The sequence below is a fragment of the Roseateles sp. GW821-FHT09H11 genome (assembly GCF_059415845.1).
This window is the reverse complement of the sequence record NZ_JBWKOA010000002.1, coordinates 113978-344035: the sequence shown is the minus strand read 5'-3', so window position 1 is coordinate 344035 and position 230058 is coordinate 113978. Positions and strand designations below refer to the sequence as shown.

General features: G+C 68.8%; 195 protein-coding genes, 1 tRNA gene, 2 pseudogenes and 1 riboswitch (2 of these 199 only partly in view). Of the genes and pseudogenes, 78 read left to right on the top strand and 120 right to left on the bottom strand.

Annotated elements, in window-relative coordinates:
• Positions 1-1070: the 3' portion of an FAD-binding oxidoreductase gene (locus tag AC07PR_RS08570; protein ID WP_495135020.1), read on the top strand. The gene continues 463 nt to the left of window position 1, outside the view; the window shows 1070 of its 1533 coding nt (coding positions 464-1533); its start codon lies off the left edge, out of view; its stop codon occupies positions 1068-1070.
• 1 nt (position 1071) lies between these two features.
• Here AC07PR_RS08570 and AC07PR_RS08565 read toward each other — a convergent pair whose 3' ends face one another.
• The 3 genes from AC07PR_RS08565 to orn form a co-directional block, all read right to left on the bottom strand.
• A complete protein-coding gene (locus AC07PR_RS08565; RefSeq protein WP_495135019.1) occupies positions 1072-3420 on the bottom strand; it encodes a hypothetical protein in 2349 nt (782 codons plus the stop codon).
• Positions 3362-5317 carry a chorismate-binding protein gene (locus AC07PR_RS08560; protein ID WP_495135018.1) on the bottom strand — a complete coding sequence of 652 codons (1956 nt, stop codon included), beginning with the start codon at positions 5315-5317 and terminating at the stop codon, positions 3362-3364. The genes AC07PR_RS08565 and AC07PR_RS08560 overlap by 59 nt, the downstream gene beginning before the upstream one ends.
• Before the next feature lie 86 nt (positions 5318-5403).
• Positions 5404-6006, bottom strand: a complete 603-nt coding sequence (gene orn / locus AC07PR_RS08555) for an oligoribonuclease (protein ID WP_431104412.1) — start codon at positions 6004-6006, stop codon at positions 5404-5406.
• A 112-nt stretch (positions 6007-6118) separates the two neighbouring features.
• On the opposite strand from orn, the gene AC07PR_RS08550 reads away from it, so the two are divergent.
• Together AC07PR_RS08550 and rsgA are read left to right on the top strand one after the other, a co-directional pair.
• On the top strand, positions 6119-7429 hold the full coding sequence (locus tag AC07PR_RS08550) for a M48 family metallopeptidase (RefSeq protein ID WP_495135301.1): 1311 nt from the start codon (positions 6119-6121) through the stop codon (positions 7427-7429).
• Complete coding sequence (gene rsgA / locus AC07PR_RS08545; protein WP_495135017.1) at positions 7426-8343, top strand: ribosome small subunit-dependent GTPase A; 918 nt, start codon at positions 7426-7428, stop codon at positions 8341-8343. Before AC07PR_RS08550 ends, rsgA begins: the two co-directional genes overlap by 4 nt.
• A gap of 132 nt (positions 8344-8475) precedes the next feature.
• On the opposite strand, the gene AC07PR_RS08540 is transcribed toward rsgA, so the two are convergent.
• From AC07PR_RS08540 to AC07PR_RS08520, 5 genes are all read right to left on the bottom strand, one after another.
• Positions 8476-8784, bottom strand: coding sequence for a hypothetical protein (locus AC07PR_RS08540; RefSeq protein ID WP_377153524.1), 309 nt, complete (start codon positions 8782-8784; stop codon positions 8476-8478).
• A gap of 71 nt (positions 8785-8855) precedes the next feature.
• Positions 8856-9686 (bottom strand): SDR family oxidoreductase, encoded by an 831-nt coding sequence (locus tag AC07PR_RS08535; RefSeq protein WP_377153522.1) that lies wholly within the window; start codon positions 9684-9686, stop codon positions 8856-8858.
• A 157-nt stretch (positions 9687-9843) separates the two neighbouring features.
• A complete protein-coding gene (locus AC07PR_RS08530; RefSeq protein WP_377153520.1) occupies positions 9844-10119 on the bottom strand; it encodes a hypothetical protein in 276 nt (91 codons plus the stop codon).
• Between the two features lie 254 nt (positions 10120-10373).
• Positions 10374-12425 carry a M3 family metallopeptidase gene (locus AC07PR_RS08525; protein WP_495135016.1) on the bottom strand — a complete coding sequence of 684 codons (2052 nt, stop codon included), beginning with the start codon at positions 12423-12425 and terminating at the stop codon, positions 10374-10376.
• A 19-nt stretch (positions 12426-12444) separates the two neighbouring features.
• Positions 12445-13140, bottom strand: a complete 696-nt coding sequence (locus AC07PR_RS08520; protein ID WP_495135015.1) for a hypothetical protein — start codon at positions 13138-13140, stop codon at positions 12445-12447.
• A gap of 197 nt (positions 13141-13337) precedes the next feature.
• On the opposite strand from AC07PR_RS08520, the gene AC07PR_RS08515 reads away from it, so the two are divergent.
• The 3 genes from AC07PR_RS08515 (at position 13338) to AC07PR_RS08505 (ending at position 17025) form a co-directional block, all read left to right on the top strand.
• Positions 13338-13898, top strand: coding sequence for a YaeQ family protein (locus AC07PR_RS08515; protein WP_377153514.1), 561 nt, complete (start codon positions 13338-13340; stop codon positions 13896-13898).
• Between the two features lie 116 nt (positions 13899-14014).
• Positions 14015-16180 carry a prolyl oligopeptidase family serine peptidase gene (locus tag AC07PR_RS08510; protein ID WP_377153512.1) on the top strand — a complete coding sequence of 722 codons (2166 nt, stop codon included), beginning with the start codon at positions 14015-14017 and terminating at the stop codon, positions 16178-16180.
• Positions 16177-17025, top strand: a complete 849-nt coding sequence (locus AC07PR_RS08505; protein ID WP_495135014.1) for a DUF924 family protein — start codon at positions 16177-16179, stop codon at positions 17023-17025. The genes AC07PR_RS08510 and AC07PR_RS08505 overlap by 4 nt, the downstream gene beginning before the upstream one ends.
• 169 nt (positions 17026-17194) lie before the next feature.
• On the opposite strand, the gene AC07PR_RS08500 is transcribed toward AC07PR_RS08505, so the two are convergent.
• The gene (locus tag AC07PR_RS08500; protein WP_377153508.1) at positions 17195-18907 is read right to left on the bottom strand and encodes a long-chain fatty acid--CoA ligase; all 1713 of its coding nucleotides are present in this window, start codon (positions 18905-18907) and stop codon (positions 17195-17197) included.
• 361 nt (positions 18908-19268) lie between these two features.
• Between AC07PR_RS08500 and AC07PR_RS08495 the strand changes: the two genes are divergently transcribed.
• From AC07PR_RS08495 to AC07PR_RS08475, 5 genes are all read left to right on the top strand, one after another.
• Positions 19269-19814, top strand: a complete 546-nt coding sequence (locus tag AC07PR_RS08495) for a putative pterin-binding protein (protein ID WP_377153506.1) — start codon at positions 19269-19271, stop codon at positions 19812-19814.
• A gap of 2 nt (positions 19815-19816) precedes the next feature.
• Positions 19817-21742, top strand: coding sequence for an ATP-binding protein (locus AC07PR_RS08490; RefSeq protein ID WP_495135013.1), 1926 nt, complete (start codon positions 19817-19819; stop codon positions 21740-21742).
• A 139-nt stretch (positions 21743-21881) separates the two neighbouring features.
• A complete protein-coding gene (locus tag AC07PR_RS08485) occupies positions 21882-23327 on the top strand; it encodes an AAA family ATPase (protein WP_495135012.1) in 1446 nt (481 codons plus the stop codon).
• On the top strand, positions 23324-24163 hold the full coding sequence (locus tag AC07PR_RS08480; protein WP_495135011.1) for an HNH endonuclease family protein: 840 nt from the start codon (positions 23324-23326) through the stop codon (positions 24161-24163). The genes AC07PR_RS08485 and AC07PR_RS08480 overlap by 4 nt, the downstream gene beginning before the upstream one ends.
• 118 nt (positions 24164-24281) lie before the next feature.
• Positions 24282-24626, top strand: a complete 345-nt coding sequence (locus tag AC07PR_RS08475) for a hypothetical protein (protein WP_495135010.1) — start codon at positions 24282-24284, stop codon at positions 24624-24626.
• Here the strand turns inward: AC07PR_RS08475 and murB are convergent, their stop codons facing one another.
• Positions 24627-25697: a UDP-N-acetylmuramate dehydrogenase gene (murB, locus tag AC07PR_RS08470; RefSeq protein ID WP_483107053.1), complete on the bottom strand. Its 1071-nt coding sequence runs from the start codon at positions 25695-25697 to the stop codon at positions 24627-24629.
• Between the two features lie 93 nt (positions 25698-25790).
• Between murB and AC07PR_RS08465 the strand changes: the two genes are divergently transcribed.
• The 3 genes from AC07PR_RS08465 to xdp1 all read left to right on the top strand — a co-directional run bounded on the left by AC07PR_RS08465 (position 25791) and on the right by xdp1 (position 30255).
• On the top strand, positions 25791-26285 hold the full coding sequence (locus AC07PR_RS08465) for a YajQ family cyclic di-GMP-binding protein (RefSeq protein ID WP_297528740.1): 495 nt from the start codon (positions 25791-25793) through the stop codon (positions 26283-26285).
• A 121-nt stretch (positions 26286-26406) separates the two neighbouring features.
• Positions 26407-29232, top strand: a complete 2826-nt coding sequence (gene prsT, locus AC07PR_RS08460) for an XrtA/PEP-CTERM system TPR-repeat protein PrsT (RefSeq protein WP_495135009.1) — start codon at positions 26407-26409, stop codon at positions 29230-29232.
• Positions 29233-29421: 189 nt separating this feature from the next.
• A complete protein-coding gene (xdp1, locus tag AC07PR_RS08455; protein WP_377153494.1) occupies positions 29422-30255 on the top strand; it encodes an exosortase-dependent surface protein XDP1 in 834 nt (277 codons plus the stop codon).
• A gap of 261 nt (positions 30256-30516) precedes the next feature.
• Here the strand turns inward: xdp1 and typA are convergent, their stop codons facing one another.
• The 6 genes from typA to rimP form a co-directional block, all read right to left on the bottom strand.
• Entirely contained in the window at positions 30517-32340 is a 1824-nt protein-coding gene (gene typA / locus AC07PR_RS08450; RefSeq protein WP_297528746.1) for a translational GTPase TypA, read from the bottom strand.
• 85 nt (positions 32341-32425) lie between these two features.
• Complete coding sequence (truB, locus tag AC07PR_RS08445) at positions 32426-33385, bottom strand: tRNA pseudouridine(55) synthase TruB (RefSeq protein WP_495135008.1); 960 nt, start codon at positions 33383-33385, stop codon at positions 32426-32428.
• A 49-nt stretch (positions 33386-33434) separates the two neighbouring features.
• Positions 33435-33815, bottom strand: coding sequence for a 30S ribosome-binding factor RbfA (rbfA, locus tag AC07PR_RS08440; RefSeq protein ID WP_377153491.1), 381 nt, complete (start codon positions 33813-33815; stop codon positions 33435-33437).
• Positions 33816-33890: 75 nt separating this feature from the next.
• Entirely contained in the window at positions 33891-36854 is a 2964-nt protein-coding gene (gene infB, locus AC07PR_RS08435; RefSeq protein WP_377153489.1) for a translation initiation factor IF-2, read from the bottom strand.
• 80 nt (positions 36855-36934) lie between these two features.
• Entirely contained in the window at positions 36935-38413 is a 1479-nt protein-coding gene (nusA, locus tag AC07PR_RS08430; protein ID WP_377153487.1) for a transcription termination factor NusA, read from the bottom strand.
• Entirely contained in the window at positions 38410-39174 is a 765-nt protein-coding gene (gene rimP / locus AC07PR_RS08425) for a ribosome maturation factor RimP (protein ID WP_483107056.1), read from the bottom strand. The genes nusA and rimP overlap by 4 nt, the downstream gene beginning before the upstream one ends.
• Before the next feature lie 128 nt (positions 39175-39302).
• Between rimP and fabI the strand changes: the two genes are divergently transcribed.
• Positions 39303-40085, top strand: a complete 783-nt coding sequence (gene fabI / locus AC07PR_RS08420) for an enoyl-ACP reductase FabI (protein ID WP_377153483.1) — start codon at positions 39303-39305, stop codon at positions 40083-40085.
• A gap of 50 nt (positions 40086-40135) precedes the next feature.
• Here fabI and AC07PR_RS08415 read toward each other — a convergent pair whose 3' ends face one another.
• Positions 40136-42415 carry an Orn/Lys/Arg family decarboxylase gene (locus AC07PR_RS08415; RefSeq protein ID WP_377153481.1) on the bottom strand — a complete coding sequence of 760 codons (2280 nt, stop codon included), beginning with the start codon at positions 42413-42415 and terminating at the stop codon, positions 40136-40138.
• Positions 42416-42715: 300 nt separating this feature from the next.
• Here AC07PR_RS08415 and AC07PR_RS08410 point away from each other — a divergent pair, with 300 nt between their 5' ends.
• From AC07PR_RS08410 to AC07PR_RS08400, 3 genes are all read left to right on the top strand, one after another.
• The gene (locus tag AC07PR_RS08410; RefSeq protein ID WP_377153479.1) at positions 42716-43147 is read left to right on the top strand and encodes an NfeD family protein; all 432 of its coding nucleotides are present in this window, start codon (positions 42716-42718) and stop codon (positions 43145-43147) included.
• A 49-nt stretch (positions 43148-43196) separates the two neighbouring features.
• Complete coding sequence (locus tag AC07PR_RS08405) at positions 43197-44123, top strand: SPFH domain-containing protein (RefSeq protein ID WP_067274606.1); 927 nt, start codon at positions 43197-43199, stop codon at positions 44121-44123.
• Between the two features lie 123 nt (positions 44124-44246).
• A tRNA-Ser gene (locus tag AC07PR_RS08400) sits at positions 44247-44337 on the top strand.
• A gap of 99 nt (positions 44338-44436) precedes the next feature.
• Here AC07PR_RS08400 and AC07PR_RS08395 read toward each other — a convergent pair.
• From AC07PR_RS08395 to AC07PR_RS08380, 4 genes are all read right to left on the bottom strand, one after another.
• Positions 44437-46842: an Ig-like domain repeat protein gene (locus AC07PR_RS08395; protein ID WP_495135007.1), complete on the bottom strand. Its 2406-nt coding sequence runs from the start codon at positions 46840-46842 to the stop codon at positions 44437-44439.
• Positions 46839-48596 carry a hypothetical protein gene (locus AC07PR_RS08390; RefSeq protein ID WP_495135006.1) on the bottom strand — a complete coding sequence of 586 codons (1758 nt, stop codon included), beginning with the start codon at positions 48594-48596 and terminating at the stop codon, positions 46839-46841. The genes AC07PR_RS08395 and AC07PR_RS08390 overlap by 4 nt, the downstream gene beginning before the upstream one ends.
• Before the next feature lie 103 nt (positions 48597-48699).
• Complete coding sequence (locus AC07PR_RS08385) at positions 48700-49146, bottom strand: hypothetical protein (RefSeq protein WP_495135005.1); 447 nt, start codon at positions 49144-49146, stop codon at positions 48700-48702.
• Complete coding sequence (locus AC07PR_RS08380) at positions 49143-50114, bottom strand: RHS repeat domain-containing protein (protein WP_495135004.1); 972 nt, start codon at positions 50112-50114, stop codon at positions 49143-49145. Before AC07PR_RS08380 ends, AC07PR_RS08385 begins: the two co-directional genes overlap by 4 nt.
• 103 nt (positions 50115-50217) lie before the next feature.
• Between AC07PR_RS08380 and AC07PR_RS08375 the strand changes: the two genes are divergently transcribed.
• Positions 50218-50844 (top strand): LysE family translocator, encoded by a 627-nt coding sequence (locus AC07PR_RS08375; RefSeq protein WP_377153477.1) that lies wholly within the window; start codon positions 50218-50220, stop codon positions 50842-50844.
• A gap of 106 nt (positions 50845-50950) precedes the next feature.
• On the opposite strand, the gene AC07PR_RS08370 is transcribed toward AC07PR_RS08375, so the two are convergent.
• The 4 genes from AC07PR_RS08370 to AC07PR_RS08355 all read right to left on the bottom strand — a co-directional run bounded on the left by AC07PR_RS08370 (position 50951) and on the right by AC07PR_RS08355 (position 54636).
• A complete protein-coding gene (locus tag AC07PR_RS08370) occupies positions 50951-52036 on the bottom strand; it encodes a MauE/DoxX family redox-associated membrane protein (RefSeq protein ID WP_495135003.1) in 1086 nt (361 codons plus the stop codon).
• A 90-nt stretch (positions 52037-52126) separates the two neighbouring features.
• Entirely contained in the window at positions 52127-53194 is a 1068-nt protein-coding gene (locus AC07PR_RS08365) for a hypothetical protein (protein ID WP_377153473.1), read from the bottom strand.
• Positions 53195-53217: 23 nt separating this feature from the next.
• Positions 53218-53961 (bottom strand): hypothetical protein, encoded by a 744-nt coding sequence (locus AC07PR_RS08360; RefSeq protein WP_377153471.1) that lies wholly within the window; start codon positions 53959-53961, stop codon positions 53218-53220.
• A 141-nt stretch (positions 53962-54102) separates the two neighbouring features.
• Positions 54103-54636: a hypothetical protein gene (locus AC07PR_RS08355; protein ID WP_495135002.1), complete on the bottom strand. Its 534-nt coding sequence runs from the start codon at positions 54634-54636 to the stop codon at positions 54103-54105.
• A gap of 563 nt (positions 54637-55199) precedes the next feature.
• Between AC07PR_RS08355 and AC07PR_RS08350 the strand changes: the two genes are divergently transcribed.
• The 4 genes from AC07PR_RS08350 to AC07PR_RS08335 all read left to right on the top strand — a co-directional run bounded on the left by AC07PR_RS08350 (position 55200) and on the right by AC07PR_RS08335 (position 65905).
• Positions 55200-55445, top strand: coding sequence for a hypothetical protein (locus AC07PR_RS08350; RefSeq protein ID WP_431104440.1), 246 nt, complete (start codon positions 55200-55202; stop codon positions 55443-55445).
• Between the two features lie 164 nt (positions 55446-55609).
• Positions 55610-64330 carry a GH36-type glycosyl hydrolase domain-containing protein gene (locus AC07PR_RS08345; protein WP_495135001.1) on the top strand — a complete coding sequence of 2907 codons (8721 nt, stop codon included), beginning with the start codon at positions 55610-55612 and terminating at the stop codon, positions 64328-64330.
• A gap of 293 nt (positions 64331-64623) precedes the next feature.
• Entirely contained in the window at positions 64624-65202 is a 579-nt protein-coding gene (locus AC07PR_RS08340; RefSeq protein WP_495135000.1) for a nucleotidyltransferase family protein, read from the top strand.
• Between the two features lie 286 nt (positions 65203-65488).
• Entirely contained in the window at positions 65489-65905 is a 417-nt protein-coding gene (locus AC07PR_RS08335) for a DUF1203 domain-containing protein (RefSeq protein ID WP_495134999.1), read from the top strand.
• A gap of 63 nt (positions 65906-65968) precedes the next feature.
• On the opposite strand, the gene AC07PR_RS08330 is transcribed toward AC07PR_RS08335, so the two are convergent.
• The 5 genes from AC07PR_RS08330 to AC07PR_RS08310 form a co-directional block, all read right to left on the bottom strand.
• The gene (locus AC07PR_RS08330) at positions 65969-67756 is read right to left on the bottom strand and encodes a retroviral-like aspartic protease family protein (RefSeq protein WP_495134998.1); all 1788 of its coding nucleotides are present in this window, start codon (positions 67754-67756) and stop codon (positions 65969-65971) included.
• A 137-nt stretch (positions 67757-67893) separates the two neighbouring features.
• Positions 67894-68781, bottom strand: a complete 888-nt coding sequence (locus AC07PR_RS08325) for a sialate O-acetylesterase (protein ID WP_495134997.1) — start codon at positions 68779-68781, stop codon at positions 67894-67896.
• Positions 68782-68949: 168 nt separating this feature from the next.
• Positions 68950-69984 (bottom strand): acyltransferase family protein, encoded by a 1035-nt coding sequence (locus AC07PR_RS08320; protein ID WP_495134996.1) that lies wholly within the window; start codon positions 69982-69984, stop codon positions 68950-68952.
• Positions 69981-71186 (bottom strand): pyridoxal-dependent decarboxylase, exosortase A system-associated, encoded by a 1206-nt coding sequence (locus AC07PR_RS08315; protein ID WP_495135300.1) that lies wholly within the window; start codon positions 71184-71186, stop codon positions 69981-69983. Before AC07PR_RS08315 ends, AC07PR_RS08320 begins: the two co-directional genes overlap by 4 nt.
• Before the next feature lie 82 nt (positions 71187-71268).
• Positions 71269-72909, bottom strand: coding sequence for an acyl-CoA ligase (AMP-forming), exosortase A system-associated (locus AC07PR_RS08310; RefSeq protein ID WP_495134995.1), 1641 nt, complete (start codon positions 72907-72909; stop codon positions 71269-71271).
• A 129-nt stretch (positions 72910-73038) separates the two neighbouring features.
• Here AC07PR_RS08310 and AC07PR_RS08305 point away from each other — a divergent pair, with 129 nt between their 5' ends.
• From AC07PR_RS08305 to AC07PR_RS08265, 9 genes are all read left to right on the top strand, one after another.
• The gene (locus AC07PR_RS08305; RefSeq protein WP_067274648.1) at positions 73039-73290 is read left to right on the top strand and encodes an acyl carrier protein; all 252 of its coding nucleotides are present in this window, start codon (positions 73039-73041) and stop codon (positions 73288-73290) included.
• Between the two features lie 30 nt (positions 73291-73320).
• Positions 73321-74226, top strand: coding sequence for a hydrolase 2, exosortase A system-associated (locus AC07PR_RS08300; RefSeq protein ID WP_495134994.1), 906 nt, complete (start codon positions 73321-73323; stop codon positions 74224-74226).
• The gene (locus tag AC07PR_RS08295) at positions 74223-75182 is read left to right on the top strand and encodes a hydrolase 1, exosortase A system-associated (protein ID WP_483107067.1); all 960 of its coding nucleotides are present in this window, start codon (positions 74223-74225) and stop codon (positions 75180-75182) included. The genes AC07PR_RS08300 and AC07PR_RS08295 overlap by 4 nt, the downstream gene beginning before the upstream one ends.
• 135 nt (positions 75183-75317) lie before the next feature.
• Entirely contained in the window at positions 75318-76082 is a 765-nt protein-coding gene (locus AC07PR_RS08290; protein ID WP_495134993.1) for a tetratricopeptide repeat protein, read from the top strand.
• Between the two features lie 16 nt (positions 76083-76098).
• On the top strand, positions 76099-77307 hold the full coding sequence (locus tag AC07PR_RS08285; RefSeq protein WP_377153446.1) for a DegT/DnrJ/EryC1/StrS family aminotransferase: 1209 nt from the start codon (positions 76099-76101) through the stop codon (positions 77305-77307).
• A 25-nt stretch (positions 77308-77332) separates the two neighbouring features.
• The gene (locus tag AC07PR_RS08280; RefSeq protein ID WP_495135299.1) at positions 77333-78586 is read left to right on the top strand and encodes a glycosyltransferase; all 1254 of its coding nucleotides are present in this window, start codon (positions 77333-77335) and stop codon (positions 78584-78586) included.
• Entirely contained in the window at positions 78583-79890 is a 1308-nt protein-coding gene (locus tag AC07PR_RS08275; RefSeq protein ID WP_495134992.1) for a GNAT family N-acetyltransferase, read from the top strand. Before AC07PR_RS08280 ends, AC07PR_RS08275 begins: the two co-directional genes overlap by 4 nt.
• 10 nt (positions 79891-79900) lie before the next feature.
• Complete coding sequence (locus AC07PR_RS08270) at positions 79901-81355, top strand: lipopolysaccharide biosynthesis protein (RefSeq protein ID WP_483107072.1); 1455 nt, start codon at positions 79901-79903, stop codon at positions 81353-81355.
• Positions 81348-82691, top strand: a complete 1344-nt coding sequence (locus AC07PR_RS08265) for a 3-deoxy-D-manno-octulosonic acid transferase (protein ID WP_495134991.1) — start codon at positions 81348-81350, stop codon at positions 82689-82691. Before AC07PR_RS08270 ends, AC07PR_RS08265 begins: the two co-directional genes overlap by 8 nt.
• A gap of 41 nt (positions 82692-82732) precedes the next feature.
• Here AC07PR_RS08265 and AC07PR_RS08260 read toward each other — a convergent pair whose 3' ends face one another.
• Together AC07PR_RS08260 and AC07PR_RS08255 are read right to left on the bottom strand one after the other, a co-directional pair.
• The gene (locus AC07PR_RS08260; RefSeq protein ID WP_495134990.1) at positions 82733-83911 is read right to left on the bottom strand and encodes a glycosyltransferase WbsX family protein; all 1179 of its coding nucleotides are present in this window, start codon (positions 83909-83911) and stop codon (positions 82733-82735) included.
• Between the two features lie 5 nt (positions 83912-83916).
• Positions 83917-85011, bottom strand: a complete 1095-nt coding sequence (locus tag AC07PR_RS08255) for a hypothetical protein (RefSeq protein ID WP_377153430.1) — start codon at positions 85009-85011, stop codon at positions 83917-83919.
• Between the two features lie 225 nt (positions 85012-85236).
• Between AC07PR_RS08255 and AC07PR_RS08250 the strand changes: the two genes are divergently transcribed.
• A complete protein-coding gene (locus AC07PR_RS08250) occupies positions 85237-86901 on the top strand; it encodes an asparagine synthetase B family protein (protein ID WP_495134989.1) in 1665 nt (554 codons plus the stop codon).
• A gap of 43 nt (positions 86902-86944) precedes the next feature.
• Here the strand turns inward: AC07PR_RS08250 and AC07PR_RS08245 are convergent, their stop codons facing one another.
• The 17 genes from AC07PR_RS08245 to AC07PR_RS08165 all read right to left on the bottom strand — a co-directional run bounded on the left by AC07PR_RS08245 (position 86945) and on the right by AC07PR_RS08165 (position 108463).
• Positions 86945-88219: an ATP-binding protein gene (locus AC07PR_RS08245; RefSeq protein WP_495134988.1), complete on the bottom strand. Its 1275-nt coding sequence runs from the start codon at positions 88217-88219 to the stop codon at positions 86945-86947.
• Positions 88220-88430: 211 nt separating this feature from the next.
• Positions 88431-89393, bottom strand: coding sequence for a polysaccharide deacetylase family protein (locus AC07PR_RS08240; protein WP_495134987.1), 963 nt, complete (start codon positions 89391-89393; stop codon positions 88431-88433).
• Entirely contained in the window at positions 89393-90709 is a 1317-nt protein-coding gene (locus tag AC07PR_RS08235; protein ID WP_483107079.1) for a putative O-glycosylation ligase, exosortase A system-associated, read from the bottom strand. The genes AC07PR_RS08240 and AC07PR_RS08235 overlap by 1 nt, the downstream gene beginning before the upstream one ends.
• Positions 90702-91904: a glycosyltransferase family 4 protein gene (locus tag AC07PR_RS08230; RefSeq protein WP_495135298.1), complete on the bottom strand. Its 1203-nt coding sequence runs from the start codon at positions 91902-91904 to the stop codon at positions 90702-90704. Before AC07PR_RS08230 ends, AC07PR_RS08235 begins: the two co-directional genes overlap by 8 nt.
• Positions 91905-91910: 6 nt before the next feature.
• Positions 91911-93191 carry a glycosyltransferase family 4 protein gene (locus AC07PR_RS08225; protein WP_495134986.1) on the bottom strand — a complete coding sequence of 427 codons (1281 nt, stop codon included), beginning with the start codon at positions 93189-93191 and terminating at the stop codon, positions 91911-91913.
• Positions 93188-95104 (bottom strand): XrtA/PEP-CTERM system amidotransferase, encoded by a 1917-nt coding sequence (locus tag AC07PR_RS08220; RefSeq protein ID WP_495134985.1) that lies wholly within the window; start codon positions 95102-95104, stop codon positions 93188-93190. Before AC07PR_RS08220 ends, AC07PR_RS08225 begins: the two co-directional genes overlap by 4 nt.
• Positions 95105-95118: 14 nt before the next feature.
• On the bottom strand, positions 95119-96312 hold the full coding sequence (locus AC07PR_RS08215) for a TIGR03088 family PEP-CTERM/XrtA system glycosyltransferase (RefSeq protein ID WP_495134984.1): 1194 nt from the start codon (positions 96310-96312) through the stop codon (positions 95119-95121).
• Positions 96309-97964, bottom strand: coding sequence for an exosortase A (gene xrtA, locus AC07PR_RS08210; protein WP_377153407.1), 1656 nt, complete (start codon positions 97962-97964; stop codon positions 96309-96311). Before xrtA ends, AC07PR_RS08215 begins: the two co-directional genes overlap by 4 nt.
• Positions 97965-98043: 79 nt before the next feature.
• Positions 98044-99267: a TIGR03087 family PEP-CTERM/XrtA system glycosyltransferase gene (locus AC07PR_RS08205; RefSeq protein WP_377153405.1), complete on the bottom strand. Its 1224-nt coding sequence runs from the start codon at positions 99265-99267 to the stop codon at positions 98044-98046.
• A gap of 9 nt (positions 99268-99276) precedes the next feature.
• Complete coding sequence (locus AC07PR_RS08200; RefSeq protein ID WP_495134983.1) at positions 99277-100395, bottom strand: FemAB family XrtA/PEP-CTERM system-associated protein; 1119 nt, start codon at positions 100393-100395, stop codon at positions 99277-99279.
• Entirely contained in the window at positions 100392-101249 is an 858-nt protein-coding gene (locus AC07PR_RS08195) for an XrtA system polysaccharide deacetylase (RefSeq protein ID WP_483107085.1), read from the bottom strand. The genes AC07PR_RS08200 and AC07PR_RS08195 overlap by 4 nt, the downstream gene beginning before the upstream one ends.
• The gene (locus AC07PR_RS08190; protein ID WP_377153398.1) at positions 101246-102334 is read right to left on the bottom strand and encodes an XrtA/PEP-CTERM system-associated ATPase; all 1089 of its coding nucleotides are present in this window, start codon (positions 102332-102334) and stop codon (positions 101246-101248) included. The genes AC07PR_RS08195 and AC07PR_RS08190 overlap by 4 nt, the downstream gene beginning before the upstream one ends.
• Positions 102335-102346: 12 nt before the next feature.
• The gene (locus AC07PR_RS08185) at positions 102347-103936 is read right to left on the bottom strand and encodes a TIGR03016 family PEP-CTERM system-associated outer membrane protein (protein ID WP_495134982.1); all 1590 of its coding nucleotides are present in this window, start codon (positions 103934-103936) and stop codon (positions 102347-102349) included.
• A gap of 4 nt (positions 103937-103940) precedes the next feature.
• A complete protein-coding gene (locus AC07PR_RS08180) occupies positions 103941-104954 on the bottom strand; it encodes an XrtA-associated tyrosine autokinase (protein ID WP_495134981.1) in 1014 nt (337 codons plus the stop codon).
• Between the two features lie 13 nt (positions 104955-104967).
• Positions 104968-106560: an XrtA system polysaccharide chain length determinant gene (locus AC07PR_RS08175; protein ID WP_377153392.1), complete on the bottom strand. Its 1593-nt coding sequence runs from the start codon at positions 106558-106560 to the stop codon at positions 104968-104970.
• Between the two features lie 151 nt (positions 106561-106711).
• Positions 106712-107350 carry an XrtA/PEP-CTERM system exopolysaccharide export protein gene (locus tag AC07PR_RS08170; RefSeq protein WP_377153390.1) on the bottom strand — a complete coding sequence of 213 codons (639 nt, stop codon included), beginning with the start codon at positions 107348-107350 and terminating at the stop codon, positions 106712-106714.
• 231 nt (positions 107351-107581) lie between these two features.
• Entirely contained in the window at positions 107582-108463 is an 882-nt protein-coding gene (locus AC07PR_RS08165) for a ThiF family adenylyltransferase (protein ID WP_495134980.1), read from the bottom strand.
• A gap of 361 nt (positions 108464-108824) precedes the next feature.
• Here AC07PR_RS08165 and AC07PR_RS08160 point away from each other — a divergent pair, with 361 nt between their 5' ends.
• Positions 108825-109781: a PEP-CTERM sorting domain-containing protein gene (locus tag AC07PR_RS08160; protein ID WP_495134979.1), complete on the top strand. Its 957-nt coding sequence runs from the start codon at positions 108825-108827 to the stop codon at positions 109779-109781.
• A gap of 67 nt (positions 109782-109848) precedes the next feature.
• Here the strand turns inward: AC07PR_RS08160 and AC07PR_RS08155 are convergent, their stop codons facing one another.
• The 4 genes from AC07PR_RS08155 to AC07PR_RS08140 all read right to left on the bottom strand — a co-directional run bounded on the left by AC07PR_RS08155 (position 109849) and on the right by AC07PR_RS08140 (position 116877).
• A complete protein-coding gene (locus tag AC07PR_RS08155; RefSeq protein ID WP_495134978.1) occupies positions 109849-111267 on the bottom strand; it encodes a TolC family protein in 1419 nt (472 codons plus the stop codon).
• Between the two features lie 104 nt (positions 111268-111371).
• Positions 111372-112580, bottom strand: coding sequence for an HlyD family type I secretion periplasmic adaptor subunit (locus tag AC07PR_RS08150; RefSeq protein ID WP_377153381.1), 1209 nt, complete (start codon positions 112578-112580; stop codon positions 111372-111374).
• Between the two features lie 36 nt (positions 112581-112616).
• The gene (locus AC07PR_RS08145) at positions 112617-115004 is read right to left on the bottom strand and encodes a type I secretion system permease/ATPase (RefSeq protein WP_377153379.1); all 2388 of its coding nucleotides are present in this window, start codon (positions 115002-115004) and stop codon (positions 112617-112619) included.
• 19 nt (positions 115005-115023) lie between these two features.
• Positions 115024-116877 (bottom strand): O-linked N-acetylglucosamine transferase, SPINDLY family protein, encoded by a 1854-nt coding sequence (locus tag AC07PR_RS08140; RefSeq protein WP_495134977.1) that lies wholly within the window; start codon positions 116875-116877, stop codon positions 115024-115026.
• 439 nt (positions 116878-117316) lie between these two features.
• Between AC07PR_RS08140 and AC07PR_RS08135 the strand changes: the two genes are divergently transcribed.
• On the top strand, positions 117317-117838 hold the full coding sequence (locus tag AC07PR_RS08135; RefSeq protein ID WP_495134976.1) for a hypothetical protein: 522 nt from the start codon (positions 117317-117319) through the stop codon (positions 117836-117838).
• Here the strand turns inward: AC07PR_RS08135 and AC07PR_RS08130 are convergent, their stop codons facing one another.
• Positions 117839-118345 (bottom strand): DUF1993 domain-containing protein, encoded by a 507-nt coding sequence (locus tag AC07PR_RS08130; RefSeq protein WP_431104479.1) that lies wholly within the window; start codon positions 118343-118345, stop codon positions 117839-117841.
• A gap of 135 nt (positions 118346-118480) precedes the next feature.
• On the opposite strand from AC07PR_RS08130, the gene AC07PR_RS08125 reads away from it, so the two are divergent.
• The 4 genes from AC07PR_RS08125 to AC07PR_RS08110 all read left to right on the top strand — a co-directional run bounded on the left by AC07PR_RS08125 (position 118481) and on the right by AC07PR_RS08110 (position 122356).
• Positions 118481-119488: a D-2-hydroxyacid dehydrogenase family protein gene (locus AC07PR_RS08125; RefSeq protein WP_483107094.1), complete on the top strand. Its 1008-nt coding sequence runs from the start codon at positions 118481-118483 to the stop codon at positions 119486-119488.
• A complete protein-coding gene (locus AC07PR_RS08120) occupies positions 119485-120141 on the top strand; it encodes a chromate transporter (protein WP_377153268.1) in 657 nt (218 codons plus the stop codon). The genes AC07PR_RS08125 and AC07PR_RS08120 overlap by 4 nt, the downstream gene beginning before the upstream one ends.
• A complete protein-coding gene (locus AC07PR_RS08115; RefSeq protein WP_377153266.1) occupies positions 120138-120749 on the top strand; it encodes a chromate transporter in 612 nt (203 codons plus the stop codon). Before AC07PR_RS08120 ends, AC07PR_RS08115 begins: the two co-directional genes overlap by 4 nt.
• 215 nt (positions 120750-120964) lie before the next feature.
• The gene (locus tag AC07PR_RS08110; RefSeq protein WP_495134975.1) at positions 120965-122356 is read left to right on the top strand and encodes a TAXI family TRAP transporter solute-binding subunit; all 1392 of its coding nucleotides are present in this window, start codon (positions 120965-120967) and stop codon (positions 122354-122356) included.
• A 44-nt stretch (positions 122357-122400) separates the two neighbouring features.
• Here AC07PR_RS08110 and AC07PR_RS08105 read toward each other — a convergent pair.
• Positions 122401-122538 (bottom strand): annotated as a pseudogene (locus tag AC07PR_RS08105) (uracil phosphoribosyltransferase); the annotation flags it as partial.
• On the opposite strand from AC07PR_RS08105, the gene AC07PR_RS08100 reads away from it, so the two are divergent.
• Positions 122528-122908, top strand: coding sequence for a hypothetical protein (locus tag AC07PR_RS08100; RefSeq protein ID WP_495134974.1), 381 nt, complete (start codon positions 122528-122530; stop codon positions 122906-122908). The pseudogene AC07PR_RS08105 and the gene AC07PR_RS08100 sit on opposite strands and share 11 nt — an antisense overlap.
• Positions 122909-122947: 39 nt before the next feature.
• On the opposite strand, the pseudogene AC07PR_RS08095 reads toward AC07PR_RS08100, so the two are convergent.
• Together AC07PR_RS08095 and AC07PR_RS08090 are read right to left on the bottom strand one after the other, a co-directional pair.
• A pseudogene (locus AC07PR_RS08095) lies at positions 122948-124103 on the bottom strand (IS3 family transposase).
• Positions 124104-124536: 433 nt separating this feature from the next.
• On the bottom strand, positions 124537-125838 hold the full coding sequence (locus tag AC07PR_RS08090; RefSeq protein WP_495134973.1) for a PDDEXK-like family protein: 1302 nt from the start codon (positions 125836-125838) through the stop codon (positions 124537-124539).
• A 302-nt stretch (positions 125839-126140) separates the two neighbouring features.
• Between AC07PR_RS08090 and AC07PR_RS08085 the strand changes: the two genes are divergently transcribed.
• Complete coding sequence (locus tag AC07PR_RS08085; protein ID WP_495134972.1) at positions 126141-127832, top strand: serine/threonine-protein kinase; 1692 nt, start codon at positions 126141-126143, stop codon at positions 127830-127832.
• A gap of 222 nt (positions 127833-128054) precedes the next feature.
• Here AC07PR_RS08085 and AC07PR_RS08080 read toward each other — a convergent pair whose 3' ends face one another.
• From AC07PR_RS08080 to AC07PR_RS08060, 5 genes are all read right to left on the bottom strand, one after another.
• On the bottom strand, positions 128055-128291 hold the full coding sequence (locus AC07PR_RS08080; protein WP_495134971.1) for a hypothetical protein: 237 nt from the start codon (positions 128289-128291) through the stop codon (positions 128055-128057).
• A 312-nt stretch (positions 128292-128603) separates the two neighbouring features.
• Positions 128604-129185 carry a hypothetical protein gene (locus tag AC07PR_RS08075; protein ID WP_495134970.1) on the bottom strand — a complete coding sequence of 194 codons (582 nt, stop codon included), beginning with the start codon at positions 129183-129185 and terminating at the stop codon, positions 128604-128606.
• A 44-nt stretch (positions 129186-129229) separates the two neighbouring features.
• A complete protein-coding gene (upp, locus tag AC07PR_RS08070) occupies positions 129230-129862 on the bottom strand; it encodes a uracil phosphoribosyltransferase (protein ID WP_088403716.1) in 633 nt (210 codons plus the stop codon).
• Positions 129863-129938: 76 nt separating this feature from the next.
• Positions 129939-130703 carry a 23S rRNA (guanosine(2251)-2'-O)-methyltransferase RlmB gene (gene rlmB / locus AC07PR_RS08065; RefSeq protein ID WP_377153251.1) on the bottom strand — a complete coding sequence of 255 codons (765 nt, stop codon included), beginning with the start codon at positions 130701-130703 and terminating at the stop codon, positions 129939-129941.
• A gap of 22 nt (positions 130704-130725) precedes the next feature.
• Positions 130726-131523: an acetyltransferase domain-containing protein gene (locus AC07PR_RS08060; RefSeq protein WP_495134969.1), complete on the bottom strand. Its 798-nt coding sequence runs from the start codon at positions 131521-131523 to the stop codon at positions 130726-130728.
• A 248-nt stretch (positions 131524-131771) separates the two neighbouring features.
• Here AC07PR_RS08060 and AC07PR_RS08055 point away from each other — a divergent pair, with 248 nt between their 5' ends.
• Positions 131772-133415, top strand: a complete 1644-nt coding sequence (locus AC07PR_RS08055; RefSeq protein WP_495134968.1) for a hypothetical protein — start codon at positions 131772-131774, stop codon at positions 133413-133415.
• Positions 133416-133448: 33 nt separating this feature from the next.
• Here AC07PR_RS08055 and AC07PR_RS08050 read toward each other — a convergent pair whose 3' ends face one another.
• The 12 genes from AC07PR_RS08050 to flgB all read right to left on the bottom strand — a co-directional run bounded on the left by AC07PR_RS08050 (position 133449) and on the right by flgB (position 143746).
• Positions 133449-134594, bottom strand: a complete 1146-nt coding sequence (locus AC07PR_RS08050; protein WP_495134967.1) for a hypothetical protein — start codon at positions 134592-134594, stop codon at positions 133449-133451.
• Complete coding sequence (gene flgL, locus AC07PR_RS08045; RefSeq protein ID WP_431104489.1) at positions 134584-135465, bottom strand: flagellar hook-associated protein FlgL; 882 nt, start codon at positions 135463-135465, stop codon at positions 134584-134586. The genes AC07PR_RS08050 and flgL overlap by 11 nt, the downstream gene beginning before the upstream one ends.
• 61 nt (positions 135466-135526) lie before the next feature.
• Positions 135527-136894 (bottom strand): flagellar hook-associated protein FlgK, encoded by a 1368-nt coding sequence (gene flgK, locus AC07PR_RS08040; protein WP_377153245.1) that lies wholly within the window; start codon positions 136892-136894, stop codon positions 135527-135529.
• Positions 136891-137298 carry a flagellar biosynthesis protein FlgJ gene (locus AC07PR_RS08035; RefSeq protein ID WP_377153243.1) on the bottom strand — a complete coding sequence of 136 codons (408 nt, stop codon included), beginning with the start codon at positions 137296-137298 and terminating at the stop codon, positions 136891-136893. Before AC07PR_RS08035 ends, flgK begins: the two co-directional genes overlap by 4 nt.
• Positions 137298-138353 (bottom strand): flagellar basal body P-ring protein FlgI, encoded by a 1056-nt coding sequence (locus AC07PR_RS08030; RefSeq protein ID WP_431104930.1) that lies wholly within the window; start codon positions 138351-138353, stop codon positions 137298-137300. The genes AC07PR_RS08035 and AC07PR_RS08030 overlap by 1 nt, the downstream gene beginning before the upstream one ends.
• Positions 138354-138481: 128 nt before the next feature.
• The gene (gene flgH, locus AC07PR_RS08025) at positions 138482-139207 is read right to left on the bottom strand and encodes a flagellar basal body L-ring protein FlgH (protein ID WP_495134966.1); all 726 of its coding nucleotides are present in this window, start codon (positions 139205-139207) and stop codon (positions 138482-138484) included.
• 10 nt (positions 139208-139217) lie between these two features.
• Positions 139218-140006 carry a flagellar basal-body rod protein FlgG gene (flgG, locus tag AC07PR_RS08020; protein ID WP_495134965.1) on the bottom strand — a complete coding sequence of 263 codons (789 nt, stop codon included), beginning with the start codon at positions 140004-140006 and terminating at the stop codon, positions 139218-139220.
• Between the two features lie 100 nt (positions 140007-140106).
• Positions 140107-140841, bottom strand: a complete 735-nt coding sequence (locus AC07PR_RS08015; RefSeq protein ID WP_431104494.1) for a flagellar basal body rod protein FlgF — start codon at positions 140839-140841, stop codon at positions 140107-140109.
• Positions 140842-140915: 74 nt separating this feature from the next.
• Positions 140916-142124, bottom strand: a complete 1209-nt coding sequence (locus tag AC07PR_RS08010; protein ID WP_483107102.1) for a flagellar hook protein FlgE — start codon at positions 142122-142124, stop codon at positions 140916-140918.
• Positions 142125-142192: 68 nt separating this feature from the next.
• Positions 142193-142855, bottom strand: coding sequence for a flagellar hook capping FlgD N-terminal domain-containing protein (locus AC07PR_RS08005; RefSeq protein WP_377153236.1), 663 nt, complete (start codon positions 142853-142855; stop codon positions 142193-142195).
• Positions 142856-142913: 58 nt separating this feature from the next.
• Entirely contained in the window at positions 142914-143339 is a 426-nt protein-coding gene (gene flgC / locus AC07PR_RS08000) for a flagellar basal body rod protein FlgC (RefSeq protein WP_331612753.1), read from the bottom strand.
• Positions 143340-143359: 20 nt separating this feature from the next.
• Positions 143360-143746: a flagellar basal body rod protein FlgB gene (gene flgB / locus AC07PR_RS07995; protein ID WP_377153235.1), complete on the bottom strand. Its 387-nt coding sequence runs from the start codon at positions 143744-143746 to the stop codon at positions 143360-143362.
• A 79-nt stretch (positions 143747-143825) separates the two neighbouring features.
• Between flgB and flgA the strand changes: the two genes are divergently transcribed.
• Positions 143826-144536 carry a flagellar basal body P-ring formation chaperone FlgA gene (gene flgA / locus AC07PR_RS07990; RefSeq protein WP_495134964.1) on the top strand — a complete coding sequence of 237 codons (711 nt, stop codon included), beginning with the start codon at positions 143826-143828 and terminating at the stop codon, positions 144534-144536.
• 23 nt (positions 144537-144559) lie between these two features.
• On the opposite strand, the gene AC07PR_RS07985 is transcribed toward flgA, so the two are convergent.
• The 17 genes from AC07PR_RS07985 to fliE form a co-directional block, all read right to left on the bottom strand.
• Complete coding sequence (locus AC07PR_RS07985) at positions 144560-145351, bottom strand: glucosaminidase domain-containing protein (protein WP_495134963.1); 792 nt, start codon at positions 145349-145351, stop codon at positions 144560-144562.
• Positions 145338-145802, bottom strand: coding sequence for a flagellar protein FlgN (locus AC07PR_RS07980; RefSeq protein ID WP_377153229.1), 465 nt, complete (start codon positions 145800-145802; stop codon positions 145338-145340). Before AC07PR_RS07980 ends, AC07PR_RS07985 begins: the two co-directional genes overlap by 14 nt.
• Entirely contained in the window at positions 145799-146119 is a 321-nt protein-coding gene (gene flgM, locus AC07PR_RS07975) for a flagellar biosynthesis anti-sigma factor FlgM (RefSeq protein WP_431104501.1), read from the bottom strand. Before flgM ends, AC07PR_RS07980 begins: the two co-directional genes overlap by 4 nt.
• A 10-nt stretch (positions 146120-146129) precedes the next feature.
• Positions 146130-147128: a flagellar motor protein MotB gene (locus AC07PR_RS07970; RefSeq protein WP_495134962.1), complete on the bottom strand. Its 999-nt coding sequence runs from the start codon at positions 147126-147128 to the stop codon at positions 146130-146132.
• Complete coding sequence (gene motA / locus AC07PR_RS07965; RefSeq protein WP_377153221.1) at positions 147118-148050, bottom strand: flagellar motor stator protein MotA; 933 nt, start codon at positions 148048-148050, stop codon at positions 147118-147120. Before motA ends, AC07PR_RS07970 begins: the two co-directional genes overlap by 11 nt.
• 30 nt (positions 148051-148080) lie before the next feature.
• Positions 148081-148806, bottom strand: a complete 726-nt coding sequence (locus tag AC07PR_RS07960; protein WP_495134961.1) for a FliA/WhiG family RNA polymerase sigma factor — start codon at positions 148804-148806, stop codon at positions 148081-148083.
• A gap of 64 nt (positions 148807-148870) precedes the next feature.
• Complete coding sequence (locus tag AC07PR_RS07955; protein WP_495134960.1) at positions 148871-149377, bottom strand: flagellar basal body-associated FliL family protein; 507 nt, start codon at positions 149375-149377, stop codon at positions 148871-148873.
• Positions 149374-150693 carry a flagellar hook-length control protein FliK gene (locus AC07PR_RS07950; protein ID WP_495134959.1) on the bottom strand — a complete coding sequence of 440 codons (1320 nt, stop codon included), beginning with the start codon at positions 150691-150693 and terminating at the stop codon, positions 149374-149376. Before AC07PR_RS07950 ends, AC07PR_RS07955 begins: the two co-directional genes overlap by 4 nt.
• A complete protein-coding gene (gene fliT, locus AC07PR_RS07945; protein WP_483107110.1) occupies positions 150690-151022 on the bottom strand; it encodes a flagellar protein FliT in 333 nt (110 codons plus the stop codon). The genes AC07PR_RS07950 and fliT overlap by 4 nt, the downstream gene beginning before the upstream one ends.
• Positions 151023-151035: 13 nt before the next feature.
• Positions 151036-151422, bottom strand: a complete 387-nt coding sequence (gene fliS / locus AC07PR_RS07940) for a flagellar export chaperone FliS (protein ID WP_377153209.1) — start codon at positions 151420-151422, stop codon at positions 151036-151038.
• Positions 151423-151462: 40 nt separating this feature from the next.
• The gene (gene fliD / locus AC07PR_RS07935) at positions 151463-152821 is read right to left on the bottom strand and encodes a flagellar filament capping protein FliD (protein WP_495134958.1); all 1359 of its coding nucleotides are present in this window, start codon (positions 152819-152821) and stop codon (positions 151463-151465) included.
• An 83-nt stretch (positions 152822-152904) separates the two neighbouring features.
• Positions 152905-153432 carry a flagellar export protein FliJ gene (locus AC07PR_RS07930; RefSeq protein WP_483107112.1) on the bottom strand — a complete coding sequence of 176 codons (528 nt, stop codon included), beginning with the start codon at positions 153430-153432 and terminating at the stop codon, positions 152905-152907.
• Positions 153429-154760, bottom strand: a complete 1332-nt coding sequence (fliI, locus tag AC07PR_RS07925; protein ID WP_495134957.1) for a flagellar protein export ATPase FliI — start codon at positions 154758-154760, stop codon at positions 153429-153431. Before fliI ends, AC07PR_RS07930 begins: the two co-directional genes overlap by 4 nt.
• On the bottom strand, positions 154757-155530 hold the full coding sequence (gene fliH / locus AC07PR_RS07920; protein ID WP_495134956.1) for a flagellar assembly protein FliH: 774 nt from the start codon (positions 155528-155530) through the stop codon (positions 154757-154759). The genes fliI and fliH overlap by 4 nt, the downstream gene beginning before the upstream one ends.
• Positions 155527-156564, bottom strand: coding sequence for a FliG C-terminal domain-containing protein (locus AC07PR_RS07915; protein ID WP_431104513.1), 1038 nt, complete (start codon positions 156562-156564; stop codon positions 155527-155529). The genes fliH and AC07PR_RS07915 overlap by 4 nt, the downstream gene beginning before the upstream one ends.
• The gene (fliF, locus tag AC07PR_RS07910; RefSeq protein WP_495135297.1) at positions 156548-158368 is read right to left on the bottom strand and encodes a flagellar basal-body MS-ring/collar protein FliF; all 1821 of its coding nucleotides are present in this window, start codon (positions 158366-158368) and stop codon (positions 156548-156550) included. Before fliF ends, AC07PR_RS07915 begins: the two co-directional genes overlap by 17 nt.
• Before the next feature lie 73 nt (positions 158369-158441).
• Positions 158442-158777, bottom strand: coding sequence for a flagellar hook-basal body complex protein FliE (gene fliE, locus AC07PR_RS07905; RefSeq protein ID WP_495134955.1), 336 nt, complete (start codon positions 158775-158777; stop codon positions 158442-158444).
• A 564-nt stretch (positions 158778-159341) separates the two neighbouring features.
• A riboswitch (cyclic di-GMP riboswitch) is annotated at positions 159342-159457 on the bottom strand.
• A 452-nt stretch (positions 159458-159909) separates the two neighbouring features.
• Here fliE and AC07PR_RS07900 point away from each other — a divergent pair.
• Genes AC07PR_RS07900 through AC07PR_RS07870 form a run of 7 tightly spaced genes read left to right on the top strand, consistent with a single transcriptional unit; the run spans position 159910 to position 166354 of the window.
• The gene (locus AC07PR_RS07900) at positions 159910-160827 is read left to right on the top strand and encodes a FliM/FliN family flagellar motor switch protein (RefSeq protein WP_495134954.1); all 918 of its coding nucleotides are present in this window, start codon (positions 159910-159912) and stop codon (positions 160825-160827) included.
• Positions 160828-160833: 6 nt separating this feature from the next.
• Entirely contained in the window at positions 160834-161175 is a 342-nt protein-coding gene (locus tag AC07PR_RS07895) for a FliM/FliN family flagellar motor switch protein (RefSeq protein ID WP_377153193.1), read from the top strand.
• Positions 161172-161924 carry a flagellar type III secretion system pore protein FliP gene (fliP, locus tag AC07PR_RS07890; RefSeq protein WP_483107116.1) on the top strand — a complete coding sequence of 251 codons (753 nt, stop codon included), beginning with the start codon at positions 161172-161174 and terminating at the stop codon, positions 161922-161924. The genes AC07PR_RS07895 and fliP overlap by 4 nt, the downstream gene beginning before the upstream one ends.
• Positions 161921-162190: a flagellar biosynthesis protein FliQ gene (gene fliQ / locus AC07PR_RS07885; protein ID WP_377153189.1), complete on the top strand. Its 270-nt coding sequence runs from the start codon at positions 161921-161923 to the stop codon at positions 162188-162190. Before fliP ends, fliQ begins: the two co-directional genes overlap by 4 nt.
• Before the next feature lie 60 nt (positions 162191-162250).
• Positions 162251-163069, top strand: coding sequence for a flagellar biosynthetic protein FliR (locus tag AC07PR_RS07880; RefSeq protein ID WP_483107117.1), 819 nt, complete (start codon positions 162251-162253; stop codon positions 163067-163069).
• The gene (gene flhB, locus AC07PR_RS07875; RefSeq protein ID WP_483107118.1) at positions 163062-164210 is read left to right on the top strand and encodes a flagellar type III secretion system protein FlhB; all 1149 of its coding nucleotides are present in this window, start codon (positions 163062-163064) and stop codon (positions 164208-164210) included. The genes AC07PR_RS07880 and flhB overlap by 8 nt, the downstream gene beginning before the upstream one ends.
• Positions 164207-166354 carry a flagellar biosynthesis protein FlhA gene (locus AC07PR_RS07870; RefSeq protein ID WP_483107119.1) on the top strand — a complete coding sequence of 716 codons (2148 nt, stop codon included), beginning with the start codon at positions 164207-164209 and terminating at the stop codon, positions 166352-166354. Before flhB ends, AC07PR_RS07870 begins: the two co-directional genes overlap by 4 nt.
• 19 nt (positions 166355-166373) lie before the next feature.
• Here the strand turns inward: AC07PR_RS07870 and AC07PR_RS07865 are convergent, their stop codons facing one another.
• Positions 166374-168320 (bottom strand): ATP-binding protein, encoded by a 1947-nt coding sequence (locus tag AC07PR_RS07865; protein WP_495134953.1) that lies wholly within the window; start codon positions 168318-168320, stop codon positions 166374-166376.
• Between the two features lie 149 nt (positions 168321-168469).
• Positions 168470-169057, bottom strand: a complete 588-nt coding sequence (locus AC07PR_RS07860) for a hypothetical protein (RefSeq protein WP_495134952.1) — start codon at positions 169055-169057, stop codon at positions 168470-168472.
• Between the two features lie 16 nt (positions 169058-169073).
• Here AC07PR_RS07860 and AC07PR_RS07855 point away from each other — a divergent pair, with 16 nt between their 5' ends.
• Positions 169074-170423 carry a DUF4832 domain-containing protein gene (locus tag AC07PR_RS07855; RefSeq protein ID WP_495134951.1) on the top strand — a complete coding sequence of 450 codons (1350 nt, stop codon included), beginning with the start codon at positions 169074-169076 and terminating at the stop codon, positions 170421-170423.
• Between the two features lie 111 nt (positions 170424-170534).
• Here the strand turns inward: AC07PR_RS07855 and AC07PR_RS07850 are convergent, their stop codons facing one another.
• Positions 170535-171881: a DUF6895 family protein gene (locus AC07PR_RS07850; RefSeq protein ID WP_495134950.1), complete on the bottom strand. Its 1347-nt coding sequence runs from the start codon at positions 171879-171881 to the stop codon at positions 170535-170537.
• Positions 171882-171885: 4 nt separating this feature from the next.
• Positions 171886-172116 carry a hypothetical protein gene (locus AC07PR_RS07845; RefSeq protein WP_377153175.1) on the bottom strand — a complete coding sequence of 77 codons (231 nt, stop codon included), beginning with the start codon at positions 172114-172116 and terminating at the stop codon, positions 171886-171888.
• Positions 172117-172539: 423 nt separating this feature from the next.
• Here AC07PR_RS07845 and kdgD point away from each other — a divergent pair, with 423 nt between their 5' ends.
• The 4 genes from kdgD to garD all read left to right on the top strand — a co-directional run bounded on the left by kdgD (position 172540) and on the right by garD (position 178067).
• Positions 172540-173454: a 5-dehydro-4-deoxyglucarate dehydratase gene (gene kdgD / locus AC07PR_RS07840; RefSeq protein ID WP_377153173.1), complete on the top strand. Its 915-nt coding sequence runs from the start codon at positions 172540-172542 to the stop codon at positions 173452-173454.
• An 80-nt stretch (positions 173455-173534) separates the two neighbouring features.
• Positions 173535-174974, top strand: a complete 1440-nt coding sequence (locus AC07PR_RS07835; RefSeq protein ID WP_495134949.1) for an aldehyde dehydrogenase family protein — start codon at positions 173535-173537, stop codon at positions 174972-174974.
• A gap of 86 nt (positions 174975-175060) precedes the next feature.
• A complete protein-coding gene (locus tag AC07PR_RS07830) occupies positions 175061-176416 on the top strand; it encodes an MFS transporter (RefSeq protein WP_495134948.1) in 1356 nt (451 codons plus the stop codon).
• Between the two features lie 82 nt (positions 176417-176498).
• On the top strand, positions 176499-178067 hold the full coding sequence (gene garD, locus AC07PR_RS07825; protein WP_377153166.1) for a galactarate dehydratase: 1569 nt from the start codon (positions 176499-176501) through the stop codon (positions 178065-178067).
• A 51-nt stretch (positions 178068-178118) separates the two neighbouring features.
• Here the strand turns inward: garD and AC07PR_RS07820 are convergent, their stop codons facing one another.
• The 4 genes from AC07PR_RS07820 to AC07PR_RS07805 form a co-directional block, all read right to left on the bottom strand.
• A complete protein-coding gene (locus AC07PR_RS07820; protein ID WP_495134947.1) occupies positions 178119-178706 on the bottom strand; it encodes a PAS domain-containing protein in 588 nt (195 codons plus the stop codon).
• A 112-nt stretch (positions 178707-178818) separates the two neighbouring features.
• Positions 178819-179799, bottom strand: a complete 981-nt coding sequence (locus AC07PR_RS07815; RefSeq protein WP_495134946.1) for a hypothetical protein — start codon at positions 179797-179799, stop codon at positions 178819-178821.
• Between the two features lie 117 nt (positions 179800-179916).
• Positions 179917-180795 carry a flagellin N-terminal helical domain-containing protein gene (locus tag AC07PR_RS07810; protein WP_377153158.1) on the bottom strand — a complete coding sequence of 293 codons (879 nt, stop codon included), beginning with the start codon at positions 180793-180795 and terminating at the stop codon, positions 179917-179919.
• Between the two features lie 282 nt (positions 180796-181077).
• Entirely contained in the window at positions 181078-182418 is a 1341-nt protein-coding gene (locus AC07PR_RS07805) for a class I SAM-dependent methyltransferase (RefSeq protein ID WP_495134945.1), read from the bottom strand.
• Positions 182419-182769: 351 nt separating this feature from the next.
• Here AC07PR_RS07805 and acnA point away from each other — a divergent pair, with 351 nt between their 5' ends.
• Complete coding sequence (gene acnA, locus AC07PR_RS07800) at positions 182770-185499, top strand: aconitate hydratase AcnA (RefSeq protein WP_495134944.1); 2730 nt, start codon at positions 182770-182772, stop codon at positions 185497-185499.
• A gap of 165 nt (positions 185500-185664) precedes the next feature.
• Positions 185665-186087, top strand: coding sequence for a YciI family protein (locus tag AC07PR_RS07795; RefSeq protein ID WP_495134943.1), 423 nt, complete (start codon positions 185665-185667; stop codon positions 186085-186087).
• A 181-nt stretch (positions 186088-186268) separates the two neighbouring features.
• On the opposite strand, the gene AC07PR_RS07790 is transcribed toward AC07PR_RS07795, so the two are convergent.
• From AC07PR_RS07790 to AC07PR_RS07775, 4 genes are all read right to left on the bottom strand, one after another.
• Complete coding sequence (locus tag AC07PR_RS07790) at positions 186269-187219, bottom strand: CsgG/HfaB family protein (RefSeq protein WP_377153150.1); 951 nt, start codon at positions 187217-187219, stop codon at positions 186269-186271.
• A 166-nt stretch (positions 187220-187385) separates the two neighbouring features.
• Positions 187386-187772: a hypothetical protein gene (locus tag AC07PR_RS07785; RefSeq protein ID WP_377153148.1), complete on the bottom strand. Its 387-nt coding sequence runs from the start codon at positions 187770-187772 to the stop codon at positions 187386-187388.
• 482 nt (positions 187773-188254) lie between these two features.
• Positions 188255-188941 carry a riboflavin synthase subunit alpha gene (locus tag AC07PR_RS07780; protein WP_377153146.1) on the bottom strand — a complete coding sequence of 229 codons (687 nt, stop codon included), beginning with the start codon at positions 188939-188941 and terminating at the stop codon, positions 188255-188257.
• 13 nt (positions 188942-188954) lie between these two features.
• Entirely contained in the window at positions 188955-189347 is a 393-nt protein-coding gene (locus AC07PR_RS07775; RefSeq protein ID WP_495134942.1) for an ArsC family reductase, read from the bottom strand.
• Positions 189348-189405: 58 nt separating this feature from the next.
• Here AC07PR_RS07775 and aat point away from each other — a divergent pair, with 58 nt between their 5' ends.
• The 5 genes from aat to AC07PR_RS07750 all read left to right on the top strand — a co-directional run bounded on the left by aat (position 189406) and on the right by AC07PR_RS07750 (position 197106).
• The gene (gene aat, locus AC07PR_RS07770; RefSeq protein WP_483109272.1) at positions 189406-190176 is read left to right on the top strand and encodes a leucyl/phenylalanyl-tRNA--protein transferase; all 771 of its coding nucleotides are present in this window, start codon (positions 189406-189408) and stop codon (positions 190174-190176) included.
• A 28-nt stretch (positions 190177-190204) separates the two neighbouring features.
• Entirely contained in the window at positions 190205-190930 is a 726-nt protein-coding gene (locus AC07PR_RS07765; RefSeq protein WP_377153142.1) for an arginyltransferase, read from the top strand.
• Between the two features lie 684 nt (positions 190931-191614).
• Entirely contained in the window at positions 191615-194236 is a 2622-nt protein-coding gene (locus AC07PR_RS07760) for a chitinase C-terminal domain-containing protein (protein WP_495134941.1), read from the top strand.
• A gap of 63 nt (positions 194237-194299) precedes the next feature.
• Positions 194300-196342: a glycosyl hydrolase family 18 protein gene (locus AC07PR_RS07755; protein ID WP_495134940.1), complete on the top strand. Its 2043-nt coding sequence runs from the start codon at positions 194300-194302 to the stop codon at positions 196340-196342.
• A 254-nt stretch (positions 196343-196596) separates the two neighbouring features.
• Positions 196597-197106, top strand: coding sequence for a hypothetical protein (locus AC07PR_RS07750; RefSeq protein ID WP_377153136.1), 510 nt, complete (start codon positions 196597-196599; stop codon positions 197104-197106).
• A gap of 79 nt (positions 197107-197185) precedes the next feature.
• Here AC07PR_RS07750 and AC07PR_RS07745 read toward each other — a convergent pair whose 3' ends face one another.
• The 4 genes from AC07PR_RS07745 to glgX all read right to left on the bottom strand — a co-directional run bounded on the left by AC07PR_RS07745 (position 197186) and on the right by glgX (position 202723).
• Complete coding sequence (locus AC07PR_RS07745; RefSeq protein ID WP_483107136.1) at positions 197186-197596, bottom strand: VOC family protein; 411 nt, start codon at positions 197594-197596, stop codon at positions 197186-197188.
• A 46-nt stretch (positions 197597-197642) separates the two neighbouring features.
• Positions 197643-198845 carry a cation:proton antiporter gene (locus tag AC07PR_RS07740; RefSeq protein ID WP_377153132.1) on the bottom strand — a complete coding sequence of 401 codons (1203 nt, stop codon included), beginning with the start codon at positions 198843-198845 and terminating at the stop codon, positions 197643-197645.
• Positions 198846-199001: 156 nt separating this feature from the next.
• The gene (gene malQ, locus AC07PR_RS07735; protein ID WP_377153130.1) at positions 199002-200525 is read right to left on the bottom strand and encodes a 4-alpha-glucanotransferase; all 1524 of its coding nucleotides are present in this window, start codon (positions 200523-200525) and stop codon (positions 199002-199004) included.
• The gene (glgX, locus tag AC07PR_RS07730) at positions 200522-202723 is read right to left on the bottom strand and encodes a glycogen debranching protein GlgX (RefSeq protein WP_495134939.1); all 2202 of its coding nucleotides are present in this window, start codon (positions 202721-202723) and stop codon (positions 200522-200524) included. Before glgX ends, malQ begins: the two co-directional genes overlap by 4 nt.
• Before the next feature lie 176 nt (positions 202724-202899).
• Between glgX and AC07PR_RS07725 the strand changes: the two genes are divergently transcribed.
• The 8 genes from AC07PR_RS07725 (at position 202900) to AC07PR_RS07690 (ending at position 213492) form a co-directional block, all read left to right on the top strand.
• On the top strand, positions 202900-204000 hold the full coding sequence (locus tag AC07PR_RS07725) for an ABC transporter ATP-binding protein (protein ID WP_495134938.1): 1101 nt from the start codon (positions 202900-202902) through the stop codon (positions 203998-204000).
• A 53-nt stretch (positions 204001-204053) separates the two neighbouring features.
• Positions 204054-205250, top strand: a complete 1197-nt coding sequence (gene malE / locus AC07PR_RS07720) for a maltose/maltodextrin ABC transporter substrate-binding protein MalE (protein WP_495134937.1) — start codon at positions 204054-204056, stop codon at positions 205248-205250.
• Positions 205247-206935 (top strand): maltose ABC transporter permease MalF, encoded by a 1689-nt coding sequence (gene malF, locus AC07PR_RS07715; protein WP_483107140.1) that lies wholly within the window; start codon positions 205247-205249, stop codon positions 206933-206935. Before malE ends, malF begins: the two co-directional genes overlap by 4 nt.
• Before the next feature lie 25 nt (positions 206936-206960).
• Entirely contained in the window at positions 206961-207851 is an 891-nt protein-coding gene (malG, locus tag AC07PR_RS07710) for a maltose ABC transporter permease MalG (protein ID WP_377153118.1), read from the top strand.
• 296 nt (positions 207852-208147) lie between these two features.
• Complete coding sequence (locus AC07PR_RS07705) at positions 208148-210442, top strand: phosphoesterase (RefSeq protein WP_495134936.1); 2295 nt, start codon at positions 208148-208150, stop codon at positions 210440-210442.
• The gene (locus AC07PR_RS07700; protein ID WP_495135296.1) at positions 210442-211806 is read left to right on the top strand and encodes a cytochrome-c peroxidase; all 1365 of its coding nucleotides are present in this window, start codon (positions 210442-210444) and stop codon (positions 211804-211806) included. The genes AC07PR_RS07705 and AC07PR_RS07700 overlap by 1 nt, the downstream gene beginning before the upstream one ends.
• A 20-nt stretch (positions 211807-211826) precedes the next feature.
• Entirely contained in the window at positions 211827-212531 is a 705-nt protein-coding gene (locus tag AC07PR_RS07695; RefSeq protein WP_495134935.1) for a hypothetical protein, read from the top strand.
• A 13-nt stretch (positions 212532-212544) separates the two neighbouring features.
• A complete protein-coding gene (locus tag AC07PR_RS07690) occupies positions 212545-213492 on the top strand; it encodes a 2OG-Fe(II) oxygenase (RefSeq protein WP_495134934.1) in 948 nt (315 codons plus the stop codon).
• 61 nt (positions 213493-213553) lie between these two features.
• Here AC07PR_RS07690 and AC07PR_RS07685 read toward each other — a convergent pair whose 3' ends face one another.
• The gene (locus AC07PR_RS07685) at positions 213554-215116 is read right to left on the bottom strand and encodes an LA2681 family HEPN domain-containing protein (RefSeq protein ID WP_495134933.1); all 1563 of its coding nucleotides are present in this window, start codon (positions 215114-215116) and stop codon (positions 213554-213556) included.
• A 90-nt stretch (positions 215117-215206) separates the two neighbouring features.
• Between AC07PR_RS07685 and AC07PR_RS07680 the strand changes: the two genes are divergently transcribed.
• Positions 215207-215515: a hypothetical protein gene (locus AC07PR_RS07680; protein ID WP_495134932.1), complete on the top strand. Its 309-nt coding sequence runs from the start codon at positions 215207-215209 to the stop codon at positions 215513-215515.
• A 219-nt stretch (positions 215516-215734) separates the two neighbouring features.
• Here AC07PR_RS07680 and AC07PR_RS07675 read toward each other — a convergent pair whose 3' ends face one another.
• From AC07PR_RS07675 to AC07PR_RS07650, 6 genes are all read right to left on the bottom strand, one after another.
• Positions 215735-215959: a hypothetical protein gene (locus AC07PR_RS07675; RefSeq protein WP_495134931.1), complete on the bottom strand. Its 225-nt coding sequence runs from the start codon at positions 215957-215959 to the stop codon at positions 215735-215737.
• A 75-nt stretch (positions 215960-216034) separates the two neighbouring features.
• On the bottom strand, positions 216035-216778 hold the full coding sequence (locus AC07PR_RS07670) for a hypothetical protein (protein ID WP_495134930.1): 744 nt from the start codon (positions 216776-216778) through the stop codon (positions 216035-216037).
• Between the two features lie 124 nt (positions 216779-216902).
• Complete coding sequence (locus AC07PR_RS07665; RefSeq protein WP_483107145.1) at positions 216903-217094, bottom strand: hypothetical protein; 192 nt, start codon at positions 217092-217094, stop codon at positions 216903-216905.
• Between the two features lie 74 nt (positions 217095-217168).
• Positions 217169-218074 (bottom strand): SDR family NAD(P)-dependent oxidoreductase, encoded by a 906-nt coding sequence (locus tag AC07PR_RS07660; protein ID WP_495134929.1) that lies wholly within the window; start codon positions 218072-218074, stop codon positions 217169-217171.
• Between the two features lie 188 nt (positions 218075-218262).
• Positions 218263-218565, bottom strand: a complete 303-nt coding sequence (locus AC07PR_RS07655; protein WP_431104553.1) for a hypothetical protein — start codon at positions 218563-218565, stop codon at positions 218263-218265.
• Positions 218566-218748: 183 nt separating this feature from the next.
• On the bottom strand, positions 218749-219270 hold the full coding sequence (locus tag AC07PR_RS07650) for a deoxycytidylate deaminase (RefSeq protein ID WP_377153080.1): 522 nt from the start codon (positions 219268-219270) through the stop codon (positions 218749-218751).
• A gap of 191 nt (positions 219271-219461) precedes the next feature.
• Between AC07PR_RS07650 and AC07PR_RS07645 the strand changes: the two genes are divergently transcribed.
• The 4 genes from AC07PR_RS07645 (at position 219462) to AC07PR_RS07630 (ending at position 222992) form a co-directional block, all read left to right on the top strand.
• Positions 219462-220649: an epoxide hydrolase family protein gene (locus AC07PR_RS07645; protein ID WP_495134928.1), complete on the top strand. Its 1188-nt coding sequence runs from the start codon at positions 219462-219464 to the stop codon at positions 220647-220649.
• Positions 220630-221322 carry a helix-turn-helix transcriptional regulator gene (locus AC07PR_RS07640; RefSeq protein WP_495134927.1) on the top strand — a complete coding sequence of 231 codons (693 nt, stop codon included), beginning with the start codon at positions 220630-220632 and terminating at the stop codon, positions 221320-221322. Before AC07PR_RS07645 ends, AC07PR_RS07640 begins: the two co-directional genes overlap by 20 nt.
• 204 nt (positions 221323-221526) lie before the next feature.
• Positions 221527-222153: a type IV toxin-antitoxin system AbiEi family antitoxin domain-containing protein gene (locus AC07PR_RS07635; protein ID WP_483109274.1), complete on the top strand. Its 627-nt coding sequence runs from the start codon at positions 221527-221529 to the stop codon at positions 222151-222153.
• Positions 222150-222992, top strand: a complete 843-nt coding sequence (locus AC07PR_RS07630) for a nucleotidyl transferase AbiEii/AbiGii toxin family protein (protein ID WP_483107150.1) — start codon at positions 222150-222152, stop codon at positions 222990-222992. Before AC07PR_RS07635 ends, AC07PR_RS07630 begins: the two co-directional genes overlap by 4 nt.
• A gap of 60 nt (positions 222993-223052) precedes the next feature.
• Here the strand turns inward: AC07PR_RS07630 and rnhA are convergent, their stop codons facing one another.
• Both rnhA and AC07PR_RS07620 read right to left on the bottom strand, forming a co-directional pair.
• Positions 223053-223541 (bottom strand): ribonuclease HI, encoded by a 489-nt coding sequence (gene rnhA / locus AC07PR_RS07625; protein WP_495134926.1) that lies wholly within the window; start codon positions 223539-223541, stop codon positions 223053-223055.
• A 75-nt stretch (positions 223542-223616) separates the two neighbouring features.
• A complete protein-coding gene (locus tag AC07PR_RS07620) occupies positions 223617-224567 on the bottom strand; it encodes a class I SAM-dependent methyltransferase (RefSeq protein WP_377153072.1) in 951 nt (316 codons plus the stop codon).
• A gap of 26 nt (positions 224568-224593) precedes the next feature.
• On the opposite strand from AC07PR_RS07620, the gene gloB reads away from it, so the two are divergent.
• Together gloB and AC07PR_RS07610 are read left to right on the top strand one after the other, a co-directional pair.
• Positions 224594-225379 (top strand): hydroxyacylglutathione hydrolase, encoded by a 786-nt coding sequence (gene gloB / locus AC07PR_RS07615; RefSeq protein WP_495134925.1) that lies wholly within the window; start codon positions 224594-224596, stop codon positions 225377-225379.
• A 7-nt stretch (positions 225380-225386) separates the two neighbouring features.
• Positions 225387-227153, top strand: a complete 1767-nt coding sequence (locus AC07PR_RS07610) for a transglycosylase SLT domain-containing protein (protein WP_495134924.1) — start codon at positions 225387-225389, stop codon at positions 227151-227153.
• Positions 227154-227221: 68 nt separating this feature from the next.
• Here AC07PR_RS07610 and AC07PR_RS07605 read toward each other — a convergent pair whose 3' ends face one another.
• Positions 227222-227929 (bottom strand): DUF3313 domain-containing protein, encoded by a 708-nt coding sequence (locus tag AC07PR_RS07605; RefSeq protein ID WP_495134923.1) that lies wholly within the window; start codon positions 227927-227929, stop codon positions 227222-227224.
• A 256-nt stretch (positions 227930-228185) separates the two neighbouring features.
• Between AC07PR_RS07605 and AC07PR_RS07600 the strand changes: the two genes are divergently transcribed.
• Positions 228186-228824: a TetR/AcrR family transcriptional regulator gene (locus AC07PR_RS07600; protein WP_377153065.1), complete on the top strand. Its 639-nt coding sequence runs from the start codon at positions 228186-228188 to the stop codon at positions 228822-228824.
• A gap of 52 nt (positions 228825-228876) precedes the next feature.
• Here AC07PR_RS07600 and AC07PR_RS07595 read toward each other — a convergent pair whose 3' ends face one another.
• From AC07PR_RS07595 to AC07PR_RS07585, 3 genes are all read right to left on the bottom strand, one after another.
• A complete protein-coding gene (locus AC07PR_RS07595; protein ID WP_377153063.1) occupies positions 228877-229266 on the bottom strand; it encodes an MAPEG family protein in 390 nt (129 codons plus the stop codon).
• A 73-nt stretch (positions 229267-229339) separates the two neighbouring features.
• Positions 229340-229927: a recombination mediator RecR gene (gene recR / locus AC07PR_RS07590; protein WP_483107157.1), complete on the bottom strand. Its 588-nt coding sequence runs from the start codon at positions 229925-229927 to the stop codon at positions 229340-229342.
• Positions 229928-229961: 34 nt separating this feature from the next.
• A protein-coding gene (locus tag AC07PR_RS07585) for a YbaB/EbfC family nucleoid-associated protein (RefSeq protein WP_431051755.1) crosses the window boundary here: on the bottom strand, positions 229962-230058 show its end. The gene runs 230 nt beyond the window's last position; the window shows 97 of its 327 coding nt (coding positions 231-327); its start codon lies beyond the right edge, outside the window; the stop codon is at positions 229962-229964.

Sequence of the window (230058 nt, the reverse complement as noted above, 5' to 3'; positions counted from 1 at the left end):
TGCTCGCGTTGCCGCAGCCGCGGCTGCTGCCCTCCGGCAGTTGCCCCACCGTCGGCATCAGCGGCATCACGATGGGCGGCGGCTTCGGCTTCTTCCAGCGCGCCCACGGCCTGACCTGCGATGCGCTCCTCGGGGCGACGGTCGTCGGCGCCGATGGTCAATCGCTCACCTGCGATGCGACGCGCAACGTCGACCTCTTCTGGGCCTTGCGCGGCGGTGGTGGCGGCAACTTCGGGATCGTCACGGAACTGCGCTTCCAGACGCAGGCGCTGCCCGCGTTCAACACCTGCTGGGGACAGTTCGTCTCGGGCGACCACGCCGGCGTGGCCCTGGCCTGGCAGGCCTGGTGCGCGACGCTGCCGGACTCGGTGTGGTCGCAGTGCCAGATCGCGGTCGACAGCGTGGGGCATCTGCTGCTGTCCGTCTTCGTCGTGGCCTTCGACACGGCCGCGGCGCTCCGGACGCAGTGGGACCGGTTCCTCGCCGCCACGCCTGTCGCACCGACGGCGCAGGACCCGGCGCAGGTGCTCAGCGCGGCGACGCTGCTGATGAACCGCTGCGCCGACCTGACCGCGGCACAGTGCCACCTGCCCTCGCAGGCCTCGGGCGGCGTGATGCCGCGCGTGGCGATGACGGCAAGCTCCGACTTCTTCGCGCAGCCGATGCCGGCGGCCGGGATGCAGACGTTGGTGGACGCGCTCACGGCGCGCGGACGCGCGGGGCGCGGCGGCACGGTGATCTTCGACCTGATGGGCGGCGCGATCGCGCGAGTGGCCACGGACGCGACCGCGTTCCCCCATCGCGACGCGCTGTTCAGCGCGCAATACCTGACGGAGGGGCTCGCGGGCAGCGGCACGCCGGCCCAACTCGACGACGATGCCCGATGGACACACAGCCTGCGCGGAGCGATGGCACCGTGGAGCACCGGCGGCGCCTACGTGAACTACCCCGACGCGGCCATCACCGACCCGGCCTCCGCTTATTACCGCGACAACGTGGCACGACTGCGCGCGGTGAAGCGCGCGGTGGACCCGGGGAGTGTCTTCAAGACCTCGCTCGCGACGCTGTGAGTCACAGCCCTTCCAGCAGCGTCGGAAGGACCGTCATCAGCCCATCGAGCTGATCGCCATCCAGCCACGCGGGTGCTGTGTCCAGCCAATCGGGGAAGACGACGCCGTCGCGCTGCGCGCGCAGCACGGCCGCGTCGAGGGAGTCCTCGATCAGCAGCAGCGCCGACGGCACGCCGCAGGCGTCCTCACCGCAGGCCGCCTGGATGCGGCGCGCCAGCACGGCAGGCTGCCAGGGCAGGTCCGCGTGGACGATCGCGACGCGGTCGCCAGCGAGCGCACCCTCGTCCAGGCTGCCGAGCGCGTCATCGCTGGCCAGCAGCACGCCGGCCTCGGCGCCGCGCCAGGCAGATAGCGCCGCCTCGCGGACGTCGGTCGCATCACCGGCGCGCAGGCGCTGCGGCGGCAGGCGGCGCAACTGGGGCGACATCGAGAGGCTGTCGAGCAGCGTCTCCGAGCGCGCGCAGATCACCAAGCGCGCGGCGGCCGGCACGGCGGCGGCCTGGATCCATTCGCGGCGCAACGCAAGCATGGCCTCGGCCTTGGCCGCCAGCGCCTGGCGCGAGGCCGGCGGCAGCAGCGCGAGCGCCTCCAGCAACTGCTGCTGCTCGGCGCTCGACAGGAAGCGCAGCGCGGTCCAGCGCTCGACCAGTTGACGCAGTTGCTTCAGCGGCGCGGCCGGCAGGCTGGCGCCTGTGGATCCCGCCCCATCCAGCCACAGCGGCGTCAGCAACGCGGCGGGCAATTGCTCGTCCAGCTCGCGCTTGCGACGCGACAGCAACACCGGCTCCAGCGCGTCGCGCCTGACCTTCTTGCCGGCGTCGTCCGGCAGCACCCGCAGATCGGACAGCGGGCCGCGACGCATGTCGTCGAGCCAGTCGACCCACTCGCCCAGACGCGCGTCGCCCAGCGGCTCCTCGTGCGCGATCAGCAGCAACTGGGCGGCCGGCAGCGCGCGCAGCGCGGCCAGACGATCCGCGCCCATCAACTCGATGCCGTCGACGATCAGCAACGCGGCCTGCGGCTTCGCGGGCGGCGCGGCGGCCACCGTCACCGACTTCGCGTCGTCGCCGAGCCAGCGCTTCAGGTCGCGCTGCCAGGCGGCATGCGCGGACTCCGGCGCGATGACGACAGCGGGCGTCACGCCGAACAGCGTCGCCCACAGCTGGATCGCGGCGATGGCGGCGCCGCGCTGGCCCAGCCCGAGGTCGTCGGAGATCAACGCACGCCCCGCGCAGACGGCAAACAGCGCGGCCTCCCACGCATGCGTCGGCAGCTCGTCGCGCAGCAGCGCGCGCATCGCGGCACCGTCGGCCATCAAGGTTTCGAGGCGCTGCACCCGCGCCTGCGCATCCCGTCCGCAGGCCAGTTGCGGCCACACCGGCGCATCGACGCGCAGCACGACGCCCAGCGCGCGAGCATCGCTCAGCACCTGCTGCAGCCACGCGTGGCCGCCCTCGGCACGACGGCGTTGTTGAACGTCCAGTCCCGCCTGCTCGCGCAATCGTTGCGGCACCTCGCGGCCGCAGACCCACTGCAGCTCGCGCTCGTCGCCAGGCACGAGCCAGACCTCGGCCTCGCGCGCCGGCCAGCCGGCATCGAGCGCCGCGTGCTGGTCCGCGTCGAACAGCGACAGCAGCTGGCCGCCGTGCTCGCACGCGCCTTGATCCCGATAGCCAGCGCAATCGCAGCGCCAGGTGTGGCGACCCAGCAGGCGCAGGCGGAACGTACCGCCGGTCTCGCCGTCGCGCAGTTCGTAGTCGCCGAACACGCCGTCGTCCTCGCGGGCGCCGAGCGTGAAGCGTGGCGGCTCCGCCGGAACTTCCTCGACGGCGGCCTCGGCCTTGGGCTTGCGGCGCCCCTTGCGGGCGGGGGCGGACTGGGCAACGGCATCGTCGGCGGCAACGGACTCGGCCGGCGGTGCTGGCGCCTCGGCGACCGCCATGACTTCGACGGCCTCCAGCATGACCGCGACGGCGGGCTCCTCGACCGCCGCGGTCTTCGGTGCGGCACCGCGCTTGCGCGGCGGCCGCTTCGGTGCTGGCGCATCGGCGTCGACGACGGCCTCCGCCACCATCACGACCGGCGTTTCAGCGGCTTCTGCCGTCGCCACGGGAGCGACCTCAGACAACACCGCCGGTGCAGCAGCTTCAATCGCCTTGGCGCGGGCAGGCCGCTTGCGTGCGGGCTTGAGCGCTTCGCTCGCCGGGGTCGGCACCGCCTCGGCCACCGCTTCGGGCGCGAGCTCGATCACCGTGTCCACGGCGGCGTCGATCGCAACCGGCGCGGCCGCTTCATTGACCGCTCGGGTCTTGCGCGCCGCGGGGCGGCGTCGTTGGGAAGTCGTCGTCATGAGGATCCTCGTGCCGCAGCCGCACTTCACGCCAGCCGCGGACACCGTTGAAGATGGCGAGCGCATGCGCCCGCCGCAGATCGTCCAGGGTCAGCCGCGCCTCGCGCAGCCGGCCCTGTTCCAGCAGTTCCTCGCGCAGCGTGCCGGGCAGCAGGCCGGCCGCGGCGCGCGGCGTCAGCCACGGCCCGTCCGGCGCCTGTTGCAGCGCGAGATTGGTCAGGCAGCCCTCCGTGAGCTCGCCATCCCGGTTGAACAGCAGCACGTCGAAGCAGTCCGCCGGTTTGGCGTCCAGGAAGACCTGGTACACCTCGCGACGCGTCGTCTTGTGCTGGATGAATTCCGCCCCCGCACCGCGCGTGTCGATCGGCGTCCGGGCCAGCGCCACCATGAGTGGCTCGCCCTTGTCCGTCGGTGCCGCCGGGGCCATCGGTGCCGGCAGGGCCTGCACCGTGTCATTGAATGTGCCGTCGCGGGCCAGCGTCAGACGGACGCGCCACGCGCCACGCGGATGGCGCCGCGCGATGTCGATGAGGCACGCCTTCGCCGCGTCCGCCGACCACGCCAGCCCGAAATGCCGCGCCGTGCGCTGCATCCGCGCCACGTGCCGGCCGGCACGGGCGAACTCGCCGTCCTCGATCCGCATCGTTTCCAGCGCCTCGATGGGCGCCTGGGCACGCGCCAGGAAGCGCGCCTTGGCGCGCCACTCGTCGATCTCGTCCCCCGGCCGCGAGTCCAGCGTGATGCCGCTGCCCACGCCGCAGCGCAGCGCACGCCCCGTCTGCTCGACGGTGCGGATCGGCACGTTGAAGGTCACCGCCCCGCCCGGCTGCAGCAGACCGAGCGCGCCGCAGTACCAGCCGCGGGGGCCGGGCTCCAGCTCGTCGATGACCTCCATCGCCCGCTTCTTCGGCGCGCCGGTGATCGAGCCGCAGGGGAACAGCGCGGTCATGACCTCGTCCAGCGCGAGGCCCGAGCGCGTGACCGCGCCGATCGTCGACGTCATCTGCCAGACCGTCGGCAGCGCGTGCAGCTCGAACAGGCGCGGCACACGCACCGAGCCCGGCACCGCCACGCGCGACAGGTCGTTGCGCAGCAGGTCGACGATCATGAGGTTCTCGGCGCGTTCCTTGGCGCTGGTGCGCAGGTAGGCCTGCGCGGCCTCGTCGCCGGCGCGGTCGCGGCCGCGCGGCGCCGTGCCCTTCATCGGCTGCGCCGACAGCAGCCAGGTGTGGCTGGCCTGCGGCGTCTCGGGCAGCGGACGCCAGTCGAAGAAGAGTTCCGGCGAGACGCTCGCCACGGCACCGCCGTCGCCTTCAGTACCGGCGCCGGTCCCGGTCCGCAGGAACATCGAGAACCCGCCCGGCTGCGCCGCATGCAGCGCGAAGAAATGGGCGACCTCGTCGAAGCCGTCGAGCGCCTCGGCGCTCAGCCGCGTCGTGAGGTTGACCTGGTAGCAGTCACCCTCGCGGATGTACTCGCGGATGCGCTCGACCTGCGCCTGCTCATCGGTCTCGGCCTGCGTGTCGCGCCACGCCGTCATCGGATGCGCGCGGGATGCGCCAGCCGCCGCCAGGTCTTCCGGCCACGGCGCCGGCGCTTCATGCCAGACGTGGAATTCCGCCAGCGGCGCCTCGCCCGCCGGCCGCGTGCGCAGCACCGCGTCGAGCGCGCCCGCCGCCTCATAGCGCAGGCCGCCCAGCACCCACGCCCCGGCGCGCGACGCGGCATGCGCCAGCCGCAGCACGGCGCGCAGGCGATCGGGATCGCGCGCGATCAGGCGCTCCGACGGCGGCGCGAAGAAGGCGCCACGCAGGCGTTCGCCGTCCTCGCGCGCCAGCGGATGACGCGGAAAGTCGAAGGCCGCCCACAGGTCCTGGGGGCGGCGCGGGGTGTCCATCGTGTCTCAGTCGCGCGGGGGCGCGTTCCTCGTCAACAGCGGGAGGGGGACGGAAGCGGGAGCGGCGGGCACGCCTGAAGCCGGACTCAATCCAGCTTCAGGAAATGCTCGCGGTAGTGGAGCAGTTCGTCGATGGATTCGTGGATGTCGGCCAGGGCCGTGTGCTTCTGGGCCTTCTTGAAGCCCTCCATCGCGGCGGGCTTCCAGCGGCGGGCGAGCTCCTTGAGCGTCGACACGTCGAGGTTGCGGTAGTGGAAGAAGTCTTCCAGCTTGGGCATGTAGTTGGCCAGGAAGCGGCGGTCCTGGCAGATCGAGTTGCCGCACATCGGCGACTTGCCGGCCGGGATGTAGGCCTTCAGGAAATCGATGACCTGCTGCTCGGCATCGGCCTCGGCGATCGTCGACGCCTTGACGCGGTCGATCAGGCCGCTCTTGCCGTGCGTGCCCTTGTTCCAGGCGTCCATGCCGTCCAGCATCGCGTCGGACTGGTGGATCGCGAAGACCGGGCCTTCGACGCGCACCGTCAGTTGGGCGTCGGTGACGACGACGGCGATCTCGATGATGCGGTCCTTGTCCGGATACAGGCCGGTCATCTCCAGGTCGATCCAGATCAGGTTCTGGTCGTTGAGCGGCAGCACGGGATTGGCGCCGGCGCCAGCGGCGGGGGCGACGGTGGTGTCGGTGGTCATGGGGTTCTTGTCCTTCAGGTTGGGCGCGATTGTCGCCGAGTCGGGCCCCTCTACACTTGCGTCCATGCAGATCTCTCCCGCGGCGCTCGCCGCCGCTCCGTCGCCCTCGGCGCTGAGCCACTCCCCGCTGATGCTGACCGCGGCCTTCGTCGCCGCGGTGATGCTGTCCTTCCTGGTCAAGCTCTGGCTGTCCTCGCGCCAGATGCGCCATGTGGCGCGGCATCGCGGCGCAGTGCCCTCCGCGTTCGTCGGGACGGTGCCGCTGTCGGCGCATCAGAAGGCGGCCGACTACACCGTCGCCCGCGGCCGCTTCGGCACGCTGCACCTGGCCTGGGACACCGCGCTGCTGGTGGGCTGGACGCTGCTGGGCGGGCTGGACCTGCTCAACCAGTGGATGCTGTCGTGGCGCCCCGAGCTCGGCGACATGGGCTACCAGCTCGGCCTGCTGGCCGCGTTCGCCATGCTGTCCGGCGTGCTGGACCTGCCCTGGTCGATCTACAACACCTTCCGGCTGGAAGAACGCTTCGGCTTCAACCGCACGACGCTCAAGCTGTTCCTCGTCGACGGGGTGAAGGGACTGGCGGTCGGCGCGCTGCTGGGCCTGCCGATCGCGGCGCTGATCCTGTGGCTGATGGCCAAGGCCGGCCGCGGCTGGTGGCTGTGGGCCTGGGGCGCGTGGATGGGCTTCAACCTGTTGATGCTGGTGATCTACCCCACCGTCATCGCGCCGCTGTTCAACAAGTTCCAGCCGCTGGAGGACGCCGTGCTGCGCGAGCGCGTCCAGACGCTGATGCAACGCTGCGGCTTCGCGGCCAAGGGCCTGTTCGTGATGGACGGCAGCCGGCGCTCGGCGCACGGCAATGCGTATTTCACCGGGCTGGGCGCGGCCAAGCGCGTCGTCTTCTTCGACACGCTGCTGGAACGCCTGAACCCGCCGGAGGTCGAGGCTGTGCTCGCGCACGAGCTGGGTCATTTCAAGCGCCGCCACGTGCCGCAGCGCATGGTGCTGATGTTCGCGTTGAGCCTGGCCGGCTTCGCGCTGCTGGGCTGGCTCAGCGCGCAGGCGGGCTTCTACCTGGGCCTGGGCGCGCGGCCCAGCCTGGAAGCGCCCAACGACGCGCTGGCGCTGCTGCTGATCATGCTGGCGCTGCCGCCGTTCGCGTTCTTCCTGACGCCGCTGATGTCGCTGTGGTCGCGCAAGCACGAGTTCGAGGCGGACGCCTACGCCTGCGCGCAGGCCAGCGGCGCCGATCTGTCGAACGCGCTGCTGAAGCTGCATGAGGACAACGCCGGCACGCTGACGCCGGACCCGGTGTTCGCGCGCTTCTACTACTCGCATCCGCCGGCCAGTGAGCGGCTGGCGGCGATCGCCTCGCTCGTGACGCCATCGATGCCCTCCACGCCGACGGGACAACCCGCATGAGCACGAGCACGGGCAAGGACGTCCAGACCGGCCTGGTGGTGCGAGGGCACGGCCGGCATTACGTCGTCGAGGACACCGACGGCCAGCGCATCCACTGCCTGACGCGCGGCAAGAAGAGCGATTGCGTCGTTGGCGACCGCGTGCGCTGGCAGCGCAGCAGCGATCACGAGGGCGTCATCGAGAAGGTCGACCCGCGCCGCAACCTGCTGTTCCGCCAGGACGAGTGGAAGACCAAGAGCTTCGCGGCCAACCTCGACCGGCTGCTGATCCTGGTGGCGGTGGACCCGCAGTTCTCGGAGTCGCAGCTCACCCGCGCGCTGATCGCCGCACGCAGCGCCGGCATCACCGCCGACATCGTGCTGAACAAGACGGACCTGCCCGGCGCGGACGCGGCGCGCGAGCGCCTCGCCCCGTACAAGGCGATGGGCCAGCGCGTGCTGGAGCTCAGTTTCAAGGGCCGTCCCGACGAGGCGAGCGACACGCTGCGACCGCTGCTGCACGGCCAGGCGACGCTGGTGCTGGGCCCCAGCGGCACCGGCAAGAGCACACTGATCAACCTGCTGGTGCCGGATGCGAAGGCTCAGGTGGGCGAGATCTCGCAGGCGCTGAATTCAGGACGCCACACGACGACCACGACGCAGTGGTACTGGATGGACGCGGCACGAGAGGCCGCGCTGCTTGACTCGCCGGGCTTCCAGGAATTCGGCCTGCGGCAGATCGCGGCGCCGGACCTGGCCAGCTACATGCCCGATTTCCAGCCGTATCTGGGCGAGTGCCGCTTCCACAACTGCAGCCATCGGCACGAGCCGGGCTGCGCGGTGCTGGTCGCCGTCGAGGCGGGCAAGATCAGCCCCTCGCGCTACCGCATCTACGACGAGCTCTGGGACGAGCTCAGCGCACCGCCGAAGTATTGAGCGGGGCGACGGCCGCTGGCCCTCACCCCTGCCCTCTCCCGCAAGCGGGAGAGGGAGTAAGAGTGGCGCTCGGTCGGACACCCTCTTCCTCTTGCGGGAGAGGGAGGGGTGAGGGCCAGCGGCCCCACGCAGTCAGCGTTCCAGTCGCGGATCGCTGTTCGGGACTTCGCGGACTTCCGCGTCGATCACTTCGCCCTGCGGCGCACGGCTGCCGTTCATTCCGTTCATCGCACCTGGTCGGAACGCCTGCGAACGGAACTGGGCCGCGCGGCGGAACGTGGCCGTGTGCAGCGTGGGCTTGCGGCCGCGGATCAGGCTCCACAGCAGCACGACGCCGAAGATCACCAGCCCGGCGGCGAGCACCACCAGGAACAGCACGATGGAAGCCACCGCCAGCACGAGGCGGGCGGCGATCGAGAAAAGCGTGGAGAGAGCGTTCATCGTTCCTTCAGATCGGGGCGATCGCGCGGATTCAAGTCCGCGGGGCCATCACGCCCCGGATCCCCCAAAAATCATCCTCGACCAATGTAGGGCATCTTGGTGGCCATGACCGTCAGGAACGGCACGTTGGCCGACAGCGGCAATTCCGCCATGTAGAGCAGCGCGCTGGCGGCATGCGCGACGTCCATCCGCGGTTCGACCATCGTGCCGCCGTGCGCCTGCGGCACGCCGTGCACGAAGCGCTCGGTCAGGTCGGTCTCGGCGTTGCCGATGTCGAGCTGGCCCGCGGCGATGTCATGTTTGCGGCCGTCCAACGCCAGCGTCTTCGTCAGGCCGGTGATGGCATGTTTGGTCGAGGTGTAGGCGATCGACCCCGGCCGCGGCGCATGCGCCGAGATCGAGCCGTTGTTGACGATGCGTCCGCCGCGCGGCGACTGCCGCTTCATCAGCCCGAAGGCGGCGCGGGCGCACAGGAAGCTGCCGGTCAGGTTGATGTCGACGACGGCGCGCCAGGTCTCGATGCTGAGCTCGTCGATGTCCGACGCGGGCGCGCCGCGACCGGCGTTGTTGAACAGGAAATCGAGCCGGCCCCAGCGGCGTTCGATGGCGTCGAAGGCGGCGGCGACCTGTGCCTCGTCGGCGACGTCGGTGGGCAGCACGAGTGCGCGCTCCGGGGCGAACGCGGCGGTCTCGCGCAGCATCTCGTCGCGGCGGCCCAGCAGCGCCACCTGCCAGCCGGCCTGCATCAGCGCCTGCGCGGCGGCGCGGCCGATGCCCGACCCGGCGCCGGTCACGGCGGCGAATCGCAGCTTGGAGGGCGTCGCCGCGGCCAGCGGGACGACCTCAGGCGAGGGGGTCACGTCGGCAGCGACGGAATCGAGGGCGGCGTGGGCAGAGTCCATCCCCCCATCATAGGGAGCACGGGGGAAATCGGCTGACGCGACGCTGAAGCAGCGGCGCGCTCTGCGCCCGCTATCGCCCTTGGGGTTACGCCCTGCATCGCCCCTTGGAGCGGAGCCGGCCACGACAGGCGGATGCCGGACAGGACGTCGTGTTCGCTCATCGCGCGGCCACCTGTTCGCCGTCCATCGGACGATCCGCGCGGCGGGACGTGACGACGACCGTCGGCAGCGTCCGCACGTCGCCGGCAGCGCGCAGCGCGGCCAGTGTCTGGGTCGACTTGCCGTTGATGACCACCGTGGGCAGTCGCTGCGGCTCTTCGGCGCGGCTGGGCAGCGCCAGCAGCAGGCCCGCGGCGATGCCGGTCGCGACGCCGATCAGCGCGGCGACGCGCTTGACGTTCGTGAATCGGTCGTAGCAGCGAATGGTGTTCATCTCGTCCTCCGGGGCCGCGGGTTGCTCTTGCGGCATGGGACGAATGATTGCCGGGGTTAACCCCTAGCGAAAGTCGGCTGCGACCAACCCGTGCCAGCCGGCGATGAACTGCGGCAGGGCGCGATGAATGACACCCGTCGGAAGGGTTTACCCCATGAACTAGGGGCCCCTTCCGGGGCCCCTCGTCAGTCGGATGACCGCCTGATATCCGACTGATATCCACGCGGTATCCGCGTGATGTCAGCGCACGCGCATCAGGCGGGGATCAGTCCCCTGCCCTTCAACATCGGCTCCACGCGCGCATCGCGGCCGCGGAAGGCACGATAGGTCGCGCCTGGTTCGCGGCTGTTGCCGACCGACAGGATGTTGGCCAGCACCGATTGCGCAGTCGCCGCGTCGAACGGATCGCCGGCTTCGACGAAGGCCTCGAAGGCGTCGCAGTCCAACACTTCCGCCCACAGGTAGACGTAGTAGCCGGAGGCGTAATAGCTGCCCGAGAACAGGTGCTGGAAGTGCGTCAACCGGTGGTTCATGCCGATCGCCGGCGGCAGGCCCAGGCGTTCCAGCGTCTCGCGCTCGAAGGCGACCGGATCCGGCGCCTCGGCCTGCTCGCGCCCGTGGAGCGCGAGGTCCACCAGCGCCGACGCGCAGTAGCGCACCGTCTCGTAGCCCTGGTTGAAGGTCGCGGCCGCCTTCAGGCGGTCGAGCAACGCATCGGGCAGCGGCTCGCCGGTCTTGTAATGGCGCGCGTGCCGCTTGAGCACCTCGGGCTCGGCCATCCAGTGCTCCATCAGCTGCGACGGCAGCTCGACGAAGTCGCGCAGCACCTGCGTGCCGGACAGGCGCTCGAACTCGACGTCCGACAGCAGGCCGTGCAAGCCATGGCCGAACTCGTGGAACAGCGTGCGCACGTCGTCGAAGGACAGCAGCGTCGGTTCGCCCGGCGCGCCCTTCGCGAAGTTGTTGTTGTTCAGGATGATGGGCAACGCGTCGATGCCATTGCGGGCCTGCCAACGCAGCGCGTTCATCCAGGCGCCGCTGCGCTTGGTGGGACGCGCGAAGTTGTCCTGGACGAAGATCCCGCGCAGCGAGCCGTCCGGCCGCTGCACCTCGTAGACCTTCACGTCCGGGTGGTAGCCGGCGACCTGCGGCTGCGCGACGAAGCGCAGGCCGTAGAGCCGCGAGGCGCAGTCGAACATCGCCTGCACCATCGCGTCCAGCGGGAAGTAGGGCTTGACCTCGGCCTCGTCGAGCTGGAAGCGCTGCTGGCGGACCTTCTCCGCGTACCAGCGCCAGTCCCAGGCCTCGATCGTCAGGTCGTGACCGAGTTGCGCACGGACCTCGTCGAGCATCGCCCGCTCGCGCGCGGCGGCTGCCTTGGCCGGCTCCCAGACCTGGTCCAGCAGGCCTTGCACGGCGGACTGCCGGCCGGCCATCGTGTCGGCGAGCGCATAGTCCGCGAAGCTGCGGTGACCGTGCAGCGCGGCTTGCTCATGGCGCAGCGCGAGGAGCTCGCGCACCAGCGCTCGGTTGTCGGTCTCGCCAGGGATCTCGCCGCGGCCGACCCAGGCGCGCCAGGCCTGCTCGCGCAGGTCCCGGCGTTCGCTGAAGGTCAGGAAGGGCACGATCAGCGAGCGCGACAGCGTCACGACGTGCACGCCCGCTTCCGCCTGCCCGCGTTCCAGCGCGGCCTGCCGCGCGGCGGCGCGGACGAAGTCCGGCAGCCCGGCCAGTTCGGCCTCGCCGCGCAGCACCAGCTGGTAGCCGCTTTCGTCGGCGAGCACGTTCTGCGCGAAGCGGGTGTTGAGTTCGGCCTGCCGCTCCATGATCGCGGCGTAACGCGCGCGCGCCTCACCCTGCAGGCGGGCGCCGGCGCGGACGAAGTCCAAGTGCACGCGTTCGAGCAGCCGCAGCGACTCGGCCGGCAGGCCCAGCGACGCGCGCTGTTCATGCAGCCGCTCGACGCGCTCGAACAGCGCGGCGTTCAGGTAGATCGCGTTGGTGTGCGCCGCCAGCGGCGCGGCCATGCGGCGTTGCACGGCCTGCAGCTCGGGCGAACTGGCCGAGGCGCTCAGCGTCGAGAACAGATGTTCCAGCGCCGTCAGCGCGCGGCCCGCGCGATCGAGCGCGGCCAGCGTGTTGTCGAAGTCCGGCGCGGCCGGATTCGTGGCGATCGCGTCGAGCTCGGCGCGGTGCGCGGCGAGCGCGGCGTCGAAGGCGGGTTCGACGTGTTCGGCGCGGATCGCGTCGAACGGGGGCAGCCCGTACGGGCCGGTCCAGGCGGACAGCAGCGGATTGGTGCTCATCGGGTCTGCCCCTTCCTCATCACTTCTTGTTCTGTTCCTTCTTGATCGCGATCTCGTCGGCCTCGTCGTACGAACGGTTGCCGCACTTGAACTTCCAGTCGTTGCGCTTGTCGTTCAGATCCTCGACGGCCTCGTTGAAGTCGTCGGCGAGCTTCTGGTGCGCCTCGACGCGGACGTTGAAGGCCTTGTTGCCTTCGACGCGGTCGTTGCGGGCCTTGTTGAAGGCGTCGATCTTCGGCTGCAGCGCGTTCGCGCGGGCCTGGTACTCCTCCTGCTTGGCCTTCAGTTCCGCCTTCTCCATCTTGGCGGCGCCGGCCTCGATCTCCGCGCCGAACGCCTTGACGCCGTCGATCTCGGCCTTCAGGGCCGTGCTCTGCGCCTGCATGTCGGCCTCGAACTTGTCGGAGTCGGCCTTGGCGGCGCGCAGCTCGTCGCGCTCCTTCAGGACCTCGGCCTTCTTCTTGTCGAGTTCCGCGGCGGTGGCTTCGTTCTGCTGATTGGTGTTCATGCAGGTGCGCAGCTCGTCGCGCGTCATCAGCTTGCCCTTGCCACCCTTGGTGGTCGTGGCCGCGGCCGGAGCGGCGGACGTGGCAGGCTTGGCGGCGGGCTTGGCCGGCGCGCTCGTCTGGCCGCTCGTCTGGCCGCTCGTCTGGGCGGAGGCCAGACCGCAGGCCAGCAATGCCGCGACGGCGAGGGAGGTGCGAAGAGTGTTCATGTCGTCTCTCAAGTCATTGCGCCGGATGGGCGCTGTCTCGTCGGTACGGACCGTCCGGCTCGCGACCGGTCCGCTGTGCGGGTCGGCATGATGCCACGACCCGGATAATGCGCCGCTTCAGATCGTTTCCGGCCCGCGTGCAGCCCGCACGGCAGGCTGTCCACCCCGCACACGACCGCCTCAGGCGGCACCCCACCATGGCGCTCAAGGCCACCATCCACAAAGCCCAGCTGCAGCTCTCCGACATGGACCGCCATGTCTACGGCGAGCACTCCCTGACCGTCGCGCGCCACCCGTCGGAAACCGACGAGCGGATGATGCTGCGCATCCTCGCGTACGCGCTGAACGTGCCGGCCGACGACCTGCACGGCAAGCTGGAGTTCAGCAAGGGCCTGTCCGACGTCGACGAACCGCCGCTGTGGCAGCTCGACCTGACCGGCCAGGTCGTCCACTGGATCGAACTCGGCCAGCCCGACGAACGCCGCCTGCGCCAGGCGCATGGCCGGGCGGACCGCGTCACCGTCATCGGCTACGCGTCCAGCACGCCCGTGTGGTGGGCCGGCATCCAGAACAAGCTGCAGCGCACGCCCAAGCTGGCCGTGTGGCAGATTCCGGCGGAGCAGGCCCAGGCGCTGGCCGCACTCGCCGAGCGCGGCATGCAGTGGCAGGTCAGCATCCAGGATGGAACGGCGTACGTCAGCACCGAGAAGGGCGCGGTGGAGATCACGCCGCAATTGCTGAAGGAACGCGAAGAGTAAGACCTGGAGTAAGGTGGGGTGCGCAGACCCCAGCCCTCACCCCTGCCCTCCCCCCTGCCCTCTCCCGCAGGCGGGAAAGGGAGTTGCCCGGGGAGTTGCTTGATCAGGAGACCGTTGTGTCGCAATCCGTGCCTTCCGCTTCCGCCGAACCCACGGCCTCCATCGACCCCGTCGCGGCCCACGCCGGCGGGGACGATCCGTTCCTGTGGCTCGAAGCGCTCGAGGGCGACGAGGGCGAACGCGCGCTGCAATGGGTGCGCGAGCGTAACGAGACCACCCTCGCCGCGCTGAAGGCGGAGCCCGAGTTCGAACCGGTGCGCGAGGAGCTGCTGCAGATCCTCAACGCCCGCGACCGCATCCCGCACGTCGCGCGGCGCGGCGACTGGTTCTACAACCTGTGGCAGGACGAGGCCCATCCGCGCGGCCTGTGGCGGCGCTGCACGCTGGAGGAATACCAGCTCGCCGAACCGCCCTGGCGCCTGGTGCTGGACCTGGACGCGCTGGGTCGCGACGAGGGCCGCAGCTGGGTCTTCCACGGCGCGACGGCGCTGGCGCCCGAGTACCGGCGCTGCCTGGTGTCGCTGTCCGACGGTGGCGCCGACGCACACGAGCTGCGCGAATTCGACCTGGAGACGCTGCGCTTCATCGCGCCGACCGACGGCGGCTTCTTCGTGCCCGAAGCCAAGAGCGACGTCGAATGGCTGGACGCCGACACGTTGCTGGTCGGCAGCGATTTCGGGCCGGACTCGCTGACCGAGTCGGGTTATCCGCGGCAGGTCCGGCGCTGGGCGCGCGGTACGCCGCTCGAAGCCGCGCCGGTGATCTTCGAAGGCGAGAAGGCGGACGTCTCCGTCTCCGCGTCGGTCGACCGCACGCCGGGCTTCGAGCGTGTCGTCTTCAGCCGCGCGCTGGACTTCTACAACGAAGCGCGCTTCCTCTGGAAGGACGGCGCCTTTGTCCCGATCGACCTGCCCAGCGACATGAGCGTCCACCTGGAAGGTCCATGGATGCTGCTGCGTCCGCGCACCGACTGGGCCATCCCGCACGGGCCGACCTATCCGTCGGGCTCGCTGCTGCTGATGGAGGAAGCCTCGTTCTGGAAGAACGAGCGGCACGACAAGCACATCCGGGTGATGTTCTCGCCGACGGCGGGGCGTTCGCTCGAGGACTACACGCTGACGCGCCACCACCTGCTGATCAACGTCAGCGAGCACGTCGCGAGCCGGCTCGAGGAATGGGACCTCTCGCACCGGCCACCGACGCTGCGCCAGGTCAAGGCGCCCTTCCCCGGCACGCTGAGCGTGCAGAGCCTGCACGACCCGGAGCTGCTGGAGGACGCGCTCGGCGACCGCTACCTGCTGCACTACTGCGATTTCCTCACGCCCGACGTCGTCTGCCTGGCGCAGGCCGGCGTCGACACGCGCGAGACGCTGAAGCAGCGCGGCGCGCAGTTCGACGCCCACGGCATGACGGTCGAGCAACGCTTCGCCACCAGCGCGGATGGCGAGACGGTGCCCTACTTCGTCATCGGCAAGCGCGGCCGCAGCGCGCAGGCGCAACAGGAGACGCCGACGCTGCTCTACGGCTACGGCGGCTTCGAGGTCTCGCTGCAGCCGTGGTACTCGGGCGGCAACGGCCGGGCGTGGCTCGCGCGCGGTGGGCAACTGGTGGTCGCCAACATCCGCGGCGGCGGCGAGTACGGTCCGCGCTGGCACCAGGCGGCGACGCTCGAGCACAAGCAGCGCAGCTTCGACGACTTCATCGCCGTGGCCGAGGACCTGATCGCCCACCGCCTGACGCGGCCTGAACGGCTGGGCATCATGGGCGGCAGCAACGGCGGGCTGCTGGTCGGGGCCTGCATGGTGCAGCGGCCGGAGCTGTTCGGCGCGGTGGTGTGCCAGGTGCCGCTGCTCGACATGAAGCGGTATCACCTGCTGCTGGCGGGCGCCTCCTGGATGGCCGAGTACGGCGACCCCGACGACCCCGACGACTGGGCGCACATCGCCGCATACAGCCCGTACCAGCAGCTCAAGCCGGGCGTCACGTATCCGAGGGCGCTGTTCGCCACCTCGACGCGCGACGACCGCGTGCATCCCGGCCATGCGAGGAAAATGGCGGCTCGCATGCTGGCCTTGGGCCAGGCGTGCTTCTATTACGAAAACATCGAGGGCGGCCACGGCGGCGCTGCGGACAACCAGCAGCGGGCGCTGTTGCAAGCCCTCGAGTTCGCCTACCTGTGGCGGCAACTCGGCAGGGAGTCCCCTCGTGGAGACGTATCTTGAATCTGGTCATCCAGCATCATCCCGACGCGAGATGCTTTCTTGCGCAGCCGCAACCCGGACTGCAATGCCGGCTCGACTATGAGCGGCACGGCGAACAGCTGATCATCACCCACACCGGCGTGCCGGCGCAGTTGAGCGGGCAAGGCCTCGCGGCCGCGCTGGTGGAGGCCGCCGCGCGCTGGCTGGCGGAGTTCCCGCTGCAGCTGGTGCCGGGCTGCAGCTACGTGCGGCACTGGCTGCTGCGGCATCCGCGCTGGCAACGGCTGCTGACGCCGGCACCGGCGCAGCGCGTGCTCAACGAATGGTTCGGCCTGCCCGGCAGCGAGCAGGACGGCCAGGTCCAGATGAAGTGGTTCAAGAAGGATGCGGCCTTCGACGCGGCGCTGCGCGAGCGCTTCGGACCCGTCATCGAGCAGGCGCTGCGCGGCGGCCTGCGCGAATGGGACTCCACGGCCTGGGGCGCGCTGGCGCGAATCCTGGTGCTGGACCAATTCACGCGCAACGTCCACCGCGACACGCCGACGTCCTTCGCTGGTGACGCGCTGGCGCTGGAGGCCGCGCTGACGTTGCTGCCGCGCGCGCAGGACCTCGGCACGCTGGAGCGCTGGTTCGTTGCGATGCCACTGGAGCACGCCGAGGACCTCGCGATGCAGGACCGCAGCGTCGCGATCTTCGAGGCGCTGGCTGCCGAGGACGAGCGTCTGAAGGACGCGCTGGACTACGCGCGCAGGCACCGCGACGTCATCGTCCGTTTCGGTCGTTTCCCGCATCGCAACGAGGTCCTCGCCCGCGAGAGCACCCCTGAGGAGACTGAGTTCCTGCAACAGCCCGGTTCGCGATTCTGACTGCCCTCGGGCAGGGCCGGGGCAGGCGACGAAGTCGTGCCGTCAAGACTGACCAGGCGCGTTCTGTCTGACCGCAGCGAGCCGAAGGTGAGCGAAGGGAGTTGAGCGCCCGAGGCACGACGGGAGTCGCCTGCCCCGGCCCTGCCCGAGGGCAGTCGGCGAGGTGCTCTTACGTCGGTTCCTTCTCCTGCAGCAGCCGCCACATGACCTTCCCCGACCCCGACTTGGGCAGCGCGTCGACGAACTCCACGATGCGGGGCGCCTTGTAGGCTGCCATGTGTTCGTGGGCCCAATCGATGATGTCCTTGTCGGTGGTCTTGCCCTTGGCCTCGGCGCGCAGCACGACGACGGCCTTCACCGTCTCGCCGCGATAGGCGTCCTTGGCCGCGATGATGCAGGCCTCCTGCACGGCCGGATGGCGGTACAGCAGCATCTCGACTTCCGACGGCCAGACCTTGTAGCCGCTGGCGTTGATCATCCGCTTGAGCCGGTCGGTGATGAAGAAGTAGCCCTCCTCGTCCATGCGTCCGAGGTCGCCGGTGCGGAAGAAGCGCTTGCCGTCGAGCTCGACGAAGGCTGCGTCGGTCGCTTCCGGTTGCCGCCAGTAGCCCTGGAACACCATCGGGCCGTGCGTGATGATCTCGCCCACCTCGCCGACCGGCAGTTCCTCGAGCGTCGTCGGATCCACGATGCGCGAATCGACGCCGAAGATCGGGATGCCCAGGCACTGCAGCTTCGCGCGCTCGGGCGGATTGCCGTGGCTGGGTGCGGCGGTCTCGGTCAGGCCGTAGCCTTCGGCGAAGGTCAGGCCGAACTCTTCCTGCAGCCGTTCCGCCACGGCCTTGGGCATCGCCGCGCCGCCGCCGCTCAGGTAGCGCAGGCTCCGCAGGTCGAAGGACTTGTAGTTGGGGCTGGCGAACAGGTCGATGATCATCGTCGGGATGCAGGTCCAGTGCGTGACCTGGTAGCGCGAGATCAGCCGCCCGCAGAGCTCGCGGTCCCAGCGCGGCATGATCACGAGCGTCATGCCGATGAACACGGGGCCCAGCACCCCGTAGAGCGTGCCGGTGATGTGGAACATCGGCACCACCGCCAGTCCCACCGATTCCGCGCTGGCATAGCCCCACTGGCAGCCGCCGCAGCTGTTGGCCATCAGTGTCGCGTTCGTGTGCACGCAGCCCTTGGGCAGACCGGTGGTGCCCGACGTGTAGGGCAGCATTGCGAGATCGTCAGGCCCCGCGGTGTGCGGCCCCGGCACGAGGCCGGCGGCGATCGCCTCACGCCAGTCGGTCGCGCCCGGCGGCAGCTCGTGCACGGCGGTCAACCAGGCGCGCATCGCCTCGGGCGCATCGCAGGCGGGATCGGGGCCGGCGGGCGGCAGCATCTGCCAGTACTGCGTCACCAGCACCGCGCGCGGACGCTGCGACACCGGCAGGGTTTCCGCGGCTTTCGCGACGATGCCGGCGAGCTCGCCGCTGCAGATCACGACCTTGGTCTCGGGGTCGGTCAGGTAATGGCCGAACTCGTCCTGGCGGTTCATCGGATTGACCGGCACCACGACCGCATCGGCGCGGTTGATCGCATAGAACGCGATCAGGTACTGCGGACAGTTCTGCAGGAACAGCGCGACGCGGTCGCCCTTGCCCACGCCCTGCGCCCGCAACCAGCCGGCGAGCGCCTCGGCCTGGCGGCGCATCTCGCGGAAGCTCAGCGTCGCACCGAGGAACTGCGTCGCCGCCTTGTCTGGATAACGGTTCGCGGCGACCTCGAGGTTGAACCACAGCGAGGTCCGCGGAATCGCCAGCCGCCGCGGCAACCTGGCCGGCCAATGGCTGTACTGCACGTCGGCGTTCTCGGGACGGGGGGTGACCACGCGCGTCATCGATCTGTCTCCTGTCTTTGTTTGGACCGATCTTCAGTCGGTCTCACGACCCACCTTGTCACGGCAGCGACAACCCCCGATGGAGCGCGAGGACAGCGAGCGCCGATGGGGCCGGAATGGCGCTGGGGGTTCCCGGAGGGATGCCCCCAGCGCCGTGGAGTGCCCGCGCCTGGCCCACCGCAGTCCAAGCGCCCAGCCCGCGCGTTCCACGCCCACGTGTGGCGTAAACCAGACTGCATCCCCGCCATTGGGGTGGTCCCGTAGATGCTCCGCCCGGGCGCCGCGCGTAGCATGCGGGCTTTCACCAATGTCCCGTACGGCATCCGCTTCCGATCCGGCAGCGTCGATGCGAGGCCGGGTCGTGCCTCCGTCCATGCTGATCGCGCGCCGTTCCACCCTGCTGGGGCTGTTGACCTGTGTCCTGGGATCCACCGACGCATCGACGGCGTGGGCGCTCCCCGCCGCGCCGCCGCTGGACCTGCCCGCCGGTCCGGTCGTGCTGACCGTCGGCGGCGCGCTGCGCAACGCCAACCGCGACGGCCGTGCCGCCTTCGACATGGCCATGCTCGAAAAGCTGCCGCAGGTCAGCTTCAGCACACAGACCCCCTGGTACCCGAGCCCGCGCAAGTTCACCGGCCCGCTGCTGCGCGACGTGCTCGCCGCCGCCGGCGCGCAGGGCCGCACGATCGAAGCCCGCGCGCTCAACGACTACCGCGTCAGCATTCCCGTCGACGACAGCGCGCGCTACGACGTGATCGTCGCGCGGCTGATCGACGACAAGCCCATGGCCGTGCGCGACAAGGGCCCGCTGTTCCTGATCTACCCGTTCGACCGCGCGCCCGAACTGCGCAGCAGCATCTTCTACGGTCGCTCGGCGTGGCAGCTCACCCACCTGGAGCTGCGCTGAGCATGACACGCGACGCCGCCCGCCTCGTGAGCGCCAAGGCCAACGCCAAGCGCCGCTGGCGCATCGCCGTCTCCGCGATGGGCCTGCTGCTGGTGCTGGCGCTCGCGGGCGTCGCCTGGCTGCAGGCGCGCCAGTACGAGGCGCTCAACGGCACGCGGCGCTACCAGGACGACTACCTCGTCTGGAGCCTGTTCCAGTTCGAGACCGAATACCTGAAGCTGCGCCTGGCGCTCGAGCAGGCCGCCGGGCCCAGCGTGGCGGTCGATCCCGACCAGGTCGCGCAACGCTACGAGATCTTCGTCAGCCGCCTGAACCTGGTGGAGAGCGAACACGCCGCGCTCGTGCTGGCGCATCACCCGGACTACCAGCGCACGCTCGCGCGAACGCAGGACTTCGTGCGCTGGGCCGACGCGCTGCCGCTCAACGGCGCGCTGATCCGCGAGCATCCGGAGCGCATCGTCGCGATCATCGACCGGCTGGAGCCGCTGGCCGATCCCATCCGTGACCTGTCGCTGACCTCGACCCACCACGTCGCCGAGGACGTCACCCGGCGCAACGACATCGTGCGCAACCAGAGCCGCGTGAGCCTGGGCCTGACGGCGGCGCTGTCGGCGATGACGCTGCTGTTCGCGGCCGTCATCTACCGCCAGTTCCGCGGGCTGGAGCGCTACGGCGACAAGCAGAAGGCGCTGGCCGCCCGGCTCACCGACGCGCAGCGCGAGGCCGACGCGGCCAACCACGCCAAGACGGTGTTCCTTGCCAACATGAGCCACGAGCTGCGCACGCCGCTGCAGGGGCTGCTGGGCATGCTGGGGTTGATCAAGGAGGCGCCGTTGACGTCCGCGCAGCAGGAGCAGTTGAAGGCCGCGAACGACTGCGCGCGCCATCTGCTGGCGGTCCTGGGCGACATCCTGGACGTGACGCGCATGGAAGCCGGCGGCCTGTCGATCGCGCCGGAGCCGCTGCAGCCGGGCGCGCTGATGAAGGAACTCGAGGCGCTGAGCCGGCCGCAGGCGGCGGCCAAGGGCCTGTCGCTGCATTTCGGCGTCGACGACGACGTGCCCGGCTGGTTGCTGGCCGATCCGACGCGGCTGCGCCAGATCCTGCTGAACCTGCTCAGCAACGCGCTGAAGTTCTGCGACCGCGGTCAGGTCGGCTGCCAGATGCGGTGCGGTGTGGGCGCGCTGGGCGAGGACCTGCTGATGGTCGAAGTCAGCGACACCGGGCCCGGCATCGACGCGCAGACGCAGGCGCGGCTGTTCCAGCGCTTCAGCCAGGGCGACGCAAGTACCTCGCGGCGTCACGGCGGCGCGGGGCTGGGGCTGGAGATCTCGCGCCGGCTGGCGCGTGCGATGGGCGGCGACATCCACGTGCAGAGCGCGGTCGGCCAAGGCGCCCGCTTCACGCTCGCGCTGCCGCTGCGCGCCGGTGCGGAGCTGCCGCCGGGGCGCATGGTGCCAGGTGTTGCGGAGGCCTCGAATGCGGCCAACGCCTACCCTGGGGCGCAGGACGCGGCGGCCGCCGCCCAGCCGGTCGCCGGCCTGCGCGTGCTGGTCAGCGAGGACAACCCGACCAACCGCATCGTCATCGAGGCGATGCTGGAGCGGCTCGGCCATCATCCGACCCTGTGCGAGAACGGCTTGCAGGCGCTGCATGCGTTGCGTCAGCAACCGTTCGACATCGTGCTGATGGACCTGCACACGCCGCAGATGGACGGTTTCGAGGCGACCCGGCTGATACGCGAACTGCCGGCGCCGCGCGGCCGGCTGCCGATCATCGCGTTCTCGGCGGACGCGTTCGAGGAGTCGCGCCGGAAGGCCGACGAGGCCGGCATCAGCGCCTTCCTCGCCAAGCCGGTCGAGCTGGAGACCCTGCGCGCGTGCCTGCAGACGCTGGCGCCGTCGCGGGCGAGACCTGAAGCTGCCTGAAGCGGCTTGGAAGCGGCTTGGAGGCGGCTTGGAGGCGGCTTGAAAGTGGCCCGGCCGCGCCGACGGCACGGCGGGCCGTCTTCGCCGAAGCCCACGAGCCTTCTCTTATAGTCCCTCTCCACCACAGAGAGCCCCGCCCATGTACCTGTCCCGGATCGCGCTGACCAACGTGCGCTCGATGGCGTCGCTGGCGATCGACTTCGGCGCCGGTCCGGACGCGCCGGCCGGCACGAACCGGCGCTGGACGCTCCTGCTCGGTGAGAACGGCTGCGGCAAGAGCACCGTGCTGCGTGCGATCGGCCTGCTGCTGGCGGGCAGCGAGGCCCTGCCCGAGCTGCTCGGCGACACCGACAGCTGGATCCGCAATGGCGCGCGGCAGTGCCGCATCGCCGGCACGCTGGTGACGGCCAAGGGTGACCCGCGCGAGATCGCGCTGGAGCTGCATCGCGGCGACGGCCTGCGCGAGATCTTCGAGCGCAACGCGCAGACGCTGGAAGCGCTGGACGCGGCGATCCGCCATGCCGACCGCAACTACTTCGTGCTGGGCTACGGCGTCTCGCGCCGCCCGCCGGAGGGCGGCAAGCGCTCGAGCGGTCCGCTGGACGATTCGGCGCGCTCGTCGCGGGCACGCGCGCTGGCCTCGATGTTCTCGCCGGACGCGTCGCTGGTATCGCTGCAGCGCTGGGCCATGGACCTCGACTACCGGCGCGGCGACGCGGCGCTGGCGCCGATCCGCGCGGCACTCAACCAGTTGATGCGGGGCATGAACTTCTCGCGCATCGACAAGGAGTCGGGCCAGTTGATGTTCAAGACGGTCGACGGCGAAGTGCCGTTGAACCAGCTGTCCGACGGCTACCAGAACATGGCGGCGTGGTGCGGCGACCTGCTCTTCCGCATCACCGAAGCCTTCCCTGATCGCAAGGATCCGCTGGCCACGCGCGGCGTGCTGCTGATCGACGAACTCGACCTGCACCTGCACCCGGTGTGGCGGCGGCAACTGATGGACTTCCTGTCGACCCTGCTGCCGCATTTCCAGTTCATCGCGACGACGCACTCGGCGCTGACCGCGCAGCAGAGCGGTGAAGGCGAGCTCTTCGTCATCCGACGCGAAGGACCGAAGCAGCGGCCGACGCTGGTGCCCTTCATCGGCGAACCGCGGCTCATGATGCTGCACCAGCTGCTGATGAGCCCGATGTTCGGGTTGGAGTCGATGGACTCGGTGGCGGTGGAAACCGCGCGGAACACGGCGCGCAAGCTGCACACGAAAACGAAGACGCAAGGCAAGGCGCTGACCTCGCGCGAGCGCACGCAGCTGCAGCGCAGTGCCGAGGTGCTTCGCGTCGCGCCCGAGTGGGACGCGGTGCCCGATTACGCGCGGCAGCAGACCGCGCTGCTGAAGGAACTCAAGACGACGATCGCGAAGCAGGCGGCGAAGTCCGCGCCCGCCACGGATGCCGCCGTCGGCAAGACCGTCGCGAGGAAATCCTCTGGCACCACAGCCGATCGGAAGCCGGCCAAGCCGGCACCGGCGCTGTCGCCGACCAAGCTGAGGGCGGCGGTGAAGCGGGTGGAGCGCTCGAAGTGATCCGACTGCGGCGCGGCCGCGACGCCGCGAGCCTGGGCGCATTCACCGGCGCCAAGCTGCAGCAGCGGCTGCTCAAGCTCGAGGGCTACTTCTACGAGGACGGCGGCCGGGTCGACTTCAAGCCCAAGGCGCGCCAGATCTGGTCGACCGCGAAGCCCGCGCTCAAGCTCGATTCGGCTGGCAAGTGCGCGTACTGCGAGGCTGACACGGCCGTGGTCGCGCACGGGGACGTCGAGCACTTCAGGCCGAAGGACCTGTACTGGTGGCTCGCCTACTGCGTCGACAACTACACCTTCAGCTGCCAGGTCTGCAACCAGGTCTACAAGGGCAACAGCTTTCCGGTCACCGGCGCGCGATTGAAGCCACCACGCATGCCGGCCGCACAGCCCGTCGACGCGGCCAAGGCGGCGGCGCTCGCCGCGAGCTTCTGCCTCGATCCGGCCAGCGCCACGGACGCATCGCTGAAGCGCTTCTTCGCGGGCGAGCAGCCGCATCTTCCGGATCCTTACCTCGTCGATCCCGAGAAGCTGCTGTCGTGGAACGCGATCGAAGCGACCAAGGAGGTCTGGCTCATCGCGCGAGGACGTTCAGCGAAAGCCAAGGCCGCGGCGAAGGCGGCCGACGAGGTGCTCGGCCTCAACCGCACGGAGCTGCTGCGCCTGCGCTGGAATCACTACGACCTACTGCGCACGCTGGCGCTTGCGTTCCAGGAGATGGATCCGGCGTCACCGAACGCGGCGAAGGTCCTCGCCGGCATCCGCCGCCGCGCCGACGGCGATCAGCCGTTCGCGGCGATGACGCGGCATTTTCTGCGGACGTGGGGATTGCTCTCCTGATCCCCCAAAGGTCTGCACCCTTCAACCCCTCTTCGGAGGGCGACTTTCCGACTAGCGGCTCGCGCCGATTCGGCAGACATTGGACGCATTCCTTTCGTCCCATTTCAGGAGCCACCCGATGAGCAGTCTCATGTCCAATGAGTTCATGGGGTCAGGCGTTGCCAGAGATCCTCGCATGACGTCGCCACATCACCTGACTCTACCTGTCGAGGCCATTGACCGCGCCTCGGTGCCGACCCACGATCGCGGCCTTGCCGTCAGGGTGGCGGTCCTGGAGACCAACGTGCATGGATTGAAGAACGAAGTCAGCGAGTTGAAGAGTGAGTTTCGCGAGTTCCGAAAGGAGATGCGCGCCGACATCTCGGCGATCCGCACCCACGACTTCCGGTTGTTGTTCGGCGCGCTCATCACTGTCGCGCTGAGCCTCGTCGCCGTCATGGCCAAAGGCTTCCACTGGATCTGATCAGACGACCACCGGCTCCGGTTCCAGCCGGATACCGAAGCGGCCGTAGACGCTTTCCTGGATCGCCCGCGCCAGCGTGACGACCTCGGCACCGCGGGCCTCGCCGCGATTCACCAGCACCAACGCCTGCTTCTCGTACACCGCCGCGCCGCCGACGCTCTTGCCCTTCCATCCGCAGGCATCGATCAGCCAGCCCGCGGCCAGCTTGAAGCTGCCGTCAGGCATCGGGTAATGCACGATGTGCGGGTCGCGCGCAATGATGTCGCGGCACTGCTCCGCGCTGACCACCGGGTTCTTGAAGAAGCTGCCCGCGTTGCCGATGCGCGCCGGGTCCGGCAACTTGGCCCGGCGGATCTCGCAGATCCACTCGAACACCTGGCGCGCGTCGGGCGCCGTGATGCCGGTCTCGGCCATCTTGCGTTCGATGTCCAGGTAGCCCAGTTGCGGCTGCCACGGCTTGGGACAGCGCAGGCGCACCTTGGTGATCACGCTCTTGCCCGCGAGGCCGCCGTAACCGGTCTGCTTGAACACGCTGTCGCGGTAGCCGAAGCGGCACACCGCCGCAGGCAGCGTCACGCGGCGCCCCGTCGTCAGGTCGACGACGTCCACGTTCTCCAGCCGGTCCTTCAGCTCGACGCCGTAGGCACCGATGTTCTGCACCGGCGCGGCCCCGACGGTCCCGGGGATCAGCGCCATGTTCTCCAGCCCCGGCACGCCCTGCGCCAGCGACCCAGCCACCACCTCGTGCCAGGGCACGCCGGCGCCGGCCTCGACGATCCAGCAGTCGTCGCGCTCCTCGACGCTCAGGCCCATGATCTCCATCTTGAGCACGACCGCATCGACATCCCGCGTCAGCACGAGGTTCGACCCGCCGCCCAGGACGAACTTCGGCGCGCGGCCCAGTTCCGGGTGATCGACGACGCGGCGGACGTCCAGTTCCTCGCGGATGCGCACCAGCCGGCGCGCCGTCGCGGGCAGGCCGAAGGTGTTGTAGGGCTTGAGGTTGACGTCGTGCTCGATGACGACGCCCTCGCGGCGCTCGGTCGAGGGGGGGATGGCGGGAGACTGCATGGCTAGAATTCTCGCCCATATCCCCAAGGATCCCCCCGGAGGACGGCCCCCGACGACCGGTCGCCGCCCTCCCCCTCTGAAAGAGCCGTACACATGCCCAGCTTTGACACCGTCCTCGAACCCGACATGGTGAAGGTCCGCAACAGCGTGGACGCCAGCGCCAAGGAAATCGCGACCCGCTTCGACTTCAAGGGCACCAGCGCCGCCATCGAGTGGAAGGACAAGGAAAAGGAAGTCCACGCCACCGGCGACGCCGAATTCCAGCTCGAGCAGATCGAAGCCGTGCTCTATTCGAAGCTGACCAAGCAGGGCGTCGTGCTCGGCTTCGTCGACAAGCAGGACAAGATCGAGAAGCTCGGCGGCGACCGCGTCAAGCAGGTCTACAAGATCAAGAACGGCCTGGAGGCGCCCGAGGCCAAGAAGGTCGTCGCCGCGATCAAGGAAAGCAAGCTCAAGGTGCAGGCCCAGATCGAGGGCGACATCGTGCGCATCACCGGCAAGTCGCTGGACGACCTGCAGGGCGCGCAGGCCGCGCTGCGCAAGGCGCTGCCCGATCTGCCGCTGAGCTTCGACAACTACCGCAAGTGATCTTCGGCGCGGACCGGGCGCCTGTCCGGCGCCGGTCCCGCTCCGCCACGCGGGCGCCCTGCCCGCGTGCGCGCCGCGACGGCATCCGCCGCGCAACAGAACAACATCCCCGGGGGACGACATGAGCACTCTTCGCAAGCCTGGCTGGCGACGTCCCGCCGCTGCGGCGTTGACGGCGGCGCTGCTGGCGCTGTGCGCTCCGGCGGCGCAGGCGGACAGCGCCAAGGCCGCGCGCTATTACGAGGACGCGCTCAAGCGCTTCGAACGCCAGGACCTCGACGGCGCTGTCATCCAGCTCAAGAACGCGCTGCAGCAGGACGCCCGGATGCTGGCGGTGCATGTGCTGCTGGGCAAGGCGCTGCTGATGCGCGGCGAGGCCGCGGCCGCCGAGATCGAGTTCAACGAGGCGCTGTCGCAAGGCATCAACCGCGCCGAAGTGGCCGTGCCGCTGGCGCAGGCGCTGGTCGCGCAGGGCAAGCAGCCCGAAGTGTTCAAGCAGCCGGCGCTGGTCCCCGACGGCCTGCCCGACAACATCCGCAAGCCGCTGCTGCTGGTGCGCGCGGCGGCGGCCTCGGACCTCGGCGACCCGACGCGGGCGCAGGCCCAGATCGACCTGGCGCGCGCCATTCCTCCGGACAACGCCGACACCTGGCTGGCCGAGGTGCCGCTGCGCCTGCGTGCGCGCCAGTTCGACCAGGCCACCGCCGCCGCCGACCAGGCGCTGCGGCTGGCACCGGGCCACAGCGAGGCGCTCTACCAGCGCGCCACCGTGCCGCATGTGCAGGGCAAGCTCGATGAAGCGCTCAAGGGCTACGAACGCGCGATCGCGGCCGATCCGCGCCACCTCGAAGCGCAACTGGCGCGCGGCGGCCTGCTGATCGACCTGAACCGCGACGCGGAAGCGCTGGCGCAGGTCCAGTCCGCGTTGAAGCTGGTCCCCAGCGAGCCCCGCGCCCTCTACCTGAGCGCCGTGCTCGCCGAGCGCCGCAACGACGCCGCTGCGGCCAAGGCCGCGCTGAAGGCCGTCACCAACGAGCTGGATCCGGTGCCGATCGAGTTCATCCGCTTCCGCCCCCAGGCGCTGATGCTCAACGGTCTGGCCCATTTCGGCCTGGGCGAGATGGAGAAGGCCAAGCCCTACCTCGAGTACGCCCAGCGCCAGACGCCCAACAGCCCGCTGTCCAAGCTGCTGGCGCAGGTCTATGTGGCGGAGCCCAACCTCGACCGCGCCGGCGAGGTGCTGGAGTCCTACCTCAAGGCCTACCCCGGCGACGGCCAGGCGCTCGTGATGATGGCCACGCTGCAGATGGCACAGGGCCGCCATGCACGCGCCGCCACGCTGATGCAGGAGGCGCTGAAGTCCCGTGACGCGCCGGAGTTCCGCACCGCGCTCGGCCTGTCGCTGCTGCGCGGCGGCCAGTCCGGCGATGCGGTCGGCGAGCTGGAGAAGGCCTTCCAGCGTGACCCGCGCCAGGTCTACGCGGGCATGGCGCTGGTCTCGCTCTACCTGCGCGGCGGGCAGACGGCCAAGGCGGTCGGCATCGCGGACAAGCTGGTCAAGCAGGACCCGAACAACCCCACGGCGTGGATCCAGCTCGGCGTGGCGCGCCGGGCGGCCAACAACGCGGCCGGCGCGCGCGAGGCCTATCAGAAGGCCAGTCAGCTCGACCCCGGCCTGGTCGAGGCGCAGCTCGGGTTGGTGCGCGTCGACATCACCGAGCGCCAGTTCGACGCGGCCCAGACGCGGTTGACGGCCTTGCTGAAGACGGACGAGAAGAACGCCGAGGCGCTCTACGAGATGGCGCTGCTGAGCGAGGCCCGCGGCCAGACGGCCGAGGTGCAGCGCTGGCTGTCCAAGGCCACCGACGTGAGCACCTCGCGCAACACACGGGCGGACCAGGCCCTGGTCGCCTGGCTGCTGAAGCAGGAACAGCCGGGACCGGCACTGGAAGCGGCCCGCAAGCTGCTCGGCAAGGCGCCCGACGATCCGCAGACGTTGATCACCTACGCCCGGGCGCAGCTCGCGAACCGCGACGTCAAGGGCGCCACGGCGACGCTGACCAGCGCGGCGCGGCGGTCGGGATTCGGCGCGGATCCGCTCGCGCAGATCGCCGGGCTGCAACTGGATGCGCGTGACCTGGTCGGCGCCGCCTACAGCCTGGACAAGGCGCTGCAGGCCGCGCCGCAGCATGTCGGCGCCCTGGCCCTGTCCTCGACGGTTGCGATGCAGCAGGGCAATCTGACGCTGGCCGAGAAGCAGGCGAAGCAGGTGGTCCAGCTGCGGCCGCAGATGGCGCTCGGATATTCGCTGCTGGCGGACGTCGCGCAGGCTCGCAAGCAGCCCGCCCAGGCGCTGGAAGCGCTGCGCAAGGCCCATGAGATCCAGCCCACCAGCGGCAGCCTGCTGGCGCTGATGCGGGCCTTGAGCCGGCAGGACGCGGGCGGCAAGGCCGCTCAGGACCTGGCCGAACGCTGGCTGAAGACGCATCCGGCCGACCTCGCGGCCTGGAAGGCGCTGGGCGACGCCCAGGCACGCGCCGGGGCGTTCCCGGCGGCCCGGCGCAGCTACGAGGCTGCGCTGAGGCTCAGGCCCAATGATGTCGAGACGCTGAACAACCTGGCGAGCACGATGATCCGCCAGGGCGAGGCGGCGGCTGCTGCGGCGATGGCCGAGAAGGCCCTGGCGCTGGACCCGCGCAATCCGTCCGTCATCGACACCGCCGGCTGGGCCTACCACCTGGCCGGCAACGGCGAGCGCGCGCTGCCCCTGCTGCGCGATGCGCGCCTGCGGGAGCCCAACAGCCCGGACATCCGCTATCACCTCGCCGCGGCGCTGGCCAAGGCGGGGCGCAAGACCGAAGCGCGCGAGGAACTGGATGCCGCGCTGCGCAGCACCGCGTTCGACAGTCACAAGGAGGCGCTGGCCTTGAGCCAGACCCTGCGCTGAGGGCGGAAAGCCCCTCTGGTGAGGGGTTCCTGCGCCTGTCGGAAGAACTTACAGTCCCGTTCCAGAAGCGGACACATCCAACGGCAAGTGCTTGTGCCGCAAGGCATTCAAGATGTTGGCCCGGGCCTTGCTAAATGAAGGTCGAACGAATCTGACACTCCGATCACGTCGGGGCACCGAGGGGAAACCATGCAAAAAGTTCAACAACGACTGATCGGAATGGCTGCCGTGGCGCTTGCGTCGCTGCTGCCGTTCAGCGCGCATGCGCTTTCCACCTGGACCGCGGGCTCTTGCGTCAGCAACTGCAGCGAGACCGGCGACGCGGCGCCCAACGTCAGCTACGCCGCCTACTCGGCCGTGATCAACCAAACCAGCGGCGGCGCGTATTCCAGCACTGGCGGTTTCGCGCAGAGCACGTTGGCGTACTACAGCGGCAGCGGTTTTGGCGTCACGGCGCCGGGCGGTGACTCGCAGTCGCCCAACCATGCGTTGGACAATTTCGGCTACCAGGACCTGATCCTGTTGAAGTTCGACTCCGCCGTGAACCTGACCCAGCTGAAGCTGGGCTGGTGGCAATACGACAGCGACATCACCGTGCTGGCCTACACCGGCAACACGAGTGGCGGCGACGCAGCGAGCACCATCGCAGGCAAGACGGCAGCGAACCTGAAGTCGGCCAACGGCTGGTCGCTGGTGAACAGCTATGCGGATGTCGGCAGTGCCAATTCGCTCAACCTGAACACGAGCCTCACCTCCAGCTGGTGGATCATCACCGCCTACAACTCGCAGTTGGGCGGCGCGGCGACGGGCAACGACGGCAGCACCAGCGGGCTGACCCGTGGCACGGGCACCACCAGCTACAACGGCTATGACTTCGTCAAGCTGTTCTCCGTCTCGGGCAACAAGGCGCCCGGCGGCGGCAGCAACAACGGCAACGTCCCGGAACCGGCCTCGCTGGCTCTGGCCTCAGTCGCCCTGCTCGGCCTGGTCGGCGTGCGCCGCCGCAAGCAATCTCAAAGCTGAGCCTCCCTGCTCCGCGAAAGGCGACCGATGGGTCGCCTTTCTTTTTGCCGAAGCGCAGCCCACCCAACGAGCACCCAAAGAAAAACGCCCGATGCAAATGCACCGGGCGTTTTCATCTCACATCGTCCTCGGTCGCAAAACCGTTGAAGGACGGTGATGGTGGGGGGCGGTGAGGCGTGAGGTTTTGGCGCTTGCCGCCAAGGCCTCATGCCTCGGCGACCAACGCCCGGACCTCCGCAGTCCAACAAGCGCCCCCGAAGATCAGCTCCGCAGCGCGCGCTTGCGCTCGTTTTCCGACAGGTGGCGCTTACGCAGCCGCACCGACTTCGGCGTGATTTCCACCAGCTCGTCGTCCTCGATGAATTCAACGCCGTATTCCAGCGTCAGGTCGATCGGCGGCGTCACCTTGATGGCGTCTTCCTTGCCGCTGACGCGGAAGTTGGTCAGCTGCTTGGTGCGGGTCGCGTTGACGATCAGGTCGTTGTCGCGGTTGTGGATGCCGACGATCATGCCTTCGTAGACCGGATCGTTCGGCTTCACGAACATGCGGCCGCGGTCGTCGAGCTTGCCCAGCGCATAGGTGAAGATTTCACCCGCGTCCATCGAGATCAGCACGCCGTTCTTGCGACCGGCGATGTCGCCCTTGTGGGGTTCGTAGCCGTCGAAGATGTTGGAGATCAGGCCCGAGCCGCGCGTCAGGTTCAGGAACTCGTTCGAAAAGCCGATCAGGCCGCGGGCGGGGATGCGGTACTCGAGGCGCACGCGGCCACGGCCGTCCGGCTCCATGTTGACCAGTTCGCCCTTGCGCTCGCCCAGCGCCTGCATGACGCCGCCCTGATGGGTTTCTTCCACGTCGGCAGTGACCAGCTCGATCGGCTCGCACTTCACGCCGTCGATGTCCTGGAACACCACGCGCGGCTTCGACACCGCCAGCTCGTAGCCTTCGCGGCGCATGTTTTCCAGCAGGATGGTCAGGTGCAGTTCGCCGCGGCCCATCACTTCGAAGATGCCATCTTCGTCGGTCTCGCTCACGCGCAGCGCGACGTTGGCTTGCAGTTCCTTCTGCAGGCGGTCCCAGATCTGGCGGCTGGTGACGAACTTGCCTTCACGGCCCGCCAGCGGCGAGGTGTTGACGCAGAAGTTCATCGTCAGCGTCGGCTCGTCGACCTTGAGCATCGGCAGCGGGGCCGGGTTGCTCGGGCTGGTGACGGTCACGCCGATGCCGATCTCTTCGATGCCGTTGATCAGCACGATGTCGCCGGGACCCGCCTCGGTGGCCTGCACGCGGTCCAGCCCCTGGAAGGTCAGCACCTGGTTGATACGGCCCTTGGTGGCCTTGCCGTCCGGACCTTCCATGACGACCACGTCCATCGACGGCTTGATCGTGCCCTGGCTGATGCGGCCCACGCCGATGCGGCCGACGAAGGTCGAGAAGTCCAGCGCGGAGATCTGCAGCTGCAGCGGCGCATCCGGATCACCCTTCTGCGCCGGCACGTGCTTGAGCACGGTGTTGAACAGGGCGGACATGTCCTCGCCCCACTTCTCGCCCGGTGCGCCCTCTTCCAGCGACGACCAGCCGTTGATGCCCGAGGCGTACACGACCGGGAAGTCCAGCTGTTCGTCGGTGGCGCCGAGCTTGTCGAACAGGTCGAACGCGGCGTTGATGACGGCGTCCGGCTTGGCGCCCGGCTTGTCGACCTTGTTCACGACGACGATGGGCTTGAGGCCCAGCGCCAGCGCCTTCTTGGTCACGAAGCGCGTCTGCGGCATCGGGCCTTCCTGCGCGTCGATCAGCAGCACCACGCCGTCGACCATCGACAGCGCGCGCTCGACTTCACCGCCGAAGTCCGCGTGTCCCGGGGTGTCGACGATGTTGATGTGCGTGCCTTCCCAGCTGACCGCGCAGTTCTTCGCCAGGATGGTGATGCCGCGCTCGCGTTCGATGGCGTTGTTGTCCATCACGGTGTCGACGACCTTTTCGTGCTCGGCAAAGGTGCCGCTCTGGCGAAGGAGCTGGTCCACCATGGTGGTCTTGCCATGGTCGACGTGGGCGATGATGGCGATGTTGCGGATTTGCTTGCTCATGGGGCGGCTTTCGCTAGGGGCTTTCTCTGGATTCGGAGGAAGTCGGGGAACTCGGGATGTCTCGGATCTTTTAGGCGATGCGGGCTCAGGCGGCCTGCATCAGCATGGAAGCGATTTCGGTCGGGCTCAGCAGCCGGTCGGCGATCAGCTCGCCGCCGGCCACGTGGGCGCTGCCCAGGAAGGCGCGCGGCGCCTGGCCGTACACCCGCACCTGCGGCATGTCCGTCAGCGTCACGCGTCGGCGCATGCCGGACAGGAAACGGCCGGCCTCGTCGTTGCTCAGCTCGACCTCGGGCCATTCGCCCAGCAGGCTGTCCGGCGCGGTCAGCAGCGACAGGCGGGCATCTTCGTCCAGCGCCTCGATCTGTTCCAGCGTCACCGCCCGTTCGATCGACACCGGACCGCTCGCCGTCCGGCGCAGGCCGGCCAGGTGCGCGCCGCAGCCCAGCTTGGCGCCGATGTCCTCGCCCAGCGTGCGGATGTAGGTGCCCTTGGTGCAGCGCACGTCGATCACGAGCAGCAGCTCGGCAGGTTGCCAGTCGACGATGTCCAGCGCATGAATGGTCACATTGCGCGGCTGCCGTTCGACGGTCACGCCTTCGCGGGCGAGCTCGTACAGCGCGCGACCCTGATGCTTGAGCGCCGAATACATCGGCGGCAGCTGCGAGATCGCGCCGCGGAAGCTTTCGCAGGCGGCGCGGATCGCGTCGAGGTCCAGCGACTTCGCGACCTCGTCGCGCTGCTCGACGATCTCGCCCTCGCCGTCGCCGGTCGTGGTCGTGATGCCCAGGCGCAAGGTGGCGCGGTAGCCCTTGTCGGCCTCCAGCGAGACCTGGCTGAACTTGGTCGCCGCGCCGAAGGTCAGCGGCAGCAGCCCGGTCGCCAGCGGATCCAGCGTGCCGGTATGACCGGCCTTCTCGGCGCGCAGCAGGCGCTTGACCTTCTGCAATGCGTCATTGCTGGTCAGGCCAATCGGCTTGTCCAGCATCAGCACGCCATGCACGGCGCGCTTCACGATCTTGGGGCGGGGGGCTACTGCGCTCATCACAACGCGGCGGCCCTCTCGGGACGCCGTCTTTCTGGCTCGGAGGACCTCAGTCCTCGGTGGTCTCGTCGTCCTTGGCTCGGGACAGGTTCGCTTTGCTGATCAGCGCGCTCATCTCGGCGGCGCGCTCGATCGTGCGGTCGAAATGGAAATGCAGGCTCGGCACGGTGTGGATCTGCAGCCGCTTGAACAGGCCGTTGCGCAGGAATCCCGCCGCCTCGTTCAGCGCCGCGCCGGTCGCTTCCGGATCGCCGACCAGCAGCGAGAAGTAGACCTTCGCGTGCGCGTAGTCGGGCGTGACCTCCACCGCGTTGATCGTCACCATGCCGACGCGCGGGTCCTTGAGGTCCCGGATCAGCTCGGCCAGGTCGCGCTGGATCTGGTCCGCCACGCGCAGACCGCGGTTGGGGATAGATCGCTTGTGACGCATGGCTCTTTCCTCACTCTCTCAAACAACAAAGCCCGGCGGTGCGAACCGCCGGGCATGAAGCTGCGGCAGGCTGGTTTACAGCGTGCGCGCCACTTCCTTGATTTCGAAGACTTCCAGCTGGTCGCCTTCCTTGATATCGCTGTAGTTCTTCAGCTTGATACCGCACTCGAAGCCTTCGCGGACTTCCTTGACATCGTCCTTCAGGCGCTTGAGCGACTCGATCTCGCCGGTGTAGACCACGACGTTGTCGCGCAGCAGGCGGAAGCGCGCGTTGCGCGTCACGTGACCGCTGGTGATCATCGAACCGGCGATGGTGCCGATCTTGGTCGCCACGAACACGGTGCGGATCTCGGCGGTACCGATGATCTCCTCGCGCTGCTCCGGCGCCAGCATGCCAGCCATCGCCGCCTTCACCTCATCCACGGCGTCGTAGATGATGTTGTAGTAGCGCAGGTCGACGTCGTTGTGCTCGGCCACCTTGCGCGCGCCGGCATCGGCACGCACGTTGAAGCCGATCACGACGGCCTTGGAGGCGATCGCCAGGTTGATGTCGGACTCGCTGATGGCACCCACCGCGGCGTGCACGATCTGCACCTTGACCTCGTCGGTCGACAGCTTGAGCAGCGAGGAGGCCAGCGCTTCCTGCGAACCCTGCACGTCGGCCTTGATGATCAGCGGCAGCGTCTGCACGTCGCCGGCCGTCATGTCGGCGAACATGTTCTCCAGCTTGGCGGCCTGCTGGCGGGCCAGCTTGACGTCGCGGTACTTGCCGGCGCGGAACGTCGCGATTTCACGGGCGCGGCGTTCGTCGCCCAGCACCATGAACTCGTCACCGGCGCGCGGGACTTCCGTCAGACCCTGGATCTCGACCGGGATCGACGGACCGGCTTCGGCGGCAGCCTTGCCGTCCTCGTCCAGCATGGCGCGGACGCGACCGTAGGTCGAACCGGCCAGCACCACGTCGCCACGCTTGAGCGTGCCCGACTGCACCAGCACCGTCGCGACCGGGCCGCGGCCCTTGTCCAGCTTGGCTTCGATGACCAGACCCTTGGCCATCGAATCCTTCGCGGCCTTCAGTTCCAGCACTTCGGCCTGCAGCAGCACCTGCTCCAGCAGATCGTCGATGCCCTGGCCGGTCTTGGCCGACACCGGGACGAACGGCGACTCGCCGCCGAACTCTTCCGGCACGACCTGCTCGGCCACCAGCTCGCTCTTCACGCGCTCGGCGTTGGCATCGGGCTTGTCGATCTTGTTCATCGCGACCACGATCGGCACACCGGCCGCCTTCGCGTGGTGGATGGCTTCCTTGGTCTGCGGCATCACGCCGTCATCGGCGGCCACGACCAGGATGACGATGTCCGTCGCCTGTGCACCGCGGGCGCGCATGGCCGTGAAGGCCTCGTGACCCGGGGTGTCGAGGAAGGTGATCATGCCGCGCGGCGTGTCGACGTGATAAGCGCCGATGTGCTGCGTGATGCCGCCGGCTTCGCCCGCCGCCACGCGGGCGCGGCGGATGCTGTCCAGCAGCGAGGTCTTGCCGTGGTCGACGTGACCCATGACGGTGACGACCGGCGCACGGGGCAGCAGCTCGTGCTGGCCTTCGGCGGCGGCGCCCTCTTCCTCGAGGAACGCGTCCGGATCGTCCAGCTTGGCCGCGAAGGCCTTGTGGCCCATTTCCTCGACCAGGATCATGGCCGTCTCTTGGTCCAGCTGCTGGTTGATGGTGACCATCTGACCCAGCTTCATCAGCTGCTTGATGACCTCGGAGGCCTTCACCGACATCTTGTGCGCCAGATCGGCGACCGAGATGGTTTCGGGGACGTGGACTTCCTGGGTCACCGGCTCGTTCGGCGCCTGGAAATTGGACTGCGAGGCGCCGCGATCGTCGCGACCGCCACGGCGGCCCGACGGACCGCCACGGCCCGGCGCGCGCCAACCCGTGCCGCCGCCAGGACGGGCCGGACCATCGGTGCGGCCGCCACCCGGCTTGCCGGCGACGCCACGCTTCTTGGCGTCATCGGCCCAGCTGGACGACAGCTTCTCGGACTTGACCGACTTCTTGTCGCCGGGCTTCGCGCCTGCGGCGGCGGTCGTGCCGGCGGCGCCAGGAGCACCACCCGGCTTCTTGTGGATCGTGCCCTTGATGCCGGCAGCCGGCGTGGCTTCGGGCTTGGGCTCTTCCTTCTTCGCGACCAGCACCTTCTTGGGTGCATTCATCATCGCGCGGATGGCGGCAGCCTCGGCTTCGGCGGCCTTGCGGCGGCGCTCCAGCTCGACCTGGCGCGCCTTCTCGTCGGCGGCGACGTCGGCGGCCTTCACCACGCGCAGCACGGGCTTCGCGGGTTCGACCGGAGCCGGTGCCGGAGCAGCGGCCACGGGAGCCGGCGCCGGTGCGGGCGCGGCAGCAGCCGCGGCCTTCTCGGCCGCCTTGTCGGCGGCCTTCTCGGCCTTGGACTTGGCGGCGTCGGCGATCTTGCGCGCTTCGGCGTCGGCGGCGGCCTTGGCCGCGGCTTCGGCGGCGGCCTGTTCAGCCGCTTCGCGCGCGGCGCGCTCTTCCTCGCGACGCTTCTCTTCGGCTTCGCGCGCGGCGCGCTCGGCGTCCTCGCGCTCACGCACCTTGCGGGCGAGTTCCTCTTCCTGCTGGCGAAGCGCCTCGGCCTGCGCCTGCACTTCTTCCTCGCGGCGCTTCAGCTCGGCTTCCTCGGCGGCGGCGGCGGTGGCGTCATCGACACCGTCCTCGCGCTTGACGAAGACGCGCTTCTTGCGCACCTCGACCTGGATCGTGCGAGCCTTGCCCGAGGCATCGGCCTGCTTGATCTCGCTGGTCGACTTGCGGGTCAGCGTGATCTTCTTGCGCTCGGCGCCGCCGGCGGTCCCGTGCGCAGTGCGCAGGTGATCCAGCAGACGTTCCTTGTCGCTTTCGTTCAAGGTGTCCTCGGCGGACGCCTTCTTGACGCCCGCAGCTTGGAGCTGCTCCAGCAACGTGGTCGCAGGCCTGTTGAGCTCTGCGGCCAGCTGGGCGACGGTGGTCACGGCCATTGTTGAAATCCTTAAATCTTGTGTGGGGCGGAGCGGTCTGGTTTCGCTTGAAGTCGCTTCAGAGCGTGTCTGCTCGGGCGTTATGCGTTGAACCAGTGCTCGCGCGCCTTCATGATCAAAGCGCGTGCCGCTGCCTCGTCCAGGGACGAAATCTCGACCAATTCGTCAACGGCCAGGTCTGCCAGGTCGTCACGGGTATGGATGTCGCCGGCCGCCAGCTTGGCGATCAGCTCGGGGGTCACGCCGTCCAGGTCGCGCAGGTCCTGGGAGACCTCCTCGACCTTTTCCTCGCGGGCGATTTCCATCGTCAGCAGGGCGTCCTTGGCGCGGGTGCGCAGCTCGTTGACGGTCTCTTCGTCGAAGGACTCGATCTCGAGCATCTCCTGCATCGGGACGTAGGCGACTTCTTCCAGCGAGGCGAACCCTTCGGCGATCAGGATGTCGGCGACTTCCTCATCCACGTCCAGCTTCTCGACGAACAGCTTGCGCACCCCGTCGGATTCCTCGGCCTGCTTGGCCGCGGATTCCTCGGCGGTCATGATGTTGATCTTCCAGCCGGTCAGCTCCGAGGCCAGACGCACGTTCTGGCCGCCGCGACCGATCGCGATCGCGAGGTTCTCCTCGTCGACGACGACGTCCATCGCGTGGCGCTCCTCGTCCACGACGATCGACTGCACGTTCGCCGGCGCCAGCGCGCCGATCACGAACTGCGCCGGATCCTCCGACCACAGCACGATGTCCACGCGTTCGCCGGCCAGCTCGTTGGTCACGCCGTTGACGCGAGAACCGCGCACGCCGACGCAGGTACCGATCGGGTCGACGCGCTTGTCGTACGAGACGACGGCGATCTTGGCGCGGCTGCCAGCATCGCGGGCGGCGTTCTTGATCTCGAGCAGGCCCTGCTCGATCTCCGGCACTTCCTGCGCGAAGAGTTCCTTCATGAACTCGCCGGAGGAGCGCGACAGCATGATCTGCGGACCGCGCTGCGTCGGGTCGATGCCCAGGATCACCGCGCGGACGCGGTCGCCGGTGCGCAGGTTTTCCTTCGGGATCATCTCGTTGCGCTTGAGGCGGCCCTCGACGCGGCCGGACTCGGCAATGATGTCGCCCTTGTCCAGGCGCTTGACCGTGCCGACGAAGATGCGCTCGCCGCGCGACATGAAGTCGTTCAGCAGCTGCTCGCGTTCGGCGTCGCGGATCTTCTGCAGGATGACCTGCTTGGCGGCCTGGGCACCGATGCGGCCGATCGGCACGGACTCGACGCCTTCCTCGATGTGGTCGTCGACTTCGATGTCGGCGATCTGCTCCTGCGCTTCGAACAGCAGGATCTCGGAATCGGGGTTCTGCAGACCGGCCTCGTTGGGCACGACGTGCCAACGGCGGAAGGTCTCATACTCGCCGGTGTCGCGATCGATGGCCACGCGGATGTCGACCTCGCCGCCATACAACTTCTTGGTGGCCGAAGCCAGTGCCGCCTCAACGGCGCCGAACACCACATCGCGCTCCACGCTCTTCTCGCGCGAGATGGCGTCCACCAGCATCAACAGTTCGCGGTTCATTGATCGAGACCTCCGTCAACCTTGTCATCCGTCTGCCGGGACTTGGCATTGCTCTTCTTCTTCGACGCCTTGGGCTTCGCAGCCGCTCCGTCAGCAGATTCCGATCCGGGCGCCAAGCCCGTGTTCTTTTTCGCCGCGTCATCCGCGGCAGCGCCGCCCGCCGGCTTCGGCGGGCGACCCTTGAAAACGATCTCCGGCACCAGCTTGGCCGAGCGCACTTCGTCCAGCGCGAAGTCCAGCACCTGCTCGGTCTTGCCGTCCATGAAGATCACGCGCCAGGCGGTGTTCTGCGCCAGCGCGTTCCAGTCGTCCTGCGCCACGCCTTCGGCCGCGACCAGGACACCCCGGTACTTCTTGCGACCCTGGAAAGCCTCGCGCAATGTGATTTCCACTTCGTGACCGCGGAACCGGGCGTAGTCGCCGGCATTGTTCAGCGGACGGTCCAGGCCGGGGGTCGACACTTCCAGGCGCGTGTAGTCGACTTCCTCGACTTCCATCACGTAGCGCAACTGGCGCGTGACGCGCTCGCAGTCCTCGACGTTGACCGGCTGCTCCGGCTCCTGACCGTTCACGAGCGCCTTGTCGATGTACACGCGCAGCAAGCCCCCGGCGCTGCGTTCGCAGCCCACCACCTCGTAACCGAGTCCGGTCACGGTTTTTTCAACAACGGCTTGCCAGCTCAAATTCATCGACGAAAGTATTTGCCCTGTGACAGGCACGTAGGTACAGCCAAAAAAAATGGGCTGGATGAATCCGCCCACCGTTCACTTTTTCAGCGAAGCTAGAAGTGTACTATGCAAACAGCGTGCCGACAAGGCTGCGTCATCCTTCACGGCATGACGTGCGAGAATCCCTGCCTTCCTTGAATCTATGAATACCAGGAGCAGACATGGGATTTCTCGCCGGCAAGCGACTGCTGATCACGGGCGTGCTGTCCAACCGTTCGATCGCCTACGGCATCGCCAAGGCCTGCCACCGCGAGGGCGCTGAACTGGCCTTCAGCTACCAGGGCGAGCGCTTCAAGGATCGCATCACCGAATTCGCCGCCGAATTCGACTCCAAACTGGTGTTCGACTGCGACGTGAGCGACGACGCCCAGATCGATCGCCTGTTCGCGGACCTCGGCCAGCACTGGCCGGAATTCGACGGTTTCGTCCATTCGATCGGATTCGCGCCGCGCGAGGCGATCGCCGGTGAATTCCTGGACGGCATGACGCGCGAGAACTTCCGCATCGCGCACGACATTTCGGCGTACAGCTTCCCGGCGATGGCCAAGGCCGCCCAGCCGCGCCTGCGCGCGGGCTCGGCACTGCTGACGCTGTCCTATCTGGGGGCGGACCGCTTCGTTCCCAACTACAACACGATGGGCCTGGCCAAGGCCTCGCTGGAAGCCAGCGTGCGCTACCTGGCCTACGGCCTGGGCGGCAAGGGCATCCGCGTGAACGGCATCTCCGCCGGTCCGATCAAGACGCTGGCCGCCTCGGGCATCAAGGACTTCGGCAAGCTGCTCAAGCAGTTCGCCGACAGCGCCGCCATCAAGCGCAACGTCACGATCGAGGACGTCGGCAACACGGCCGCCTTCCTGCTGTCGGACCTGGCGGGCGGAATCAGCTCGGAGATCGTCTACGTGGACGGCGGGTTCAGCCACGGGGCGATGGCCGGCACGGAGTGAATCTCCCAACCCTATGAAAACAGGCCCCGAGGGGCCTGTTTCTTTTGGGATTACTTCTTGGTGTCGATCACGCAGTCCACGTAGTAGCGCGTCACGCCGTCCTCTCCCTTTTCCGCCACCAGTCCGTGGACGTCGGTGGCGAAGCCCGGGAACTTGGCGTTGAAGTCTCTGGTGAACTTCAGGTAGTCCACGATCCGCTTGTTGAAGCGCTCGCCCGGGATCAGCAGCGGGATGCCCGGGGGATACGGCGTCAGCAATGCGGTGGTGACGCGGCCTTCCAGCTTGTCGATCTCGACGCGCTCCGTCTTGCGATGCGCGATGTGCGCATACGCATCCGACGGCTTCATCGCCGGCTCCAGCTCGGACAGGTAGACCTCGGTCGTCAGGCGCGCGATGTCGCCCGACGCATAGGCCTCGTGCACGCTCTGGCTCAAATCGCGCAGGCCCATGCGCTCATAGCGCGGGAACGCCGCCACGAAGTCCGGCAGGATGCGCCAGATCGGCGCGTTGCGGTCGTAGTCGTCCTTGAACTGCTGCAGCGCGGTCAGCAGCGTGTTCCAGCGGCCCTTGGTGATGCCGATGGTGAACATGATGAAGAACGAGTACAGCCCCGTCTTCTCCACCACCACGCCGTGCTCGGCCAGGAACTTGGTGACGATGCTGGCCGGGATGCCGGTCTTGGCGAACTTGCCGCTCATGTCCAGCCCCGGCGTGATGACCGTGGACTTGATCGGATCCAGCATGTTGAAGCCGGCCTCGATCGGCCCGAAGCCGTGCCACTTCTCGTTGGCCTTGAGCATCCAGTCGGCCGCCTTGCCGATGCCGTCGTTGGCGAGCTTGTCCGGCCCCCAGACCTTGAACCACCAGTCCTTGCCGTAGTCCTTCTCGACCTTGCGCATCGCGCGGCGGAAGTCCAGCGCCTCGCTGATGGATTCCTCCACCAGGGCCGTGCCGCCCGGGGGCTCCATCATCGCGGCCGCGACGTCGCAGCTGGCGATGATCGAGTACTGCGGGCTGGTCGAGGTGTGCATCAGGTACGCCTCGTTGAACAGGTGCTTGTCCAGCTTCACGTTCTGCGAGTCCTGCACCAGCACCTGCGAGGCCTGCGAGATGCCCGCCAGCAGCTTGTGCGTCGACTGCGTGGCGTAGACCATCGCGGTCTTCGGACGCGGACGGTGCTTGCCCATCGCGTGGTACGAGCCGTAGAAGTTGTGGAACGCCGCGTGCGGCAGCCACGCCTCGTCGAAGTGCAGCGTGTCGATCCAGCCGTCCAGCTTCGACTTGATGGTCTCGGTGTTGTAGAGCACGCCGTCGTAGGTGCTCTGCGTCAGCGTCATGATCCGCGGCTTGGCCTTCTTCGCGTCCACGCCCTTGAGCAGCGGATTCTTGGCGATCTTCTTGCGGATGGTCTCGGGCGAGAACTCGCTCTCCGGGATCGGGCCGATGATGCCGTAGTGGTTGCGCGTGGGCGTCATGAAGACCGGCACCGCGCCGGTCATGATGATGCTGTGCAGGATGGACTTGTGGCAGTTGCGGTCCACGACCACGATGTCGCCCGGCGCCACCGTGTGGTGCCAGACCATCTTGTTGGACGTCGACGTGCCGTTGGTGACGAAGAAGCAGTGGTCCGCATTGAAGATGCGGGCGGCGTTCTTCTCGCTCTCGGCGACCGGACCGGTGTGGTCCAGCAGCTGGCCGAGTTCCTCGACGGCATTGCACACGTCGGCGCGCAGCATGTTCTCGCCGAAGAATTGGTGGAACATCTGTCCGACCGGGCTCTTCAGGAAGGCCACGCCGCCGGAGTGCCCCGGGCAGTGCCACGAGTACGACCCATCCTGCGCGTAGGCCATCAGCGCCTTGAAGAACGGCGGCGCCAGACCGTCGAGGTAGCTCCTCGATTCACGGATGATGTGACGCGCCACGAATTCCGGCGTGTCCTCGAACATGTGGATGAAGCCGTGCAGTTCACGCAGCACGTCGTTGGGCAGATGCTGCGAGGTCCGCGTCTCGCCGTACACGTAGATGGGGATGTCCGCATTCTTGAAGCGGATCTCCTGGATGAACTTGCGCAGGTTCAGGACGGCCGGGTCGAGTTCCGCGCCGTCGCCGTTGCCGGAGAACTCCTCGTCGTCGATCGACAGGATGAAGGCGCTGGCACGGCTCTGCTGCTGCGCGAACTGGCTCAGGTCGCCGTAGCTCGTGACGCCCAGGACTTCGAAGCCCTCCTTCTGGATGGCCTCCGCGAGCGCGCGGATGCCCAAACCCGAGGTGTTCTCGGAGCGATAGTCCTCGTCGATGATGACGATGGGAAAGCGGAAACGCGGCGTCATGGAGGCCTCCGGATCGGGGCAGGTCAAACAAGAAAGGCGCGAAGTGTAGGGCTACAGCCGTGTCACGCAAGTGTTGATCGGGGGTTGTCGCAGAAACAGAACGGCCATGCCGCCGGCCACCCGCCGACCACCCGCCAACGGGCCGTCGATCACCCCTCGCCCACTGGTTGATGGCCCGGAAAAGCAGGAGGCAAGCCCCCTTTGGAGCGCCCTGGCAAGCACCGGCCCCGGGCGTACACTGACCCGACTCGAAGGACCGGGCGAATCACGGATCGCCCGGCAATCAGCTAGGAGGAATCGATGGACTGGAGTCTCGCCACCTGGTGGTGGGTGATCTGCGGCGTACTGGTGGCGGCGGAGCTCGCGACCGGCACGACGTTCTATCTCTTGATGCTGGCGCTGGGCGCCGCCGCGGCGGCATTGACCGCCCATGTCGGCGGGCCGTTCTCGGCGCAGCTGGTCCTCGCCGCGCTGATCGGCGGCGGCGCGGTGACCTGGTGGCATCTGCGCCTGCGTCGCCATCCAAGACTGCCGGCTGCAGAGAACCCCAACGTGAACCTCGACATCGGCCAGAGCCTGGAGGTTGCGCACTGGCGCGCCGACGGTACCGCCGAGGTCCGGTATCGCGGCGCCGCCTGGCAGGCCCGCTTCGTCGGCACCGGCACCCCGGCCATCGGGCGCCATGTCATCCGCGCGGTCGAGGGCAGTTGCCTGCTCGTCGAAGCCGGCTGATCCGCCGCCCCCTCCGTTTCAATTCCCTTCCCGAGAGAGAACCCCGCTCATGGAAATCATCGCCCTGGTCATCTTGATCGTCGCCATCGTCTTCGTCATCCAGTCGGTGAAGGTGGTCCCGCAGCAGAACGCCTGGGTCGTGGAACGCCTGGGCAAGTACCACGGCACGCTGACGCCCGGCCTGAACATCCTGGTGCCTTTCGTGGACCGGCTGGCCTACAAGCACTCGCTCAAGGAGATCCCGCTGGACGTGCCCAGCCAGGTCTGCATCACGCGGGACAACACCCAGCTGACGGTGGACGGCATCCTGTACTTCCAGGTCACCGACGCGATGCGGGCCAGCTACGGCTCGAGCAACTACATCATCGCGATCACGCAGCTGGCGCAGACGACGCTGCGCTCGGTGATCGGCCGCATGGAACTGGACCGGACCTTCGAGGAACGCGACGTGATCAACAGCTCCGTCGTGCAGGCGCTCGACGAGGCCGCGCTGAACTGGGGCGTGAAGGTGCTGCGCTACGAGATCAAGGACCTGACGCCGCCGGCGGAGATCCTGCGCTCGATGCAGGCGCAGATCACCGCGGAGCGCGAGAAGCGCGCGCTGATCGCGGCCTCGGAAGGCCGCCGCCAGGAGCAGATCAACATCGCCACCGGCGAGCGCGAGGCGGCGATCGCGCGTTCCGAGGGCGAGAAGCAGGCCGAGATCAACAAGGCGCAGGGCGAGGCCGCCGCCATCCTGTCGGTGGCGGAGGCGAGCGCCGAGGCGATCCGCAAGGTCGCCGCGGCGATCCAGCAGCCGGGCGGCAGCGACGCGGTGCAACTGAAGGTCGCGGAGAAGGCGGTCGAGGCCTTCTCGCAACTGGCCCAGAAGAACAACACGATGATCGTGCCGGCCAACATGAGCGAGGTCTCGGGCCTGATCGGCACCGCGATGGCGCTGATCAAGAGCGACAAGGTGATCCAGCCGGGCCGCTGAGGACTCGAGCCCCTCCTCCGCCCTGAGCGCGAAGGCTCTGCAAGCTGCGCCGGAAGTTGCTCGGCAACTCACCCCCGCAAGTTTGATTCAGGGCCAAAAATCTGCGCTATGATGGCGGGCTTCGGAGAGATGGATGAGCGGTTTAAGTCGCACGCCTGGAAAGCGTGTGTAGGTTAATAGCCTACCGAGGGTTCGAATCCCTCTCTCTCCGCCAGACATGAAAAAGCCCTCGACCTTTCAGTCGAGGGCTTTTTTCATTTGCAGGAAGAGGTCATCGGCATCCCGGCCTCGGAACCGGGGCTGGGCGTGCGGGTCAATCTTCAAGCAGAACGCTCAGCAGACTGGCGAGCCACGCCGCCGCCGCCCCCGACTGGACCGATATCGCCGAGGCATTGCTGGCGAGATTGGCGCCATCCCCCCCGTAGGCGGCCGTGAAGTTGTGGAAGCCAAAGGGCAGCGCCGCAGTCGTCAACGTCGCCACGCCGTTGACCAGCGTTCCCGAACCAATCAGCGTGCCGTTGTCGTAGAAGTTCACGCTCCCATCCACCCGCGGGCCGCCAGTCAACCGGGCGGTGAGCGTGACGGTTCCGCCGGGCTCGATGGCGGCATTGGAACTGCCCAGGGTCATGCGGGTCGCGTAGTAAGCCGACCCCGCCCGGGTCGCCAGCTTCGTGCCGGCTTTCACGTAGACGTGCTCCCTGCGTTCGTTCGTCTGAGGATTGAACTCCAGAACCACGTCGCCACGCCCATTGGTCACGAAGTACATCGTCTGTCCTGCACTCGTGCGGCTCAGGCGGCGCCCCAGCGCGTCATAGGCATAGTCGATGCGATCCGCGCCATCGCACTTCGCGCAGACCAGCCGCGAGGCGTCGTCGTACTGGAAGTTCAACTGACCGTCGGACGACACATTGCCCCGCGCGTCATAGGAATAGCTGGCGGCCTTCTTGCCCGCGACCCCAGTCAGGCGGTTGGTTGCCGGATCATAGGCATAGTCGAGCACCCCGCCGAAGGTCTGCTGCCTGAGATTGCCCGCGCCGTCATAGGCGATCGGATACGACACACCGTTGGCCGTGACACTGGTCAGGCGCTCGGTGCCGTCATAACCGTAGCTGCGGTTGTTCTCCGGACCGGCGGCGTCCGTCACCGACGTCTGATTGTTGGCGCCGTCGTACTGCAGCGTCATGTCGATGTAGCGCCCGCCGCCCGCGCCCGTGACCCGATAGGTGGACGGCCGCCGCCGCGTGTCCGGGGACGTCTCCGAGACCACGCCGTTGCCGTAGGTCAGCGACCGCACCAGGCCGCTCGGGTGGTACGCGATCCGCGCAGCGAAATCACCGATGCGCGACGGACGGCCCAGCACATCGGGCGCCAGCGCCAGCACGCTTCCGCTCTTCGGATAGAGCATCGCCATGGCGCGGTCGTTGCCGTCGTACTGGTAGTCCAGGCTGAAATCGTGACCTCCGGCGCTCATCGTCTCGTTCACGAGATTGAGGTTGGCGTCGTAGCGCCAGGTCAGCACGCTGGCGCCGTTGCTCGCCGTCTTGCGCTTGCCGTTCCGGTACCAGGTCTGCGTCACGTTCCGGCTCGCATCCGGATAGCGGATCGCGGACACCTGCCCCAGACCGTCCACGTCGAAGACAGTGACCCCACTACCGCCGATCTGCACGGAGATCATGTTCCCCACCGGGTCTCTGCCGAATTGCGTGAGGCCGGTCTCCGGATGCGTCGCACCCGTGAGATGGAAGTGCCCGTCGTAGCCGTAGAGCCGCGTGAATCCGCCCTGATTCACCTGCGTCACCTGGCCGCGCACGTTCCTCGACAGGAGCATGTTCATCGAGGATTCGGCTGGATAGACCGCCATCAGCTCCTGCTTGTCCGGCTCTCCGAACGCACGGAAGGCCCGGACCGTCGCAAGGCCGCGCTCGTCGGTGATGCGGGTCCGGACTTCGCCGCCCTCGCCGACTTGGTATTGGTAGGCGATCCTGCTGCCGTCGGCATGCACCGTGCTCTTGAGGCGTCCCGCACCGTCATAGACAAACGTATCCCCGTCGATGGCGGTCTCGCCCACACCAAGCACGAGCGACTCGAACGACACGCGCCCCAGCCCGTCGTACCGCCACACCTTCCTGATCGGCCCGGTCACCTTGTCGGTCAGGCGGCCGAAGCCGTCGTACCGACGCGTTTCCACGTAATCCCCACGCTGCACGGTGTGCGTCTCCGGCGTGACGCCGTTGACCAGGGCATAGACCGCGGTAGTGACAGTGGATCCGGACCTGGCCGGGGCGATGGTGGTGATGCGGCATTGCTCGTCCACGCCATAGGACGTGCGATTGCCTTCACCGTCCGTCTCGGCGACCAGACAACCTCGGTCGTCGATCTCCCGCGTGAGGACACGCTCCTCCGGTCGCCCTTCCGCCTGGACTTCGCGCCGAGCCACGCCGCGCCGGTAATCGGCGAACCGGGTGACGACGCCGCGCGCGTCGGTAGAGGTTTCCAGGCGCCCGTTGGGGTAGTAGGTGAAGCGGGTGATGATGCCGTCCCTGGTCTGGCTCGACACGAGCGCCGTTCCCGGGTGGTACTCCAAGGTCGTCGTGCTGGTGTCGGCCCGCGCCGATGTCGCGCCCAGCGCGATCGCCGCCGCCGCTGCCAGCGCCAGGCGGTTCGGACGGAGGACGCCGCGCGCCCGTTCAATGCTTGTCGTGTGGCGCATCGCGGTCATTCCTGCGTCGAGATGGAGATGGACTTGGTCTTCGGCAGGCCGAGCAGCCAGCGCCCCGCGTCATTGACGTAGGTGATGGAGGTGGTCCTCACCCGTCCCTTCGGATCGGTCTCCACGATCGTGCCGGGATTGCCATAGGCGTCGTAGTCCGAATAGCGCGTCGTGTAGCTCGCGCCGTCGCGCACGATGGTCCGTTGCCGCAGATCGGGCGTCCAGAGTCGTTCATCATTCACGATGCCCAGCTCGTAGATGGCGAAGTAGGTGTTGTAGAGCTCCCGGGGTTGCCAGGCATAGGTCTCGACGTTGCCGTCGGGATCCGTCTTCGTCATCAGCTGACCGACCTGCCAGGCGTTGTTCTGATAGGGGGGATGGGTCCGGATCGTCGCAATCGAATAGCCCGCTCCCATGAACTGCAGCGTGTTGACGCCGTCGGGTCCGGTGACTCGCGTGGTGTCGTACTGGCCGGGTCCGCCCCGCGTGTATTCGTAGCTCCACGATTCACCGGTCGACAGCGTCCGGCGCACCACCTGCTCCGACGCGGATCGCATCGGCGTCGAGTTGTAGATCGACTGGGCGCGCAGGTAGTAGCCGTAGTCGAACTGCATGCTGCCGCCGGTCGGCAGGGTCAACCCCACCATCTTCCGTGCGGCCATGACCTCTGGCGTCTGCGGCGACACGGGTTGACCGGCGGCGGACTGGTAGCGGCCGGGTCCGTAGCGGTAGGTCCATGTCGCGCCGGTCGGCAACCGCGCGGAAGACAGCACCCGCGAGTTTTCGTCGTCGGGCGTCGTGTAGGCGTACTGCCATATCCGCCCCGTGCCGTCCCGCATGACGGAGAGACGCCCCGTCGCGGGGTCGTATTCGAAGCTCACGCTCCGGCCGTCGCTGGCGGACACGCCGGTCAACAGCAGCGATGGCGAGTCATAGTCCGCCGACGGATCCGGCACGGCGACCGCCGCGGGCAGCTTGCCGTAATAAGTGAAGGGCCACGGCGTCATCGGCGTACCACGCATCTGATACTGGAACGACAGCCGGTTGCCCTGCAGATCGATCGCCGTCCTGGCCACCATGTAGGTAGCCGACGCCATCGGCGGCGGCGGCACCTGCGGCGGTGAGATGACGGGAATGCCGTAGAACTGCTTGCCGACGTAGAGGTCGGTCGCCAAATCGCCGAAGTCGTAGACGGTGCCGTCGGGCGAGGTGACGGAGATCCGGTTATCCGTGCAGTCCAGCTTCCAGTGCGCCTTGGTGAGCGCCTGCCTGCCGCCGATCGAGAAGAAGGTCTGCTGACTGCCGTCGGGCAGGTCCATCCGGATATCGGGCTGGAACACCGAGAAAGTCTCGCCGCGACACAGCCGATGGAGCGGCGTATCCGTCCGCACGGAGGCATAGCTGGGATAGGGACCCAGTTTCGTCGGGTCCTCGCCGTAGCCATTGGCCATCGAGAGCATCGGCGCGACGCCGAGTGTCCAGCCCGGACCCAGCGCGGTCCAGCGGAACGACTTCATGTAGGTCGATTGCAGACCGGCGGACATGCCCTGCATGTTGTAGGTACGCCAGACAACGATATCGGGGCCGGCGTCGCCGGCGATCACCAGATCGCGGTGACGGACGGTGAGATTGCCGTTGCGGGGGTCCACCGTAACCACCTCCGACCCGGAGATGGCATCCAGGCCCTTCGGGCGGGGATCGTTCTGCTTGTCGTCGGACTGGGCGAACGCAGGCGACAGCCAGACGGCGGCAAGCGCAAGCACGGCAGCCCGAAGCGCGACGGCCGATCGGCCAGGCAGGAAGCCGCTCCGCCGAGCCGGTCGGCGGCAGGTCAAGTCATGAATCATGATGAAGAAGGGATAGCTGCTATTGAGCGGTCGACACGCTGGCATAGATGCCGGCGGGGGGCTGGTCGAGACAGGCGATCAATGCCGATCGCAGGGGACGTCCGGCGGGGCCGAGCGCACCATGTCCGACCACGAGGTCCTTGCCTTGCCAATACAGCACGAAGTCACCCGTGCCGCCATTGATGTAAGCGGCGCGGATCAGGTGGGCCTTGGCCGGGGCCGGACATTGAAAGCCCGGCCTGCCGAAATACTGAAGATCCGCGGCGTTCATCGGCTGGCTGACCGACTGCCTCAACGCGTACTCCGCCGAAGAAAGACGTGAGGCGGTCACTTCGAAGAATCTATCCCGGGCGATCTCCGTGTGCGCCGCGGCCGTCGCCGGCGGAGGCTTCAACCAGTCCTTGTCGGTCTGGGCGCTCGCCTGCAGCGGCAAGGCCGCGATGGCCGATGCAATCCACCACCTCATGGTCCACCTCCAAACAGACGTGCGAACCAGGACACCTTCTCTGCCTGGGTCTTGACGATCTCTTCGACGTTACGCCCATCGGGCTTGCCCGAACTCTCCGCCATCAGGTTGCCCCGGAATCCGTCCATGGGCGGCGTGATGCGGTTGCCGTTCGCATCCTTCGCTTCGACATAACGGTCCTTGGCGCCCATCAGGTGCCCCGCTTCATGGGCGGCCTCGTTGAGCTTCATGCCAGCCGCCTGCACGTTCCATTCGCCGGTTCGCGCCTCCCGAACGAAGGACGTGCCGCCGGCCAGTGAAGTCGGGCCGTCCGTCAATGTAATCTCGTTCAGCTTCCCGTTGACGGCGGTATCCGTCACGTTGAGCTTCACGTCCATGGATTTGCCGTCGACCGTGTAGTTGCCCGTCCAGTTGCTTTCGATGTTTTGCTTCATCGCCGCGATGTTGGCGGGCGTCGCCCCGGGACCCGAAAACTTGATGGGCAGCGTGATGTTCAGCGAGCCGTCCTTGTTGAACACCAGCACCGCGTCATTGCCGTCCGGATCGACGTACTTCAGCGGGTTGTTGTTGCCGTAGGCATAACGATTGAACGAATGGAGCTTGCCCGGCGACACGTCGACCGGATCGATCGACAGGAAGCGCCCCACGACAGGGTCATAGTTTCTCGACCCGAAATCCTGCATGCCGGTGGCAGCATCCACCGGTTTGCCGTGGAACCACTGCGTGTTGGCCGAGGCGGGTTTCAGGACGCGCTCGCCGTAGGGTCGATAGCTTTCCTTCCACAGCAGCTCACCGGATTCTCCGGTGGCTGCAATGGGTGAGCCCGCCATGTCAGCGTGGTAATAAACCGTCTGGGCAGCCGCCCCCGTGGCGCCGATCAGCGCACAGGCCAACAGCACCACCGGGCGCACCATTGAGCGCGCGCGCGTCCTCGCCGCGGTCTCGCGGACCGACTTGTCATCTTTCATTTTCCTCCCTTGTCGTGACATCTTCTCGTGGGGAAGGTTTGAGTCACGAACTCCTCGCGGAGCGAGCGTATTCTGCACGAAATCGAAGCCTATGATTCCTTCGATGCTGACCTTCGAACAATTCTTCGGTTTCCTGCTCGCCGCCACGTTGATCACCGCATCGCCCGGCCCCGACAACCTGATGGTGCTCGGCATGGGCGTGTCGAAGGGCCGCCGACACGGCATGGCCTTCGGCCTGGGCTGTGCGCTGGGTTGCCTGAGCCACACGGTGCTGGCGGCGATCGGCGTCAGCGCATTGATCGCGGCGTCGCCGGTGGCCTTCACCGCGCTGAAGGTCTGCGGCGGGCTGTACCTGATCTGGCTCGGCATCAAGGCGCTGCGCAGCCGCGGCGGCGCGACGGTCGGCGATGCGTCGCAGGTGGAGGACTCGCTCTCGCGCCTGTTCTTCAAGGGCGTCTTCGCCAACGCGATCAACCCGAAGGTCGTGCTGTTCTTCCTGTCCTTCCTGCCGCAGTTCGTCGTGCCGGCGCAGGGCCACGTGGCGGCGCAGACGGCCTTGCTCGGCCTGACCTTCACGCTGCAGGCGGCGGTGCTGTTCGGCCTGCTCGGCTACTTCGCCGGCGCGATCGGCCAATGGCTGCAGCGCAAGCCGCGCGCGGGGCTGTGGCTGGATCGCGTCGCCGGCGCCGTGTTCGTCGCGTTGGGCCTGCGGCTCATCGTGGCGCGCTGAGCGCGCCTGCAGACCCAACGGGGAAAGCGACACCAGGCAGCCTGGCGCCGCACGTGAAGCTGCTGACGTCCAGCGGCCTGCCCCAGCCTGAGCCGGGGCTGGCCCTTCATGCCGAGGCCAACGGCAGCGCGTGCCCGTCCCCCTGCGCCAGCACCGGCGCGTCGTACAAAGCGCGGATCGCGTCGCGCCCCACCGCCACCGTGCTCAGAATGCGTCCGTCGGCGCCCACCCACAGCGCGCTCGGCGTGGCGATCACGCCGAAGAGCTGGTTGATGTCCTGACCCGACTGCAGCACCACGCGATCCGGCGCGAGGTTGTTGAAGATCGTGCGGTTCGACTCCGCGCTGCCGCTGCTGATGGTCAGCCAGTGCACGGGCTCGCCGTCCTGACGGCGCCAGGACGCCATCTCCTTCATGACCTCGTGGCACGGCGCGCACTGCGGTCCGACGAAGACCAGCAGCTGCGACCCCGACTGCGCGACGTAGTCCGCCAGCGTGCGCGTGTTCCCCGCCACCGTTGGCGCGGCGAAGGCCGGCGCCGCCTGACCGACATGCAGCACCTGGTTGGACACCAGCGTCTCCAGGCTGGGCACGCCGCCCGCGGGTTCGATGCCCAGCGACTGCAGCCGCAGCTCCAGGTGGTCGATCTTCAGCAGCAGTCGACCCTGCTGGCGCGCCAGATGCAGCACCAGCCAACCCAGCAATCCCACCGCCAGCACCAGCACCGTCGAGAGCAAGACCTGACCCCGTCCGCCGGAGACCAGCGTGCCGGTCAACGATGCCGCGCCCTCGCCCGCCAGCGCGCTGGACAGCAACCAGGCCGCCAACGCCACCAGCAGGCCGTTACGGACCACGCTGGCCCACGAGATCGGCTGCGAGCGCGTCTGTCCGAAGCAGTTGCACGAGGGCTTGTTGCCCTGCGCCAGCTGCACCGCCATCGCCGCGGCGAAGACGGCCAGCAGGCCGGCGGCCGATGCGATGCCCAGGGCCGGCGCCCACGGCAGCACCACCAGCAGCGCGACCGCGAATTCCAGCAGCGGCAGCAGCCAGGCGCCCGAGCGCGCCAGCGCCGCGGGCGCGCCGAAGCTGCGCAGCGCCTGCGCGGTCGCGTCCGGCTCCGAGAGCTTGGACCACGCCGCGAGCGCGAACACGCCCGCCAGGAACCAACCCCCCAACACGATCAGGATGTCCACGATACGTCTCCCTTCCCGTTCCGTTTGTCCGGTGTCGCCACCAATGGTTGCGCCCGGCCGAGAGGCCGGGCGACATGACAGCGCGCTGCGTTATTTCGCCCGCATTTCTTCCGAGCCGGATGCCGGACCCGCCGTCGTCATGCCGAAGCTGGGCACCGATGCCGAGCGGCTCGCCAGACTCGATCCCACGACGAAGCAAGGCCGGATGCAGATCGGCGTCGATCCGCAGCAGGTCACGCTCACGCAGGCCCATCCCGACGGGCAACCGGCGGACGACGAGCAGGTCGGCAATCCCGCGCACGACTGCGGCAGGTGGCAGAAGCCGCGGCCCTCGATGGTCTGGAAGCAGACGCAGCCCGGGTCCTGGCAACTCGGCAACGCGCCGCAGGTGCCGCCGGGGCAGGTCGGGCAAGGCTGCGTGCCGCAGCAATCGCAACCGGCCTGCTGCGCGGCGGTGAAGGCATCGCCGCCCGCGTTGTTGACCGCCTGGTAATAGGCTCCCGCAGCCGCCTTGCAGGCGCCGCGCTTGATCTTGTTGCTGTCCACCGTGATCGGTCCGACCTGCACCAGGTTGACCGGGTAGGCCGCATCGCAGGAGCCCGTCATGCAGCTGTAGAAGGTGTTGTCGCAACCGGCCTTGGCCTGGTTGCACTCGCCGTAGCAGCAATCGTGGCCGTTGCAGCAGCCCAGGAAGCTCGCCGCGCCGTATTGCGACGGGAACTGCGTGCCGCCCGCCGCGCCGCAGCCGTTGGGCGTGCAGCTGTAGCCGGGATGCGCGACCCGGTTGGGGCAGGCCGCGAGATCCGCCACCGGATGCTTGTTGGCGATGGCGCCGCTGGGCAGGCAGCACTGCAGCGCCGGGTCGTAGAGCTGGCGACCGCACAGGCAGTCCGCCGCCGCCTGAGCCGGTCGCGGCAGCAGACCCCCAGCCAGCGTCGAGAACATCCCCAGCACCGACACCTTCAGCACGTCGCGGCGCGAGCCCTGGCTGCCCAGCGAGCGGGTGAAGTTGTCGAAGGCGTTGTCGGCCAGGTGTCCCTGGAGATCGATGGCGTCATCCGAGCGCAAGGCGGGCGAGTCGCTGGCGGAGAAACCGCCCATGCCGCGCCGCAAGAGCGCGGCGACGCGTTGCCCGAAACCGAAGGTGCGTTCTGTCATGGATCACTCCTTGCTGGCGCGGCTCAGGCCCGCGACGGCGTCAGCGTGTAGTCGGCGGCCACCTTGCCGGCGTCGTCGGCCGCGTGGTTCCAGGCGACCAGGCTCGCGCCGGTCGATTCGGAGCTCGTGCGCGGGCTCATCAGCTGGAAACCGGACAACGACGCCCCGGGCGCCACGTGATTCGGATACGGCGGCAGCAGGTCCGAGGCGACCCAGGTCACGTAGGTCATGCCGTCGGTGTCCGCTTCCCATCCCGCCGGCGTGCCCGTCACCGTCACCGGCGCGTTGACCGTCAACGACAGCGTCGCGATGCGCTGCGGGCTGCCCGCCGACTCGTTGTTGGTCAGCGTGTAGCTCCAGTAGTTGGGCGTGGTCGTGACCGCGAGCGAGGCGCGCAGTTCGTCGGCCGGGAAGCTCCCCGCGGCCGGCACCCGCACGTAGCGGCTGACCGTCAGGCCGTAGGCCACGCCGGCGACCAGGTAGGACCCGCGCACCGTCAGCAACAGGTTGGCGTTGTCGGCCAACCCCGCATCGGAGAAGCGGCCGGCGAAGGTCGTCGACGACGATGCCCCGAGCGTGCCCAGCACGATGGGCGCGTTGGGCGGACTCTGCCGCGTGGCGCTGCCGTAGGTGATGCTGGTGATCTGCACGCCCTGGAGCGCCGACTCACCGATGTTCATCAACGGGATGTTCAACCTCACCTGACCGGCGAAGCGCTGGATGAATGGCGCGCCGAGGGTCACGCGCGCGGAGACGACTGTGGCCATGCCTGCCCCTTGTGATGTCTCGAAGAGAGTCGATGTGGACCCGTCGTGCCCGACCGCGACCGCCTGATGCCCGAGGGCCGGTCCGCTGCTGGAGACGGGAGAGGAAACCGGCCGGCGGCGCGATCCGCCGGCCATCCGTTTTCAGGTGCCGGCGGGCAGCGTCGCGGTCGGCGCCGACGGGCCCGACGCGCGGCTGGCGCGTCGGACGATCAGCGGCGCGAGCGCGATCAGCGCCAGCGCGAGCGTGCCGGGTTCCGGCACCTCGCTCGCCGCCGCGGCGCGCACCGTCACCGCCACGGACACCTCGTCGGCGAAGTTGCCGTTGATGTCCTGCAGCAGGATGAAGAGGTTGAAGTTCAGGTCCGCGAGGATGTCGGGCAGCGTCGCGATCATCAGCAAATCCAGCACCGGGCTGATGGTGCGGTCCGGGATCAGCACCTCGGGATCGCCCAGCAGCGGCGTGACGTCGACATACGGGAACGGATAGCCGCTGAGGGAGAGGAAGAAGTCGGTGGTCAGCAGCGGACCGCCGCTGACGTTGGTGATCTGGCCGGTGATCACGAAGTTGTCACCGGCATCCAGCACCACCGAGGTCTGGGTCGTCGTGAGCGTGATCGGCGCGCCGGCGGCGGGCGCTGCGGACAGGCCCAGCAGGCCGGCCGCGGAGGCCGCCATCAGGAGCCCTTTCGCCAACAAGCCAGCACAGGCGTATCGACTTCTCTGGAACCAGGCTGTCGCGAGCATGATCACCCTCCCGTGCGCCGATGGCGCCCCTGTTGCGATGCGATTGCTGCGAAGTCTAGGAGGCGACCCGCGGCCCGCGCACCCCCTACTCCTTAAGCGGGGACAGCCCCCCTCATTTGAGGCAGCCTGCCGGAAAGGTCCGTGTTCATCGGGGTTGCAAGACATCCCCGCGCCTCTGTAGCCCTGCATCGTCTCCCTCGCCGGGTGGGTGTCCCGCCCCGGCACGACGGGGCCGGGCGAGGGACACACGCGACCACCACCCCGGTGACAGGCAAGGGACAGTCGGGGTTTGCGGACGGGACAAGCCAGGGACAAAGCAGGGACAGACGTGGTCTTCCCGCGCGCTTGACATCGCGCTCGAATTCATGCCTTGGCATGGGTATGTGGATGGCCAGCCGCGGCACCCGGACCGAATGCTTGCGCAGGCATGGGGCTTGCCAAGCTGAAACGTCCGGTTTCAGACCGCTTCATCCACTTGCAGAGAGGTTCCCACCATGAACAGCCCAGTCGGCCCGCTCAGCCCGATCGTCCAGGTCGGTCCGGTCGGCACCGCCGTCCCGCACATCAACGACCAGGCCAAAGCGCTGCAGCGCCACCTGATGCAGTGCGCGAAGGCCCGAGGGCGATGGTTCGGCGTCGCATTGTTCGCCGAACGTGCACGGGGGCTGGTGCTGCCCCGGCTGGCCACGACGGCCGCCCTCAGCGCCATCACCTTCGGCCTGTTTGCCCACTGGCTATGACCGAAGTCCGGAGCGCGAACGACCCACATCGACCTCCGGCGCCCCCGTCGGAGGGACCGTCGGACCGCTCCTCCGAGCCGGGGACGGACCCCTCCCCGGAAATTGCGGAAGAACTTGCGCTGCTCGACCCGGCACTCGGCACGATCGAGCCGCCGGTCCGGGCCGTGCTGTTCGGTCTGGCGCGCTTCGAGCAGCACGGGCGCAGCCTCGCGCAGGCGCAGGCGGTCCAGGGCACGGCCGGCGCCGGCCAGTTCTTCCCGCGTCTCGACGACAACGTCGCGATGCTGCAGCAGGCGCGGCGCCTGATCGAGAAGCGCCATCGCGACTTCCGCCACCTCGGCGCCGCCGGCAAATGGCTGCTGGACAACGCCGCGCTGATCGACGAACAGACCCATCAGGTGCGGCGCGGCCTGCCGCGCGGTTTCTTCCGGCTGCTGCCGCGACTGCGCGACGAACCGCTGGCCGGCCTGCCCCGCATCTACGGCATCGCCTGGGCCTGGGTCGCGCACACCGACGGCGGCTTCGACACCGAGCTGCTGGCCGCCTACCTGCGTGCGTACCAGGAGGAACGCGCGCTCTCGCTGGCCGAGCTGTGGGCGCTGCCGACGACGCTGCGCGTCGTGCTGGTCGAGAACCTGCGCCGGCTGGCCGAGCGTTTCGCGACGCTGCAGGCGGCGCGCGACGTCGTCCATCACTGGTACGACGGCCGCCCCGCGGAGACCGGCATCGAGGCGATCACGCGGCTGGAGCCGCGCATGAAAGAACGCGGCGTGCTCGAAGCGTTCTGGCTCCAGGTCGATCATCGCCTCGAGGAATTGCCGCAGCCGCTGATGGGCGAACTGGCCGCCTGGCTCAGCACGCGCCTGCCCGCGCCCGCGCAAGCGCTCGCGCGGCAACAGGACGAATCGATCCGCGACCTGCAGAGCATCCGCAATGCCATCACCGCGCTGCGGCGCATCGACCAGACGGACTGGCGCCGGCTGATCCAGACCGTCAGTCCCGTCATGCAGACGCTGGGCCGCTCGCCGGTGTTCGCCGCCGAGGCGCCCGACACGCAGGACATGACGCTGCACGAGATCGAAGCGCTCGCGCGCAAGTGCGACAAGAGCGAACTCGACATCGCCCGGCAGTTGCTGGAACTGACGCAGCGCGCCAGCCCGCCGGAGGACGGCGAGCCCGACCGCCGCAGCGCGCCGGTCTACTGGTGGCGCGGCGCCGGCCGGCCCACGCTGCTGGCGGCGCTGGGCCTGCAGGAGCGCCGCTGGCCGCCGCACGACACGGCGCCCGGCCAACGCTGGGCGGCGGTGGCCTACCTCGGCGGTCTCGCGCTGCTGGGCCTGCTCGGCCTGTACTGGCTGATGAGCCAGGCCCATCCCGGCGCGGCGACCTGGCTGCTGTGGACCGCCGCCGTGCTGGCCGCAGGACCGATCAGCGAAGCCGTCGTGGCCTTGACCAACCGCTGGGTCAGCGAGCTCGCCCGCCCCGCGCGCCTGCCGCGGCTGGACTTCTCCGCCGGCCTGCCCGACGCGGAACGCACGCTGGTCGTGATGCCGGTGCTGCTGCCCAACGAGGACGCCATCGCGCCCTTGATCGCGCAGCTGGAGCAGCACCACCTCGCCAATCCCGAGCGCCTCGTGCAGTTCGCGCTGCTCAGCGATCACGCCGATGCCTATGAGGAACACCAGCCCGGCGACACGATGATCGTCGTCACTGCGGCGGACGCGATCTCGGCGCTCAACGAGCGCCACGGCCCGCTGGCCGACGGACAGCCGCGTTTCCTGCTGCTGCACCGCCAGCGCGAGTGGTCCGCGACCGAGCGCCGCTGGATCGGCTGGGAACGCAAGCGCGGCAAGATCGAGCTGCTGCTGCGCACGCTGGCGACCTCCGCGGGGACGTCGCCCTTCGTCGACTTCGGCCCGATGTCGCGGCCCGCCGACGGCGTGCGCCACCTGATCACGCTGGACGCGGACACCGACATGCCGCCGGGCCGCCTGCGCGCGCTGGTCGGCACCGCCGCCCACCCGATGAACCGTCCCCGCGTGGACGCCCAACGGCGTCGCGTCGTCGAGGGCTACGCCATCCTGCAACCGCGCGTGCTCGCGCCCATGCCCGACGACAAGGAGAGCACGCCGTACCACCGCCTGTTCGTCGGCCAGTTCGGCATCGACCCGTACAGCGCGGTCAGCTCGGAGATCTTCCAGGACCTGTTCGGTGAAGGCAGTTTCACCGGCAAGGGCCTGCTCGACGTGCGGGCCTGCCATGCGGTGCTCGATGCGCGGCTGCCCGAGGGTCAGGTGTTGAGCCACGACCTGCTGGAAGGCAGCATCGCGCGCTGCGCCGGCATCTCCGACATCACGCTGGTCGAGGACTCGCCGATGCACGCGGACGTCGCGCATGCGCGGCTGCATCGGTGGACACGCGGCGACTGGCAGCTGCTGCCCTTCATCGCGCGCGCCGGCCGTTACGGCATCGCGCCGATCAACCGCTGGAAACTGATCGACAACCTGCGCCGCTCGCTGGTCGCGCCCATGTCGCTCGGCTTGATGCTGCTGGTGCTGGGCACCGAGGTGCTGCCCTTCTGGCTGACGCTGGCGGTGGTCGCCGGCGCTTTCGCGGTCGGGCCGCTGGTGGGCGCGCTGGCCGGGCTGGTGCCCAGCCGCGACGGCCTGGCGCGGCGGCACTTCTACCGCGAGACCGCGCTCGACCTGCGCCGTGCGCTGGGCCTCGCGGCCTGGCATGTCGCGCTGCTGCTGCACCTGTCGCTGCTGTACCTCGACGCGATCGGCCGGGCCCTGTGGCGGCAGACCGTGTCGGGACGCCGGCTGCTCGAATGGACGACGGCCGCGGCCGCGCAGGCCGCCGCGCGGCGCGAGCTGCCGGCCCTGGTCCGTCAGCATCTGCGCGTGCCCATCGCGGCCGCGGTGCTCGGCGGCGTGCTGGCCGCCGCCGCCCTGTCCGGCGCGCCGGTCGAGGGCACGGCGGCGGTCGTGCTGCTGATCGTCTGGGCGCTCTCGCCGCTGTGGATCTGGTGGGCCAGCGCGCCGCGGGCGCCGCTGCTGAACCGCGAGGCCGAGCTCGATCCGCAGGGCCGAGACTACCTCTGGCAGCTCGCGCGCGACACCTGGCGCTTCTACGACACGCACGTCGGCGCGGCCGACAACCACCTGCCGCCGGACAACGTGCAGCTGACGCCGCACCTGCTCATCGCGCACCGCACCTCGCCGACCAACATCGGCCTCTACCTGCTGGCCGTGGCCTGCGCACGCGAGATGGGCTTCATCGGCGTCGTGACGATGTCGGAGCGGCTGTCGGCGACGCTGGACACGCTCGAGCGCCTGCCCCGCTGGCACGGCCATTTCTACAACTGGTACGACACGGAGTCGCTGGTCGTGCTGGCGCCGGGCTACGTGTCGGCGGTCGACAGCGGCAACTGCTCGGCACACCTGCTGACGGTGGCGCGAGCCTGCGAGCTGGCGGCGGAGATGACGCCGGACCAGCTCGCCGCGGCCCCGCGCGAGGCGTTGATGAAGACGCTGCACCGGCTGCGCGTGATGCAGCCGCCGCTGGCCAATGACGGCGTGCTGGGCGCGGGCGCCTCGCTGGTGGCCGCGTTGATCGATCCCGAGAACGCCGGCGCCGGCGCCGAGGAACAGCAGGCCGTGCTGCGCGTGCAGGTCGCGGCGGCGCGCGCGGAGCTTGACGGCCTCGCCACCGCCGAGCACTACGAAGCGACGGCGGCGCATTGGCTGTTGCGCGACCTGATCGCGCAGCTGGAGTCGTTCTGGCGCGATCACGGCGCGGGCCTCGCCGAGTCGCGACAGCGCCTGCGCGAACTCGCCCAGCGCGCGCGGCGCCTCGGCCTGGAGGCCGACTACCGCTCGCTGTTCGATCCCGAGCGGCGCCTGCTGCGCATCGGCTGGCGCGGCGACGCGCAGCAGCTGGACGACAACCACTACGACCTGCTCGCCAGCGAGGCCCGGCTCACCAGCCTGATCGCGATCGCCAAGGGCGATCTGCCGCCGGAGCACTGGCGCTCGCTGGGGCGGCCGTTCTTCTCGCGCGAAGCGGCCGGCGACTCGCTGGGGCTGAAGTCCTGGACGGGCTCGATGTTCGAGTACCTCATGCCCTCGCTGGTGCTGCGCGAGCCGGCCAACAGCGCGCTGGGCCGCGCCATCCGCACGGCGGTGGCCGAGCAGCGCTTCGAGGCCCGCGGCAAGGGCACGCCGTGGGGCATCTCGGAGTCGGCGATCGCCGGACAGGACCACACCCTCGCCTACCAGTACGGCCCGCAGGGCGTGCAGACGCTGGCGCTGGCGCGGCTGGCCGTCGACGAGCGCGTGCTGGCGCCGTATGCGGCCGTGATGGCCGCGATCGTGGCGCCGGTGCGCGTCGTGTCCAACCTGCAGGCCTTCGAACGGCTGGGCGCGCGCGGCGCGTTCGGCTTCATCGAGGCCGTCGACTACACGCCGCAGCGGCAGACCGCCGGCGCGGGATTCACGCTGGTGCAGACCTACATGGCCCACCACCAGGCGATGGGATTCGTCGCGCTGACCAACCTGCTGGCCGACGACGCGCCGCGCCGCTGGCTGATGAGCGATCCGCACGTGAAGGCCGTCGCCACGCTGCTGCACGAGCGCGCACCGCGCGAAGTCGCGCCGCTGTCGACGGCGGTCGTGGATCCGACGCTGCGCACGCGCCAGGTACGCAAGACGCGCATGGTGCGCGAGAGCGAGCCGCTGAGCGAGACGCTGCCGCTGACGCACATGCTGACCAACGGGCGCTATTCGGTGGTGCTGCGCAGCCATGGCGGCGGCTACAGCAACTGGGACGGCGTCGCGGTCACGCGCTGGCGCGACGACCTGCTGCGCGACCAGCACGGCAGCTTCACGATGCTGCGCCGCGCCGGCGAGGACGACTGGTTCAGCAACACCGTCCGCCCGACGCCCGATCCGCGCGCCCGTTATACGGCCCGCATGCAGGCCGAGCGGGTGATCTTCGAGGCCGGCTGGCCGGACCTGCACAGCAGCACCACGGTGTGGGTGAGCCCCGAGGACGACTGCGAGCTGCGCCAGGTCGAGCTCACGAACCGCGGCACGACGCCGCTGTCGATGGACCTGGTGTCCTCCTTCGAGGCCACGCTCGCGCCGCAGCGCGGCGACGAGGCGCACCCGGCCTTCTCCAACCTGTTCATCCAGGCCCGCTGGGACGAGGCGGAACACGCGCTGCACCTGCGGCGCCGGCCGCGGCTGTTCGACGAGGCGGCGATGCGCGCGGTGTTCTTCCTGGCCGGCGTCGACGGCGGCGCAGCCTGCGGCAAGGCCGCGCGCCGCGACGACGTCCGCGCGGCCGACAGCCGCGACAGCCGCGACAGCCGCGAAGCGCGTGACGCTGGCGGACGTGACGGCCTCGACATCGGTGCCGACGGCTACACGGTGCGCGAGGTCTTGCCGATCGCCGATCGCGGGCGCTGGCTGGGTCGCTACGGCAGCACGACGCGACCGGTCGGCGATGCGCGGCCGGAGTTCGTCGACGACGAGGCCGACGTGACCGCCGCCAGCGAACCGGGCCGGCTGCTCGACACCGGCCTGGATCCGATCGCCGGCCTGCGCGTCGGGCTGGAGATCGCGCCAGGCGCCACCGTGCGGCTGACCTTTTGCACGGCGGCCTCGCGCGATGGCGACCTGTTGCGCGCGCTGGTCGACAAGTACCGGCAGGCGGCGCACGTGGAGCGCTCCGCCTCGATGTCGCACACGATGGGCGGCATCCGGCTGCGCGAACTGCAGTTCGACACGGCCACCTGGGGCGCGCTGCTGCAGCTCAACACGCTGGTCACCGGCCAGGCGGTGCGTGAGCCCGCGCATGTCCGCGAACCGCGCGGCCGCTGCGACCGGCGCGCGCTGTACCGCTTCGGCATCTCCGGGGACCGGCCGATCCTGATGGTCACGGTCACCGGCGAAGAAGGCATCGACCTGATCCGCGCGCTGAAGAAGGCGCTGCGCATGTGGACCACGCACGCGGTGGGCGTCGACCTCGTCGTGCTCAACGAAGAACCTTCGTCGTACAACGCGCCGGTGCAGCAGGCGCTGCAGGCCTTGCAGGCCCGACTTCAGGGCCAGGCGCAGGGCAAGCCGGGCCACCTCTGTTCGGCGCTGCATGTGCTGCGCGAAGGCGACCTGCACCCCGACGAGCGCTTCACGCTGCAGACGCTGACGCGCCTGCGGCTGCAGGCCGATGGCCGCTCGCTCTCCCAGCAGCTCGAACGCTGGATCGAGGACACCGCGCCGGCGAACGACTCGGCGCTTTTGCCGGTGGCGCATGCGCTGGCCGAGCGGCCAAGACCGGAAGCCACGCCGCGGCCGCCGGAAGGCCGCTTCGACCCGGAACACGGCGGCTTCTCCTTCGAGGTGTCGCCGGACCGGCATCCGTCCAAGCCCTGGGTCAACGTGCTCGCGAACCGCGACTTCGGCTGCCAAGTCACCGAGATCGCGGCGGGCTACACCTGGGCCGGCAACAGCCGGATGCACCAGGTCACGCCGTGGTCCAACGATCCGCTGATCGATCCGCCCGGCGAGTGGCTGCTGCTCCACGACCTGGACAACGACCGCGTCTGGCCACTGGGCCGGCAACTGCGCCGCGAGGCGCCGCTGTCGATCGAGCACGGCATCGGCTACTCGCGCAGTCGGCAGCGGCTGGGCGATCTCCAGGTGGACCTGTGCTGGTGCGTGGACCGCGACGCCTCGGTGAAGCAGGTGCAGGTGCGCATCGATTCCGGGGCTCGATCACGCCGCCGACTGCGGCTCGTGGCGCTGGCCGAGTGGCAACTCGGCAGCGCGCGCGGCGAGCGCCTGTCGGTGACGACGCACAACGACTGGCTGACGGTCGGTGAACTCGGCGCCGGACTGCCGCAGCCGGAACGCGCACTCGCGCTGCAGGCGACGCAGCTCGACCACCTCGGCGGATTCGGCGACGCGACGGCGGCGCTGTGCATCCGCCCGCGACAACCGACCGACGGTGGCATTGCGCGCGGCGGTGCCGATGCCGGCACGACTCGCGTGCGACTCGACCAGCAGGACTGGAGCTGCGACCGCCGGGAGTTCTTCGACAGCGCCGGCCGCATGGTGCTGCCCAAGGCGCTGGGCCGTCGCAGCGGCGGCGGGCTCGACGCCTGCGCGGCGCTGGCCGCCCGCCTCGAACTCGACGGCACGCAGCCCGCGGAACTGACCGTCCTGCTGGGTCACGCCCCGACGCCGGAGGCCGCGCACGCGCTGATGGAAGCGGCCTGGAGGCTCGATCCGGCCACCCGGCTGGACCGTCAGCGGCGGCAATGGCCGGAGCTGCTGGGCGGCCTGCAAGTGTCGACGCCGGATCCGCGCTTCGACGCGCTGACCAACCACTGGCTGCCGTACCAGACGCTGGTCTGCCGCATGTGGGCGCGCGCCGGCTTCTACCAGGCGGGCGGTGCCTTCGGTTACCGCGACCAGTTGCAGGACGCGATGGCGCTGACGGACGTCGCGCCGCAACTGCTGGCCGACCAGATCCGCCGCAGCGCGGCGCGGCAGTTCCCCGAGGGCGACGTGCAGCACTGGTGGCACGAACCCGGCGGCGCGGGCGTGCGGACGCATTTCTCGGACGACCGGCTGTGGCTGCCGTACGCGCTGGCGCACTACCTGGTCCGGACCGGCGACCTGACGCTGCTGGAGGACGCGGTGCCCTTCCTCAACGGGCAGCAGGTGCCCGAGGGCGCCGAGGACATCTACGAGAGTCCCCGCACCGATGGTCCGATGGCCACGGTCTACGAGCACGCGGCCCGCGCGATCGACCGCAGCCTGGGCAGCGGACAGCACGGCCTGCCGCTGTTCGGCACCGGCGACTGGAACGACGGCATGAACCGCGTCGGCCACGAGGGCAAGGGCGAATCGGTGTGGATGGCCTGGTTCCTGGCGCAGGTGATCGAGGACTTCGCGCCGGTCGCGACCGCGCGCGGCGAGCACGAACGCGTGCAGCGCTGGAAGGCGGCGCGCGACGGCTGGGTGGCGGCGCTGGACGGTCCCGGCTGGGACGGCCAGTGGTACCGGCGCGGCTTCTTCGACGACGGCTCGCCGCTGGGCTCGTCGGAGAACGCGGAGTGCAAGATCGACCTGATCGCGCAGAGCTGGGCGGTGCTGACCTCGGCGGCCGATCCGGCGCATGCGCGGCAGGCGATGTCGAGCGCCTGCGCGCACCTGCTCGATCCGGTGGCGAAGCTGGCGCGGCTGCTGCATCCGCCGCTGGCGATGGCGCAGCCAAGCGCGGGCTACATCCAGTCCTATGCGCCCGGCGTGCGCGAAAACGGCGGCCAGTACAACCACGCGGCGGTGTGGGCGCTGATGGCGCTGGCGCGGCTGGGGCAGCGCGACACGATGTGGCAGGTCTACACCGGGCTGAGCCCCGCGCACCGATGGGCCGATCCGCGGCTGGGACCGATCTACGCGATCGAGCCCTACGTGATGGCCGGCGACATCTACTCGCACGCGCCCTGGGTCGGCCGCGGCGGCTGGAGCTGGTACAGCGGCTCGGCGGGGTGGCTGCTGCGGGCGTCGCTGGAGTCGATCTGCGGCGTCGTCGTCGAGCAGGGCCGACTGCGCGTCACCGCCTGCCTGCCGGTGCACTGGGACCAGGCGGAGGTGCGCATCCGCCACCAGGACCGCTGGCTGCGCGTGATCGTCTGCGCCAACGAGACGGCCTGCCGCGCCGCGCAGACGCGCGAGCCCGGCGCCCGGCGCGAGAACGCGGGGGAATCGATCGAGCTGTCCTCGCTGTCGCCGGACCAGACGCTGGTGGTCGTCAGCGTGCCGGAGATGGTGCGCTTGCCCGAGGCACCGGAGCTGCGCACGACAGGACGTTGAGGCGCAAGAGGGCTCCAGCTTTTCCACCGTTGCTGGCCCTCACCCCTTCCCTCTCCCGCAAGCGGGAGAGGGAGTTCTCCGGCCAACTCGGTGCACTCTCGCTCCCTCTCCCGCTTGCGGGAGAGGGTGGGGTGAGGGCCAGCGGACTGGGCAGTCAACGAGCGCTTGACACGGTTGCTATCCCGCAAGCGGGAGAGAGATTCCTACGGAGAGGGGGAGCCAGCAGAGAGGGTGCCACCAGAGAGGGATTCCACTGACCGAAGCGCCTCAGGCGGTACGGCCAGAATGGCGCGATGTCCTTCGAACCCCTTTCGCTGAACCTGCAGGACCGCTTCGTCGCGGACCTGCTGACCAACCCGAACAACCGCGCGATCCTGGCGCGCTGGGAGGCGCTCGCGCTGCCCGACGGCTGGCTGGTCGCCGGCTGCCTGTTCCAGACCGTCTGGAACCTGCGGGACGGCAGGCCGCCGACGGCGGACATCAAGGATTACGACCTCTTCTACTTCGATCCGGACGACCTGAGCGCCGAGGCCGAGCGTCGCGTCCAGGCCCGCGTGGATGCGGTGCTGGGGGATCTCGGCATCACGACCGAGGTCGCGAACCAGGCGCGCGTGCACCTCTGGTACGAAGCGGATTTCGGCGAACCCTATGAGCCGCTGCGCAGTTCGCGCGACGGCATCGAACGCTTCCTGGTGCCGTCGACCTGCGTGGGCGTGCGACCCGGCGAGGTCTACGCGCCGTATGGCCTGGAAGGGCTGTACCGGGGCGTGCTCGCGATGAATCCGCTGGTGCCGCACCGCCAGCTCTTCGAGGGCAAGGCCGCGTCGTACCAGCGGCGCTGGCCGTGGCTGACGATCAAGTTGCCGGCATAGGCGCTGGTCCCGGCTGGGCCAATTGCGCCAGCCGCTGATGGTCCTCCAGATCGTCGGCGCTGAAGCCGAGCACTTCCGGCGCCCTCGCCTTGCCTCGCCTCGCTTCGCCGTAGGATGCCCAACCCTGCATGTCGGCCCTGCAATTCCATGTCCGGAAACGGCGCGACCGTCGCGGCTTGCATCCCTATCGTGAGTACATCCACCACTCGGACGGCCACCGCGCCGCGCTCACATGGACTTCCGCATCCTGGGTCTCGACCCTGCCCCGTTCCGCCCGATGTTCAGCATGACCGACGCGACGTTGCGCGCGCACGGCGTGCTGCGCGTGCGCATCGACAGCCCGCGCTCGGCGCCGGACCGGGTCACGCTGGACGACGCCGCGCCCGGCGAAACGGTGCTGCTGCTCAACTACGTCTACCTGGACGTCGACACGCCGTACCGCGGCACGCATGCGATCTACATCCGCGAGGCCGACGCCGAGCGCTTCGATCGCGTCAACGAGGTGCCGAAGGCGCTGCGCGGCCGGATGCTCTCGGTCCGGGCGTTCGACACGGCGGGGATGATGGTCGACGCGGACCTCGTCGACGGCGACCAGGTCGAACCCCTCATCGAGCGGCTCTTTGCCCACCCCGAGACCACTTACCTCCAGGTGCATTTCGCAAAGCGGGGGTGCTACGCGGCGCGGGTGGAGCGGTTCACCTGACCCGACATCCAGTGCGCGAGCAAAGTATCGAATTCGATGCTTTCCCCGCGCGATGTATCGAATTCAATGCACGGCCTCCGCCAATGCGTCGAACCCGGCCTTCTTCACCGCCTCATCGATCGTCGGCATCAGCTTGCGCGCGGCCTCCAGGTCCTGACGGCCCTTCTCCGCCTCGTTGAGCTTGAGCTGCGCCAGGCCGCGGCCGTACAGCGGCCAGGCCCAGGATCTCAGCTCGATCGTCTTGTCGAAAGCCTTTTTCGCCCGGGACGCGTCGCCCAGGCGCAGGTAGGTCCAGCCCAGGCTGTCGCGATACGCCGGCGTGTCGCCGTCCAGGTCGACCGCTTCCTTGCAGTCATCCAGCCCCTGCGCCACGTCGACGTTCATCCGCGCCCGCAACCAGCAGCGGCCGTTGTAGGCCTCGGCCAGTCGCAGGTCGTTCGGGTGGCTCTTGATCCAGAGCTCGTATTGCCTGAGCGCGTCGGGCACCTGGTTGAAGCGGGCGTGGAACTCCGCCATCGTGACGCGCAGGTTCGACGCCGTCGGCAGTGCCGCATCGAGCGCCGCCAGATCCGCTTTCGCGCCGTCCCGGTCGCCGGCGGCCACGCGCAGCGGCACGCGGCGCAGGCGCGCCTCGGCCAGCGAGGGGTCCAGCGTCAGCGCCGTGTCCAGGTCCGCCAGCGCCAGCTTGGGTTGCTTCATCGCCTGGTGCACGCGCGAACGCGCGTCGAAACAGCTCGCGACCTCGGGCTTGAGTTCACACGCGCGATTCAGGTCCTCCAGCGCCCGCTTCGGATCGCCGGCCGTCAGCGCCGCCGCACCGCGCCGCAGCAAGCCGTCGGCATCGTCAGCAGCGATTTCCTCCGCCTTCGCGGCGTATCGCTGGTCGTACTGGGTCGCATCGGCGCGCCCCTGCGCGAAGATCGGCCCACCGTTCCAGGTCGCGTACACCTTGCCCTGCAACCGCGACACATAAACCCGGTGCGACAGGAAGTAGTCCAGCCCCAGCAGCATCCCGTGGTCATAGGTGTCCACGTCGTTGATCGGCAGCCGGTTCCGGGTGATCTTCTCGCCGGCCAGTTCGAAGGTCTCGACGTCGGCGATCCAGCGCTCCGCATAGCCGCTGCCGATCCCGCTGGTCCGGCCGAAGGGCTTCATGTCTTCCTGCTTGATCCCGGCCCGCCGCGCCGCCTTCAACGACAGCGACGTTCCCGGCGCCCCCGTGTCCATCAGCGCCGTCACGCGCTCCCCGTTGATCTTGGTGAGGACGCGCACCGCCGTGTCGTTGCGGCGGCCGTTGTTCTCGATGGGCGCCTCGATCACCGGCGCGTCGCCGGCCCAGTAGGCGAGGTTCACCTTCTCGCAATCCCCCTTGGGAAAGACCAGGCGCAGCATGCCGTGCGCGAGGTCGTATTCGGTGTCCGCCGCGGACAGGAAGTTGCGGCCCAGGATGCCCATGATCCCGGCGTTGAGCTCGTTGCCGCCGACGAAGAAGTCCACCCGCTTGAGCGTCGCCAGCTGCAGCCCGACCTCGTCCACCGTCGTGACCCGCAGCGACTCGACCGAGCCGGCCTGTCCATTGATGGTGAAGTTGGGCGGCGGGCGACGCAGTTTCAGGTTGAGCTGCGCCGCCGTGGCCGCGCTCATCATGCTGTAGAAGGCGCCGCTGTCGACCAGCATGGGCACCTCGACCCCGTTGAGTTGCACGGTGGCGACCGGCCGGTGCTCGACCAGCCGCACCGGGATGTTCATCGTCTCGATGCTGCACCGGGCCTTGCCCGGTTCGTCCGCGGCGGCGGCCCCGGTGGCCGCGAGGATCAGCGCCAGCAACGGCGCAAGTCGGCGTGCGTTCAATGTTCCCTCCCTGGGTTCAGGAGGCTGACGATACCCGTCCCGAGCGCCGGAAACGCTCCTTCCGAAGGGGGTGTCGACGTCCGCGCCACACGATGGCGGCGGGGCAAACGCGTTCTCAACGACTTCTCAACGCGGCCTTATTGCCCGGCCGCCGCCGGCTTCAGCGTCTCGGCCCACAACGCCGCCGCGCGCGCCGTGCCGTTCACCGTGAAGTGGCACCCGTTGCGCAGCGGCAGGCTGAGCGTGTCCGTGTCCGGCCCCGCGCGGAAGCCGCTGTCGGGAATGGCGAGCAGCTCGCGCACGGCCTCGCGCACCTGGCCGCCGTCGTGCGGCGGGCAATAGGTCGAACGCGCGATCCACCACGGCGCGTCGATGCCCCGCTGGGCCACGCCGGCGCGCAGCGCCGCCAGTGCGTCGCGGTAGTCGGCCATCGCCGTGCGGTCGCGTGCATCGGCTTCGCCCTGCTGCCACAGCACCGCGGCCACCGGCCAACGCGTGCCCTTGATGCGGTCCATCTGCGTCTGCCAGTAGCTGCGCAGCGCGCTGTTCGGCTCGGTCCATTCGGCGATGGAACTGCCGTCCACGGCCACCACTGCCCACACGATCGGATGGCCCTTCCATCGCCCGCCCAGTGCCTGATTCACCGCCGGCCAGATGCTGCCGCCGGTGCCGGTCGCGCCCGGCACCGGTGAACTCGCCAGACCGCAGCCACCCAGATGCAGCACCGGCATCGGCGGCACCGGTGCGGCGGCCGGCGGGATCGGGTCGGCGTGATTCGCGGCGTTGGACTGCCCCATCACCACGATCACCACGGGCTCCTCGTTCTTGAACACCGTGCCGCAGTCGGGTGCCGTCACCGGCATGTCGTGGATCGCGGCGATCCGTGCCGCCAGATCATCGGCGGGCGTCGAGGGCTTGCCGTTGCGCAGCATCGCGACGCCCGCCGCGATCATGCCGCCGCAGGACAGCAGCGCCACGGCGCCGATCGCCAGCGGGATCAGGGAATTCTTCCGTTCTTCGGTCATCAGGAGCGTCGTGCTGAGGAGAGTGAACGCGCATTGTCTCCGCATGCCTCGCTTCGAGCTTGGGGGCGCCGGTGCCCCTCGCAGCGAATGCCGAGCGTGAGGAGGCGATTGAGCGGAGAGGGGTACCGGCGCCCCCAAGCGGGCGGGGTGCGACGTGCGCAGTGCGCCTCAGCCCCCGGCGGGTGCGGGTGTCGACGTCTGCCGCCGCGCGCGATAGCGGTCGCGGATCCAGCGCATCCCTGGCTGTTCCACCAACGTCGTCAGCCCATGGGCGAGGGCCATCGACAGGGCCATCGTCAGCGCGATGGCGAGGTGCACCTCGACGCCCCAGGACTCGAGCCGCCGCAACACCGCCCAGCCGATGTTCTCGTGCAGCAGGTACAGCGTGTACGAGATCGCTCCCAGCCACAGCAGCACCCGATGCTCCAGCCAGGTCCAGCGCCCGCGCGCCGCGCCGAACAGCACCGCGTAGAACACCACTGCGAGTGCCGCGAGGCCCCAGTCCTCGACCAGCCCGATCACGAGGATCGCCGCCGCCGCCAGGGCCCAGTCCCAGGCGGACCCGGCGCCCCTGCGACTCAAGCGGTAGACCGTCACGCCGAGCGCGAACCAGCAGATGTAGGGCAGCAGCAGCCATCGCTGCCCGACCCAGGGCAGGTCGACGCCCCAGAAGCTCTTGGCCGCTGCATAGACCAGCCGCAGCGCCAGGCACGCGAAGAGGAAGTTCCGCAGGCCCGCCGCGCCGCCGAAGCGGAAGCTCAGCAGCGCCCAGGCGTAGAAGAGCAGCTCCACTTCCAGCGTCCAGTACACGCCGTCGACATGCGCCACGCCGAAGAAGCCCTGCACCATCGTCACGTTGACCAGCAGCACGTCCCAGCCCACCGTCTTGCCGGGCAGGCCGATCGCGTGGGTCAGCGCGAAGGTCAGCAGGATCGCGCCCCAGTACGCCGGATACAGCCGGCTGAAACGCGAGACGACGAAGTCCATCGGCCGCGCGGTGCGCTCCAGCGTCATGAAGATGACGAAGCCGCTGATCATGAAGAACAGGTTGACGCCCAGGTACCCGTACGGGAACGAGACCACCGGCGCCTGCGCGTGACCGAAGAGCTGGTCATAGCGCGTCGTGTAGTGGAACAGCACCACCGCCAGCGCCGCGATGCCACGCAGGGCATCGAGCTGCGCCAGGCGTGGAGCGGAACTCACACCAGGACCTCGGCCGCGCCGGGATGGCTCAGGAAGCCTTGCGGGCTCGCCGTGATGCCGTAGGCACCGGACTGGAAGACGACCACCAGATCCCCCGGCTCGGCGTGCGCCAGTGTCATGCGCTCGCCCAGCAGGTCCAACGGCGTGCACAGCGGCCCGACCACGGACACGCCCGGCTCGGCCTCGCCGCCGACGCGGTTGCCGATGGCGACCGGATAGTTCTTGCGGATCACCTGGCCGAAGTTGCCCGAGGCCGCCAGGTGGTGATGCAGGCCGCCATCGGTGACGAGAAAGACCTGACCCCGCGAGACCTTGCGGTCCACGACGCGGCACACGTAGACACCGGCCTCGCCGACCAGGTAGCGGCCGAGCTCGACGACCAGCTTCGCCTGCGGCAGCTCGACCGCGGCCCGCTCGATCAGCGCCGCGAGGTTGGCGCCGATGGTCGTCAGGTCCAGGCGCTGCTCGCCGGGGAAGTACGGGATGCCGAAGCCGCCGCCGAGGTTCAGCACCTTCACCGGCGCCGGTGCGTCCTTCGCCAGCCGCAGCGCGAGCTCGAAGCTCTTGAGCTGCGCCTCGACGATCGCCTCCGGCTTCAGGTTCTGCGAGCCGGCAAAGAGATGGAAGCCTTCGAAACCGAGGCCCGCCTCGCCGATGCGCGCGAGCAGTTCCGGCACCAGCTCGGCGTCGACGCCGAACTGCTTCGGACCGCCGCCCATTTTCATGCCCGAGGACTTCAGCTCGAAGTCCGGGTTCACGCGCACGGCGACGCGCGCCGCGTAGCCGGTCTCCGCGCACAGCGTGCGCAGCAGCTCGACCTCGCGGAAGGATTCCAGGTTGATCAGGATGCCGGCGGCCAGCGCCTGCTTCAGCTCCAGCACGCTCTTGCCGGGACCGGCGAAGCTGATCTCGCGCGGATCGGCGCCCGCGTCCAGCGCGACCTGCAGCTCTCCGGCCGAGGCGACGTCGATGCCGTCCACCAGCGTCGCGAGGTGCGCGACCAGCGCCGGCATCGGGTTGGCCTTCATCGCGAAGTGCAGCTCCAGCTTCGCGGGCATCGCGGCGCGGAGTTCCTCGACGCGACGCGTCAGCAGCGCGCGGTCATACGCGTAGAACGGCGTGCGGCCCACGCGGTCCGCGAGCCGCGTCAGCGGCTGGCCGCCGATCTGCAGCACGCCGTCGCGCGCGACGAACTGGTCCATCGTCGCGTGTTGCGGCGCGGCCTTGGCAGGCGCGGCGGGAGAGGTCTTGTCGTCGTTGTTCACGGCAGTCGTCACGAGGTTCTCACTGGGCTTCCTGCTTCGCCACCCATTCGGTGCTCAGCAGCTTGCGATCGATCTTGCCGTTGGGGTTGCGCGGCAGCGGGCCGGCCTTCTGCTCGACGCCGGCGGGAATCATGTAGGCCGGCATGCGCGCCTTGCACAGCGCCAGCAACGCGGCGCTGTCGAGGGTGTCGGCACCGGCCGGCGGCGTCGCGATCACCTGGATCGTCTGGCCCAGCGTCGCGTGGTCCACGCCGAAGGCCACGCATTCGCCCACCAGTTGCGTCGCGTACAGGATCTCCTCGACCTCGGTCGGGCTGACGCGGTAGCCGGAGGTCTTGATCATCTCGTCGCGCCGGCCGATGAAGTACAGGAAGCCTTCGGCGTCCATGCGCACGTTGTCGCCGGAGAAGACGGCGTACTCCGGCAGTTGCAGTCCGGCCTCGCGGCCCGCCGCGCCGGGCGGCAGCAGCTTGTAGCGCTCCGCCGTCTTCTCGGCGTCGTTCCAGTAGCCCATCCCGACCAGCGCGCCGCGGTGCACCAGTTCGCCGGGCTCGTCCGGCGCGCAGGGCGAGCCGTCCTCGCGCAGCACCAGGATCTCGGCGTTCGGGATCGCCTTGCCGATCGAATCGGGCCGGCGGTCGACCTCCTCCGGCGGCAGGTAGGTCGAGCGGAAGGCCTCGGTCAGGCCGTACATCAGGAAGGGCTGCGCCGACGGCACGCGCTGGCGCAGCAGGTTCAGCGTCTCGCGCGGCATGCGCCCGCCGGTGTTGGCGAAGTAGCGCAGCTGCTGGTCGATCGCCGCCGGCCACTCCAGCTGTGCGAGCTGGATGTACAGCGGCGGCACGGCTGTCAGGCCGGTGATGCGGTCGCGCTCCAGCGCCTTGAGCACGTCGCGCGGCATCAGGTAGTTCAGCAGCGACACCGACGCGCCCGCGTGGAAGGCCGTCGTCAGCTGGCTGAAGCCGGCGTCGAAGGACAGCGGCAGCGCGGCCAGCAGGCGATCCTCGGGTCGGTTGCGGAGGTAGCTCGCGACGCTCTTCGCGCCGGCCACCATGTTGCGGTGAGACAGCACCACGCCCTTGGGCCGGCCGGTCGATCCGGAGGTGTAGAGGATGGCCACCATGTCGTTGTCGATGACGCGATGCGCGGTCTGCGCCGGTGCGTCCAGCAGGTCGCTGTAACGGACCCAGCCGTCCGGCGACGCATCGGACGCCGCCGCAGACGACGCCTCAGACGACACATTCGGCGCGGGATCGACCACGACGACATGCCGCACCGATGGGCATTCGGCCAGCACCGTCCGCAGCGACGAGAAGCGGTCGCGCGAGGTGATCAGCACGCGCACGTCGCAGTCGCGCACGATGAAGCCGACCTGCTCCGGCTTGAGGATGGGGTTGACCGGCACGAACACGCCGCCCGCGGCCGGCGCCGCGAAACTGGCCACCACCGTCTCCAGCCGCTTGTCGAGGTAGATGCCGACACGCTCGGCCCGTTGCAGGCCCAGCGACAGCAGTCCGTTGGCCAGCGCGCGGACCTGCGCGGCGAGTCCGGCGTAGTCCAGCGCGCGGGCGCCGTCGCGCAGCGCCGGGGCCGCCGGATCGCGCTCGGCGCTGTGCCAGATCAGGTGCGGAAGCAGGTGGCTGTCGGTGGCGGCGGTCATGAAAAAAGTATCTCACGCGGTCCCCTGGCAATCCCGCACGAAGCCCGCCGGATCCCCTTGGATCCCCTTGGGATGAGGGGGCGCCCCAGGGGTTCCCCCAGAGGGCGACAGTTAAGATCCTCCCCGACCATGAACAGCCAACAACACCTGCTCGCCATCCTCGACGACGTCCTCAGCCTGGAAGGCCGGGCGAAGGACTTCACCGTCGACACCGCGCTGCTGGGCGCGATCCCGGAGCTCGACTCCATGGCGGTCGTCAGCCTGATCACCGCGCTCGAGGAACAGTTCGGCATCGTCGTCGACGACGACGAGATCGACGGCGCCACCTTCGCCACCGTCGGCGCGCTGCTCGACTTCGTGAACGGCAAGCTCGCCGCCTGACGGGCGCCGCGACCGCCGCGCCACCTGCCCATGGCCGCCGCCACCACGCCGCCCGCCCCATCCACGCCGTTCTTCCTGGATGACGGCGCGGGCGGACAGCGGCTGTGCGTCCACTACCCCGCGACCGGCGCCGCGCGCGGCCAGATCCTGCTCCTGCCGCCCTTCGCGGAGGAGATGAACAAGTCCCGCCGCATGATCGCCCTCGCCGCGCGCGCGTTCGCCGCCGCCGGCTTCGAGGTGCTGACGATCGACCTGCTCGGCTGCGGCGACAGCAGCGGCGACTTCGGCGACGCCAGTTGGTCGCACTGGCAGGACGATGTGCGGCTGGCGGTCGACTGGCTGGATGCACGCGCCTTGCCCGGTCCCACCGGTCCCGACGGCGTGAAGCCGCCGCTGTGGCTATGGGGCCTGCGCGCCGGCGCGCTGCTGGCGACCGCTGCCTTCGACGCGTTGGCCGATCGGCCGCTGCATCTGCTGCTCTGGCAGCCGCTGGCGGCCGGCAAGCTCCAGCTCCAACAATTCATGCGCCTGCGCGTCGCGGCCGACCTCATCGGTGGCCAGGCCAAGGGCGCTGTCCAGGCGATGCGCGACCAGCTCGCGCGTGGCGAGCCGGTCGAGATCGCGGGCTACCTGCTCGCGCCCGCGCTGGCCGAAGGCCTCGAATCCGCCCAGTTGAAGCCGTCGGCGCGTGTGCGCCGCGTCGCGTGGCTGGAGCTCTCGCCGCGCGAAGACGCGACGCTCACGCCCGCCGCGGCGATGGCCGTCGACGCCTGGACCGCGCAAGGCGCCGAGGTGCGCGCCGCCGTCTGCCAGGGCCCGTCGTTCTGGGCGACCACCGAGATCGAGGAAGCGCCGCGCCTGATCGAAGCCAGCCTCGCCGCGCTGAGCGCCGACGCGGACTTCGCGACTCGCCCGGTCGAGGCGGTGCCCGCATGAACGCGACCGCCGCACCCGCCCATCGCGACAGCGTGCTGCGCATCGACTGCGACGGCCAGGCGCTCGTCGGACTGCTGAGCGAGCCCGTCGTCGCGATCTCCGCCGCGTCGAACGCCGCATCCGCTTCAGCGTCCGCGTCGATGAACGCGCCCGCTCCCGATACCGGCGTGCTGCTGATCGTCGGCGGCCCGCAGTACCGCGTGGGCAGCCATCGCCAGTTCACGCTGCTCGGCCGCGCGCTGGCCGGCGCCGGCGTGCCCTGCCTGCGGCTGGACCACCGCGGCATGGGCGACGCGCAAGGCGAGCAACGCGACTTCGAACAGCTCGACGCCGACATCGCCGCCGCCATCGATGCCTGGCAGCGGGAACATCCGTCGCTGAAGCGCGTGGTGCTCTGGGGCCTGTGCGACGCCGCCTCCGCCGCCCTGCTCTACGTGCATCGCCGTCGCGACCCGCGTGTCGCCGGGCTGTGCCTGGCCAATCCCTGGGTCCGCACCGCGACCAGCCTGGCCCGCGCGCAGGTCAAGCACTACTACCTGGACCGCCTGCGCCAGCCGGCGTTCTGGCGCAAGCTGCTGAGCGGCCGCGTGGGCCTGGGCGCCGTGCGCGAGCTGCTGGGCAAGCTCGCGCAGAGCCGCGCGCCGGCACACGCCGCCGGCTCGTCGAGCGCGACAAGTCTGGTCGACACCCGCCACTACACCGAGCAGATGGCCGACGGCCTGCGCGCGTTCGGCGGCCCGGTGCTGCTGATCCTCTCGGGCGACGATGTCTGCGCCAATGAATTCCTGGACCGTTGCCGCGACGGCGGCCCCGCCTGGCAGGGCCTGCTGACCCGCCCCGGCCTGCGCCGCGAGGACCTGCCCGACGCGGACCACACCTTCTCGACCGCCGCCTGGCGCGCCCACGTCGAACGGCTGACCGCCGCCTTCGTGCGCGGCGTGCCCGCCGCCGCCTGACCGCCTGACCGGTACACCCGGCCCCACCGGAGCCCCGCCATGTCCGTCCCTGCTACCCCCGGCGCCCCTTGTGCCCCTTGTGCCCCCCGTGCCCCTGGCGCTTCTGAAGCGCCTCGCGCCCGCTGGCGCACCCTCGTGCTGGCGCTGGCCGGCGTCGTCGCCGCCCACGCCGCCGTCGCGCAGGGCACGGGCTGCGGCGGACTGGCCAACAACTACGGCCCGTACGACTACCGCCAGTACAAGGACGCGCCCGAGATCGACCCGGTGACCAGGCAGATGTCGCCGCTGCAGATGGTCGAGGGCGCCCACTTCATCGACACCTGCGAGGCGCTGGTCAAGTGCAAGCGCGGCACCATCGGCAGCGACATCGACTACACGCTGCGCGCCTTCCCCAACCACCATCGCGCGCTGGTCGCGATGATGCTCTACGGCGATCGCACCAAGCGCGACCAGCCGCCGGACGCGCTGTTCACCGTCGACTGCTACTTCAAGCGCGCGCTGGCCTGGAAGTCGGACGACGTCATCGTGCGCCTGATCTACGCCGGCTACCTGAACGGCAAGGGCAAGCCCGCGCCCGCCAAGGAGCAGCTGGAAGCGGCGTCCAAGCTGACCGGCGACAACGCCTTCTCGGTCTACAACGTAGGCATGGTCGCGCTGGACCTCAACCAGGTCGACCTGGCGGTCGAGTCCGCCCGCAAGGCCTACGGCGCCGGCATGACGCACCCGGTGCTGCGCCAGCGGCTGATGGCGATCAACCGCTGGCCCGCGGACATCGTGCTGCCCGGCGAAGCGGCCTCCGCGCCGGAGTCCTCGCCCGCATCCGCGTCAGCCGCGTCGGCGTCGGCCGCGGCGTCCGCCGCGTCGGCGCTCGAGTCCGGCGCGCCGGCCACCGCCCGCTGACCGGGAGGCCGCCGACTTGAGCCCGCCGCCCACCATGCTCGCGCCGCGACTGCCTGTCATCGGCTGGCGCACCTTCGCCGGCGCCGCGCACATCGACCAGCACAGCCTGCTCGACCATCCGCGCCACCTGTCGACCACCAGCGGCCGCGCGGCGATCCTGCTGGCCCTGGAATGCCTGGACGTCGGTCCCGGCGACCTGGTGCTGCTGCCGACCTACCACTGCCCGACGATGGTCTCGCCGGTGAAGACGCTCGGCGCCGATGCCGCCTTCTATCCGATCGACGAGCACGGCGCGCCACGACTGGACTGGCTCTCGGCCCACGTGCCGCCCGCCACCAAGGCACTGCTGGTGCCGCATTACTTCGGGCTGCCGCAGCCGATGGAAGCGGTGCGCGCCTGGTGCGACGCGCGCGGCATCGCGCTGATCGAGGACTGCGCGCACGCGATGTTCGGTCGCGCCGGCACGCGGCCGATCGGCTCCTGGGGCGACGTCGCCATCGCCAGCCTGACCAAGTTCTTCCCGACCCCCGAGGGCGGCATCCTCGCGCTCAACCGCGCCGACCTGACGATGCCGGCGCTGACGCCGGCCTCGCGGATCGACCAGGTCAAGGCCGGCTCCGACATCCTCCACATGGGCGCCGCGCACGACCGGCTGACCGGCCTGAACCGGCTGATCCGCGGCGCGTTCGCGCTCAAGAGCGCCCTGCGCCATCTGGTGAAGGGCCGGCCGGGCGGCGCGGACGCGACGCCGAGCCGCCATGGCGAACTCGACGAGGCCGAGGAGATCGACGCCAACATGGCGCTGATCGACCTGCCGCTGTCGCACCGCGCGCTGACGCGCGCCAGCGGATGGATCTCGCGGCGCGTGCCGCGGCGTCGCATCGTCGAGGCGCGCCGGCACCACTACGCGTTCTTCACCGAAGCCTTCCTGCGGCGCGAGGGCGTGTATCCGCTGCTGCCGACGCTGCCGGCGGACTGCGCGCCCTACGTCTTCCCGCTGTGGGTGCGCACGCCCGATCCGGGCTACGCCGAGATGCGCAAGCTCGGCGTGCCGGTGTCGCGCTGGGACCGGCTCTGGCCCGGCGTGCCGGCGCTGCCCGGCGACGCCGGCAAGTCGTGGTCGCACCACGTGCTGCAGCTCGCCTGCCACCAGGACCTCAGCGACGCCGACCTGCGCCGCATCGTCGAGCAGGTCGAGCGCCTCTTCATCGCGCCCGCGCGCTGAGGGCCAGGCAATGCGGCGCGTGCTCATGGTCTCCTTCCAGTTCCCGCCGATGGCGGGGACCAGCGGCGTGCAGCGCGCGTTGCGCTTCGCGCAGCAGCTGCCCGCGTCGGGCTGGACACCGAGCGTGCTGACCGCGCATCCCCGCGTGCATGCGCAGACCGGCACCGACCTTGTCGAGGAGATCCCGGCCGACCTGATCGTGCGCCGCGCCTTCGCGCTGGACGCCGCGCGGCACCTGTCGATCGCGGGCCGTTATCCCGGTTTCCTGGCGCGCCCGGACCGTTGGCACAGCTGGCTGCTCGGCGCCGTGCCGGCCGGCCTGAAGCTGATCCGCGAGACCCGCCCCGACGCGATCTGGAGCACCTACCCGATCCCGACCGCGCATCTGGTCGGTGACTGGCTGTCCCGTCTCAGCGGCCTGCCCTGGGTCGCCGACTTCCGCGATCCGATGGCCCACGACGGGTATCCCGCCGACCCGGTGCTGTGGCAGCGCTTCGCGGCGGTCGAGCGCAAGGTCTTCGCGCGCGCGGCGCGATTCACCTTCACGACACCGGGTGCTGCGCGCCTTTATGCGAAGCGCTTCCCCGCCGCCGCCGACCGCATCCGCGTGATCGAGAACGGCTACAGCGAGGACGCGTTCCGGCAGGCTGAACAGGCAGTGGGCGTGAGCGTGGGCGGCACCGGCCCGCGCGTGCTGCTGCACAGCGGCGTCGTCTATCCCGACTGGCGCAGTCCGGTGCGGCTGTTCGAGGCGCTGGCCGCCGCGAAGGCCGCGGGCCGCATCGATGCCTCCCGCCTGAAGCTGCGCCTGCGCGCGACCGCGCACGACGACTTCGTTCGCGAGCTCGCGCAGCGCCTGGGCGTGGCCGATCTGGTCGAGCTCGCGCCCCCAATCCCCTATGCCGACGCGCTCGCCGAGATGCTGCGCGCCGACGGCCTGCTGCTGCTGCAGTCGAACGACTGCAACGACCAGATCCCCGCCAAGGCCTACGAATACCTGCGCGCGCGCCGGCCGGTGCTGACGCTGGCCGATCCGGCCGGCGACACCGCGCAGCTGATGCGCCGCGCCGGCCTGCCGCACAACGCGGCGCTGGAAGACGGTCCCGGCGTGGCCGCCGTGCTCGACCGCTTCCTCGACGACCTGTTCCACGGCCGTGCCGCGCTGCCCGCGGCGCCGGCCATCGCCGCAGCCTCGCGCGAGTCCCGCAGCGGCGAACTCGCCCGCGTGCTCGACGAGGCCTGCGCCCCCCAGATGCCTACCGCCGAGGCCCGCCCATGACCCCGACGACTCCGCCTTCCCCGTCTTTCCCGCCTGCCTCGACGGCCTCCGCCGCCCTGCGCTGGACCCTGATCCCGCTGCCGCAGCCCGACGCGGCGGCCGCCTTCGCGCCGCATGCCGCCGCGTGGGACGCGCTGCAGGCGCGCGTGGCGGGCCTGCCGTTCCTGGAGAGCGCCTTCCTCGCGCCGCTGCTGAGCGTCTTCGGCACCGGCCGCGAACGGCTGGCGCTGCTCGGCGATCCGAAGGCTCCGCGAGCCGCCGCGATCGTCACGCCCGCAGGGACCGCGCAATGGGCCACCTTCCAGCCCTCGCAGCTGCCGCTGGGCGCCTGGTTGAGCGCCGGCGGCGAGGCCCTCGAGCCCTTGGCGGACGGCCTGCTGCGCGCGCTGCCACTGCCCGCGCTCGCGCTGGGCCTGACGCAGATCGACAGCCTGTTCCACCCTCGCCCTGCCGACGGCACGCGCTGGCGCGGACAGGACTACATCGACACCGCCTGGGTCGACCTGACCGGCGATTTCGCGACCTACTGGGAAGCGCGCGGCAAGAACCTGCGACAGAACCTGAAGAAGCAGCAGAAGAAGCTGGATACGGCGGGCACCGTCACGCGACTGGAGTGCCTGACGCGGCCCGAGGATGTCGCCCCCGCGCTGACGAACTACGGCCGGCTGGAAGCCAGCGGCTGGAAGGGTTCCGAAGGCACGGCGATCGCGCCGGGGCATCCGCAGTACGAGTTCTATCGCGCGATGCTGGAAGCCTTCGCGCGCGCCGGCCGGGTCCGGCTCTACCAGTACTGGTTCGACGACGCCGTCGTCGCGATGGACCTGTGCATCGAGTCGGGCGGCAAGATCGTGATCCTCAAGACCGCCTACGACGAGGCGCACAAGGCCGTGTCGCCGTCGACGCTGATGCGCCAGCTGAAGTTCCAGCAGCTGTTCGACGCGGCCGCGGCCGGCGGTCCGATCCGCCGCATCGAGTTCTACGGCAAGGTCATGGAGTGGCACACGCGCTGGACCGCCGACGCGCGTCCGGTCTATCACGCCACGCTGTACCGCTGGAGCTGGGTGCCGGCGCTCAAGCGCCTGCTGCGTCGCGGCGGCGCCGAACCCGGCGCCGATGCGGCGCAAGAGAGTGCGGCCAAGACGCCGGAGGCGGCCTCAGCAGGAATGCCGGAGGCGGCCTCAGCAGGAATGCCTGAGGCGGCTTCAGCAGCAATGCCGGAGGCGGCCTCTGCAGCAACGCCCGCTACGGCGATGGCATCGACATCGCCGACGCCTCCCCCGGCGCGCGCGGAGTCCGCGTCGTGAAGGCCGGTTCATGAGCAAGACCCCGTCCGTGCGCGGCGCGCTGGCCTGGTCCTTCGGCGAGCGCTACCTGAGCCTGCTGATCACCGTGCCGACCACGATGATCCTGGCGCGGCTGCTGACGCCGACACAGGTGGGCGTCTATTCGCTGTGCGCGGTGGTCACGAACCTGGCGTCCATCCTGCGCGACTTCGGCGTCAGCGAGTACCTCATCCAGGAGCGCGAGCTCGACCGCGAGAAGCTGCGCAGCGCCTTCACCATCACGCTGCTGATGGCCTGGAGCATCGCGCTGGTGATCCTGGGCGGCCGCTTCCTGCTGGCCGACTGGTACCACGAGCCGCTGCTGGCGGACCTGCTGCTGGTGCTGAGCCTCAACTTCGTGATGCTGCCGCTGGCGTCGCCCTCCTTCGCGCTGCTCAACCGCGAGATGGCCTTCCACCAGGTCTTCCTCGTGCAGGTCAGCGCCAACGCCGCCAACTCGGCCACCAGCATCGCGCTGGCCTGGAGCGGCCATGGCGCGATGAGCCTGGCCTGGGGCCCGGTGGTCGGCATCGCCGTGCAGGTGGCGATCCTCGTCTGGCTGCGGCCGCGCGACGCGCTGCTGATGCCGCGTCTGCGTGGCGCGGGCCGGCAGTTGCGCTTCGGCGCGATGTTCACCGGCTCGCGGCTGGTGGAATCGGGCTCGCGCAACGGCCATGAACTGATCATCGGCAAGGTCTTCGGCTTCACCTCGCTGGGGCTGTTCAGCCGCGCGACGGGGCTGATCGACCTGCTCGGGCAGACGGTGAGCTCGGCCATCCTGCGCGTCGCGACGCCCGCGCTGGCGGCGGACCACCGCGCCGGCCACAGCCTGGTCGGACCGTACGCGAAGGGCACGGCCATCTTCACCGGCATCGCCTGGCCCTTCATGGGCGGCGTGGCGCTGATGTCGGGCGACATCATCGCGCTGCTGTTCGGCCCGCAATGGCACGAGGCCGCGCCGCTGGCCACGCTGCTCGCTCTGGCCGGCCTGCCCTACGCGCTGACGATGCTGGCGCCCAACGCGCTGGCGGCCACCGGCCAGATCCGCCGCCGGCTGTCGGTGGCGCTCTGGTACGGACCGACGCACCTGGCCTGCGTCGGGATGGCCGCGTTCTGGAACCTGCACGCGGTGGCGGCGGTGTTCGTCATCGGCAACCTCGTGCAGGTCGCGATGTACACGCGCCACCTGACCGAAGTGCTGAAGGCCACGCCGCGCGAGCTGTTCGCGCCCAGCTGGGTCAGCGTGCAACTGACCTTGGGCTGCTGTGCCGGCCTCGGGCTGGCGCAACTGGCCAGCCACGAGTTGAGCCTGCCGTTGATCCCGCGCATCGTCCTGTGCGTCGTCGCCGGCGCCGGTGCGTGGCTGGCCTGCGCCGCGCTGCTGCGGCATCCGGCGATGACCGAGGTCCGTCGCGCCCTGACCCATCTGCGGAGCCGCCATGCCTGAGCTGACACCGTCCCTGGCCGTGCCCGCCACCGCCGCGCCGATCCGCCCCGGCGAGGCGCTGCGCTGGGCGATGTTCCGCGCGCTGGAGCGCCTCAGCGACCTGCGCGGCAACAACACGCTGGGCGCGTTCTCGGTGACGCCGGCCGACGCGTCGGGTCCGGCGCTGTGGTTCTACGTGACGACGATCGGCGAGCTCAACGCGGTCGCGCCGATGATCGAGTGGCTGATCGCGCAGCGGCCCGACCTGCGTCCGGTGCTGATCACCGAGCATCCGCACTACCGCGACGCCTACCTGGCCCGGCTGCCGCAGGCGGTGGTCTGCACCAGCCGCGGCCACAGCGCCGATGCGCGCCGGCTCGCCCGCCTGCTGCCGCCGGCGATGCTGGCCGTGGCGGAGATCCCCTGCCTGCCGTCGGAGGCGCCCTGCCGCTTCTCCTATGCCTTCCTGCGCGAGGCGCGCCGCCACAACGCGGCCACGCTGATGCTCAATGGCTGGCTCTACCACTACGACCCGCCGGCGCGGCTGGACCAGATGGAGCGCCGGCTGCTGGAGCGCGACTTCCTGAACGCCTTCGACGTGCTGTGCGTGCAGGACGCCGAGACCGCGCGACAGCTCGAGGCGCGCGGCGCGCCGCGCGAGCGGCTGCAGGTGACGGGCAACATGAAGTTCGACGCGATGCGCCGCGCCGACTGGGGCGTCGAGCAGGCCACGCGCAGCCCGCGACTGCTCGGCCATCTGCTCGCGTCGGCCCGGCCCATCGTGGTCGGCGGCTGCGTCACCGAGCTCGCCGAGCAGCATCAGGTGCTGGCCGCCTTCGAACGGCTGCGGCGCACGCATCCCGACGCGCTGCTGATCCTGGCGCCGCGGCATCCGGAGAACCTGGAGCGCATGGGCGAGTTGCTGGGCCAGCTCGGCGAGGCGGGACTGCGGGTCACGCGGCGCTCGCAGATCGAGGACGCGCCGCTCGCAGTCGACGTGCAATGCCTGGTGCTGGACACCGTCGGCGAGCTGCGGGACTTCTACGCGGCGGCGACCGTCGCGCATGTGGGCGTGGACCACAACGTGCTGGAGCCGTTGGGGCTGAACAAGCCGCTGACGATCCGCGGCGGCTGGGACACGACCTACCCGTCCTATCCGGTCTACCGCCTGCTGCGCGATCGCGGCGTGCTGCACGAGTGCGACGACGCGGCCTCGATGTGCGACTACTGGCTGGCCGCGATCGAACGCGCGCCGCGCATCGCCGACGACCTGCAGCGCACCGAAGACGCGCTGGCGTCGATGCGGGGCTCGGTGGCCCGGCACCAGGCCGCGTGCGCGGCCCGGATCGGGCGCTGAGCGGCCGGTGCAGTCCTGGTCCGCCGGACCGATGGACCCACTCAAGCGTTCTGCTTCAACGCGTCGCGCGTCGCTTCCAGCAGCGCGCGGCCGTTCAGCGCGTCGGGCTCGAGGTGGTTGCCCTCGGCCCATTCGTTCCAGGCGTTGATGAACACCACCTGACGCTGCGGCGGCTGGTGCTTGCGCGTCCACGCGAGCGCGGCCTCGAGCCAGCGGCGATACCGCTGCGGCGTGCTGTTCATGAGAATCGTCGCGCCCCCCGAGGAGCGCCGCGCGCTGTTGTCGAAGCCGGGACTGACGCAGCGCAGGAACGGATAGTCCGGCGCCGGCTTGGCCAGCACGCCGTCGACCATCCGGTCGTAGTCGAAGAAGTTGTGCTGGCCGTAGGCCTTGGGCAGCAGGCCCAGCGCCATCGCCAGGCGCGACTTCCAGCCGGTGAAGTGCTTGCCGCCCAGGCGCCGCCAGTCCGGTGCGAACTCGATGGACAGGTCCAGCCCGACCTCGCGCGGATCGGCGCCGGAGCCGGTGCCGCTCCATTCGAACTGGGCCAGCGTCAGCTCCCCGACGCCCTCCTCGCGCGCGATGCGGCGCCACGTCGCCAGCGTGCGCCGCGGATCGGGCAGGTGGTCGACCTTGTAGACGATGAACAGCGGCTTGCCGTCGATGCGGATGTAGCGCGGATCACGGAAGTGCGGCAGCAGCGTGCGGATGTGCGCCTCGTCGTCCTCGTCCGAGTAGCGCTGCTCGATCAGCATCTCCCGGTCCTTGCCGTTCCAGGCGCGGGTCCAGTTCTCGTTGGCCCAGGCCAGGCAGTAGGGGAAGTCGGGCTCGCCGCTGGCGCGGATCTCCTCGATCGGGCGCTCCATCAGGCGCTCGCCGGTGAACCAGTAGTGGTAGTAGCAGAAGCCGCCGATGCCGTGCTCGCGGGCCAGCTCGGCCTGCGCGGCGCGCGCCTCGGGCAGGCGCAGGTCGTAGAACCCGAGCTCGCCCGGCAGGCGCGGCTGGTAGTGGCCCTTGTACAGCGGCTTGGCCTTGGCGACGTTGCGCCACTCGGTGAAGCCCTTGCCCCACCAGGCGTCGTTCTGACGGAACGGGTGAAACTGCGGCAGCACGATGGCGATGGCGAGCGGGTTCTCCGCGGAGGAGGCCGGCGTCGACGACGCGTGCGCGTCCGCGTGGTCCGCCACATGGTCCGGCGTGGCGAGGGAATCGGGCGTCATGCGGTTCATCGGGAAACGAGGGCTTGGAGCGCCTCGCGCCATTGGGCGGCGATGGCACGCGTGGAGTAGTCGCGCTCGATGGCGGGCATCGCGGCACGCGCGCGGGCGGCCAGCGGCGCCGGATCGGCGATGTGGTCGGCCAGGTGGTCCCAGTCGTCCAGCGCGCAGTGCGCGCGCCACGGCTGGTAATCGGGCAAGGGGTCGGCCATCACCGGCACGCCCTGGGCGAGCGCCAGCAGCATGCGGTTGTTGCTCTTGGCCATCGTGAAGGCGGTCATGCGGGTGGGCAGCAGCACCAGGTCCTGCTCGCCGAGCAGCGACAGGAAATGCAGCCGGTCCCAGGGCCGATAGCGATGCGCAAAGGCGGCGCGGCCGAGCAGCTCGCGATAGCGTTGCTCGGAGTTGCTGACCACCGTCAGCCGCAGCGGCTGACGCCGCGAGGCGGCCTCCAGCAGCGGCAGCAGCGGCTCGAGCTCGGCCATGCCGCCGGTCGCGTAGGCGCTGCCGTGATTGCCGAACCACACCAGTTGACGGGCGACACGGCGCTGCGCGCGGTGCTCGCGCAACTCGCGCCAGGCGCGCCACTGACCGCGCCAGCGGCCGGGATGCATGCGGTGCGGCCAGGATTCGAAGTCGCGCGCGGCGGCGGGCGTCTCGACCGGATCGCCGACGACCCGCACCGGCGCGGCGGCACGCAGGTCGGCGGGCAGCTCCGCCTCCAGCAAGGGTTTCAGGCCCGGCGACGACACGGTGAACAACGCGAACAGCGGCAGCGCCTCGCGGTAGGCGGTCAGCAGCTCGGCCCGGGCGGGGTCGCCGGACTCGTTCAGGAAGTAGTTGTCGAAGCTGTCCAGCACCAGCCGGACGCCGCGTTCACGGGCCTGGGCCAGACGCCGGGTCCGGTCGCGCAGCGCGGCCGGCGAGCCGGCATCGAGCAGCCATTTCGCCTGGACCACCAGCACGCCGTCAGCGGGCAGCGGTTGCGTGTCCGGCGCCGGATCCAGCACGCGCGAGACCAGACCCGAGCGGCGCAATTCGCGGCTCGGCATCAGGCAGCGCAGGCGCACGCCGGCGTAGGCCGGGTTCAGCGCGTGAGGCATCCAGTGAATCTGCAAACCGGCTCCAGCGCCCGCCTCCGGCGGCGGGCAGGCCGCGATTGTGCGGCATGGTCGGAAGCCTCCCCCCGAAGCGCGGCCCTCCAAGTGGGTGGGGTCGGGGACGGGTGCGCCGACGCATTTCCACGCCAGAATCCGCCGGGGGAATTCCACGCCGCGTGGACGCCCCTTCCCTTGCCTCCTGGCCGCTTCGCCGGTCCGTACACAACGATGACGACGAGCCCCGCCACCTTCCTTTCCACTGGTCAACCGGTGCTGCCCGGTCTCTCCGCCGACGTCCCGGCCGCGCAACGCGACGCCGCGTGGCAGACGCTGCTGTCGGCGACCGATCCGGCGCCGGCGCTGGCGCAGGTCGGCGGACGCTTCTCGGTGGCATGGCGGCAGCCCGGCGGGCGCACGCTGCTGGCGACGGACCGCTTCGGCATCGAGCCGCTGTGCTACCGCATCGTCGGGCACGACCTGCAGTTCGCGACCCGCGCGGACGACCTGGCCGGCGACGACGTCGACCTCGACCCGCAGGCGCTGTTCGACTACCTCTACTTCCACGTCATCCCGTCGCCGCGGACGGTGTTCCGCAACATCTTCCGGCTGCCTCCGGGGCACGTCGCGATCTTCGAGCGCGGCGAGCTGCGCGTGACGCCGTACTGGACGCCAACCTTCCGCGCCGATCCGTCGCCCCGGCTCGAGGACCTGAAGGTCGAGTTCAAGGAGATCCTGCAGCGCTCCGTGCAACGGGCGATGCACGCGCCGGACGCGGCCTGCTTCCTGAGCGGCGGCACGGACAGCTCCACGGTCGCAGGCATGTTGAGCCGCGTGGCGGGGCGGTCGGCGGACACCTACTCGATCGGCTTCGAAGCCGAGGGCTACGACGAGATGGCCTTCGCGCGCATCGCGGCCAAGCACTTCGGCTGCCGGCATCACGAGTACTACGTGACGCCGAAGGACCTGGTCGACGGGATCGCCAAGGTCGCGACGCATTACGACCAGCCCTTCGGCAACAGCTCGGCGCTGCCGGCCTACTACTGCGCGCGCCGGGCCCACGACAACGGCGTGCGGCACCTGCTGGCCGGCGACGGCGGGGACGAGCTCTTCGGCGGCAACACGCGCTATGCGAAGCAGACGGTGTTCTCCTGGTACGGCAGCGTGCCGGGTCCGCTGCGCGACTTCGTGCTGCAGCCCGTGTTCGGCTCGCCGATCGGCAAGCTGCCGCTGCTGAAGAAGGGCGCCAGCTACATCGACCAGGCGCGGGTGCCGATGCCGGACCGGCTGCAGAGCTACAACCTGCTGACGCGGCTGGGCATGGCGGACGTGCTGGAGACGGACTTCCTGCGCCGCGTGGATCCCCTGGGACCGCAGAAGCAGCAGCGCCAGGTGTGGGGCGGGCTGAAGACCGGCAAGCTGGTGGACCGGATGCTGGCTTTCGACTGGCGCTACACGCTGGCGGACACCGACCTGCCCAAGGTCGTGGGCACGACGCGGCTGGCGGGGACCTCGGTCGGTTTCCCGATGCTGGACGACGAACTGCTGGCCTTCTCCGAGCGTCTGCCGGCGGACTACAAGCTCAAGGGGCTGCAGCTGCGCTGGTTCTTCAAGGAGGCGCTGCGCGGCTTCCTGCCCGACGAGATCATCGTCAAGAAGAAGCAGGGCTTCGGCCTGCCCTTCGGTGTCTGGGCCACGCGCGACGCCAACCTGCGCGCGCTGGCGGAGGACTCGCTCGGCAGCCTGGCCACGCGCGGCATCGTCCGCCCGCAGTTCATCCAGAGCCTGCTCAAGGATCGGCTGCCGGAACACCCCGGGTACTACGGCGAGATGGTGTGGATCCTGATGATGCTGGAGCAGTGGCTCAGGGGGCGGCGGCCGAATTACCGCGTCTGAGTCTGCCGCCTTTCGGACTCTCGGACTTTCGGGCCGCCGGACGTCACGACACCAGCACAGGGAAGTCCGGGGGCTGCCCCGTCAGGACGGGTGGCGACACGTCGTCCGGGTCCCCTCGAAAGTCCATGATCGGATCCAGCGACAGCAGCCAATCCGCGGCGCGCTGGTTCTCGAAGGCGAAGCCCAGGCCGCGCCAGATGATGCCGCGAGCCACCAGTCCGTCGAGGGCCGACTCGATGTCCTCCCGCGCAGGATCCGGGGCCTGGGGAACACCCAGCAGCATCTCCAGGACTGCCGCGGTGCGTCGACGGCACCACGTGGCGTGCGGCGAGAAGCGAGGCCCGGTTTCCGCCATCACACGCAGCAACGCCAGTTCCAGGTCGGCGAGCGATCGAAGCTTCGCGACGAACTCACCCTTTCCCTCGGCAGCACGATCAGCGACCAGCAACTGGAACAGTTGATCGGCCGCGCCTTCCGATCGGATGTCGGTCTCTCCCAATTGCCTACAGACATCCATCAGTTCGCGAGGACGATGCAGCAGCAGCTCAAAGCCCTTGACCATCAGTTCCGGGTTCAGCCTCAGCAGGCCCGGTAACTGTTCCCTGAGCCAGAAGACGAACCCGGTTCCGAGATGGGGCAGATCCCGTACCGTGGCGTCGTAGAACGCCTCTTCCTTGGAGGACAGCAGTTTCCTCAGCTTGTGCGTGTGCGATCCCGTCGCCACGACGCGCACGCCGGTTCCTCGGCCGATGTTCAGGTGGTCCGAACTGCGCATGAGGGCAAAGAGCACGTTGCGCCCGTGCTCCGTGGACTGGCTGCGCTGCACCTCGTCCATGACGATGACCAGACGCTTCCCGGCCTTCTGCGAGAGCGCCTTTAGCACGTCGAGCACACCGTCCGTGTAGACCGCCTGGGCCTGGGCCACATTCATCTCGAGGCCGCCCAACCGGATGTTCGTGAGCCCGAGGCTCCGAGCCGCGCGCAAAACCACGCCATCGAAGCGCTGCAGCTCCGTCCTCAGCGCGTGCAGGATCGCCTGTCCGGGCTCCGCATTCCGATAGGCCGCCAGATCGATATGGACGACGTGTACGTCGTGCTCGGCGTACAGCATCGGGAGCAGATCTTCGCGGACGAATGTGCTCTTGCCGGTGCGACGTGGACCGGTGAGCAGCAATCCCGACTCGCGAGGGCGCGACATCAGGTCATTCGCGATCTGGGACGCCAACTGACGACGGGGAAAGAGCAGACCCGAGTCGTCAATGTCGAGATCGGAAGATTCCGGAACGCACTGACTGACCGGGAGCGGAATTTGAAGCATGGATCACCTCCAGACCACAAATTCTTAGCCCGTCCGAACACGTCGAAATTCAACGGGGCCGGCGAAACGGGGTCAGTCGTTGCGCCGCGCCCACGAACTGGCGGGAATCTTTTGGGGGGTGTTTGTCCACAGACAACCGAAGTTCCATTCCTAGAACTTTTGCGTTCGGAAGGCGACGATCCGCAGCGGCACACGGAGGTGCCGAGCGTGCTCAGACCACCGCTGCCGGTCCGCCCATGCGCGCGTTGCGCATCATCCGCGCGGCAAACATCGCGGTGGAATTCCCCCACGGCGTGTAGCGCGGCAGCTGGAACAGATCGGCGCCCGGCAGTGCCACGCCGGGCGCGGTGCTGACCGCCGCCTCGAAGCCAAGATCCCGCAGCATCGCCGCGTGACCCGCGTCGTAATCGCGCGCCGGCCGTCCGTTCGGGTACGCGAAGCTGCGCACCGGCCGCCCCAGCAGCGCCGCGAGGTGATCGCGTCCCGCCTGCACCTGTTCGCGCGCGCCGTCGGGCGACAAGGTCGTCAGCACCGTGTGGTCCACCGTGTGACCGCCGATCTCGTGGCCCGCGTCGGCCAGGTGCTTCAGTTGCGCGTCAGTGAGCATCAGGTCGTCCGGCATCGGACCGACCGGCTGCGCCGCCAGCATCCGGTGGAGTTGCGCCTCGCGCTCGTCCGGCGCCAGGTACTTCAGCTGCACCTGCAGCGCGGACACCGCCTTCAGACGTTCCTCGGTCGTCGCGACCGGATGCACGCCCATCCCGACCGCCGACAGGTCCAGCACCGGTCCCGGCACCAGACGCACGAACTCGACCACCGTGTCGCTGAACATGCGGCCGCCGTTCAGGTAGCCGGTCGCGATGAACACCGTCGCGCGCGCGCCGTGACGCGCCAGGATCGGATGCGCCACCGTCCAGTTGTCCGCATAGCCGTCGTCGAAGGTGATGCACGCCGCGCGCTTCGGCAGGCGCCCCTCGCGCAGCGCGAGCGCCGCGTCGCTCACCGTCATCAGCGTGAAGTGCCGCGCCAGGAACGACACCTGCGCCTCGAAACGCGCCGCGTCGATCTCGCCCGGCCGCATCGCGTCCGGCGCGGGCAGCACGCGGTGGTAGATCAGGATGCTCAGCGCGGGCTCGCCGCGCGGCCAGCCGAGCAGGCTCAGCGACGCCAGCATCAGGTGCCTCCCCAGTACGGCGAGTGCACGTCCCGCGGCGCCTGCCCCGCCGCGACGGCGGCCTGCTTGCGCCCCGCCACCTCCGCGACGACGACGCGGTTCACCACCACCACGATCAGCACGAGGTAGTACGGCAGGTCGAAGTACACCAGGCTCAGGAACGCCCCGCCGGTCGCGTAGCCGATCAGCCCGACCTGGCACATTGCCGACAGGTCCCGCGCCCACTGCAGCTCGGGCAGGTCCTTGGCGGTCCGGATGGTCGCGCTCGCCAGCCGCCAGGTCGTGGCGAAGATGCCGACGAAAATCGCCAGGCCCAGGAAACCGTGCTCCCCCATCGCCTGGAAGTAGATGCTGTGCGCCGTCAGCGGCACCGACGGATCGGGCGCGTACTTCGCGAACACCGCCGGCCCCGCGACCGTGAAGCCGCCGCCGAACGGGAACAGGTCGATCGCCAGCCGCCAGGCCATCTGCCATGCATTGATCCGCCCCATCGCCGACGAGTCCTGGTCATAGGTCTTGATGGTCTCCATCCGGCTGGTCCAGCTCTCCGGCATGAAGACGAAGATCAGCGGCAGCGCCACCAGCACCACCAGGGCCAGCGGCAGCTTGTTGCGGCTCTTCATCCACATGAAGAACGACATCGTCACGATCGCGAGGAAGGCGCCGCGTGACTGCGACCCCACCGCCGACGCCATGCACAGCAGCATGGCCGCGGTGGCCAGGTGGCGTTGCCAGCGCTTGGTGGCCTGCAGCTGCAGGTAGCGGATCAGCGGCACCGTCATGATGGTCGCGAGCGCCAGCGAGTTGTTGTCCTCGATGAACGAGCCCTCCGGCCCCCACACCCGCGCCGAGCCGCCGGACAGCACCGTGAACACGCCGCCCTTGATGCCGTAGTAGCCGATCGAGATCACCAGCACCAGCACCAGCCAGTCCAGGTCGCGCCGCCGCTTCACCACCAGCAGCGACACCAGCACCATCAGCAGCACCTTGAACGCGCGCGACCAGAAGTGCATCTCCTTGTCCGGGTAGAACGAGAACAGCAGCGGCGACACGCCGATCCACAGGATCCAGATCGACAGCAGGATGGTCACCGCATTGACGGGGAACTTCACCAGCTTGTCGCGGTGCACCATCAGGCTCGCGAACAGCGCCAGCGCGATCACCATCGACCACGGCGCGTCGTGCGCAAAGCCGTAGGCCAGGCGGTGCGGGTTCATCACCCCCATCCACACCCAGCCCAGCACGCCCCACATCGGGTCCTTGAAGGTCTTGTAGATCAGGGCCAGGAACAGGCCCAGCATCAGCAGGTCACGCATGGCGCAGCTCCGGCGACCGCCGCGCGGCCAGGATGCGGTGGAACAGGTCGAGCTGGCCCTGCGTCGTCGCGTCCCAGCTGAAACGCTCGGCGTAGCGCCGCGTCGCCGCGCGGTCGCGGGGCGACGCGCGCAGGCGGCGCACGGCCTCGGCCACGCCCGACGCGGTGCGTTCGGGCATCAGCTCGCCCGCTTCGGGGCTGGCCACGACCTCGGGCGTGCCCCAGACGTTGGAGGCCGCCACCGGCGTGCCGCAGGCCATCGCCTCCAGCAGCACGTTGGCCCAGCCTTCGCGGCTCGACGCCAGCACCAGCGCGTCGACACCGACGTAGACCTCGCGCAGCCGCGCCTGCGGCAGCGCGCCGAGGAATCGCACGCGCGACGCCACGCCCAGCGATTCGGCCAGGCGGCGCAACGCGCCCTCCTCCGGACCGGTGCCGGCGATCAGCAGATCGACGTCGGGCAGTTCAGCGAGGGCGCCGATGACCAGCTCATGGCCCTTGCGCTCGATCAGGTGACCGACCGAGGCCAGCGTGAAGCGCCCGGCCGCCAGGCCCAGCGCGGCGCGGGCCTCGTCGCGGCCGGCCGGATGGAAGAGCGTCAGGTCCACGCCGTTGCGCAGGGCGGTCACCTTCGCGGCGTCCGCGCCCAGCGCGACCAGTTCGTCCTTGAGCGCCTCGCACACGGTGATCATCGCGTCGGCCTGCGCCGACGCGCGCAGGATCAGCTTGCGCGGGAAGGCGTGCTGCGGGATCAGGTTGATGTCGGTGCCGCGCGCGGTGATCACCACCGGCTTGTTCAGCGCCCGCGCCACCATCACCGCGGCGACGCCGTCGGGATAGAAGTAGTGCGCGTCGATCAGGTCGAAGTCGTAGCCCGTCGCCTGCAGTTGCCGCGCCGCGCGCAGGAAGGTCCAGGCCAGCGTGTACGGCGCGCTGCTCATGCCGACCTTGGGCAGCCGCACGAAGCGCGGATGCGTGATGTCCAGGCCGTGCCGCGATTCGCGCGCCGGCGTCGCGGCGAACTTGCCGTACTCGCCGAAGCGCTCGCCCTTGAGCGGAAACCACGGCACCGGCGCGATGACGCGGGATTCAGCCTGCCCTGACGCGACCAGGTGACGCAGCCGGGTCTCCACGAAGATGCCGTGGCTGGGCATCACCGCGCTCGGGTACAGCGTCGAGAAGGTCAGCAGCTTCAGCATGGCTCAGGCCTTTGCGTCCTCGGCACGGGACGTCGCCGCGGATGCGGCCTCGACGGCAGGCGTGATGGCGCGCGGGGCAATGGCCGCATGAGCGGCCTGCTGCGCCTCGCGAGCCCCCTGCCCGCTCTTCAATGCCCGGCCCAGCGCCACGACGCGCGCGGCGTTGCCGTGCCAGGTCAGCTGCAGTCGACCAATCGTGGCACGCGCGCCTTCGCCCAGACGTCGGCGCAGCGCCTCGTCCGACGCCAGCCGCGCCAGCAGCGCTTCCAGCGCGCCGGCCTGCGCCGGATCGAAGAGCAAGGCGTTGAGGTCGTCGTCCAGCACTTCCTCGATGTTGGGCTGGTTCGGCGCGACGATGGCCTTGCCCAGCGCCAGGTATTCGAAGAGCTTCAGCGGCGACGCGTAGGCGACCACCGCCGGCTGCAGCGCGATGTCGAAGGCGGCCACGTAGGCGGGTACCGCGTCGCGCGAGACGACGCCGGTGAAGCGCACGCGCTCGCCGAGCTTCAGCTCGCCGGCCAGCGCCTCGAGGTCAGCCCGCGCCGGCCCGTCGCCGACCAGCAGCAGCCGTGCATTGGCGGGCGCCGCGTCCGTCGCCATCCAGCGGATCACGCGGTCCATGCCGTGCCAGTCGCGCACGAAGCCGGTGAATCCCAGCACCAGCGCACCGTCCCAGCCGAGCGTGCGCTTGGCCGCCTCGGACGACGGCGCCGCGTCGAAGTGTTCCTCGTTGATGCCGTTCGGGATCACGACCAGCCGCTCCTGCGGCACGCCGCGCGCGCCGACCATCGCGCCGAGCACCTGGGTCACCGGCAGCACTGCGTCAGCGCCGCGCCAGACGGTGTCCTCGGCCCAGCGCGCGATGCGCGGCAGGGCCAGGCCGCCGAACTTCGCGCGCTCGTCGACCAGCGGCGCGTTCACCTCCAGCAGCAGCGGCACGCGCAGGCGCCGCTTGAGCATCAGCCCGCTGAGCAGGAAGAGGTTGTAGCGCTCGTAGATCAGGTCGGGCTGGAAGTCCCGGGCCGCCGCCGCGAGTCGCCGGTACGCCACCAGCGAGTACGCCAGCTCCAGCAGCTCGTAGACGAACTTGGGCAGCTTCGCGCGCAGGCGATGCACCCAGCCGGTGTCGTCGCCCATCTTCGCCTTGTCCTCGGGCGCCGACTCGCCGCCGGGCGCGACCACGCGCACCTCGTGGCCGAGCGCGCGCAGCGAGCCGATCATCTCCTCGATGTGGACCGCCTGGCCGTCCTTGGACGCGGTGCGATGGTGGTAGAGGATCTTCACGCCGCCTCGCGCATCGAGGTCGCGCCCATCACATTGCGCAGGAAAGCGTCGTACATCAGCAGCGTCCACAGTGGCGTGCTGTGATCGCGGCTGCCGTTCTCATGCTGCTCGACCATCTGGCCGACGGTCTTCAGGTCGAACATGCCGGAATCCGCGAGCGGCCCGCCCAGCAGCGAGTGGCGCACGCGCTGGCGCAGCGGTCCGCGGAACCAGCGCGACAGCGGCACGGCGAAGCCCATCTTGGGCCGGTACAGCACGTCGTTGGGCAGGTGCGGCTCGAGCGTCTTCTTGAACAGGTACTTGCCCTCGCCGCCGCGCAGCTTCAGGTGGGACGGCAGCGTCGCCAGCCACTCGACCAGCGGATGGTCCATCAGCGGCTCTCGCACTTCCAGCGAATGCGCCATCGACGCGCGGTCGACCTTGGTGTTGATGTCGCCGACCAGGTAGGTGTGCGTGTCGATGTACTGGATCATCGCCAGCGGATCGTCGGTGTTGGCGCGTTCGGCGTGCTGCAGGAACAGGTCGCGTGCGTTGTAGCCGCCGAGCTCCGACTTGAAGCGCGCGCTGTACAGCGGCATGCGCTCGTTGTCGCGGATCACGGACATCGTGTGGAAGTAGGCCTCCACCGAGTTGCGCGCCAGCGCCTGGAAGGTCGTCTTCGCGCGGAACACGCGCGGCGCCCAGTCCGCCTTCGGATAGAGCCGGCCCAGCGTGCCGAACAGCGGCTTGCGCAGCCCCAGCGGCAGGCTGGCGCGCATGCGCTCTTCCATCATGTGCAGCTTGTAGCGGCGGTAGCCGCCGAAGCTCTCGTCGCCGCCGTCGCCCGACAGCGCCACCGTCACGTGCTTGCGCGCGAGCTGGCAGACGCGGTAGGTCGGGATCGCGGAGCTGTCGGCATAAGGCTCGTCGTAGAGCCGCGCCAGCGTGTCGATCAGGTCGAAGTCGTCGCTCTGGACGGTCTCGACGTGGTGCTCGGTCTGGTAGCGGTCCGCCACTCTCTGCGCGAACTCGGACTCGTTGTACTGCGGGTCGTCGAACGCGATCGAGCAGGTCTTCACCGGCCCGTTGGTCTCGCCGGCCATCATCGCCACGACCGCGCTCGAGTCCACGCCGCCCGAGAGGAAGGCGCCCAGCGGCACTTCGGCGATCAGGCGCAGCTTGACCGACTCGCGCAGGCGGCGGGTCAGTTCTTCCTGCGCCTGGACCTCGTCGATCTTGCTGTCGGTCGTGAAGCTGACGTCCCAGTAGCGGCGCGGCTGGCCCAGCGGCTCGCCGCGCCGGATCACCAGCGTGTGCGCCGGCGGCAGCTTCAGCGCCTGGCGGAAGATGGTGCGCGGCTCGGCGACGTAACCCAGCGCGAAGTACTCCTCCACCGCCTGCGGGACGATGTCGCGCTTCATGCCCGGATGCGCGAGCAGCGCCTTCAGCTCGGAGCCGAAGACCAGCGTGCCGTCGTCCAGCAGCCCGTAGAACATCGGCTTCACGCCGAGCCGGTCGCGCGCCATGAAGAGCTGGTCGCGCGCCTTGTCCCAGATCACGAACGCGAACATGCCGCGCAGCTTCTGCACGCAGGCCTCGCCCCAGGCGGACCAGGCGTGCACGATGGCCTCGGTGTCGCTCTTCGTCTGGAACTGGTAGCCCAGCGCGGTGAGCTCGTCGGTCAGCTGCTGGTAGTTGTAGATCTCGCCGTTGAAGACGATGCCCACCGAATGGTCCGCGTTGAACAGCGGCTGCTGGCCCGTCGCGATGTCGATGATCGACAGCCGGCGGTGGCCGAAGGCCAGCCCGGGCTGCAGGTGGATCGAGCCTTCGTCGGGGCCGCGGTGGTGCAGCGAGTCGTTGATGCGATGCATCAGCGCGCCATCGAAGTCGCGCCGCCCCCGGGTATCGAAAAGTCCGCTGATTCCGCACATGGTCGTACCCCGTGTCAGTTCTTGTGGCTGGCGGCATTGTGGCCGCGCAGCGTGTCATACAGGCCCTGGTACCGAGCGACCATGGCACGCATGCTGAAATCCTGCTCGACCCGCGCGCGGCCGGCCTCGCCCATCGCCATCGCACCTTCGGGATCGCGCGCCAGGCGCAGCAGCGCCGCGGCCATCGCCGCGGGATCCGCCGCGGGCACCAGCAGCCCGCTGACGTCGCGCGTGACCAGGTCCGCGTTGCCGCCGACCTCGGTCGCGACCACCGGCAGTCCGCTGGCCATCGCCTCGAGGATGGTGTTGGAGATGCCCTCCGCCAGCGACGGCAGCGCGAAGACGTGCAGTCCGCGCATCACCGCCGGCACGTCGGTGCGTTCGCCCGGGAGCCAGGCGAGCTCGCTCAGGCCGGCCTCGTCGAGCAAGACCTGGCACTGCGCCCGCAGCGGCCCGTCGCCGATCAGCACCAGCCGCGCACGCGCGCGCAGGTCCGGCGCCTGGCCGATCAGCGCGATGAAGGCGCGCGTCAGCATCAGTTGGTCCTTCACCGGCGCCATGCGGCCGACGGTGCCGATCAGCCAGTGCGCGGCGGGATCGAAGGGGCAGCCCGGGATGGCCTCGACCTGCTGGCGCTGGAAGCGCAGGGTGTCGACGCCGTTGACGAACTGGCTCACGCGCGCCGGCGGCACGCCGACCGGACCGGTCAGGTAGTCGCCGAGGTCGCGCGAGAGCGCGATGTAGTGCGAGACGAAGGGCTTGTAGAAGCGCCGCACGCGCTGGTAGGCGCGGTTGCGGCCGTCGAGGTCGCCGACGTCGCGGCCGTGCTCGCCGTGGATGCGCACCGGTACGCGCGCGGCCCAGGCCGGCAGCTGGACTTCCAGCGCCGCCAGGTTGCGGCTGTGCACGATGGCCGGCTTGAGCGCGCGGAACAGCCGGTAGAGCCTGGGATAGAGCCAGAAGCCCTGCCCCGGCGGCTTGTCCAGGGCGAAGCACTCGACGTCGTCGCGCTGCAGCCGCTTGCGGAAATCGGTGACTTCGGTGAGGGCGACGATCGCGTGCCGGTAGCGGTCGGCCGGCATGTGGTTGATCAGGTTCACCACGCCGTTCTCGAGACCGCCCGTGTCGAAGCGGTACATCACGTGCAGCACCAGCGGCCGCTCGTCCGCGGCCGCGAGCGCGCGCTCGACGCTCAGGCCGGCGCTCATGTCGGCGCCCCTGGCGACGAGGGCGTCAATGTCGTTGGCGTCGTTGGCGTCGTCGAAGGCGCGCCCCGTGCGCCGCCGTCGCGCACGCGGCGGAGTTCGCCATCGATCGTGCCCCAGTGCTGACGCAGGAAGAGATCCAGCCGCTGCGGCGCCAGCTCGTCAGCCTCGGTATAGACGAGTACCAGGGCCGCGTCGTCGCCGCGGCCCTGGAGCCGCTCCAGCGCGCCGCGCACGCGCGCCTGCCAGGCACTCGTCATCGGCCGGCCGTTGATCCAGTACACGTGCCACACCAGCATCCGCGGCGCGGTCACCGCGTCCAGCGACGAGGCGCGCACCTGTGTGGTCAGCACGGGAACCGGCGCCGCCGAGACGCCGGTGACCGGCGAGAACGCGGCCTGGCCGCGGCCGGTGACGGCCCAGTGCTTGTCCTCGGCGGCCACGACGGCGTTGCTGGAACTGACCAGCTTGCGTTCGTAGTCCTGATCGCGGAAGTACTGCAGGTGCAGCCCGACACGCGGCTTCGCGGCGCCGACCTGGGCCGGGCCGGTGAACTCCTGGTGCAGCGCGGCGTTGGCGCCTTCGAAGTCCGGCACCCAGGCGTCGGACGGGACGGTCTGGTCCGACCAGCCCGGCTCCGCGGACACGGCGGGCAGCGCGGCGATCGGGGCCGAGTGCCCCTGGCGCAGCAGCACGCCGGCGGTGATCGGCAGCGCAATGGCGAGCAGCACGGCGACGGTCGCCAGCCAGGCCGCACCGGTCGCGGCCGGCGCGACATCGCGCGGCGGCGGCACCAGCGGCAACTCGGGCTGCGCCCAGCGTGCGCCGATGAGGAACATCGCCAGCATCACGATGCCGAAGAACAGCCAGCCGTAGATCAGGTGGTCGACGCCGACCGCCAGCGTGTTGCCCGACAGATGGCCGATCATCACGATCAGGTAGGCCCGGGCCCAGTTCGCCACCAGCGGCAGCGCCAGCGCGAAGGCGATGAAGCCCAGCCGACGGCGGTTCGAGTGGTAGCTGATGTAGGCGTACAGCGTGCCCACCATCGCCGACGCGATCAGGTAGCGCACGCCGGAGCAGGCTTCGACGACCGACCACTGGCCGCTCGGAATGATGAACTGCAGGCCTTCCTGGTAGACCGGCAGGCCGCTGAGCCGCAATGCGACGACGGTGAACTTGGCGGTCCAGTCCATCAGCTGCGGCAGCAGGAACTCGCCGACCGGCACGCAGAAGAACAGGAAGCCGAGCGGGAAGACCATCTCGCGCGCGATGCGCCAGCCCAGCACCGCCGGCACCAGCAGCACGAGCATGGCGACGAGCGTGAACTGCGTGACCGCGTTGATCGCGGCGAAGTCGGCGAACAGCCAGACCGCGCCGAGCGCCACCAGCGGCAGCGCCAGCCACGGCACCGGCCGCGGCGTCAGCGGCGCGACCATCCCGCGGCGGCGCCAGGCCAGCCACAGCACGATCGGCGGCACCAGGAAGGCATGCGTGAAGGTGCCGGACCGCCACCAGATCGTGACCATGCCCAGCGCCGTCTGCCGGTACAGCAGCAGCAACGCGACGACGAGCAGCACCAGCACCGCCAGCGGGCGGCGCCAGGCATCGGGGACACCGCGCTGCTGAAGCGCCGACGGGGTGGTGGCGCTCATTGCTGCCCCTCGTCTGCGGCAAGCCGCAGCCGGTCCCCCGCGGGGACGCTGAGCTTGCTTGGGGCGGCCCTGCGCGCGCTCATGCCGCTTGTCCTTGCGGCAGATACCCGTCCAGCTTGGCCAGGTGCGCCTGCCAGCTGAACTGGCGCAGGACGCGTTCGCGCGCCTGCTGGCCGATCGCCTGCGCGCGGGTGGGCGCGCTGAGCAGCGCGTGGACCAGTTCGAGGTAGTCGGCGGCGCTGTCGGCCGAGAGCAGGTCCTGGCCGGCGAGCACGCCGTCGGCGCCCAGCGCCTCGACGCAGCTGCGCGCCGCCACGACGGGCCGGCCCACGGCCATCGCCTCGAGGATCTTGTTCTGCACGCCGCGCGCCAGGCGCAGCGGCGCGACGACAGCCGCCGCGTGCTGCAGGTAGGGCCGCACATCGGGCACCGTGCCGGTCACGCGCACCGCGTCGCCCGCCAGCGCCAGCACCGCGGGCGTCGGCGCGCGGCCGACGATGGTGAAGCGCAACGTCGGCCAGCGTTGGCGCAGCTGCGGCAGCACCTCGGCCGCGAACCACTGCACCGCATCGACGTTGGGCCAGTAGTCCATCGCGCCGGTGAAGACCAGCGGCAGCTCGTCCGCCGCGAAGGGATTCGCCTGCTGCGGCAGCGGGGCGAAGTAGCCGCTGTCGACGCCGTTGCCCAGCGCCTCGACCGGCGCGCCGGTCGCGGACAGGCGCTGGAACAGCGCCTTCTCGCCCTCGGTGACGAAGAACGAGCAGCGGGCCTGTTCCGCGACGCGGCGCTCGTAGGCCAGCAGTTCGCGGCCCTCGCGCCGGTACAGCCACGACATCGGCCAGCGGTTGGCCTTGGCGTAGTCGGTCCACTTGGCCGAGTCCACGTCGACGAAGTCGATCAGCATCGGCACCGGGCCGGCGACGGCCCGCAGCTGCTCGGCGTACTGCGCCATCGTCGACGAGAACACGACGATCGCGTCGAAGCGCTGCGTCTTGGCGATCTGCGCGATCCAGTCACGCATCGCGCGGTGGCGGTAGTACGGCAGGCTCAGCGCCTCGCCGGTCGCCAGGCCGCGCAGGCTGGCCACACGCGCCAGCAGCGGGTTGAGGTCGGCGGCGAAGAGCTGCTCGCACTGCGCCTGCAGCGCGGGCACGTGGGCCCAGTCCTCGGCGTCGTCGACGAAGGTGCCCAGCCAGACCTTGTGATGCGCGGTCAGGTGCTTGAGCAGGTGGTACGAGCGCAGCTTGTCGCCCTTGTTGGGCGGGTACGGCAGCCGGTGGACCAGGTAGAGGATGTTGGCCATGCGTCGTCCTCAGCCCAGGCTGCGCACGATGTGCGGACCGAGCCAGTTGGCGACGGCGATCGGCAGCTTGCGCCAGGCCTTGATCATGAGCTGGTACTTGGCGTTGCTGGGGTTGTTCTGCGGCACGCTGTCACGCCGGTACAGGCAGTACTCGTAGTGCAGCGGCGTCGGCTCGAAGCCCCAGTTCTTCTTGAACGAATAGCTGCCGGTGCCCTGCTTGCTGCGGCCGTAGTCGAAGACCTTGAGCCCGCGGGCGCAGGCGCGACGCATCAGCTCCCAGTACTTGAAGTCGTTGGCGGCCAGGTCGCGCGCGGCGACCGCATCGCCGGCGTAGTACGGCAGCACCTCGTCGCGGAAGTAGAAGCTCAGCACGCCGGAGAGCGGCTGGCCCTGCGGGCTGCTGACGATCAGCACCTCGGCGGCGTCGCCGAATTCGTCCAGCAGCGCCTGGAAGTAGCGCTTGGGCATCGCGGGCGTGCCGTGACGATGGACGTTGTCCGCGTAGAGCGCGAAGAAACGCGACACGTCGCGGTCGATCTCCGCCTTCAATTCGTTCTTGATGCCCTTGCGGACCATGGCGCGCTGCTTGCGCGGGATGGCCAGCATGTTGGCTTCCTCGTCCTCGAGGATCTCCTTGCGGAAGGTCACGTAGAGGTCCTGGTGCGGCCAGTCCTCGTGACGGCGCTGGACGTTGCGGAACTCCAGGTGGTCCGGATCCAGGCTCTTGCACAGGCTTTGCGCCATCTGCTCCAGATGGTCGGCCGCCTCCAGGCTGTCCGCCGCCACGCCGCCGTAGACGGCGAAGGGCAGGCTCACCAGCGCATGGCCGAACAGGCGGCTCTTGACCTGGGCCAACGGCAGCACGCCTTCGATGCGGCCGTCGCGCTCGGCGTAGAGGAAGAAGCACCGGTGCTTGAACTGACGGCTGATGATGCGTTGCCAGCCGGACAGGTGAAAGAAGGTGGCGGTGGCGCAACCGCGGACGAACTCGTCCCAGCGCCGCGCGGTCGCGCTGTCCGCGATGTCGAGTTGACGGACCTCGAGCTGGCCCGCCGCGGCCGCGCCGACGGCGGTCGGCGCGGCCACGTCCGTGGCGACGCCCGGGATCGACGGTGCCGCCGCGCTCATGCCGCCAGCCGGTCCGTGCCGGCCTGCGGCAGGAAGATCTCGTCCATCCGCGCCCAGGCGAAGTCGCCCAGCAGTTGCTCGATGCGCGACTCGGTGCGGCCGATGTTGACGTAATGGCGGAAGCGCGTCTTCGCGTCGATGCCGGGGATGCGTGGCTGTTCCGGATCGATCTCCCACGGGTGGAAGTAGAAGACCGCGCTGCGGCCTTCGATGCGGTTGAAGCGCTCGATCATCCAGCGCGACACGCCGTAGGGCAGCAGCCGGAACCAGCCGCCGCCGCTGCTCGGATAGTTCTTGCCGCGCCAGCGCAGCGTCGTCACCGGCACCTCGATCAGGCCCGGGCGCACCTCGTAGGCGAAGCGCGGCGAATCGGGCATGCCGTAGTGGTCATGTTCGATGGGATAGACGCTGGAGCTGTAGCGGTAGCCGCACTCGGCCAGCACGTCGAAGGCCCAGAGGTTATCCTTGCCGATCGAGAAGCTGGGCGCACGGTAGCCCTTGACCTCGACGCCGCCCAGGTCCTCGAGCAGCGCCTTGGCGTCGCCGACGTCCTTCAGGAAGGCGGCGCGGTCCAGGTCGCTGGCGCGCTCGTGGCCGAAGCCGTGGCTCGCCAGTTCATGCCCGCGCGCGACGATCTCGCGCACGATCTGCGGATAACGCTGCGCGATCCAGCCCAGCGTGAAGAAGGTGGCCTTGACGCTCTTGGCGTCCAGCAGATCGAGGATGCGCGCGATGTTGCGCTCGACGCGGCACTCGCGCGCGTCCCACTCGCCACGGGCGATGTAGGGCGCGAAGGCGGAGACCTGGAAGTAGTCCTCGACGTCGATGCTCATCGCGTTGCGGATCTTGTTCATCGCATCGCTCCCACGAGTTTCTGCAGCAGCGCCAGCGTCTGCTGGTTGATCCGTTCCAGGCGCATCAGGCTGTCCTCGATGCGCTGCAGGCGCGTCTCCTGGCCGTCCAGGTTCAGGCCCGCGAGTCCGTCGGCCAACGCGCCGAGTTCTCCGTTCAGCCCGCCGCCGGCCACGCGCGAACGCAGCCGCGTCAGGTCCAGGTCGACCGCGAGGTCGCCCTCGGACGCATGGCCGTTGATCTCGGACCCATGCACCGCCGGCGCCGGCGCGGACGCCGACTCGGCGGACAGGTCCTGCACGACCTCTTCCACGTCGGCCGCGGTCAGGTGCGGGTTCTCGTGCATGAAGCCCAGCAGCAGCAACCGGTCGCACAGCGTGTTGATGCGGCGCGGAATGCCGTGGCTGGCGCGGTGCAGCGCGGTGAAGGCGTCGGCGTCGAAGCTGGGCTTGTCGGCGGCGCCGGCGCACTTGAGCCGGTGCTCGATGTAGCGCTGCGTGTCTTCCTCGTCGAGCGGACCGATGTGGCAGCTCGCCGCGATGCGCTGGCGGAACTGCTCCATCTCGGGCCGCTGCAGGATGCCGCGGAACTCCGGCTGCCCGACCAGGAAGGTCTGCACCAGCGACTGGTTGCCGAACTGGAAGTTGGACAGCATGCGCAGTTCCTCGACCGCGCGCGCGGTGAGGTTCTGCGCCTCGTCGACGATCAGCAGGCAGCGCTTGCCGCGGCTGGCCTCGCTGACGAAGAAGGCCTCCAGCGCCATCAGCACTTCGCTCTTGGGCAGGTCCTTGACCCGCACGCCGAAGGCGGCGCCGACCAGGCGCAGCGTGTCCTCGGCGTCCAGCTGCGTCGTGACGATGTTGCCGATGACGACGTTGCTGCGGTTCAGGCTGTCCAGCAGCCCGCGCACCAGCGTCGTCTTGCCGGCGCCGATCTCGCCGGTGATGACGATGAAGCCGTCGCTGCGCAGCACCCCGTAGTCGAGGTAGGCCTTGGCGCGGCGATGCTGCTTGCTGCCGAAGTAGAAGCTGGGGTCGGGACTGAGCTGGAACGGCTTGCTGGCCAGCCCGTAGAAGGCCTCGTACATGTCGGTGACTGCTTAAAAGCGCTGGGTCAGCGATGCGTAGATCGCGTGTTCCTGATAGCTGGTGGCGAACAGGCTGGTGTCGTCGAACCTGGTCTGACGCAGGCCGAAGGCCGCGTCGGTGCGCGGGCCCAGCCGGTAGGTGGCGTTGGCGGTCAGCGTGCGCATGTCGTTGCCGCCCACGCCGCCGTCGCCGCGCGAGTTCTGCCGCGAGTAGCTGACGTTGGCGTTGGCCAGCGGAGTGAGCCGATAGCCCACCGACACCGTCGCGCCGCGCTGGCGCACGCGGTCCGTCAGCGACAGGTCGCCGCTGCCCACGCCCAGCGGCGAGTTGATGAGGCGGCGGCTGTTGTTGTCATTGCCGCTGAGCGTGACCGTCATGCGCGGTCCGGTCCAGATCAGCGACAGGTCGCTGCGACGCTGCAGCGACGCGGTGTTGCTCAGGAAGCCGGCGCCGCTGAACGAATTCGGGTCCAGGCCCAGCGCGGCCAGCAGCCCGCGGACGAAGGCGTCGCGCTTGACCGGATCGGGCTCCAGGCTGCCGAACTGCAGATCCAGCAGCTGGTAGTTGGTCGCCTGGGTCGGCGTCTCGCCGGTGCTGACGCTCTGGCTGCTGTTGGCCCGCACCGAGAACTGCGCCATGCGGTGCTCGAAGCTCAGGTTGTGGCTGTTGCCGTAGCTGTGGTGCTGCCAGTCGGCGGCGAACTTGGTCCGCGGGCCCGGCGACCAGCGCAGGTTGGCGCCGTAGACGGAGGTCGTCTCGGGTCCGAAGTAGTCGCTGCGCTCGCGACCGCCGGTGAGGCCGACGCCCCAGTCGACGTCGGGCACCCAGTTCAGCGACGCGATCACGCTGGTGGTGCGGTAGTCGATGCCGGTCTGCTCGAAGTGCATGCGCGACGTCGACGTGTTCAGACCCCAGTTGAGTTCGCGGCCGGCGGGACCGAACAGGTTCAGCGACAACGCGCCTTCCTTGCTGTTGCCGCTGCCGCCGGCGGCACCGGTGCCGCCCTCGCTGGAATCGCGCATCTGGCCCATCGCCCTCAGCTCGAAGCCCGCGAAGCTGCCCAGCCGGCCGCGCCAGTACGGCGAGACCTGCAGCGTGCGCGTCTCCGTGCGATTGGGGTTGTCCAGCGTGCCGTCCGGCGACTGCTGTCCGAAGGCCGAGACCGTCTGCTGGCTGATGTTGCCGGTGACGTCGACGAACAGCGCCGACTGCACCAGTTCCGCCGTGACGCGGGTGCTCAGCTGGTTCTGCAGCCGCGCGTCGCGGTCGCTCTTCGTGTAGACGATGCCGTCGAGCGTGTAGTCGAAGCTGCCGCGGATCGCGCCGGTGGTGCTGGAGATGGTCAGACCGGGCGACACCGTCGTGATGAACGCGCGATCGCGCGAGTTGTCGGGCGACAGCGCCAGGTTGTCGGTCCAGGTCTCGGAGACGCTGACGCGCGGCGTGAACGCGATGCCCTTGCGCGTGCCCGCGGCGCTGGTGCCGTCATCCTGGGCGGCGGCCGGCGTCTGCGCCAGGACCGCGGCCAGACCCATCGCCGCCAGACAGGCGACACGGACCGGGGACAGCGGCCGGCGGCGGAGGTCGTTGGCCCGCGTCATCGTGTCAGGCCCGATCCGGGCCGGCGGCCGTGCTGGGCGCGGCGTCCGGCGCATGGCCCTGCCCATCCGCGCTGCCGTACCCATAACCGTAGCCGTAGCCATAGCCGTACCCATAGCCGTAGCCGCTGCTGCGCTTGTTGCTGGCCTGGTTGAGCAGCAGCATCTTCAGCGGGCAGTGCTCGATCGCAGCGACCGCCTGCTGCACGGCGCTCTGCGGCGTGCGCTCGGCCTGCACGACGATGACGATCTGGCCCATGTGCGTGGCCAGCACCCGGGACTCGGTGGTCAGCAGCAGCGGCGGGCTGTCGAAGATGATGATCCGGTCCGGATAGCGCTTGGCCATGTCGTCCAGCAGCGCGGTCATCGCATCGCTGGCCAGCAGTTCCGTGGCGCGCGCATGCGGGCGGCCGCTGGGCAGCAGCGTCAGCTTGTCGACGTTGGTCTTGAGCAGGACGCTGGCCATGTCGGCCTCCTTCTCCAGCACGTCGAGCAGGCCGGGGCCGGGCGGCAGGCCCAGCATGCGCAGCATCGACGGGCGGGCGACGTCGGCGTCGACCAGCATCACGGTGGAGTCGAACTCGGCCGCGATCGACATGGCCAGGTTCAGCGAGGTGAAGCTCTTGCCCTCGCCGGGCAGCGCGCTGGTCACCATGATCAGGTTGGCGTGATTGAGCGACGAGGCGCCCTTGTTCATCGCGTTGCGGATCAGCGGGCGCTTGATGTTGCGGTACTGGTCCGCCATCACGGTGCGCGGCGCGTTCGGCGTCAGGAAGCCCTGGGCGGCGAGCGCCTCGAGGTCCAGGTCGACGCGCTTGGAGGTCGCGTCGCCAGGGGCGCGGATCACCGCCGGCGCGGCAGCCGGCAGCACCGCCGGTGCGACCGCGGGCGCCACGTGAGGCGCCGGCGACGAGGTCGCGGGCACGGTCGCCGGTGCGGCCGCCGTGGCCAGGCCGACGTCGACGCCGGCCTGCTTCAGTTGTTCCAGCCGCGCGGCGGCTTGTTCGATCAGGCTCGTCATGCGAAAGCTCCCCTCACCCGGCCTGGCGGCTGATCCAGATGGCCATGCCGATCAGGCCGACCGCGTACAGGCTGACCAGGCTGCCCGACGCGACGCCGAAACGCAGCAGGTCCACCTTCTGGCGACGCCGGTCCTCGCGCGTCTCCTGGCGCGACACGGCGCCCAGGATCGGCAGCTCCAGGCGGTGGCGCAGCTCGTTGAGGTCGTGGAAGACCGGACGGATCTGGCTGGCGGCGAAGGCCGTGACCAGGCCGGCCAGCGCCGCCACCACCAGACCGGCGGCCAGCAGCATCAGGCGGTTCGGCGACACCGGCTTGGGCGACGCGCGCGGCGGGTCGATGATGCGGAAATCGGCGACGCCCGAGGTGTTGTCCAGGTCGGTCGACAGCGAGGCCGACTCGCGGCGCTCGACCATCTCCTGGTAGTTCTTCTTGATGATGTCGTAGTCGCGGTTCAGCTGCGAGAACTCCGCCTCCAGTTGGGGCGCCAGCTTGATCGAGCCTTGCGCGGAGGCGTAGCGCGAGCCGTACTCGTCGACGCGGGCGCGGATCTGCGCGACCTCGACTTCCTTGGCCGCCAGGATGCGGGCCAGCTCCTGGTTGGCCAGGCTGTCGTTGGGGCCGCCGGTCGGCACCGGATTGGCCAGCGCGGCCTTCTGCAGGTCGGCGACTTCCTTGCGGCGCTGCTCTTCCAGATCGCGGATCTGGCGCTTGACGTTGACGATGTCCGGGTGCGCGTCGGTGTAGCGCTGCTGCAGCTGGTCCAGGTTGCGCTTGAGCTCGACGATGCGGTTGTCCAGCTCGGGCGTCGCGAACTTCTGCGCGCTCTCCTGCATCAGACTCTGCAGGCTGGTGCCGGGCTGGCTGCGCTTGCGCTCGGCCTCGATCTGCTGGCGCGCGGCGTCGCGGGCGTTGACGGCCTCGCGCAGTTGCAGGCGGGCGGCCTCGAGCTGGTTGCTGGCCTCCGCCAGGCGCGCGGCGGCATCCTTGCCGTCGGCCTGCGTCAGCTGCAGGTTGCGCAGGCGGAATTCCTTGCGGCGCGCCTCGGCCTCCTCCAGCTTGGTCTCGTAGGTCTTGATCTGCTCGTTCAGGAAGGTCGCTGCGGTCGTGCTGTCCTTGCGGTTGGCCCCCAGGCTGGACTCCATGAAGATCGACAGCAGCGAGGCCACGACCTTCTTCGACGTCTCCGGCGACGAATCGCGGTAGGACAGCAGGTACAGGTTGTTGGCCGAGTTGCCGGCGGTCTGGATCGACAGGTTGCGGGTGACGCGGTCGATGAGCGCTTCCTGGTCGGACTTGCTGGTGGCCTTCAGGTCCAGATCGGCCATGCGCACCAGCTTCTCGACGTTGGGGCGGCTGATCAGCGTGCGGCTGAGCATGTTGACCTGCTGCTCGGTGTTGGACAGCACGGCCATGCCGGACATCAGCGGCTTGAGGATCGACTGCGTATCGACGTAGACGCGCGCGCTGGCCTCGTAGCGGTCGGGCACCACGAACACAACGACGGCCGCGGCGATGGCGGCCAGCCACGACGCGATCAGGCCCGGCCAGCGGTAGCGCCACATCCGCTTGAACACGGCCATCAGTTGCGCGATGAGGGAATCCATGCGGCGATCTCGGTTGCACCGGCGGGAGCGCCGGCGGGGCCCGGTTCGGGGCGGGCCGATACTGCGGGAAATGCGGGAAACGATCCGGGGCACGCCCCCTGGCCGACCCCGGCGACCCGGAGGGCCGCGCGCGCGGCCGTCCGGGCGACGGTCAGAAGAAGCTCTGCGGAATGATCAGGATGTCGCCGGGACGCATCTCGACGTTGGCGGACACGTCGCCGCGACGGATCAGGTCCTTGAGGCGCACGGAGTACTGCTTGTTGCCCTCGGCGGTCCGCAGGATGGAGGCGGAGTTGCCGGCGGCGAAGTCGGTCAGGCCGCCAACGGCGATCATCACGTCCAGCAGCGTCATCTTCTGCTTGTAGGGCAGGAACATCGGCTTGGCGGCTTCGCCGACGACGCGGATCTGCTCGCTGTACGGGCCGACGAAGCTGGTCACGATCACGGTCACCACCGGATCGCGCACGTACTTGCCGAGCTGCTTCTCGATGTCGCGGGCGACCTCGACCGAGTTCTTGCCCTGCACCTGCAGCTCATCGATCAGCGGGGCGGCGATCTTGCCGTCGGGCCGGACCGGCACCGTCAGCGACAGCTCCGGGTTGCGCCACACGATGATGTTGAGCTGGTCGCCGGCACCGACGACGTAGCTGTAGTCCGCCTGCGAGGCGGCGACCGGCGCGGGCGGCAGGTTGCCGGTGGTCGAGCAGCCGGCGAGCGCCGCGGCGGCGGCCAGCAACGCGGCGTGTGCCGCCTTGACGGAAGCGATCTTCAATCCAGTGTTCTTCACCATGTCCACCCCTCTGGAAGCTGACCGGATTGCACCTCAGCGCGCACGGGTGTGGAACCCCCTGGACTGAGGGCGATCCCTCCCTGACGTGAGCGATTTCCGTGCTAGCGGATCCGCCCCGGGGAACCGTCCGGATACACCCCCGAAACAACTCGGCGTGAAGCCGCTTCGAAATCCCCGCGGAAAACCTCATGACAGCGTCATGGAAAACCCGCAAGCGGGAAGCGTCAGTCGCTATTTCCCGCGCAGCACCGGCTTGATCAGCGCAATCAGCAGGCGCTGCAGCGGATGGGCATTTCCCCAGGGCCGCCAGGTGTGCTTGAGCCGGCCGCGATAGGCGTCGAAATGCATGCCCCACGGCGCGGCGCGCAAAGCGCCGCGATTCAGCAGCAGCTTCAGCACGCTGGTGCCCATCAGCCCCGCGCACAACTCGCAGGCCATGCCGGTGGAGGGCCCGCGCTTCTCCTTGAAATTCACCGCCTCGGGCGCGACCAGATACTGGCGGCTGAGCATCGCCGGCGATACCCCGGCGATGAAGCGCGCATATTGATCCTCGTGGTCGCGGCCTTCGACCTGGAAATAGTCCTCGAAACTCATCCCGGTCGGGCTGAAGTACAGGAACGCGGTGCCCATGCCCAGAGGCGCGGCGGTCATCGCGGGAATGCCCAGCTCGCGACAGCGGCGGAAAACCTTGCGGCGCACCTCGAGGACGAAGAAGTCCAGGCTGTCGACATACACGTCAACCCCTTTCAGGAACTCGTCGAGGTTGGCGTCGGTGACGCCCTCGCGGAAAAGACGGAGGTCGCTTTCCGGATTGATGTCGCGGGCCATTTCCGCGACCACGTCGATCTTGGGGCGGCCCATCGACGACATGAATGCCGCCGCCTGGCGATTCATGTTGTGGACGTCGAATTCATCGAAGTCGGCGATATTGAAATTGGCGATCCCCAGGCGCGACAGCGCCAGCACATGCGCACCGCCGACGCCGCCCAATCCAGCCACTGCCACGCGCGCCCGGCGCAAACGCTGCTGTTCGTCCTTCGTGACCCAGCCGATATTGCGCGAGAACGCGCGGTCGTAATCGAAGACGAAACCGGAAGGAGTGTCTCGCGTCATGGGGTCTCCCTTTATTCGAATCGCGCCGCCGCCAGACCACGCGAAATCGGTTCGCACAGCGCAGGCGAGGAGTATGCGCTCGCGCCATGACGGCAAAACGCTGAAAAGCGCCCGCGCCGGCCCTCGGGCAACGGACGGCCGGCGGCTCCCTCCCCCCCTCGACACCCCCCGATATGCGGGCCAGACCGCTGTCGAAAAACTTGACAGGACCCGTCGAAGATTCCCGCATCAGAATGTTAAGTCGTTGATTTAAAACGATGAAAGTTCGCTGGCACGGTTGTCGCTTTGATGTCCGCCAAGAAGCCGGCACGTGCCGCTTCCTAACGTGCTTCTGGCAAGACGCATCCTCAAGGAGAGACACATGTTCAAGCAAGCAAAGCTCGCACTGGCAGCGATGACGCTGGCAGCCGCGACGTTGCCGGCGATGGCAGCACCGCTGTACATCAACACCGGGCAGGACTTCAATCCCGAGCCCAACGGCTCGACCAACACCACGGTGTTCGACCAGCTGGGTTACAGCGGCACCCTGGCGACCTCGATCTATCTGGGCTCGCCGGCCACCCCCGGCACCACGGTGATCGACACCAACATCCCGTCGGTGATGAATTCGTACGGCTTCTCGGCCGGCACGCACACCACGCTGTCGGGCGGCTCCGCTTCGTTCAACTACCCGAACGCGCCGGCGCAGACCAACATCGATTCGCTGAACAACCCGGTCAACCCGACCGACCTGAACGGCTTCGTCGGCGGCGTGGGCTTCCCGGCCTACGGCTTCGGCAACGTCGGCGGCCTGGGCGGCGCGTGGGGCCTGACCTACTCGTACCAGATCGTGGGTACGACCGTGGACTCCACCGGCGACGGCGTGTCGGACTACGTGTCCTACACCAGCGGCGTCTTCAGCGTGTTCTATCAGAGCGCTGCGACGGATCCGAACAACGGCAAGGAAGTTCTGCGCCTGATCGTCACGGGTTCGGACATCCAGCTGACCAACCTGAATGTCAAGGGCTATGTCGACTACAGCTACGCTGGCGGCGACACCTTCATCCAGAACTTCTTCAACTCCGGCGAAGGCCTGGGCTCGCTGTACAGCAACTGGCTGAACAACAGCATCTCGGTGAGCTGGGTGCTCGACACCAACGTCGATCCCCCGATCCCGACCCCGGACCAACTGTGGAACTCCGGCGGCGGCCTGATCCGTCAGTCGACCCTGGACGGCTCGCTGGTCATCAACGTGCCGGAACCTGGCACGCTGGCCCTGGTCGGCCTGGCCCTGGCGGGCGTGGGCTTCGCCCAACGCCGCCGCGCCCTGCGCAAGTAATCAGCCTCGGCTGAATGCGAAAGCCGCCCCTCGGGGCGGCTTTTCCGTTTCCGATTCTCTTTCCTGCTCAACGCAGCGGCGTCACCACGCCGCGCCCTTGCGACCAGATGATCGCCACGACCTGCTGCGCGTCGTAGAGCGCGTTCACGTGCGCGATGCGGTTCGAGTAGTAGTCGCCCTCCGCCGCCATCACATCGAACAGCGAGCGCTTGCCGAGCTGTTGCCACTGCTGCAGCGTGAAGCCGCGGACGCGCTCGCTGCTGCGCAGGATGTCGACCAGCCGACGCGAACGGTCGAGCGACGAGGACGCGGCCTCGTACATCTCCTGCACGCGATAGCGCTTGGCCTCGATCGTCTCGTCACGCTGCAGCGAGGCCGCCTGCGCGCGTCGCCGCGCCGAGGTCAGCGCCGAGTCGGCGCCCGGCTGCACGATCGGGATGTTGACCGTGACGCCGCCGATCCAGTCGGTCTGCCGCGCCTGGCCGATCGTCGAATTCCCGCTGACCAGCAGGCTCACGCTGGGCTGCTGCCCGGCGCGCACCGATTCCGCGTAGCTGCGCTGCGCCTGAGCCTGCGCCGCGGCCGCCGACACGTCGGGCGACACCATCACGTCGGCCAGCATCTCGTTGAGATCGGGCAGGCGTGCCAGCACGGAACTCATGGCCGCGCCGCGCGGCAGATCGTCGCCGACGAAGCGCTTCAGCCTCACCTCGGTCTGACGCAGCGCCGAGGTCGTCTGCTCATACGACAGGTCGGCCTGCTGCAGACTCTTCTGCGCCTGCACGAGTTCGCTGGCGCGGCCTCGGTCGGCCTTGGTGATGATCTCCAGGGCCTCGACCAGGCAGGACATCTTGCGCACGTACTGGCTGTAGACCTGCGCCTGCAATTGATAGCGCCCGCGATCCAGCGCCAGCGACACGGTCTGGAGGGCGACCTGCTCCTCGGCGCTCGACTGGCCGTAGCGCGCGGCCTCGAGCAGCTGCGAGCGCCACTCGGTGAGCTTGGTGATGCGGCCGGAGTCGTAGATCGGCGCGGTCACGCTCAACGAGCCGCGCCCCTGGAGGCCGCTGGAGTTGTCGATCGAACCGTTGCCCGGCACGACGGTGCCGGTGTGACCGGCCGTGATGCCCATCGTCACCGTCGGCAGTCGCTGCGACTTGGCTTCCTCGAAGTCGGCCTCGGCCGCCAGCGTGAGCAGCCGGGTCGCGCCCAGCGCCTTGCTGCGGTTGAGCGAGCGGTTGACGAGGTCCTGCAACTGGGCGCGCGGATCGGAGTCGCCGACATCCAGCAGCGCCGTGTCCTTGGCGGACAGCTGCGCGGGCGGCAGCGTGCGCTCGTCCGAGCAGCGGCTGGGCGGCGGATCCTGCGCCCAGGCGGACGCGCTGAACACGCAGAGCGCCGTCAGGACGACGGTCGCGCCGGCGCTCAATCGGAAGGAGGAGATCGAGGCGCGCCGCAGGCTGCGGCGACGGGTGGTGTCGGTCATGGTCACGCGTACTGCAAGCAATTTCCCATGCCTCTACTGGACCATTCCAGCGGGAAATCGAAGCGCCGATAAGCGGCGCGCAACCGGACTGTTTCAGCCCTGACTCAGCGCTCTCGCAGCGCTTCCTTGGACTTCAGCATCGGCCGCAGCAGATAGCTCAGGACCGAGCGCTCGCCGGTGCGGATGTCCACCATCGCCGTCATGCCGGGGATCACCGGCAGCGGCTCGCCCTTGGCGCGCAGCGTGTTGCGCTCGGCCGTGATGAGCACGCGGTAGTAGGTGCCTTCGTTGTTCTTCTCGGTCTCGCCGAGCGCGTCGGGGCTGACGTACTCGATCTTGCCGTGCAGGCCGCCGTTGACGTTGAAGTCGTAGCCGTTGAGCTTGACGATGGCCGTCTGCCCGACCTGGATGTAGCCGATGTCCTTGGGCTTGATGCGCGCCTCGATCAGGATGCGCGGGCCGATCGGGACGATCTCCATGATCGGCGTGCCGGACGTGACGACGCCGCCCACCGTGTTCATCTTGATGTTCTTGACCAGGCCCTTGACCGGCGACTTCAGCACCGAGCGCGTGACCGCGTCACGGCGCACGACGAGCTGTTCGTCCAACTGCGCGAGGTCGGTCTGCGCCTTCGACAGTTCGGAACTCGAGTCCTGGCGGAAGCGGCTGATGCGCTCGTTGCGCTGCTGCTGCAGCTCGTTGACCTGGCGGGTGACGCGCATCACCTCGACGTTGGACATCAGGCCCTTGGACGCCATGTCCTGCGCCATCTTCTGCTCGGTGGCGAGCAGCCCGATGCTGCGGTTGATGCTGGCGGTCGCCTCCTCGAGGACGCGGCGGCGGGTGTCGAAGACCTCGGTCTCGCTGTCGACCAGGCGCTGCACGCCCTTGACCTCGTCGGGGAACTTCAGCGGCACGCCCAGCGCCTCGGCGCGCAGGCGGGAGACCTGCGCCATCAGACCCAGACGCTTGGCCTGGCTCTCGTTCTCGGCGGCCTCGGCGCGGGTCGGATCAAGTTCGGCCAAGGCCTCGCCAGCCTCGACTTCCTCGCCTTCATGGACCAGCAGCTTGCCCAGCGTGCCGGACTCCAGGCTGGCGATCACCTGTTCCTTGCCATCCGGCACGATGCGCGCGTCGCTGCGGGTGACCTCGTCGACCGTCGCGATCGACGACCAGGCCAGCCCCACCAGCAGCACCGCCGCCATCAGGTAGAGCGCCCAGACGGCGCGCGGCAGCGGCTCGTCGATCAGCGCCGACTGGACGCTGCCGACGAACAGGCCTTCTTCGCGGCTGAGGGTGCGGGACTGCGACATGGGGCGGACTTCTTCAGATCGGACGTCGGACGGCCATCACACCGACGCGGCGCGGTTCACCGCCTGCGCGGCCGGATGGACGTGAACGGGCGCGGCTTGCGGCTGCTGGCCCGGTTGCGGTTGCTGCTGCTGCGGCTGGCCGGGCGGGCGGGCGCCGGAGAGCGCCGCCAGGACCTGGTCGCGCGGACCGTCCATGACGAGGCGACCGGTATCGACGACAACGATGCGCGACACGAGTTCCAACACCGCCGGACGGTGCGTGACCATGATCAGCGTGCAGTCGCCGGCGGCGTCGCGCAGCTGACGGAGGAAGGCGATCTCGGACTGCGCGTCCATCGAACTGGTCGGCTCGTCCATCAGCAGGATCTGCGGTTTGGTGACGAGACTGCGCGCCAGCGCCACCAGCTGGCGCTGGCCGCCGGACAGCAGCGAGCCCATCTCGCCCACCGGCAGGTCCCAGCCCATCGGGTGACCGGCGACGACACGGTCCAGGCCGGTGAGCTTGGCGACCTCGACGAGCCGCTGCGCATCGACGTGGCGGCCCATCAGGACGTTGTCGCGCAACGTGCCGTGGAACAGCCGCGGCTCCTGCGACACGAAACCGACCTTGCTGCGGAATTCCGCTGGGTCGACCTGACGCAGGTCGATGCCGTCGATCTCGACGTGGCCCTCGGTCGGCTGGTACAGACCGGCCAGCATGCGCAGCACCGTCGACTTGCCGCTGCCGATGCGGCCCAGGATCGCGAGTCGCTCGCCGGGTTGCACGCGCATGGTGACGTTGCGCAGTACCTTGGGCGACTGCGCGTCGCCTTGCGCCGGGTACGAGAAGCCGATGTCGTTCAGGCCGATGCGGCCGGTGATCTGGTTCAGCGGGACGTAGTTGCGGGTGGAGTCGCGCTCCACCGGCGCGCTCATCACCGAGTTCAGCGACAGCATCGCCGCGCGGGCGCCCTGGTACCGGGTCGCCAGGCTCACGAGGCTGTTCAGCGGCACCGTGGCGCGGCCGGCGAACATGACCGCGCCGATCAGCGCACCGGCGCTGATGACGCTCTCGTTGATCAGGTAGACGCCCCAGACCAGCATCACGAGGTTGATCGCCTGCTGCATGGTCATCGAGATGTTCATGCTCCAGCTCGCCATCGTGCGGGCCTTGAGCGCGGACTCGGCGACGATGGCGGTACTGTGCTCGTAACGGCGCAGGAAGCGGCCTTCGGCACCGGTGGTCTTGAGGTCCTCGAGGCCTTCCAGCGCCTCGACCAGCGTGCCGTGCAGGTCGGCCGCCTCGGTCATGTTGGTGCGCATCGCACGACGCAGGTAGCCCTGGATGCCGAAGCTCATCAGCAGCATCAGCGGGATCGCCGCCATCAGCACCCAGCCCAGCGGGCCGCCGATGATGAAGGTCATCGCGACGAAGAGCACCACGAACGGCAGGTCCGTCAGCACCGACATCGTGGCCGAGGTGAAGAAGTCGCGGACGACTTCCACCTGCGCCAAGTAATGCGCGTAGGAGCCGGCCGATGCGGGGCGGTGCTCCATCCGCACGCCCAGCGTCTGGCGGAACAGCTTGGCGCCGACGATCAGGTCGGTCTTGCGGCCGGCGAGGTCGATCAGGTGAGCCCGCAGCTGGCGCGCGAAGAGGTCGAAGACCAGCGCCAGGCCGGCGCCGACGGCCAGCGTCCACAGCGTGACGAAAGCCTGGTGCGGGATGACCTTGTCGTAGATGACCGAGGTCACCAGGCCCGACACCATCATCAGCACGTTGCTCAGCAGCGCGGCGAGCATCGCCGACCGGTAGTACGGGATGAAGCGTTTCAGCGTGCCGAACAGCCAGTGCGAATCGGCCTGCAGCAGCGGGGTGTCGTCTTTCGCGCCGGCGATCGGCTTGGCCTGCGAGACCTCCTGGGGAGCGATCGCGAGGATGAAGCCGCTGTACTCCTGGTCCAGCTCCGAGGCCGGGGCGACGCAGCTGGCGGCCTCGGGGCCGGGGAACACGACCTCGTAGCGGACCGCGCCCGAACCGTCGTCGTCCAGGCGACGCACCAGCACGCAGGCGTCGCCGCCGTTGAGCAGCAGCACCGCGGGCAGCAGCAGCTGGTTGATTTCCTCGATGCCCTTGCGGAGCAGGCCGGCGTTGTAGCCGGCTTCGCGCATCAGGCGGATGGCCTGATCGGGGCTGAGCGCGCCTTCGACGGGCGCGCCGGCACGCAGCGATTCGACCGACCGGGCACGGCCATGATGCTGCGTCAGCCAGGACAGGCACTGCAGCAGCGGATCGACGGCCGGCTGCTGCGCCAGGTCCGCGAGCGGGTCGTGCGGCGCGTCCGGGATGCCGGGCGCACGCTGACCATCTTCCGCGGCCAGGCGCAGGCCGGGGCCGCGGGCGCGCTGGTCACCGTCGAAGAAGGGGTCGTGCGGCCGGTTCATTGATCAAATCTTTTCAGTTTCAGCCTCGATGCGCGAGGGCCAATTGCTCGAATTCGCGCTCGATGTCACGAACGATCGCCGGCATGTCGAAAAGTGCGCTGTTGTGCCCTTCGTCCCGCAGGTAGCGCTTGTAGGACTTCGCACGGCCAGGATTGAGGCCGATCTGGATGGCGCGCTGGACGTATTCCTCGACCGAGAAGGTGATCAGGTCCGGCAGGCCCACCGCCGTCAGCAGGCTGCCGCACATGCGGGAGATGTAGCTGCGGCCGGAGCGGGTCAGGATCGGGGTGCCCATCCACAGGCAGTCGCTGGCGGTCGTGCCGGCGTTGTACGGGAAGGTGTCCAGCACCAGGTCCGGCAGCTGGAAGCGCGCCAGGTAGTCGGGCGGCGCCACGCGCGGGGCGAAGATCAGCCGCGATGGATCGACGCCTGCGGACTCGGCCTCGCGCCGCAGGTTGGCCTTGGCCCACTCGTTGTCCGCCAGCAGCCACAGCACCGAGTTCGGCACGCCCTGCAGGATGCGCATCCAGGCGCCGAACACCTCGGCGTTCATCTTGTGGTTGTTGTTGAACGAGCAGAAGACGAAGGCGTCCTCGGGCAGCTCGTACTGGGCGCGCGTGGGGGTCGCCCCGATCTCGCGCTTGCGGTCGCTGACCTGGTAGCAATGTGGCAGGTAAATGGGCTTTTCGCTGCAGTACGGCAGGTATTCGGCCGGCATCGTGAAGCGATCCGCCAGGATCCAGTCCACGCCGGGCAGCAGCGAGGTCGCCGGCAGGCCCAGGTAGCTGACCTGCACCGGCGCCGGCCGATGGGCCAGGATGTTGGGGCGCGCGCCGCTGGTCAGGCCCTGCAGGTCGACCAGTACGTCGATCCCCGCCTGCGCGATCAGCTTGGCGGCCGTGGCATCGTCCATCGCGTTCAGGCGCCAGACCTTGTCCATGGACATCAGGATCCGCTTGCGCAGCGCGGTGCCGTCGTCGCGGCTCCAGTCGAAGGCATGGATCTCGAACTTCTCGCGGTCGTGCAGTTCGTACAGCTCGGCGGTCAGCAGGCCGACGGCGTGCATGCAGAGGTCGCCGGACAGGTAGCCGATCTTGAGCTTCCCCTGCTGGCGCGCGGCCACGGAAACAGGATGGCGCCAGAGCGCCTCCTTCTGCTTCGTCACCTTCTCGTGGACAAAGCGCTGCGCGGCGCCCATCTGCAGGGCGGGATCGTCGGTGGCGCTCAGCGTCGCCAGCAACGAGGTCGCAATGAGCAGCTTGTTGTGCGTAACTTCGCCGAACGGCTCGTAAACCGGCCACTTGCACTGCTTCTGGCGGATGTGCACGTAATGCTGCATCACGTCCGTCTGCTCGGGGTTGAGCGTAAGGCTGCGCACCATCAACGCTTCCGATTCGTCGTAGCGACGCTGCACTTCGAGCAGCCGGGCCGCGTTGTTCAGGGCGTGCGTGCGCAGGCCGGTCTGGTCGGCACCGAGGGCCTCCATCGGGCCGGCGCCTTCGTACACCTCGCGCCAGGCGCCGAGGGCCTCGTCGACACGCCCGAGGTGCTCCAGCTGATGACCGAGATTCAGACGGGCCTGGGCGAAGGTCGGGCTGATCGCCAGCGCCTGGCGATAGACCTGCTCGGCGCGTTCGTGCTGCTGGATGTTGCCCAGCACGGTGCCCCAGTTGTACAGCGCCACCAGACGCGCGGCGGGCGGCGGGCCCTCCTGCGCGAGCCACGTCTCATAGAGATGGGCGGCGGCATCGCCAAGATTCTGGCCCTGGAAGAAATTGCCGCGGTCCATCAGCTCCGGCAGCGGGAGCGAGCCCTCGCGGGCACGGGTCAGCAACTGCTCCCATTCCTGGGCCAGCGGGGCGGGAACGCTCAAGTTCGGCATGCTGGGGTGGGCGATGTCCATGTGATCGGGCTTTCGGGGCACGGTGGAGCGATCCGGCGGGCACGGCCGGACGTGCCGGCTCGGGCCCATGGGCCGCCTGTACGGGATTGTGTCCGTGCGTTCCCGGAAGCATCCCGGCAAATGGACGGTGCCGACCACCCATTTCCCCGCCTGGGACCTCCGCCCTGGGCGCGCCGCGGACACCGGCGACCCGCCCATTCAGCCCTTTATCGGCCGCCGGAGTGAGAACTTGAGCACGATTTGAGGCCCCCGTCACCGCCTTATTCGAGCTTCTTGTTACATGGCCGACTTCCACAATCGTCTCGCGATCCGGGCACTCAGAAGCCCGGACGCCGCGCGATAGAGCAAGCCCGCAAAGGGACGTCGAGGGACGCGCGTCCGATCAACCAGGACAAGAAGAACGCAGCCTATGAAAGCGATTCCGAGTCTGTCCCGTTGGGATGAGATCGTCGAAGCGGCGGAAGCGGTGGATTCCGTGGCGCCGGACGATTTCGAGACGCGGGCGGTGGAGACCCAGACCTGGACGGAACCGGCGGTCCGCCCCGGCGGTGCCGGCGGCGCGGCGATGAACGATGCGCCGACGCGGCGGCGCAACGGCGATTCCATCTTCCAGAGCCTGATGCGGCTGTGGCCCGGCGAAGGTCGCCGGCCCCAGGCCAGCGCCCGGGCGATGGCCCGGCTGCGCACAGCCTTCCGCGCCAGCGTCACCGACCTGGCCGACGATGCCGATGTCGACACGCAGGAGCGCGTGCGCGCCCTGCTCCGGCACATCGTGCATGCCCGCCATCCGCAGGACCTGTGGCACCTGCGGACGGCGATCTACACGGAAGTGGCCCGGTGCGTCGACCAGGCGGAAGCCGAGGCGCGCCTGATCGCGCTCAATCGGCAGCTCGAGCAGGGGAAGAGCCTGCTGCGACGCCTGCTCGGCTGATTACTTCGGCTGACCCAGGAAATCCATCTTGCCCAGCGGCACGCCGGCGTGGCGCAGCAGCGCGTACAGCGTGGTGGCGTGGAAGAAGAAGTTGGGCAGGTTGAAGAAGCGGGTGAAGTCCTGCCCCTGGAACTGCAGCGGCTCCTTGTCGCGCCGCGGCACGCTGACCGCACGGGTCTCGGAGCCGTTGATCTGCTCGGCGCTGACCGACTTGATGAAGTCGCGCGTCTTCTGGATGCGCTGGATCAGCTCTTCCAGCGTGGCTTCGCTGTCGGGCCAGCTCGGCACCTCGATGCCGGCCAGACGCGCGACGCCGCTCTTCGCCGCATCGCTGGCGATCTGGACCTGGCGCGGCAGCGGGAGCATGTCGGGCGCCAGGCGCAGCGTCAGGTAGACCGATTCGTCGAAGCCCTTGGCCAGGGCGTGATCGCGCGCGGTGCGGATCCAGGTCTGCATGTTGCTCAGCATGCGGTCAAACACCGGGACGGTGGCGGCGTACATGTCCATGGGAGTCTCCTTGTCTGGGATGGGGGGATGCGATGCGGGCGCGATGCTAGTGCCTGTTCCGATCTGTTGCACGACGCTCGCCCAATGGCCTTGGGGCGACCGTTTCAGGCGAGTAGGATCGGAGCCCGCACGCCTATGAACATCATCATCCTCGACGACTACCAGGACGCCGTGCGCAAGCTGCCTTGCGCCGCCAAGCTGGACGCGCTGAACGCCAAGGTCTTCACCAACACCGTCAAGGGCATCGGGCAGCTGTCGGTCCGGCTGCGCGACGCCGAAGTGCTGGTGACGATCCGCGAACGCACCCACTTCCCTCGCCAACTGCTGGAGAAGCTGCCCAAGCTGAAGCTGATCTCGCAGACCGGCCGCGTCGGCAAACACATCGACGTCGACGCCTGCACGCGGCTCGGCATCGCCGTGGCGGAAGGCGGCGGTTCACCGATCGCCCCCGCGGAGCTGACCTGGGCGCTGATCATGGCCGCGATGCGGCGGCTGCCGCAGTACATCTCCACGCTCAAGCACGGCGTGTGGCAGCAGTCGGGCCTGAAGTCCGGCTCGATGCCGCCGAACTTCGGCCTGGGCATGGTGCTGCGCGGCAAGACACTGGGCATCTGGGGCTACGGCAAGATCGGCCAGCTGATCGCCGGCTACGGCAAGGCCTTCGGCATGCAGGTGCTGGTCTGGGGCAGCGAGGCCTCGCGGCTGCGCGCGCAGGCCGACGGTCACCAGGCCGCGGACAGCCGCGAAGCCTTCTTCGAACAGGCGGACGTACTGACGCTGCACCTGCGGCTGTCGGACGAAACCACCGGCATCGTGAGCGCCGAAGACCTGGCGCGGATGAAACCGACCTCGCTGTTCGTGAACACCTCGCGCGCGGAACTGGTCGCCGACGGCGCGCTGGTCTCCGGGCTGAACCGCGGACGACCCGGCATGGCCGCGGTCGACGTGTTCGAGTCCGAACCGATCCTGCAAGGCCACCCTCTGCTCAGGCTCGAGAACGCCGTGTGCACGCCGCACATCGGCTACGTCGAGCAGGACAGCTACCAGATGTACTTCGACGCGGCGTTCGACAACGTCCTGAACTACATGGCCGGCAAGCCGACCAACATCGTCAATCCGGATGTGCTGAAGGGGCACCGGTGAGCGCGGGGCCCTCCTCCACGCCGCCACCGTCCCCTGAAGGCGCCGAGCCAGGCGCCGCTGCCTTCACGCCCGAACCCGCGCTCGCGCAACCCGAATCCCTCTCCCAGCTGTTCTGGGCCTTCACCTGGCTGGCGCTGCAGGGCTTCGGCGGCGTGCTGGCCGTGGCGCAGCGGGAACTGGTCGAGCGCCTGAACTGGATGACGCGCGAGGAGTTCGTCGAGACGCTCGCCGTCGCGCAGGTGCTGCCGGGGCCGAACATCGTGAACATCTCGCTGATGATCGGCGACCGCTTCTTCGGCCTGCGCGGTGCGATGGTCGCGCTGGCGGGAATGATGCTCTTCCCGGCCGTGATCGTGCTGATCCTGGCGGCCCTGTCCACGACCTGGCTGGCCTCGCCGCGCATGACCGGCGCGCTGCGCGGCATGGGGGCGGTGTCGGCCGGACTGATCCTGGCCACGGGCTTCAAGCTGCTGCCCTCGCTGAGGAAGAACCCGATCGGTCTGATGCCCGGACTGGCGCTCGCCGCGCTGGTCTTCGGCGCGACGGTCTGGCTCAAGCTGCCCTTGTTCTGGATCGTGCTGAGCGTCGGCGGACTGGGCATGTCGCTGGCGCTGATCGCACTCAAACGTAGCCGCGCGGGAGTGCGCACGTGAGCGTCGGCGCGCAGGTCAGTCCCCATGTCGTCGCGCACGTCGGCTGGACGCAGATGCTCGTCGGTACGCTGAGCTGGCCCGAACTCGGCGCGCTGATGCTGCACTTCCTGATGCTGTCGCTGCTGTCGATCGGCGGTGCGATCACGACGGCGCCGGACATGCATCGCTACCTGGTGGATGAGCGGCACTGGCTGACGGACCAGAGCTTCACGAGTTCGATCGCCCTGGCGCAGGCGGCGCCGGGTCCGAACATCCTGTTCGTCGCAGTGCTCGGCTTCAACGTGTCGGGACTGCTGGGCGCGGCGGCGGCGATGGCCGGCATCCTGCTGCCGTCGACGACGCTGGTGGTCGCGGCCACGCGCTGGGCCCGCAACAACCGCGAGCACCTGGGCGTGCGCGCCTTCACCGTCGGCATGGCGCCGCTGACATTGGGCCTGATGATCGCGACGGGCTGGCTGCTGGCCGCGCCCTACCTCGTGGAGCCCGACCACCGATGGGCCACGCTGGCCATGATCGTCGCGACCGTGGTCCTCACGATGCGGACCAAGATCGGCATCGTGTGGTTGGTCCTTGCGGGTGGCGTGCTGGGAGCACTCGGGGTGGTCTAGCGGCTGCAGTTCTGCCGCGGGCGCGGACGTAACAGTCCGGCCAGCACGCCTCGAATACGATGGACCGATCCCCCATCGGCAAAGACCCCGCCCATGCGACGCCTCGGCATCACGATCACGTTCACCCTTGCGGCCACCACTCATGCGGGTGCCCAGGACTGCGAGCGACTCTGCAACGCGCAGGCCCGGCCCCTGCCCGCTCAGGACGGCAAGCCATGACCCCGATCCAGCAATGGCATGCCACCCGCAGCCTGCGCCTGCTGGTGCAGACGGTGCGCGACATGCTGGTCTCGATGGGGCCGTTGCTGCTGCTCGGCGGCGGCCTGCTGGTCGCAGCCTACTGGTGGCTGGATCCGCAGCCGCCGCGCCAGGTGCGCCTGGCCACCGGCCCGGCCGGCAGTGCCTACGCCGGCTTCGGCGAGGGCTATGCGAAGGCGCTGGCGCGCGAGCGCATCCAGGTGGCGCTGATCGCCAGCGAAGGCGCGCAGGACGATCTGGCCCATCTGCGCGCGAGCACGGCCGATGTGGGCTTCGTCCGCGGCGGCATGGCCGATCCGGTGGCCGATACCGAGGCCGGCATCGTCTCGCTGGGTAGCCTGTTCTACGAGCCGATCTGGATCTTCTATCGCCGCGATCTCGGCATCGCGCGCCGCCAGCCCGGCGGCGAACTGCAGCGCCTGACCCAGCTGCGCGGCCTGCGGGTCAATGTGGACCAGGACGGCAGCGGTGTCCCGCAGATCGTCGAGAAGCTGCTGGCGCTGAACCAGCTGAAGCCGACCGATCTGCAGCTGTCCAATCTGGCGCCCGACGACGCCGGCGCGGCGCTGCGCCAGGGCCGGCTGGACGCCGCGGTGCTGATCTCGGCGCCGCAGTCCGGCCTGATCCGCGCGCTGCTGCGCGACCCGGCCATGGCGCTGATGGCCTTCGAGCAGAACGAGGCCTATTCGCGCCACCTGCCCTTCCTGTCCACCGTCACGCTACCGCGCGGCGTGGTGGACCTGGCGGCCGATCTGCCGCCGCACGACGTGCCGCTGCTGGCCACCACCACCGCACTGCTGGCGCGCGAGCAGACGCACCCTGCACTGCGCCAACTGTTCGCGCAGGCGGCCCTGGGCCAGCACAGCGGGGCCGGCTGGTTCAACGGCGCGCGCGACTTCCCCAACACCCGCACCAGCGAGTTGCCGGTCAGCGCCGAGGGCGACCGCGCGATCAACGGCACGCCGCCGGCCTGGGCGCGCTACCTGCCCTTCTGGGCCGGCAATCTGCTGGAACGCATGTGGCTGGTGGTCGGCGGCCTGCTGGTGCTGATGCTGCCGCTGTCGCGCGTGGTGCCGCCGCTCTACACCTTCCGCGTGCGCTCGCGCGTCTTCCGCTGGTATGCGCGGCTGCGCGAGGTGGAAGCCAAGCTGGAAACCGGCACCGGCGAGCGCGAGGCTTTGCTCGACGAGCTGGACGAGCTGGACCGCGTCACACACCGCATTGCGGTGCCGCTGTCCTATGCCGAAGAGCTCTACGCGCTGCGCAACAACATCTATGCGGTGCGCAAGCGCCTGTTGGCGCAGCGGTCCCGGCCGACAGACGGACCGACCGAGAGACCGATCGACTGATCAACGACCGGTCGTATCGATCATCCCTTCACCACGCAAGGACCTCAGACGTCCTTCGTCCCGAAGATCTTGTCCCCGGCGTCACCCAGGCCCGCGATGATGTAGCCGTTCTCGTTGAAGTGCGAATCGATCGCCGCGGTCCAGCAGCGGATGTCCGGATGCGCCTTGTTCATGAGCGCCACTGACTGGTCGGAGCTTCACCAGTTCGATCAGCTGGCGCAGGCCGCGTCGGGTCTGAACATCCTGTTCGTCGTGGTGCTGGGGTTCAACGTGTCGGACCTGCTGGGCGCGGCCGCGCCGATGGTCGGCATCCTGCTGCCGTCGATGCATGGCGGCCACACGCTGGGCTCGCAACAACCGCGAGCACGTGGGCCTCGCGCGTTCACGGTCGGCATCGCGTCGCAGAGGTCGGGGCCGATGATCGCAACGGGCTGGCTCCTGGCCGCACTGGCGATGATCGTCGCGACTGTGATGCTCACGATACGGACCAAGATCGGGATCGTGTGGATGGTCCTGGCGAGTGGCGTACTGGGGGCACTCGGGGTCGTCTAGTTTGGTGTTTTATCCCGAAGGTGAATCGCCCCGGATTTCCTAGACGTTCCTGAGCCGTTGGGAATGGCGGCGCTCGAACCCGGCGGGCGAGGTGGCGCCGGCAGTACCGTGGCGCTGCCTGGCGTTATAGAACATCTCGATGTAGTTGAAAACATCGGACTTGGCTGCGTCTCGGGTCGGGTTATATCTGCCGACGGATGCGTTCCCGCTTGAGCAACTGGAAGAAGCTCTCGGCCACGGCGTTGTCGTGGCAGTTGCCGCGACGACTCATGCTGGAGACGAGGTTGTGCTCGCGCAGGAAGTCCTGCCATTCGTGGCTCGTGAACTGGCAGCCCTGGTCCGAGTGCAGCATCACCGAGGACTGGGGGCGTCGCCGCCCCAGCGCCATCAGCAACGCATCGAGAACTGAGGTCGTGTCGATGCGGCTGCCCATGGACCATCCGACGACCTGTCGCGAGAACAGGTCAACGACCACCGCCAGGTACAGCCAGCCTTCGTGCGTGCGGATGTACGTGATGTCGGTGACCCAAGCTCGATTGGGCTCGTCGACAGTGAACTGTCCCTGCAGGTGATTTGGCGCGACCACTGCGGGCTTGGCCACCACGCATGCCGGGCCGACGCCCATATCCCGTCTGATAGAGCAGTCCTTCGCGCTTGAGTAGCCGCGCCACGCGATGCTTGCCGCAACGCTCCCCGAGGTCGCGCATGTCGAGGTTGAACTTGCGATACCCGTAGGTCCCGCCGCTCTCGAGCCAGGCATACTTGAGCAGGCCAAGCAGCCTGCGGTCATCCTGCTCGCGCGGACTCTGCGGCTCGGCCCTCCACGCGTAGAAGCCGCTAGGGTGGACCCGCATCACGCTGCACATGCGACGCACGCTGTGCTCATGCTCGTGCTTCTTGATGAACGCGTACCTTACCCGGACTGCTTGGCGAAGTACGCTGCGGCCTCTTTTAGGATGTCTCGCTCCTCGGTCACGCGCTTGAGCTCGGCCTTCAGTCGTCGCAGCTCTTCAGCCTGCGAGTTGGCCGCCTGCCGCTCGGGCGCCGGCACGCCATAAGCCTTTATCCACTTGTACAGACTGTGCTGACTGACGCCGATTCGCGCCGACACCTCGGCGACCTCGTGGCCGCGTTCGGTGGTCTGCCTGACCGCCTCAATCTTGAATTCTTCCGGGTAGGGCTGGTTCGTTTTCATGGCACCTCCTATCGGGCCTCACTTCTGAGGCTCAGAGATGTCTAGCAAACCTGGGGCGATTCACCGGGCGCCGTACAGCGAATACAGCTGGCAGGTCTACTACACGGTCATTGATCAAGCTGTGCTTCGGTACGCTGTTGAAGCGTGGTGGAGGCAAGAAGTCGGCTGGCCGGCCTTCTGCTTGCGCTAGCCAGCCGGGGAGTATCCTTCGTCACCCGACGGCAGCATCGTCGCGCAGCCGGCCTGATCTCGAGCGTCACTATTCAGAACGGCAAATGCGACCGTCTTTGTCTAGAAGTACTGGTTGATTGAAACTTCGCTGGCCGACGTCTCGTATGTTCGTCGTTCCGGCGCTTGTGGCTGTGCCATCGGTAAGACTGAAGGTAGCGGTTGTCGTCTGGTGTGGCGGCCTCTGCGTATAAGCGAACCACGATTAGCATTGTCCCAGCCGCTCCGAGCGGATGAGATCGTCAAACTCCCGCTTCAGCATCGCGATGTGACGCGTCAGCAGCGCACTCACCGCTTCTTCTGACGTTGCGAAATCAAACTTCAGCGTGATTGGTCCCGGCTCTTCCTTGAGTCGCGGCGCTCTTTTTAGGTAAGCCTTGCGCATCTTTTCGATGGTTGGCCGCACGCGCGCGAAGGCTTCGGGGCTGAGCGTTCTTGAGTCGATACGAGATACCACCAAATAGCGATCGGCCTCTCCTTCAGCTTTGCCGGACAGGATTCTCACCATGGTGCGAAGAGCCGGACGATCAGCGTCTTGCGTCGCACGCCACTCCGGCAGCGAGAAATAGAACGCCTTTCGCTTTGGGTCGTGTTCGATATCCGGGAACTGGGTTCGTACGGACTGCAAGAGACCCGCGTACAAAAGCATGGGAATGCAGACGCTCCATAGCCTCTTCCGTTGCATGAAAGCCTGGAACAGTTGCTGAGCAGCCTTCTCATCCAGGGTCTTCGCTCGAGCGTAGATCTTCTCAAGCCGTTCTTCCAAGGGCGCCTTGTCCTTGCTCCACTCGCGCATCTTTTCGAAGACATCGCGATGGGTACTGACTACACCCAGTAAATGGTCATCGTCAACGTCGACATGCACAAACGGCGCGCCTTCCGGCTCCAAGACCGACCGAAACTCTCGGAGCGCGGCTTTAGAGTCGTCGCCCAGCCAGGGCGATCTTTCAGCTGCGGAGATTTCATCCACGAGCCAGACATAGTCGAGCCCGATCCAGGAAGGACGCGACGGCGCTTGTCCAAACACATCCAGGAATACCAGGATTTGTATCCAGCCAGGGTATCGCTCGGCAAGGCTCGCCTCGTACGATTCGAGCTGGTTGCGACCTTCGCCGGCGCCGTACTTGTTCTCGATGGCGAGCAGCCAGCGCCTTTTCGGGTCGAGCACCAGAACATCCAGAGAACCGCTGCCAAGCTTGACCTCACGTCGAACCAGGCATGAGTCAAACGCCTGTGAGGCGACGTGCGTGGGCGAGAGTTGATGGCGAACCTTCGCATCGATCGTGGAGTCGCCCATGCGACGCCAAGCCTCCCCCAATAGAGCCCGGATACAAACATCGCCAAGTCCGTGACCCTCGGTCGGGTCGAAGAACCAGGCCAGAAAACGAGAGATTGGCACCTCGCGTGGATAGCAGATGTGTAGCGGGCGCGTCTCGCGGGCGAGATCGAGAAGCCGCAGTACCGCAGGATCCCCTAGAAATTTGTCTACGCACTCGTGAAACGGCATCCTTCCCCCTATTCACAGATTTTGACCATGGCACACTTTAAGCCCCGTCGGCGTTAGGAAAATGCGAGAGTTCAGGCGATCTGGAAGCTATAGCGTGGGGCAATATTGGATCGGCGCCCACATACGCCGTCAGCGAACCTCATGTAGACCGCGGCCGTGCCTCGAAGCGGAGCACCGTGCCGGCGCCGGCCATTCTCTGAGTCAAGATCTCCTATGAGCCAGCGAAGCGCAATACCTCGGCATCGACACTCAGTCTACCTGGCGACAATGAGGCCAACAGAAGCCGCCTATGAGAGGAAGCCTTGACCGTCAAAATGAACACGATGTGGGAGATTCACTCCCACCATACGCGGGTGCCTTGCCAATGTGGTGGTGAGTACGCATTCGAGTTCACGGCGATTGGTGAATGGACCGCAGAGAGAAAGACGGAGAAATTCATCTCCAAGTGCGCCCACTGTGGTGACCGAGTGATGACCGAGTTCGACATCAGTGATCGCAGCCAGGAGATGGACGATCTCGATCGCATGCTGATGAAGAAGTGGCCTCCCGCGTCGAGTGGGCCGTATCCAATGGGTTCGCGCGGCTTCCCAAAATTTGAGGCCGAGGGGATCAAGACGTTCAGCATCTTGGGTCACTGGCAGCTTATTGGTGCTTCCCAAGGCTCGATGAGCAAGGTCTACCTTTGCGCACATCGAGGCGACCCGCGTTCTCTCGCTGTTGCCAAGCTGCCGATCAGCCCAGGCGGCAACGAGGACCACGTTCGCGAGTGCCAGTTGCTGCTCCTTCTGAACTTCGGCAGACGCAGCCCGCATGTGGTTCGGCTGCTCGAAGTAGAGGCACGGCCCGGCGGAGTGCCCGTCTGGCTATTGGAGTCCGTTCTGCCAGGCCCGAGGGGCTGCGTCACGCTAGCGGACTGGATCTCGGAGTATCGGAATGAACTCGAGACGCTTCCGATGCGCCAGTGGATCGGGCAGATCGCCACGGGGCTACTCCATTGTGGTGAACTGGTCGAGGGCTTCGCGCATGCGGACCTCAAGCCAGACAACATCCTCGTCGCGGAAGGCTGGATCTGCAAGATTGCCGATTTCGGACTGGCTGGATGGAAGGGTCGAGCAGCCACACCCGGCGCGCCGCTGTACCAAGCGCCTGAGCTTGCGAATGGCGTCCTCCCGAATGCAAGTTCCGACGTTTTCAGCCTGGGCGTCATCGCCTATGAGCTGTTCACGGGGAGGAATCCTTGGGAGGCAGCGTCAAGGGCTTCGATCGATCGCCTCCAGATCGCGATGCGCAGCGGCGTGGTCAATGCGGATCCGAGCGTCCCTTTGATCGTGTTGCAATGCCTTGAGGTCGATCCGGCCAAGCGCCCGACGTTGTTGGAGATCCAACGGGCGTTCATGTTTCCAGAGTTGCGCACCTCGCTTGTCGACGCTGGGGAGGAAGCTTTTGCAGTATTCAGCCAAGGCTTGATAGCGCTCGGCATGCCAGACGTGGTCGTCAAGACGATGGCTGAGGGATCGGCATCGCGCAACGCTGCGACCAGGGTCAACATTGCCGTGGCCCTTTCCCAAACGGGATTCCACGAGCTCGCTGAACTGCAGTATGCGCAACTGGCCAGTGAAGGCATCGATGTTGTGGCTCAGCGTGCAGTCAACGACCAACGTCGCGGTCTCCACGAGGCCAGCCTGAATGCACTCCGGCCTCTCATCGCGAAGTCGACCAATGACGTCGGTCTTCGCATCAACGCATCGGCAGCATGCAATGACCTTGGGCTTCACCTGGAAGCCCTTGAATTACTGGAGCAAGCGAAGGCGTCTGATCCGGGCAACCCGACTGTCCTTTACCAGTACGCCTATACCTTGATTGCATTGCGCAAATGCTCAAAGGCCAAGGATGCGGTGGACAAGTACAAAAAGGTCGCCGGAGAGACGTTGCTTTGGCAGCGTCTAGAGGCGGCGGTCAGAGCTTGTTGTCCCGGCCTATACAATTCTCGATAGGCGCGCCGCCTGACCCCGCTGCTTCGGCGAGTTGTTCACAGAATATGTGGATACTACGGGGCGTTTTGGTAGCGTGGGAGCTCTGCGGGCGTAGGAATGCTTGGTCGGCATGGGCTCGATTTCCCCAAGCCCGGCTCGTTCACGCATCCGGCGATGTCCCCGAAAGTGATTTCGGCCGCGCGGACACCTAGGTGGGTGCAGACGGGGCACTTGCAACACGCTTCATTCCTTGTCCGGCTGATAGATTGGGGCGGATTTCGTGCGAGCGGTCCAAGGGCCGCTTGATGCGCGCGGGCAATCGCTTCTTTCCGCGTCTGGGCAGATTGAGCTTGAGGTCACAGTCACGCGCCACATCACGGTCTTGCCCCAGGGCTTGCCCTGGTGGCGCGCACTGTCGTAGATCAGGTCGAAGCCATGCCGCGGGTTGACCGCGATGTGCTGTTCGAGGAATTCGATCACCCCGGAATCGTCGCGAGCCGCGGCCCTGTAGCGCAACGTGGATCTGGCGATCCCCTGGCCCGACAGGCTTGACGCTGGCTCAAGCCGTGGTCCGCCATCAGCCCTTGCACGATCTGCTCGCGACGCTCCGGGGTCAGAGCTTTCGCTCGATGACATCCTTGAGCGCGCTGTGCATCAGCGCCAGCTCCGCGTACATGCGCTTGCTACCTGCAGTCGGCGTTGGCTTCAGAGCTTCACCGCGACTAGCTAGTTCACTGAGATCGAACTTGGAAAGCGGGCTGTCCCACGTTCTCAACCGCGCGCGTCCTGTCCCTAGGAATCAATTGGCTCATACGACACAACGCTCATCCCGAGCGTGCCTCGATAGCCCATGTCGGTCAGTCCGGTCACCTGCGCTACTGCGGTTCGAACTGACGCCGCCTCCTCCGTTTCAGCGGGCATCGGCGCGTGCCAGAACGACTTGGCGCTGAAACCGCCGCTGCCGTTCAGCAGCACCAGCGAGCGCAGACCGGTCGTGACCAGGGACACTCGGCACATCAGGGAGCGACCAACACCGGCTGAATGCGACTCGACGGCGGCAAAGTCTGACAGCGCATAGCGGCGCTGCTTTGCGGAGAGCCCGAACCGAGGCAGGCGCTCGATCAGCACCAGATCGCGCGCCCGATCGATGGTCGTGACGGAGATGCGCGCATGGATGAAATCCAGCGCTGCGCCCATCAGGGCCAGCGACGGAAACAACAGGAGCCAGAGCGCCTTCAGACTGGTGTCGTAGAGGCTGAACTTCCAGAACATCCAGCTCAAGGCGGTCGTGAAGGCGAGCACCCACAGCCACATCGTCGACGGCGTGGGCCGGATGACGACGGTGGTGTCAGTGACTTCTAGGAAACGAGACATGAACGCGATGGGAGACCCCGCCGCTCATCCAGTGAGCAAGAACCTCAGACGTCCTTCGTCCCGAAGATCTTGTCCCCGGCGTCACCCAAGCCCGGGATGATGTAGCCGTTCTCGTTGAGGTGCGAATCGATCGCCGCGGTCCAGCACCGGATGTCCGGATGCGCCTTGTTCAGCGCCGCCACGCCTTCCGGCGCCGCGACCAGCACCAGCGCGCGGATGTCCTTGCAGCCGCGCTGCTTGAGCAGGTCCACCGTCGCGATCATCGAGCCGGCCGTCGCCAGCATCGGATCCACGATCAGCGCGGTGCGCTCGTCCAGCTTGCCGACGAACTTCTCGAAGTAGTTCACCGGCTGCAGCGTCTCATGGTCGCGCGCCAGGCCGACCACGCTCACCTTGGCGTTGGGCATCATGTCCAGCACGCCGTCCAGCATGCCCAGGCCCGCGCGCAGGATCGGCACCACCGTCACCTTGCGGCCCGCGATCTGGTCGATCTCGACCTGGCCGCACCAGCCCTCGATCGTCGTCTTCTCGAGCGGGAAGTCCGCCGTCGCCTCGTAGGCCAGCAGCCGCGCGACCTCGCCGGTCAGTTCGCGGAACTTCTTGGTGGACATGTCGCCCTCCCGCATCAGGCCGATCTTGTGCTTGACGAGGGGATGCTTGACTTCGATGACTGGCATGGCGCTACCGGGATGCGGAGTGTGGAACGGCGCCTCGTGGGCGCCGGAATGGACGCGATTATCTCGCGTCGGGTGCTCAGGCCTTCTTCTGACGTTGGCGCAGCGCCTCGTACAGGCACACGCCGGCGGCCACGGAGACATTCAGGCTTTCCACCGCGCCCTGCATCGGGATGCGCACGAGCTCGTCGCAGGTCTTCGCGGTCAGCTGGCGCATGCCGTCGCCTTCGGCGCCCAGCACCAGCGCCACCGGACCCGTCAGGTCCAGGTCGTACAGCGTCTTCTCCGCCTGGTCCGAGGTGCCGATCACCCAGATGTCGCGTTCCTTGAGCTCATTGAGCGAACGCGCCAGGTTGGTCACCATCAGGTAGGGCACGGTCTCCGCGGCGCCGCTGGCGACCTTGGCCACCGTCGCGTTCAGTCCCACGGCATGGTCCTTGGGCGCGACCACCGCATGGGCGCCGGCACCGTCGGCCACGCGCAGGCAGGCGCCGAGGTTGTGCGGATCGGTGACGCCGTCCAGCACCAGCACCAGCGGCGGTCCCTCGACCTGTTCCAGCACCTCATCCAGCGAATGCGACTGCGCCACCGCCTTCACCCGCGCCACGACGCCCTGGTGGCGGTGCGTGCCGCACAGCGCTTTCAACCGGTCGTCGTCGCTCTCGACGAGCTTCGCGCCCGCCGCCTCGGCCTTCTCGAGGAAGCCCCGCATGCGCTGATCCTTGCGGGTGGCGTCGAACAGGATCTCCTGCACCGAGGCGGGCGCGGTCTTCAGCCGCACGGTGACGGCGTGGAAGCCGAACAGGATCTGGGTCTTGGAAGGAGAAGAAGGGGAGGAGCTCATGGGCGCGATTGTCGCGCACCCGTCACGGCCTGCCTGACAGCCAGCCCAGGGTCCGTGCCGCCGCCAGCAGGCCGATCATCACCGGCTGATGGAGCATGTAGTACGACAGCGACCACCGCCCCATCACCGACAGCGGACGCACCGCCGGCAGCACCGGACGCTGCATCCAGGTCCGCACCGCCTCGACGCGCATCAGCGCGCAGCCCCACAGCATCGGGCCGAGCCACGGCAGCAGCGGGACGTAGTCCTCGGTCAGCGGCTTGCGCGTGACCAGGCCGAGCCAGTTGGTGGTGCGGGTGTCGAAGAAGGGATGCGCGACGAAGAACGGCAGCGCGACCGCGACCGCGCCCAGCAGCCACAACGCCGCGGTGGGCAGTCTCGAGAAGCCGAAGCGCACCAGGATCAGCATCAGCGCCATGCCGTGCAGCACGCCGAAGCTGATGAAGGAGCGCGGGAACATCCACCACGACCCGATCGACACCAGCAGCGCGCAGGCCATGACCTGGCCCCAGCGGCGCCAGAAGCGGTAGGCCGTCTGGCCCTGCGCCAGCGCCACCGCCTGGCCCATGCCGGCGCACAGCAGGAACAGGCTGACGATGCCGCTGCGCTGCCAGGTCCAGAACGGATCGCGGTAGAAGTCCTCCACCACGATCTTGTAGTAGCTCAGGTCGAAGCAGAAGTGGAAGACGGTCATCCAGACCATGGCCAGGCCCCGCAGCGCATCGAGACGGTCGAAGCGCGGGGTCGTCGGGAAGTCGCGCGCCACGGCGTCCAGGCCGGGGTCAGGCGTTGCGGTCGGGAAGCGGGCCGGCGGATTCATCGGGGAAACAGTCTACATAAGCCGCCGGACCGCGCGATGACGCCCGTCCGGCAATCGACCGCCGACCCCAGGGCACCCCCCGCATCCGGGTGGTTCCCTCCCCTCGATCGGCCAGTCGGGGCCGCTGTTTCCCCCCGTCCGCCGCATTGAGCCGGAGCGACGCGGCATCGACGATCGCTTCTTCGACTCCCGCGGCCCGTCTCCTCTCCCCCTTCCTCATCCCCCTCTTCCCTCCTCCCCGACTCCCCATGCGCCCTTCACCTCCCTCGCTGTTCACCGTGCTCAGCCTGTCCGTCCTGGTCACCGCCTGCGGCGGCGGCAAGGGCGACAAGAGCCCGGACATCGTCGCGCCCGCCTGCACGGTGCTGCGCGTCACGCCCGAAGCCTCCGTCACGGCCGGGTTCATCGATCCGTCGGTGACCCTCGACTACACCGCCGCCACCGCGGGCGCGTGCGACGACTTCAAGCTGGTCGACAAGACCCAGGCGACGGTTCCGACCACCGTCGTCGCGTCCAGCGAATGGGCGAACCCGAATGGGGGTGTCGCAGGCTCGCGCACGATCGAGCCGCGACAGACGCTGCAGCCGGACACGGCCTACGGGCTCCAGCTGAACGGCAAGGCCGTGTCCGTCTTCAGCACCGGCCAGCAACGCCGTGGGGCCCTGGACGGCGAGGTCGCGGACCTCCCGGTGGAGTTCGGCGGCCTGACGGGCTCGTCGCGGATCGCCCGTTCGCAGATCAACGATCTGATCAGCGTCCTGGTGGAGGACTACGCCAGGGGCAACCCCGTGACCGCCGCGGTGCTCAAGCCGCTCCTGCGCCACGAACTGCCTCACATCGCCTCGCCGAACGCCAGCTTCGACGCTCAGGTCAAGCGGGTGCGTTATCGAAGCATCGACGCGTCCGGCGCGCCCATCACGCTCAGCGGCCTGCTGGTCTATCCCGTGCCGTGGGCAGGCGGGCCGCCGGTCGACTACAACGGCCGGCCCGTGGTGATCGGGCAGCGCGGTGCCGAATCCAACGAGTCCGACGCCCCCTCATCGGGCAGGAACGCCATGGTCCTGATCGGCCTGGGCGCGGCGGGCAAGGGCCACATCTACTTCACCCCCGACCTGATCGGCAAGGGCGACACGGCGGCCTCACCGCAGGCCTTCCTGATCGCCGCGGACACGGCCTCGCACACCGTGGACATGCTCAGCGCCGTCAACGAATACTTCATGCAGGTCCACCGCGCGCAGCCCGGGAAGGACCTGCGCATGATCGGTCCGTCGCAGGGGGCGTTCTCCGCCATGGCCTCGATCCCGCACCTGGCGCGCCAGACGACGATCCGGCTGGTGTCGACCGGCGACGGTCCCTTCGAGATCCGCCGGACGCTGGATTCGTCCCTGCGAGCGGCCGCCGGCGAACCGCGCGACGAGTATTCGGACAAGGCCGATCTGAGCCGCATCCCGGACTACCTGGGTCGCACGCTGGCGGCACTGCGCGACTACCAGCACCTGTCCTACGACCCCAAGACGGTCTTTGGCGCCGATGGCCAGGTGCTGCCGGCCTTCCTCGCCGACTACCGGGCCGGGAAGCTCAGCGGCCTGACGCCGCATCTCCTGCTGAACAGCCTGGCGTCCGGTTCGCAGCGCTACGACCTGCCCCTGGCCGAGTTCAGGATGTTCCACAACAGCAAGGACTCCCTGATCCCGGCGCGCAACACCGAGGACATGATCGCGCGATTGAAGACCGAGGATCAGCGCGTCGCCAGCGTCGAGCGGGGCGACTGTCGCGAAGACTCGCTGCTCGTGAAGACGCTGCTCGAGTTCAGCCACAGCAAGTCGCTGCCGCACACGATCTGCCTGCCGTTCCAGATCGACGATTTCATCGGCCGCCTGCCGTCCTCCTGAGCGGCCCCGTCGGGCGTCGAGCGTCGGGCCCCGTCAGGGCGACAGCAACTGACGCACGCGCTGCCGGTGCATGCCGCGCAGCGCCGGCAGCAGCGCGCCGACGTCGCTGTACTCGGCGCCGGACAGCGCGCCCGCCAACGCGCCGGCGAGGGCGCCAGCCTGCTCCGGCACCATCGACGGCGCCGGCCGCGCGGCCGACTCGAGCTGCTCATGCAGGCGGGCCCGCGCCTGCGCGACCTTGGGCTGCGCCTGCAGCAACTGTCCCAGCGCCTGGCGCTGGCCGGTCGCTTCCTTCAGGTCCCAGCGCTGCGGCTGCAGCGCGTCCGGTGCCGGCTCCAGCAGCGCGCGCACCGGCTGGCCGCTGGGGAAGCGCTTGCCTTCGCCGCGCAAGGTCAGGCCGTCGCGCAACGCGGGCCACTGCGACTCGGTCACGCTGAACACGATCTCCGTGCCCTGTGCCTGCACCGACAGCCCCGCCGGCGACAACGCCTTCGTCAGCGCCTGCAACTGCTGCTGCGTGCCCTCGCCGTCCAGCGACACGGCAATCACCGTCGCCTTGCCCGGCGCGCCGCTCTCCTGCGGCTGGCCCGGAAGCTGGAGTCTCAGCGTCTCCTTGCCCCCTTGCTGCAGCACGGCCAGATCCAGGCCGCGCAACTTGAAGCGCTGGCGCGCCGCGCCGTCCTCGGGCGCGGCCTGCAATTCGGCATCAACGCGCCCGCCGGCCTCGCGGCTGCGCTGCGACCAGAGCTGACGCAACTGGTCGACCTGCCCGCCCAGCGTCGCCGACGGGGGGGTCTGGCGCGCCAGCGTCTCGCTGAGACCGCCCTTGAGCTGCTGCATCGCCGCGGCCAGCCGATCGAGGTAGTCCAGCCCCTGCTGGAGTTTCCCGAGCTGAAGTTGGGCGCCCGGTTCGCGTGCGGGTGAAGCGCCGTCGCCCGCGCGCAGCGGCGCGGCGGCGACATCGATGAGGACGGGCTTCTCTCCGGCCGGCGCGCTCAGCGCGGGCCGCGTGCCCGGCACATCGAGGAGCGCGGGACGTGCCGCGGCAACGCCGGCACCGCCGGCACCGCTCGTCGCCAAGGCGGGCGCGGTCGGCAACGCCGCCATGCGAGCGCCGTCGGCGGACCGCGACGCGCGATCCCCGCCGAACACCGGCGCGGTGAGCGCGTCAGATCGCATCGAACAGGCTCAACTGGCTGACCTTCGCATAGGCCTTCTGCGTCGCCTGCAGCGCCAGCGTGTAGCTGTTGAGGCGCGTGGCGGCCTCGCCGTAGTCGATCTGGCCGAGGTCGAGCGCGGTCTGCCGGTTGGCCAGGCTGACGGACGCATGGTTCGTGTCGATCGTGTCCAGGATGTTCTGCCGTCCGCCGAGCTGGCCGATCTTGCCCGCCACGTCGCCCAGCGTCTGGTCGAGCGCGGCGATCATCGCGGTCACGTCCGCGTGCACGCCTTCGGCGGTGACACCCGGCGTGGCCAGCTGGCCGCCCAGCGTGTTGAGCTGCCGCAGGAAGGCGCCCATGCCCTCGAGCGACACGTTGCCGCCGATGGCCATGTTGTCCGCCACGGCGACCTGCTGCGTCTGCGAGTTGCCCAGGAAGTTGTAGCCCGCGTCGACGGTCGGCTGGTCGCTGGCCGTGCCGGAGAACAGGTAGCGGCCTTCCGCGTTCTTGCTGTTGGCCAGGAAGAGCAGGCTGTCGTGCAGCGTCTTCACCGAGCCCGACATCGCGTTCAGGTCGTCGCCGGTGTTGCCCGCGTCGGCCGCCCAGACCAGCAGGTCGCGCGTCGCCTGCAGGTCCTCGCGGATGCTGTCCAGCGACACCTCGCTGGTCTTGAGCCGGCTCTGCAGCGCGCCGATGTTGTCGCGGTACTGGTCGAGCGAGGCCTCCTCGCGCGACAGCCGCGCCAGGCGCAGCGCCGCGATGCTGTCGTCGGACGGCTTGAGCACGCGCTGGCCCGACGCCATCTGCTGCATCACGTGCGTCAGGCCCTCGTTGGCGGCCTGCAGCGCGCTGTTCATCGTCGTGTGGTACTGGTTGCTGGCGATGCGCATGGCGGCTTCTCCGGAAATCGACGATCTGAACGGGGACTGAGGGGAATGGACGACGCCGGGCTCAGCCCAGCATCTGCAGCGTGCTGTCGAACAGCTGGTTCGCCACCGCCACGACCTTCATGTTGGCCTGGTACATCTGCTGGTACTGCATGAGGTTGATGGCTTCCTCGTCGGTGTTGACGCCGGCGCTGGACTTCCAGTCCTCCTCGGACTGGTCGCGCACCGTCGTCGCGGTCTTCTGCGAGCCCTGGTTCAGCGAGCTCGCCACGCCCAGCTTGCCCACCAGCTGCGTGAACACGTCGCCGGTGATGATCTGCGTCGTGCCGGCGGCGTTGCCGGCCGCATCGAAGGTGGTGATGGTCATCGGCCGGTTCTTCAGGCCGATCAGCGCGGTCAGGTTGCCGCTGTCGCCGCTGACCGTGGCGCTGCTGGAGAACGCCAGCTGCGCCGCGGTGATGCCGGTCATCTTGAGCGTGCCGCCGCTGGTGTCGAACAGCGGCGCGCCCGGCGTGGCGGCCGGCGGGGCGAAGCCCAGCGCCAGCTGCGCGTTGAACGCGTTGCCGATGCCTAGCGCGAGCTCCGAGATCGTCGTGCGCATCGGTCCCAGCACCTGCTTCTGCAGATCGGCCAGGCCGCCGAGCTGACCGCCCTGCCCCACGTCCGACAAGGTGAACGAGGTGTTGGCGAACTGGATCTTCAGCGCGCCCGGGCCGGACGTGGACATCACCGCCGCGTCCGCGCCGACGACCAGCGGCTGGCCGCCCTTGAGCGACACGCTCTTGGCGCCGTCGGGCGTGTCGACGACCTGCAGGCCGACCAGCGCGGACAGCGCCTTGATCTTCTCGTCGCGGGCGTCCTGCAGCCCGGCGTCGTTCATGCCGGTGGCGCGGCCGCCGGCGATCTGCTTGTTCAGCAGCGCGATGTCCTGCGTCAGCGCGTTGACCTGGTTGACCACGCCGTCGCGCTGCGTCGCGATCGCCGTCTGCTGGTTGGCGAACAGCTGCTGCAGGCTGTCGAAGCGCTTGACCAGGCCGTCGGCGGCGGTCAGCACGGCCTCGCGCAGCGGGCCGGATTCCGGCTGGACGCTGGCCGCGTTCAGCGCGGCGAAGAACTGGTCGATGCCGTTGTTGATGTTGGCCGTGTCGTCGGACATGACCTGCTCGAGCTGGGTCATGTAGGACTGCCCGGCGCTGTACTGGCCGAGCTGGCTGGTCGCCTGCCACAGCTGCACGTTCTTGAAGCTGTCGGCGAAGCGCAGCAGCTTGGACACCTGCACGCCGGCCCCGCCCTGCGGCGTCTGCAGCGAGCCCAGCAGCACGCCGGTGCGGGTGTAGCCCGGCGTCATCGCGTTGGCGACGTTCTGGCTGGTGGTGCCCAGCGCGGCCTGGGCGGCCTGCGCGCCGGTGAGGCCGTTGAGGAGGATGCTCATGGGGTCGAGGTTCCTGAGGATGCGGGGGCGCCCGCGGGGAAGTCCGCAGGGGTCTTCCCTCCGGAAGGCGACGCGCCGGCGCCGGAACTTAAGCCCGCCGCGGGAAGGACCTGCTTGAGCATCAGGTCGGCGATGCCGAAGGCGCGCTGCTGGGCGAGCGCGTCGGCGACCATCCCGTCGGCCAGGTCCAGCATGTCCTGGTTGGCGCGCTTGTGTTCGACGCTGTCGTCGTCGGCCAGCGCGCGCGTGCCGGCGCGCATCTGGCTGATCATCTGCTTGATGAAGAAAGCTTCGAACTTGACGGCGGCGTCGGTGGCCTGCGCCTTGATGCGCGCATCGGGATCCTTGGCGCCGTCCAGCGCGGCGACCGACGGCATCGGAGAGGAAGTCGGGAAGTCGCTCATCAGATCACCTGCAGCTCGCCCTCGATCGCGCCGGCCTGATCGAGCGCCTGAAGGATCGCCATCAGGTCGTCCGGATTCGCGCCGATGCTGTTGACCATGTCGACGATCGCCTGCAGCGAGGTGCCCGCCGGCCAGCGGAACATCCGGCCGTCGCCCTGGTCCACGCGCAGCTGCGACTGCGGCACCGTCTGCGTGCGGCCCTGGCTGAACGCGTTGGGCTGGCTGACCTGCGGGCTCTCGCTGATGACGACCTTCAGCGAGCCGTGCGACACCGCCGCCGGGCGCACCTTGACGCCGTCGGCGATGACGACGGTGCCGGTGCGGGAATTGAAGATCACGCGCGGCAGCGCCGGCGCGGCGTCGATGGACAGGCCCTGCAGCTGCGCGACGAAGGCCACGCGCTGCGTCGATTCCATCGGGGCGCGCACCGACACGCTGGTCCCGTCGCGCGTCGACGCCGTGCCGCTGCCGAAGCGCTGGTTCAGCGCGTCGACGATCTGCGTCGCGGTCTGGAAGGCGGGGCGCTTGAGGTTCAGCACCACATCCGGCCGGGAGTCGAAGTCGCTCGCGATCTCGCGCTCGATCGACGCGCCGTTGGGCACGCGGCCGGTCGTCGGCGTGTTCACCGTCACGCTGGAGCCGCTCTGCCCCTGCGCGTTCAGGCCGGTCACGACCAGGTTGCCTTGCGCCAGCGCGTAGACCTCGCCGTCGGCGGCGTGCAGCTCGGTCAGCAGCAACGTGCCGCCGCGCAGGCTCTTCGCATCGCCCAGCGAGGACACGGTGATGTCGATGGACTGCCCGCGGCGATAGCCCGACGGGAAACTCGCGCTCACCATCACGGCCGCCGCGTTGCGCGACTTGGCCTCGGTCTTCTCGGGCAGCTTCACGCCGAACTGCTTCAGCAGGTTGGCCACCGACTGGCCGGCGAACTTCACCTGCGTGCTGTCGCCGCTGCCGTTCAGCCCGACGACCAGGCCGTAGCCCAGCAGCTGGTTCTCGCGCACGCCCTCGATGTCGACGAGCTGGCGCAGCGGCTGCGCCGCGAAGGTCGGCATCGCCACGCCCAGGCCGAGGACCACGCCGAGCACCAGGCCGAGCACCAGGCCGGTGGACAGGGGAATCGATCGATTCTTCATGGGGGACTCGCGATGGAGGGGAGTCGGATTGGTCATCTGACCGGATCTCAGATCGGATTCCACGGGCTGTTGAACCAGCGCGTGAACCAGCCCGGCGTGGCGGCATCGGCCAGGACGCCCCGGCCGCTGTAGGCGATGCGGGCGTTGGCCACGCGCTGCGAGGACACGCGGTTCTCGCTGTCCACATCCGCCGGACGGACGTAGCCGGCCACGCGCATCAGTTCCTCGCCCTGGTTCAGCGTCAGGCTCTTCTCGCCGTGCACGCGCAGCAGGCCGTTGGAGGTCACCTCCTGCACGACCACGGTGATCGCGCCCTGCAGCGTGTTCTGCTGCGTGCTGCTGCCGCTGCCGTTGAAGTCGCGCCCCGCGTTGATGCCGTACGAGCGCTGCTTGCCGTTCAGGTCCAGGCCGAAGCTGCCGCCGCTGGTCTTGCCGCTCTGCGTGTTGGCGCTCTTGCTGGCCTGCGTCGCTTCTTCGAGCACGATGGTCAGCACGTCGCCGGAACGGAAGGCACGCGTGTCGGCGATCAGGCTGGCGCTGCGGCCCGCGGCGAACACGCCGCCCCCCGACGGCCGGACCGTCTCCGCGATCGGCAGCGGCAGGCCGCCGGGATCGGCGCTCGGCAGTTCCGGCGGCGCGATGATCGCGCAGCCGCCCAGGGCCGTCGCGAGCGCCACGGCAAGGACCGCGGCCAGGGTCGCGGAGCGCGCGGAGCGGTCGAGGCGGTCGGCCCCGGTGGGAAGTGCGGCGGCGGGCGGTGCGGCGGCGTTCATCGACGTCTCCTCAGCGTGCGGCCTGCGCCAGCACCTGCAGCATGTTGTCGGCGGCGGAGAGCACCTTGGTGTTCATCTCGTAGGTGCGCTGCGCCGCGATCATGTCGACCATCTCCTCGACGACCTGGACGTTCGAGCCTTCCAGCGCGCCCTGCTTGAGCTTGCCCAGGCCGTTCTCGCCCGGCACGCCCTCGGTGGGCGCGCCACTGGCGCCGGTCTCCTGGTACAGGTTGTCGCCCAGCGCCAGCAGGCCGGCCGGGTTGACGAACTGCGTCAGGCGCAGCTGGCCGATCTCCTGCGGCGCGGCGTTGTCGGCGACGGTGATCGACACGACGCCGTTCTCGCCGATCGTCAGCGACTTGGCGTTGACGGGGATGGTGATCTCCGGCTGCAGGCGCTGGCCCTGCGCCGTCGTCAGCCGGCCTTCCGGGCTGACGTTGAGCTGGCCGGCGCGCGTGTAGGCCGGCCGGCCGTTCGGTCCCTCGACCTGCAGGAAGCCGTTGCCGACGATGGCCACGTCCATGCTCTGGCCGGTCGTCTGCAGGCTGCCGTTGGTGAACACCTTCTGCGTGCCCACCATGCGCGTGCCGTTGCCCAGCTGCACGCCGGTCGGCGCGGCGGTGCCGTCCTCGGCCTGCGCGCCGGGCTGGCGCTCGACCTGGTAGAAGAGGTCCTCGAACATCACCCGGTCGCGCTTGAAGCCGACCGTGTTGACGTTGGCCAGGTTGTTGGCGATCGCTTGCAGCTTGGCGTCCTGCGCCTGCACGCCGGTCTTGCTGATCCACATGGCGGGGTTCATCGGGGGCTCCTTGGGGAAATGCGGGAATGTCGGAGGAACGGGATCGAGGTCGAGGTCGAGGCCGAGGTCGAGATCGAGGTCGAGTGAACGGACGGCCGCGTCACTCGCGGACCAGCCGGTTGCCGGTATCGGCCATGCCGTCGGCGGCCTTGTAGAGGCGCATCTGCAGCTCGAAGTCGCGGGCCAGGTTCATCGTGGCGACCATCTCCTCGACGGCCGAGACGTTGCTCGATTCGAGCTTGCCCTTGGCGACCTGCACGGCCGGATCGGCGGCCGGCGTGCTGCCGTCGCGCGTCACCAGCAGGCCGGCCTCGTTCTTGGTCAGCTGCGAGAACGGCGGCTTGACGAGCTTGAGGCGGTCCACCGTCTGCAGCTCGGGCTGGCCGTTGGCCAGGACCGAGATCGTGCCGTCGGCCTGTACTTCGAGCCTGTCGTGCGGCGGCAGCACGATCGGACCGCCCTCGCCCAGCACCGCGTGACGGCCCAGGCGCAGCGTGCCGTCGGCGTCGACGGTGAAGTTGCCGCTGCGGGTGTAGGCCTCGCGGCCCGCCGGTCCGTCCTGCGCCACGGCGAACAGGCCCTCGCCCTCGACCGCCAGGTCGAGATCGCGGCCCGTGTCGCGCTGGCTGCCGGCGCGCGCGCTGACGACGTCCGAACGCGCCTGCGCCAGGTGCCGCGCGTCGTAGCCGTAGCCCTTCACCTGCGCGGCGCCGGCCTGCTCCAGGTTGGCGCGGAAGCCGGCCGTCTCCATGTTGGCCAGGTTGTTGGCATGCACGGCCTGCGCGCGCTGGATGCGCTCGGCGCCGCTCATGACGGTGTAGATCAGGGCGTCCATCGGGGGCTCGCTTCAGTCCGGGTGGTCGGGAAGAACTCGCGGAGAACTCGCGGGGAACTCGCGGAGAACTCGCGTCAGACGGCCTGCATCAGCGCCTGCATCATCTCGTTCTCGGTCGAGATGAGCTTGGTGTTGGCCTGGTAGTTGCGCTGCGCGCTCATCAGGCTGACGAGCTCGCCGGTGACGTCGACGTTGGACTGCTCGATCGCGCCGGCGCTGAGCTTGGACGCCGTGCCCGCGCCCGGGCGCGAGTACAGCGCCACGCCGCTGTCGATGGTCGACGTCCAGCTCGTGTCGCTCATCGGCTTGAGCGCGCTCTCGTTGGCGAAGGTGGCCAGCGCGATGGTGCCGACGGTCTGCTTCTCGCCGTTGCTGTAGTTGGCCACCAGCGAGCCGTCCTCCGACAGGCTGGTGCCGGTCAGCGTGCCGGCGGCATAGCCGTTGGACTCGTTGGTGCGGGTCGTCGTGTCGCCGGCGTACTGCGTGGTGGTGGTGTAGTCGATGCGCATGGCGATCGGCGCGGCGCCGTTGGCCGGCGCGGCGTTCAACGTCACGGCGGGCACGGCGGTGAGCTGGCCCAGCGCGTCGAAGTTCATCGTCGCGCCGACGCCGGCCGGGGCCGCGCCGTCGAAGCTGTAGTACGCGTTGACGGCGCCGACGCCGGTCTTCACGAAGTACTGCGTCACGCTGTGCTTGGTGCCCAGCGAGTCGTACACGACCGAGGTCACCGAGCTGTTGTAGCTGCGCGAGTCGTCCTTGTCGAAGGGCGCGAGCGCGGGCACGGTCCAGTCGGCGCTGAGGTTGCCGTTGTAGGTCAGCACGTCGCTGGCCTGCGCCGGGATCGTGCCGGCGTTGACGCGCAGGTCGCCGAAGGCGCCCAGGCCGGCACCCGGCACCGGCCGGCCGTTGGCGTCCAGCACCGCGGCGTAGCCCTGCGCCTTGCGGCCCAGGCTGTCGATGACGTTGCCGTCCTTGTCGACGTCGAACAGGCCCACGCGGGTGAACACGGTCTGGCCGTCGTCGCCCTTGACCGCGAAGAAGCCGCGGCCCTGGATCATCGCGTCCATGCCGCGTCCGGTGTTGAACAGGCCGCCGCCGGTCTGGATGCTTTGCGAGATCGAGCCCACTTCCACGCCGGTGGGCGCGCTGTCGGCGTACATGGACGAGAAGTTGCTGCGGCTGGACTTGAAGCCGTAGGTGCCGGAGTTGGCGATGTTGTTGCTGATGGTCTCCAGGCTGGCGTTGACCGCGTTGATGCCCGAACGTGCGATTTCGAAACTCATGGGGGCCTCCGAAGGCGTTGGATGCTGGGAACTGGGGAAGACTCTGAAGAACCTGGGAAGGACGCGCGTCAGGACGCGGCGCGGCCCTTGAACTGGGTGATGGCCTGGCTGGTGACCTCGCCGACGCCGGCGAGCTGCAGCATCACGCTGCCGTCGGCGGACAGGCGCACGCCGTCCAGGCGGGCGACGGTCTCCAGGCTCACCTCGCGCTTGTCCTTGGCCTCGAACTTCAGGCTGTACTGGCCGTCGCGCAGGCCCAGCTTGGCCGGGTCCAGCGTGTAGCCGTGCTCGCCCTTGCCGAGCGAGCCGAGGTCGATGCGCTGCTCGGTGCCGTCGCCGGCCGTCACCACCAGCGTGTTGGCGGGGCTGCTCGAATCCAGCGTGTAGCGCAGCTCGACCGGATCGCCCTGCAGCTGCACCTGCGAGACGGTGGCCTGCAGCGTCGAGCCGACCTGCGCGCCCAGCGTCATCAGCTGCAGGCTCGCCAGCATGCTGGCGTTGGTCTGGCCCTGCGAGGTGAGCTTCTGCATCGACTCGACCTGGCTCAACTGCGTGAGCTGGCTGACGAACTGCGACGGGTCCTGCGGCGACAGCGGGTCCTGGTTCTTGATCTGCGCGACGAGCAGCGTGGTGAACAGGTTGCTCAGGCCGCCGCTGTCGCCGTTGCCGGCGATCGCGCTGGACGACGAAGTGCCGTTGCCGCTCGAGTTGTTGTTGACGGAAGTGGTCATGTCGGTGCTCCGTGGAGGATCGGGGTCAGGCCTTGATCAGGGTCGGATCAGGCATGGATCAGCCTTCGCCGAGGCGCAGCAGCGACTGCTGCATCGACTTCACGCGCGACAGCACCTCGACGTTGGTCTCGAAGGCGCGCGAGGCGGACAACATGTCGGTCATCTCGGCGACCGGGTTGACGTTGGGGTAGAAGACCTCGCCGTTCTCGTTGGCCAGCGGGTTCTCGGGCTCGTAGGCCTTGCGCAGCGGCTCCTGGCTCTCGACGACGTCCAGCACCTGCACGCGCGTGCCCGCGAGTTGCTGGTCGCCCAGCCCTTCGCGCGCGGCGAGCGCGGCGAACACCGGCTTGCGGGCGTGGTACGTGGCGGTCTCGCTGCCGGCGGCCGACTGCGCGTTGGCCAGGTTGCTGGCGATCGTGTTCAGGCGCACCGTCTGCGCGGACATCGCCGAACCGGCGATCTGGCTGATCTGCTTGAAGGACATGACAGCTCCCGTTTTGTCGCTCATTGACCGCTGATGGCCTTGGCCACGCCCTTGAGCTTCATGTTCACGAAGCTCAGGCTGGTCTGGAAATCGAGCGCGTTCTGCGCGAAGGCGGCCTGCTCCACGCCGAGCTCGACGGTGTTGCCGTCCTGCGCCGGGTGGTACGGGACGCGGTACTTCATGTCCTGGTCGCCGGTGTCGAGCGCGAGCTCGCCGTTGAACCCGTCGCCCGATCCGTCGCCGGAACCCAGTGCGCTGCGCAAGGACGCGGCAAAATCGATGTCGCGCGCCTGAAACCCCGGCGTGCTGACGTTGGCGATGTTGGAGGCCAGGACCTTGGTCCGCTCCGCGCGCAGACGCAGCGCGTCGTCATGCACCCCGGCCGCCTTGCTGAAATCGATGCTCATGCGCGACTCCCTCTTTCCGTTCGTTTCCGAATCCGTTGCTGTCTGTCGTCCGCTGTCGATCGCTCTGGCGATCTCAGCGTTGTCCTTGCCCTGCGGGCTGCCGGCCGCCCTGGCCGCGGGTCCGGCACCGCAGGCGCCGAGCGCCTCCAGGGACGGCACCGCCCTGCTCGACGCCCAGGTGCTGGACACCGCCCGCGACGCCTTGCTCGACCAGGCGCAGCAGGCCGGCCTGATCTCGCCCGAACTGCAGCTTCAGCAGCCCGCGCCGCGTCCGCGTCCGGCCTGCCCGGCCGGCTGGGACGTCGCGCTGCAGGACAGCCGCAGCCTGATGCGCCTGCGCCTGGTGGCCCGCTGCACCGACGACGCCGCCCGCGTGCCGCCGCAGGACTTCCTGCTGCGCGCGACGTTGAGCGCCGAGGTGCTCGTCGTCACGCAGGGCGTGGCCAGCGGTCAGCCGGTCAGCGACGATCAACTCCAGCTGCAGCGCCGCGACATCAGCCAGACGCCCGACGCGCTGTCCACGCTGGAGCCCGGCTTCGCCGCACGCACCACACTGCGCCCGGGCCAGCTGCTGCAGAAACGTCTGCTGGCCGCGGCCATCGTGGTCAAGCGCGGCGACGCCGTGCGCATCCAGGCCAGCCGCGGCGGCGTCAGCGTCGAAGGCGCCGGCGAGGCGCTCGACAGCGGCGCGCGCCAGGGCCTGATCCGCGTGCGCAACAGCGCCAGCGGCCGCGTGATCCAGGCGCGCGTGCTGGACGCCGGACTGGTCGAGCCCGCCGAACTGCGCTGAGTCGATCGCCGCGAAGACCGGCTTCATTTCGCAACTCCAGCCGCGCGCGCGGCGGCGCCCGTCGAGGTCGATTTCTGAGCGGTGTCGAGTTGCGCCGTCACGCGCGCCGCCACCTGCGTGAGCTTCTCCGCATACGCCGGATCGGTGGCGTAGCCGCCGCGCTGCAGCGCGACGCCGTAGGCGCGTGCATCGGCGCCGGCGTTGAGCGCGCCCTGATAACGCGGGCTCGTGCCGACCAGCCGGGCCAGATCGTCGAAGGACTGCGACGGCGACGCGTAGGCGCGGAACGCCTCGCGGCGCGCGACGGGCGTGCCGCCTTCGACCTCCGTCGTCATCGCCTGCGCGACGGCGCCCTGCCAGCCGGTGGCCTTGATGCCGAAGTAGTTGTGGCTGCTCGAGCCATCCGCTGCGCGGATCGGCGAGCGGCCCCAGCCCGTTTCCAGCGCGGCCTGCGCGGTCAGCACCTCGGGCGCGACGCCCAGCTTCGCGCCGGCGCCGCGCGCCAGCGGCAGCACCTCGTCGATGAAGGCCTGACGCTGCGCATCGCTGACGGCGTCGTCCGCGGAGCCGCCGGTGCCCGGCGCCGCGTCCATGCCCGCCACCGCCTGGGACCGCACGCGGCCCCACGCGCCTTCGGGGCTGAGACCGCCGCCGTCGCCCTGCTCGATGTAGCGGACGACGTCGCGATTCAGCTCATTGAACAACGCATCGAAGCGCGGCGTACCGAAGCCGCCCGCGCCAGCGCCACGTCCAGGCGCGACCGGCTCCGTCGCCAGCGACGGGAACTCACCCGCCCGGAAGTCAACGTTCCGCATAGATGTGCTCCTCGCGGCCCAGCAGTTGCTGCATCAGCGCCTGCTGCTCGCCGATCAGTTGCGCGTTGCGCAGGTTCATCGCCTTGCACTCCGCCAGCGCGCGTTCGATCGCGCGGCGCAGCGCGGCGATCGGCTCGGCCGTCGCGGCCGGCAGGCGCTCCAGCAGCGCGCGCAGGCTGGGCTGCGCCGCGCGGCCGAGCAGGCCGACCAGCAGCTCGCGGCGACGCGCGCGTTGCGCCTCCATCTCCGCGGCCTGCGCGAGGATCTCCGCGGACAGCGCCGCCATCGCCTCGGCCTCGTGCCGCAGCGCGGCGTGGAACTGGCGGTCCAGCAGCTCGCGCAAGGTCTCGTAGCCGCGCAGGTCCTGCGAGAGTCCGTCGACGAGCTGCTGCAGCATCACCGCGGCGGTGCTGTCGGCGCGGCGCGCCGTGCGGGTCAGCGTCGCGGTCACGCGCGGCCTCCGTGATAACGCTGGATGAGCTGCGACAGCCGGTTCGCGTCGAACTTGATCTCGCCCTTGGCCAGCGCGTCGCGCAGCGCGGCGACCTTCACCTCGTCGACTTCCGGCATCGCGGCGAGCGTCGCCTGCGCGGGCTTGAGGACCTCGCTCGCCAGCTCGCCGGCGAGCATCGCGGGACCGGACGACGGGCCGGCGCCGAGCGCGCGGTCGGTCGACTCGACGGACGCCGACGACGTCGTGCCGGCGGCGGGATTCAACGGGTTGGTGCCAGTGATCTTCATTCGTTCACCCTTGGATCTGGTGCGCATGCGGCCTCCGTCAGCGGGAGGCCGCCGGCTGCGGCTTCATCAACGCGCCGCGAACCTGCTCGGCGGCATCGCCGTCGCGGGCCGGGTCGCGCAGCCCGGCCGGGCCGAACATCCCGGCGATCGCCTGCGCCTGCTTGGCGGTCAGCAGCATCAGCTCGATGCGGCGGTTGGCGGCCGCGGTCGGCGTCAGCGGGTCCAGCGGCGCGGCGTCGGCCATGCCGGTGACCTGCAGCACGCTGGACTCGGGCATGCCGCCGACCAGCAGTTCCTGGCGGGCCGCCATCGCGCGATGGCTGGACAGCGCCCAGTTGGTGAAGGCGCCCGGCCCCTTGTCCTGATAGGCCGTCGCATCGGTGTGCCCGACGATCAGCAGCTGGTTGCGGATCTCCGCCAGCAGCGGGCCCAGCTTGCGCAGCAGCGCGCGCAGCGGCGCGGCCGGCTGGGCGCTCCCGCGCTCGAACATGCCGCTGGCTTCGGTGTCGTGCAACTGCAGCCGCAGACCCTGCGGCGTGACGGCGCTGCGCAGATGGCCCTCCAGGCCCTCTTCCTTGGCCAGCGCGGCGATGCGACGCGCGAGCGCCTGCAACTGCTCCGGCGAATCCAGGCTGGGCCGACCCATGCGCGAATCCGTCGAGCCGTGCTGCGGATCGCCGGGGCTGGGCTCCTCGCTGCGCGCGGGCACCGGATGGCGCTCGATCATGCTGCCGCGCGAGCCGGCGGCCAGCGAGTTCGTCAGCCCCTGCCCGTCCTCGATCAGGTTGGCGCCCGCGTTCTGCAGCACGACCTGCATGCGCTCGGCGTTGCGCGAGGCCAGCAGCCACAGCACCAGGAACAGGCACAGCAGCGCCAGGCAGAAGTCGGCGAACGCGACCTTCCACGCGCCGCCGTGGCCTTCGTCGTCGGCACGGCGCGAGACGCGCTTCACCACGGTCGGGTAGTGATCGCGCGCGGCCTTGCCGCCAGCACCAGCCAGGCCGCCGGGACCGATGGACACGACCTCAGGCTGCACGGCGCTCTCCTTCTCCCGCCGGGCGATCGCCCGCGCGGCGGCGCGGCGTGGCGGCCGGCTCATCGCCGTTGAGGGCGTCGATCCAGCTTTCGAGCAGCGCGAAGCTGGGCTTGATGTTGAGCTGCACCAGACGGCGTCCGGCGTCGATCGCCAGCAGCGGCGGCTTGCCCGACACATGCGTCACCAGCACGACCTTGACCGACTCCAGCGACGCCAGCTCCTCATGCACCAGCTGCTTCATCATGTTGGACAGCGGGTCCATCACGCCGTAGCAGAAGAAGATGCCGATGAAGGTCCCGACCATCGCGGCGGCGACCATCACGGCAATCTCGCCGGTGCCCGCGCCTTCGGCGACGTGGTTCATCGCCATCACGATGCCCAGCACCGCGGCCAGGATGCCGAAGCCGGGCATCGCCTCGGCGATCTTGTGCAGCGACTTGGACGGCTGCATCAGCTCGTCGTGGATGGCCTCGAGCTCCTGCTCCAGCACGCCCTCGAGCTCATGCGCGTTGATCTTGCCCATCGCCATCAGGCGGAAGTTGTCGACGATGAAGTGCAGCAGCTTGCGGTTGTCGAGGATCAGCGGATAACGCTGGAACAGCGCGCTCTCGTGCGGCGCCTCGACGTGCGCGTCCAGCGCCTTCAGGCCGCCGGCGGCCGTCTGCAGCAGCTCGTACATCAGCAGCAGCAGCTGGCGCTGGAACTCCTGGCCGTGGTCGCTGCGGCGCACCAGCTTGCGCAGTTGCAGCAGCATCTCCGACAGCACGTGGCGCGGGTTGCCCAGCACGATCGCGCCCACGCCGGCGCCGACGATGATCAGCAGCTCCACCGGCTGCCAGATGACCTTGAACTGGCCGCCGTGCAGCATGAAGCCGCCGAAGACGCAGCCCAGGACGATCCCGATTCCGATGAGTGCCTGCATGTCCGTTCCTTTTTCCTGTTCCGCCGGTCTTCAGACTTGCTGCAGAAAGGCGCGCATCTTGGCGAGCGCGGCCTTGTTGATCTGGGAGACGCGCGCCTCGGTGAGATCGAGCACGGCGGCGATCTCCTTGAGGCTGGCGTCGAATTCGTAATAGAGCTGGATCACCCGCTGCTCGCGCTCGTTGAGCGCCGTCAGCGCCTGCGCGATCGAGCGCGTGACCATCAGCTGCGCTTCCGGGTTGCGATGCTCGCTGGGCATCTGCGCCAGTTCCTCGACCAGTTCGTCGAAGCTGGCCATCTCCTCGGCCACCTCGGCCTGGAGGAAGTCCTGGTACTGCTGCGGCGTGAGCTTCAGGTGGCGCAGGATCTCGGCCTCGGCCGGCTCGCGGCCGAGCTGGCGCGTCAGCGCGCGCAGCGCGTCGCGCTGCTTGTGGCTGTCCTGGCGCACGGTGCGCGGACGCCAGTCCTGGCGGCGCAGCTCGTCCAGGATCGCGCCGCGCACCCGCAGCGCGGCGAAGGCGCCGAAACCGCCGTCCGGTTGTCCGTAGCGGCGCAGCGCCTCCAGCAGGCCCATCAGGCCGATCTGCTCCATGTCCTCGCGGTCCATCACCGCGCTGGCCTGCGCCGACAGCTGCCGCACCACGCGCTTGACCAGCGGCGCGTACTCGCGCAGCGCGCGCTGCTCGAGCTCGGCGCTTTGCGCGGCGCTGAGGCCCGCCGTCGCGACGGCGCCCCATTCGGCGTAGGCATGCTGCACGGTGCTCTGTCCCGGTGGTGCTGGTGGTTCTGGTCGTGCTGGTGATCGCGCGCGGACGGGACCGTCACTCGATGATCAGCTTGCCGATCAGCGCCTCGGCGAACGGCGCGTCGCGCCGGTCCGCCGCATAGCTCTCGGCATAGGCCTGGTTGAGCAGCTGCGCGAACTGCTCGACGCTCATCGCCTGCGCGCTCTCGACCGTGTGCGTGGACAGCGCCTTCACCGCCACCGTGCGCAGCAGCGGCAGGTGGTCCTTGGTGCGCTTTTCCTGCTCGGGCAAGGTCTTGAAGACGATGTCCACCGCCATGTAGTGCGACACCGCCGAGCCGTTCGGGCCGCGCAGCATCACCAGCACCTTGTCCAGCGTCACGTACTTGTAGTCGGGCGCCGGCTTGCCGTCGTCCTTGGGATCCTTGGCGTCCTTGCCGCCATGCGCGGCGTCGGCGCCGGCGGCGGTCGCCGCCGTCTTGGTGCCGTCGGCCTTCAGCCACCACACGGCGGCGCCGGTACCACCGGCGGCCAGCAGCGCGACGACGGCGATCACGCCGATCAACTTGGTCCTGTTCTTCATCGCGTGGTCCTCGTGTTGCCGCCCCTGATGCCGCCCGTGATGCCCATGGCGCCCACACCGCCCGCCCCCGCGGCGTTGCCCGCCAACGCGTCCGCGAAGCCGAAGGCGGCGGAAGCGCCCGACGCGCCGTGGTCGTCGTCCTGCAGCGCGCGACCGGGCTGGCGTTGCGCATCGCGTTGCTGACCGCCCGATTGCGGCTGGCCGCCCGCGGCGGCGCCGTCGCGACCACGGCCGTCGCCGGCCGCCTGCGCGCCCGAGGCGACCTGCACCGACACATCGCCCGAGTGGCGCTGCACCAGTTCATGGCGCAGCGGCTCGGCGATCTGGCGCAGTTGCTGGCGCACGTCGTCATTGCTGGCGGAGAGCTGCACCTGCAGCGCGCCGCCTTGCTGGCGGATGTCGATCTCGATGCGGCCCAGCTGCGGCGGCTCCAAATGGAGGCGAGCACTGTCCGCGCGCTGCGCGATCTGCAGTTGCAGCCGGTCGCCCAGCGCCTGCATCAGCGGCTGCTGCCAGGCCTCGCGCGAGGCGGGCAGCGTGAGCGTCGAGGACGCCGAGGCTCCGACGTCGGTGCCGCCCGACATCGCGCCCGGCGTCATTGCCGTCATCAGGTCGGCGCTCCAGCGCTGCAGCCCTTGCCAGGCGCCGGCGTCGGTCGCGCTCGCCGGCACCGCGACGTCCGCGCCTTGCAGCGCGAGCAGACGCGCCGCGTCGGTGGTCAGTGCCGATGGCAGGGTCGTCGCGTCTTGCGAGGCCCGCGAAGACGGCGAGGCCGGCGAGTTCGACGCCGCACCGGCCAGGTTTCCCGACGCGCCGGCCGCATCGCGCGCCACCGGGGCCGGCGGCATCACCACGGGGATCAGCGTCGGCATCAGCATCGCCATCAGCGGCGCGCTCGCGGGCAGCGCAGCGTCATCCTGCGCGGCGGAGGCCTCGCCATCGGTGCCGTCGCCCGCCGGCCGCGCGCCCCCCGCGACGACTCCGATCGCGTCCTGGCCCGCGGTGCCTGCCGGGCCGCGACCCAGCAGTTCATCAAGGGCCTGCATCAGCGCGGCGTCGAGCACGTCGACGTTCCCATCGGCGCTGCCGCCCGACGCGTCGGCCCCCTGGGCCTGTGCGGTGTCACGCTCCCCCGCGGGCGCCATCAGCGGCGCGAAGGGCAGCACCACGGCCGGCGCGGCAGTCCCGTCCGCCGTGCCCGCACGGTCCGCCTTGCCGCCCGCCGCGTTGCCAGAAGGCAGTCCCGGCGCCGTCGCGGCGGACGGCGAGGCGGCGGCGTTGGCCGCGGCGGCCATCGGAGTCATCGTCATCGTCATGCTTGCGCCTCCGTGCCCCAGTCGGCGGACTCCGCATACGCGGACCACCCCTGGCGCTGCTGCCGCATCTGTTCCAGCGTCTGCCCGACGCGCTCGAGCTCGCGCTGGCATTCGCCGCTGATCTGCTGATGGAGCCGGCGCAGCTGCTGCAGCGCGGCGCGCTCGCCGGGCGTCAGCGCCGCGGCGTCGAGGCCGCCCAGCAGCTGGGCCAGTTCCGCGTCGCCGCGGGCCAGCGCGGTCCAGTTGCGTTGGGCACAGGCGTCGCGCAGACGCTCGCCGAGCATCTGCAGGCGCGCGGTGATCGGCACCGGGCGGAGGGTCTGGGGCATCGCCATGTCCTCCTCACCCGTGGCGGGCGAGCACGCCCTGCCAGCCGCCGCGGATCTGCGCGAGCAGGCCGCGGACCTCGTCGACCAGCGCGACGTCCAGCTCGACGCCGGCGCGGTACAGCCGCTCCGCGCAGTAGTCGTAGAGCCGCGCCAGGCTGGCCACGACCTCCCCGCCCGTGTCCAGGTCCAGCGCGCTGGACAGCCCGTTGATGATGGCGACGCACTTGTCCAGGCTGGCGGCCTTGAGCTCGAAGCGCCGCGCCTCGATGTGGGCGCGGGCGCGGGCGAGCTCGTCCAGCAGGCCGTCCATCAGCACCAGCACCAGCTGGAGCGGCGAGGCCTGCGCGGTCTGCGCCTGCAGATGGACGGACTGGTAGCTCTGGTAGGCGTCGTAGCTCATGGGGTCGTCGTGGGCGTGTCGTCGAGGAGGTGCGCGGCGCTCAGGCCGCGACGGCGTCGAACAGGCTGCCCGTGCCACCCAGTTGCGTCTGCAGGTTCTGCAGCTGCGTGAACTGTTGGAGGTAGCGCGTGTACGCCTGGTTGTATTGCTGGTCCAGACGCAGCTGGCGGTCGCTGATGCTCTTCTGCTGAGACTGGATCGTGGTCTGGCGCTGCTTGATCTGGCCGTTGGCACTGTTGGTCCAGGTGTCGGCGAGCTTGTCCATCGCGCCGAGCAGGCCCGACGAGTTGGACAGCGCGGTCGAGCCCAGCACCTTGTCCAGCGCGTCGGGCGTGGCCGAGAGCGCCTTGCCCAGCTTGGCGCTGTCGAGCGTGGCGCTGCCGTCGCGGCCGATGGACACGCCCAGCGTGCGCAGGCTGGCGCCGCCGTAGTCGTTGCGCAGCACGTTGCCGATGCGGTCGCGCAGCGCGCGCACGCCGGCGTCGCTGGCGAAGGCGCCGTTGGCCGTGCCTTCCTTGCCGACGACGGTCAGGTCGTCGAGCGCCTTCTCCAGCGTGTTGTACGCGTCGACGAAGCTCTGCAGCTTGGCGCTGGTGGCCGTGTCGTCGCGCGCGACGGTCAGCGTCACCGGCGACTCGCCGGTGACCTGCGCCTTCTTCAGCGTGATGGACACGCCCTGGATCGCGGTGACCGTGTTGCTGGCCTGCTGCAGCCGCACGCCGGTGCCCTGCGCGCCCAGCCAGACGACGGCGTCCTGCGCGCCGACCAGCTCCTTGCGCTTGCTCGTGTCGTCCAGCGCGGTCTTCAACGGGCCGGACAGGCCCGAGGTGTCGATCGTCAGCTTGCCGCCCGCGCCGCTGACCCCGGAGGTCAGCACCAGCTGCGTCGCGCCGCCGACGGTCACGACCATCGCGGTGGCGTTGCCGCTGGCCGCGGTGTTGATCGCGCGGGCGATCTCGGTCTGCGACAACGTGCCGTCGCCGTCGCCGTCGGCGCTGGCGAGGTCGACGTTGAAGCTGGTGCCGTTGGCCAGTTGCACGGACATGCTGCCCGGGCCGGCCGGCACCGCCGGCAGGTCCTGGAAGGCGACCTGGTTGGTCGTCGCGAGCTGCTCGACGAACAGCGGCGTGCTGGTCGGCTGCGCGCCGGACGCGGCGGTCGCGGTCATGACCGCGCTGTCGCTGGGCGTGGCGCTGTACTGCGTGACCGACTGGCCGGGCTTGGACGACAAGGCGGCCAGCGCCGTCTTGAACGCGCTCAGCGCGCTCTGCAGCTTGGTCAGGCCGCTGGACGCGGTCTGCGCGGCCTTGGTCTGGGCGTCCAGCAGCGTCTGCGCCGGCTGCGTGTACGCGGTGGCCAGGCTGGTGGCCGTCGAGGTCGGATCGAAACTAGTCGCCATGGCGGGCTCCTCCACAAGGTCCGGGGTTGAGACTTCCCTGGTGGTAGGCGACCGGCAGCGGCCGGAACTTAAGCGGTGCGCGGTCAGCCACGGTTCCCCCGATCGTTGAGACGGGTCATCGGACCGAAGCCGCCCCAGGAACCGAGGGCGCCGAAGGCGCTCAAGCCGCCGTAGGCGCTGTCGTTCTGGGCGCTCTGCGACGCGATCTCGTCCTGCCCCTTCTGGTCGCGGCGGGCCTGCTCGGTGCGGACGCGCGCGTCGGCGCGGTCGACCAGCTGACGCAAGGTCTCCTGCTTGCGGGCGGCGGCCAGCGTGTCGGCGCGGGCCAGCTCCAGCTCGGCCTGGCGGCGCGCCAGCTCGGCGCGCTGCTGGTCGGCCCAGCCGCGCATCGCCTGCTTGTAGGCGGCGCTGTTCTGCGCCAGGCCGGGCAGCGCGACGCCGCTCAGCGTCGCCTGCGCGCCGAGCGCGTCCAGCCGGTCGACCGTGCCCTGCACCCGCTGGCACAGCTGCTGCTGCGCGACCAGCTTCGCCTGCTGACGATCGAGCTGGAGCTGCTGCAGCTCGGCCAGCTTGCCGAGGCTGCGACGCAGCGAATCCTGGCTGCCGCTCATGCGAGCACCTCCGTCAGTTGGGCTTGCGTGGAAACCAGCGGCGCGCCCTCGTGGGTGCCCTGGTGGAGAAAGGCCTCGATGCGCGGCCACAGCGCGACGGCGCGGTCGGTGGCCGGGTCGGCGCCGGGCACGTAGGCGCCCAGCGGCATCAACTCGCGGACCTGCTCGAAGCGGGCCATCAACTGCTTGATCTCGCGTGCGGCCTGCTGCTGGCCGCGATCGGCGACCAGCGCCATGCAGCGGCTGATCGACTGCGCGACGTCGATGGCGGGGTAATGCCCGCGCTCGGCCAGCGCGCGCGTCAGCACGATGTGGCCGTCCAGGATCGCGCGGGCCGTGTCGACGACCGGGTCCTGCTGGTCGTCGCCCTCGGCGAGGACCGTGTAGATCGCGCTCATGCTGCCGTCGCCCTCGCCGTTGCCGGCGCTCTCGACGAGCTCCGGCAGCAGGCTGAAGACCGACGGCGGATACCCGCGCGTGGCCGGCGGCTCGCCCAGCGCCAGCGCGACTTCGCGGCGCGCCATCGCGTATCGCGTCAGCGAATCGACCAGCAGCAGCACGTGCTGGCCCTGGTCGCGGTAGTGGGCGGCGATGCTGTGGCACAGCTCGGTGGCGCGCAGGCGCATCAGCGGCGACTCGTCGGCCGGCGCCACGACGACGACCGCGCGCGCCAGGCCCTCGGCGCCGAGGGACAGGTCGATGAACTCGCGCACCTCGCGGCCGCGTTCGCCGATCAGGCCGACGACGACGACGTCGGCGACCGTGTTGCGCGTGATCAGGCCCAGCAGCACGCTCTTGCCGACGCCGGAGCCGGCCATCAGGCCGACGCGCTGGCCGCGGCCCAGCGTCAGCAGGCCGTTGATGGCGCGCACGCCGACGTCGAGCGGCTCGTGCACCGGCTTCTTGCGCAGCGGATTGACCTTGGGCGGCACCATCTGCAGCGGCAGGTCGCCGCCGAGACGGCCGCGGCCGTCGATGGGCTCGCCCAGGCCGTTGACGATGCGGCCCAGCCACTGCGGACCGATCATCAGCGACGAGCGCTCCGGCGCCGGCAGCACGCGCGCGCCGGCGGCCAGGCCGTCGGGTTTCTTGAAGGGCATCAGGTAGGCGACCTGGTCGCGGAAGCCCACGACCTGCGCCGCCAGCCAGCCGTCGGGCGCATGCTCGCTCGCGCCTTCGAGCCGCTGTTCGATCAGGCAGCGCTGACCGGTGCGCAGCGTGCAGCCGCTCGCCTCGAGCAGCAGGCCCGAGGCGCCGACCAGACGGCCGGTGGGGGTCGACACCGGCACGTCGCCAAGCTCGACGCGACGCAGCGCGTTGCTGATCATCGGGCGCCCTCCCCGGCCGCGCCGAGCGCATCGAGCTCGCCGGCCGCCGTGTGCGAATGCGAGGGCGCGGAACCGCCGTCGGACCCGTGGCCATCGATCGTGGTCTCGGGCATCAACTGACCCCGCACCTGATCCATGCAGGCCGCCAGGCGCTGGCGGCAGCCGGCATCGGCCTCGCGACCGCCGGCGATGACGCGGCACTCGCCCGGGTCCAGCGAGGCGTCGGCATGCAGCGTCCACTCGTGCACGCGTTCGGGACCCAGCTCCAGCAGCCGCTGGCGATCCTCGGGATTCAGGAAGACCTCGACGCCGTCGCGCGCCGGCGGCATCGCCGACAGCGTCTCGTCGACCAGCGCCATCAGCTGCGTCGGCCGCAGCGTCAACTCGGCACGGATGACCTGGCGCGCCACGCGCTCCACCAGCTCGACGACCTCGCGCCGCATCGCGGACTGGTAGTCCTGCTGCAGCTGGCACAGGTGGGTGAGCAGCGTGTCGACCGCGGCCACGGGGCTGACCAGCAGCGCCCGCGCGTCCTCGCGGCCGGCGGCCAGTCCTTCGGCATGGCCGGCCGCCTCGGCGGCGCTGCGCGCCTCGTCGATGCCGGTCTGCAGGCCGCTCGCATAGCCTTCCTCGTAGCCCTTGGCCAGGCCTTCCTGGAAGCCCTGCGCCAGGCTGGCCTGCAGCTGCGCGCCGGACTGCCCGTCGAGCAGCAAGGACGCGCGGCCGACCTGGGCCAGCGGCGGGAAGCGATGCGGGCGCAGCGTCTTCATTCGACGACGTCCTCGGCGAACAGCTGGACCTGGATCTCGCCGACGTCCACCAGCGCCTTGACCTGCGCCATGATCTCGGCGCGCGCCTGCTCGACGCGGCTCATCGGCATCGGACCGCCGCGGCGCATCAGGTCCTCGAAGCTCTGCGCCTGGCGGCGCGGCATCGCGGCCAGCAGCGCATCGCGCACCGGCGGCTCGGCGCCCTTGAGCGCGACGGCCCACAGCTCCAGCGGCACTTCCTCAATGAGGCGAGTCAGCGTCGCCTCGCTCTGGCGCGAGAGCATGAAGAACTCGTACATCGACGACTCGATCTCGCCGACCACGCCCGGGTCGTGCGCGCGCAGCAGCTCCACCATCTGCTGGCGCTGGCCGGGCATGCGGTTGAGGATCTCGGCGACCTGCTTGACGCCTTCGACGGTCGCGCCCTGCTGGCCCAGGCCGGAGAGGCAGCGCTCGACCAGTTCCTCGAGCTCGACCAGCAATTCGGCGTCGACCTCCGACAGGCGCGCCATCTGCAGCAGCACGCGGTCGCGGCCGCCGGCCGGTCCTTCGGGCAGCGCGGCGACGACGTCGCCGGCCAGCGCGCTCGGCAGGAAGGCCAGGAAGACCGCCTGCATGCGCTGGTGCTCATGGCTGATCTGCTCGGCCAGCCACTTCGGCGAGGCCCATTGCAGGCGCTGCATCTTGGGCCGGATCGCGTCGCCGTAGATGCTGTTGAGCACGCTGGCCGCGATCTGCCCGCCCAGCGCGAGGTCCAGCGATCGCTTCAGGTAGGTGCGCGACGCGCCGTGCACGCCGCTCTGTTCGCGATAGTCGTCGAAGAAGGTCTGCAGCGAGGTGCGCACCCAGTCGACCTTGATGCCCGACAGCCGCGACATCACCTGCGTGACGTCCAGCAGCTCGTCGCGCGACAGGCAGCGCAGCACCGCGGCCGCGGGCTCCTCGCCCATGCTCAGCAGCACGATGGCGGCACGCTCGACCGGGCTCAGCGACGATGCGCTGCCGGGCGGAATGAAATCACTCGCTTCGGCCATTTTTCTTCTGCACCCATTGCTTGACGACTTCCGCCACCCGCTCCGGCTCCTTGGCCGCGAGCACCTTCAGGTGGTCCACCAGCACGTCCACCGGGGATCCCGGCGGCGGCAGTTCGTAGTTCTCGAGGAGCGGCGTCACCGCGGAGCCGGACTGCCCGGCACCGGCCGAAGCGCCCATGCCGGCGCCCATGCCGGCACCGATCGGGCCGCCCAGCGCCGGAACGCCCTCGCCCGCCGGCGCCATCGCCGGCTGAGCGCCCAGGCCGGCGGCGCCGGACAGCGGCTCCAGCGGCGTGATCCCGGGACCGTCGGCGCGGCGATCGGCGCGGCCGTCGTTGCCACGTTCCTTGCGACGCGCACCGCCCATGCCCAGCGCGTGCTGGCCCATGCGCAGCAGCGGACGCGCCAGCAGCAGGTAGCCGAGCAGCGCGGCCAACGCGTACGCGCCCCAGCCGCCGAACTCGACGATCGTGTCGCGCTGCTGGTACCAGGGCTCGACGACCGGCGGCGCCGGGAAGGCGAGCGTGGAGACGCTCAGCTTGTCGCCCCGCTGCGTGTCGATGCCCAGGCCGCCGTTGAGCAGGCGCTCGACCTTCTGCAGGTCGGCCGGCGTCCAGTCCTTCGCGCCGCCCGGCGCGGCGGCGGTGTTGAGCAGCACGGCCACGCTCAGGCGCTCCAGCCGGCCGCGACTCTTCTTCACCTGCGTGATCGAGCGGTCATAGGCGTACTGGCGCGTGGAGGCGTTCTTGCGCGCGGTGTTGCTGTTGGCGTTCGCGCCGTTGGGATCCTCGCCCTGCGCCGCGGACGCGGCGGCCGCCGCCAGCGCGGCCGGCGGACGGTTGCTCAGCGAGCCCGGCACGCCCAGCGCGATGCGCTCGCGGTCCTGCTCCTCGCGCATCGCCTCGTTGGTCAGCTTGGGCGAGTCGCCGTACTGCTCGCGGGTTTCCTGGATGCGATCGTTGTTGACGTCGGCGGTGACGCTCAGGCGATAGTTCTGCTCGCCCAGCACCGGGGCCAGCAGTTCATGCACGTTGCGGCGGATGTCGTCCTGGATGCGGCGCTGCGCCTCGTTGCCCTGCGCGCCACCATCGAAGCCTTCACTCAGGTCGACGCGCGCCGACAGCAGGTTGCCTTGCTGGTCGACCAGGCTGACCCGCGACGGATCGAGGTTGGCCACCGAGCCCGCGACCAGGTTGATCGCCGCGGCGATCTGCTCGTGGTTGAGCGAACGGCCCGGCTTGAGCGTCAGCACGACCGAGGCCGAGCTCTTCTGCCCGTCGTTGAGCACGAAGGAGCTGCTCTTGGCGACGGACAGATGCACGCGCGCGCCCTCGACGGCGTCGAGCGCCATCATGCTCTGGGCGAGCTCGCCCTCGAGGCCGCGGCGGAAGCGGATGTCCTGCACGAACTGGCTCACGCCCAGCGGATCGTTCTGGTCCATCAGCTCCAGGCCGGCCGGCAGCTTGGCCACGACGCCCTTGGCGGCGAGCAGCATGCGCGCGCGACCCAGGTCCGCATCGGGCACCAGCACCTGGCCGCTCTCGGGATGCAGGCGGTAGGCGATGTGTTCGGCGTCGAGCACCGACAGCACGTCGGCGGTCGGCACGTGCTCGCGCTGGCCGAAGACCGGCTTGTAGCCGGCCTGGTCGCGCCACAGCAGCATCAGCACGAGCGCGGTGACGACGGCGGCCAGGATCAGCAGCGGCGCGGCCGACCGGAGCAGGGGCAAGCCGGCGCCAGGGGCGGGCGCGGCCCTGTTGAAGCCGCCCAGCGCCTGGCCGAGGCGGCGGCGCCACGCCGGCATGCCGCTGTCGCCGGCGGTGCCGGTGGCGTTCTGAAGGGTCTGCAGCTCGTTCATCTTGTGCGTCCCGCAGGCCTCAGAGCTGCATCTTGATCAGCTCGTCCACGGCGCCGACGACCTTGTTGCGGACCTGCATCAGCATCGAGAACGACAGGCTGGCTTCCTGGCTGGCGAGCATCGCGCCGACCAGGTCGTCGCTCTCCCCGCGCTCGACCGCTTCCATGCGCGCCGCGGCGGCCTGGTCGCGGTCGTCCACGCGCCGCAGCATCTGCTCGAAACCCGGTGTGGACAGGTTATCGCCGGCACCTTGTGACAGCGCCTGGGCGTCCTGCTGCAGCCGCACGCTGTCCTGTTTCAGCAGGGATTCCATCGTCGATTGACCGATGGCCGCATTGAGCGTCAAAGCCGACATACCTTTGCTCCGGGCGAAAAGGGGCCTTGCCACGCCGGACGGCGCGGGTTTTCCCGTGACCATTCATTCACCTCATCCGCCCATTCCTTCTGGTTAATGGCGCGGTTTTGGCATCGATATCTTTCAATCTCCGGGCTGGAGATTCATGACGGATGGAATGTCGCTCTTCTTCTTGTCATCGCGTTGGCTGCGCGTATTTTTGTTGCGACATTTCCTCGATATTTACAGACCGTTTCATTCACGGAAATTCGGACAAAGAAATCCCCTCGCGCCGGATTGGCTGCGATATCGATTCTGCAAATTTCCGGGGAATTTCCGGGGAATATCCGGAACCCATGCGGCGGCGGACCGCATTCGGCCGGTCGACGCTGGCGGAAGCCATCCGACAGTGCCGTCGCGGGCCGGGTCAGGGAATGAAAAGGTGTCTGTGAATGACCATGTCCGTCCTCTCTCTGCAAGACGGGCGCACCTCGGCGAGAGGGCAGGCAGGGTCACAACAGGCCCGGGTGGGGCCTGGCAGGCGAGCGCCTGTGAACCACGCGTCACGCGGCTCGCAGACTCAGGTCTGGCAACCCCGCTATCGTGATCCGGCGCCTGGCTGAAAGAGTTTCAGCCGGCGCCCGACGGTAGACCGGAGGCTTTGCGACCCCGGCTTTCGCTCGGGTGTGCCCTGATGTGTCCGGACTGTAGTCAATGTGAGCGTGCGCAACAAGAACCCTTTTTGCACCGCACCAAAACAGCGTTCGCCCGTGTGACGGATGTCACGAACCGGCGCCGATACTCCCAGGATGGTGATCCGCTACTCGCGCATTTGCCTCGAAATAAGTCGGTTTTGTTTCGGGATTGATAAATGTGAAAAATGCAATCCGCCCTGCGCTCGTCGGGATATTAACGACCGGACCGGCGAGCGACTTAAACGCGCAGCTTCCGCGATGTGCGATTCGCGATCGGCGGTTTGTGATTTATTCCCCGCATGTTCCGAACCAGCACTTCCAATGCTGGCCGAAATCACCATCGATTCCTAGAATTCGCTGGTTATGGCGTGAAATGCATTGGCCGACCGATGGTTGTCCCGACTGTTGTCGTACAACAGTTTCATTCAGAACGCCTCCCTTCTTCTCTGGAACCACGGATGAACCAGCCACGCTCCGCCCAGCCGCACCGGCCCGCCGCGCTCGATCCGCGCAGCCTGGGCCGCCCCGTGCATCTGCTGCCGCAGGTGGCGCAGCGCCTGCGCGAGGCGCTGCAGCGCCTGCTCGTGCAGCCGTGGAATCGCCGCTATCACAGCCGCCATGAGCTGCACGCGCTGACGCTGCGGCCGCTGGACGGCGCGGGGCTCCAGGCCGGCGACGTCGGCGACCTCGGCGAAGCGGGCCCGGCCGGGGACTCGCCCCGCTGGCTGCGCACCACGGGGCCGTCGGGCCTGCTGGCCTGCCGCATCGACCGGCCGCTGGTGCTGGCGCTGATGGCCAAGCGGCTCGGCCTGGGCGCGGACACCGCGCTGGCCACCGCCGACACGCCGCCCACCGCGACCGAGGACCGCCTGCTGCACCTGCTCGCCGGCCAGTTCGCCGGGCTGTGCGTGCACTGGTTGGCGCAGGCCTCCCGTCCCGATGGCGGCGCCACGCAAGACCTGACCCCCGCCAGCGATCTGCCGCCGCTGCAGGGCGGCGCCCTGCCCGCCTTCGGCCCCGACGGCTGGGAGTTGATCGCCTCGCTGCGCGACGGCGACCAGGAGGCCACGATCTCGCTCGCCCTGGCCGGCGCCTATCTGTTGCCGCTGCTGCGTCAACTGTCCGCGCAGCACCGTCCGTCGCGGCCCCCGGCGCAGCAGCAGCCGCTGGACCGCCGCCTGGCGCTGACCGTGCAGGCGCGCCTGTTGGAGCGCGAACTGGACCTCGGCAGCGTGCTGGACCTGCGTCCGGGCGCGCTGATCCCGATCCGGCTGACCGACGCGACCGTGATGGTCGAGGGCTCGGCGCTGATGAGCGCGGCCGTGGCCGAACACCAGGGCAAGTTGTGCCTGACCTCTTTCCAAGACCTGGAGTGATTGATGATGAGCGATACCGATCTGATCGCCGGCCTGCTCGACGAACCGATGGCGGAGGACGCCCGTGTGGTCGAGAGCCGACCGGCCGGCCGCGACCTGCCCGCGCTGATGCGCAAGATCCCGGTGACGCTGACGCTGGAGGTCGGCGAGGCGCGCCTGTCGCTGCACGACCTGGCGCAGCTGCAGGCCGACAGCGTCGTCGAGCTCGACACGCTGGCCGGCGCGCCGTTGGTGATCAAGGTGAACGGCACGCCGATCGGGCATGCCGAGGTCGTCGTCAGCGGCGACAGCCACGCGCTGCGCGTGCTCGACATCGACGGGCTGGACCTGGACCGGCTGGGTTCATGAGGACTGCACGCGCGATCGCCTTGGGCGCGGGCGCGATCGCGCTCGCGTCGATCGCGGCCGACCCGGCGATGGCGGCGATCCGCATCGCCGGTGCCGGCGCGGGGGGCGGCGACTTCACGCTGAAGACGCAGGTGCTGGTCATCATGACGCTGCTCGGGCTGCTGCCCGTGCTGGTGCTGATGATGACGAGCTTCACGCGCTTCGTGATCGTGCTGTCGCTGCTGCGCCAGGCGCTGGGCCTGCAGCAGGGCCTGCCGAACCGGCTGGTGACCGGCATCGCGCTGATCCTGACGATCCTGGTGATGCGCCCGATCGGCGCGCAGATCTACGAGCAGGCGATGGTGCCCTACGACAGCGACAGGATCACGCTGATGCAGGCGCTGTCCATCGCGGAGAAGCCGATCTCGCGCTTCATGCTGGCGCAGACCGGCAAGAGCGCGCTGGCGCAGATCGCGCAGCTGTCGGGCGAGACGAACGTGGCCAAGCCCGAGGACCACAGCTTCGCGGTGAAGCTCGCCGCCTTCACGCTGTCCGAGCTGAAGACCGCCTTCCAGATCGGCTGCATGCTGTTCATCCCCTTCCTGGTGATCGACCTGGTGGTGTCCTCGGTGCTGATGGCGATGGGGATGATGATGCTGTCGCCGCTGGTGATCTCGCTGCCGCTCAAGCTGCTGCTGTTCGTGCTGGTCGACGGCTGGACGCTGACGGTGAACACGCTGGTGTCGAGCGTGCGCGGGGTGGCGGGATGACGCCCGAGATCGCCGCCGACCTGATCGGCGAGAGCCTGCACCTGACGATGCTGCTGGTGCTGGTGCTGATCCTGCCGGGGCTGGTGACGGGCCTGATCGTGGCGCTGTTCCAGGCCGCGACGCAGATCAACGAGCAGACGCTGGCCTTCCTGCCGCGGCTGCTGGTGACGCTCCTGGTACTCGGGCTGGCGGGCCGCTGGATGGTGGGCCTGCTGATGGACTACTGCGTCTCGATCTTCGAGCGCGCGGCGCAGCTGGCCTCGTAGCCGGACTCGCCGTCGCACTCTGAGCCGCACTCGTCGCCGCACTCGCAGGGAAAGCGCGCCGTGGACATCGACTTCAGCCAGCTCACCGCCTGGCTCAGCGCGCTGTGGTGGCCGTTCTGCCGCATCCTGGCGATGCTGGCCGCGGCGCCGACGATGGGCGACGCCGGCATGCCGATGTCCGCGCGCGTGCTGCTGTCGCTGGTGCTGGCGGTGGTGATGATGCCGGTCGCGCAGTCGACGGCGGTGCACATCCCGGTCTTCTCGATGCAGGGCGTGCTGGCCGCCGCCGAGCAGGCCATCCTCGGCCTGGCCATGGGCCTGACCTTCCACCTGGCGATCGCCGTGATCGGGGTGCTGGGCTTCCTGCTGTCGTCGCAGCTGGGCCTGGCGATGGCGGTGATGAACGATCCGATCAACGGCAGCTCCTCGGACGTCGTCGGCGCGCTGCTCAACATCCTGTGCGTGCTCGCCTTCTTCGGCATGGACGGCCATCTGCTGTTCACCGCGGTGCTGGGAGAGAGCTTCCGCGCCTGGCCGCTGGGCGCCGGGCTCTCGCTGCTGACGCTGCAGAACCTGGCCTACAACCTGGCGTGGGTGTTCTCCGCGGCGCTGCTGCTGGCGCTGCCGGTGGTGGCGGCGACGCTGGTCGTGCAGCTGGGCATGGGCTTCCTGAACCGCGTGGCGCCGGCGCTCAACCTGTTTTCGCTGGGCTACTCGCTGGTCACGCTCTTCGGGCTGTTCATGTTGACGCAGATGCTGGCGCACGTGCCGGCGCACTACCTGCGCATGACGCAGCAGCTGCTGCGGATGCTGGAGCAAGGCATGCGCGGCGTGCCCGAAGTGGCGGGACTGATCGGACCAGGAGGCGTTCATGGCTGAGTCCGACACCGCCGACAAGACCGAGAAGGCCTCCGAGCAGAAGCTGCGCAAGGCGCGCGAGCAGGGCCAGGTCGCGCGCAGCAAGGACATCGGCGCGGCGATCGGCCTGCTGGCCGGCTTGAAGCTGCTGATGATGATCGCGCCGTCCTACCTCGAGGACTTCGCTCGGTTGTTCCGGCTGGCGCTCGCGCCGCTGGACGGCAACGATGCGCTGCAGGGACTGGACGCGCTCTGGGGCGAGGCGGCGCATGAGTCGCTGTGGCTGCTGGCGAAGATGCTGATGCCGCTGCTGGCCTTGCCGGCGGCGGTGATCCTCGCGACGCAGCTCGGCGGCGGCATCGTGTTCTCGCCGTCGCAGTGGGCGCCGAAGTTCTCGAAGCTGAATCCGCTGGGCAACCTCGGCCGGCTCTTCAGCGCCAAGCATTACACCGAGCTCGCCGCGACGCTGATGAAGACCGGCGGCGTGCTGGCCGTGCTGTACTGGGTGACCACGGCCTACGCGGCGCAGTACGTGCAGTTGCAGGCGCTGAGCCTGCCGCTGGCGCTGGCGCGCGCGGCCTCGCTGGTGATGGACGGCCTGCTGACGCTGGCGGCGGTGCTCGCCTTCTATGCGCTGGTGGACGTGCCCTTGCAGCGCCTGCTGTTCCTGCGCAACCAGCGCATGAGCAAGCAGGAGGTCAAGGAAGAATACAAGCAGAACGAAGGCCGGCCCGAGGTGCGCCAGCGCATCCGACAGCTGCAGCAGCAGCTGGCCCGGCGCAGCGTGCGCAAGTCCGTGCCCGAGGCCGACGTCGTCATCGTCAACCCGTCGCACTACGCGGTCGCGCTGCGCTACGACAGCACCAAGGCGGAGGCGCCCTACGTCGTCGCCAAAGGCGTCGACGAGATGGCGCTCTACATCCGCTCCCTCGCGCGCGAGCACCGCGTGCAGCTGCTGGAGCTGCCGCCGCTGGCGCGCGCGCTCTACAACAGCGCGCAGGTGCAGCAGCAGATTCCCGCGTCGCTGTACCAGGCGGTCGCGCAGGTGCTCAGCTACGTGATGCAGCTGAAGGCCTTCCACGCGGGCCGCCGCCCGACCGAACCGAGCCTGGCGGGCGACCTGCCGGTGCCGCGTCATCTCTCCGATCCGGAGTCCGAATGAAGTCCTCCCCGCCCTCCTCTTCTGCATCGTCCGCCGGGCCCGCCCGCTTCGGCCGTTTCGGCCGCCTCGGCCAGCAACTGCGCGACCTGCGCGTGGCGGCGCCGTTGTTCCTGCTGGCCATCCTGGCGATGGTGATCCTGCCGCTGCCGCCGGTGCTGCTGGACGTGCTGTTCACGTTCAACATCGTGCTGTCGCTGGTGGTGATCCTGGTCAGCGTGAACAGCAGGCGGCCGCTGGACTTCTCGATCTTCCCCAGCGTGATCCTGGCGACGACGCTGATGCGGCTGTCGCTGAACGTCGCGTCCACGCGCGTGGTGCTGCTGCACGGGCACGAGGGCACGCACGCGGCGGGCAAGGTGATCGAGGCCTTCGGCAACGTCGTCATCGGCGGCAACTTCATCGTCGGCCTGGTGGTGTTCGTGATCCTGATGGTGGTGAACTTCATCGTCGTCACCAAAGGCGCGGAGCGGATCTCGGAGGTGTCGGCGCGTTTCACGCTGGACGCGCTGCCTGGCAAGCAGATGGCGATCGACGCCGACCTCAACGCCGGCCTGATCAACCAGGAGCAGGCGCAGAAGCGGCGGCAGGAGGTCGGCACCGAGGCCGACTTCTACGGCGCGATGGACGGTGCGAGCAAGTTCGTGCGCGGCGACGCGATCGCGTCGATCCTGATCCTGCTGATCAACCTGGTGGGCGGCGTCGCGATCGGCGCGCTGATGCACGGCCTGTCGCTGGGCGAGGCGATCCGCCAATACGGCCTGCTGACGATCGGCGACGGCCTGGTCGCGCAGATCCCGGCGCTGCTGCTGTCGGCGGCGGCCGCGATCATCGTGACGCGGGTCAGCGACTCGGGCGAGTTCGAGCAGCAGGTCAGCGACCAGATGCTGGCGTCGCCGCAGGTGCTGTACAGCGCGGCGGGCGTGATGGGCGTGCTGGCGCTGATCCCCGGCATGCCGTGGCTGGCGTTCGGTGCGTTCGCGGTGGCGCTGGCCTATGCGGCGTGGCGGATGGGGGACCGGTCGCGCGACCGCATCCAGCCGGCGGCGCCGGTGGAGAGCGCGCTGGTCGCCGGCACACCGCCGGAGATCGACTGGCGCGCGCTGCCCGTGGTGGAAGCGGTGTCGGTGAGCCTGGGCTACAAGCTGGTCGGCCTGATCGATCCGGCGCAGGGCGCGCCGCTGCAGGCGCGGGTGCGCGGGATGCGGCAGTCGCTGAGCGAGTCGCTGGGCGTGCTGCTGCCGACGCTGTCGGTGCGGGACGATCTCTCGCTGAAGCCGAGCCAGTACGCGATCTCGCTGAGCGGCGCGGTGGTGGCGCAGGCGGAGGTCTATCCGGACCGCCTGATGGCGATCGCGTCGGGCCAGGTGTGGGGCGACGTGGACGGCATCCCGGGTTTCGATCCGGCGTACGCGATGCCGATCACGTGGATCGACACCGAACACAAGGCGCACGCGCTGGGGCTCGGTTACCAGGTGGTGGACGTGGCGAGCGTGGTCGCGACGCACGTGTCGAAGGTGCTGCGCGAGCAGTTGCCGGAGCTGCTGAAGTTCGACGACATCGCGGCGCTGATGGAGCGCCTGAACGCGATCGCGCCCAAGCTCGGCGGTGCGCTGGACAAGGCGTACACGCACGCGCAGCTGCTGAAGGTGATGCGCCTGCTGCTGGCCGAGGGCGTGGCGGTGAAGGACATCCAGAGCATCGCGTCGACGCTGGTCGAGAACGCGGAGGCGACGAAGGATCCGGTGCTGCTGGCGGCGGAGGTGCGCTGCGCGCTGAAGCGGCAGATCGTCTCGCAGCTGCAGGGGCCGCAGGGCGCGCTGGGTGCGCTGAAGGTGTTCAACCTCGGCAGCGATCTGGAGAACCACCTCTTGAATGCGCTGAACCAGGCGCGCGCGGGCGGCGCGAAGGTGCAGCTGGACAGCTACCCGGTGGATCCGCAGCTGCTGTCGCAGCTGCAGCAGCACATGCCGGGGGCGCGGGACCAGATGAAGTCGCTCGGCGCGCCGCCGGCGCTGCTCGTCATGCCGCAGGTGCGACCGCTGCTGGCGCGATACGCCCGGCTCTTCGCGCCCGGGCTGGCGGTGCTGTCGTACAACGAGGTGCCGGATCAGAAGGAGATTGCGGTGGTGGGGACCTTGGGCTGAGTCCTTTGAACGCCCGCGCCTATGCCGATTCGGGCTGTGCAGCACGCATGACCCTGGCAGACAGATCCGCGCCCCACATGTCCTCGTAGCGGGCCGGAATCCTGTCTTTCATTTGAAGAAGGCGACAGTGCGCGGAGCGCGTGAGTTGCCCATAGGTCACCGCGCGGACACTGCCGCGAATCAGACCGCCGGCCACGAACGGCATTTCAAGTTCCGCGTCCTCTCCGATCGCGTGACCGACGACGAATGCAGTCAGTTGCGACGGCCCGTCCAATGCGCCGCAGCGATAGAAGTCGTCCAGATAGCCGAGCGTCTGCCAGAGATCAACGCGCTGCAGCACATGTCCGCCACGCTTGAGTTCCACCAGCAGTACTTTCTGCTGCCGGATCAGGCGCTCGTCACCGGGCCCGAAACCCTCCGTCCCGACGACACAACAGGTGGCATCCGCAAGCATCACCAGATCGGGGCGCTTTCGGTGATTGGAGAAGTCCATCGGAGACAAGCGCTTCTTGAAGATCTTCTCCGCTGCGGTCCGAAGCGACACGTTGGACACGTATTCGGCGCTATCGAACTCTGCTCCGAAGAGCCACCGGGATTGGGCCACCAATGGATGCAGGACCTTCAATTCGTCAGCCGTCGGGTCACCGCTCAACTGGTCTAGCGTGGCGAGCACGGCCATGCGGTGGTCGATCTCATCCAGCACGGTGAGCGCGTCCCGGACGGTCCATTGGTCCAGAAGACGACCCAGACCTTCGATGTCCGAGTCCCCGAACACCGCCAACCTGTCGAGCAACCCTGAGCCACCACGCGATTGTTCAAGGCGGATGGCCGCCAGCACAGCCGCGGACAGGATGTCCTGGGACACAGCCGGTGTGGCCTTCACCAGCTCCCGCGTGAAGGTCGCGACTCCCGCGCGCTGCATCGGCGTCAGCATCCCGAAGGCAGCTCGATGACACATCAATGCGTCCTCGGAACTCTTCTCGGACACCGTGCCTCCCCATTTGTCGAGCGAGATGCTGACGTAGTCGCGCACCGCGAGACGCATGGCATCGACCATCGGGCCTGGCCTGAACTCACGCCAGTCCCTCCCGACTTCCGGCAACCACGCCTCCCCCGCCTGAACGACGATGGCATAGCGCTCGGCGAAACGGCCGTGTGCATCGATCAGGGATTCGCCGTCGATCGTCCAGCTCGGCATTCCAACGCGCCGTCCATTCACCCAGAAGGAGATGCCGGCATGGCTGGCGCCCCGACCGGCGCGAGTGGCGTCGACAACGCTGACCGATACCGGCGGGCGACCGTCCAGCCGCAGCGCGGTGCGCTCGATTGAACCGGACAGATCCGCGGTCGTCACAGCTTCACCATTCACACGCACCAGAAATCGTGGGTCATGGAGGAACCCCGCCGCGAGGAGCGCGCGGATCTCACCAGCTTCCGGAAGCCGCCGTTCAACGACGACGGCGATGCGCGTCCCATGACCATCGCGGAGAGCGCGAAGCTCGTTCTCGATACCGAGCGGCATCGACACCGTGGGCGTAGCGAGGGTTACACACGTGGCATCGCCGTCGCGCCAGGTCTCGACCGAATACCTGTCCGCGAAGCAGAGCAGCCCGTGACGCCCCATGCCGCTGCGGCCGTAGGCGAAGCGCCGCCAACCCTTGCGCAGCGAAGGGAACTCGACCTCGACCCCTTGACGCTTGAGTCGGTCGTACCCCAGCGTCATCCACCGCTCCCGGAACTGGTCGGCGGTCATGCCGTGGCCGTCGTCCTCGACCACCAGCATCCCACCGGTCGTCTCCGGAATCGTCAGATCGACAAGCGATGCGCCGGCGTCCCACGCGTTGGCCACGAGCTCCGTCAACGCCATGCCGGCGTCTTCCGCGATGGAACCGATCGTCCGGAGGAGGAAGTCCTCTTCAAAAAGCGAGGTCGTCGATTCGTCGTTCTGTGATTGGAATGCGGTCATGTCATGTCTCTTCAGATCAATGCATGAAGGCACTCTATGGCCGCTCCGGCGGGGCGCGAACCAAGGGTCTGGGCATCGTGGTTCGGGCGTCTCACCCTCTGGAGTGACTGAGATCCCCCAAAGGTGCAGGACTCACGCCAGGGCCGACTTCAACAAGCCAATCGGACCTGACGATGCATCAACCATTCCGCAGTGTTCCCCTCGACCGGCAGCGACGGAACGCCCACCGATCCATCCCGCTTCAACTCATCGAGCAAGGCCTTCGCCCGTTCCACCGTATCCGGGCTGATGCTGTTTGACACCAGTGCCCACCGCAACCATTCGATGGTGCGGGGGCGTTCACGCTTTCGCCCCTTGAAACCTCGAAAGACTTTTTCCAACGGTCGCCCGCGAAGCACTCTGTTGCGTGGCGCAACGGCCGTCGCGGCTTCTGCAGAAATACATTGGCAACAAACCAGCCAATGAGCCGCCTCCATGCAGAAGCAACGCCTCCTCCGCCGTCCGTTCACGGGCATGAGCCCGATCGCCGCGGCGTTCTCGCTGGCGATCCTCACGGCCTGCGGAGGCGGATCGGGGTCGAGCGAGGCCTCGCCGCCGCCGGTGGCAACCACTCCGCCACCGACTGGGGCCAGCTCGCCGACTACGCCGGAAACGCCGTCCACACCGACGACACCAACAACGCCGACTACGCCAACTACGCCGACGACTCCGCCGAATCCGGAAACACCGACCACCACGCCGACACCTGCTCCCGTGCCTCCTGCCGGGACGGACGAGCCCCAGACGGCCGCCACCTTCACCGCCACCGACGCCGAGCTTCCCAACCCCGAGCGCGGCTTCTACCGCTGGACCTGGGCCAACCTCGACACCTTCACCCGCGCCGACGCCGATGACGCCTACAAGGCCGGCTATCGCCTGCTCTTTTCCAAGCTGGACCTGTCGGCCTATCGCGGTTCAGACCTGACCCCGGCGCTGCTCGCTCAAGTGGAGACGGCGCTCGGCCATGCGCGCGCCGCCGGCGTCAAGCTCGTGATCCGCGTGGTCTACAACTATCCGGAATCGGAAGTCGACTACCAGAACGCCAAGGACGCGCCGCTGTCACGCGTGCTCGCCCACATCACGCAGTTCAAGCCGGTCCTGCAGCGCAATGCCGACGTGATCGCGTTCATGCAGGCAGGCTTTATCGGCGCGTGGGGCGAGTGGCACACCTCCTCCAACAACCTGACCGCCCCGGCCAGCCGCAACCAGATCCGCGATGCGCTGCTCGCCGCGCTGCCGGCAAGCCGCTTCATCCAGCTGCGTTATCCGCCGTATGTGATGGACGGGACGCCGACGCTGCCGCCCTTGAGCGCCGTGCTGACCGGCGGTCTGCGTGTCGGCGTTCACAACGACTGCTTCCTCGCCAGCAAGACCGACGTCGGCACCTACGACGAGGACACGGCCACCGCTGCGAAGCAGCGCGACTACGTCGACCGGTTGGGCGACCTCGCGCCCTTCGGCGGCGAGACCTGCAACCCGGCCGACGAAGCCGGCGCCGTGCCGCGCAGCCAATGTGCCGACATCCTCGCCGAGGGCGCCCGCTACAACCTGACCTACCTCAACGACGAGTACTACCGCACCGCCTTCCACGACAAATGGGTGCAAGGCGGCTGCATGGCCGAGGTGAGACGGAAGATGGGTTATCGACTGGCGCTGGTGAAGGCCTCGCACGCGGCGTCGGTCACACGGGGTCAGGCCTTGAGTGTGCGTCTGGACCTGCGCAACGACGGATGGGCGCGCGTGTTCAATCCGCGCGGCGTGCAGCTCGTGCTCAAGAACGCCGCGAACGGCGAGGTTCGCCGCATCGATGCGTCGGGCGCCGACCCGCGCACGTGGCTGCCCGGCGGCGTCGAACAAGCCGCGACGCTCACCGCGTCCGTGCCGGCCGACCTGCCGCTTGGCCGCTATCAGGTCAGCGTGGCGCTGCCCGACGGCGACGCCCGTCTGAGCGGTGATGCGCGCTTCGCCATCCGCTGGGCGAATGCGGACAACGTCGCCTCGGGTCAGCGCTGGGATGCGACGCTGGGCGCCTTCTCGCTTGGCACCGTCGTCGACGTGAAGTGACGCTCTCTTCTCCCTCTCCCGCTTGCGGGAGAGGGCGGGGGTGAGGGCCAGCGGCGGCGGAAGTGCTGAAGCCTCGTGCTCGTGCGCGTACTCGCGGGCGAGGATCTTCGATCAGCGCGCAGCCACCGCCACCGCGTGCAGCCGACCGATGGCCGTCACCCGCTGCAGTCGCTTCAAGGCCTGATGGGCTGACGGCCCGTCGCAGTCGTCGTATTCCAACGTGGCGGCCAAGGCGTCGCGCAGTCGCGCGATGTCATTCGCAGCCGCAGCCCGTCGGAACCAGACGCTGAAGCACAGCGAGGACAGCGCCGCCTGCTCGCGCTCCTCCAGCGCGAGGAAAGCCCGTTGCCAACGCGGCACGAGCGGCCTCGGCGGCAGGCGCCGCAACAGGTCGCCATCGAGCCGATGCCGCATGTTCAGGGCCTGCTCCGCCATCAGCGGCTCCGCGGGCGGCTCCCTGCCCGCCTGCAGCGCGACAGCGCACAGCATGCCCATCACGAGGTTCGCGTGATACGAGGTGCGCTGCACGACGTCCTCATGCGCGAGGCCGTGTCCAGTCGCCGCCATCCATCGCGCATGGTCCGGCCCGGGCAGGAAACCCTGCGCGTCCTGCGCGCTCGCCAGCACGTCGAAGGCGAAGACCGCCACCGGGCTACAGGGCTGCTGCAGCATCGGCCAGGTCCACAGCAACTCCGCCGCGAGGTCGAAGTTGTCCGCGTCGAGTGCCGCGGCCAGTCCCGCCTCCGCCTCGGCGAGGATCTCCTCCACCGGTCGCGGCAGGTGCACCGGACGCCGCCCCATGTCGGAGGCATACATCACCACGTGCGTGAACATGTAGAGGTCCAGCGTCGAGCACCCCAGCACGTCGAGCGGCCAGGCGATGCAGGTGCTCATCAGCAGCTCTTCATCGATGGGCTCGACATCGACGCGGCCGCGCCGGATCTGATCGAGCCACGCGCATTCGAGCTGGTGATTCGGCAGCCGCTCCGGCCCGCAGGCCTCGTTGCCATCGAGGATGTCGCCGAGCAGGCGATCGAACGCCTCGTCCGGATACCCCGCGTCGCCGAGGAACAGATGCGCCGACGCATGCTCCAGCGCGCAACCCGCGTCGTTGCACAGGCGCTCCCGCACCCTCGCCCCGCGCGCCTGCGCCACGAGCTGCACCGCGAGCAGGCGCGCCTCGACCTCGAGCGTCTCGTCCTCCCCGCGCAAGGGCGCCGTCGTGCGCAGCAGCATGGCGGCCTCGCCGACGACCTTGCCCAGCACCAGCGCGGCCGGCGCCTCCGTGCCGCCTTTGGCGAGGACCTCCTCCTCCGCGGCCACGGCCGCCTTCAAGGTTCTCCGGGCCAGGCGCACCGCGAGGTGCACGCGGCCCAGCAGGTCGTCCCGACGCCGGGTCGCGACCGACCGCCTGCCAACCATCGGCCGGACACTGGGCATCGAGACGACCGCGCTCATGGCGTCACTCGCGCAGTTGAGGGACGTTGCGCAGGATGTCCAGCTCCGGTCCCGGCCAGCCGCAGTTCCAGATGGCGTGGCGGTTGATGATGGTCACCAGCGGTTCGCCCTGCAGCAGGGCACGCTCGCCGAACTTGGCGAAGGTCGCGCTGACCGCGTCGATGTTGATGGCCTTGCTCTCGACGAGCGCTTCGATGACTTGCTGCTGGAATGCGGTTCTCGCTTCGGTTCTCATGGCTGACTCCTTGGTAATGCCGTGAAGAGGCCTGCGTACGGCCTCGGCGCATCGGGAACAAAGCGGACTGCTTCCCCTCGATCGCCTACCGGTTGTAGATGCCGCTCCGGCGACCCACTACCCCTAGCTCTCCCCCCTCTGAAGTGGTCCCTCCAATGGGCGCCCGCGAATGAGCGCCCCCCATTGGGGGACATCAGAAGCACCGCCGCATCGATTCCGGCGACTGCCCGCCATCGCCAAACCTGCTCGATGTCGGCCCCATGTCCTGCGCGAAGAACGATTAGGTGATTACCCGCAGTTGTACGACCTCCCTCTTGAACCGTGAGGTCGTGCTCGCTACCATCCGGCTCACGCTGGTACCGGTACCAATTCAGGTGCGATGAAGGGTCCAGCGCTGTTGTAGCCACGGAGACAAGCCCCCTCATGACCTCGCCCCAAGCCCTCAAAGAGACGATTTCCCACGGCCTGCTGTCGTTCCCGCTGACCGACTTCGACGCCCAGTTGAACTTCGCGCCCAAGCCCTACGCCGAGCGCCTGGAATGGCTGATGCCTTACGGCGCCACCGCCCTGTTCGCCGCCGGCGGCACCGGCGAGTTCTTCTCGCTCGAGCCCAAGGAATACAGCGACGTCATCCGCGTCGCCGTCGAGACCTGCAAGGGCCGCATGCCCATCATCGCCGGCGCCGGCGGCCCCACCCGCGTCGCCATCCAGTACGCGCAGGAGGCCGAACGCCTCGGCGCCCAGGGCATCCTGCTGCTGCCGCACTACCTGACCGAAGCGTCGCAGGAAGGCCTCGTCGCCCACGTCCAGGCCGTGTGCCGCAGCGTCAAGTTCGGCGTCATCGTCTACAACCGCGGCGCCTGCCGCCTGACGCCCGAGTCGCTGCTCAAGCTCGCCGACACCTGCCCCAACCTGATCGGCTTCAAGGACGGCTTCGGCGACATCGAGTCCTTCGTCTCCATCCGCCAGACCCTCGGCGACCGCTTCAGCTACCTGGGCGGCCTGCCCACCGCCGAAGTCTTCGCCGGCGCCTACCGCGCCATGGGCTGCCCGGTGTATTCGTCCGCCGTCTTCAACTTCATCCCGAAGACCGCCATCGACTTCTACAACGCCCACGCCGCCGGCGACACCGCCACGACGGACCGCCTGATCAAGGAGTTCTTCCTGCCCTACATCGCCCTGCGCAACAAGGGCCACGGCTACGCGGTCTCCATCGTCAAGGCCGGCGCGACCCTGGTCGGCCACACCGCCGGTCCGGTGCGTCCGCCGCTGTCGGACCTCAAGCCCGCCGAAGTCGACGAGCTGGGCGCGCTGATCTCCAAGCTCGGCCCGCAGTAAGCCCCGCGGCGCGCACCGACGCTGTGTCGGCGCGCGCCCAGGATCCCGACGCGAGCGCAGTCCAAGAAAGAGCAGTCCGCATGTTCAAGAACCTCATCAACGGCGAGTGGGTCGACGGCCCCCGCGCCTCCCGCAACATCAATCCGAGCGACACGCGCGACGTGGTCGGCGAATACGCCCAGGCCGACGTGACGCAGACCCGCGCCGCCATCGCCGCCGCGCGCAACGCCTTCGGCAAGTGGAGCCTGGCCACGCCGCAGCAGCGCTTCGACGTGCTGGACGCGGCCGGCGCCGAGATCCTCGCGCGCCGCGCCGAACTCGGCGACCTCCTCGCCCGCGAGGAAGGCAAGACGCTGCCCGAAGCCATCGGCGAAGTCGTGCGCGCCGGCAACATCTTCAAGTTCTTCGCCGGCGAGGCGCTGCGCGTCGGCGGCGAGGTCGTGCCCTCCGTGCGACCCGGCGTCGGCGTCGAGGTGACGCGCGAGCCCATCGGCGTCGTCGGCCTGATCACGCCGTGGAACTTCCCCATCGCGATCCCCGCGTGGAAGATCGCGCCCGCCCTCGCCTTCGGCAACAGCGTCGTGCTCAAGCCGGCCGACCTGGTGCCCGGCTCGGCCTGGTCGATCGCCGACATCCTCAAGCGCGCGGGTCTGCCCGACGGCGTCTTCAACCTCGTCATGGGCCGCGGCTCCGAGGTCGGCGCCGAACTGCTGGAGAACACCGGCGTCGACGCCATCAGCTTCACCGGCAGCGTCGCCACCGGCCAGCGCGTCGCGGCGGCCTGCGTCGCGCGCGGCGCCAAGTTCCAGCTGGAGATGGGCGGCAAGAATCCGTTCGTCGTGCTGGACGACGCGGACCTCGACGTCGCCGTCGCGGCCGCGATCAACAGCGGTTTCTTCTCGACCGGCCAGCGTTGCACCGCGTCCTCGCGCCTGATCGTGACCGAAGGCATCCACGACCGCTTCGTCGCCGCGATGGTCGAGCGCATGAAGACACTGAAGGTCGACGACGCGCGCAAGGCCGGCACCGACATCGGCCCGGTCGTCGACGAGCGCCAGCTCGCGCAGGACCTCGAGTACATCGCCATCGCCAAGGCGGAAGGCGCGACGCTCGCCGCCGGCGGCCAAGCGCAGGCCAGCAGCAGCGCGGGCGCGCCCGGCTTCTACCTGACGCCGGCGCTGTTCACCGAGACCGCGCCGTCCATGCGCATCAACCAGGAAGAGGTCTTCGGCCCCGTGGTCAGCGTGATCAAGGCGAAGAACTACGACGAGGCGCTGCACCTGGCCAACGACACGCCGTTCGGCCTGGCCACCGGCATCGCGACGACCTCGCTGAAGCATGCGACGCACTTCAAGCGTCACGCGCAGGCCGGCATGGTGATGGTCAACCTGCCGACGGCGGGCGTCGACTATCACGTGCCCTTCGGCGGTCGCAAGTCGTCGAGCTACGGCCCGCGCGAACAGGGCCGCTACGCCGCCGAGTTCTACACGACGGTGAAGACGGCTTACACGCAAGCCTGAGTACGCCCCTGATTCCAAGCCCGACCCCGGGCTTTTCCGACAGGCAAGCCGGCGCAGACCGGCCCTCGATACGATCCGGAGACAACATGCAGTTATCCCTCTCCTCCTCGGCCGCGGCCGGCATCGGCCGCGCGCGCTTCGGCGTGCTGGCGATGATCTTCGCCGTCACCGTCCTGAACTACGCGGACCGCGCCACGGTCGGCGTCGCCGGCCCCGTCCTGTCCAAGGAACTGGGCATCGACGCGGTCCAGATGGGCTTCATCTTCTCGGCCTTCAGCTGGTCCTACGTGCTGGGTCAGCTGCCCGGCGGCTGGCTGCTCGACAAGTTCGGCGCCAAGCAGGTCTACGCCTGGAGCATCCTGCTCTGGTCGCTGTTCACCATGCTGCAGGGCAGCGTGCACCACATGGGCATGGACGCGATGCTGTTCGGCCTGCCGCTGGCGGTGTCGGCGCTGTTCCTGATGCGGCTGATGGTCGGCCTGGCAGAGTCGCCCTCCTTCCCCGCCAACGGCCGCATGGTCGCCGCCTGGTTCCCGGTGAAGGAACGCGGCACGGCGTCGGCGATCTTCAACTCCGCGCAGTACTTCGCCACCGTGCTGTTCGCGCCGATCATGGCGTGGATCGTGCACGCGATCGGCTGGTCCGAGGTCTTCTACTTCATGGGCGCGCTGGGCATCGTGATGAGCGTGGTGTGGATGCGCACGATGCACAACAGTCCCGCCGACCACCCGACCATCACGGCCGCGGAGCGCGAGCACATCGAGTCCGGCGGCGCGCTGCTGTCCGGCGGCGGCAAGGCCAAGACCGCGTCGGGACCCAAGCTCGGCTACCTGAAGCAACTGCTGGGCAACCGCATGCTGATGGGCGTCTACATCGCGCAGTACTGCGTGAACGTGCTGACCTATTTCTTCCTGACCTGGTTCCCGATCTACCTGGTGAAGGAGCGCGGCATGTCGCTGCTGAACGCCGGCATCGTCGCGGCGCTGCCCGCGATCTGCGGCTTCGCCGGCGGCGTGCTGGGCGGCGTGATCTCGGACTGGCTGCTGCGCCGCGGCCATTCGCTGACCTTCGCCCGCAAGCTGCCGATCGTGGTCGGCATGCTGCTGTCGACGTCGATGATCGCGTGCAACTACGTGGGCATCGAGGCCGTCGTCGTCGGCATCATGGCGCTGGCCTTCTTCGGCAAGGGCCTGGGCGCGCTGGGCTGGGCGGTGGTGTCGGACACTTCGCCCAAGGAGATCGCCGGCCTGTCGGGCGCGCTGTTCAACACCTTCGGCAATGTCGCCGGCATCGTGACGCCGATCGTGATCGGCTACATCGTGCAGACGACGAAGTCGTTCAACGGCGCGCTGGTGTTCGTCGGCGCGCATGCGCTGATCGCGGTGGCAAGCTATCTGCTCATCGTCGGCGAGATCAAGCGCGTCGAATTGAAGCCCGTCTGAACGTCCGGACGCGAGGGCGCCGAGCACCGCGCCCTCGCCCTTCCCCCCATTTCCCCAGGTTGCATCGACCCAGGACACCGCCATGATCACCTCCCCGCTGACCATCCAGATCCACGAGGCCGACAACGTCGCCATCGTGGCCAACGACGGCGGACTGCCCGAGGGCACGGTGCTGGCCTCCGGGCTGGTGCTGCGCAACCACGTGCCGCAGGGCCACAAGGTCGCGCTGGTCGACCTGCCGGCCGACGCGGCGGTGCTGCGCTACAACGTGCCGATCGGCTACGCGCTGCAGGACATCCCGGCCGGCAGCTGGGTGCACGAGCGCCTGCTGCGCATGCCGCCGGCGCGCGAGCTCGAGGGCCTGCCGATGGCCACGGTGAAGGCGCCCGCGCAGGCGCCGCTCGAGGGCTACACCTTCCAGGGCTACCGCAACGCGGACGGCTCGGTGGGCACGCGCAACATCCTGGCGATCACGCAGACGGTGCAATGCGTGTCGGGGGTGGTCGAGTTCGCGGTGGACCGCATCAAGCGTGAGCTGCTGCCGAAGTACCCGAACGTCGACGACGTCGTCGGCCTGGAGCACACCTACGGCTGCGGCGTCGCGATCGACGCGCCGGACGCGGTGATCCCGATCCGCACGGTGCGCAACATCAGCCTCAACCCGAACTTCGGCGGCGAGGTGATGGTCGTCAGCCTCGGCTGCGAGAAGCTGCAGCCCGAGCGGTTGATGCCGCCGGGCGTGATCCCGATCGCGGATCAGCGCGGCGAGTCCGCGACTCCCGAGGCGCTCGACGTCGTCTGCCTGCAGGATGCGAAGCACGTCGGCTTCATGTCGATGATCGATTCGGTGATGACGCAGGCGACCGTCCATCTGGAGCGCCTCAACCAGCGTCGCCGCGAGACGGTGCCGGCGTCGGAGCTGGTGGTCGGCGTGCAGTGCGGCGGCAGCGATGCGTTCTCCGGCGTGACCGCGAATCCGACGGTGGGCTTCTGTGCCGACCTGCTGGTGCGCGCAGGCGCGACGGTGATGTTCAGCGAGAACACGGAGGTGCGCGACGGCATCGCGCAGCTGACCTCGCGCGCGAGCACGCCGGAGGTGGCCGAGGCGATGGTGCGCGAGATGGCCTGGTACGACGCGTATCTGGAGCGCGGCAGCGTCGACCGCAGCGCCAACACGACGCCGGGCAACAAGAAGGGCGGGCTGTCCAACATCGTCGAGAAGGCGATGGGCTCGATCGTGAAGAGCGGCAGCTCGGCGATCTCGGGCGTGCTGTCGCCGGGCAACAAGCTGACGCGCGAGCAGCGGGGGCTGATCTACGCGGCCACGCCGGCCAGCGACTTCATCTGCGGCACGCTGCAGCTGGCCGCGGGCATGAACCTGCATGTCTTCACGACGGGCCGCGGCACGCCCTACGGCCTGGCGGAATGCCCGGTGATCAAGGTCGCGACGCGCAGCGACCTGGCGCGCCGCTGGCACGACCTGATGGACATCAACGCCGGCCAGATCGCCGATGGCGAGAAGTCCATCCAGGAAATGGGCTGGGAGATGTTCCGGCTGATGCTCGATGTGGCCTCAGGCCGCAAGACGTGGGCGGAACACCACAAGCTGCACAACGCGCTGGTGCTGTTCAATCCGGCGCCGGTGACTTGAGGTGGGTTCTCCCTCTCTTGCTTGCGGGAGAGGCTCGGGGCGAGGGTCGACTCAGGGCACCGCCGTTACCTGCCTGAACGACACCGCCAGGATCTCCGCCAACTGGTCCAGCAGCTGTCCCGTGTCATCGTCCGGCAGCGGCTCATGCGCCGCGGCCTCCGCGCGGCTCAACGCGAGCAGCGCATGGAACGGCGTGCAGCCCAGCGCGCCGATCGGTTGATGCTCGCCCAGGGAGCGATCCTGATACGGCGTGAACGGCCGCACCGTCAGGTCCACCATCGTGCCCAGCATCCGCTGCACGTTGCCACGGTGATCGCGCTGCACCACCCGGCCACGCGACAGCACGCTGCGATAGCCGGAGCCGTTGCTGCGCAGGCGGAAGCGCTGCTCGTAGGTGTCGGTGAAGCCGTCGAAGTGCGCCCGCAAGGACAGCATCATCGGCTCGAGGTCCTCGGGATGGACGCGGCAGCGCCAGAACGCCGTGCTGTCGGGCTGGTCCGGATGCGGAAAGCCCAGGTGCTCCTTCCAGCGCGGCGAGTAATGCACCAGCTCCAGCGGCGGGTTCAAGTCCCAGACGCCGAAGGCGCCCTGCTCGACCGCCGTCCGCCAGTTCCTGACTTCGTCATGACGGATCCCCATGACGAGGCATCTTGCGCGCCGACCGGAGGCCGGTCAACGCACGTTCCCCCTCAAGGCGGGTAACGCTGCCGGCGCGCCACACCGCCCAGGCCAGCCTTGACAGCCCATCGGTCTATCCGAGCGCCGTCACCAGTTCGGCCGCCGCCGTCAGCAAGGTCGCGTCAGAACGCATCGGCGGCGACGGATCCACCGGCACCCACAGGGGCTGCCTGCGCCAGCCCAGGCGGCGCAGACGGAAGCCCGCCCGCACCAGCGCCGCGACCACGCGCGGCAACTCGCCGCGCAGCGCCGTCAGCACGTGGTCGTGCTCGGCCAGGACCGTCAGCGCCAGCGCCGCGCGCGTGCCCTGGAGCTGCAGGCCGACCGCCTCTCCGCGCCAGCGCAGCAGGAGACTCAGCGCGGGCTCCTCGCCGGGCGCGGATGCGGCTGGCGCATGCAGCGCGTCGTCATGGCGGGCCGACGATCCGGTGCCGGCAGGCCGCGCTGGCGGGTCGCCAGGGTCCCGGCCCTCTCGCCGGATCCAATAGGGAATCGGCAGCAGCCACAGCGGCTCACCGCCCGGTCCCACGGGCACCTGGCCGTGCGCCAGCGCCAGGGTCCAGGCCGACACCAATCCGGCCGGCGTGCGCGCCAGCGGGGTCTCGACGATCGCGGTCAAGAGCTGCCGCCGCCATTGCGCCAGGTCCACCCGCAAGGCGGACAGCTGCCCCCAGGCGCTGGGGATTGCACCATCGCCACCCCCCCCGGCAGGCCCGGCGTGGGGGGAACCTGCACCGACGTTGGCGGGATCCCGCCGGCGCTCGATCACTTCGAGCTCCATCCGCGGCACCACCGCCCGCACGCGCAGCAGCACCTGGTCGCCCGGCAGCAGGTCGTCCAGCGGCGGCTCGATCAGCGTCATGATCTCGCCGCTGTCGAGCGACTCCAGCCGCCATCCAGATCCGCCACCGTTGCGGTCGCCGCCGCCGGACAGACGCAGCACCGCGCCGGGCGTCAGTCCGCCGACATCGCGCAGCGACGCCTGCAGCCGCCCGACGGCGCCGATGCCGCTCACGCCGCCGACCGCGCCGGCATTCGATGTCGATCCCGCCATGTGCCCCCGCCTCGTGCGGCCGTTCCGGCTGCCGTTGAAAAAGGAAAGGGCCGGACGTTGCCGTCCAGCCCTCGCGTCGATGTCGTCGGACGCGCCGCGCGGCGCGCCCCGCGGTCATCAGCCCAGCAGCGACATGACCAGGCCGGACATGCTGTTGCTCTGCTTGAGCATCGCCGTGCCCGACTGCATCAGCATCTGCTTGGTCGTCATCGTCGACGACTCGGCCGCGTAGTCCGTGTCCATGATCCGGCCCTTGGCGGCGGCCGTGTTGGTGCTCATGTTCTGCAGGTTGTTGTAGACGTGGTCCAGGCGGTTGGCCGCGGCACCGAAGGAGGCGCGCAGTTCACCGACCTTGTCGATCGCGCCGCCGATGGTGGTCAGCAGCGTGTTCGTCGTGGCCGACAGTTCCGTGCCGGCAGCCGGCGTGGCGTTGTACTGGGTCGAGACGGTGCCCAGCGCGGTCGTCAGCGCGGTCAGCTGCGTGCTGACGTCCACCGACATCGATTCGCCGGCCGAGGCGCCGATCTGGAAGCTCATCGCAGCCGACATCTTGCCCAGCGTGCCGTCGATGGTCGTGCCGTCCGAGAACAGCTGCGTGCCGCCGAAGGACGTGTTCTTGACGATGTTGGTCAGTTCGGTGCCGAGCGCGTCGTACTCGCCCTGCATCGCGGTCTTGTCGGTCGCGGTCGAGGAGGCCGAGAAGGCTTCCGTGGCCAGGTCCTTCATGCGCAGCAGGATGTTGCTGACTTCGTTCAGCGCGCCTTCACCGGTCTGCAGCATCGAGATGCCGTTCTGCGTGTTGCGCTGGGCCACGGCCATGCCGCGGGTCTGGGCATCCAGACGCGTGGCGATCTGCAGGCCGGCGGCGTCGTCCATCGCGGAGTTGACGCGGAAGCCGGTCCCCAGACGGGTCATCGACGTGGCCAGGCTCTTCTGCGTCGAGCTCAGCGAGTTCTGGGTCGACAGGGCCGAGGCATTGGTGTGCAGGCTCAACATGGTGTTCGCTCCTTGAGAGTGTGGGCAAGCGCGGGGGCGCTTCGTTGATCGAAGGGCTTGAGCTGCCCTCCCACTCACAGGACGACCGGGGGGTGAGGGGACTTAAATGGGTTGTGGAAAAAAACTTCGGGGGGGCTCGGGGTGGGGACCTGGTCGAGCTCCGGGAAAACTTCGGGAGGCCTGGCGGCGGGCACTCCACGGTGCAGGGGGCGCCCCTCCAGGGACCCCCAGCACCATTCCGGCCCCACAAGCGCACGTTGACCTCGGGCCTTGGGAATGCGGTCAGCGGGCGTCGTACATGTAGCGGCGCGTCAACGGCACGGGGGCCGGGCCACCATCACGCTTGCTCGCCAGGATCTGGTACAGGCCCAGCTCGCCGGTCTCGAACTCCAGCGCCGAGGCCGCCATGTAGAGACGCCAGATCCGGTAGTGCGCTTCGTCCACGTACTGGAGCGCCTGGTCGTGCCCCTCCTCCAGCTTCGCGACCCAGGCACGCAGCGTCTTCGCGTAGTGCATGCGCAGCGCCTCGACGTCGTGGAGTTCGAACTGCTCCTGCTCCATCACCCGCATCACGTTGCTCGCCCGGTCCAGTTCGCCATCGGGGAACACATAGCGGTTGATGAACTTCGACGACAAGGCCTGCCCCCACCCCTCCTCCTCATGGGTGATGCCATGGTTGAGGAAGAGGCCCGCCGGCCTGAGCAGCCGGTTCACACTCGCGAAATAGGTCGGCAGGTTCTTCAGCCCGACATGCTCGAACATGCCGACGCTGGAGATCTTGTCGAACTGTCCCGTCATGTCGCGGTAATCGCACAGGCGGACCTCCACCTGCCCCTGCAGCCCGGCCGCGGCGACGCGCTCCTGGGCCAGCGCCAGCTGGCGTTCCGACAGCGTGATGCCCGTGGCCTTCACGCCGTAATGTCGCGCCGCATGCATCACCAGCGCGCCCCAGCCGCAACCGATGTCCAGCAGTTCCTCGCCGGGCTGCAGCCGCAGCTTGCGGCAGATGTGATCCAGCTTGGACCACTGGGCCTGGGCCAGCGCCGTGTCGTCGGTCTCGTAGTAGGCGCAGGAATAGACCATCGCCGGATCCAGCCACAACGCATAGAAGTCGTTGGACAGGTCGTAATGGAAGGCGATCGCCGCCTTGTTCTCGGCGCGCGTGTGGCGGCGCACACCGCCCGAACGCAGCTCGGCGTCGGTCGCGGGCGGCGGCGGGGCCAGCAGCCGCACGGCCAGGCGCAGGCGGTCGCTCCAGGAGAGCGTCAGGTCCGGCAGGTGGTCCTTGAGCTGGAGCGCGGCGAAGAAATCGCCTTCGACGTCGATCTGGCTGGTGAAGTAGGCCTCGGCGAACCGCAAGGGGTCGCGGCCGAGCAGCAGGCGCCGCAGCGCGGTGGGGTCGTTCAGCACCAGCGTGAACTCGGCCGGCTGCTGCGCCTGCCGGCCCAGCCGCGTCGACCAGTGCCCGAGCCGCAGCCCCATGCTGCCGGGGTAGGCGGAAAACAGACGCTGCAGCAGCGTGAGCCCGGCCGGCGGCAGCGGCGGCGCGCCGGCGACCTCCGGGATCACCTCGGCCGCGCGGGGGGCGGCGCTGGCGGTGGGCGACAACAGTTCCTGATCCATGGATTCCTCGTCCGGAAAGCTACGAAAGAATGTTGGTCGGAAGCGCCCCGGGGTCAGTTCTTGTCGGCCAGGGTGCCGGCGGCCTGGAAGTCCCCGGCGATGTTAGCCAATGCCTCACCCCCCGCCCGGACTGGGGACATTGATGCAAGCCGCATGCCCGCTCCCCTCCGGCGGGGGCCTCGCGAGGGGTCGTTGCGCCCTCGCACAAGCTCGCCCGAAGGAGTCATCACAAGCCCGCCGCCCGAGGCCACAATCAGCCCCGATATCCCATCCCCATCCGACCGAAGAGAAACCGTCCCGCCTCCTCGACGGCCAGGAGCGCGCCAGGACCCCCAAGCCAAGGAGTCAGCCATGCCCCATGCATTCGCCAACACCGTCGCCAGCTTCAAGACCGCGTCCGGCAAGAGCGGCAAGTACTACTCGCTGCCCAAGCTGGCCGAGCGCTTCCCCAACGTGAACCAGCTGCCGGTCTCGATCCGGCTGGTGCTCGAATCGGTGCTGCGCAACTGCGACGGCAAGCGCGTGACCGCGGAGCATGTCGAGCAGCTCGCCAACTGGCAGCCCAACGCGCCCCGCAACGAGGAGATCCCCTTCGTCGTCGCCCGTGTGGTGCTGCAGGACTTCACCGGCGTGCCGCTGCTGGCCGACCTGGCCGCGATGCGCAACGTCGCCAAGGCCCAGGGCAAGGATCCCAAGACGATCGAGCCGCTGGTGCCGGTCGACCTGGTCGTCGACCACTCGATCATGATCGACCACTTCGGCAGCCCGAAGGCGCTGGACCTGAACATGAAGCTGGAGTTCGAGCGCAACCGCGAGCGCTACGAGTTCATGAAGTGGGGCATGCAGGCCTTCGACACCTTCGGCGTCGTGCCGCCCGGCTTCGGCATCGTCCACCAGGTCAACCTCGAATACCTGGCCCGCGGCGTGCACAAGACCGGCAGCGGCGCGGACACCGTCTACTACCCCGACACGCTGGTCGGCACCGACAGCCACACGACGATGATCAACGGCGTCGGCGTGGTGGGCTGGGGCGTCGGCGGCATCGAGGCCGAGGCCGGCATGCTCGGCCAGCCGGTCTACTTCCTGACGCCGGACGTCGTCGGCTTCGAGCTGTCGGGCCGCCTGCGCGAGGGCGTCACCGCCACCGACCTGGTGCTCACCGTGACCGAGATCCTGCGCAAGGCCAAGGTCGTGGGCAAGTTCGTCGAGTTCTTCGGCGAGGGCACCGCCTCGCTGACCGTCCCGGACCGCGCCACCATCGGCAACATGGCGCCCGAGTACGGCGCGACGATGGGCTTCTTCCCCGTCGACGAGCGCACCATCGACTACTTCAAGGGCACCGGCCGCACGGCCGACGAGATCGAGACCTTCGAGAGCTACTTCCGCGCGCAGGGCCTGTTCGGCGTCCCCAAGGCGGGCGACATCCGCTTCAGCCAGGTGGTCTCGCTGGACCTGGGCACCGTGGTGCCGTCGCTGGCCGGCCCGAAGCGCCCGCAGGACCGCATCGTCATCACCGACCTGGCCAAGACCTTCGCCTCGCTGTTCACCAAGCCGGTCGCGGAGAACGGGTTCAACCAACCCGTCGACAAGCTGCCGAAGTCCTTCCCGCTCGGCGGCACGCAGAAGGGGCTGGACATCTTCAACGGCGACGTGCTGATCGCCGCGATCACGTCCTGCACCAACACGTCCAACCCGAGCGTGATGCTCGCCGCCGGCCTGCTGGCCAAGAAGGCGGTCGAGGCGGGCCTGAAGGTCCAGCCGCACATCAAGACGTCGCTGGCGCCGGGTTCGCGCATCGTCACCGAATACCTGCAGAACGCCGGCCTGCTGCCCTACCTGGAGAAGCTGGGCTTCTCCGTGGCCGCCTACGGCTGCACGACCTGCATCGGCAACGCCGGCGACCTGACGCCCGAGATCAACGAGGCAATCACCGGCAACGACCTCGTCTGCGCCGCGGTGCTGTCGGGCAACCGCAACTTCGAGGCCCGCATCCACCCCAACATCAAGGCCAACTTCCTGGCCAGCCCGCCGCTGGTGGTCGCGTATGCCATCGCCGGCAACGTGACGCGCGACCTGATGACCGAGCCGGTCGGTCTGGGCACGGGCGGCAAGCCGGTCTACCTGGGCGACATCTGGCCGACCAGCGACGAGATCCATGCGCTGCTCAAGCTGGCGCTCAACCCCGACGCCTTCCGGTCCAACTACGGCAAGGTCAAGTCGGAGCCCGGCAAGCTGTGGGAGAAGATCAAGGGCAGCACCGGCCAGGTCTACGGCTGGCCCAAGAGCACCTACATCGCGCAGCCGCCCTTCTTCGGCAAGTTCACGCAGATCCCCGAGGCACAGGAAGTCGGCGTCAAGGGCGCGCGGATCATGGCGCTGTTCGGCGACTCCATCACCACCGACCACATCTCCCCGGCCGGCTCGATCAAGGAGGTCTCGCCCGCCGGCGCCTACCTCAAGGCGCAGGGCGTGCTCAAGGCCGACTTCAACAGCTACGGCTCGCGCCGCGGCAACCATGAAGTCATGATGCGCGGCACCTTCGCCAACGTCCGGATCAAGAACCTGATGATCCCGGCCAAGCTCGACGGCGCGCGCGAGGAAGGCGGCCTGACGCTGTTCCAGCCGGGCGGCGAGAAGATGTTCATCTACGACGCCGCGATGCGCTACATCGCCGCCGGCACGCCGACGGTGATCTTCGCCGGCGAGGAATACGGCACCGGCTCCAGCCGCGACTGGGCGGCCAAGGGCACGCAGCTGCTGGGCATCGGCGCGGTCGTGGCCAAGAGCTTCGAACGCATCCACCGCTCCAACCTGGTCGGCATGGGCGTGCTGCCGCTGCAGTTCCGCCCGGGCGACTCCTGGGAATCGCTGGGACTGAAGGGCGACGAGGTCATCGACATCCAGCTCGGCGACGAGATCAAGCCGCAGTCCGAGGCGACGCTGGTGATCCGTGCGGCCGACGGCGTCGCGCCGGAGCGCCGCGTCCCGCTGATCCTGCGCATCGACACGCCGATCGAGGTCGAGTACTACCGCCACGGCGGCATCCTGCCCTACGTGCTGCGCCAACTGCTGGCCGCGTGATCGGGCGACCGCGGAACCCATCGATCCGCCACTGAAAAGAACGGCGGGGCCGCTGTCGACCATGTCGAAAGCGGTGCCCGCCGAACGTCATGAGGGTGAGACGCGCCATTCGTTCAATGGTTCGTCCACCCTCTTTCATTTTCAGGACTGCATCAGGAGACCGACATGCGATTCATGGTCATCGTCAAGGCGGACGAGCACAGCGAAGCGGGCGAGATGCCCAGCACCGAACTGCTTGCCGCGATGGGCGCGTACAACGAGGAGCTGGTGAAGGCCGGCGTGATGCTCGCCGGCGAAGGGCTGCATCCGACAAGCAAGGGCGCGCGGGTGCGTTTCTCCGGGAAGGCACGCCAGGTCATCGACGGTCCCTTCGCAGAAACGAAGGAGCTGATCGCCGGCTACTGGATCTGGCAATGCGCCTCGTTGCAGGAGGCCATCGAGTGGGTCAAGAAGTGCCCCAACCCGCAGATGACCGAGTCCGACATCGAAATCCGCCAGATCTTCGAAGCCGAGGATTTCGGCGAGGCCTTCACGCCTGAACTGCGCGAGCAGGAAGAGCGCCTGCGCGCCGACATCCAGAAGCAATAGAGGCAAAAGCAAAGCCCTACCCCGCTCGCCACGGCCCCAAAAACGGGGCCGTCAGCAGCTGCAGGTGGGGCCGGAATGCTGCTGGGGGTTCCCGGAGGGACGCCCCCTGCTGCGTGGAGAGCCCGCGCTTGGCGTAGCGCAGTTGGGCGGTCTCCCGACCCCCCCGCACTCCCTCAACGCATCACTTCGTCGTCGGCGGCGTCGTGGTGGTTGCGGGCTTCTTCGCCGCCGGCTTGGCGGCCGGCTTCGGTGCCGCCTTCGCGGGCGTGGCGGCCTGGTCGACTTCCTTGGACGCCGCGGTCGAACCGCCCTGCACGCCCAGGCGGCCGCCGGTCCCCAGCCCGCCCTTGACCTGCTGCGCCTTGTAGTTGCGCAGCGCCTTGACCATCTGGTTGTACGAGTCCGCGAACGCGGTCACGATGACCTTGCCCTGCGGCGTCTTGCCGTAGGCGCCGCCGGCGATCGCCGCATTGCCGAAGAAGCTCGCGCCGCCGAAGCCGAAGTCGAAGTTCTTGGCCGTGCCTTCCGCGGCGGAGATCTGCACGCCGGAGCGGTTGTCCACCAGCAGCAGCGTCGTGGACGCCTCGTTGGTGCTGACGTTGGCCGCCACCGCGGTGAGCAGGCCGATCGCGCCGGTCCCGATGCCGCCGCCACCGCCGCCGGTCTTGCCGGAGAACTGGATCTCGGGGCTCATCGTGTAGTCGGCGGCGACCATCTGGCCCTGGCCGAAGTTGCTGCCCGAGCGGACTTCGCCGGATTGCATCAGCGCGCGCTCACGTTCCATGTTGGCGAAGGCGCGGCCGCGTTCCACGATCACGAAGCAGTTGGACTGCTGGACCATCAGGCGCAGCACCGGCGTGGTCGAACCCAGCTGGCGGTCGCGCAGCTGCGACCACCACGGGGCGTTGGTGTCTTCGAAGATGGCCAGCGTGCCCAGCGTCTCGTCGCAATGCTCGAGCTTGCTGTTCTGGTTCTCGGCGGTCGCGCCGCCGGCGGCGCCGGAGACGGTGCCCTTGTTCTCGCCCATCGTCGGCGCGGTGGCCAGGCAACCGGCCAGCAGCAGCGGGGACAGCATCAGGGCGGACTTCAGCACGAGGCTGGACGAGGAGACGAGAGGGGAAGTGGCAAGCATGGAATCCTCCAGGTTTTCTAACGACGTCCGGGACGACGTCTCACAACGAGCAACAAGAACGAGCGACAACAAGCAACAGCGAGCGACTGCTGGCGACGACAAGGACGCGGGCAACGGACGCAATGCCCCGCCCGGACCCGACCGGACGGAGCCGGGAACTCAGGGATCAATCGAGGGGCGTGGCCGGCGCGACGCCGTAATAGCCGCCGACCGGCTGGCCGTGCGGATTGCCGATCCAGATGCTGGTACCGAACACGTCGCTGCACCCGCCCCAGGCGATCTCGAACGCGCGCGCCTCTTCATTGCGGGTCTGGGTGTAGACCGACACGGTGCTGTCCGAGGGGCCGATCGTGTAGCAGACCCGCGCCCACACCGGACGCGGCGAGGACGAGACCACCGAGGCCGCGCCTTCGGCGTTGCCGTCGGAGGCCTTGGCCATCCATTTCGTGCCGCGGGACGGGCCCGGGTTGTAGCTGAACACGTAAGGCACCTGGGCAAGCGCCGCGATCGAGGCGGCAAGCAATCCGGCAACCATCAGGCCTCTGGCCAACATTCGTTTCCCCTAACGCGTGTGTACCGAAATCCAACGATTTCAAAGGAATGTCGCGGATTGTTAGGCGCCTCCCGGCGAAAAAGCGAGGCCCCCATCGTGGTGGTACGGGCGCCTCCCACGTTGACGGGATGGCGGATTGCGCAATCCGCCACGCCTGCGTTCCACACGTCGCACGGCCTGCTGTCGACGCACACCGCACGGCAAGGCCTGCCCCCGGCAAAGCGAGCAACGGCGCGGCTTGGCGGGGAGCGTCGCGAGGGCCGATGGACACGGGGAAAAGTCGGCGGCGCCCCTCCCGGGGGCCGCGGTCCGCGCGCGGCCGGAGGGGCCGCGGGGACTTTCGTTCAGTCGACGCGCGGGCGCTCCGCGCCGCGCGCATGACTTAGGTCATCTGGTGTTGTAGGGATGGCGAATGCGGGGACATCGACTATGCGTCGACCTCGCGATGGCGAGCCCGCCGACCGTGCCGCCGACCGCGCGGCCTATGCGTCGAGGTCCAGGCCCCGCTCCTGCGCGAACAGCTTCAGCGCCGGCATCAGCGCGCCGATCTTCTCGGCGACGGCGTCCCGGACGGTATCCACCATCACCTGCGTCTGGCGCTCGATCTCGATGTGCAGCGGCGCGCCCTCGCCCTTGTCGGCGAAGGTGGTCATGCGCAGCGTCTCGGGGATGAGCCAGACCTCGAACCAGCCCGAGCCGTCGGCGTTGCGGCCGGCCTCGGCCACCGTCAGGCTGGCGCCGTTCACGGCGATGTAGCCCTTGGCGAAGATGTAGCGCATCCACGGCGCCGGCACGGCGATGCGGATCACGTGGTTGTTGGCGGGGCGGCGGATCGACTCGACCTTCGCCATGAAATCGACGTGGCCCGACAGCGGGTGGCCGCCGATCTCGGCGCCCTCCTTGGCGGCGCGCTCGACGTTGAGCCGGCCGCCGACGCCCAGTTGCCCCAGCGCCGTGAGGTTCAGGCTCTGGAGCATCACGTCGAAGTCGGCCTCGTGATCGCCCTTCAGGGCGGTGACGGTCAGGCAGACCCCGTCGCAGGCGACGGACGCGCCGATCTCCAGGTCCTGGCAGAAGCCCTCGGGGAAGTCGAGCGTGAAGCTGCGCAGGCCTTCCCTGTCGGTGATGGCGGCGACCTGCGCGATGCCTTGGACGATACCGGTGAACATGGCGGGCCTCCGATCAGCGTTTCGCCGTTTTCGCCGTCTTCGCCGTCTTCGCCGCTTCAGCAGCGTGCGACGCGAACAGCTCGGGCGAGAAGCCCAGGCTCAGCCGGCCATCGTTCCATTCGACGACCGGGCGCTTGATCACGCTCGGCTGCTCGACCATCAGCGCGGCGGCGCGGGTCGCATCCGTCACGCCGGCCTTGGCGCCATCGTCCAGCTTGCGCCAGGTGGTCCCGGCGCGGTTCAGCACCTTGTCCCAGCCGAGCTCGGCCATCCACTGCGGCAGCTTCGCCGCGGGCACGCCCTGCTTCTTGTAGTCGTGGAACTGGTACGCGAGGCCCTGCTCGTCGAGCCAGGCGCGAGCGCGCTTGACGGTGTCGCAGTTGGGGATGCCGTAGAGGGTGATCATGGGAACGAGGGGGGCGCCGACGGGCGTGGAACGAAGGCGGCACGCTACCATGAAGCGGATGATCCCCTGGCTCGACGATGACTCTCTGGACTTCCCGCCGACCCGCCGCGCGCTGGGGCCGCGCAGCGACGCTCCGGGGCTGCTCGCGGCCGGCGGCGACCTGAGGCCCGCCCGCCTGCGCGCGGCCTACGCCCGGGGGATCTTCCCCTGGTATGGGGAAGGCCAGCCCATCCTGTGGTGGACCACCGATCCGCGCATGGTCCTGCGGACGGAGGATTTCAAGCTCTCGCGCTCGCTGCGCAAGACGGTGGCGAAGTTCATCCGCACGCCGGGCTGCGAGATCCGCGTCGACCACGCCGCCGAGACCGTGCTCAAGGCCTGCGCCAGCACCTCGCGCGACGGCCAGGACGGCACCTGGATCGTGCCGGAGATGCAGCAGGCCTACCTGCAGCTGGCGCGCGAAGGCACGGTGCATTCGGTCGAGACCTGGATGGACGGCGAACTGGTCGGCGGCCTGTATGGCGTCAACCTTGGCCGGATGTTCTTCGGCGAATCGATGTTCATGCGCAGGACCGACGCGTCCAAGATCGCTCTCGCGGCGCTGATCTGCCTGTGCCGGGAATTCGACATCCCCTGGATCGACTGCCAGCAGCAGACGGCGCATCTCGCCTCGCTGGGCGCGGCGCCGGTCACCCGCGAGGCGTTCGAGGCGCACCTCGCCGCGCACGCCGGCCTGCCTGCGCCCGGGGATTGGTCCTATCATCCGCGCCTGTGGGCCCACCTGGGCCTGAGCGACTCTTTGAGCGACTCCCAGAACGACCCGCCCTGAGCCACCAAGCCCCCGAGCCCCAGAGCCCGTGACGCACCCCAAGGAACTCCCGCTGGCCGAGCTGCAGTTCTACGCGACTGCGCCCTACCCCTGCAGCTACCTCAGCGACCGCCAGGCGCGCTCGCAGGTCGCCACGCCGAGCCATCTGATCCACGCCGACGCGTATTCGAGCCTGGTCGCCGCCGGCTTCCGGCGCAGCGGCATGTTCACTTACCGTCCCTACTGCGACGGCTGCAAGGCCTGCGTGCCGATGCGCATCCCGGTGGCGGACTTCCAGCCCAACCGCAGCCAGCGCCGTGCCTGGACGCAGCACCAGGCGCTGCAGGCCCGCGTCATGCGGCTGGGCTACAGCGACGAGCACTACCAGCTCTACCTGCGCTACCAGGCCGGCCGCCACAGCGGCGGCGGCATGGACCACGACAGCGTCGACCAGTACACGCAGTTCCTGCTGCAGAGCCGGGTGAACTCGCGGCTGGTGGAGTTCCGCGAGCCCGATGGCGCGCTGAAGATGGTTTCCATCCTCGACATCCTGGGTGACGGGCTGTCGGCGGTCTACACCTTCTACGAGCCCGAGCCCAACGTCAGCTACGGCACCTACAACGTGCTGTGGCAGCTGCGTCAGACCCGCGACCTGAGCCTGCCCCACCTCTACCTGGGCTACTGGATCGCGCAGAGCGACAAGATGGCCTACAAGGCCCGCTTCCTGCCGCACGAGTTGCTGCGCGACGGGTTGTGGTCGCGCGTCGAGCGCTGAGTTCCGACGCTGTCGCGCCTCCCGGGCGCGTCCCCCTTTGCCTCCCTGGCAGCGGGTCGGGAGACCGCGCGTGGCAAGAATTGGTCCCACACTGGTTTTTCCTGTCGACCTCTCCGGTCGTACCGGTTTTCCCTTTGATTTGCCTGAATTGACGTCCATACACGTCCTTGACGACATCATTACGACACGTTACGCAGGTCTTGAGGGTTAACCTGAATGATGCAGACGTTAGTGGTATCTACATTGCATACCACTATGAGATCAGCAGCGGTATTGGTCTCCTAGACGCCGCGGTTGCAAACCGCACGCCGTCCGCCGGGATCAGCCCGCGGACCGCACGTCGACAAGCCAGGGAGTGACTGCCATGTCTTCTGCACGCGCCTTTCTTCGTACCGCCGACCGCGCCGCCGGACCCGTTCCGGCCGCGGCGCCGCTGATCCGCCCCGCCGCCCCCGAGTGGCCGGCCTGACAGCAGCCTGAGGCCGGTCCCCGGCGGCCGGGCCCGAGCGGCCGCCGCCTTCGCCGGTTGAACCGACCGGCGCTTTTTCTTCCGAGCCCTGACCGTTTCCGCCGCGCTGCGTCCGCAGTCGCCCGGCGCGGCGGCGCTCATCCCTGCAGTTCGCGAAGACGACCACAAGACGTCTGCAAGACGTCCATAACGACCACCCGTCAGGAGCCCCCCCGATGAGACAACGTCCCTGCGCCCGTCCCCACCCGATGCTGCCGTGGCTGATGCCGATGGTGCTGGCCGTCGCCGGCACCTCGGCGATGGCCTACGACTGCACCGGCGTCGCCGATTGGAATGTCGCCACCGCGTACAGCGGCAATGCGATCGTCAAGCAGAGCAGCACCGCCTACCAGGCCAAGTGGTGGACGCAGAACAACCCGCCGGCGACGAACTCCGGGCAATGGGATGTGTGGAAGGTGCTGGGCGCCTGCGACGGCGGCGGCGGCACGAACAAGCCGCCGACGGTGGCGTTGAGCGCGCCGACCGCGGGCACCTCGCCGACCGCCGGTGACACCGTGACGCTGGCCGCGACGGCCGCGGACAGCGACGGCACCGTCGCCAAGGTCGGCTTCTACGTCAACGGCGCGCTGGTCGCCGAGGACACCACCGCGCCGTTCAGCGTGAGCTGGACCGCGCGTGCCGGCGTGGCCGACATCACCGCCCGCGCCACCGACGACAAGGGCGCGACCACCGACACCGCCGCGCTGCGCATCACCGTGCAGGGCCAGGTCACCGGCGACGAGCGCTGTCGCCCCGAGGGCCTCGCCACCACCGCCGGCACGGCGCCCGCCTACTGCAAGGTCTACGACGACCAGGGCCGCGAGAAGATGGGCGCGGACAAGCCGCGCCGCATCATCGGCTACTTCACCAGCTGGCGCACCGGCAAGACCGGTCAGCCCGCGTTCCTGGCGCACCAGATCCCGTGGGGTCAGGTCACGCACATCAACTACGCGTTCGCGCATGTGGACGCGGCCAACAAGCTTTCCGTCGGCAACACCGCCGACGCGACCAACCCCGCCACCGGCCTCACCTGGCCCGGCATCGCGGGCGCGGAGATGGACCCGGCCTATGCGTACAAGGGCCACTTCAACCTGCTCAACAAGTTCAAGAAGCAGTACCCCAACGTCAAGACGCTGATCTCGGTCGGCGGCTGGGCCGAGACGGGCGGCTTCTACACGATGACGACGAACGCGGACGGCTCGACCAACACGGCCGGCATCAACGCGTTCGCGGATTCGGCGGTGGCCTTCCTGCGGCAGTACGGGTTCGACGGCGTCGACATCGACTACGAGTACCCGACCAGCATGAACAACGCCGGCAACCCGGTGGACTTCGCCATCAGCAACGCGCGGCGCGGCGCGCTGATGAAGAACTACGTCGTGCTGATGCGCACGCTGCGCGCGAAGCTCGACGCGGCCAGCCAGTCCGATCAGCGCCATTACCTGCTCACGATCGCGGCGCCTTCCTCCGCCTACCTGCTGCGCGGGATGGAGGCCTTCCAGGTCACGCAGTACCTGGACTACGTGAACATCATGAGCTACGACCTGCACGGGGCGTGGAATCAATTCGTCGGTCCCAACGCGGCGCTGTATGACGACGGCAAGGACGGCGAGCTCACCGCGTGGAGCTACTACACCGCCACGCAGTACGCGCGCATCGGCTACCTCAACACCGACTGGGCCTACCACTACTTCCGCGGCGCGATGCCGGCCGGCCGCATCAACATCGGCGTGCCGTACTACACCCGCGGCTGGCAGGGCGTGACCGGCGGCACCAACGGCCTGTGGGGCCAGGCGGCCCTGCCCGACCAGAGCAAGTGCCCCGCCGGCACCGGCGGCGGCACCGTGCAGAAGTGCGGCAACGGCGCCGTCGGCATCGACAACCTCTGGCACGACCTCGACGTCTCCAGCAAGGAAGTGCCCGCCGGCTCCAACCCGATGTGGCATGCGATGAACCTCGCGTCGGGCCGCCCGGGCAGCTACCTCGCCGCCTACGGCCTGAACCCGGCCACGAACCCGGCCGACCAGCTGACCGGCACCTACGTCCGCAACTACGACGCGACGCTGGTGGCACCGTGGTTGTGGAACGCGCAGAAGAAGGTCTTCATCAGCACCGAGGACGAGCAGTCGCTCGGCGTGAAGGCGCAGTACGTGGCCGATCGCGGCATCGGCGGCGTGATGTTCTGGGAGTTCGCCGGCGATTACGCCTTCGACACGGCACGCAACGAGTACTTCATCGGCAACACGCTGACGAGCGCGCTCTACAACAAGCTGAAGACGGCACCGGCCTACGGCAACCGCCTCAGCTCGGCGGCGCTGCCGGCGGAGACGCTGGACATCGCGTACGCGCTCGGCGGCTTCGCGCTCGGCGACAGCAACTACCCGATCACGCCCAAGCTCACGCTGACCAACAACAGCACGACGACGCTGCCCGGCGGCACGGAGTTCCAGTTCGACGTCCCCACCGCGATCCCGTCGACGGTGACGGACCAGAGCGGTTTCGGCCTCACGGTGATCAGCAACGGCTCGAACCCCGCGGGCAACAACATCGGCGGGCTGAAGAACGACTTCCACCGCGCCAGCTTCAAGCTGCCGTCGTGGCAAAGCCTGGCCCCCGGCGCCAGCGTGACGCTGACGATCAACTACTTCCTGCCGTCGACGATGCCCAGCAACTGGACCGTCACCGTGAACGGCCGCAGCTATGCGCTGGCGCAGGAAGCGCGCCGCGGCGCGGTGCCTGCCGCAGCACCGGCGGCGGCGGCGGCGAAGACCTCCGCCAAGACTTCGGCCACGCGATGAACGACATCGGCGCCGGCCTCCCGGACCTCCCCACCACCACCCTTTGACCCACAGGAGATCGACATGAAGAGACAGATGGTCCGCCTCGGCGGCATCGCCCTGGCCGCCGCGATGGCCGCCGGCACCGCGCACGCCTACGACTGCACCAACGTGCCCGAATGGTCGGCGTCCGGCATCTACACCGGCACCTCCAACAGCTTTGCCAAGCAGAACAACATCGCCTACCAGGCCAAGTGGTGGACGCAGAACGAAGCGCCCGCCACCCACTCCGGCCAGTGGGACGTGTGGAAGTCGCTGGGCGCCTGCACCGGCGGCGGCACCGACACCACGCCGCCGACCGTGCCCTCGGGCCTGACCTCCAGCGGCATCACCAGCAGCAGCATCACGCTGAGCTGGGGCGCGTCCACCGACGCCGGCAGCGGCGTCAACAACTACGAGCTGCTGCGCGGCGGCTCCCTGATCGCGTCGCCCACGGCGACCAGCTACACCGACTCCGGCCTGTCGGCGGGGACCTCGTACAGCTACCAGGTCCGCGCGAAGGACAAGGCGGGCAATGTCTCCGGCCTGAGCAGCACGCTGCTCACCAGCACCGCCAGCAACGGCACCTGCGCCGCGGCGCCGGCCACGCCCTCGGGCCTGAGCTCGCCGTCCAAGACGGCCACCAGCGTCAACCTGGCCTGGAACGCCGTCGCCGCGGGCCCGAACTGCACGGTGCAGTACCGCGTCAACCAGGGTTCGACGCAGGTCGCGCAGGGCGCGGCCACCAGCGCCAGCGTCACCAACCTGACGGCCAACACGAACTACACCTTCACGGTCTCGGCCTTCAACCAGGCCGGCTCGTCGCAGCCGTCGGCGCCGATCACGGTGAAGACCGACACGCAGACCGCCGGCGACAAGGTGCTGCTGGGCTACTTCGCGCAGTGGGGCATCTACGGCCGCAACTACCACGTCAAGAACATCGACACGAGCGGCTCCGCGGCCAACCTGACGCACATCAACTACGCGTTCGGCAACGTCCGCAACAACGTCTGCGAAGTCGGCAAGATCATCCCGAGCAACGAGTCCACCGGGGAAGGCGGCGACGCCTTCGCCGACTACGGCAAGTCCTACGGCGCCGACCTCAGCGTCGACGGCGTGGCCGACACCTGGGACCAGCCGCTGCGCGGCAGCTGGAACCAGCTCAAGAAGCTCAAGGCCAAGTATCCGAAGATCAAGGTGCTGATCTCGCTGGGCGGCTGGACCTGGTCGCGCGGCTTCTCGAGCGCGGCGCGTCCGGAGAACCGGGTCAACTTCGTCAAGAGCTGCGTGGACGCCTACATCAAGGGCAACGTGCCGGTGACGGACGGCGCGGGCGGCCCGGGCGCGGCGGCCGGCGTGTTCGACGGCATCGACCTCGACTGGGAGTACCCGAACGCCTGCGGCCTGGCCTGCGGCACGGCCGAGGATCGCGCCAACTTCACCGGCCTGCTGGCCGAGTTCCGCAAGCAGCTGGACGCGGTGCGTCCGGGCCTGCTGCTGTCGATCGCGTCGGGCGCGGGCGTGGACAAGGTGCGGGCCTATGACCCGGACCAGATCCATCCGTACCTGAACTTCATCAACGTGATGACGTACGACTTCCACGGCGGCTGGGACACGATCACCGGGTTCCACTCGGCGCTGTACGCGCCGGCCAACGATCCGTCGACCGGTGACGTGAAGAAGTACAACACCAACGACGCGATGCAGGCCTTCCTGGACAAGGGCGTCCCGGCCTCGAAGCTGAACGTCGGCATCGGCTTCTACGGCCGCGGCTGGACCAACGTCCCCAACGTCAACAACGGCCTGTACCAGAGCGGCACGCCGGCCCCCGGCACCTACGAGGCGGGCAACGAGGACTACAAGGTCCTGAAGAACCTGCAGGGCTACACCAGCCGGATCGACGACGTCAGCAAGGCGCAGTGGATCTACAACGGCTCGACCTTCTGGAGCTTCGACACGCCCGCCACGATCGCCATCAAGATGGCCTACGTGAAGTCCAAGGGCTTCGGCGGCGCGTTCTTCTGGGAGTTCTCGGGGGACGATCCGACGGCCTCGCTGTCCAAGGCGATGGGCGCGGGCCTGAAGTAAGGCCTGGAGCCCTCCGGAGCGGCCCCGGCCGCTCCCCCCGACAGGGTGCCAAGAGCCCCCGCGCGGTCCTCCGCGCGGGGGCTTTTTTCGTCCTGCCTTCCCCCGGCCGTCCTGCTGTTCTCCCTCCTGCGGCCCCTGCTGCGCTCCTCCTGCCAGCGCGTGGCAGCTACCCCAAGGATCGCGATTGAATACTGTACGTTCATCCAGTATTCTCATCCTTCCCATTCAGCAGCCGAGCCACCGAGGAACCCGTCATGCGTCGCTACGAAGTCATCCTGGAACGAGTCATGGTCCCCTATCACCAGCGCGAGCTGGCGTGCGTCATCGCCATGCAGGTGCTGGACGCCCGCCTGGGCGGACCGGCGGGCGTGGTGGACGCGTTCAACGCCGCGCGTGCGGTGACGGGCGGGGACACGCGGTGGTCCATCCCGGAAGCCGCGTCCCGCGCCGACGTCGCCGCGGTGAAGCGCTGGCGCCGCGCCACGGAAGCGGCGCTGGATGCCATCGAGCAGGGCTTCGCGCACGTGTTCGTGGGCATGTCGGCGCAGGAGATCGAGCTCGCCCGCGCGGACGAGTCCCTCAGCATCGTCCCGCACCTGATGGAGGTGCCGGCCCGCCTGCTGGCCGAGGCCCGCGTCGGACTGCCGTGGTCGGCGACGGCCGCGGTGGTCGTCAGCGCCGCGGCCCAGGCCGCGATGGTGCCGCCGGCCTCGATGCTGACGCACATGCCGACCCTGGCGCACGCGGCGATGATGGCCCACTGAGGCGCCGCGAGCCGCAAGGCCTGCACCGGGAACGCCCACAGCGCAGAGAGCGCCGAAAGCGCCGAAATCGCCAAGCGCTTCAGGAGCGCGGCGCGGGTTCCGCCAGTTCCGAGATCTCGATGAGGTTGAGGTCGGGATCCCGCAGGTAGACCGAGCGGATCTTTCCCGTCGCGCCGGTGCGCATCACCGGCCCTTCGATGATGGCCACCTGCAGCGCGTTCAAGCGTTCGATGACCTGATCCAGCGGGATCGACGCGATGAAGCAGAGGTCCAGCGCGCCCGGCACCGGCGTGTGCGCCTTCGGCTCGAACTCCCGGCCCTTCACATGCAGGTTGATCTTCTGCTGGCCGAAGAGGAAGGCCTGGCGCGTGACCGGCGGCGTGCCGCCGACGAAGCTCTCCAGCCGCATGCCCAGCACCTCGGTATAGAAGCGGATGCAGTCCGCCTCATGGGCGGTCGTGAGGACCAGGTGGTCGAGGTGATCGATCAAGGCAGACTCCCGTCAGGCGACAACGCCGGGATTCTGCCTGCCTTCCTCAACTGGCGCGGAACACCAGCTCCTTGATCCGCGCCAGCCGCGGCGCCACCACGGGCACCGTCAGCATCGTCGACCCGACGGCCATCAGCAGCAGCGCGGTGAAGGTCTCGCTGGTGATGATCTGCTTGTCCAGCAGCACGTTGGCAAAGATGATCATGATCAGCGCCTTGGTCTGCAGCAGCCAGCCGATGATGCCGGCCTCGCCCGGCGCCCATCGCAGGATGCGCCCCGCCACGTGCGTGCCCAGCAGCTTGCCGCTGACCGACGCCGCCAGCAGCAGCGCCGCCGCCGCGAACACCGCGCCGCCCTCCAGTCCCCACTGCGTGCGCAGGCCCGTGCTGAGGAAGAAGACCGGCATGATCACCAGCAGCACGTGATGGCGCAGCGCGTCCATCTGCGCCTGGTCGAACCATTCGGCATCCATCACGACACCGGCCAGGAACGCCCCGACCATGTAGTGCAGCCCCGACCAGTCCGCGCCGAACGCGATCACCGCCAGCCAGATCAGCCCCACGTACCAGCGGTCCCGCGCGGGAATGGCGCGCATCAGGCGCCGGAACAGCACGGTCGCGATGGCGAATGCCGCCAGGAACAACACCTGCTTGCCGACCCGCGACCAGTCCATCAGGATGATCGCGAGCACGGCCCAGATCAGGATGTCGTCCAGGCTGGCGTAACGGAGGATGCGCTGCCCGATCGGCTGGCGCAGGATCTCGAGTTTCTCCATCAGCAGGATGAGGATGGGCAGGGCCGTCACCGCGCACGCCATGCCGACGCCGACGATGAACTGCCAGGTCTGCGCCTGCGCGCCCATCCACTGCGATCCCATGCCCAGCAGCACCACTGCGGCCGCCGAGCCGAAGGCCATCGGCACGCCCAGCGCCAGGCCGGCGGTGATGCCGCTCTCGACGCGATGCGCCCAGGCCTTCTTCAGGTCGAGCTCGATGCCGGCGATCCACACGAACAGCATCACCGCCCACCAGGCCACGCCGTTGAGCGACTGCACGACCGACGGGTTGAAGACGAACTGGTAGTACTCGGGAAAGGCCCGGCCGAGCACGCCCGGGCCGAGCAGGATGCCGGTGATGATCTGCACCACGACCAACGGCGCGAAGTAGTCCGTGCCCCCCAGTCGCCACACCAGGTAGGGGACGGTGAAGATGATCGCCATGGCGATCAGGAAGATCTCGGTCGTGCTCATCGGCGGCTCCTCTGCGCTGTCCGCCGCCCGGTGCGCCACAGCGCCCAGGCAGTCGATGACAACGTTGTCTCTCGGGAATTGGATTGTGAGGGTCAAGCCCCCGCAATCACCGCCCTCGCTTTCCCTAGGCTCTCATGAAAGCGGTTTCAGAGGATTTCACTCCGGCAGCCCGGCGCCGGCAATAGGGGCTCTCCCGCTGGTCGCGGCGATCAGGCCGAGCACGCGGCCCGGCTCGGCGCCGACCATGTCCCAGGTGAAGCGCCATTCCCAGTTGCCGCCGAGGGTGCCGGGGATGTTCATGCGATGGGCGCTGTCCAGGCCCAGCACATCCTGCAGCGGATAGACCGCCACGTTGGCCACCGAATTCGCGCAGGCGCGGATCATGGCCCAGTGGATGTCGTGGTCGCCGCAGGCCAGGTAGGCGGCGACGTAGGCGCGTTCGTGGGCGCTGGCCTGGTTCCACCAGCCGCGCACCGTGTCGTTGTCGTGCGTGCCGGTGTAACAGACGGCCGCGCGCGGCCAGTTGTGCGGCAGGAACTCGTGCCCGCCGTCGCCGCCGAAACCGAACTGGAGGATCTTCATCCCGGGATAGGCCAGCGCGTCGCGCAGCTCATGCACGTCGGGCGTGATGAATCCCAGGTCTTCGGCCACGATGGGCAGTTGGCCCAGCGACTTCGCGATCGCGTCGAACAGCGCCTTGCCCGGACCGGTCTTCCAGACACCGCGCGTGGCGTCGGGGCTGTCGGCGGGAATCTCGTAGTAGGCCGCGAAGCCGCGGAAGTGGTCGATGCGGAACACGTCCGCCGAGCTCAGCATGCGCTTGACGCGCGCGGTCCACCACGCGAAGTGCTCGTGGGCCATCTTGTCCCAGCGGTACATCGGATTGCCCCAGCGCTGGCCGGTCGCGGCCATCGCGTCCGGCGGCACGCCGGCGACGACGGTGGGCTGGAAGTGCTCGTCGAACTCGTACAGGTCGGGACGGGCCCAGCAATCGGCGCTGTCGTGGGCGACGAAGATCGGCAGGTCGCCCATGATGTGGACGCCGCGTTCATTCGCGTAGGCCTTCAGCGCGCCGACCTGGACGTCGAAGCACCATTGCACGAACTGCCAGAACGCGACCTCGTCCGCGTACTGCTCGCGGGCGGCCACGAGCGCGCGCGGCTCGCGCGCGGCCAGGTCGCGCGGCCAGTCCCACCAGCCCTGCCCGTCGCGTCGCGAGCGGATCGCCATGAACAGCGCGTAGTCCTGCAGCCAGTCGCGCTGCGACACGCACCAGAGTTCATAAGCGGCGCGGTCGGTGGCCGCGCCCGTCGTGAAGAAGCCCTGCGCGGCGGCGCGCAGCTGCTGCTCGCGCCACGGCAGCACGCGGCCGTAATCGACGCGCGCCGCATCGAAGCCGCCTTCGGGCGGCACCGGCTGTGCGAGCCAGCCCTTGGCCACCAGCGGCTCCAGGGCCACCAGCCACGGATTGCCGGCGAAGGCCGACACGCCCTGATAGGGACTCTCGCCCGGGCCGATCGGGGTGCTGGGCAGCCACTGCCAGATCGACTGGCCGGCCGACTGCAACCAGTCGACGAAGTGGTAGGCCCCGGGCCCGAAGTCGCCGGCGCCGTTCGGGCCGGGCAGCGATGTGACGTGCAGCAGCACGCCGGATTGGCGCTTGTGGAGGTCGATCGTCATGGTGTCGCTCTGAGGGGTTCTGCGGAATTCTCGATGCACAGCAGCAGGCTGCGCGCGGGCGCCGTGAGCGCGGTGAAGGCATCGTCGCCCAAGGGTTCGGCCGTGAGTTCGCCGCTGCTGTCCAGCAGCAGGCGCCACGCGCCGGCCGGCAGCGTGAAGCGGCTGGGCGTCGCCGAGGGATTGGCGATCAGCAGCAGGCGCTCGCGGCCATCGCTCAGCAGCGCGGCGAGCGCCGGCGCTTCGTCATCGCGCCAGTCCGGATTGCGCATCGCATGTCCATCGGGATGGAACCAGCGCAACGCCGGGCGGTCAATCGCGCCTGTGCCCGTGTACGGTGCGACCTCGGTCTCATCGGCCTTATCGGTCTCATCGGCCTGCGGCTCGGCAAACCAGCGCGCGTGACGAAGCAAAGGGTGCGTGCGGCGCAGCCGCGCGAGTTCAGCGGTGAACGCGATCAGCGCCTCGTCGGCGTTCGGCCAGTCCAGCCAGCCGATCTCGTTGTCCTGGCAGTATGCGTTGTTGTTGCCGCCCTGCCCGTTGCCGAACTCGTCGCCCGAGTACAGCATCGGCGTGCCCTGAGACAGGAGCAGCGTCGCGAGCATCGCGCGCCGGGCGCGTTCACGGGCCTCGCGGATGTGGGGATCGTCGGTCGGCCCTTCCACGCCGAAGTTGCCGCACAGCTCGCCGTCGCGGCCATCGCGGTTGTCTTCGCCGTTGGCCTGGTTGTGCTTGCGGCTGTAGCTGACGAGGTCGTTCAGCGTGTAGCCGTCGTGCACCGCCAGGAAGTTGATCGAGGCCAGCGGCGAACGTACCGCCCGCTCGCCGCCCTGCCCTTGCGGATGGAACACATCGCCCGACGCGCTGAAACGCCGCGCGAATTCGGCGCGGCCGATCGTCGTACCGTCCGGCCCGTGGCCGAGCCAGAAGCCACGCGCCGCATCGCGGAATTTGTCGTTCCATTCCATGAAGCGGCCCGGGAATCGTCCGAGCTGATAACCGTCCGGCCCGACGTCCCAGGGCTCGGCGATCAGATGCACCTGGGAGAGCAGCGGATCCTGCCGCAGCGCCGTGTAGAACGACGCCTGCGGATCGTGCCCCGCCGCCGTGCGGCCCAGCACCGGCGCGAGGTCGAAGCGGAAGCCGTCCACGCCCATCTCGCCGACCCAGAAGCGCAGCGAGTCCAGCACGAGCTGCGCGACGCGCGGGTGCTCGACGTTGACGGTGTTGCCGCAGGCGGTCAGGTTCTCCATCCGCGAGGGATCGTCGGCCTGCAGCCGGTAGTAGCTCTTCTGGTCGAGCCCGCGCAGCGACAGCGTCGGCCCCCACTCGTTGCCCTCGGGCGTGTGGTTGTAGACGACGTCGAGCACGACTTCCAGCCCGGCCTCGTGCAGCGCCCGGACCATCCCGCGGAACTCGGCGGCGACGGCCGTCGGGTCGTGACGCACGGCGGCGGAGGCCAGCCGCGGATCGGGCGCGAAGAAGCCCAGCGTGTTGTAGCCCCAGTAGTTGCGCAGGCCGGTGCCGAAGAGATGCGGCTCGTCGACGGCGAACTGCACCGGCAGCAGAGACAGCGTGGTCACGCCGAGCCGCTTGAAGTGCGCGATCGCCACCGGATGCGCGAGCGCGGCATAGCTGCCTCGCAGCGCCTGCGGGATCTGCGGATGGCGCATCGAGAAGCCCTTCACATGGACCTCGTACAGCACCACGTCGCGCGGCGCATGACGCGGCGCATTGGCGCGCGGACTCGGGCCGGCGGGCGGCGCGGCGACACGCGCCTTCAGCGCGGTCGCGCCGTTGTCGCGCTCGTCCAGCGCGAGCGGGCCGTCCGGATGGCCGAAGGGATAACCGTGGTCCTCGGGCAGGTTGCGGAACTCGCCGACGATCTCGCGCGCGTAGGGATCCAGCAGCAGCTTGCCGGCGTTGAAGCGGTGCCCCTCGCGCGGCGCGTGCGGGCCGTGCGCGCGCAGGCCGTAGAGTTGGCCCGCCCGCGCGCCGGGCAGGAAGCCGGTCCACACGCCGTCGACCGGCTCGTCCAGCGCATACCGTTTCAGCTCGACAGTCCCGGTCTCGTCATAGAGGCACAGGTCGACGCCCGTCGCGTGGGCCGAGAACACCGCGACGTTGACGCCCCCGTCGCGGACGGTGGCGCCCAGCGGCTCATGGCGGCCCGCTGACAAGGCCTCTGGGAAGACGGTCATCATGGTTCGAAGTATCTCTCAGGCGTTCACAGGAATGTAGTTTCACTACATCGGGTAATCCCGAATTCAATCGCAAGCTGTTGATTTAATGAGATTCATCGATTCAGCGCGGGGCGAGTCCGCGTTGTGAATCGCTGGTCTGGCATGTATATTCTCTACAAACAAGGAGACACCCCGTGGCGGATGTGAAGCTGCAAGCCGTGGCCAAGGCCTATGGCGAGACCAAGATCCTGCATGGCATCGACCTGGAGATCCGGGACGGTGAATTCATGGTCTTCGTCGGTCCGTCGGGCTGCGGCAAGTCGACGCTGCTGCGCACGATCGCGGGCCTGGAGGACATCACAGGCGGCGAGCTGCGCATCGGCGGCCGCCTGGTCAACGACGTGCCGCCGGCCGAGCGCGGCATCGCGATGGTGTTCCAGAGCTACGCGCTCTACCCCCACATGAACCTGTACGACAACATGGCGTTCGGGTTGAAGCTGGCGAAGGTGCCCAAGGACGAGATCGACCGCGCGGTGCGCTACGCCGCGCGCATCCTGCACATCGAGCACCTGCTGGAGCGCAAGCCCAAGGACTTGTCCGGCGGGCAGCGCCAGCGCGTGGCCATCGGCCGCGCGATCGTGCGCAAGCCCGAGGTCTTCCTCTTCGACGAGCCGCTGTCCAACCTCGACGCCGCGCTGCGCGTGCGCATGCGCTACGAGTTCGCGAAGCTGCACGAGGACCTGAAGACCACGATGGTCTACGTCACCCACGACCAGGTCGAGGCGATGACGCTGGCGGACCGCATCGTGGTGCTGAGCGCCGGCACCATCGAGCAGGTCGGCACGCCGCTGGAACTCTACGAGCATCCGGACAACCTCTTCGTGGCCGGTTTCATCGGCAGCCCGAAGATGAACTTCATCGAGGCCGAGGTGGTGAGCGCCGGCGCCGACCACGCGACGCTGCGGCTCGGCGACGGCGCGACGATCCGCACGCGCGTCGACGCGTCGCGCGCGAAGGCCGGCGACAAGGTCACGCTGGGCCTGCGACCGGAACACTTCGAGGTCGGCGGCGACGCCAACCTGATCGCCAGCACGGTGACCTTCGTCGAATCGCTGGGCGGCGTGACGCATGCGTACTGCGCCTATCCGGGCGTCGAGGACGCGCTGACCTGCGAATTCGACGGCAGGACGCGCGTGCGCGCCGGCGACACCTTGCAGCTGCACCTGCCGCCGGACCTCTGCTATCTCTTCGACGCACAGGGCCTGGCGTTCAAGCGGCTCGGGGCGGCGCAATGACACGGCCCTTCACGGCGTCCTTCACCCGCCCTGCCTCTCGTGCAGGCGGGCGCGTGGCGGTGGCGCGCGGCGCGCTCGTCACGCTGGCGGCGGTCGCACTGCTCGGCGGCTGCGAGAAGGTCGCCGCGCAGACCACACCGAAGCTGCTGGTCTGGATCAACGGCGACAAGGCCTACAACGGGCTGCAGAAGGTCGGCGACGCCTTCGAACGCGAGTCCGGCGTGAAGGTCGTCGTCGAGCACCCGGTCGACGCGCCCGAGAAATACACGCAGGCCGCGGGCGCCGGCAAGGGGCCGGACGTCTTCTGCTGGCCGCACGATCGCGTCGGCGAATGGGCCAAGGCCGGGCTGCTGACGCCGGTCCAGCCGCGCAAGGCGCTGCAGGATGAGGTGGAGCCCGCCGCGTGGCAGGCCTTCCGCTATCAGGGCCGCCTGTGGGGCTACCCGATCGCGATCGAGACGACCGGCCTGATCTACAACAAGGCACTGGTGAGCAAGCCGCCCGCGACCTGGGATGAACTGATCGCCGTCGACAAGCAGCTGCGCCAGCGCGGCAAGCACGCGATCCTGTGGGACTACAACAAGAGCTTCTTCACCTGGCCGATGTTCGCGGGCGCCGGCGGCGTCATCTTCGGACGTGACGCGCAAGGCGACTTCGATGCGCGCCAGGTCAAGGTCAACAACGACGGCGCGCTGGCCGCGGGCCAAATGCTGGAGCGACTGATCACCGAGGGCGTGATGCCGCGCGGCGCGCGTTACTCCGAGATGGAATCGGGCTTCGCGCGCGGCGAGGTCGCGATGATGATCTCCGGCCCCTGGGCCTGGGAGAACGCGCGCAAGGCCGGCATCGACATCGGCGTCGCGCCGATCCCGGCGGTGGTGGCGAGCAAGCCGTCCAAGCCCTTCGTCGGGGTGCTGGGCTGCATGATCTCGGCGCCGTCGAAGAACAAGGACCTCGCGCGCGAGTTCATCGAGCATCATCTGATGCGCCCCGCCTCGCTGAAAGTCCTCGACGCCGACGTGCCGATCGGCGTGCCGGCCAACAAGGCCTTCTACCAGCAGCTGTCGGTGAACCCGCTGATCCGCGCGAGCATGGAGAACGCGCGCGCCGGCGAGGCCATTCCCAACATCCCCGAGGTGGGACGTTTCTGGACCGCGATGGACGCGGCGCTGGAGGCGATCACCAACGGCCTGCAAAGCCCCAAGGACGCGCTGGACGGCGCGTCGGGCCGGATGCTGCTGAAGCAATGAACGCCACGACCGCATCGACTCCGGCACCGTCAGGCGCCCTGTCCAGTTCCAGGGCCGCCGCCCTGCCCGGCTCGCCGCTGTCCGAGGCCTACACGCGCCAGGCGCCCGGCGCGCTCGACCGGATCACCCAGGCGCTGTACTGGCCGACGATGGCCGTGATCGCGCTGGCGGCGCTGTACCTCGTCTTCATGCTGTACGCGGCCGGGCTGACGAGCTGGGCGCTGGGCGTGCTGCTGCTCTTCGGCACGGGCTTCGCGGTCTATCTGTCGAAGGCCGGCTTCGCCTACCGCTACCTCTTCCCCGGCGTGGCCGGGATGCTGCTGTTCATCGCGTTCCCGCTCGCGTACACGACGCAGATCGGCTTCACCAACTACTCGTCGGCCCACCTGCTGAGCCAGGAACGCGTGCGCGAGTTCCTGCTCGACCAGCACGACACGGCGCTCGAGGCCGTGCGCGACTACAGCGTGCACGGCGCCGGCAGCGACTTCCGCGTGGTGCTGCGCGACCCGTCGAGCGGCACGGCGCAATTCATCTCTCCGCCGCTGGCGCTGCGCCAGGGCACGAAGCCGGTCGACGTCGCGATGCAGGCGACCGGACCCGCGGACGCGACGCTGGGCACCGCGCTCACGCTGAAGGAACTGGTCGAGCACCGCCAGGCGCTGGCGCAACTGCGTCTGCGGCTGCCCGGCGAAAGCGGCGGCACGGCGGCCACCGGCGGCGCGGGCGACGCCTCGACGCTGCGCTACCTCGGCCTGCGCGAGTTCGGCCCGATCCGCCCCCACTTCGAGGAGCAGTCCGACGGCAGCTTGAAGCGTGTCGCCGACGGCGCCCTCTTCCGCCCGGACGCGACCACCGGCTACTACGAAGGCCAGGGCGCGGCGGCGGGCACGCACCTGGCGCCCGGCTACAAGGTCATGGTCGGCGCGCAGAACTACAAGCGCATGCTGTTCGACGCGGAGTTCCGCGGTCCCTTCCTGTCGATCTTCGGCTGGACGGTGGTGTTCTCGCTGCTGACGGTGGTCTTCGCGACGGCGATCGGCATGATGCTGGCGGTGCTGCTGAACTGGGAGGACCTGCGCTACCGCACGACCTACCGCACGCTGCTGTTCCTGCCCTACGCGGTGCCGGGCTTCATCTCGATCCTCGTGTTCAAGGGCCTGTTCAACCAGAACTTCGGCGAGATCAACGCGATCCTGGACGCGCTCTTCGGCGTGCGGCCGGCGTGGTTCGCGGACCCGTCGCTGGCGCGGACGATGCTGCTGATCGTCAACGTGTGGCTGGGCTATCCGTACGTGATGATCCTGTGCACGGGGCTGCTGAAGGCGATCCCCTCGGACCTGTACGAGGCCTCGGCGCTCGCGGGCGCGGGGCCGCTGACCAACTTCTTCAAGATCACGGCGCCGCTGATCATCAAGCCGCTGTCGCCGCTGCTGGTCTCGGCCTTCGCCTTCAACTTCAACAACTTCGTGCTGATCGCGCTGCTGACCGATGGGCGGCCGGATTACCTGTCCACCAAGATCCCCGCGGGGCAGACCGACATCCTGGTCAGCTACACGTACCGCATCGCCTTCCGCGATTCGGGCACGGACTTCGGCCTGGCCGCGGCCATCTCGACGCTGATCTTCGTGCTGGTCGCGGGGATGTCGCTGCTCAACCTGCGCCTGATGCGCAACGCCAACCGCTGACGCGGCCGAAGGACAAGGACACGACATGGCCATCGTTCGAGGCAAACAGGCGCGCTGGCGCGTCATCGCGGCGCATGTGCTGCTGTGGGTGTTCCTGGCGATCACGCTGTTCCCGCTGCTGGCGGTGGTGTCGATCTCGCTGCGGCCGGGCAACTTCGCCACCGGCAGCCTGATCCCGACGACGATCAGCCTGGAGCACTGGCAGCTGGCGCTGGGCATTCCGTACCAGGCGGCGGACGGCTCGCTGGTGCAGCCGCCCTTCCCGGTGCTGACGTGGCTGTGGAACTCGATCAAGGTGGCGACGATCTCGGCGGTGCTGATCGTGGCCATCTCGACGACGGCGGCCTACGGTTTCGCGCGGCTGAAGTTCCCGTTCAAGGCCAGCATCCTGAACAGCATGCTGCTGCTGCAGATGTTCCCGGCGGTGCTGGCGCTGGTGGCGATCTACGCGATCTTCGAGACCATCGGCACCTTCGTGCCGTGGCTGGGCATCGAGACGCACGCGGGCGTGATCGTGGCCTACCTGGGCGGCGTGGCGACGCACATCTGGACGATCAAGGGCTACTTCGAGACCATCCCCGTGGAGATCGAGGAGAACGCCAAGGTCGACGGCGCGTCGCACTGGCAGGCGTTCCGACTGGTGCTGCTGCCGATGGCGGTGCCGATCCTGATGGTGGTGTTCGTGCTGGCCTTCATCGGCTGCATCATCGAGTACCCGGTGGCGTCGGTGCTGCTGCGCGAGGAATCCAACCTCACGCTGGCGGTCGGGTCGAAGTACTTCCTGCACGACCAGCGCTTCCTGTGGGGCGACTTCGCGGCGGCGGCGGTCCTGTCGGGACTGCCGATCACGGCGGTGTTCCTGCTGGCGCAGCGGTGGATCGTGTCGGGGCTGACGGCGGGTGGGGTGAAGGGCTGAGGCCCTGCTACGTTCAACGCGCCTGGGACACGGCACGCTGCGATCCAGCTCAAGTTCATTCCGAGAGCGTTCCCTCGCCATCAAGCCCCGTGCGCATCGCAACCCATTCCGCGTGTGTGTGTCGCTTCACGTAACTTTGCGAAACGTGCCAGGCCTTGCCTGGCAAGGGCCCTCACGCGGCCTTGACGTCGAGTGACACGGATCCGTCATGCGTGATTTCTAGAGTGCGCGGCGTTTCGAACAGCCTCCTCCCCGAGGTCCACGAACACAGCCATCGCCACCACTCCAGGACTCCCATGCGACACAGCAAATCCACCGCGCTGAACGCCTCGCTCACCCTCGTTGCCGCCGCCATCCTGGCGGCCTGCGGCTCCGATAGCGACACCCAGTCGCCGAGCGTCACGATCAACGGCGTCGTCACCGCCACCAGCTTCACCGCCGGCAGCGCGACCGATCCCAAGATCGACCCCGCCTACTACGTCGGCGCCAAGGTCTGCGTCGACACCAACGGCAACGGCGTCTGCGACACCGCCGAGAACCCCGTCGTCACCGACGCCAAGGGCCACTTCTCGCTGACCCTGCCGGCCAACGCCGCGCTGATCGCCGACATCGGCACCGATGCCACGCTGTCCACCACCAGCGCCAAGGTCGCGAGCCGCGACGTGCTGCGCGCGTCGCTGGACCAGGTCATCGAGCAGGCCGGCAACGTCGTCATCAGCCCGCTGTCGTCGGAAGTGCAGCGCCTCGTCGAGGCCAACGGCACCAGCTACGCGACCGAGAAGCAGACCGTCGCCACGCGCATCGGCGTGTCGCTGGCCAATGTGCTGGCCGACGCGAGCACCGTCACCGGCGCCGACCAGGTCGCCCTGCTGGCCGAGTCCAAGGCCCTGGACAACCGCTTCACCTACGCGATCACCAAGCTCGACCGCGGCGACCTGTACCCCGACGCGCTGGCCGCGCCCGGCGGCGATCCGCGACTGGCCGGCGCCGCCAACGTGAGCGTCGCCACCGCGCCCACCGGCACGGACGCCCGCACGAAGATCACCTTCGCCCAATCGCAGCAGGCCGCGTTCGCGCTCGAAGGCGTGCCGCGCTACGACCACATCTTCATCGTGATGCTGGAGAACAAGGCCACGCTGTCGATCAAGGGCTCGCCGTGGGCGCCCAAGATCAACGCGCTGCTCGCCAGCGGCAACCAGCTGACCAGCTACTACGCCACCGGCAACCCGTCGGAGCCGAACTACACGGCCCTCGGCGGCGCCGACGACTTCGGCATCACCGACGACAGCCAGTGGAACTGCGATGCCACCGGCGCCAATGCGGTCCAGGACCTGCCGCTGCCCGACAAGACCCAGCCGGGCCTGGCGAGCTCGCCATTCGCGGCCAGCTGCACGCAGACCGCCGCGGTCAACCACAACATCGTCGGCAAGCCCAACCTGTTCAACGCGATCACGGCCGCCGGCATGACCTGGCGCACCTACAGCGAGTCGATGAACCCGGGCCAGGACTTCCGCACCGACTCCGTCGCCGACGCCGCCGTCACGGCCGCCGACAACGTCTACGCGCCGGGCACGATCAACGGCAACACCGCCGCCGTCGGCACCGCCGGCCTGACGCTGCCGATGCCCGCGGGCCTGTACAAGACCAAGCATCATCCGGGCATGGCCTACCAGAACGTCCGCAGCGCGCCGGAGTTCAAGTACAGCAACCGCACCATGGGCGGCGGCCAGTGGGACGCCAACCTCAAGAGCAGCAGCGCCTACGCCATGCCGGCCAACTACGACGTCGACCAGCTCGGCACCGACCTGGCCAGCGGCAAGGTCGGCACGCTGAACTTCCTGGTGCCCGACCAGTGCGACGACATGCACGGCATCAGCGTCATCGGCAAGCTGGCCAACGGCAGCACCGCCACGGCCAGCGACTGCGGCAGCGTCGCCAACAACGTGGCGCAGAGCTCGGCGGCCAACATCATCACGCGCGGCGACAACTACGTCGACGCGCTGGTGAAGAAGATCCAGGCCTCGCCGCTGTGGAAGAACCCCGCCAAGCGCGTCGCCATCGTGCTGATGTTCGACGAAGGCAGCGCCACCTCGGGCTTCAACTCCTGCTGCGGCTGGAACGTGTCCAACAGCGCGGTGGCCAAGCCGGTGGTCGTCGATCCCAAGACCGGCGCGGTCACGGTCGACGCCAGCGTCAACAACTACACCAAGGGCAATCGCGGCCACGGCCAGAGCATCTTCGGCATCCTGACCAACCAGGCCGACGCGCCCAAGGGCGTGTCCGACGGCGATGCCTACAGCCACTTCTCGTTCGTGCGCACGCTGCAGGACATGTTCCAGCTGGCCGACCCGGCGGTGGATGCGTCGTACATGAACCGCTCGAAGTACACCGAGAAGTTCATCGCGGCCAACATCCTCAACCTGCCGGAGTACGCCGGCAGCGCCGACACCCACTTCGACTCGGTGCGCGCGATCAACCATGCGTGGAAGGCCCCGGCCAACTACACGCAGAAGCAGTCGTCCGACGTGAACACGGCCGCGCAGATCGGCGCCGACGCGGTCCAGACCAACGTCTGGGCGTTGAAGAAGTGATCGCCGTCCTCCGCGCCGGCGCGGTCCTCGGACTCGGCCTGCTGCTCGCCGGCTGCGGCCCGTCGGGCAGCGCCGACACCGGGAGCGCCGCGTCCGGCGCGGAGGCGGCATCCTCCGCCGGCACCGCGCTGAACCCGGTCACGCCGCTGAGCGCCATCGCGCAGGTCGGTCAGAAGATGTTCTTCGACACGACGCTGTCGGGCTCCGGCCGCATGGCCTGCGCGACCTGCCACGATCCGAAGAATGCCTACGGCCCGCCGAACGATCTGTCGGTGCAGCTCGGCGGTCCCGATCTGAAGCGCGCCGGCTTGCGCGCCGTGCCGTCGCTGCGCTACAAGGACGCGACGCCGCCCTACGCGGACCTGCTGGACAACCCGGACGGCGTCAGCGTGCCCGGACCCGGCGGCGGCTTCGCGTGGGACGGCCGTGCGGCCACGCTCGCCGAGCAGGCGGGCCTGCCGCTGCTGGACCCGAACGAGATGGCCAACGCCAGCGCCGCCGACGTCGTCAAGAAGCTGCAGGCCGGCCCCTACGCCGAGCAGTTCCGGCAAGCCTTCGGCGCGCGGATCTTCGAGGACGCCGATCAGGCCTTCGCCGCCGCCGGCAAGGCGCTGCAGGCCTTCCAGCTGGAGGACGTCAGCTTCCATCCGTACTCGAGCAAGTTCGACCTCTACATCGGCAACAAGATCGGCGGCGTGCTGACCGCCGCCGAGGCGCGCGGCCTGAAGGTCTTCGCCGACCCGAACGGCGGCAACTGCGCGTCCTGCCACTACCAGGGCGCCGGCCTGAACGGCAGCACGGCGATCTTCACGGACTTCTCCTACGAGGCGATCGGCGTCCCGCGCAACACGGCCATTCCGGCGAACGCGGACCCGGCCTACGCCGACATCGGCCTGTGCGGCCCGCTGCGCACGGACCACGCGCCGGTGAAGGGCAACACCTTCTGCGGCATGTTCAAGTCGCCGACGCTGCGCAACGTGGCCACGCGCGGCAGCTTCTTCCACAACGGGATCTTCCATTCGCTGGAGCAGACGATCCGCTTCTACAACACGCGCGACACGATGCCCGAGCTCTGGTATCCGACGGTGGGCGGGACGCCCAAGGCGACGCCGGATCCCGACTTCCCGACCTACGGCCTGATCACCACGCAGTACGTCGGCGGCAAGGTGCGCAAGTTCGACGATCTGCCTCAGCAGTTCGTCGGCAACATCGACTCGCAGATGCCGCTGGACGGCCGCGCGGCGCACACCAAGCCACCGATGTCGGAGCAGGACATCGCCGACCTGCTCTGCTTCCTGAACACGCTCAACGACAAGGACACCCAGCCGGCGAAAGCGCCCGCGCCGGGGGCCTGCACGTCGTGATGATCTCTTCCGATTTCTCCATGTCCATCTTCCGCATGTCGTCCGCTTCCACTCCTCATCGCGCCGTGCGCGCAGCCGGCCTCGTCGTCGCCGTGCTCGCGCTGACCGCGCTGTGCGCCTGCTCGCGGTCCGGCGAGTCGTCGGCCTCGACAGCGTCGGCTGAGCCGACCGCGGATCACTTCGTCGCCGGCATGCAGGACTACCTCGCCAAGCGCGGCGACCTGTGCCTGGCCAAGAACGAGTGGCCCATCGATCTGACCCAGCGCGAGATCGACGCCGGCGCGCGCAACGCGCTGCAGATGCCCGTGCTGGAGCGGCTGGGGCTGGCGAGCTCGACGGTGGCCGAGGTCGACGTGAAGGACGACAACGAGGTGTCGCACCACATGAAAGTCCGGCGCTACGCGCTGACCGAGAGCGGCAAGCAGTTCTACCTGACGCGCGAGCAGCCGCGGCCCGACGGCGGCAAGGAGACGCGCGGCAACTTCTGCGCGGCCAAGCTGAGTCTGGACAAGGTCGTGCATTGGGAACTCGGCGGCGAGGGCAAGGACCGGCACGCGATCGTCAGCTACACCTACCGGGTCAAGGCTGCGCCGTGGACCGGCGATGCCGAGCTGCAGAAGGTGTTCCCCGTCGTGGCTCAGGTGATCCGCGGCGCGGGCAGCGCGCAGCTGCAGGAGACGTTCAAGAAGACGGAGACCGGTTGGGTCGCCGTGGACCTGCTCTGAGCGGCACGCCGTCATGACGACCGTCGTGCGCTTTCCTCCCGCGCTGGGCGACTGGGTCCGCCAGCATCTGGACAACGGCGTGGCGCCTGGCGAGCTGCGAGGCGCGCTGCAGGAACGCGACATCGCGGCCGAGGCGGCGCAGGCGATCGTCGAGGCGTTCGTGCGTGCGCGCCGCGGAGAGCGCGCGATGCCGGTGGATCAGGTCGAGCTGTCGCCCCAGCCGATGCCGACGGGCATGTCGACAGGGACGCCGACGGGAATGCCGATGGCATCGGCCCTCGACGGCGCACCGCCTTACCGGTACGAGACGCCGCGCTTTCGACCTGGTACGTCGATCGCGACGGACGACCGCCTTGTGCGCGTGGCCGCGCGTGCGGAGCGACCGATGCTGGCGGTGCTCAACGGCGTCTTCAGCGCCGATGAATGCGAGGAAGTCATCGCCTTGGCGCGAGGCCGTCTGCGGCCATCGACGCTCGTCGATCCGCGCACGGGGCGCGACGTCGTGAGCGGCTTGCGCAGCAGCCTTGGGATGTTCTTCCGCCCGGCCGAGACGCCGCTGATCGCGCGCCTGGATCGGCGCATCGCGGAGATCATGAACCTGCCGGTGTCACACGGCGAAGGTCTGCAGATCCTGCACTACCCCGAAGGCGCCGGCAGCGCGCCGCACTATGACTTCCTGGTGCCGTCGAACCCCGCCAACCAGGCGTCGATCGCGCGCAGCGGGCAGCGCGTGAGCACCTTGGTCACTTACCTCAACGACGTACCCGCCGGCGGCGAGACGGTGTTCCCTGCAGCGGGCTGGGCGGTCTCGCCGCAGCGCGGCAACGCCGTCTACTTCGAGTACGCCAACTCACACGGCGAACTGGACCACGCCTCGCTGCACGCCAGCAGCGCGGTCACGCGCGGCGAAAAGTGGGTGGCGACGAAGTGGATGCGGGAGCGGGTGTTCGTGAGCGCGTGAGTCGACTGCTTGACGCAAGAACTACTCCGAGCCGGCGTTGGCGACTTCCCGTCGGGCTTCCTTACCGCTTGAGGTCGTCGGGCATGTCGTCGACTGCGAGTGGAAAGCGCAGCTTGCCGTCGTCAGGGCGCTGTTCTTCCTGCCGGTGCATCGCCAGTGCCAGATAGACCAAGGCCGAACGAGCAATCTTGAGAATTCGCTCGGCCCTTGTCACTAGCTCCTCCGGTGTCATCTTCCGAGACAAACTGTCTTGATAGATATCGGGTCCTTGGTCGGAGGGGAGGACGTCGACCACTTTGAGGAACTTGTGCTCCAGATGATTCCGCAGGTCTCTCAGGGCTCGGGCGTCAGGTGCCGCGACTTTGTGAAACGCCTCGTCGTAGAAGTCGCGAGATAACCAGTACAGCGCCTGAAGCGCGAGGTTCTTTGAGTTCTCAAGCACCGTCCAGACCCGACCCACCCTCGGTTTTTTCTTCTCGGTCCAGATGGAGCTGAAGTCGACCTGCTTCTCCGGAATCTGAAGCTGCCAGTAGTCGTTGACGAAGTAGGCAACTTTGTCGAGCAAGGAGTACGCCGTGCGGAAGGCCGTCTTCACTTGTTCCAAGCCGATGGAGTAGCGGGCGTGGTCGGCGTTGAATGTCAACTTCACCTCGCGATCGGCGAGGTGAAGCTTGTGCGACGAGGAGCCTTCGTAGAGGCACCAACGCGCGTACGCATATTCCTGCTTCAACTGGTTGAAGAAGGCGAGGTACTTGATGCCGGCGTCGGCTGGGTGGTTCGGCAAGTTCAGTACGTCGTGCGCTGCGATGGGCTCGACGTACGCGTCGTTCAGCGGGTTGATGAAGAGCCTGCGCTCCAAGCACCATCGCCGGTATCTCTGCTCGGTCTTCGACTTCCCCAGGGAGAAGTCCTTCACCCAAGATATGTCGTCGTCAAATGTGGCCGCGGCTCTTGTCAGACAGTCATCGACGAAATCGAGACGTTGCTCGAAGTATTCCAGTGCCGCGCCATATGTCGCGCCATCGCGACCAAGTCCAATCTCAACGGCCAGAGCGAGGTGGTAGCGCGCCCGCCGAAAGAGCATCTCCGCATGTCCTTCGTCGTAGAGGGTCGATGCGTAGAAGACAAGACCGTCCCCAAGGTTCCCACGAGCCATCGCAAGAATAGGATTCAACTCAAGAGCCGCCTCCCAGTGTTCGATGGCATCGATAGAGCGTCCCGTCCTATTGAATGAGTTGCCCAGGTTGCAATGCAACTGCGCTTGCAGGTGGGGCTTTAGCTCCGCCGCCCCTTCATGCTGGAGTGCGGAGCGAAGGTAGAGAATCTCGCTAAGAAGCTCCGGCTGGTCCCACGACAGCGCGAGGGATGGGTACTTTCGAAGGCGGTAGAGACCAGACCAAGCATTGGCGTGGCAGTAGTGCGCCCATGCAGCATTGGGGCCAGTGCATGCTGCCTCGACTGCTGGCGCTAGTTCAGTAGCGCGAACCAAAGCTGGTTCGTCGCTTTCATCCCCTGCTTCGTCGACCAACTCTCCAAAGGCCTCGAGAGTCTCGGCCTCTGGAGCTGCACGAGCGAGCAGGTCTTCTACCTTTCGAATCTTGTCCAGCAGAGTTGGATGGGGCATTTGGTACGGCGCTACTGAGCGTTGACTACGCCGAAAGTTCGGAGACCATCGGGCCGTTTGCTCCGATGGCTTGGAACCGGTAAAGCTTGGATGCGGATCCTAGGTGGAGCAACCTATGCCGCGCAAGCTGCAGCAATTTCTCATCGCACGTTGATGACGCTGGAGGTTGATGCTAATGGCCTTGTCTTTGCTCGTAAGCTCAATTCCATCAATCCCGTAGACAGGAAAGAGTCACTGCTGGATGACGGCGATCCGAGGTCCATACTCGTCGATGAAGTGCTCGGTAGCGAAGCTCTGCTGCGCGCCAAGGAGCTCCGTGACTTCGGTGAACTAACCAACCCACGTTTGGACGCGTTGGAAGTGGGCGTTGCCCCTTGGACGCATTGCTCATGGTCCTGAATGCGTCGACGGGGGCTCAGGAAAGCGGCCAACGTCGCTGCTGCGTCTTACAGACGCGGCACCATCTTCTCGAAGTTGTCGTCGAGATAGCTCTCCAAGCGCGCATTCATTTGGTGAATGAGGAGACCATAGTCATTGCCTGACTGGACATTCACACCCACGCGAAGAGAAGCAACTTTCGACGTGTACTTATTCCCCAGCTCCGTCACAGTTCCCGCATTAAAGCCTCATATCCGGATGACACCACCCCACTAAGCAATCGAGGATCTGAAGGATCAGATCTTCGCGCCCGACGTCCACGGTTGCACGGAGGTCTTCCAGTTCCTCGACGAGCTGATCCCTGCTGGCACCCTCCGCAAGACGATGTGCCATCGCATCACGGAAGTGAACGAGCGGGGATGCATCGCTCATCGCCTGTTCGAGCTGATCCTGCAGCGAGTCCATGCGATCAGCGGCTGGGCACGTTGATTCGAAAGATGACCACGCAGTTGCTTCGTCGCGACGAGCACATTCGCAGGGTCAAGGCTTGCGCGCCACCCGCAGTCGCCGCATCACCGGCTCATTGAGCTGCTTCGCCAGCGCATTCCACTTCGCGCTGACCTTGTCGATCTTCGCCAGCAGCGGCTGCGCGGTCGCGTCGTCGCCGCGGCCCAGCGCCCAGATCGCGTATTCCGCCCAGGCTTCGACGCTGCCGAAGCGCTCCGAGGCGGATTCGAATTCGGCGCGCGCCTCCACGCTGCGGTCCAGCGCCGCCAGCGATCGCGCCGTCAGCAAGGACACCGCCTCGGCGCGGAAGTCGGCCTTCTCGGCGCGCATCGATGCCAGGTGTTCCAGCGCCTGAGCCGCCTGTCCGGCCGCGAGGAAGGCGCGAGCCGCGCCGAGCTGGATCTCCAGGTCCTTCGCGAACGGGCCGCGCAGGCACGCCTGGAACTGCTCGGCGGACTGCGCCGCCTCGCCGGCTTCCAGCAGCGCGGTGGCCAGGCGCATCTGGTTCTGCGCGGTCGGGGTCTCGTCGAAGGCGATGCGCGCCTCGCGCAGTTCCCGACCCGGATCCATTGCGCGGCCGGCCGCGCGCACGGCGCGCTTGGCGCTGCGCTCGACCCGCGAGTGCGGCACCACGAACACCAGCAGGTAGACAAGGCTGCCCAGCAGCGGGAACGAGAACAGGATGATCAGCCAGTACAGCTGCCCCCCGTTGCGCACGACGTGAACGGCGCAGAACAGCGCCAGCAGAATGTGAACACCCAATCCGACGAATGGCATCGCCTTTTCCTCCCGAGTTCGATCGCCTTGTTGGCTTTTTTGCGACCGCGGATTCTGCACTCGGGAGATGAAGGCGCCAAGACGGCAGAAGGTAACTGTTCAGCGTTCCTCTTCAGCGTCTTCTTCAGCGTTTGGGCGGTCGCGCGCGATCGTCCCGGCTGTCGCGGTCCTGCTGCTCGTGATGGGCTCGATCGACGTCGCCATCACCTTCCGGGCCCTTCTGGCCCGTCTCGCCGACGCGGTGGTCCTCGTCGTCGTGCTCGAGCCCGCCGTAGAGGCCGGGCGGGAAGTCCCGGGGAGAGCGCGGTGTGTTCATGCGGTCCTCCTGAAGTGGTCGTCCGATCTTAGCCATCGGGTCGTCGCCCTGATGGCGACTCAGAATCGTCCGTCTCAGCAGTGCTCCCAGAAGCGCTCATTCCACGGTCGGAGATCCAGCTCGCTGGTCCATGCAGACTTCGGCTGTCGATGGAGGAACAACAGCGTCTCCGCAATGTGGTGCGGCTCCGATTGTGGATGGGTATGTCCCTCGCCTTCCTGGATGTCGGCGTCGATCATCACGTGAGCCACGTGAACGCCTCGCGGCCACATCTCGCGGGCGAGCACCTGCGCGAGACCGCGCTGTCCGAATTTTCCGGCGACAAGATTCAGGTGCCCTGCCCGCCCGATGACCGACGACGTCGAACCGTCCAGCAGCAGCGTGCCCCGCCCCGCCTCGGCCATCGCCCGGCATGCCAGGCGAGAGACCAGGAAGGCGCCGAAGCAGTTGTGGCGCAGGCCCTCTTCGAAGGCGGGCACTTCGATGTCGTCGATCGTGCCGGGACCGAAGCTCTGCAGTGCGTAGATCACCAACGATGGCGCGCCGAAGTCGCGCTCGAATTGCGCGAAGGCTTTGTCGACGGAGGTCTCCAGCGTCACGTCGCAGGCATAGGCGTGATGTCGACGACCGCCTCCCGGCAATCGATCCAGCAGCCCCTGCAGGCGCCCAGCGTTGCGCGACACGACGCCAAGCCGGAAGCCCTCGCCATCCAGTCGCTCCATGAGCGCTTCGCCCAATCCAGGCCCGACCCCGAACAGCAGCGCGCTGGGCGGCGACAGCGGCTCGGCAGGACGCTCAGCCTGTCGCTCGACAGGCGCGACCGGTTCCCGGACTGCGCCGGCATCGAAGGCCGCCCGGCCAGTTCTCCTCGTCCTCGATCGGACCAGCCGTGTCGACCGCCCCCATTGGAAGGTCAACATGAGCGGCCCCATGGCCACCCTGCGCTGAATCTTCAGCGCCCTCCAGATCGTCGTGAGCATGATTTTTTTCGCTCCATCCCTGACCACCTCAGCTTAGCGAAGCGACCTGACGTGCGCCACGCCTAATCAAGGGGAAGTCGATGCGCCGACACGAACGACCGAGCATTGAAATGCCAGAAGCGCAAAGCGAAAACGACAAAGGCGCCACACGGGCGCCTTCGGATCGGGATGGAGGGCGGAACGTCGGCTCAGTGCACCAGGCCGATCCATTCGCCGCGACGCTGGTAGGCATCGAACAGCTCCTGCGCGGCCGCCTGCAGCCGCGCGTCGCCGCGGGCATGCGCGGTGTTCAGGCGCTCCAGCGCGTAGAGACGGTCGTACAGCATGCGCGTCGGTTGCAGGGTCAGGCCTTGTCCGGCCATCAGGTCCTGCAGTGCGAAGAGCTCGTCCATGCTGGCCGTGCCGGCCACCGTCAGGCCGAGATCCGGCACCAGTCCCCAGGGAGCCTGGGCGGTTTCGGGCATCAGGTGCGGCGGGATGGTGGTGTGCATGGCGGCCTCGGAACGATTCATGTCGGCGTGGGAAGGATCATGAATCGGGCCGAAAAAAACTTGAGCGGGAAAAGCGGGGTCTTTCCCGGTCAGTTCATCGGATCACCCGTCGGAGCGATCCTTCGAAGCGACCGTCGGACCCATCGCCCCCTCGCACGGCTTCCGCCAGCCGCCGGGCACCGCTCAGGTCCGCGGCTTGGCGATGAAGCCCGACAGGTCGGTGCACCAGACGGCCGCCGGCACGTCGAGCTCGTTGAGCGCCAGCACGTCGATCCGCGCGTCGGTCAGCATCTTGGCCGAGGCGGTGTTGAGGCCGATCTGGTGGTCCTTCTTCTCCAGGTAGACCACCCGCTGGATGCCCACCTGGATGATGGACTGCACGCAGCGCGGGCACGGGTACTGCGTCGTGTAGATGGTGCTGCCGGTCAGCGGCAGCACGACGCAGTTGAGGATCGCATTGACCTCGGCATGCACGATGTAGCTGTGGCGCGAGTTGGCCGGATCGGCGTCATCGTCGGACCAGTAGGCGGGGTCGTTGTCGTCGCAGCCGCGCGGCAGGCCGTTGTAGCCCACCCCGACGATCTTGTAGTCCGCGCTGGCGATGCAGGCACCGTTGCGCTTGCGGCTGTCCTTGGAACGGGCGCTGGCCAGCAGGGCCACACCCATGAACATCGAATGCCAGTCGATCAGCGGTTGGTTGTCCATGACGGGAGCGGGAACGCGGAGGTCCAGGAAGGCGGAGAAGTGTAGTGGAGCGGTCGGGGCGCCGTGGCACGCGGGACGTCGACCCGGCGAAGCCATCGCGGAGCGGGCGAACCGCCGCGTCGGTTTTCTACAAGACCCGGCCGCGGCCTTGTCCGACAGTGAGGCCATTCCCACCCCGCCAAGGAGCCGCCATGAACACCGCCATCCATCCGTTCCGGATCGAGATCGCAGACTCGCAGATCGACGACCTTCGCGCCCGCCTCGCCGCCACGCGCTGGCCGCAGCCGGTCGTGCGCGATTTCAGCCACGGCCAGGCCGTGTCGCTGGTGCGCGAACTGGCCGACTACTGGCGCGACGGCTTCGACTGGCGCGCCCAGGAAGCGCGCCTGAACGCGCTGCCGCAATTCACGACGGAGATCGACGGCCAGACCCTCCACTTCATCCACGTGAAGTCGCCGGAAGCGGAAGCCTTCCCGCTGATCCTGACGCATGGCTGGCCGAGCTCCCCGGCCGAGTACCTGGACCTCATCGGTCCGCTGACGGACCCGCGCGGCCACGGCCGCGACGATGCGCCGGCCTTCGACCTGGTCATCCCGTCGGTGCCGGGCATGGGCTTGTCGTCGCCACTGGCGGCTGCGGGCTGGGATGCCGCCCGCACCGCGGCCGCCTGGGACACCTTGATGAAGCGCCTGGGCTACGAGCACTACGGCGCGCAGGGGGGCGACGTCGGCGCGCTGGTCGCTCGGGAGATGGGCATCCTCGCGCCGGAAGGTTTGGCTGGTGTCCACGTCCAGCAGATCTTCGCGTTCCCCGCCGGCACGCCCGACGAAATGCAAGACCTGACCCCGTTCGAGATGGCGGGGTTCGAGCGCCTGAACTACTTCAGGAAGTACGCCGGTTATGTCGACATCCAGTCCAAGCGGCCGGGCACCCTCGCCTTCGGCCTGGTGGATTCGCCGGCGGCGTTGCTGGCCTGGAACGCCGAGCTGTTTTTCGGCTTCGAAGGAGAACGCGCCGCCGAGGTCGACCGCGACCGCTTCCTCACCCACCTGTCGCTCTACTGGTTCACCGGCACCGGCGGGCAGGCGGCCGAGATGTACTTCGCCAACGCCGCCAGCGGCGCGGGCTATCGCGACCTGCCCAATCACACGCCGACCGCCGTGGCCGTGTTCCCCGACGACTTCCGCTCGGTCCGAAGCTTCGCGGCGCGCTCGCATACCCGGCTGCTACAGTGGACCGAGATGCCACGCGGCGGTCACTTCGCCAACGAAACGGACCCGCAACTGGTCGTGGACGACCTGCGCCGATTCTTCGGCGCGCTGCGGGCGCAAGCGTCCCGAACACCCCGAGAGGGTCTGGATGGAAGGACCGATCGCTGAGGAGGAACGTCCGGCGGATTCGCCCCTGGTGGCGAAGGTCCGCCGTGTCCGGCATCTCGCGGACAACCGTGAGACCGCCTTGCCCGACGGTTCGTGGGACCTGCTGTTCGTGCGCCGCGGCGACGGTCCGGTGATGGTGATCCAGACCGGCCAGATCACCGCTCCGCTCACGATCGACAACCGCGCGGGCGACGAGATCCTCAGCATCGCCTTCAAGACCGATGTCTACATGCCGCGCCTGCCGGGGCGGCTGATGGTCGGCCAGGGCGTGATCTGCCCGGTCGACCGGCAGGGGCGCTTCCACCTCGGCGACGAGCGCTTCGAGATCCCCCGCTTCGACAACGCCGAGCAGCTCGTGGCGGCGCTGGCGCGCCAGGGCGTGCTGGAGCGGGATCCGGTCGTCCTGCGGGCGCTGCAGGGCGCGCGGCAACGGCTCGACGAACGCAGCATCCAGCGGCACTTCGCGGAGGTGGCGGGGCTCGGTCTCAAGACGCTGCAGCAGATCGCGCGGGCCCACCAGGCCGCGGAGCTGCTTCGCCAGGGGTGGACCGCGTCGCAGGTCGCTGCCGAGCTCGGCTTCTCCGATCAAGCGCACATGAGCCACTCACTGAAGCGGCTGCTCGGGAAGACGCCGCGAGAGATCGCGCAAGGACCGTTGCCAGCTGCCCGCTGAAGACACGCAGCCGTTCGACATGCGTCGCTGCAGTCGTCGATTCACTTGAATTGCTGGAAGGCGTCAGCGCATCGCCATGGATGAGTCATAGCCGGCGAACCGGTCGACAAGTACGGTCACAGGAGTCGCGACGCCCGCTTGGAGGTGTTGCGTTTTCTAGGTACTTGTAGACTTATGCATAGCTTTTCCAACACACTCACCGGGATGCCTCGCCGTCCACCCCCGCCTCCACCGTCCTATGAGCAGGCCGTTCTCGCGCTCGCAAAGCGGCGATCGCTGCTGCGCGCGCGGGATGTGGTCGAGGAAGGAATTCCGTCGATGGTGCTGAGCCGGATGGTGCGGGCTGGCACCTTGCAACGCATCAGCCACGGCATCTACGCCCCGAATGAACGCGACGTCTCGGAACACATTTCGCTTGCCGAGGTGTGCGTGCGAGCGCCACGCGCGGTGGTCTGCCTGCTCTCCGCGCTGCGCTTCCACGAGATCGGGACGCAGGAGCCCTACGACGTCTGGGTCGCCCTGCCATCCAGCGCGGCCGCCCCGCGGCTCCATTCGCCCGCGGTTCGCATCATCCGCATGTCGGGCGACGCGCTGACCGAGGGCGTCGTCGACCACGAGATCGACGGCGTCCGCGTGCCGGTCTTCAGCCCGGCGAAGACCGTGGCTGACTGCTTCAAGTTCCGCAACAAGGTCGGACTGGATGTGAGCATCGAAGCCCTGCGCGACGGATGGGCCCGGCAATCCTTCAAGTCGAGCGAACTCCGTCGGTTCGCCAAGATCGATCGCGTCGACAACGTGATGCGTCCGTATGTGGAGAGCCTGATCGCATGAGCCGCAACGTCGCCGCCTCGGTGCGCGACCGGCTGCTCAATCTGGCGCAACGCACCGACCACAACTTCTCCCGCGTCATCACCCGTTTCGGGCTTGAGCGGTTCCTCTATCGTCTGTCCGCATCGCCGCATGCAAACGAGTTTCTGCTGAAGGGCGCCCTGCTCTTTTCTCTTTGGTACCAGGACAGCCAGCGCCCCACCCGCGATGCCGATTTCGTCGCGCTGACCTCGAACGACGTCGACCGCCTGGTCGCGGTGTTCAAGGCTGTCTGCGCTATCCAGGTCGACGATGGTGTCCATTTCGATCCGGAATCGGTGAACGGACGCGTCCTGGGCATTGAAGAGAAGTACGTCGTCAGGGTCACACTGACCGGCGAACTCCATCGGGCGCGACTCAGCATCCAGATCGACGTCGGATATGGCGATGCCGTTTCGCCCGGACCTCAGCCCGTCGTGTATCCAACGCTGTTGCCTGATCTGCCCGCCCCGCGTTTGATGGCCTATCCCAAGGAAACGGCGATCGCCGAGAAGCTGCATGCGATCTGGGCGCGGGGCATCGACAACACGCGTCTCAAGGACTACTTCGATCTGGATGTGCTGCTGCACGATGAGCTAATCGATCCGAAGGAATTGCGAACCGCGATTGGGGCGACCTTCGCTCAGCGCGGGACGCCCCCGCCCGATGGCATTCCCGAAGGTCTCACCGATGAGTTCTCGGCCCATCCGATCAGGGTCAGCATGTGGAAGTCGTTCCTGAAGAAGAACAACCTGACGGGAAGGGATCTCCCGGATCTCGTGAACCGGATGGTCCTGGCCTTGCGTCGCCTCAAGGTGATCTGACGCATCGCGCGCTTGAGGGCGCGCGATGTCCAATGCGCGGGTCCGCGATCGGCGCGCGGCCTACTTGGCGACCAGCACACCCTTGTTCGCCAACGCATCCGCGCGTTCGTTGCCCGGATCGCCGGCGTGGCCCTTGACCCAGCGCCACTCGACCGTGTGCAGCTTGCGCAGCGCCTCCAGGCGCTGCCACAGGTCGGCGTTCTTCACCGGCTTGCCGTCCGCCGTCTTCCAGCCGCGGCGCTGCCAGCCCGAGATCCACTCGGTCATGCCCTTGCGGACGTACTCGCTGTCCGTGTAGATCACGATGTTGCAGCTGCGCTTGAGCGAGGTCAGCGCCTCGATCACCGCCGTCAGCTCCATGCGGTTGTTCGTCGTGTTGCGCTCGCCGCCGAACAGTTCCTTCTCGTGGTCGCCGCTCTTGAGCCACGCGCCCCAGCCGCCCGGGCCTGGGTTGCCCTTGCAGGCGCCGTCGGTGTAGATGACGACGGGCGGCTTGGCGATCTTCGGCGCGGCGGGAGCGGGATCAGGAGAAGCGGAGGTATCGGTCATGAAGGAGTCGGAAAGGAACTGGAACGTCGAAGTCGGGTCGGGATCACGCGCCCGACAGCCGGGATGGCGTGAGGATCAATCGACCTCGGCATCGTCGCGATGATGATGGTGATGGTGGACCGCCGCGACCGCCGGAGCCGTCTTGGCGGCGCGCTTCTTGCCGCGCGCCAGGCCGATCAGCCGCATGCCGTGCACGCGCTTGACCGCGATCACGCCGTACAGCGCGCCGAGCACCGTCCACCACTTGCCGCCGGGCTTCTCGATCCACTGCCAGCGCGCGAGCCACGCATCGCTGAGCAGCGGCGGCCGGTAGCAACCGAACTGCGCGCGTTCGACGTCGAAGGACAGCAGCCGCAGCCAGTCGCGCAAGCGCCAGTAGCCGAGGTACTCGCGCTCCTCCGGCAGGTAGAGCCGCGGCGGGCGGCCCAGCATGCGACCGTTGACGCGGGCCAGATTCTGCCTCACCGCCCACAGGCTGGCGGGGTTCATGCCGAGGATCACGACGCGCCCCTCGGGACGCAGCACGCGCTCCACCTCGCGCAGGCAACGGTGCGGGTCGGCCGCCTGTTCCAGCGTGTGCGGCAGCAGCACCAGGTCCAGGCTGTTGGACTCGAACGGCAGCGCATCGAACTCGCAATAGACCGCCGCGCGGCCCGCGCCGTTCAGGCCCGGGGCGAGTTCGGCCTGCGGCTCGGGCTGGTACTCCAGCGGATGGACGCTCAGTCCCTGCCGCGGCGGGCCGGCGACGCCGTCCTCGAAGGGCCGGTGGTTCAGCGCCAGCCAGCGGTTGGTCATGCGGTTGGTCCGCAGGCCGTGCAGTTGCGGGAAGCCGAGCTGCAGCGCGTGATACCCGAACCAGTCGATGACGGCGGCATCGATGAAGCGCTGTTCCCACGCGAGCAGGTAGCGCCCGGCAGGCGTGCGCAACCAGTGCGCGAACTCCGCCGCGGCGGTGTCCGGCCGGAAGTGCGCCTCTACAATCGGCGGCTTCTCGTCGCTGTCGTCGTCCTGGCCCGGAGTCTTCATCGCTGGGACCTGATCCCCTTGCCTGCATGAACCTGGTCGCCGTTCCCGCCTTCACAGACAACTATCTCTGGCTGCTGCATGACGGCCGGTCGGCGCTCGTGGTCGACCCGGGCGACGCCGCACCGGTGAAGGAGGCGCTGCGCTCGCTGGGACTGGACCTGCAGGGCATTCTAGTGACCCATCACCATGCCGATCATGTCGGCGGCCTGCGCGAGTTGATGCCCTTGCTGGCCGAGGGCGCAAAGATCTGGGGGCCCGCTGGCGAAAGCATGCCAGTGCCCGTCGAACCGTTGAGCGAAGGCGACCGCTTCGAGGTCCTCGGCCAGGTCGTCGACGTGCTCGACGTCCCCGGTCACACCGCCGGTCACATCGCTTTCGTGTTGAAGCAGCCCACCGATGGCGGCGCGCCGATCCTGTTCTGCGGCGACACGCTGTTCTCCGCCGGCTGCGGCCGGCTCTTCGAGGGCACGCCCGCGCAGATGCACGAGTCGCTGTCCAAGCTCGCGGCACTCCCCGGGGAAACCCGCGTTTGCTGTGCGCACGAGTACACCTTGTCGAATCTGCGTTTTGCTCGCACAGTCGAGCCCCAGAACGAGGCGGTCGCGCGACACGAGGCCTGGTGTCTGGCCCGGCGCGAGCAGTCGCTGCCCACCCTGCCCTCCACCATCGCCGTGGAGCTCCAGATCAACCCCTTCCTGCGCTGCGAGCACGCCGCCGTCCGCGAGGCCGCCCAGCGCCGCGATCCGCGCGTCACCTCGCAGCCGGTCTCGGTCCTGGCCGGACTGCGTCAATGGAAGAACGAATTTCGCTGAGCCTCCGATGCATCGACACCTGACCCCGCCCCGCACGACCGCCCGTTCCCACCGCGCCGCGACCGGCGCGGACGCCGCCTCCCCCCCTTCCGCCCACGGCACCGCGAAACGTCCCGCGTTGACGCTGATCGCCGCGCTGCTGCCCCTGGTGCTGGCCGCCTGCGCGACGAACGCGCCGCGGGCCGACAACCAGGAAGCCCAGGCGGTCGCGCAGCAGACGGTGCAGGCGGTCGAGTCCGCGGCCTCCGCCGTCCCGTCGCCGGCCACGCCGGTGGCGCGCGTCGCCACGGCACCGGAAGAGAAGCTGGACGTCCTGCTCGAGGACAACCTGAACCCCGGCGAGAAGGTCGACCTCGACGCCCCGAAGACGCACGTCGACCTGTGGGCGCGGATGCGCGCCGGCATGGCGATGCCCGAGCTTGACAATGACCTGGTCCGCAAGGCCGAGGACTGGTACAGCAGCCGGCCCGACTACGTCGCGCGCATGACCGGCCGCGGCAGCCTCTACCTCTATCACGTGGTCGAGGAAGTCCAGAAGCGCGGCATGCCGATGGAGCTGGCGCTGCTGCCCTTCGTCGAGAGCGCGTTCCGCAACGACGCTCAGTCCAGCGCGAAGGCCGTCGGCATGTGGCAATTCATGCCCGCCACGGGTCGCGACTTCGACCTGAAGCAGAACATCTTCCGCGACGACCGCCGCGACGTGCTGGCCTCGACCAAGGCGGCACTGGACTACCTGCAGCGCCTGAACAAGCTGTTCGACGGCGACTGGCAGCTGGCGCTGGCCGCCTACAACTGGGGCCAGGGCAACGTCAGCAAGGCAGTCGCGCGCAACCAGAAGGCCGGCCTGCCGATCGACTACGACAGCCTGCGCATGCCCGACGAGACGCGCTACTACCTGCCCAAGCTGCAGGCGGTGAAGAACATCGTGATGCGCCCCGAGGCCTACGGCCTGGAGCTGCCGGCGGTGGCGAACCATCCGTATTTCCTGTCGGTCAACATCGACCGCGACATGGACGTCACGCGCGCCGCGCAACTGGCCGAACTGGACGAGGAGACCTTCCGCCAGTTCAACCCGTCGATGAACAAGCCGGTGATCCTGGCGGCCAGCAGCGGCCAGCTGCTGCTGCCCTACGACAACGCCAGCACCTTCGTCGCCAACCTCGAGAAGCACCGCGGCCCGCTGGCGTCGTGGACGGCCTGGGTCGTGCCGAAGACGATGAAGCCGGCGGATGCCGCGAAGCAGGTCGGCATGAGCGAGACCGGCCTGCGCGAGATCAACCGCATCCCGGCGCGGATGCTGGTGACCAAGGGCTCGACACTGCTGGTGCCGCGCACCGCGTCGCGCGACCAGGACGTGTCCGAGCACCTGGCCGACAACGCCCGCATCGGCTTCGCGCCCGACGTGCCGCCGATGCGCCGCGTCACGCTCAAGGCCAACAAGGGCGACACGGTGGCCAGCATCGCGCGCCGCTACCGCCTGGGCACGACGCAGCTGGCGCAGTGGAACCGCGTCAGCACCAAGGCCACTTTCAAGCCGGGCCAGCAGGTCGTCGCCTACGTGCGTGAAGGCCAGCAGCTCGCCGCGGCGGAAGCGTCGGCCGCGCCGTCGAAGTCCTCGTCGAGCAAGACGATGAAGTCGGCGAAGGTCACCAAGGTCGCGTCGAGCGCGGCCAACAAGCCGGCCAAGGCCGGCGCGAAGACCCGCAGCGCCAAGGTCGCCGCCAGCGACGGCAAGGGCGGTCGCACCGTGGCGACGAAGACGGCGCTGCGCTGATCCACGGCGCGCGCCAGGAGAAGAACGGGCGCTCGATCGAGCGCCCGTCGTTCATCGGGAATCGCCGGTCACCGCAACTGCGCCAGCAGGTCCTCCGCGCCCTTGTCGATACCGACCCGGGCCGCGTCGAGCCTGCCGAAGGTGGCACCCAGGTTCCACGCGTTGGGGTACTGCTTGGTGACGTAGGCCCCGAGCAGCTCCTGCGTCGAGGCATCCAGGATCTCGACCGCGTAAGAGATCGAGCCGGTGAACGCGCCTTCCTTGCCGCGGACCGCCTGCACCGCGTTGTACGGTCCGCCCGCCAGGTCGAACCGGGTGAAGGTGCTGACGACCCGCGTGGTCGTCTTCGCGCCGGTCAAGGTCAGGCGCACGAGCAGCGTGCCGACGTCGGGAACGGTCGTCAGCCTGAACCGCTGCTTCAACTCCGCGGCGAAGACCCGCCGCATCTCACCCGCCAGCACGGCCTTGTCGTCGTCCGAGATGTCCTCGAACTGATGGTCGGCGCCTCGATACACGATCACCGGGTCCACGATGACCGAGCCGTACTGCCCCCAGTCCACGGTCCTGGGCAGGCGGTAAGGCACATGTCCGCTGTCGTCGGCAGGGTTGGGACGGAGCTCGGGCGTGGACGCCAGGCCGGCATAGGGATAGGGCTGCGGGCTGGCGCAGCCGGTCGACACCGCGGCCACGACGGCCAGCAGGATCAGGCGGCGCAGGGGTAGGCCACGCAGGGAGAGCCCGCGCGGGACGAGGCGGCAAGTGGGAAAACGGGTCATCGGATCACCTTCAAGAATGGGTGGGGGGCACACAGTCCGTGTCGTTCGGAGACGTGTCAGCGACGCGCGCCGCGCCGCCTCGGCCGCTTGCGCGGCAACAGCAGCAGCAGCCACAACCCCAGAAGGTCGATCAGGTGCAGGAAGTAGCTCAGCATCGGGCGCTCCAATACAATACGGTACGGATCCGTACGGTATTGAAGCGGCCGTTGTGGTGTCAAGTTAAATGTACAGATCCGTACTGTTTTGGAGATCAACGATGCGAGTGAGGACCCAGGCAAGACGGGAATCCATCATCGAAGCCGCTGTCGAGCTCTTCGAGGAAGCGGGCTACGAGGGGACGTCGATGAGCGAACTGGCGCGGCGGCTCGGCGGGTCGAAGGCCACGCTCTACGGCTATTTCCCGTCCAAGGAGGAGCTGTTCGTCGCCGTGGTGGAAGCCTTCGCCACGGCGCATCTGGCGGAAGCCACGGCGATCGTCGAGGCGGCGATCGATGGCGGCCCGGCGCTCGCGCCGCTACTGACGAAGGCGGGCACCTGCGTGCTGCAGGTGATGCTCAACGACCGTCGCGCAATCCTGGTCTACCGGATGGTGATGGCGGAAGCGGGCCGATCGGACCTGGGTCCCCTGTTCCACCGCGCGGGTCCCCAGCAGCTTGTCGACGCCCTGACCCGGCTGTTCGCCGAGGCCATGCAGCGCGGCGTCATCCGCAAGCTGGATCCGACGATCACGGCGATGCAGTTCATGTCGCTGCTGACCGCGGAGACGGGGCAGCGCTTGTATGAGAGAAGCCCGCGCCAGATGTCGCGCGCCGAGATCGAGCAGCGCGCGATGCGCGCCGTCGACATGTTCCTGGGCGGCGCGAAGCCACGGGACGAAGCTCGCCCCGAGCGCTGAATCGCATCGTCAGGCGAAGGTCGGGCGAGGGTCGGGCGAGGGTCAGCCTAAGTCAGGCGAAGAACAGCGCCACGCTGAGCGCCGTGCCGACCGCCCAGGCGAGGCTGCGCAGGCTCGGCTGGTCGGCGATGTAGAGCGCGACATACACGACGCGCGTGACCACGAAAGCGATCGCCAGCAGGTCGATGCGCGACTGCGCGTGCTGCATCTGCTGCGCGGCCAGCACGCCGGCGATGAACAGCGGCAGCGATTCGAAGCTGTTGGCCTGCGCCGCGTTCGCGCGGGCCTGCCAGCCGCCCTGCCGCGTCAGCCAGCCACGCGGGTCGTGATTGTCGAAGCCGCCGTCGCGGCGGCGCTTGCCGAAGCCCTTGGACTTGGCCAGCGCGGCGCACAGCACCGGCATCAGGCACGCGACGATCAGACAGTAGTTGGCGATGGTCATGGGGTATCCCTCACCGGGTCGGGAGACGGTGCGTCGACGGTCCGCATCAAGGGGTCGCGCCGGAGCTGATGCGTCAGGTGGACCGGCGATCCACCAGCGCATGCGCGATGGTGCCGAGGTCGACGTACTCGAGCTCGCTGCCCACCGGCACGCCGCGCGCCAGCCGCGTGCTGCGCAGGCCGCGCGCGCGCAGCGCCTCGGCCAGCACATGCGCGGTCGCCTCGCCTTCGGCGGTGAAGCTGGTGGCGAGGATCACCTCCTCCACCTGCCCGTCGGCGGCGCGCTCCAGCAGTTGATCGACGCCGATCTCGCGCGTGGACACGCCATCCAGCGGACTGATCCGGCCCTGCAGCACGAAGTAGTAGCCGAAGTAGGAGGCGGTGCGCTCCATCGCGGCCTGGTCGGCCGGCGACTCGACCACGCACAGCAGCCGCGCGTCGCGCTGCCGGTCCGAGCAGATCGGGCACAGCGGCGCTTCGCTGAAGGTGTGGCACCGCTCGCAATGCCGCACGTTGGTCGCCGCGGATTGCAGCGCGCGGGCCAGCGCGTCGGCGCCAGCGCGGTCGTGCTGCAGCAGGTGGTAGGCCATGCGCTGGGCCGACTTCTGGCCCACGCCGGGCAGGCGCCGCAGGGCCTCGATCAATTGCTCGAGCGCGGTCACCGCAGTCCGATCCGATCGATGATCAGAACGGCGATCAGAACGGGAACTTCATGCCCGGGGGCATGGGCATGCCGGCAGTCAGCTTGCCCATCTTCTCCGAGCTGACCTGCTCGGCGCGGCGCACGGCGTCG

Coding starts and splice junctions, on each gene's coding strand:
- AC07PR_RS07985 (WP_495134963.1), bottom strand. CDS start 145,351: ATGCGGAACGTTGACTTCCGGGCGGGTGAGTTCCCGTCGCTGGCGACG.
- AC07PR_RS07865 (WP_495134953.1), bottom strand. CDS start 168,320: ATGACCGCATTCCAATCACAGAACGACGAATCGACGACCTCGCTTTTT.
- AC07PR_RS08315 (WP_495135300.1), bottom strand. CDS start 71,186: ATGGACCAGTTCGTCGCGCGCGACGGCGTGCTGCAGATCGGCGGCCAG.
- murB (WP_483107053.1), bottom strand. CDS start 25,697: ATGCAGTCTCCCGCCATCCCCCCCTCGACCGAGCGCCGCGAGGGCGTC.
- AC07PR_RS08500 (WP_377153508.1), bottom strand. CDS start 18,907: ATGACGCGCGTGGTCACCCCCCGTCCCGAGAACGCCGACGTGCAGTAC.
- malG (WP_377153118.1), top strand. CDS start 206,961: ATGGCCATCGTTCGAGGCAAACAGGCGCGCTGGCGCGTCATCGCGGCG.
- rbfA (WP_377153491.1), bottom strand. CDS start 33,815: ATGCGTCACAAGCGATCTATCCCCAACCGCGGTCTGCGCGTGGCGGAC.
- flgH (WP_495134966.1), bottom strand. CDS start 139,207: ATGAACGCCGCCGCACCGCCCGCCGCCGCACTTCCCACCGGGGCCGAC.
- AC07PR_RS08250 (WP_495134989.1), top strand. CDS start 85,237: ATGACGACGAGCCCCGCCACCTTCCTTTCCACTGGTCAACCGGTGCTG.
- AC07PR_RS08475 (WP_495135010.1), top strand. CDS start 24,282: ATGAGCAGTCTCATGTCCAATGAGTTCATGGGGTCAGGCGTTGCCAGA.
- AC07PR_RS07810 (WP_377153158.1), bottom strand. CDS start 180,795: ATGTTGAGCCTGCACACCAATGCCTCGGCCCTGTCGACCCAGAACTCG.
- AC07PR_RS07820 (WP_495134947.1), bottom strand. CDS start 178,706: ATGGGGATCCGTCATGACGAAGTCAGGAACTGGCGGACGGCGGTCGAG.
- AC07PR_RS07675 (WP_495134931.1), bottom strand. CDS start 215,959: ATGGACTCGCTGCAGGATCAGCTCGAACAGGCGATGAGCGATGCATCC.
- AC07PR_RS07705 (WP_495134936.1), top strand. CDS start 208,148: ATGCGACACAGCAAATCCACCGCGCTGAACGCCTCGCTCACCCTCGTT.
- AC07PR_RS07850 (WP_495134950.1), bottom strand. CDS start 171,881: ATGAGCGCGGTCGTCTCGATGCCCAGTGTCCGGCCGATGGTTGGCAGG.
- AC07PR_RS08195 (WP_483107085.1), bottom strand. CDS start 101,249: ATGAACAAGATCCGCAACGCGATGAGCATCGACGTCGAGGACTACTTC.
- nusA (WP_377153487.1), bottom strand. CDS start 38,413: ATGAACCGCGAACTGTTGATGCTGGTGGACGCCATCTCGCGCGAGAAG.
- fliP (WP_483107116.1), top strand. CDS start 161,172: ATGAGGACTGCACGCGCGATCGCCTTGGGCGCGGGCGCGATCGCGCTC.
- flgG (WP_495134965.1), bottom strand. CDS start 140,006: ATGAACCCCGCCATGTGGATCAGCAAGACCGGCGTGCAGGCGCAGGAC.
- AC07PR_RS07650 (WP_377153080.1), bottom strand. CDS start 219,270: ATGGACAACCAACCGCTGATCGACTGGCATTCGATGTTCATGGGTGTG.
- AC07PR_RS07695 (WP_495134935.1), top strand. CDS start 211,827: ATGTCCATCTTCCGCATGTCGTCCGCTTCCACTCCTCATCGCGCCGTG.
- fliS (WP_377153209.1), bottom strand. CDS start 151,422: ATGAGCTACGACGCCTACCAGAGCTACCAGTCCGTCCATCTGCAGGCG.
- AC07PR_RS07645 (WP_495134928.1), top strand. CDS start 219,462: ATGAACACCGCCATCCATCCGTTCCGGATCGAGATCGCAGACTCGCAG.
- flgL (WP_431104489.1), bottom strand. CDS start 135,465: ATGCGCATCGCCAGCAACCAGTACCACACGACGATGAACAGCGCGCTG.
- AC07PR_RS08180 (WP_495134981.1), bottom strand. CDS start 104,954: ATGACGAGCCTGATCGAACAAGCCGCCGCGCGGCTGGAACAACTGAAG.
- fliT (WP_483107110.1), bottom strand. CDS start 151,022: ATGCCCCAGACCCTCCGCCCGGTGCCGATCACCGCGCGCCTGCAGATG.
- AC07PR_RS08200 (WP_495134983.1), bottom strand. CDS start 100,395: ATGAGCGCGGCGGCACCGTCGATCCCGGGCGTCGCCACGGACGTGGCC.
- AC07PR_RS07680 (WP_495134932.1), top strand. CDS start 215,207: ATGCGGATCCTAGGTGGAGCAACCTATGCCGCGCAAGCTGCAGCAATT.
- AC07PR_RS08155 (WP_495134978.1), bottom strand. CDS start 111,267: ATGACCGACACCACCCGTCGCCGCAGCCTGCGGCGCGCCTCGATCTCC.
- AC07PR_RS07635 (WP_483109274.1), top strand. CDS start 221,527: ATGCCTCGCCGTCCACCCCCGCCTCCACCGTCCTATGAGCAGGCCGTT.
- AC07PR_RS08410 (WP_377153479.1), top strand. CDS start 42,716: ATGGACTGGAGTCTCGCCACCTGGTGGTGGGTGATCTGCGGCGTACTG.
- AC07PR_RS08300 (WP_495134994.1), top strand. CDS start 73,321: ATGGCCGCCGCCACCACGCCGCCCGCCCCATCCACGCCGTTCTTCCTG.
- motA (WP_377153221.1), bottom strand. CDS start 148,050: ATGCAGGCACTCATCGGAATCGGGATCGTCCTGGGCTGCGTCTTCGGC.
- malF (WP_483107140.1), top strand. CDS start 205,247: ATGAACGCCACGACCGCATCGACTCCGGCACCGTCAGGCGCCCTGTCC.
- AC07PR_RS07660 (WP_495134929.1), bottom strand. CDS start 218,074: ATGCTCACGACGATCTGGAGGGCGCTGAAGATTCAGCGCAGGGTGGCC.
- flgB (WP_377153235.1), bottom strand. CDS start 143,746: ATGAGCATCGATTTCAGCAAGGCGGCCGGGGTGCATGACGACGCGCTG.
- flgK (WP_377153245.1), bottom strand. CDS start 136,894: ATGAGCATCCTCCTCAACGGCCTCACCGGCGCGCAGGCCGCCCAGGCC.
- AC07PR_RS08010 (WP_483107102.1), bottom strand. CDS start 142,124: ATGAGTTTCGAAATCGCACGTTCGGGCATCAACGCGGTCAACGCCAGC.
- AC07PR_RS08150 (WP_377153381.1), bottom strand. CDS start 112,580: ATGTCGCAGTCCCGCACCCTCAGCCGCGAAGAAGGCCTGTTCGTCGGC.
- AC07PR_RS08125 (WP_483107094.1), top strand. CDS start 118,481: ATGAACATCATCATCCTCGACGACTACCAGGACGCCGTGCGCAAGCTG.
- fliI (WP_495134957.1), bottom strand. CDS start 154,760: ATGATCAGCAACGCGCTGCGTCGCGTCGAGCTTGGCGACGTGCCGGTG.
- AC07PR_RS08530 (WP_377153520.1), bottom strand. CDS start 10,119: ATGAACACCATTCGCTGCTACGACCGATTCACGAACGTCAAGCGCGTC.
- AC07PR_RS08060 (WP_495134969.1), bottom strand. CDS start 131,523: ATGAATCCGCCGGCCCGCTTCCCGACCGCAACGCCTGACCCCGGCCTG.
- AC07PR_RS08295 (WP_483107067.1), top strand. CDS start 74,223: ATGAACGCGACCGCCGCACCCGCCCATCGCGACAGCGTGCTGCGCATC.
- AC07PR_RS07815 (WP_495134946.1), bottom strand. CDS start 179,799: ATGGCGGGATCGACATCGAATGCCGGCGCGGTCGGCGGCGTGAGCGGC.
- AC07PR_RS08340 (WP_495135000.1), top strand. CDS start 64,624: ATGTCCTTCGAACCCCTTTCGCTGAACCTGCAGGACCGCTTCGTCGCG.
- AC07PR_RS07595 (WP_377153063.1), bottom strand. CDS start 229,266: ATGACCATCGCCAACTACTGTCTGATCGTCGCGTGCCTGATGCCGGTG.
- AC07PR_RS07955 (WP_495134960.1), bottom strand. CDS start 149,377: ATGAAGAACAGGACCAAGTTGATCGGCGTGATCGCCGTCGTCGCGCTG.
- kdgD (WP_377153173.1), top strand. CDS start 172,540: ATGACCTCGCCCCAAGCCCTCAAAGAGACGATTTCCCACGGCCTGCTG.
- AC07PR_RS08520 (WP_495135015.1), bottom strand. CDS start 13,140: ATGAACACTCTTCGCACCTCCCTCGCCGTCGCGGCATTGCTGGCCTGC.
- AC07PR_RS08135 (WP_495134976.1), top strand. CDS start 117,317: ATGAAAGCGATTCCGAGTCTGTCCCGTTGGGATGAGATCGTCGAAGCG.
- AC07PR_RS07845 (WP_377153175.1), bottom strand. CDS start 172,116: ATGAGAACCGAAGCGAGAACCGCATTCCAGCAGCAAGTCATCGAAGCG.
- AC07PR_RS07670 (WP_495134930.1), bottom strand. CDS start 216,778: ATGCCATTCGTCGGATTGGGTGTTCACATTCTGCTGGCGCTGTTCTGC.
- typA (WP_297528746.1), bottom strand. CDS start 32,340: ATGAGCAAGCAAATCCGCAACATCGCCATCATCGCCCACGTCGACCAT.
- malQ (WP_377153130.1), bottom strand. CDS start 200,525: ATGACGATCGACCTCCACAAGCGCCAATCCGGCGTGCTGCTGCACGTC.
- AC07PR_RS08075 (WP_495134970.1), bottom strand. CDS start 129,185: ATGTCTCGTTTCCTAGAAGTCACTGACACCACCGTCGTCATCCGGCCC.
- rnhA (WP_495134926.1), bottom strand. CDS start 223,541: ATGACCGATACCTCCGCTTCTCCTGATCCCGCTCCCGCCGCGCCGAAG.
- AC07PR_RS08325 (WP_495134997.1), bottom strand. CDS start 68,781: ATGACCGAAGAACGGAAGAATTCCCTGATCCCGCTGGCGATCGGCGCC.
- AC07PR_RS07630 (WP_483107150.1), top strand. CDS start 222,150: ATGAGCCGCAACGTCGCCGCCTCGGTGCGCGACCGGCTGCTCAATCTG.
- garD (WP_377153166.1), top strand. CDS start 176,499: ATGATCACCTCCCCGCTGACCATCCAGATCCACGAGGCCGACAACGTC.
- infB (WP_377153489.1), bottom strand. CDS start 36,854: ATGGCCGTGACCACCGTCGCCCAGCTGGCCGCAGAGCTCAACAGGCCT.
- AC07PR_RS08385 (WP_495135005.1), bottom strand. CDS start 49,146: ATGAGGTGGTGGATTGCATCGGCCATCGCGGCCTTGCCGCTGCAGGCG.
- AC07PR_RS07665 (WP_483107145.1), bottom strand. CDS start 217,094: ATGAACACACCGCGCTCTCCCCGGGACTTCCCGCCCGGCCTCTACGGC.
- AC07PR_RS08525 (WP_495135016.1), bottom strand. CDS start 12,425: ATGAGCACCAATCCGCTGCTGTCCGCCTGGACCGGCCCGTACGGGCTG.
- AC07PR_RS08185 (WP_495134982.1), bottom strand. CDS start 103,936: ATGACGCGGGCCAACGACCTCCGCCGCCGGCCGCTGTCCCCGGTCCGT.
- AC07PR_RS08055 (WP_495134968.1), top strand. CDS start 131,772: ATGCGCCCTTCACCTCCCTCGCTGTTCACCGTGCTCAGCCTGTCCGTC.
- AC07PR_RS07780 (WP_377153146.1), bottom strand. CDS start 188,941: ATGTTCACCGGTATCGTCCAAGGCATCGCGCAGGTCGCCGCCATCACC.
- AC07PR_RS08485 (WP_495135012.1), top strand. CDS start 21,882: ATGTACCTGTCCCGGATCGCGCTGACCAACGTGCGCTCGATGGCGTCG.
- AC07PR_RS07640 (WP_495134927.1), top strand. CDS start 220,630: ATGGAAGGACCGATCGCTGAGGAGGAACGTCCGGCGGATTCGCCCCTG.
- AC07PR_RS08535 (WP_377153522.1), bottom strand. CDS start 9,686: ATGGACTCTGCCCACGCCGCCCTCGATTCCGTCGCTGCCGACGTGACC.
- AC07PR_RS08335 (WP_495134999.1), top strand. CDS start 65,489: ATGACCGACGCGACGTTGCGCGCGCACGGCGTGCTGCGCGTGCGCATC.
- flgC (WP_331612753.1), bottom strand. CDS start 143,339: ATGTCCTTCAAGCAGATCAGCCAGATCGCCGGTTCGGCGATGTCCGCG.
- AC07PR_RS08220 (WP_495134985.1), bottom strand. CDS start 95,104: ATGTGCGGAATCAGCGGACTTTTCGATACCCGGGGGCGGCGCGACTTC.
- AC07PR_RS08100 (WP_495134974.1), top strand. CDS start 122,528: ATGAGCGCCACTGACTGGTCGGAGCTTCACCAGTTCGATCAGCTGGCG.
- AC07PR_RS08240 (WP_495134987.1), bottom strand. CDS start 89,393: ATGCTGGCGTCGCTGAGCCTGCTCGGCTGGCCGCGCGGCGAGCCCGCG.
- fliF (WP_495135297.1), bottom strand. CDS start 158,368: ATGCCGGCGTGGCGCCGCCGCCTCGGCCAGGCGCTGGGCGGCTTCAAC.
- AC07PR_RS08365 (WP_377153473.1), bottom strand. CDS start 53,194: ATGACAGAACGCACCTTCGGTTTCGGGCAACGCGTCGCCGCGCTCTTG.
- AC07PR_RS07830 (WP_495134948.1), top strand. CDS start 175,061: ATGCAGTTATCCCTCTCCTCCTCGGCCGCGGCCGGCATCGGCCGCGCG.
- AC07PR_RS08565 (WP_495135019.1), bottom strand. CDS start 3,420: ATGACGACGACTTCCCAACGACGCCGCCCCGCGGCGCGCAAGACCCGA.
- AC07PR_RS08265 (WP_495134991.1), top strand. CDS start 81,348: ATGCCTGAGCTGACACCGTCCCTGGCCGTGCCCGCCACCGCCGCGCCG.
- fliQ (WP_377153189.1), top strand. CDS start 161,921: ATGACGCCCGAGATCGCCGCCGACCTGATCGGCGAGAGCCTGCACCTG.
- aat (WP_483109272.1), top strand. CDS start 189,406: ATGATCCCCTGGCTCGACGATGACTCTCTGGACTTCCCGCCGACCCGC.
- AC07PR_RS08015 (WP_431104494.1), bottom strand. CDS start 140,841: ATGGACGCCCTGATCTACACCGTCATGAGCGGCGCCGAGCGCATCCAG.
- AC07PR_RS07690 (WP_495134934.1), top strand. CDS start 212,545: ATGACGACCGTCGTGCGCTTTCCTCCCGCGCTGGGCGACTGGGTCCGC.
- AC07PR_RS07760 (WP_495134941.1), top strand. CDS start 191,615: ATGAGACAACGTCCCTGCGCCCGTCCCCACCCGATGCTGCCGTGGCTG.
- AC07PR_RS07755 (WP_495134940.1), top strand. CDS start 194,300: ATGAAGAGACAGATGGTCCGCCTCGGCGGCATCGCCCTGGCCGCCGCG.
- prsT (WP_495135009.1), top strand. CDS start 26,407: ATGAGCACTCTTCGCAAGCCTGGCTGGCGACGTCCCGCCGCTGCGGCG.
- AC07PR_RS07870 (WP_483107119.1), top strand. CDS start 164,207: ATGAAGTCCTCCCCGCCCTCCTCTTCTGCATCGTCCGCCGGGCCCGCC.
- AC07PR_RS07750 (WP_377153136.1), top strand. CDS start 196,597: ATGCGTCGCTACGAAGTCATCCTGGAACGAGTCATGGTCCCCTATCAC.
- xdp1 (WP_377153494.1), top strand. CDS start 29,422: ATGCAAAAAGTTCAACAACGACTGATCGGAATGGCTGCCGTGGCGCTT.
- AC07PR_RS08375 (WP_377153477.1), top strand. CDS start 50,218: ATGCTGACCTTCGAACAATTCTTCGGTTTCCTGCTCGCCGCCACGTTG.
- AC07PR_RS08310 (WP_495134995.1), bottom strand. CDS start 72,909: ATGACCGCCGCCACCGACAGCCACCTGCTTCCGCACCTGATCTGGCAC.
- AC07PR_RS08145 (WP_377153379.1), bottom strand. CDS start 115,004: ATGAACCGGCCGCACGACCCCTTCTTCGACGGTGACCAGCGCGCCCGC.
- AC07PR_RS07835 (WP_495134949.1), top strand. CDS start 173,535: ATGTTCAAGAACCTCATCAACGGCGAGTGGGTCGACGGCCCCCGCGCC.
- xrtA (WP_377153407.1), bottom strand. CDS start 97,964: ATGAGCGCCACCACCCCGTCGGCGCTTCAGCAGCGCGGTGTCCCCGAT.
- AC07PR_RS07740 (WP_377153132.1), bottom strand. CDS start 198,845: ATGAGCACGACCGAGATCTTCCTGATCGCCATGGCGATCATCTTCACC.
- fabI (WP_377153483.1), top strand. CDS start 39,303: ATGGGATTTCTCGCCGGCAAGCGACTGCTGATCACGGGCGTGCTGTCC.
- orn (WP_431104412.1), bottom strand. CDS start 6,006: ATGACCACCGACACCACCGTCGCCCCCGCCGCTGGCGCCGGCGCCAAT.
- AC07PR_RS08050 (WP_495134967.1), bottom strand. CDS start 134,594: ATGCGATCTGACGCGCTCACCGCGCCGGTGTTCGGCGGGGATCGCGCG.
- AC07PR_RS07620 (WP_377153072.1), bottom strand. CDS start 224,567: ATGAAGACTCCGGGCCAGGACGACGACAGCGACGAGAAGCCGCCGATT.
- AC07PR_RS07775 (WP_495134942.1), bottom strand. CDS start 189,347: ATGATCACCCTCTACGGCATCCCCAACTGCGACACCGTCAAGCGCGCT.
- AC07PR_RS07915 (WP_431104513.1), bottom strand. CDS start 156,564: ATGGCCGAAGCGAGTGATTTCATTCCGCCCGGCAGCGCATCGTCGCTG.
- AC07PR_RS08515 (WP_377153514.1), top strand. CDS start 13,338: ATGGCGCTCAAGGCCACCATCCACAAAGCCCAGCTGCAGCTCTCCGAC.
- AC07PR_RS07785 (WP_377153148.1), bottom strand. CDS start 187,772: ATGTTGGCCAGAGGCCTGATGGTTGCCGGATTGCTTGCCGCCTCGATC.
- AC07PR_RS07605 (WP_495134923.1), bottom strand. CDS start 227,929: ATGACCCGTTTTCCCACTTGCCGCCTCGTCCCGCGCGGGCTCTCCCTG.
- AC07PR_RS07790 (WP_377153150.1), bottom strand. CDS start 187,219: ATGCTTGCCACTTCCCCTCTCGTCTCCTCGTCCAGCCTCGTGCTGAAG.
- AC07PR_RS07610 (WP_495134924.1), top strand. CDS start 225,387: ATGCATCGACACCTGACCCCGCCCCGCACGACCGCCCGTTCCCACCGC.
- AC07PR_RS07795 (WP_495134943.1), top strand. CDS start 185,665: ATGCGATTCATGGTCATCGTCAAGGCGGACGAGCACAGCGAAGCGGGC.
- AC07PR_RS08215 (WP_495134984.1), bottom strand. CDS start 96,312: ATGAGCGCCGGCCTGAGCGTCGAGCGCGCGCTCGCGGCCGCGGACGAG.
- AC07PR_RS08415 (WP_377153481.1), bottom strand. CDS start 42,415: ATGACGCCGCGTTTCCGCTTTCCCATCGTCATCATCGACGAGGACTAT.
- acnA (WP_495134944.1), top strand. CDS start 182,770: ATGCCCCATGCATTCGCCAACACCGTCGCCAGCTTCAAGACCGCGTCC.
- AC07PR_RS08560 (WP_495135018.1), bottom strand. CDS start 5,317: ATGGACACCCCGCGCCGCCCCCAGGACCTGTGGGCGGCCTTCGACTTT.
- fliE (WP_495134955.1), bottom strand. CDS start 158,777: ATGTCGGCTTTGACGCTCAATGCGGCCATCGGTCAATCGACGATGGAA.
- AC07PR_RS08405 (WP_067274606.1), top strand. CDS start 43,197: ATGGAAATCATCGCCCTGGTCATCTTGATCGTCGCCATCGTCTTCGTC.
- AC07PR_RS08170 (WP_377153390.1), bottom strand. CDS start 107,350: ATGGTGAAGAACACTGGATTGAAGATCGCTTCCGTCAAGGCGGCACAC.
- gloB (WP_495134925.1), top strand. CDS start 224,594: ATGAACCTGGTCGCCGTTCCCGCCTTCACAGACAACTATCTCTGGCTG.
- AC07PR_RS08380 (WP_495135004.1), bottom strand. CDS start 50,114: ATGAAAGATGACAAGTCGGTCCGCGAGACCGCGGCGAGGACGCGCGCG.
- truB (WP_495135008.1), bottom strand. CDS start 33,385: ATGAGCGCAGTAGCCCCCCGCCCCAAGATCGTGAAGCGCGCCGTGCAT.
- AC07PR_RS07655 (WP_431104553.1), bottom strand. CDS start 218,565: ATGCACACCACCATCCCGCCGCACCTGATGCCCGAAACCGCCCAGGCT.
- AC07PR_RS08305 (WP_067274648.1), top strand. CDS start 73,039: ATGAACAGCCAACAACACCTGCTCGCCATCCTCGACGACGTCCTCAGC.
- AC07PR_RS08030 (WP_431104930.1), bottom strand. CDS start 138,353: ATGCCGACCTTCGCGGCGCAGCCGCTGCGCCAGCTCGTCGACATCGAG.
- AC07PR_RS08090 (WP_495134973.1), bottom strand. CDS start 125,838: ATGCCGTTTCACGAGTGCGTAGACAAATTTCTAGGGGATCCTGCGGTA.
- AC07PR_RS08005 (WP_377153236.1), bottom strand. CDS start 142,855: ATGACCACTTCCGTCAACAACAACTCGAGCGGCAACGGCACTTCGTCG.
- AC07PR_RS08465 (WP_297528740.1), top strand. CDS start 25,791: ATGCCCAGCTTTGACACCGTCCTCGAACCCGACATGGTGAAGGTCCGC.
- AC07PR_RS08270 (WP_483107072.1), top strand. CDS start 79,901: ATGAGCAAGACCCCGTCCGTGCGCGGCGCGCTGGCCTGGTCCTTCGGC.
- AC07PR_RS07805 (WP_495134945.1), bottom strand. CDS start 182,418: ATGGATCAGGAACTGTTGTCGCCCACCGCCAGCGCCGCCCCCCGCGCG.
- AC07PR_RS07950 (WP_495134959.1), bottom strand. CDS start 150,693: ATGACGATGACGATGACTCCGATGGCCGCCGCGGCCAACGCCGCCGCC.
- AC07PR_RS08395 (WP_495135007.1), bottom strand. CDS start 46,842: ATGACCGCGATGCGCCACACGACAAGCATTGAACGGGCGCGCGGCGTC.
- AC07PR_RS08160 (WP_495134979.1), top strand. CDS start 108,825: ATGTTCAAGCAAGCAAAGCTCGCACTGGCAGCGATGACGCTGGCAGCC.
- AC07PR_RS08260 (WP_495134990.1), bottom strand. CDS start 83,911: ATGACGCCCGATTCCCTCGCCACGCCGGACCATGTGGCGGACCACGCG.
- AC07PR_RS08130 (WP_431104479.1), bottom strand. CDS start 118,345: ATGGACATGTACGCCGCCACCGTCCCGGTGTTTGACCGCATGCTGAGC.
- AC07PR_RS08360 (WP_377153471.1), bottom strand. CDS start 53,961: ATGGCCACAGTCGTCTCCGCGCGCGTGACCCTCGGCGCGCCATTCATC.
- rlmB (WP_377153251.1), bottom strand. CDS start 130,703: ATGAGCTCCTCCCCTTCTTCTCCTTCCAAGACCCAGATCCTGTTCGGC.
- AC07PR_RS07895 (WP_377153193.1), top strand. CDS start 160,834: ATGAGCGATACCGATCTGATCGCCGGCCTGCTCGACGAACCGATGGCG.
- AC07PR_RS08205 (WP_377153405.1), bottom strand. CDS start 99,267: ATGGCCAACATCCTCTACCTGGTCCACCGGCTGCCGTACCCGCCCAAC.
- flhB (WP_483107118.1), top strand. CDS start 163,062: ATGGCTGAGTCCGACACCGCCGACAAGACCGAGAAGGCCTCCGAGCAG.
- AC07PR_RS07600 (WP_377153065.1), top strand. CDS start 228,186: ATGCGAGTGAGGACCCAGGCAAGACGGGAATCCATCATCGAAGCCGCT.
- AC07PR_RS08255 (WP_377153430.1), bottom strand. CDS start 85,011: ATGCCTCACGCGCTGAACCCGGCCTACGCCGGCGTGCGCCTGCGCTGC.
- AC07PR_RS08175 (WP_377153392.1), bottom strand. CDS start 106,560: ATGGATTCCCTCATCGCGCAACTGATGGCCGTGTTCAAGCGGATGTGG.
- flgM (WP_431104501.1), bottom strand. CDS start 146,119: ATGCGCACCAGATCCAAGGGTGAACGAATGAAGATCACTGGCACCAAC.
- AC07PR_RS08350 (WP_431104440.1), top strand. CDS start 55,200: ATGAACAGCCCAGTCGGCCCGCTCAGCCCGATCGTCCAGGTCGGTCCG.
- AC07PR_RS08280 (WP_495135299.1), top strand. CDS start 77,333: ATGGTCTCCTTCCAGTTCCCGCCGATGGCGGGGACCAGCGGCGTGCAG.
- upp (WP_088403716.1), bottom strand. CDS start 129,862: ATGCCAGTCATCGAAGTCAAGCATCCCCTCGTCAAGCACAAGATCGGC.
- AC07PR_RS08110 (WP_495134975.1), top strand. CDS start 120,965: ATGACCCCGATCCAGCAATGGCATGCCACCCGCAGCCTGCGCCTGCTG.
- AC07PR_RS08165 (WP_495134980.1), bottom strand. CDS start 108,463: ATGACGCGAGACACTCCTTCCGGTTTCGTCTTCGATTACGACCGCGCG.
- AC07PR_RS08035 (WP_377153243.1), bottom strand. CDS start 137,298: ATGAGCGACTTCCCGACTTCCTCTCCGATGCCGTCGGTCGCCGCGCTG.
- AC07PR_RS08245 (WP_495134988.1), bottom strand. CDS start 88,219: ATGCTTCAAATTCCGCTCCCGGTCAGTCAGTGCGTTCCGGAATCTTCC.
- fliD (WP_495134958.1), bottom strand. CDS start 152,821: ATGGCGACTAGTTTCGATCCGACCTCGACGGCCACCAGCCTGGCCACC.
- AC07PR_RS07685 (WP_495134933.1), bottom strand. CDS start 215,116: ATGCCCCATCCAACTCTGCTGGACAAGATTCGAAAGGTAGAAGACCTG.
- rsgA (WP_495135017.1), top strand. CDS start 7,426: ATGAGCACGAGCACGGGCAAGGACGTCCAGACCGGCCTGGTGGTGCGA.
- glgX (WP_495134939.1), bottom strand. CDS start 202,723: ATGACCGTCTTCCCAGAGGCCTTGTCAGCGGGCCGCCATGAGCCGCTG.
- AC07PR_RS08190 (WP_377153398.1), bottom strand. CDS start 102,334: ATGTACGAGGCCTTCTACGGGCTGGCCAGCAAGCCGTTCCAGCTCAGT.
- fliH (WP_495134956.1), bottom strand. CDS start 155,530: ATGAAGACGCTGCGCCCGCATCGCTTCCCGCCGCTGGCCCAGGTCGGC.
- AC07PR_RS08275 (WP_495134992.1), top strand. CDS start 78,583: ATGACCCCGACGACTCCGCCTTCCCCGTCTTTCCCGCCTGCCTCGACG.
- AC07PR_RS08355 (WP_495135002.1), bottom strand. CDS start 54,636: ATGGCGGCCTCCGCGGCCGGCCTGCTGGGCCTGTCCGCAGCGCCCGCC.
- AC07PR_RS07900 (WP_495134954.1), top strand. CDS start 159,910: ATGAACCAGCCACGCTCCGCCCAGCCGCACCGGCCCGCCGCGCTCGAT.
- AC07PR_RS08235 (WP_483107079.1), bottom strand. CDS start 90,709: ATGCGTGACCTGCTGATGCTGGGCCTGTTCCTGGCCCTGATCTACAAG.
- AC07PR_RS08540 (WP_377153524.1), bottom strand. CDS start 8,784: ATGAACGCTCTCTCCACGCTTTTCTCGATCGCCGCCCGCCTCGTGCTG.
- AC07PR_RS08490 (WP_495135013.1), top strand. CDS start 19,817: ATGACACGCGACGCCGCCCGCCTCGTGAGCGCCAAGGCCAACGCCAAG.
- AC07PR_RS07930 (WP_483107112.1), bottom strand. CDS start 153,432: ATGAGCGGCAGCCAGGATTCGCTGCGTCGCAGCCTCGGCAAGCTGGCC.